Source organism: Streptomyces sp. NBC_01515 (genome assembly GCF_045040345.1).
In the GTDB taxonomy this organism is placed as follows: Bacteria; Actinomycetota; Actinomycetes; order Streptomycetales; family Streptomycetaceae; genus Streptomyces.
The window spans coordinates 1,425,723-1,653,737 of the sequence record NZ_CP109416.1; the positions used below are offsets into that span (position 1 = coordinate 1,425,723).

203 protein-coding genes and 3 pseudogenes (2 of these 206 running past the window's edge) are annotated in these 228,015 nt (G+C 70.4%); 106 read left to right on the plus strand and 100 right to left on the minus strand.

Annotated features, from left to right (window positions below; all coding sequences use genetic code 11):
- The 5 genes in view from OG407_RS06065 to OG407_RS06085 are tightly spaced (at most 40 nt apart) and all read left to right on the plus strand, a layout consistent with a single transcriptional unit that may run on beyond the window.
- On the plus strand, positions 1 to 858 hold the 3' portion of the coding sequence (locus OG407_RS06065; RefSeq protein WP_405855717.1) for a CoA-acylating methylmalonate-semialdehyde dehydrogenase. The gene continues 633 nt to the left of window position 1, outside the view; only the last 858 of its 1,491 coding nucleotides appear in the window; its start codon lies beyond the left edge, outside the window; the stop codon is at positions 856 to 858.
- 40 nt (positions 859 to 898) lie between these two features.
- On the plus strand, positions 899 to 1,849 hold the full coding sequence (locus OG407_RS06070) for a TIM barrel protein (protein ID WP_405855719.1): 951 nt from the start codon (positions 899 to 901) through the stop codon (positions 1,847 to 1,849).
- A 12-nt stretch (positions 1,850 to 1,861) separates the two neighbouring features.
- Complete coding sequence (locus OG407_RS06075) at positions 1,862 to 3,289, plus strand: sugar porter family MFS transporter (RefSeq protein WP_405855721.1); 1,428 nt, start codon at positions 1,862 to 1,864, stop codon at positions 3,287 to 3,289.
- Between the two features lie 23 nt (positions 3,290 to 3,312).
- Positions 3,313 to 4,329 (plus strand): Gfo/Idh/MocA family oxidoreductase, encoded by a 1,017-nt coding sequence (locus OG407_RS06080; protein ID WP_405855723.1) that lies wholly within the window; start codon positions 3,313 to 3,315, stop codon positions 4,327 to 4,329.
- Complete coding sequence (locus tag OG407_RS06085; protein WP_405855725.1) at positions 4,326 to 5,192, plus strand: sugar phosphate isomerase/epimerase family protein; 867 nt, start codon at positions 4,326 to 4,328, stop codon at positions 5,190 to 5,192. The genes OG407_RS06080 and OG407_RS06085 overlap by 4 nt, the downstream gene beginning before the upstream one ends.
- Before the next feature lie 137 nt (positions 5,193 to 5,329).
- Here the strand turns inward: OG407_RS06085 and OG407_RS06090 are convergent, their stop codons facing one another.
- On the minus strand, positions 5,330 to 6,445 hold the full coding sequence (locus tag OG407_RS06090; RefSeq protein WP_405855727.1) for a LacI family DNA-binding transcriptional regulator: 1,116 nt from the start codon (positions 6,443 to 6,445) through the stop codon (positions 5,330 to 5,332).
- A gap of 110 nt (positions 6,446 to 6,555) precedes the next feature.
- The gene (locus OG407_RS06095) at positions 6,556 to 7,569 is read right to left on the minus strand and encodes a hydroxyacid dehydrogenase (RefSeq protein WP_405855729.1); all 1,014 of its coding nucleotides are present in this window, start codon (positions 7,567 to 7,569) and stop codon (positions 6,556 to 6,558) included.
- A 388-nt stretch (positions 7,570 to 7,957) separates the two neighbouring features.
- Between OG407_RS06095 and OG407_RS06100 the strand changes: the two genes are divergently transcribed.
- The 16 genes from OG407_RS06100 to OG407_RS06175 all read left to right on the plus strand — a co-directional run bounded on the left by OG407_RS06100 (position 7,958) and on the right by OG407_RS06175 (position 25,700).
- Positions 7,958 to 9,286 carry an ABC transporter substrate-binding protein gene (locus OG407_RS06100; RefSeq protein ID WP_405855731.1) on the plus strand — a complete coding sequence of 443 codons (1,329 nt, stop codon included), beginning with the start codon at positions 7,958 to 7,960 and terminating at the stop codon, positions 9,284 to 9,286.
- 52 nt (positions 9,287 to 9,338) lie between these two features.
- Entirely contained in the window at positions 9,339 to 10,295 is a 957-nt protein-coding gene (locus tag OG407_RS06105) for a carbohydrate ABC transporter permease (protein ID WP_405855733.1), read from the plus strand.
- Positions 10,292 to 11,191 carry a carbohydrate ABC transporter permease gene (locus OG407_RS06110; protein WP_405855735.1) on the plus strand — a complete coding sequence of 300 codons (900 nt, stop codon included), beginning with the start codon at positions 10,292 to 10,294 and terminating at the stop codon, positions 11,189 to 11,191. The genes OG407_RS06105 and OG407_RS06110 overlap by 4 nt, the downstream gene beginning before the upstream one ends.
- Positions 11,192 to 11,201: 10 nt before the next feature.
- Positions 11,202 to 12,152, plus strand: a complete 951-nt coding sequence (locus OG407_RS06115; protein WP_405855737.1) for an alpha/beta fold hydrolase — start codon at positions 11,202 to 11,204, stop codon at positions 12,150 to 12,152.
- A 553-nt stretch (positions 12,153 to 12,705) separates the two neighbouring features.
- The gene (locus tag OG407_RS06120) at positions 12,706 to 13,536 is read left to right on the plus strand and encodes a phytanoyl-CoA dioxygenase family protein (RefSeq protein WP_405855739.1); all 831 of its coding nucleotides are present in this window, start codon (positions 12,706 to 12,708) and stop codon (positions 13,534 to 13,536) included.
- Between the two features lie 53 nt (positions 13,537 to 13,589).
- Positions 13,590 to 14,210, plus strand: a complete 621-nt coding sequence (locus OG407_RS06125) for an SCP2 sterol-binding domain-containing protein (protein WP_405855741.1) — start codon at positions 13,590 to 13,592, stop codon at positions 14,208 to 14,210.
- Positions 14,203 to 15,558, plus strand: coding sequence for a glutamine synthetase family protein (locus tag OG407_RS06130; RefSeq protein WP_405855743.1), 1,356 nt, complete (start codon positions 14,203 to 14,205; stop codon positions 15,556 to 15,558). Before OG407_RS06125 ends, OG407_RS06130 begins: the two co-directional genes overlap by 8 nt.
- Complete coding sequence (locus OG407_RS06135; RefSeq protein WP_405855745.1) at positions 15,558 to 16,664, plus strand: Zn-dependent alcohol dehydrogenase; 1,107 nt, start codon at positions 15,558 to 15,560, stop codon at positions 16,662 to 16,664. The genes OG407_RS06130 and OG407_RS06135 overlap by 1 nt, the downstream gene beginning before the upstream one ends.
- The gene (locus OG407_RS06140; protein ID WP_405855747.1) at positions 16,664 to 17,437 is read left to right on the plus strand and encodes a gamma-glutamyl-gamma-aminobutyrate hydrolase family protein; all 774 of its coding nucleotides are present in this window, start codon (positions 16,664 to 16,666) and stop codon (positions 17,435 to 17,437) included. Before OG407_RS06135 ends, OG407_RS06140 begins: the two co-directional genes overlap by 1 nt.
- Positions 17,438 to 17,462: 25 nt before the next feature.
- The gene (locus OG407_RS06145; protein WP_405855749.1) at positions 17,463 to 18,971 is read left to right on the plus strand and encodes an aldehyde dehydrogenase family protein; all 1,509 of its coding nucleotides are present in this window, start codon (positions 17,463 to 17,465) and stop codon (positions 18,969 to 18,971) included.
- Positions 18,956 to 19,846: an NAD(P)-dependent oxidoreductase gene (locus OG407_RS06150; RefSeq protein ID WP_405868307.1), complete on the plus strand. Its 891-nt coding sequence runs from the start codon at positions 18,956 to 18,958 to the stop codon at positions 19,844 to 19,846. The genes OG407_RS06145 and OG407_RS06150 overlap by 16 nt, the downstream gene beginning before the upstream one ends.
- A complete protein-coding gene (locus tag OG407_RS06155) occupies positions 19,843 to 20,853 on the plus strand; it encodes an NADP-dependent oxidoreductase (RefSeq protein ID WP_405855751.1) in 1,011 nt (336 codons plus the stop codon). The genes OG407_RS06150 and OG407_RS06155 overlap by 4 nt, the downstream gene beginning before the upstream one ends.
- Positions 20,854 to 20,902: 49 nt before the next feature.
- Positions 20,903 to 21,940, plus strand: a complete 1,038-nt coding sequence (locus tag OG407_RS06160; RefSeq protein WP_405855753.1) for a dihydrodipicolinate reductase — start codon at positions 20,903 to 20,905, stop codon at positions 21,938 to 21,940.
- 65 nt (positions 21,941 to 22,005) lie between these two features.
- Positions 22,006 to 23,154, plus strand: coding sequence for a saccharopine dehydrogenase family protein (locus OG407_RS06165; protein ID WP_405855755.1), 1,149 nt, complete (start codon positions 22,006 to 22,008; stop codon positions 23,152 to 23,154).
- A 19-nt stretch (positions 23,155 to 23,173) separates the two neighbouring features.
- A complete protein-coding gene (locus OG407_RS06170) occupies positions 23,174 to 24,724 on the plus strand; it encodes a class I adenylate-forming enzyme family protein (protein ID WP_405855757.1) in 1,551 nt (516 codons plus the stop codon).
- A gap of 112 nt (positions 24,725 to 24,836) precedes the next feature.
- Positions 24,837 to 25,700, plus strand: coding sequence for an SGNH/GDSL hydrolase family protein (locus tag OG407_RS06175; RefSeq protein WP_405855759.1), 864 nt, complete (start codon positions 24,837 to 24,839; stop codon positions 25,698 to 25,700).
- 67 nt (positions 25,701 to 25,767) lie between these two features.
- On the opposite strand, the gene OG407_RS06180 is transcribed toward OG407_RS06175, so the two are convergent.
- The 3 genes from OG407_RS06180 to OG407_RS06190 all read right to left on the minus strand — a co-directional run bounded on the left by OG407_RS06180 (position 25,768) and on the right by OG407_RS06190 (position 28,530).
- Positions 25,768 to 26,631 (minus strand): 3-hydroxybutyryl-CoA dehydrogenase, encoded by an 864-nt coding sequence (locus OG407_RS06180; protein WP_405855761.1) that lies wholly within the window; start codon positions 26,629 to 26,631, stop codon positions 25,768 to 25,770.
- 18 nt (positions 26,632 to 26,649) lie between these two features.
- Positions 26,650 to 27,801 (minus strand): acyl-CoA dehydrogenase, encoded by a 1,152-nt coding sequence (locus tag OG407_RS06185; protein ID WP_405855763.1) that lies wholly within the window; start codon positions 27,799 to 27,801, stop codon positions 26,650 to 26,652.
- Between the two features lie 120 nt (positions 27,802 to 27,921).
- Positions 27,922 to 28,530, minus strand: coding sequence for a TetR/AcrR family transcriptional regulator (locus OG407_RS06190; RefSeq protein ID WP_405855765.1), 609 nt, complete (start codon positions 28,528 to 28,530; stop codon positions 27,922 to 27,924).
- A 224-nt stretch (positions 28,531 to 28,754) separates the two neighbouring features.
- Between OG407_RS06190 and OG407_RS06195 the strand changes: the two genes are divergently transcribed.
- Entirely contained in the window at positions 28,755 to 30,386 is a 1,632-nt protein-coding gene (locus OG407_RS06195) for a long-chain-fatty-acid--CoA ligase (protein ID WP_405855767.1), read from the plus strand.
- A gap of 65 nt (positions 30,387 to 30,451) precedes the next feature.
- Here OG407_RS06195 and OG407_RS06200 read toward each other — a convergent pair.
- The 5 genes and pseudogenes from OG407_RS06200 to OG407_RS06220 form a co-directional block, all read right to left on the minus strand.
- Positions 30,452 to 31,285: pseudogene (locus OG407_RS06200) on the minus strand (Gfo/Idh/MocA family protein); the annotation flags it as partial.
- 46 nt (positions 31,286 to 31,331) lie between these two features.
- Positions 31,332 to 32,210, minus strand: coding sequence for a phytanoyl-CoA dioxygenase family protein (locus tag OG407_RS06205; RefSeq protein ID WP_405855769.1), 879 nt, complete (start codon positions 32,208 to 32,210; stop codon positions 31,332 to 31,334).
- A 119-nt stretch (positions 32,211 to 32,329) separates the two neighbouring features.
- Positions 32,330 to 32,917 (minus strand): adenylate kinase, encoded by a 588-nt coding sequence (locus OG407_RS06210; protein WP_405855771.1) that lies wholly within the window; start codon positions 32,915 to 32,917, stop codon positions 32,330 to 32,332.
- Between the two features lie 111 nt (positions 32,918 to 33,028).
- Positions 33,029 to 34,525, minus strand: coding sequence for a flavin-containing monooxygenase (locus tag OG407_RS06215; protein WP_405855773.1), 1,497 nt, complete (start codon positions 34,523 to 34,525; stop codon positions 33,029 to 33,031).
- Between the two features lie 567 nt (positions 34,526 to 35,092).
- Complete coding sequence (locus OG407_RS06220) at positions 35,093 to 36,394, minus strand: serine hydrolase domain-containing protein (protein ID WP_405855775.1); 1,302 nt, start codon at positions 36,392 to 36,394, stop codon at positions 35,093 to 35,095.
- 352 nt (positions 36,395 to 36,746) lie between these two features.
- On the opposite strand from OG407_RS06220, the gene OG407_RS06225 reads away from it, so the two are divergent.
- Positions 36,747 to 38,210 carry an APC family permease gene (locus OG407_RS06225; protein ID WP_405855777.1) on the plus strand — a complete coding sequence of 488 codons (1,464 nt, stop codon included), beginning with the start codon at positions 36,747 to 36,749 and terminating at the stop codon, positions 38,208 to 38,210.
- Positions 38,211 to 38,258: 48 nt separating this feature from the next.
- On the opposite strand, the gene OG407_RS06230 is transcribed toward OG407_RS06225, so the two are convergent.
- Positions 38,259 to 38,930 (minus strand): TetR/AcrR family transcriptional regulator, encoded by a 672-nt coding sequence (locus OG407_RS06230; protein ID WP_405855779.1) that lies wholly within the window; start codon positions 38,928 to 38,930, stop codon positions 38,259 to 38,261.
- Positions 38,931 to 39,055: 125 nt separating this feature from the next.
- On the opposite strand from OG407_RS06230, the gene OG407_RS06235 reads away from it, so the two are divergent.
- From OG407_RS06235 to OG407_RS06245, 3 genes are all read left to right on the plus strand, one after another.
- Entirely contained in the window at positions 39,056 to 39,796 is a 741-nt protein-coding gene (locus OG407_RS06235) for an SDR family NAD(P)-dependent oxidoreductase (protein ID WP_405855781.1), read from the plus strand.
- Positions 39,797 to 39,867: 71 nt separating this feature from the next.
- Complete coding sequence (locus OG407_RS06240; RefSeq protein ID WP_405855783.1) at positions 39,868 to 41,067, plus strand: acyl-CoA dehydrogenase family protein; 1,200 nt, start codon at positions 39,868 to 39,870, stop codon at positions 41,065 to 41,067.
- A complete protein-coding gene (locus OG407_RS06245; protein WP_405855785.1) occupies positions 41,064 to 42,113 on the plus strand; it encodes a phosphotransferase family protein in 1,050 nt (349 codons plus the stop codon). The genes OG407_RS06240 and OG407_RS06245 overlap by 4 nt, the downstream gene beginning before the upstream one ends.
- A gap of 495 nt (positions 42,114 to 42,608) precedes the next feature.
- Here the strand turns inward: OG407_RS06245 and OG407_RS06250 are convergent, their stop codons facing one another.
- Positions 42,609 to 43,679, minus strand: coding sequence for an enoyl-CoA hydratase-related protein (locus tag OG407_RS06250; protein ID WP_405855787.1), 1,071 nt, complete (start codon positions 43,677 to 43,679; stop codon positions 42,609 to 42,611).
- 19 nt (positions 43,680 to 43,698) lie between these two features.
- On the opposite strand from OG407_RS06250, the gene OG407_RS06255 reads away from it, so the two are divergent.
- The gene (locus OG407_RS06255) at positions 43,699 to 44,976 is read left to right on the plus strand and encodes a CoA transferase (RefSeq protein ID WP_405855789.1); all 1,278 of its coding nucleotides are present in this window, start codon (positions 43,699 to 43,701) and stop codon (positions 44,974 to 44,976) included.
- Positions 44,973 to 46,400 (plus strand): amidohydrolase family protein, encoded by a 1,428-nt coding sequence (locus OG407_RS06260; protein WP_405855791.1) that lies wholly within the window; start codon positions 44,973 to 44,975, stop codon positions 46,398 to 46,400. Before OG407_RS06255 ends, OG407_RS06260 begins: the two co-directional genes overlap by 4 nt.
- Positions 46,401 to 46,454: 54 nt before the next feature.
- Here the strand turns inward: OG407_RS06260 and OG407_RS06265 are convergent, their stop codons facing one another.
- Together OG407_RS06265 and OG407_RS06270 are read right to left on the minus strand one after the other, a co-directional pair.
- Positions 46,455 to 47,249, minus strand: coding sequence for a hypothetical protein (locus OG407_RS06265; RefSeq protein WP_405855793.1), 795 nt, complete (start codon positions 47,247 to 47,249; stop codon positions 46,455 to 46,457).
- Positions 47,250 to 47,387: 138 nt separating this feature from the next.
- Positions 47,388 to 48,017 (minus strand): TetR/AcrR family transcriptional regulator, encoded by a 630-nt coding sequence (locus OG407_RS06270; RefSeq protein ID WP_405855794.1) that lies wholly within the window; start codon positions 48,015 to 48,017, stop codon positions 47,388 to 47,390.
- A gap of 144 nt (positions 48,018 to 48,161) precedes the next feature.
- Here OG407_RS06270 and OG407_RS06275 point away from each other — a divergent pair, with 144 nt between their 5' ends.
- The gene (locus OG407_RS06275; protein ID WP_405855796.1) at positions 48,162 to 49,136 is read left to right on the plus strand and encodes an aldo/keto reductase; all 975 of its coding nucleotides are present in this window, start codon (positions 48,162 to 48,164) and stop codon (positions 49,134 to 49,136) included.
- A gap of 101 nt (positions 49,137 to 49,237) precedes the next feature.
- On the opposite strand, the gene OG407_RS06280 is transcribed toward OG407_RS06275, so the two are convergent.
- From OG407_RS06280 to OG407_RS06330, 11 genes are all read right to left on the minus strand, one after another.
- Positions 49,238 to 53,878 (minus strand): AbfB domain-containing protein, encoded by a 4,641-nt coding sequence (locus OG407_RS06280; protein ID WP_405855798.1) that lies wholly within the window; start codon positions 53,876 to 53,878, stop codon positions 49,238 to 49,240.
- 1 nt (position 53,879) lies between these two features.
- A complete protein-coding gene (locus OG407_RS06285; RefSeq protein ID WP_405855800.1) occupies positions 53,880 to 55,658 on the minus strand; it encodes a putative Ig domain-containing protein in 1,779 nt (592 codons plus the stop codon).
- A gap of 81 nt (positions 55,659 to 55,739) precedes the next feature.
- Positions 55,740 to 57,431: an AbfB domain-containing protein gene (locus OG407_RS06290; RefSeq protein ID WP_405855802.1), complete on the minus strand. Its 1,692-nt coding sequence runs from the start codon at positions 57,429 to 57,431 to the stop codon at positions 55,740 to 55,742.
- 44 nt (positions 57,432 to 57,475) lie between these two features.
- Entirely contained in the window at positions 57,476 to 58,423 is a 948-nt protein-coding gene (locus OG407_RS06295; RefSeq protein ID WP_405855804.1) for a glycosyl hydrolase, read from the minus strand.
- A gap of 86 nt (positions 58,424 to 58,509) precedes the next feature.
- Positions 58,510 to 59,478 (minus strand): aldo/keto reductase, encoded by a 969-nt coding sequence (locus tag OG407_RS06300; RefSeq protein ID WP_405855805.1) that lies wholly within the window; start codon positions 59,476 to 59,478, stop codon positions 58,510 to 58,512.
- 1 nt (position 59,479) lies between these two features.
- Positions 59,480 to 61,771 (minus strand): alpha-L-arabinofuranosidase C-terminal domain-containing protein, encoded by a 2,292-nt coding sequence (locus tag OG407_RS06305; RefSeq protein ID WP_405855807.1) that lies wholly within the window; start codon positions 61,769 to 61,771, stop codon positions 59,480 to 59,482.
- On the minus strand, positions 61,768 to 63,858 hold the full coding sequence (locus tag OG407_RS06310) for a TIM-barrel domain-containing protein (RefSeq protein WP_405855809.1): 2,091 nt from the start codon (positions 63,856 to 63,858) through the stop codon (positions 61,768 to 61,770). The genes OG407_RS06305 and OG407_RS06310 overlap by 4 nt, the downstream gene beginning before the upstream one ends.
- An 18-nt stretch (positions 63,859 to 63,876) precedes the next feature.
- Positions 63,877 to 65,436 carry an alpha-N-arabinofuranosidase gene (locus OG407_RS06315; protein WP_405855811.1) on the minus strand — a complete coding sequence of 520 codons (1,560 nt, stop codon included), beginning with the start codon at positions 65,434 to 65,436 and terminating at the stop codon, positions 63,877 to 63,879.
- A 76-nt stretch (positions 65,437 to 65,512) separates the two neighbouring features.
- Positions 65,513 to 66,337, minus strand: coding sequence for a carbohydrate ABC transporter permease (locus OG407_RS06320; RefSeq protein ID WP_405855813.1), 825 nt, complete (start codon positions 66,335 to 66,337; stop codon positions 65,513 to 65,515).
- Positions 66,334 to 67,329: a carbohydrate ABC transporter permease gene (locus tag OG407_RS06325; protein WP_405855815.1), complete on the minus strand. Its 996-nt coding sequence runs from the start codon at positions 67,327 to 67,329 to the stop codon at positions 66,334 to 66,336. Before OG407_RS06325 ends, OG407_RS06320 begins: the two co-directional genes overlap by 4 nt.
- Positions 67,326 to 68,648 carry an extracellular solute-binding protein gene (locus OG407_RS06330; RefSeq protein ID WP_405855817.1) on the minus strand — a complete coding sequence of 441 codons (1,323 nt, stop codon included), beginning with the start codon at positions 68,646 to 68,648 and terminating at the stop codon, positions 67,326 to 67,328. Before OG407_RS06330 ends, OG407_RS06325 begins: the two co-directional genes overlap by 4 nt.
- 414 nt (positions 68,649 to 69,062) lie before the next feature.
- On the opposite strand from OG407_RS06330, the gene OG407_RS06335 reads away from it, so the two are divergent.
- The 3 genes from OG407_RS06335 to OG407_RS06345 all read left to right on the plus strand — a co-directional run bounded on the left by OG407_RS06335 (position 69,063) and on the right by OG407_RS06345 (position 75,572).
- On the plus strand, positions 69,063 to 70,070 hold the full coding sequence (locus OG407_RS06335; RefSeq protein WP_405868309.1) for a LacI family DNA-binding transcriptional regulator: 1,008 nt from the start codon (positions 69,063 to 69,065) through the stop codon (positions 70,068 to 70,070).
- 154 nt (positions 70,071 to 70,224) lie between these two features.
- Entirely contained in the window at positions 70,225 to 73,170 is a 2,946-nt protein-coding gene (locus tag OG407_RS06340; protein ID WP_405855819.1) for a glycoside hydrolase family 2 TIM barrel-domain containing protein, read from the plus strand.
- A complete protein-coding gene (locus OG407_RS06345) occupies positions 73,164 to 75,572 on the plus strand; it encodes a glycosyl hydrolase family 95 catalytic domain-containing protein (protein WP_405855821.1) in 2,409 nt (802 codons plus the stop codon). Before OG407_RS06340 ends, OG407_RS06345 begins: the two co-directional genes overlap by 7 nt.
- Here the strand turns inward: OG407_RS06345 and OG407_RS06350 are convergent.
- Positions 75,547 to 77,085 (minus strand): sigma-70 family RNA polymerase sigma factor, encoded by a 1,539-nt coding sequence (locus OG407_RS06350; protein WP_405855823.1) that lies wholly within the window; start codon positions 77,083 to 77,085, stop codon positions 75,547 to 75,549. The genes OG407_RS06345 and OG407_RS06350 overlap by 26 nt on opposite strands.
- A 189-nt stretch (positions 77,086 to 77,274) precedes the next feature.
- Here OG407_RS06350 and OG407_RS06355 point away from each other — a divergent pair, with 189 nt between their 5' ends.
- Together OG407_RS06355 and OG407_RS06360 are read left to right on the plus strand one after the other, a co-directional pair.
- On the plus strand, positions 77,275 to 78,729 hold the full coding sequence (locus OG407_RS06355) for an alginate lyase family protein (RefSeq protein ID WP_405868311.1): 1,455 nt from the start codon (positions 77,275 to 77,277) through the stop codon (positions 78,727 to 78,729).
- A 205-nt stretch (positions 78,730 to 78,934) separates the two neighbouring features.
- Positions 78,935 to 79,219, plus strand: coding sequence for a hypothetical protein (locus OG407_RS06360; RefSeq protein ID WP_405855825.1), 285 nt, complete (start codon positions 78,935 to 78,937; stop codon positions 79,217 to 79,219).
- Between the two features lie 109 nt (positions 79,220 to 79,328).
- Here the strand turns inward: OG407_RS06360 and OG407_RS06365 are convergent, their stop codons facing one another.
- From OG407_RS06365 to OG407_RS06435, 15 genes are all read right to left on the minus strand, one after another.
- Positions 79,329 to 80,534: a lactonase family protein gene (locus OG407_RS06365; RefSeq protein WP_405855827.1), complete on the minus strand. Its 1,206-nt coding sequence runs from the start codon at positions 80,532 to 80,534 to the stop codon at positions 79,329 to 79,331.
- 79 nt (positions 80,535 to 80,613) lie between these two features.
- Positions 80,614 to 81,834 (minus strand): amidohydrolase family protein, encoded by a 1,221-nt coding sequence (locus OG407_RS06370; protein ID WP_405855829.1) that lies wholly within the window; start codon positions 81,832 to 81,834, stop codon positions 80,614 to 80,616.
- Positions 81,831 to 84,386 (minus strand): glycoside hydrolase family 78 protein, encoded by a 2,556-nt coding sequence (locus OG407_RS06375; RefSeq protein ID WP_405855831.1) that lies wholly within the window; start codon positions 84,384 to 84,386, stop codon positions 81,831 to 81,833. The genes OG407_RS06370 and OG407_RS06375 overlap by 4 nt, the downstream gene beginning before the upstream one ends.
- Positions 84,379 to 85,824, minus strand: a complete 1,446-nt coding sequence (locus OG407_RS06380; protein ID WP_405855833.1) for an ATP-binding protein — start codon at positions 85,822 to 85,824, stop codon at positions 84,379 to 84,381. The genes OG407_RS06375 and OG407_RS06380 overlap by 8 nt, the downstream gene beginning before the upstream one ends.
- An 18-nt stretch (positions 85,825 to 85,842) precedes the next feature.
- Positions 85,843 to 86,460 (minus strand): response regulator transcription factor, encoded by a 618-nt coding sequence (locus tag OG407_RS06385; protein WP_405855835.1) that lies wholly within the window; start codon positions 86,458 to 86,460, stop codon positions 85,843 to 85,845.
- 1 nt (position 86,461) lies between these two features.
- Entirely contained in the window at positions 86,462 to 86,734 is a 273-nt protein-coding gene (locus OG407_RS06390; RefSeq protein WP_405855837.1) for a hypothetical protein, read from the minus strand.
- Positions 86,731 to 87,177: a nuclear transport factor 2 family protein gene (locus OG407_RS06395; protein WP_405855839.1), complete on the minus strand. Its 447-nt coding sequence runs from the start codon at positions 87,175 to 87,177 to the stop codon at positions 86,731 to 86,733. Before OG407_RS06395 ends, OG407_RS06390 begins: the two co-directional genes overlap by 4 nt.
- Positions 87,174 to 88,031 (minus strand): ABC transporter ATP-binding protein, encoded by an 858-nt coding sequence (locus OG407_RS06400; RefSeq protein ID WP_405855841.1) that lies wholly within the window; start codon positions 88,029 to 88,031, stop codon positions 87,174 to 87,176. The genes OG407_RS06395 and OG407_RS06400 overlap by 4 nt, the downstream gene beginning before the upstream one ends.
- Positions 88,028 to 89,788: an ATP-binding cassette domain-containing protein gene (locus tag OG407_RS06405; protein WP_405855843.1), complete on the minus strand. Its 1,761-nt coding sequence runs from the start codon at positions 89,786 to 89,788 to the stop codon at positions 88,028 to 88,030. The genes OG407_RS06400 and OG407_RS06405 overlap by 4 nt, the downstream gene beginning before the upstream one ends.
- Complete coding sequence (locus OG407_RS06410) at positions 89,785 to 90,726, minus strand: ABC transporter permease (RefSeq protein ID WP_405855845.1); 942 nt, start codon at positions 90,724 to 90,726, stop codon at positions 89,785 to 89,787. The genes OG407_RS06405 and OG407_RS06410 overlap by 4 nt, the downstream gene beginning before the upstream one ends.
- 39 nt (positions 90,727 to 90,765) lie before the next feature.
- The gene (locus tag OG407_RS06415; RefSeq protein WP_405855847.1) at positions 90,766 to 92,271 is read right to left on the minus strand and encodes an ABC transporter substrate-binding protein; all 1,506 of its coding nucleotides are present in this window, start codon (positions 92,269 to 92,271) and stop codon (positions 90,766 to 90,768) included.
- Positions 92,272 to 92,373: 102 nt separating this feature from the next.
- A complete protein-coding gene (locus OG407_RS06420; protein WP_405855849.1) occupies positions 92,374 to 93,264 on the minus strand; it encodes a sugar phosphate isomerase/epimerase family protein in 891 nt (296 codons plus the stop codon).
- Between the two features lie 39 nt (positions 93,265 to 93,303).
- Positions 93,304 to 94,413 carry a Gfo/Idh/MocA family protein gene (locus OG407_RS06425; RefSeq protein WP_405855851.1) on the minus strand — a complete coding sequence of 370 codons (1,110 nt, stop codon included), beginning with the start codon at positions 94,411 to 94,413 and terminating at the stop codon, positions 93,304 to 93,306.
- 60 nt (positions 94,414 to 94,473) lie between these two features.
- Complete coding sequence (locus tag OG407_RS06430) at positions 94,474 to 95,382, minus strand: sugar phosphate isomerase/epimerase family protein (protein ID WP_405855853.1); 909 nt, start codon at positions 95,380 to 95,382, stop codon at positions 94,474 to 94,476.
- 8 nt (positions 95,383 to 95,390) lie between these two features.
- Complete coding sequence (locus OG407_RS06435; protein ID WP_405855855.1) at positions 95,391 to 96,494, minus strand: Gfo/Idh/MocA family protein; 1,104 nt, start codon at positions 96,492 to 96,494, stop codon at positions 95,391 to 95,393.
- A gap of 226 nt (positions 96,495 to 96,720) precedes the next feature.
- On the opposite strand from OG407_RS06435, the gene OG407_RS06440 reads away from it, so the two are divergent.
- From OG407_RS06440 to catC, 12 genes are all read left to right on the plus strand, one after another.
- Complete coding sequence (locus OG407_RS06440) at positions 96,721 to 97,959, plus strand: ROK family protein (RefSeq protein ID WP_405855857.1); 1,239 nt, start codon at positions 96,721 to 96,723, stop codon at positions 97,957 to 97,959.
- 167 nt (positions 97,960 to 98,126) lie between these two features.
- On the plus strand, positions 98,127 to 99,299 hold the full coding sequence (locus OG407_RS06445; protein WP_405855859.1) for an acyl-CoA dehydrogenase family protein: 1,173 nt from the start codon (positions 98,127 to 98,129) through the stop codon (positions 99,297 to 99,299).
- Positions 99,300 to 99,365: 66 nt separating this feature from the next.
- Entirely contained in the window at positions 99,366 to 99,734 is a 369-nt protein-coding gene (locus OG407_RS06450; RefSeq protein ID WP_405855861.1) for a hypothetical protein, read from the plus strand.
- Positions 99,731 to 101,005, plus strand: a complete 1,275-nt coding sequence (locus tag OG407_RS06455; RefSeq protein ID WP_405855863.1) for a Rieske 2Fe-2S domain-containing protein — start codon at positions 99,731 to 99,733, stop codon at positions 101,003 to 101,005. The genes OG407_RS06450 and OG407_RS06455 overlap by 4 nt, the downstream gene beginning before the upstream one ends.
- Positions 100,995 to 101,549: an aromatic-ring-hydroxylating dioxygenase subunit beta gene (locus OG407_RS06460; RefSeq protein WP_405855865.1), complete on the plus strand. Its 555-nt coding sequence runs from the start codon at positions 100,995 to 100,997 to the stop codon at positions 101,547 to 101,549. Before OG407_RS06455 ends, OG407_RS06460 begins: the two co-directional genes overlap by 11 nt.
- Positions 101,546 to 102,313, plus strand: coding sequence for an SDR family NAD(P)-dependent oxidoreductase (locus tag OG407_RS06465; RefSeq protein WP_405855867.1), 768 nt, complete (start codon positions 101,546 to 101,548; stop codon positions 102,311 to 102,313). Before OG407_RS06460 ends, OG407_RS06465 begins: the two co-directional genes overlap by 4 nt.
- A gap of 91 nt (positions 102,314 to 102,404) precedes the next feature.
- Entirely contained in the window at positions 102,405 to 103,358 is a 954-nt protein-coding gene (locus OG407_RS06470) for a PDR/VanB family oxidoreductase (RefSeq protein WP_405855869.1), read from the plus strand.
- A gap of 53 nt (positions 103,359 to 103,411) precedes the next feature.
- Entirely contained in the window at positions 103,412 to 103,936 is a 525-nt protein-coding gene (hpaC, locus tag OG407_RS06475; RefSeq protein WP_405855871.1) for a 4-hydroxyphenylacetate 3-monooxygenase, reductase component, read from the plus strand.
- A 117-nt stretch (positions 103,937 to 104,053) separates the two neighbouring features.
- Positions 104,054 to 105,289: an amidase gene (locus tag OG407_RS06480; RefSeq protein WP_405855873.1), complete on the plus strand. Its 1,236-nt coding sequence runs from the start codon at positions 104,054 to 104,056 to the stop codon at positions 105,287 to 105,289.
- Positions 105,286 to 106,389, plus strand: coding sequence for a mandelate racemase/muconate lactonizing enzyme family protein (locus OG407_RS06485; protein ID WP_405855875.1), 1,104 nt, complete (start codon positions 105,286 to 105,288; stop codon positions 106,387 to 106,389). The genes OG407_RS06480 and OG407_RS06485 overlap by 4 nt, the downstream gene beginning before the upstream one ends.
- 35 nt (positions 106,390 to 106,424) lie before the next feature.
- Positions 106,425 to 107,282 carry a catechol 1,2-dioxygenase gene (gene catA / locus OG407_RS06490; protein WP_405855877.1) on the plus strand — a complete coding sequence of 286 codons (858 nt, stop codon included), beginning with the start codon at positions 106,425 to 106,427 and terminating at the stop codon, positions 107,280 to 107,282.
- 12 nt (positions 107,283 to 107,294) lie between these two features.
- Positions 107,295 to 107,573 (plus strand): muconolactone Delta-isomerase, encoded by a 279-nt coding sequence (gene catC / locus OG407_RS06495; RefSeq protein ID WP_405855879.1) that lies wholly within the window; start codon positions 107,295 to 107,297, stop codon positions 107,571 to 107,573.
- A gap of 268 nt (positions 107,574 to 107,841) precedes the next feature.
- Here the strand turns inward: catC and OG407_RS06500 are convergent, their stop codons facing one another.
- Complete coding sequence (locus tag OG407_RS06500; RefSeq protein ID WP_405855881.1) at positions 107,842 to 108,096, minus strand: TetR/AcrR family transcriptional regulator; 255 nt, start codon at positions 108,094 to 108,096, stop codon at positions 107,842 to 107,844.
- Positions 108,097 to 108,126: 30 nt separating this feature from the next.
- Here OG407_RS06500 and OG407_RS06505 point away from each other — a divergent pair, with 30 nt between their 5' ends.
- Positions 108,127 to 108,972 carry an SDR family oxidoreductase gene (locus OG407_RS06505; protein WP_405855883.1) on the plus strand — a complete coding sequence of 282 codons (846 nt, stop codon included), beginning with the start codon at positions 108,127 to 108,129 and terminating at the stop codon, positions 108,970 to 108,972.
- Positions 108,973 to 109,007: 35 nt separating this feature from the next.
- Here the strand turns inward: OG407_RS06505 and OG407_RS06510 are convergent, their stop codons facing one another.
- Positions 109,008 to 110,075 carry a D-2-hydroxyacid dehydrogenase gene (locus OG407_RS06510; protein ID WP_405855885.1) on the minus strand — a complete coding sequence of 356 codons (1,068 nt, stop codon included), beginning with the start codon at positions 110,073 to 110,075 and terminating at the stop codon, positions 109,008 to 109,010.
- Positions 110,075 to 110,710, minus strand: coding sequence for an RraA family protein (locus OG407_RS06515; protein WP_405855887.1), 636 nt, complete (start codon positions 110,708 to 110,710; stop codon positions 110,075 to 110,077). The genes OG407_RS06510 and OG407_RS06515 overlap by 1 nt, the downstream gene beginning before the upstream one ends.
- A gap of 393 nt (positions 110,711 to 111,103) precedes the next feature.
- Here OG407_RS06515 and OG407_RS06520 point away from each other — a divergent pair, with 393 nt between their 5' ends.
- The 7 genes from OG407_RS06520 (at position 111,104) to OG407_RS06550 (ending at position 117,763) form a co-directional block, all read left to right on the plus strand.
- Positions 111,104 to 112,477 (plus strand): MFS transporter, encoded by a 1,374-nt coding sequence (locus OG407_RS06520; RefSeq protein ID WP_405855889.1) that lies wholly within the window; start codon positions 111,104 to 111,106, stop codon positions 112,475 to 112,477.
- A 23-nt stretch (positions 112,478 to 112,500) separates the two neighbouring features.
- The gene (locus tag OG407_RS06525) at positions 112,501 to 113,307 is read left to right on the plus strand and encodes a LamB/YcsF family protein (protein ID WP_405855891.1); all 807 of its coding nucleotides are present in this window, start codon (positions 112,501 to 112,503) and stop codon (positions 113,305 to 113,307) included.
- Between the two features lie 23 nt (positions 113,308 to 113,330).
- On the plus strand, positions 113,331 to 114,059 hold the full coding sequence (locus OG407_RS06530) for an allophanate hydrolase subunit 1 (RefSeq protein WP_405855893.1): 729 nt from the start codon (positions 113,331 to 113,333) through the stop codon (positions 114,057 to 114,059).
- Positions 114,056 to 115,060: a biotin-dependent carboxyltransferase family protein gene (locus tag OG407_RS06535; RefSeq protein WP_405855895.1), complete on the plus strand. Its 1,005-nt coding sequence runs from the start codon at positions 114,056 to 114,058 to the stop codon at positions 115,058 to 115,060. The genes OG407_RS06530 and OG407_RS06535 overlap by 4 nt, the downstream gene beginning before the upstream one ends.
- Before the next feature lie 62 nt (positions 115,061 to 115,122).
- Positions 115,123 to 115,920: an SDR family oxidoreductase gene (locus tag OG407_RS06540; protein ID WP_405855897.1), complete on the plus strand. Its 798-nt coding sequence runs from the start codon at positions 115,123 to 115,125 to the stop codon at positions 115,918 to 115,920.
- A 52-nt stretch (positions 115,921 to 115,972) separates the two neighbouring features.
- Positions 115,973 to 117,142: a pyridoxal phosphate-dependent aminotransferase gene (locus OG407_RS06545; protein ID WP_405855899.1), complete on the plus strand. Its 1,170-nt coding sequence runs from the start codon at positions 115,973 to 115,975 to the stop codon at positions 117,140 to 117,142.
- 33 nt (positions 117,143 to 117,175) lie between these two features.
- On the plus strand, positions 117,176 to 117,763 hold the full coding sequence (locus tag OG407_RS06550; protein ID WP_405855901.1) for a TetR/AcrR family transcriptional regulator: 588 nt from the start codon (positions 117,176 to 117,178) through the stop codon (positions 117,761 to 117,763).
- A 14-nt stretch (positions 117,764 to 117,777) separates the two neighbouring features.
- On the opposite strand, the gene OG407_RS06555 is transcribed toward OG407_RS06550, so the two are convergent.
- Together OG407_RS06555 and OG407_RS06560 are read right to left on the minus strand one after the other, a co-directional pair.
- Positions 117,778 to 119,277 carry a family 43 glycosylhydrolase gene (locus OG407_RS06555; RefSeq protein WP_405855903.1) on the minus strand — a complete coding sequence of 500 codons (1,500 nt, stop codon included), beginning with the start codon at positions 119,275 to 119,277 and terminating at the stop codon, positions 117,778 to 117,780.
- Between the two features lie 26 nt (positions 119,278 to 119,303).
- Positions 119,304 to 121,061, minus strand: coding sequence for a hypothetical protein (locus OG407_RS06560; RefSeq protein ID WP_405855905.1), 1,758 nt, complete (start codon positions 121,059 to 121,061; stop codon positions 119,304 to 119,306).
- Positions 121,062 to 121,180: 119 nt separating this feature from the next.
- Here OG407_RS06560 and OG407_RS06565 point away from each other — a divergent pair, with 119 nt between their 5' ends.
- Positions 121,181 to 122,164 carry a LacI family DNA-binding transcriptional regulator gene (locus OG407_RS06565; RefSeq protein WP_366491487.1) on the plus strand — a complete coding sequence of 328 codons (984 nt, stop codon included), beginning with the start codon at positions 121,181 to 121,183 and terminating at the stop codon, positions 122,162 to 122,164.
- A gap of 92 nt (positions 122,165 to 122,256) precedes the next feature.
- Here OG407_RS06565 and OG407_RS06570 read toward each other — a convergent pair whose 3' ends face one another.
- The gene (locus OG407_RS06570; protein WP_405855907.1) at positions 122,257 to 123,549 is read right to left on the minus strand and encodes an enolase C-terminal domain-like protein; all 1,293 of its coding nucleotides are present in this window, start codon (positions 123,547 to 123,549) and stop codon (positions 122,257 to 122,259) included.
- 4 nt (positions 123,550 to 123,553) lie between these two features.
- Positions 123,554 to 124,885 carry an ABC transporter substrate-binding protein gene (locus OG407_RS06575; RefSeq protein WP_405855909.1) on the minus strand — a complete coding sequence of 444 codons (1,332 nt, stop codon included), beginning with the start codon at positions 124,883 to 124,885 and terminating at the stop codon, positions 123,554 to 123,556.
- Between the two features lie 216 nt (positions 124,886 to 125,101).
- On the opposite strand from OG407_RS06575, the gene OG407_RS06580 reads away from it, so the two are divergent.
- The 5 genes from OG407_RS06580 to OG407_RS06600 are packed head-to-tail and all read left to right on the plus strand — an operon-like array spanning position 125,102 to position 130,109.
- Positions 125,102 to 126,064 (plus strand): carbohydrate ABC transporter permease, encoded by a 963-nt coding sequence (locus OG407_RS06580; protein ID WP_405855910.1) that lies wholly within the window; start codon positions 125,102 to 125,104, stop codon positions 126,062 to 126,064.
- Positions 126,064 to 126,933 carry a carbohydrate ABC transporter permease gene (locus tag OG407_RS06585; RefSeq protein WP_266865998.1) on the plus strand — a complete coding sequence of 290 codons (870 nt, stop codon included), beginning with the start codon at positions 126,064 to 126,066 and terminating at the stop codon, positions 126,931 to 126,933. The genes OG407_RS06580 and OG407_RS06585 overlap by 1 nt, the downstream gene beginning before the upstream one ends.
- 7 nt (positions 126,934 to 126,940) lie before the next feature.
- Positions 126,941 to 127,495, plus strand: coding sequence for a hypothetical protein (locus tag OG407_RS06590; protein WP_405855912.1), 555 nt, complete (start codon positions 126,941 to 126,943; stop codon positions 127,493 to 127,495).
- A 44-nt stretch (positions 127,496 to 127,539) separates the two neighbouring features.
- Positions 127,540 to 128,787 carry a Gfo/Idh/MocA family protein gene (locus OG407_RS06595; RefSeq protein WP_405855914.1) on the plus strand — a complete coding sequence of 416 codons (1,248 nt, stop codon included), beginning with the start codon at positions 127,540 to 127,542 and terminating at the stop codon, positions 128,785 to 128,787.
- Positions 128,784 to 130,109 (plus strand): Gfo/Idh/MocA family protein, encoded by a 1,326-nt coding sequence (locus tag OG407_RS06600; RefSeq protein WP_405855916.1) that lies wholly within the window; start codon positions 128,784 to 128,786, stop codon positions 130,107 to 130,109. Before OG407_RS06595 ends, OG407_RS06600 begins: the two co-directional genes overlap by 4 nt.
- Positions 130,110 to 130,236: 127 nt before the next feature.
- Here the strand turns inward: OG407_RS06600 and OG407_RS06605 are convergent, their stop codons facing one another.
- The 7 genes from OG407_RS06605 to OG407_RS06635 form a co-directional block, all read right to left on the minus strand.
- Complete coding sequence (locus OG407_RS06605) at positions 130,237 to 130,875, minus strand: GntR family transcriptional regulator (RefSeq protein WP_405855918.1); 639 nt, start codon at positions 130,873 to 130,875, stop codon at positions 130,237 to 130,239.
- A gap of 61 nt (positions 130,876 to 130,936) precedes the next feature.
- Positions 130,937 to 131,806 carry a sulfurtransferase gene (locus OG407_RS06610; protein ID WP_405855920.1) on the minus strand — a complete coding sequence of 290 codons (870 nt, stop codon included), beginning with the start codon at positions 131,804 to 131,806 and terminating at the stop codon, positions 130,937 to 130,939.
- The gene (locus OG407_RS06615; RefSeq protein ID WP_405855922.1) at positions 131,803 to 133,182 is read right to left on the minus strand and encodes an LLM class flavin-dependent oxidoreductase; all 1,380 of its coding nucleotides are present in this window, start codon (positions 133,180 to 133,182) and stop codon (positions 131,803 to 131,805) included. Before OG407_RS06615 ends, OG407_RS06610 begins: the two co-directional genes overlap by 4 nt.
- 40 nt (positions 133,183 to 133,222) lie before the next feature.
- Positions 133,223 to 134,002, minus strand: a complete 780-nt coding sequence (locus OG407_RS06620; RefSeq protein WP_405855924.1) for a hydroxyethylthiazole kinase — start codon at positions 134,000 to 134,002, stop codon at positions 133,223 to 133,225.
- Positions 134,003 to 134,448: 446 nt separating this feature from the next.
- Positions 134,449 to 135,591 carry an HTTM domain-containing protein gene (locus OG407_RS06625; protein WP_405855926.1) on the minus strand — a complete coding sequence of 381 codons (1,143 nt, stop codon included), beginning with the start codon at positions 135,589 to 135,591 and terminating at the stop codon, positions 134,449 to 134,451.
- Positions 135,581 to 136,120: a DUF5819 family protein gene (locus OG407_RS06630; protein WP_405855928.1), complete on the minus strand. Its 540-nt coding sequence runs from the start codon at positions 136,118 to 136,120 to the stop codon at positions 135,581 to 135,583. The genes OG407_RS06625 and OG407_RS06630 overlap by 11 nt, the downstream gene beginning before the upstream one ends.
- A 320-nt stretch (positions 136,121 to 136,440) precedes the next feature.
- Positions 136,441 to 137,682: an ice-binding family protein gene (locus OG407_RS06635; RefSeq protein WP_405855930.1), complete on the minus strand. Its 1,242-nt coding sequence runs from the start codon at positions 137,680 to 137,682 to the stop codon at positions 136,441 to 136,443.
- A 683-nt stretch (positions 137,683 to 138,365) separates the two neighbouring features.
- Here OG407_RS06635 and OG407_RS06640 point away from each other — a divergent pair.
- The 4 genes and pseudogenes from OG407_RS06640 to OG407_RS06655 all read left to right on the plus strand — a co-directional run.
- Positions 138,366 to 139,306: pseudogene (locus OG407_RS06640) on the plus strand (transposase); the annotation flags it as partial.
- A gap of 281 nt (positions 139,307 to 139,587) precedes the next feature.
- The gene (gene dhaK / locus OG407_RS06645) at positions 139,588 to 140,580 is read left to right on the plus strand and encodes a dihydroxyacetone kinase subunit DhaK (RefSeq protein ID WP_405855932.1); all 993 of its coding nucleotides are present in this window, start codon (positions 139,588 to 139,590) and stop codon (positions 140,578 to 140,580) included.
- 46 nt (positions 140,581 to 140,626) lie between these two features.
- Positions 140,627 to 141,241 (plus strand): dihydroxyacetone kinase subunit DhaL, encoded by a 615-nt coding sequence (gene dhaL / locus OG407_RS06650; RefSeq protein ID WP_405855934.1) that lies wholly within the window; start codon positions 140,627 to 140,629, stop codon positions 141,239 to 141,241.
- Positions 141,234 to 141,644, plus strand: coding sequence for a PTS-dependent dihydroxyacetone kinase phosphotransferase subunit DhaM (locus OG407_RS06655; protein WP_405855936.1), 411 nt, complete (start codon positions 141,234 to 141,236; stop codon positions 141,642 to 141,644). The genes dhaL and OG407_RS06655 overlap by 8 nt, the downstream gene beginning before the upstream one ends.
- Positions 141,645 to 142,310: 666 nt before the next feature.
- Here the strand turns inward: OG407_RS06655 and OG407_RS06660 are convergent.
- A complete protein-coding gene (locus tag OG407_RS06660) occupies positions 142,311 to 142,955 on the minus strand; it encodes a TetR/AcrR family transcriptional regulator (RefSeq protein ID WP_405855937.1) in 645 nt (214 codons plus the stop codon).
- Between the two features lie 145 nt (positions 142,956 to 143,100).
- On the opposite strand from OG407_RS06660, the gene OG407_RS06665 reads away from it, so the two are divergent.
- A complete protein-coding gene (locus tag OG407_RS06665; protein ID WP_405855939.1) occupies positions 143,101 to 143,862 on the plus strand; it encodes an SDR family NAD(P)-dependent oxidoreductase in 762 nt (253 codons plus the stop codon).
- 34 nt (positions 143,863 to 143,896) lie between these two features.
- On the opposite strand, the gene OG407_RS06670 is transcribed toward OG407_RS06665, so the two are convergent.
- Positions 143,897 to 144,622, minus strand: coding sequence for a glycoside hydrolase family 75 protein (locus OG407_RS06670; RefSeq protein WP_405855941.1), 726 nt, complete (start codon positions 144,620 to 144,622; stop codon positions 143,897 to 143,899).
- A gap of 406 nt (positions 144,623 to 145,028) precedes the next feature.
- Here OG407_RS06670 and OG407_RS06675 point away from each other — a divergent pair, with 406 nt between their 5' ends.
- Both OG407_RS06675 and OG407_RS06680 read left to right on the plus strand, forming a co-directional pair.
- Positions 145,029 to 146,066 carry a fibronectin type III domain-containing protein gene (locus tag OG407_RS06675; RefSeq protein WP_405855943.1) on the plus strand — a complete coding sequence of 346 codons (1,038 nt, stop codon included), beginning with the start codon at positions 145,029 to 145,031 and terminating at the stop codon, positions 146,064 to 146,066.
- 612 nt (positions 146,067 to 146,678) lie between these two features.
- Entirely contained in the window at positions 146,679 to 147,224 is a 546-nt protein-coding gene (locus OG407_RS06680; protein WP_403594709.1) for a hypothetical protein, read from the plus strand.
- Between the two features lie 83 nt (positions 147,225 to 147,307).
- Here OG407_RS06680 and OG407_RS06685 read toward each other — a convergent pair whose 3' ends face one another.
- Positions 147,308 to 147,844 carry a PadR family transcriptional regulator gene (locus tag OG407_RS06685; protein WP_405855946.1) on the minus strand — a complete coding sequence of 179 codons (537 nt, stop codon included), beginning with the start codon at positions 147,842 to 147,844 and terminating at the stop codon, positions 147,308 to 147,310.
- Positions 147,845 to 147,885: 41 nt separating this feature from the next.
- Entirely contained in the window at positions 147,886 to 149,901 is a 2,016-nt protein-coding gene (locus OG407_RS06690) for an FAD-dependent oxidoreductase (RefSeq protein ID WP_405855947.1), read from the minus strand.
- Between the two features lie 230 nt (positions 149,902 to 150,131).
- Here OG407_RS06690 and OG407_RS06695 point away from each other — a divergent pair, with 230 nt between their 5' ends.
- Positions 150,132 to 150,854: a hypothetical protein gene (locus tag OG407_RS06695; RefSeq protein WP_405855948.1), complete on the plus strand. Its 723-nt coding sequence runs from the start codon at positions 150,132 to 150,134 to the stop codon at positions 150,852 to 150,854.
- A 47-nt stretch (positions 150,855 to 150,901) separates the two neighbouring features.
- Here the strand turns inward: OG407_RS06695 and OG407_RS06700 are convergent, their stop codons facing one another.
- A complete protein-coding gene (locus OG407_RS06700) occupies positions 150,902 to 151,690 on the minus strand; it encodes a putative protein N(5)-glutamine methyltransferase (RefSeq protein ID WP_405855950.1) in 789 nt (262 codons plus the stop codon).
- Between the two features lie 287 nt (positions 151,691 to 151,977).
- Between OG407_RS06700 and OG407_RS06705 the strand changes: the two genes are divergently transcribed.
- A complete protein-coding gene (locus tag OG407_RS06705) occupies positions 151,978 to 152,379 on the plus strand; it encodes a MarR family winged helix-turn-helix transcriptional regulator (RefSeq protein ID WP_405868313.1) in 402 nt (133 codons plus the stop codon).
- A 22-nt stretch (positions 152,380 to 152,401) separates the two neighbouring features.
- Here OG407_RS06705 and OG407_RS06710 read toward each other — a convergent pair whose 3' ends face one another.
- Both OG407_RS06710 and OG407_RS06715 read right to left on the minus strand, forming a co-directional pair.
- Positions 152,402 to 153,124 (minus strand): GNAT family N-acetyltransferase, encoded by a 723-nt coding sequence (locus OG407_RS06710; RefSeq protein ID WP_405855952.1) that lies wholly within the window; start codon positions 153,122 to 153,124, stop codon positions 152,402 to 152,404.
- A complete protein-coding gene (locus OG407_RS06715; protein ID WP_405855954.1) occupies positions 153,121 to 154,047 on the minus strand; it encodes an NADP-dependent oxidoreductase in 927 nt (308 codons plus the stop codon). Before OG407_RS06715 ends, OG407_RS06710 begins: the two co-directional genes overlap by 4 nt.
- 285 nt (positions 154,048 to 154,332) lie before the next feature.
- Here OG407_RS06715 and OG407_RS06720 point away from each other — a divergent pair, with 285 nt between their 5' ends.
- The 3 genes from OG407_RS06720 to OG407_RS06730 all read left to right on the plus strand — a co-directional run bounded on the left by OG407_RS06720 (position 154,333) and on the right by OG407_RS06730 (position 156,462).
- Entirely contained in the window at positions 154,333 to 154,938 is a 606-nt protein-coding gene (locus OG407_RS06720) for a sulfite oxidase-like oxidoreductase (RefSeq protein WP_405855956.1), read from the plus strand.
- Entirely contained in the window at positions 154,931 to 155,686 is a 756-nt protein-coding gene (locus OG407_RS06725; protein ID WP_405855958.1) for a ferredoxin reductase, read from the plus strand. The genes OG407_RS06720 and OG407_RS06725 overlap by 8 nt, the downstream gene beginning before the upstream one ends.
- A 101-nt stretch (positions 155,687 to 155,787) precedes the next feature.
- The gene (locus OG407_RS06730) at positions 155,788 to 156,462 is read left to right on the plus strand and encodes a hypothetical protein (RefSeq protein ID WP_405855960.1); all 675 of its coding nucleotides are present in this window, start codon (positions 155,788 to 155,790) and stop codon (positions 156,460 to 156,462) included.
- Between the two features lie 216 nt (positions 156,463 to 156,678).
- Here the strand turns inward: OG407_RS06730 and OG407_RS06735 are convergent, their stop codons facing one another.
- On the minus strand, positions 156,679 to 158,037 hold the full coding sequence (locus OG407_RS06735; protein ID WP_405855962.1) for an 8-oxoguanine deaminase: 1,359 nt from the start codon (positions 158,035 to 158,037) through the stop codon (positions 156,679 to 156,681).
- Positions 158,038 to 158,140: 103 nt separating this feature from the next.
- Between OG407_RS06735 and OG407_RS06740 the strand changes: the two genes are divergently transcribed.
- The 4 genes from OG407_RS06740 (at position 158,141) to OG407_RS06755 (ending at position 161,686) form a co-directional block, all read left to right on the plus strand.
- Positions 158,141 to 159,109, plus strand: a complete 969-nt coding sequence (locus OG407_RS06740) for an acetylxylan esterase (RefSeq protein ID WP_405855964.1) — start codon at positions 158,141 to 158,143, stop codon at positions 159,107 to 159,109.
- Between the two features lie 10 nt (positions 159,110 to 159,119).
- Positions 159,120 to 159,524 carry a nuclear transport factor 2 family protein gene (locus OG407_RS06745; RefSeq protein ID WP_405855966.1) on the plus strand — a complete coding sequence of 135 codons (405 nt, stop codon included), beginning with the start codon at positions 159,120 to 159,122 and terminating at the stop codon, positions 159,522 to 159,524.
- Positions 159,525 to 159,621: 97 nt separating this feature from the next.
- Complete coding sequence (locus OG407_RS06750; protein ID WP_405855968.1) at positions 159,622 to 160,788, plus strand: serine hydrolase domain-containing protein; 1,167 nt, start codon at positions 159,622 to 159,624, stop codon at positions 160,786 to 160,788.
- A gap of 154 nt (positions 160,789 to 160,942) precedes the next feature.
- Positions 160,943 to 161,686: a GntR family transcriptional regulator gene (locus tag OG407_RS06755; protein ID WP_327406116.1), complete on the plus strand. Its 744-nt coding sequence runs from the start codon at positions 160,943 to 160,945 to the stop codon at positions 161,684 to 161,686.
- Positions 161,687 to 161,739: 53 nt separating this feature from the next.
- On the opposite strand, the gene helR is transcribed toward OG407_RS06755, so the two are convergent.
- Both helR and OG407_RS06765 read right to left on the minus strand, forming a co-directional pair.
- Entirely contained in the window at positions 161,740 to 163,941 is a 2,202-nt protein-coding gene (helR, locus tag OG407_RS06760; protein WP_405855970.1) for an RNA polymerase recycling motor ATPase HelR, read from the minus strand.
- A gap of 95 nt (positions 163,942 to 164,036) precedes the next feature.
- Complete coding sequence (locus OG407_RS06765; protein WP_405855972.1) at positions 164,037 to 165,272, minus strand: glycosyltransferase; 1,236 nt, start codon at positions 165,270 to 165,272, stop codon at positions 164,037 to 164,039.
- Between the two features lie 260 nt (positions 165,273 to 165,532).
- Between OG407_RS06765 and OG407_RS06770 the strand changes: the two genes are divergently transcribed.
- Positions 165,533 to 165,958, plus strand: a complete 426-nt coding sequence (locus tag OG407_RS06770) for a YciI family protein (protein ID WP_405855974.1) — start codon at positions 165,533 to 165,535, stop codon at positions 165,956 to 165,958.
- The gene (locus OG407_RS06775) at positions 165,955 to 167,100 is read left to right on the plus strand and encodes an RNA polymerase sigma factor (RefSeq protein ID WP_405855976.1); all 1,146 of its coding nucleotides are present in this window, start codon (positions 165,955 to 165,957) and stop codon (positions 167,098 to 167,100) included. Before OG407_RS06770 ends, OG407_RS06775 begins: the two co-directional genes overlap by 4 nt.
- Before the next feature lie 10 nt (positions 167,101 to 167,110).
- Here the strand turns inward: OG407_RS06775 and cynS are convergent, their stop codons facing one another.
- A complete protein-coding gene (gene cynS / locus OG407_RS06780) occupies positions 167,111 to 167,557 on the minus strand; it encodes a cyanase (protein ID WP_403594657.1) in 447 nt (148 codons plus the stop codon).
- Between the two features lie 141 nt (positions 167,558 to 167,698).
- On the opposite strand from cynS, the gene OG407_RS06785 reads away from it, so the two are divergent.
- A complete protein-coding gene (locus OG407_RS06785; protein WP_405855978.1) occupies positions 167,699 to 168,532 on the plus strand; it encodes an alpha/beta hydrolase in 834 nt (277 codons plus the stop codon).
- A 78-nt stretch (positions 168,533 to 168,610) separates the two neighbouring features.
- Positions 168,611 to 169,423, plus strand: coding sequence for an alpha/beta fold hydrolase (locus OG407_RS06790; protein ID WP_405855980.1), 813 nt, complete (start codon positions 168,611 to 168,613; stop codon positions 169,421 to 169,423).
- 12 nt (positions 169,424 to 169,435) lie between these two features.
- Here the strand turns inward: OG407_RS06790 and OG407_RS06795 are convergent, their stop codons facing one another.
- The gene (locus tag OG407_RS06795) at positions 169,436 to 170,161 is read right to left on the minus strand and encodes a class I SAM-dependent methyltransferase (protein ID WP_405855982.1); all 726 of its coding nucleotides are present in this window, start codon (positions 170,159 to 170,161) and stop codon (positions 169,436 to 169,438) included.
- A gap of 5 nt (positions 170,162 to 170,166) precedes the next feature.
- Complete coding sequence (locus tag OG407_RS06800; protein ID WP_405855984.1) at positions 170,167 to 170,730, minus strand: PadR family transcriptional regulator; 564 nt, start codon at positions 170,728 to 170,730, stop codon at positions 170,167 to 170,169.
- A gap of 70 nt (positions 170,731 to 170,800) precedes the next feature.
- On the opposite strand from OG407_RS06800, the gene OG407_RS06805 reads away from it, so the two are divergent.
- Positions 170,801 to 171,199: a nuclear transport factor 2 family protein gene (locus OG407_RS06805; RefSeq protein ID WP_366495006.1), complete on the plus strand. Its 399-nt coding sequence runs from the start codon at positions 170,801 to 170,803 to the stop codon at positions 171,197 to 171,199.
- 35 nt (positions 171,200 to 171,234) lie between these two features.
- On the opposite strand, the gene OG407_RS06810 is transcribed toward OG407_RS06805, so the two are convergent.
- From OG407_RS06810 to OG407_RS06830, 5 genes are all read right to left on the minus strand, one after another.
- On the minus strand, positions 171,235 to 173,154 hold the full coding sequence (locus OG407_RS06810; protein WP_405855986.1) for a hypothetical protein: 1,920 nt from the start codon (positions 173,152 to 173,154) through the stop codon (positions 171,235 to 171,237).
- Positions 173,155 to 173,451: 297 nt separating this feature from the next.
- Positions 173,452 to 174,222, minus strand: coding sequence for an SDR family NAD(P)-dependent oxidoreductase (locus OG407_RS06815; protein ID WP_405855988.1), 771 nt, complete (start codon positions 174,220 to 174,222; stop codon positions 173,452 to 173,454).
- A complete protein-coding gene (hisD, locus tag OG407_RS06820) occupies positions 174,219 to 175,520 on the minus strand; it encodes a histidinol dehydrogenase (protein ID WP_405855990.1) in 1,302 nt (433 codons plus the stop codon). Before hisD ends, OG407_RS06815 begins: the two co-directional genes overlap by 4 nt.
- A 61-nt stretch (positions 175,521 to 175,581) precedes the next feature.
- Entirely contained in the window at positions 175,582 to 176,517 is a 936-nt protein-coding gene (locus tag OG407_RS06825) for a VOC family protein (protein ID WP_405855992.1), read from the minus strand.
- Positions 176,514 to 177,488, minus strand: coding sequence for a fumarylacetoacetate hydrolase family protein (locus tag OG407_RS06830; RefSeq protein ID WP_405855994.1), 975 nt, complete (start codon positions 177,486 to 177,488; stop codon positions 176,514 to 176,516). The genes OG407_RS06825 and OG407_RS06830 overlap by 4 nt, the downstream gene beginning before the upstream one ends.
- A gap of 331 nt (positions 177,489 to 177,819) precedes the next feature.
- Here OG407_RS06830 and OG407_RS06835 point away from each other — a divergent pair, with 331 nt between their 5' ends.
- From OG407_RS06835 to OG407_RS06870, 8 genes are all read left to right on the plus strand, one after another.
- The gene (locus OG407_RS06835; protein WP_405855996.1) at positions 177,820 to 178,125 is read left to right on the plus strand and encodes an antibiotic biosynthesis monooxygenase family protein; all 306 of its coding nucleotides are present in this window, start codon (positions 177,820 to 177,822) and stop codon (positions 178,123 to 178,125) included.
- A gap of 35 nt (positions 178,126 to 178,160) precedes the next feature.
- Positions 178,161 to 179,285 (plus strand): FAD-dependent monooxygenase, encoded by a 1,125-nt coding sequence (locus tag OG407_RS06840; RefSeq protein WP_405855998.1) that lies wholly within the window; start codon positions 178,161 to 178,163, stop codon positions 179,283 to 179,285.
- Entirely contained in the window at positions 179,282 to 180,289 is a 1,008-nt protein-coding gene (locus OG407_RS06845) for an amidohydrolase family protein (protein ID WP_405856000.1), read from the plus strand. The genes OG407_RS06840 and OG407_RS06845 overlap by 4 nt, the downstream gene beginning before the upstream one ends.
- Positions 180,286 to 181,263: a cyclase family protein gene (locus OG407_RS06850; protein WP_405856002.1), complete on the plus strand. Its 978-nt coding sequence runs from the start codon at positions 180,286 to 180,288 to the stop codon at positions 181,261 to 181,263. Before OG407_RS06845 ends, OG407_RS06850 begins: the two co-directional genes overlap by 4 nt.
- A gap of 29 nt (positions 181,264 to 181,292) precedes the next feature.
- Positions 181,293 to 182,678 carry an FAD-binding oxidoreductase gene (locus OG407_RS06855; RefSeq protein ID WP_405856004.1) on the plus strand — a complete coding sequence of 462 codons (1,386 nt, stop codon included), beginning with the start codon at positions 181,293 to 181,295 and terminating at the stop codon, positions 182,676 to 182,678.
- A 3-nt stretch (positions 182,679 to 182,681) separates the two neighbouring features.
- Positions 182,682 to 183,638: a fumarylacetoacetate hydrolase family protein gene (locus tag OG407_RS06860; protein WP_405856006.1), complete on the plus strand. Its 957-nt coding sequence runs from the start codon at positions 182,682 to 182,684 to the stop codon at positions 183,636 to 183,638.
- A 168-nt stretch (positions 183,639 to 183,806) separates the two neighbouring features.
- On the plus strand, positions 183,807 to 184,811 hold the full coding sequence (locus tag OG407_RS06865) for a LysR family transcriptional regulator (RefSeq protein ID WP_405856008.1): 1,005 nt from the start codon (positions 183,807 to 183,809) through the stop codon (positions 184,809 to 184,811).
- A gap of 37 nt (positions 184,812 to 184,848) precedes the next feature.
- Complete coding sequence (locus OG407_RS06870) at positions 184,849 to 185,619, plus strand: SDR family NAD(P)-dependent oxidoreductase (RefSeq protein WP_405856010.1); 771 nt, start codon at positions 184,849 to 184,851, stop codon at positions 185,617 to 185,619.
- Between the two features lie 8 nt (positions 185,620 to 185,627).
- On the opposite strand, the gene OG407_RS06875 is transcribed toward OG407_RS06870, so the two are convergent.
- Together OG407_RS06875 and OG407_RS06880 are read right to left on the minus strand one after the other, a co-directional pair.
- Positions 185,628 to 187,427, minus strand: coding sequence for an FAD-dependent oxidoreductase (locus tag OG407_RS06875; protein WP_405856012.1), 1,800 nt, complete (start codon positions 187,425 to 187,427; stop codon positions 185,628 to 185,630).
- A 55-nt stretch (positions 187,428 to 187,482) separates the two neighbouring features.
- Positions 187,483 to 188,448 (minus strand): zinc-binding dehydrogenase, encoded by a 966-nt coding sequence (locus tag OG407_RS06880; RefSeq protein ID WP_405856013.1) that lies wholly within the window; start codon positions 188,446 to 188,448, stop codon positions 187,483 to 187,485.
- Positions 188,449 to 188,575: 127 nt separating this feature from the next.
- On the opposite strand from OG407_RS06880, the gene OG407_RS06885 reads away from it, so the two are divergent.
- On the plus strand, positions 188,576 to 189,058 hold the full coding sequence (locus OG407_RS06885; protein WP_405856015.1) for a MarR family winged helix-turn-helix transcriptional regulator: 483 nt from the start codon (positions 188,576 to 188,578) through the stop codon (positions 189,056 to 189,058).
- Between the two features lie 10 nt (positions 189,059 to 189,068).
- Here OG407_RS06885 and OG407_RS06890 read toward each other — a convergent pair whose 3' ends face one another.
- Positions 189,069 to 190,028 (minus strand): NADP-dependent oxidoreductase, encoded by a 960-nt coding sequence (locus OG407_RS06890; protein WP_405856017.1) that lies wholly within the window; start codon positions 190,026 to 190,028, stop codon positions 189,069 to 189,071.
- Positions 190,029 to 190,181: 153 nt separating this feature from the next.
- On the opposite strand from OG407_RS06890, the gene OG407_RS06895 reads away from it, so the two are divergent.
- The gene (locus OG407_RS06895) at positions 190,182 to 191,024 is read left to right on the plus strand and encodes a helix-turn-helix transcriptional regulator (RefSeq protein WP_405868315.1); all 843 of its coding nucleotides are present in this window, start codon (positions 190,182 to 190,184) and stop codon (positions 191,022 to 191,024) included.
- Positions 191,025 to 191,072: 48 nt separating this feature from the next.
- Here the strand turns inward: OG407_RS06895 and OG407_RS06900 are convergent, their stop codons facing one another.
- The 6 genes from OG407_RS06900 to OG407_RS06925 all read right to left on the minus strand — a co-directional run bounded on the left by OG407_RS06900 (position 191,073) and on the right by OG407_RS06925 (position 196,303).
- Positions 191,073 to 192,329 carry an RNA polymerase sigma factor gene (locus OG407_RS06900; protein WP_405856019.1) on the minus strand — a complete coding sequence of 419 codons (1,257 nt, stop codon included), beginning with the start codon at positions 192,327 to 192,329 and terminating at the stop codon, positions 191,073 to 191,075.
- A complete protein-coding gene (locus tag OG407_RS06905) occupies positions 192,326 to 192,667 on the minus strand; it encodes a YciI family protein (RefSeq protein WP_328685162.1) in 342 nt (113 codons plus the stop codon). Before OG407_RS06905 ends, OG407_RS06900 begins: the two co-directional genes overlap by 4 nt.
- Positions 192,664 to 193,413, minus strand: coding sequence for a nuclear transport factor 2 family protein (locus tag OG407_RS06910; protein ID WP_405856021.1), 750 nt, complete (start codon positions 193,411 to 193,413; stop codon positions 192,664 to 192,666). Before OG407_RS06910 ends, OG407_RS06905 begins: the two co-directional genes overlap by 4 nt.
- 155 nt (positions 193,414 to 193,568) lie before the next feature.
- Complete coding sequence (locus tag OG407_RS06915; protein WP_405856023.1) at positions 193,569 to 195,101, minus strand: MFS transporter; 1,533 nt, start codon at positions 195,099 to 195,101, stop codon at positions 193,569 to 193,571.
- Between the two features lie 11 nt (positions 195,102 to 195,112).
- Entirely contained in the window at positions 195,113 to 195,526 is a 414-nt protein-coding gene (locus OG407_RS06920) for a VOC family protein (protein WP_405856025.1), read from the minus strand.
- A 6-nt stretch (positions 195,527 to 195,532) separates the two neighbouring features.
- Positions 195,533 to 196,303, minus strand: a complete 771-nt coding sequence (locus tag OG407_RS06925; protein ID WP_405856027.1) for an SDR family NAD(P)-dependent oxidoreductase — start codon at positions 196,301 to 196,303, stop codon at positions 195,533 to 195,535.
- Between the two features lie 167 nt (positions 196,304 to 196,470).
- Between OG407_RS06925 and OG407_RS06930 the strand changes: the two genes are divergently transcribed.
- The 3 genes and pseudogenes from OG407_RS06930 to OG407_RS06940 all read left to right on the plus strand — a co-directional run.
- On the plus strand, positions 196,471 to 197,298 hold the full coding sequence (locus OG407_RS06930; RefSeq protein ID WP_405856029.1) for a class I SAM-dependent methyltransferase: 828 nt from the start codon (positions 196,471 to 196,473) through the stop codon (positions 197,296 to 197,298).
- Positions 197,299 to 197,589: 291 nt separating this feature from the next.
- Positions 197,590 to 198,729, plus strand: coding sequence for a transcription termination factor Rho (rho, locus tag OG407_RS06935; protein WP_405856031.1), 1,140 nt, complete (start codon positions 197,590 to 197,592; stop codon positions 198,727 to 198,729).
- A gap of 148 nt (positions 198,730 to 198,877) precedes the next feature.
- A pseudogene (locus OG407_RS06940) lies at positions 198,878 to 199,693 on the plus strand (D-alanyl-D-alanine carboxypeptidase family protein); the annotation flags it as partial.
- Between the two features lie 59 nt (positions 199,694 to 199,752).
- Here the strand turns inward: OG407_RS06940 and OG407_RS06945 are convergent.
- Both OG407_RS06945 and mptB read right to left on the minus strand, forming a co-directional pair.
- Positions 199,753 to 201,129, minus strand: a complete 1,377-nt coding sequence (locus OG407_RS06945; protein WP_405856033.1) for a glycosyltransferase 87 family protein — start codon at positions 201,127 to 201,129, stop codon at positions 199,753 to 199,755.
- A complete protein-coding gene (gene mptB / locus OG407_RS06950; protein ID WP_405856035.1) occupies positions 201,126 to 202,520 on the minus strand; it encodes a polyprenol phosphomannose-dependent alpha 1,6 mannosyltransferase MptB in 1,395 nt (464 codons plus the stop codon). Before mptB ends, OG407_RS06945 begins: the two co-directional genes overlap by 4 nt.
- Before the next feature lie 137 nt (positions 202,521 to 202,657).
- On the opposite strand from mptB, the gene OG407_RS06955 reads away from it, so the two are divergent.
- On the plus strand, positions 202,658 to 203,452 hold the full coding sequence (locus tag OG407_RS06955; RefSeq protein ID WP_405856037.1) for an alpha/beta fold hydrolase: 795 nt from the start codon (positions 202,658 to 202,660) through the stop codon (positions 203,450 to 203,452).
- A 6-nt stretch (positions 203,453 to 203,458) separates the two neighbouring features.
- Here OG407_RS06955 and OG407_RS06960 read toward each other — a convergent pair whose 3' ends face one another.
- The 10 genes from OG407_RS06960 to OG407_RS07005 all read right to left on the minus strand — a co-directional run bounded on the left by OG407_RS06960 (position 203,459) and on the right by OG407_RS07005 (position 212,580).
- Entirely contained in the window at positions 203,459 to 204,391 is a 933-nt protein-coding gene (locus OG407_RS06960; RefSeq protein WP_329352243.1) for a glutaminase, read from the minus strand.
- Positions 204,392 to 204,427: 36 nt separating this feature from the next.
- On the minus strand, positions 204,428 to 205,837 hold the full coding sequence (aspA, locus tag OG407_RS06965) for an aspartate ammonia-lyase (RefSeq protein WP_405856039.1): 1,410 nt from the start codon (positions 205,835 to 205,837) through the stop codon (positions 204,428 to 204,430).
- Positions 205,838 to 205,955: 118 nt separating this feature from the next.
- Positions 205,956 to 206,975, minus strand: a complete 1,020-nt coding sequence (locus OG407_RS06970; RefSeq protein ID WP_405856041.1) for an asparaginase — start codon at positions 206,973 to 206,975, stop codon at positions 205,956 to 205,958.
- A 32-nt stretch (positions 206,976 to 207,007) separates the two neighbouring features.
- Entirely contained in the window at positions 207,008 to 208,450 is a 1,443-nt protein-coding gene (locus tag OG407_RS06975) for an amino acid permease (protein WP_405856043.1), read from the minus strand.
- A complete protein-coding gene (locus OG407_RS06980) occupies positions 208,447 to 209,124 on the minus strand; it encodes a FadR/GntR family transcriptional regulator (protein WP_033278612.1) in 678 nt (225 codons plus the stop codon). The genes OG407_RS06975 and OG407_RS06980 overlap by 4 nt, the downstream gene beginning before the upstream one ends.
- Before the next feature lie 182 nt (positions 209,125 to 209,306).
- Positions 209,307 to 210,143 carry an undecaprenyl-diphosphate phosphatase gene (locus OG407_RS06985; RefSeq protein WP_405856045.1) on the minus strand — a complete coding sequence of 279 codons (837 nt, stop codon included), beginning with the start codon at positions 210,141 to 210,143 and terminating at the stop codon, positions 209,307 to 209,309.
- Between the two features lie 88 nt (positions 210,144 to 210,231).
- A complete protein-coding gene (gene crcB / locus OG407_RS06990; RefSeq protein ID WP_405856047.1) occupies positions 210,232 to 210,606 on the minus strand; it encodes a fluoride efflux transporter CrcB in 375 nt (124 codons plus the stop codon).
- A complete protein-coding gene (locus OG407_RS06995; protein ID WP_405856049.1) occupies positions 210,603 to 210,983 on the minus strand; it encodes a DUF190 domain-containing protein in 381 nt (126 codons plus the stop codon). Before OG407_RS06995 ends, crcB (OG407_RS06990) begins: the two co-directional genes overlap by 4 nt.
- Positions 210,980 to 211,441, minus strand: coding sequence for a fluoride efflux transporter CrcB (crcB, locus tag OG407_RS07000; RefSeq protein WP_405856051.1), 462 nt, complete (start codon positions 211,439 to 211,441; stop codon positions 210,980 to 210,982). Before crcB (OG407_RS07000) ends, OG407_RS06995 begins: the two co-directional genes overlap by 4 nt.
- Before the next feature lie 164 nt (positions 211,442 to 211,605).
- The gene (locus OG407_RS07005; protein WP_405856053.1) at positions 211,606 to 212,580 is read right to left on the minus strand and encodes an SMP-30/gluconolactonase/LRE family protein; all 975 of its coding nucleotides are present in this window, start codon (positions 212,578 to 212,580) and stop codon (positions 211,606 to 211,608) included.
- Positions 212,581 to 212,771: 191 nt separating this feature from the next.
- Here OG407_RS07005 and OG407_RS07010 point away from each other — a divergent pair, with 191 nt between their 5' ends.
- Complete coding sequence (locus OG407_RS07010; protein WP_327406069.1) at positions 212,772 to 213,632, plus strand: ribonuclease BN; 861 nt, start codon at positions 212,772 to 212,774, stop codon at positions 213,630 to 213,632.
- Positions 213,633 to 213,645: 13 nt separating this feature from the next.
- Here the strand turns inward: OG407_RS07010 and OG407_RS07015 are convergent, their stop codons facing one another.
- Both OG407_RS07015 and OG407_RS07020 read right to left on the minus strand, forming a co-directional pair.
- A complete protein-coding gene (locus OG407_RS07015; protein ID WP_365306615.1) occupies positions 213,646 to 213,927 on the minus strand; it encodes a helix-turn-helix domain-containing protein in 282 nt (93 codons plus the stop codon).
- A 305-nt stretch (positions 213,928 to 214,232) separates the two neighbouring features.
- Positions 214,233 to 216,254, minus strand: a complete 2,022-nt coding sequence (locus OG407_RS07020; protein ID WP_405856056.1) for a beta-galactosidase — start codon at positions 216,252 to 216,254, stop codon at positions 214,233 to 214,235.
- Positions 216,255 to 216,422: 168 nt separating this feature from the next.
- Here OG407_RS07020 and OG407_RS07025 point away from each other — a divergent pair, with 168 nt between their 5' ends.
- Positions 216,423 to 217,454: a LacI family DNA-binding transcriptional regulator gene (locus OG407_RS07025; RefSeq protein ID WP_405856058.1), complete on the plus strand. Its 1,032-nt coding sequence runs from the start codon at positions 216,423 to 216,425 to the stop codon at positions 217,452 to 217,454.
- A gap of 62 nt (positions 217,455 to 217,516) precedes the next feature.
- On the opposite strand, the gene OG407_RS07030 is transcribed toward OG407_RS07025, so the two are convergent.
- The 3 genes from OG407_RS07030 to OG407_RS07040 form a co-directional block, all read right to left on the minus strand.
- Positions 217,517 to 218,857, minus strand: coding sequence for a hypothetical protein (locus OG407_RS07030; RefSeq protein WP_405856060.1), 1,341 nt, complete (start codon positions 218,855 to 218,857; stop codon positions 217,517 to 217,519).
- A 127-nt stretch (positions 218,858 to 218,984) separates the two neighbouring features.
- Positions 218,985 to 219,788, minus strand: coding sequence for a nitrilase-related carbon-nitrogen hydrolase (locus tag OG407_RS07035; protein WP_405856062.1), 804 nt, complete (start codon positions 219,786 to 219,788; stop codon positions 218,985 to 218,987).
- Positions 219,785 to 220,216: a hypothetical protein gene (locus OG407_RS07040; RefSeq protein ID WP_405856064.1), complete on the minus strand. Its 432-nt coding sequence runs from the start codon at positions 220,214 to 220,216 to the stop codon at positions 219,785 to 219,787. The genes OG407_RS07035 and OG407_RS07040 overlap by 4 nt, the downstream gene beginning before the upstream one ends.
- Before the next feature lie 9 nt (positions 220,217 to 220,225).
- Here OG407_RS07040 and OG407_RS07045 point away from each other — a divergent pair, with 9 nt between their 5' ends.
- The 4 genes from OG407_RS07045 to OG407_RS07060 all read left to right on the plus strand — a co-directional run bounded on the left by OG407_RS07045 (position 220,226) and on the right by OG407_RS07060 (position 222,737).
- The gene (locus tag OG407_RS07045) at positions 220,226 to 220,726 is read left to right on the plus strand and encodes a sensor histidine kinase (RefSeq protein WP_405856066.1); all 501 of its coding nucleotides are present in this window, start codon (positions 220,226 to 220,228) and stop codon (positions 220,724 to 220,726) included.
- Positions 220,723 to 221,439 (plus strand): response regulator, encoded by a 717-nt coding sequence (locus OG407_RS07050; RefSeq protein ID WP_405856068.1) that lies wholly within the window; start codon positions 220,723 to 220,725, stop codon positions 221,437 to 221,439. Before OG407_RS07045 ends, OG407_RS07050 begins: the two co-directional genes overlap by 4 nt.
- 438 nt (positions 221,440 to 221,877) lie before the next feature.
- Positions 221,878 to 222,228 (plus strand): VOC family protein, encoded by a 351-nt coding sequence (locus OG407_RS07055; protein ID WP_403594514.1) that lies wholly within the window; start codon positions 221,878 to 221,880, stop codon positions 222,226 to 222,228.
- 107 nt (positions 222,229 to 222,335) lie between these two features.
- A complete protein-coding gene (locus tag OG407_RS07060; RefSeq protein ID WP_405856070.1) occupies positions 222,336 to 222,737 on the plus strand; it encodes a MarR family winged helix-turn-helix transcriptional regulator in 402 nt (133 codons plus the stop codon).
- Between the two features lie 19 nt (positions 222,738 to 222,756).
- Here OG407_RS07060 and OG407_RS07065 read toward each other — a convergent pair whose 3' ends face one another.
- Entirely contained in the window at positions 222,757 to 223,605 is an 849-nt protein-coding gene (locus OG407_RS07065; RefSeq protein ID WP_318014515.1) for a LysR family transcriptional regulator, read from the minus strand.
- Between the two features lie 348 nt (positions 223,606 to 223,953).
- On the opposite strand from OG407_RS07065, the gene OG407_RS07070 reads away from it, so the two are divergent.
- The 5 genes in view from OG407_RS07070 to OG407_RS07090 are tightly spaced (at most 2 nt apart) and all read left to right on the plus strand, a layout consistent with a single transcriptional unit that may run on beyond the window.
- Positions 223,954 to 224,691, plus strand: coding sequence for an alpha/beta hydrolase (locus tag OG407_RS07070; protein ID WP_405856072.1), 738 nt, complete (start codon positions 223,954 to 223,956; stop codon positions 224,689 to 224,691).
- A complete protein-coding gene (locus OG407_RS07075; RefSeq protein WP_405856074.1) occupies positions 224,688 to 225,533 on the plus strand; it encodes a sulfurtransferase in 846 nt (281 codons plus the stop codon). The genes OG407_RS07070 and OG407_RS07075 overlap by 4 nt, the downstream gene beginning before the upstream one ends.
- The gene (locus OG407_RS07080) at positions 225,530 to 226,405 is read left to right on the plus strand and encodes an ABC transporter permease (protein WP_405856076.1); all 876 of its coding nucleotides are present in this window, start codon (positions 225,530 to 225,532) and stop codon (positions 226,403 to 226,405) included. Before OG407_RS07075 ends, OG407_RS07080 begins: the two co-directional genes overlap by 4 nt.
- Before the next feature lie 2 nt (positions 226,406 to 226,407).
- Entirely contained in the window at positions 226,408 to 227,124 is a 717-nt protein-coding gene (locus OG407_RS07085; protein ID WP_033278595.1) for an ABC transporter ATP-binding protein, read from the plus strand.
- Positions 227,121 to 228,015: the 5' portion of an ABC transporter substrate-binding protein gene (locus tag OG407_RS07090; protein WP_405856078.1), read on the plus strand. It continues 74 nt past the right edge of the window; only the first 895 of its 969 coding nucleotides appear in the window; it begins with the start codon at positions 227,121 to 227,123; the stop codon falls past the right edge of the window. Before OG407_RS07085 ends, OG407_RS07090 begins: the two co-directional genes overlap by 4 nt.

Genomic DNA, 228,015 nt, shown 5'->3' on the forward strand with positions numbered 1-228,015 from the left:
ACCCACCCCGGCATCGCCGCCGTCTCCTTCGTCGGGTCGACGCCGGTCGCCAAGTACGTGCACGAGCACGGCACTTCGGCCGGCAAGCGCGTCCAGGCCCTCGGCGGAGCCAAGAACCACGCAGTCGTCCTCCCCGACGCCGACCTGGAGTTCGCCGCCAACCACATCACCGCCGGCGCCTACGGCTCGGCCGGCGAGCGCTGCATGGCCGTCTCCGTCGCCGTGGCCGTGGGTGACGCGGCGGACGGCCTGGTGGAGGTGCTGGAGCGCAAGGCCCGCGAGGTAAAGGTCGGTCCCGGTGACGCCCCGGGCGTGGAGATGGGACCGCTGGTCACCAAGGCCGCCCAGGAACGCGTCGAGAACGCCGTCGGCACCGCCGCCACGCAGGGCGCCACCGTCGTCGTGGACGGGCGCGGGCTGAAGATCGACGGCCACGAGGACGGCTTCTTCACCGGCCCCTCCCTCCTCGACCACGTCACGGTCGACATGGACGCCTACAAGGAGGAGTTGTTCGGCCCGGTCCTCGCGATCGTCCGCGTCGACACCCTCGACGAGGCCATCGCCGTCATCAACGCCAACCCGTACGGCAACGGAACCGCCCTGTTCACCGCCTCCGGTGAGGCCGCGCGCCGCTTCCAGCGCAAGGTCACGGTCGGGATGATCGGCGTCAACGTGCCGGTCCCCGTGCCGATGTCGTACTACTCCTTCGGCGGCTGGAAGGACTCCCTCATCGGCGACTCCCCCATCCACGGCCCCGAGGGCATCCGCTTCTACACCCGCCCCAAGGTCGTCACCACCCGCTGGCCGCAGCCCGCCCAACAGGTCGCCGCCGGCTTCGACTTCCCCACGTCCAGCTGATCCACCGAGTTCCCCCTCCCTCCTTCGCAAAGGACCGACCATGGCAACGGCGCCAACTCCCCTCCGTACCGTCGCGGGCAACCTCTGCCTGGGCTCCGCTCCCGACTCCTGGGGCATCTGGTTCCCCGAGGACGAGCACCAGGTGCCGTACACCCGCTTCCTCGACGAGCTGGCCGCGGCCGGCTACCAGTGGCTGGAGCTCGGACCGTACGGCTATCTCCCCACCGACCCGCAGCGTCTGAAGGAGGAGCTGGACGCCCGTGGGCTCCAGGTCTCCGGCGGCACCGCGTTCGGCGGGCTGCACCGTCCGGAGGCGTGGGACGAGATGCTCGCCCATGTCCGGCAGGTCGCCGCGCTGACGGCCGCCGCCGGCGCGCACCACCTCGTGCTCCTCCCGCCGATGTACCGGGACGAGAAGACCGGCGCGTTCACCGAGTCGCCCGAGCTGACCGCCGACCAGTGGGCGGGCTTCGGCCGGTCCGCCGACCGGCTGGGCAAGCTGCTGCTCGACGAGTACGACGTACGGCTCGTCATCCATCCGCACGCCGACAGCCACATCCAGACCCAGCCGGAGATCGAGCGGCTGCTCAACGAGTCGGACTCCCGCTACACCAACCTCTGCCTGGACACCGGGCACGTGGCCTACGGCGGCGGCGACAACCTCGACCTGATCCGCCGCTTCGGCGAGCGCGTGGGCTACGTCCACATCAAGCAGATGGATCCCGAGGTGCTGGCCCAAGTCGCCGTCGAGGACCTGTCGTTCGGAGAGGCGGTCAAGCGCGGGGTGTGCGTGTCACCTCCCGCGGGTGTACCGAATCCGGCCGACGTGGTGGCCGAACTCGCGCGGCTGGACGCCGAGTTGTTCGTCATCGTCGAGCAGGACCTGTACCCGTGCGCCCCCGAGGTGCCCTTGCCCATCGCGGTCAGCACGCGTGAGCACCTGGCCGGTTGCGGGCTGACGGGTACCAGCCGCCCGCACCTCGACCGATAGGAGGCGGTGGCCATGGACGTCAGGGACGACACGACCACAGCCCCGGCCACCGCGTTCGCGGACGACGCCCCATTGGCGGTGTCACGGCGGCTGCGGCTCATCACTGTCATCGCCACCTTCGGCGGACTGCTCTTCGGTTACGACACCGGCGTCATCAACGGCGCCCTGCCCTACATGACCGACGACCTGGGCCTGACCCCCTTCACCGAGGGCATGGTCACCAGCTCGCTGCTGCTCGGCGCGGCGGTGGGCGCGGTCACCGGCGGACGGTTCTCGGACGCGCGCGGTCGGCGCCGTACGATCCTCGTCCTCGCGGTGGTGTTCTTCGTCGGCGCACTCGGCTGCACGCTCGCACCGAGCACCGCCGTGATGGTGGTGGCCCGGTTCGTGCTGGGCCTCGCGGTCGGCGGCGCTTCGGTGACCGTGCCGGTCTACCTCGCCGAGATCTCGCCCGCCGAGCGGCGCGGGGCGCTGGTCACCCGTAACGAACTCATGATCGTCAGCGGTCAGTTGCTGGCCTTCACCTCCAACGCGGTCATCGCGCGGGTGGGCGGTGAGTCCGGCGGGGTGTGGCGCTACATGCTCGTGCTCGCCACGATCCCGGCCGTCGTGCTCTGGTTCGGCATGCTGGTCATGCCGGAGAGCCCGCGCTGGCTGGCCTCCAAGACCCGCTTCGCCGAAGCCCTCGAAGTGCTCAAGCAGGTCCGGTCCCAACAGCGGGCCGAGGCCGAACTCGCCGAGGTCTCCGCGCTCGCCGTCAAGGAGGACCAGGCGAAGCTCGGCGGCTGGCAGGACATGAAGTCCACACCGTGGCTGCGCCGGCTGATGTTCGTCGGCTTCGGCATCGCGATCGTGCAGCAGATCACCGGCGTCAACACGATCATGTACTACGGCACCCAGATCCTCACCGACGCCGGCTTCACCGCCGACAGCGCCCTGACCGCGAACATCGCCAACGGTGTCATCTCGGTGCTCGCCACCTTCGTCGGCATCTGGCTGCTCGGCCGCTGCAACCGCCGCCCGATGCTGATGACCGGTCAGATCGGCACGACAGCAGCCCTGTTGCTGATCGGAGTCTTCTCGCTACTGCTGCCTTCCGGTGACGGCCGGGCGTTCGCCGTGCTCGCCATGACGGTCACCTTCCTCGCCTTCCAGCAGGGGGCGATCTCGCCGGTGACCTGGCTGATGCTGTCGGAGATCTTCCCGATGCGGATGCGCGGCTTCGGGATGGGTGTCGCGGCCGTGGTGCTGTGGCTGACCAACTTCGCGATCGGGCTGGTCTTCCCGTCCCTGGTCTCCGCCATCGGGGTCTCCAGCACCTTCTTCCTCTTCGTGGTGGCGGGCGTCTTCTCGTTCACCTTCGTCAAGCTCTACGTCCCCGAGACCAAGGGCCGCACCCTCGAAACCCTCGAAGCCGAACTCCGGGCGCGCTTCTCCTGACCTCGTCTGCATAAGGAATGACCATGACCGTACGTGTAGGAGTCATCGGCGCCGGCTGGATCGGCAAGGAACACATCCAGCGCCTCACCCACACCGTCACAGGCGCCCGCGTCACCGCGGTCACCGACATCGACGCCGCCCGTGCCGAGGAGGCGGCGGCGCCGGTCGGTGCCCGGGTGCTGCCCGACGGCGCCGCCGTGATCGCGGCGGACGACGTGGACGCCGTGCTCGTGACGTCCTGGGGTCCGACCCACGCCGAGCACGTGCTGACCGCGATAGCCGCCGGGAAGCCGGTGTTCTGCGAGAAGCCGCTGGCCACGACCGCCGAGGACTGCCTGCGGATCATCGAGGCCGAGACGGCACACGGCCGCCGCCTGGTCCAGGTCGGCTTCATGCGCCGCTACGACGTCGGATACCGACAGTTGAAGCAGGTCATCGACTCCGGCCGCATCGGCGAGCCGCTGATCGTGCACTGCGCCCACCGCAACCCGACCGTCCCGGAGTCGTACACGTCCGACATGGCCGCCCTGGACACGGCGGTGCACGAGGTGGACGTCCTGCGCTGGCTGCTCGACGACGAGATCGTCTCCACCCAGGTGGTCACCCCGCGCGCCACGAGCAAGCGGTTCGCGCATCTCAAGGACCCGCAGATCATGCTCTTCGAGACGGCCAAGGGCGTCCGCATCGACCTTGAGGTCTTCGTCAACTGCCAGTACGGCTACGACATCCAGTGCGAGGCGGTGGGTGAGGAGGGGCTCGTCCGCTTGCCCGACCCGGCCGCCGTCGGCGTACGGAGCGCGGGGCAGCACAGCACGGAGGTGCTCACCGACTGGGTGGGCCGCTTCGCGGACGCCTTCAACACGGAGTTCCGCGAGTGGATCGCGGGGATCGCCGCCGGCAACGAGCCCACCGGCCCCTCGGCCTGGGACGGCTACGCGGCCACCGTCATCACCAGCGCGACCGTCGAGGCCCTGGAGTCGGGCCACGTCGTCGCCACCGACCTCAAGCCCCGACCCGCCTTCTACGGAGGTGCCGCGTGAAGATCGCCCTCGACCCCTACATGTTCCGCGCCCTGCCCATCGACGACATGGTGCGCACGGTCGCCGAACTCGGCTACGACTACATCGAGTTGTCGCCCCGCGACGACTTCATGCCGTTCTTCCTGCACCCGCGTGCGGACGACGACCGCGTGGCGGAGCTGAAGAACTCCCTGCGCACGCATGGCGTCCAACTGTCCTCCGTGCTCCCGCTGTACAAGTGGTCCTCGCCCGACGAGACCGAGCGGCAGACCGCCGTACGGTACTGGAAGCGGATGATCGAGATCACCGCCGAGCTCGAATGTCCGCTGATGAACTCGGAGTTCAACGGCCGACCCGAGCGCGCCGCCGAGAGCGAGGCCGCCTTCTGGCGCTCGCTGGAGGAACTGCTCCCGGTCTTCGAGCGCGAGGGCATCGCCCTCAACCTGGAGGCCCACCCGGACGACTTCTGCGAGGAGAACACCCCCGCCGTCGACCTCGTCCGCGCGATCAACAAGCCCTGGGTGAACTACCTTTACTGCGCCCCGCACTCCTTCCACCTCTCGGGCTCCGACCCGACGGCGGACATCGCGGCGATGATGCGCTACGCCGGCGACAAGCTCCAGCACGTGCACATCGCAGACTCCTTCAACCACAAGGGGTCCAGCGGCCTGCGTTACATCCTCAACCCGCCGGGCACCGCCGCGCGCATCCACCAGCACCTCGACATCGACCAGGGCGAAGTCGACTGGGACGCCTTCTTCGGCACCCTGCGCGAGCTGAACTTCGACGGCGTGGCCACGGCCTGCGTCTTCGCCTGGGAGGAACGCGCCCGCGAGTCCTCGGCCTTCATGCTCGACCGCATCACCAAGGAACTCACCGTGTGAACAACCGCCGCATCAGGCCGACTTGAGACGCGCATCGGCCGGCCGTGGCGCCGCTCCCGTCCAGGGGCCCGCGTCACGACCGCCCGTACGTGGCCCGCGCCGCAGTGAAGACCATGCGCCCTCGGTACGCCGTGCACTCACGGCATCCGGCCCACGGACTGGCGGATGACCAGCTGAGTGCTCAGCACCACGTGGTCGTCCCCGGCGAGACGCTCCTCGCTTCCCAGTGCCAGACGTACGGCGGTACGGCCCAGTTCCTCGTACGGCACCCGGACCGTGGTGAGCGCCGGGGACAGGTCGCCGGCGAAGGGCACGTCGTCGAATCCGACGAGCGACACATCGCCGGGGACGTCCAGACCGGCCTCGCGGAGGGCGGCGAGCACGCCGACGGCCACCATGTCGGTGCCGGCGAAAACCGCCGTGAAGTCCAGTCCGGAGCGCAGGGCGTCCCGGGTCCGCCGATAGCCCGAGACGCGGGTGTACAGACCCGAGCTGTCCAACTCCTCGGCATACGGCACATCATGGGCCCGCAGAGCCTGGCGATAGCCGGCCCGGCGCTCCTCGGAACTGCTCAGCAGCGGCTCGCCGCCGAGGAAGAGGATGCGCCGGTGGCCCGCCGTGAGCAGGTGGTCGGCGGCCTGGAAAGCGCCTCCTTTGTTGTCGTACTCCACCACCGTGACGGGCGGCCCCTCGGGCAGCGGTGGGCGCCCGCACAGCACCAGCCGGGATCCGACGGCGTCCAGGGCGGTGGCGTACCGCGCCATGCGCCGGTGATAGGCCTCGCCCGGAACCGCTCCGCCCACGAGGACCACTGCCGCCGCGTGCTGCTCTCGCATGAGCTGCACCAGGTCGTCCTCGCGGTCCGTGTCACCGTGGGTGACACAGACGAGGCTCAACTTGCCCCGGGCGGCGGCCTCTTGCTCGACCCCGGCGGCGACATGAGCGAGCGAGGGGCCGGTGATGTCCTGGATGACCAGGGCGACGGGCCCCGCGACCCGGCCGGACAGCGCCTTGGCATGGACGTTCACGACGTAGTGCAGTGACTCGACCGCCGTCATGACGCGGGCCCGGGTCTCCTCCGAGACCGGGTAGTTGCCGGCCAAGGCCCGGGAAACGGTTGCTACGGACACACCGGCCCGTGCGGCGACGTCTCGGATCGTGCTGGGCTTTCCCTGTCCGGCGTTCCCCCGCAGATGCTTGCCGTTCCCGGTTCGAGGGCTCGTCGTACGAGCTCCGGTTTCCTGATCCGTCACAGCTCGACGCTACTGCATCGGAAGCCACTTGTAGCGGGAGCGACGAGAGCCTGCGCCATCCCGCCAGTAAACGTTTTCTCATCCTGGGATCGGCCGAGGGAAGACCGGCCTCAGGCACTGTTGACGAGGTCCGAGCGCACAACCCGGTGGGCGGGCTCGTCGCCCGCGGCGAGGCGTTCCAGCTCGTCGACCACCGTGCGGCCCAGGCGCTCCAGTTCGTTGCCGAGCGACCCGGCGATGTGCGGCGTCAGGAACACGTTCGGCAGCCGGTACAGCGGGGAGTCGGCGGGCAGCGGCTCGGGTTCGGTGACGTCGAGCACCGCACCGATCCGGCCGCTGACCAGTTCGTCGGTGAGTGCCAGAGGGTCGACGAGAGCGCCGCGCGAGGTGTTGATGAGCACACCGCCGTCCGGGATCAGCGCGAGCTTCGCCCGGTCGAGCATCCGGTAGGTCTCGGGAATGTCGGGGGCGTGCAGACTGACGATGTCGCTGGTGCGCATCAACTCGTCGAGCGGCAGGCGTACGACACCCAGCCCGGCGGCCTCGGCATCGTCCACGTACGGGTCGTACAGCGTGACCGTCAGGTCGAAGGGGCGCAGCAGTTCCAGGAGTCGTCTGCCGACTCTGGACGCGCCGATGATCCCGATGCGCCGGCCGAGGTTGCCGATCGGCCCGTGGTCTCCCGGCGCCGGGTGGACGTGCTCGGTCCGGAAGCGTTCGCGCAGGCCGAAGGCGCCCTTCCCGGCGAACAGGATCGCCGCGAGGGTGTATTCGGCGACCGGAAGCGCGTTGGCCCGTACCGCGCTGGAGACGGCGATGCCGTGCTCCCAGACCGCGTCACCGAGCAGGCCGCGCACACTGCCCGCGGCGTGCAGGACGGTCCGCAACCGGGGTGCGGCGGCCAGCGCGTCCGCGCCGATGTACGGACAGCCCCAGCCGGTGATCAGGATCTCCGCCTCGGCCAGTGCGCGTACCGACTCCGGATCGGTGAAGTCCCGTACGACCAGGGTGGGATCGATCTGTGCCACTTCCTGGAGCCGGGCCATCAGCCGGGGCGGGAACAGTTCGGGGAGGTGCACCGGGTCCATGGCGAACAGGGCGCGTGGCAACGGTGGCATGGGCATGGAGCTCCCGCTTCGGCCTGAGGTGGTGAGGTGGTGAGGTGGTGAGGTGGAGTGGAATCAAGAAGAAAACGTATTCCACGCTACGGACGAAATCGTCGACAGGTCAACGGGTCTTGCCGCACCGCCGTCGACTGCCCGGAGCTCGCCAACTGCTCGCCGGATTCGACAGGTTCGACAAATAACCAGGTCAAAGCCCATACAGAGGGACCGGTAGGAGAGATCGGCGAAACACACGCGTTCCCGCCTCTTGTGGTCAACCCTCTCTGAGCCCTACGGTCCCACGGTAAACGGTTACCGAATCATGTCGGACCGTAGCCCTTTCCCTTCCTTGAGCCGACCGCGCCGACCCCTCATCGCAGCGCTGTCCCGTCCTTCCCCGGAGGACCTGATGAGTACCTTCCGCACGAGATCCGTCACCGGCGCGGCCGCCGCCCTCTCGCTGTCCCTCGTCCTTGCCGCCTGTTCCGGCGGAAGCGGCGCCGACTCCGCCGCCAAGACCGGTACCCAGGGCAAGGTGAGCCTGGAGTTCTGGAGCTGGACCGAGGGGATCGAGGCCCAGACCAAGGTCTGGAACAAGGAACACCCCGAGACCCGGATCAAGTTCGTCAACGCGGCCGGCGACACGGTCTACCAGAAGCTCCGCGCCGCGGTGACCTCCGGCGACGCCCCCTGCCTGTCCAAGATGGACGGGATGAACCTGGCGAACTTCGCCGCCGACGGGCTGCTCACCGACATCACGAAGATCGCCGCGAAGTACAGGTCGAGCTACACCGCCCCGGCCTGGAACTCCGTCAGTCCCGGCGGTGCCACGTACGGCATCCCCACCGGCTCCTCCCCGCTGTTCACCGCCTACCGCGCCGACCTGTTCCAGAAGTACGGCATCTCGGCCCCCAGGACCTGGGACGACCTGATCGCGGCGGGCAAGGCGGTGCAGAAGAAGGACAAGAACGTCAAGATCTTCAACATGGCGGGCGAGGACCCGAGCACCCTGGTCGACCTGTCCTGGCAGGCCAACGCGCAGTGGTACAAGGTGGACGGCGACCACTGGGCCATCGACTTCACCTCGCCCGAGGCACTGAAGGCGGGCGACATCGTCCAGGAGCTGGTCGACAACAACCTCGCGTCGAACGCCTCGTACGCCGATCCGGGCGTCTTCAAGACCTGGGACCTCGGCAAGACCATCCTGATGACCACGTCCACCTGGCAGTTGCCGATCTACGACACCAACTTCCCCAAGTCCAAGGGCACATGGCAGCTCGCGGACGCCCCGCTCTTCGACACCGCGCACCCGCGGACCTCCAGCAACTTCGACGTGACGGCCGTACTGAAGGGCTGCAAGTACCCGGACCGCGCGGCGCAGTTCGCGGCCTGGCTGTCCAGCAGCAAGGAGTCGCTGACCGCGCTCACCGACCCCGCGTCCAAGTCGGGTCTCTTCCCCGCGGTCGACGACGTCTCCCCGTACGTCGACAAGATCATCCCGACCGACATGTTCAACGGGAAGTCGGACAGCGCGAACGTGATCACCACGGCCGCCTCGCGCGTGGGCGGCCAGTGGCAGTACGGGCCGGACTACGCCGCCATGTACTCCGAGATGCAGAAGCAGTGGGGCAAGGTCCTGAAGAAGCAGCTCACCGTCAAGGCGATGCTGACGCACCTTCAGGACTGGGTCCTCGCCGACCTGAAGAACAAGGGCGTCAAGGCCGTCGCGGGCAGCTGACCGGCCCCGCGCACCGCTTCGACACCCGCACGCACCTCACCTGGAGACATCCGTGTCCACCCTGACGCGACCGCCCCGAGTCGCCGCCGGCTCCCCGGCCCGCCGGCGGACCTCCCGCCGCCGGAGCGGAAGAAAGGGAGCCTACAAGGGCGTACTTTTCGCCCTGCCCTTCCTCGTGGGCTTCCTGTTCACCTATGTCCTGCCGATCGCCTACGCCTTCGGCCAGAGCCTGCACGAGAAGAAGAGCAGCGGCCTCGGCTTCGGCCCGACCAAGGTCGTCTACTCCGGCTTCTCCAACTACTCGGCGATCCTGTCCGACGGCGCCTTCTGGTCGAGTATGCTGCGCACGCTGCTCTTCGGGCTCGTGCAGATCACCGTCATGCTGGGGATCTCCCTGCTGCTGGCGCTGCTCCTCGACGGGGTGGCCGCGCGGGCGGTGCGGTTCTTCCGGGCCGGACTCCTCATCCCGTACGTCGTGCCGAGTGTCGTGTCCACCTTGATGTGGCTGTTCCTCTACAGCCCGACGATCAGCCCGATCGTCGATGTCGCCGGCCGCGCGGGGGTGCATCTCTCGTTGTTCGGCGGCCTCAACACCTATCTGTCGCTGGGCAATCTGCTGACCTGGCAGGGCATCGGCTTCAACATGATCCTGATCTCCGCGTCGCTGCAGGCGCTGCCCCGCGAGCTGTACGAGGCGGCCCGGCTGGACGGGGCCCGCGAGTGGCGGATCGCCTGGTCGGTCAAGGTGCCCAACATCACCGGCATCCTGGTGCTGACCGGCATGTTCTCGCTGATCGGCCGGCTGCAGCTGTTCGCCGAGCCGCTCCTGCTGAGGTATGTGGCACCGGAGTCCATCAGCACCGACTTCACGCCGATGATGGAGATCTTCGACAAGGCGTTCAAGACCGGCGACTACCAGTACGCGGCGGCCGAGTCGCTGGTCCTGGCCGTCGTCACCGGCATCCTCGCCCTCGTCTTCTACCGCGTCACGAACAGGAAGATGTCATGAGCAGCGCCTCCCGGGCGGCCCGCCCGAACAAGGCCGCCGGTGCCTCCGGTGGCGGGGTACGCCCCACCCGCGGTGCGACGGCCCTGACCACCGGACTGCTGATCGTCTTCCTGCTGTACTCGATCGCGCCCACGTGGTTCCTGCTGGTGTCGTCCACCAAGGACCAGACCGACCTGTATTCCACCTTCGGCCTCTGGTTCTCCGGCAACCACTTCGTCGACAACCTCCAGGCGATCTGGAACTACCACGACGGCGTGTTCGGGCGCTGGATCGGCAATTCCGTCCTCTACTCCACCGTCGGCGCGGCCGGCTCCACCTTCATCTCGCTCGCCGCCGGGTACGGCATCTCGAAGTTCGGATTCCGGGGCCGGGGCGCCCTGTTCGCGGTCATCGTCGGCGCGTCGCTGCTGCCGAGCACCCTGCTCGCATTCCCGCTGTACCTCGTCTTCTCCGACATCGGGCTCACGAACACGATCTGGGCCGTGCTGATCCCGTACTTCATCAACCCGTTCGGCGTCTACCTCGGCAAGGTCTACGCCGACAGCTCCGTGCCCGCCGAACTGATGGAAGCGGCCCGGATCGACGGGGCCGGCGAGACGCGGATCTTCTTCTCGATCGCCCTGAACCTCATGCGCACCGGTGGCGTCACGATCTTCATGCTCGACTTCATCAACATCTGGAACAACTTCTTCCTGCCCCTGTTCATGCTCAACGGCGAGCGCACCTTCCCCGTCACCCTGGGCCTCTTCTCCTGGGTGCAGCAGGCACAGACCGCCCGGAACATGAACACACTCGTCCTCTCCGGTTCCCTGCTGTCGATCATTCCGCTGGCGATCTTCATGTTCGCGCTCCAGAAGTACTGGCGCAGCGGGATCCTCATGGGCAGCCTCAAGTAGAGGACCGACCGTGTCGCACACACCCGGACATCGCGAAGTGCTCAAGGACGCCGCCACGGACGGTCCCGCCATGACCGGCCCCGTCCGGGCAGCGGCCCCGCACGCCGTCGCGGCACAGCCCGAGGACTCCCCCGGCCGGCGCGAACACCCGCTCCCGGAGATCCTTGTCCTCGGCCGCATCCGGCTCTTCTGCACCGGTCTCGGCCCTGCCGATGCCCCCGCTCTGCTCCTGGTGCACGGCTGGGGCGGCGACGGGAGGGAGTGGTCGCGGCACGCCGAGGAACTCGCCGGAACGTTCCGCGTCCTGGTGCCCGACCTGCGCGGCCACGGCCGCTCCGAGGTACCGCAGGACGGCAACACCCCGGTGGAGATGGCCGACGACCTCGCCGCTCTCGTCGCCACCCTCGGCACCGGACCCGTGGTCGCCGTCGGGCATTCCATGGGCGGCCAAGTGGTCAACCTGCTCGCCGTCCGCCATCCGCGGGCCGTACGGTCGGTCGTCGCCCTCGACCCGGCGCACGGCGCACACGGAGCCGAGGTCGACGGAATTCCCGGCCGCCTGGCCGAGTATCAGGCCTACGGCGCCCGCGCGGCGGCCTCCTTCGTGGCCGGGGCCTTCGCACCGGACGCCCCGGCCGGGCTGCGCACGGCCCATGTCCGCACCCTGCTCGGGACGCCGGACCACGTCATCGCCCAGGCATACGCGGGCATGTACACCGACCCGGGCGCGGTCGGTGTCCGCCCGCACAGCGAGGAGTACCTGCGGCGACGCCCGCAGCCCGCGCTGACCGTGTGGACGTCCGAAGAAGCCGCGACCTGGGAGCGCACCACCCTGCGCGTGCCGGGCTCCCGTGTGGATCACTGGGCCGGGACCGGCCACTATCTCCACGAGGAGCGGGCGGAGCGGACGATCCGGCTCCTCGGAGACTGGACCACGGAGACCTTCGCGTCGGGCTCGTGAAGCGGACCGCCCACCTGCGCACGGCGCCCGGCGCCCGCTGACGACACCGTCACCGCCCGGCAGCTGCGCGATCTCCTCAGCGACTGATCACAGCGGGGCGGTGGCACAGGAGCGCCCCGGCCGACCGTCCTGCCCACCGAACTCACCGCGCAGCCGCAGAACGAGATCACCGAGCGGCCTCACCGCCATGGCAACCCCTGTGCGGTGTTCGCCAGAGCCCATCGACGTGGCCTTCCGGCAGGCGGTGAGGCATCCGCAACGCGCCCGAAACCTCCACCAGAACCCGCGGACTTCACCTCCCGTACGGACCGCCTTCGGCGAATCGCAGCGAGCCATTGACACGCCCAGGGCCGTGAATCATTCTGGTCATCTGATCCGGTCATTTGATCAGAGCTGCCGTCGGAGGGCTCCGGATCCGTCGTGACAGGGCGGCAACGCCTGGTCGGCCGATGCCCGCACCGCCGCGCAGCACCTGTCGAACACACACCCATCTCGGCTCGAAAAGGGATGATCAGCAATGAGTGCTACCACCACGAACGTCACACTGCGATCAGTGCCGAACAGCACCCCCGTCGAAGAGATCCTCGCGATCGTGGCCGACGACGGCGGCGTGATCATCAAGCAGTTCCTCACCCCCGACCAGGTCAGCCGGTTCAACGCCGAGGTCGAGCCCGCGATGCGGGCGCTGAGCCCCGGTACGAAGAACGACATGGAAGGCATCGCCGACTTCCACGGGACGAACACCAAGCGGCTGACCAACCTCGTCACCCTGAGCAGGACCTTCCGCGAGGAGATCATCGACCACGAGCTGGTCAAGCCGCTCTCCGACGCCATCTTCAACGAGGAGTCGGGCTCGTACTGGATGACGACGGCCCAGGTCATCGAGATCGGGCCCGGGAACAAGGCCCAGCCCCTCCACCGGGACCTGGAGAACAACTACCCGTTCATCGGGATGGGCCCGGCCGGCCCGATGGTCATGATCAACTTCCTGATCGCGCTGACCGACTTCACCGAGGAGAACGGCGCCACCCGCGTCATCCCCGGCAGCAACCACTGGCCCGACTACGAGGACCGAGGCACCCCCGAGATGACCATCCCGGCCGAAATGCGGGCCGGTGACGTCCTGTTCATCAACGGCAAGGTCGCCCACGGCGGCGGCGCCAACCGCACCACGGACTGTTACCGCCGTGGCGTTGCGTTCGCCATCCAGCCCGGGTTCCTCACCCCCGAAGAGGCCTACCCCTTCATCGTCGACCGCGAGCTCGCCCGGTCGCTGCCCGAGCACGTGCAGCGTCTCCTCGGCTTCCGCTCCCAGTACCCGACGGGCTCCCCGGGCCTGTGGCAGGTCGACTACACCGAGCTCGCCGACTACCTCAAGTTCTGACTCCTCTCGCCGGCAACCGGCACCAAGAGAGCGACACGATTGGAGAGTCGGCCATGACCGACCCCGCTGTATCGGTGGTACTTGAGGACGACCCGACTCCCCTCGTGCTGACGGTCGGCCGCACGCTGCGGGCCGACACCCGCGACCCGGAGTCCCGTCGTCTGCTGGCGTCCCTCCGGGAGACGGTCGTCGTCAGGTCGAAGGACGACCCGCAGTCGGTCACGATCCGGTTCGGAGAGAACCGGGTGCGGGTCGGTCATGGCACCGCGTCCGATGCGGACCTCGTCCTGACCGTGGACCTGGCGGACCGTTTCGCCGTCGAGTCGGTCACCGGTGCCGAGCCCGACGCACCGCTCGTGGCCGACGTCCTGCGCGTCCTGCGACCGCCCCTGCCCCACTGGCGGAACGCGGCCACGCGTTTCTGGGAGCTGACCGCCCAGGACCCCGGAATGCCGCGGGAGTTGGTCGTCGTATGCGAGGAGGAGGAGTTGGTCCTCGGCGGCGGTCTGCCGCGTTACGTCCTGTGCGGTGAGGCCGAGAAGCTCGCCCGTGTGCTGTCGGGGACCGACGTGTTCCTCGACGAGGTCTACGCGGGCTCGCTCGCCGTCCGCGGCACCATGACCCAGCTTTCCGTCATGGCGGGCGCTTCGCTGAAGGTGAGGTTCCATGCCTGAGAACATCGACAGCTGGCTCGCGGAACACCGCATCGAGAGCGTCCGGATCGAGGGGACGAACCTCGAAGGCGCGTTCATCGGCAAGAACGTCTCGCCGCGGAAGTTCGCGTCCGGGCTCAAGTCCGGATTCGCCTTCGCCGACGTGGCGTTCGGGCTCGATCTGGGCAACGCGCCGCAGTTCGGGTTCGCCATGCCCTCCTGGCGGGGCGACCTGGCCGACATCTTCCTGCACGCCGACCTGTCGACACTCGTCGAATGGTCACCGGGCAGGGCCTCGGTCATCGGCGGATTCTGGGACCCGGGCGGCGATCCGGTCTCGGCGTGTCCGCGCAACGCCCTGCAGCGGATGACCAAGCTGCTCGCCGATCGGGGCTACGACGCGAAGGTCGCGGTGGAGATCGAGGCCACCGTCTTCGAGGAGTCGATCCAGGAGGCCCGGAGCAAGGGCTACCGCGGCCTCACCCCGCTGGGAGGGAACGCCGGTTCGGCCTACCACCTCGCCAAGTCCAAGGACTGGGAGGACTACATGCTGGCGGTCGCCCGCCGGCTGGAGGAGCTCCACATCCCGTGGGAGGCCTGGGGCGACGAAGCCGCTTCGGGGCAGATCGAGTTCAACGTCGCACCGGCCGACCCGGTGACGGCCGCGGACTACTGGGCACGGACCCGGCAGGTCATGCGGGAGGTCGCCTTCGAGCAGGGCCGCTGTGTCACGTTCATGGCGAAGTGGTGCGACGAGTACGGACAGGCCTCGCACATCAATGTCTCGCTGGAGCGGGACGGCGAGAACGTCTTCTACGACGAGTTCGGCCCGTCGCCGGTGATGACCCACTTCCTGGGCGGGGTGATGGCCACCCTGGCGCCGGCGACCTCGTTCGCGCTGCCCGCGATCACGTCGTACCGCCGCCTACAGGAACTGGAAGGACCGCCGACGACGGTCGCCTGGGGCGTCGCCAACAAGAGCACGGCCGTACGTGCCGTCGTAGGGCATCCGAAGTACTCGCGCCTGGAGTACCGGACGCCCGGCGCCGACGCCAACATCTATCTGGTGCTGGCCGCGGTGCTGGCCGGCGGAGTGGCCGGGCTCGACGGCAAGATCGAGCCGCCCGAGCCGTTCGACGACATGGCCTGGTGCCTTCCGCCGGGGATGCCGAAGATCCCGAACACCATCAGCAAGGCCGCCGAGGCCCTGCGGGCCGACACGCTCCTGACCGGTGTGCTGGGCCAGGAACTCGTGGACTACTGGCTCGGCACCAGGCAGTGGGAATGGCTGCAGTTCCACACCACCGGCGGGGACCCCGACACGGGTCTCACCGAGTGGGAGTCCAACCGCTACTTCGAGCTGCCGTGATGGGGGCGACGATCGAGGCGGCGGTCCTCAACACCGCACCTGGAGCACTGGAGATCGAGCAGCTCCAGCTGGACGACCCCGGACCCGACGAGGTGCTGGTCCGGGTGGTGAACGCGGGTCTGTGCCACTCGGATCTGCACGAGATCAACGGGACCTTCGAGACCGATCCTCCGATCCTCCTGGGCCACGAGGCCTCCGGGGTCGTCGAAGCCGTCGGCGCCAACGTCATCGGGCTGCGCACGGGCGACCACGTCGTGACCTGCCTGTCCGTGTTCTGCGGACGGTGCCGGTACTGCACCAACGGCCAGTTGACGCTGTGCGAGAACCGCAACGGGCTGTCGCACGACCGGCCCCGGCCGCGTCTGCTGAACGCGGCGGGCCACCCGGTCCGTCCGACGGCGGGGATCGGGGCCTTCGCCCAGGCCATGGTCGTCCACCAGAACGCGCTCGTGGCCATCCCCCGGGACATGCCCCTGGCCACCGCGAGCATTCTGGGCTGCGCGGTGACCACCGGACTCGGCGCGGTCTTCCGCAGTGCGCGGGTCCAGCCGGGAACCAGCGTCGTGGTCATCGGCACCGGTGGCATCGGCATGGCCGCCATCCAGGGCGCGAAGATCGCCGGCGCCGCCCAGGTCATCGCCGTGGACATCGTCCCGGAGAAACTGAAGGCGGCGGAGCGGTTCGGCGCGACCCACACCGTGAACGGGCGGGACGTGGATCCGGTCGAGGCGGTGCGCGAACTCACGCGCGGCGGCGCCGACTTCAGCTTCGAAGCCGTAGGAAACAGTGTCACGGCGGGGCAGGCGTTCTCGATGCTCGGACCCGGTGGCCTCGCCACGGTCGTGGGCATGGTGCCGGACACCGTGCCCATCGCCATCAAGGGCTCGGAGCTCTATCTCCAGGAGAAGCGGCTCCAGGGCTCCTTCATGGGATCGAACCAGTTCAAGGTCGACGTGCCCCGGTACGTCGACCTCTATCTGCAGGGACGGCTGCTGCTCGACGAGATGGTCTCCGAGCGCGTCACCCTGCGCGACATCAACAGCGGCTTCGCGACGCTGAGTTCGGGCAACGCGACCCGGGTGGTCGCCGACATCGGGGAGATCTGATGCGACCGCTGGTGGGCATCACCGGGCGCCGGCTGAGCGCGAGCCTGGTCCACGGCATGGACAAGAGGTTCGCCGGGCGTCACTTCGACTCGTTCTTCTCCGACTACGCGCGCGGTGTCGCCGAAGCCGGCGGCATCCCCGTCCACCTGCCGTTCGAGGCGGGCAGTGCGGAAGCGGTGGAGCGTCTCGACGGCCTGATCATCACGGGTGGCCAGGACGTCCACCCCGGTCGCTGGGGCGGGGACGAGAGCGCGGTGCCGGCCGACGCCGACCCTCGCTGCGCCACCATGGCCCACGACGTCGAGCGCGACGCGTACGAGGCGGCGCTGATCGGCGCCGCGATCGACCGCGGCGTTCCGGTGCTCGGGGTCTGCCGGGGGCACCAACTCCTCAATGTGGCACTGGGCGGCCGACTCGTGCCCGACCTCCCGCTGAGCGCCGTCGAGCACTACTCGCCGAACGCCGCCCTGACCGACGGCGAACCCGACCACGTGGTGACGTTCACGCCCGGCTCGCTGGCCGCGTCGGTGTACGGCGGGAGCGCGCGGGTCAACTCCTGGCACCACCAGGCGGTGGACGCCCTCGGGAGCGGGCTGGTCGTCTCGGGGCGCGCGTCCGACGGTGTCGTGGAGTCGATCGAACTGCCGGGCCTGCCCCTCCTGGGCATCCAGTGGCACCCCGAATGGCAGGAGACCACCGACCCCGCCTTCGGCTGGCTGACGGCAGCCGCATCCGGCACCCACCCCAACGCCGGTCCCGCCACGGCCCGTTGAGCTCGTCGAGAGGAAAGCGATACCCATGAGCAGCACACACAAGCCCGCACCCACGACGAAGGACGAATGGCTCACCCTGCTCGGCTCCCTGCGCGTTCCCGAGGGAATGTGGGTGGACGGCGCATGGGCAGGTGCCCGCGATGGGGCGACCACTCCTCTCATCGCGCCGCGTGACGGCCAGGTCGTCGCACACCTTCCGGCCGCCGACGAGGCCGACATCGACGCTGTCGTCCAGAGCGCGCGCAAGGCCTTCCTCCGCGGCGACTGGTCACGCCTCCAACCCCGGGAACGGGGTGAGGTGTTGATCCGCTGGGCGGACCTGCTGGAGGAGCACCGCGACGAACTCGCCCTCCTCATAGCGCTGGAGATGGGCAAGCCGGTCACCGACGCCTGGGCCGTCGAGATGCGCACGGTCATCGGCCTCATCCGCTGGTACGGGGAACTCGCCGACAAGGTCATGGACGAGTCGCCGCGCGGCCGGGAGAACTCGCTGGCGCTGGTGACCCGCGAACCCCTCGGGGTGATCGCGGCCATCACCCCGTGGAACTTCCCCATGACCCTGTCGACGTTCAAAGTGCCCGCCGCCCTGATCGCCGGGAACAGCGTCGTACTGAAGCCGGCCAGTCAGTCGCCCCTGTCGATGCTCCGCGCGGCGGAACTCGCCCACCAGGCCGGCGTTCCGGCCGGAGTGCTCCAGGTCGTCACCGGCAGCGGCCCGGTCACCGGTGCCGCCCTCGGCCGGCACCCGGACATCGCCACGCTGACCTTCACCGGCTCCACCGACGTGGGCAAGCAACTCCTCACCTACGCGGGCGAGTCCAACGCCAAGCCGGTCTGGCTGGAGCTCGGCGGCAAGTCGCCGAACATCATCTTCCCGGACGCCCCCGACATGGCCGAGGCGATCAGGACGGCCGCCTGGGCGATCGCCTTCAACTCCGGTCAGATGTGTACGGCCGGATCCCGGCTCATCGTCCACGAGTCCGTACGGGACGAGGTCGTCGCCGGCGTCGTCGAACACCTCTCCGCCCTGCGCATCGGCGACCCGCTGGACCCGGCCACGCAGTTCGGCCCGCTGGCGAGCAGGCGCCACCGTGACGACGTACTGGCCGAGATCACCAAGGGTGCGGAGACCTCCGCCAAGCTCGTCCTCGGCTCCGACCGGCCGCTCGACCGGCCCGGCTGGTACGTCGAACCGGCGGTGTTCGTCGACGTCCGGCCCGATGACCGGCTCGCCCAGCACGAGATCTTCGGTCCTGTCCTGTCCGTCCTCACCTTCTCCGACGAGGCCGAGGCCGTCTCGATCGCCAACAACTCGGACTACGGCCTGGGTTCGTCGGTGTGGACCGGCGATCTGAGCCGCGCCCACCGGATGTCGCGGGCCATCGAGGCCGGTCTGGTCTGGGTCAACTGCTTCGAGGAGGGCGACTATTCGGTCCCGTTCGGCGGGCGCAAACTGTCCGGCCACGGCGCGGACAAGAGCGTGCACGGGCTGGAGAAGTTCACCGCCCTGAAGACGACCTGGATCGCGCTGTGACCGCGACACGGGTGAGCGTGCTCGGCATGGGCCTCATGGGATCGGCGGTGGCGAAGGCCTTCCTCGACGCCGGACACGACGTGGCCGTGTGGAACCGCACCCCGGCCAAGTGCGTGGCACTCGCGGACCAGGGTGCACGGACGGTATGGACGCCGAGCGAGGCCGTCGCCTGGGGCGAAGTGACGGTCGCCGTGCTGTCCGACTACCGGGCGGTCGGGGAGGTCGTGACGTCGATGGCCCCGGGGTGCGCGACCGCCGGGACGGCGTTCCTCAACCTCACCACCGGGGATGCCGCCGCGGCGGCGGACATGGAGAAGGCCTTCGCCCCCACGGGCATGACCTACCTGGACGGGGCGGTTCTGGCGTACCCCAAGGACGTCGGCACTACGGCGGACATCCTGGTCTCCGGCCCCGAGGCAGCCTGGCACAGGTACCGCGACGTCCTCGCCGCGATGGGTGCGGGAACGGTCCACACCTCGGAGGCCATCCACGAGGCGAATGTCATCGACACCGCCGCCACGGGCAGTTTCTTCTGCACCGCCCTCGGTGCCTTCTACGAGGCGAGCGCCTACGCCTCCCACCACGGTGTCCCGGCGGACCGGCTCGCCGTCCACGCCCTGCGGTTTCTCGATCTGCTCCGCACCGAGATCCCGGAGGGCGCGGAACAGATCATGTCCGGTGCCTACGAGACCGATCAGGCCACCGTCCACACCTACGAGGCGGCGATGGCCCTGATCACCGACACCGCCCGCGCGATCGGGCAGCCCGCCCACATCGGCGCCGGATTCCTGGCGAACCTCCGGGCGGCACAGGCCGCCGGGCTCGGTGACAGGTCGCTGGCCGTCACCCACGAGGTCCTCGGGAGGACCGGATGACATTCGTGACCCGTGAGATCCAGCTGGCCAGCCGGCCGGACGGCTGGCCCACCCACGACGACTTCCGCCTGGTCGAGACCGAACTGCCGGAGCCCGGCCCGGGGCAGCTCCTGGTCCGCAACACCGTCATGTCGGTCGACCCGTACATGCGGGGCCGGATGAACGCGGGCAAGTCCTACGTCCCGCCCTTCGCGGTCGACGCGCCCCTTGAGGGCGGGGCCGTCGGTGAGGTGATCAAGTCCTCCGACGACGCGTTCGCGGTGGGCGACATGGTCGTCCACGACCACGGCTGGCGCGAGCACGCCGTGGTCGACGGCGTACGGGCCACGCCGGTCGACACGGGCCGCGCGCCCGCGTCGGCCTACCTCGGGGTGCTGGGCATGACCGGCCTCACCGCGTACACGGGCCTGGTGCGTGTCGCCGAACTGGAGCCGGGCGACATCGTCTTCGTCTCCGGGGCCGCGGGCGCGGTGGGCAGCGCGGTCGGCCAGATCGCCCAGAACCTGGGCGCCGCGAGGGTCATCGGCTCGGCGGGATCCCCGGCGAAGGTCCGCTACCTCCTGGACGAACTCGGCTTCGACGCCGCCTTCGACTACCACGACGGACCGGTCGCCGAACAACTCGCCCGGCACGCTCCGGACGGCATCGACGTCTACTTCGACAACGTCGGCGGCAAGCACCTGGAGGGCGCGCTCACCCACATGCGGGACTTCGGCCGACTCGCCCTGTGCGGCTCCATCGCGTCGTACAACGACGACAGCGCGATCCACGGGCCGCGCAATCTGGGACTCGCCATCGTGCGACGGCTGAAGCTCCAGGGATTCATCGTGTACGACAACGACGACCTGGCCGGGGAATTCCAGGCACGGGCCGCCGAATGGCTGGCGAACGGCCGACTGACATACCAGGAGACCTACGTGGACGGTCTCGAAAATGCCGTGGACGCACTTCTCGATGTCTTCCGGGGTGCCAACCTCGGAAAGATGCTCGTGCGTCTCGCGCACTGAATCCCCTTGATGTCCCCCTGAAATCCCCGGTATTCCCAAGGAGTTCGGCATGCGGAGAATTCGAGCGGTCGTGTACGGCGCCGGCGCCATGGGCGCACTGGCCACCAGGCTCATGACCGAGAAGGGCGTCGAGATCGTCGGCGCCATCGCCCGGAATCCCGATAAAGTCGGCCGCGATCTCGGGGAGTTCGCCGGAATCGGCCGGCTCAACGTCCCCATCGAGGCGGACGCGGAACAGGTGCTGGCCACCCGCAGGCCGGATGTCGTCCTGCACGCGACGCAGAGCTTCCTGCCGGAGATCAAGGACCAGTTGGCGCTGTGCGTCCGCAGCGGCGCGAACGTGGTGACGATCTCCGAGGAATCCCTCTATCCCTGGTCCTCCTCCCCCGGCATCGCCGCCGAACTGGACGCGCTGGCCAAGCGGAACGGTGTGACGATCACCGGCTCCGGCCACCAGGACTCCTTCTGGCTCCACCAGGTCAGCGCCCTCCTGGGCACCGCGCACCGCATCGACTCGGTGTACGGCAAGGCCACTTGGAACGCCGACGAATACGGCGCCGCCATCATCCAGAGCAAACACGTCGGAGAGACCCTGGAGCAGTTCCAGGAGTCCATCGCGTCCGAACACCGCCCACCGACCTTCGGCGGCAACCTGCTCTCGGCACTGGCCCAGGCCACCGGACTGACCCCCAAGGAGCGGAAGACCGAGATCAGCCCGGTCGTCGCGGACGAGGACCGGTACTCCAACAGCATCGGCGTCACCCTCTCCAAGGGGACGGTGATCGGCTACGCGGACATCGACGTGATGACCACCGTCGAAGGGCCCACCTTCACCTTCGAGATGTCGGGCTACGTCTTCGGTGAGGGCGAGAGCGACATGAACAAGTGGGTCGTCAAGGGCGAGCCCGACCTCTACCTCGACAACGGCCGGGTCCCCAGCTACACGACGACCTGTACGCAGTGGGTGAACCGCATCCCGGACGTCATCAACGCCCCGGCCGGCTTCGTGACCCCGGACCAGCTGCCCCCGCTCCGCTACCGGGCGCTGCCGATGCAGAGCTACGTCACGCCCGGCGCTCTCGCGTAACGAGCAGCCGGCACACAACCGCACCGGCACGGACATCCACCGCATTGACATCGAAGGAGACACACATGACGCGCACCGTCGCGGTCGTCGGGCTGGGGCAGATGGGCCGCAGCGCTCTCGGCATCCTGCTCGACCGGCTCCCCGACGCACAGTTCGTGGCCCTGGACCGGTCCGAGGAGGCGGTCGAGCACGCGAAGTCGCTGGCACCGGAGCGGGTGACCGGGCGGATCGCCGACGTGTCGAAGGGCGAGGTGGACCTGACGGGAGTCGACGCCGTCGTCAACCTCACGGGCCCCTTCTTCGCCGGTTCCGACGCCGTGGCGCGCGCCGCGCTGGCCGCAGGTGCCGCCTACGTCGACATCTGCGACGACGTCGAGGGGACCGAGGCCATCCTCGCCCTGGACGACGAGGCGAAGCAGGCGGGACTGCCCCTCATCACCGGTGCGGGCCTCTCCCCCGGCGTCTCCAACTGGATGGCCAGCCGCCTGCTGGACGCCCACCCCAGCGCGGACGGCGTCCAGGTCGTCTGGCTCGTCCACGAGAGCGACCCGGGCGGTCTCGCCCCGCTGCGGCACATGCTGCACATGGCCGTGAGCACCTGCCCCGTCTACCGGGACGGAAAATGGGAGCAGTCGGCCGGCTTCGTGCCGTCGACCGCCGCGTCGTACGCGTTCCCCCAGCCGCACGGTGTCATCGAGGCCTACGACACCGCCCACCCCGAACCGGTCACGCTGTCCCGGCACTACCCGCAGCTGACGTACGCGAGCTGCAAGGGCACGCTGCGGCCCGCCTGGGCCAACGCCGCCTTCTCCACGCTGGGCCGGATCGGCTTCGGCCACACCGACGTCACGGTCGACATCGAGGGCACGCAGGTGGAGCCCGCCGAGTTCCTGTGGAAGCTGATGTGGGCCCGCTACAACCGCAAGCCCGATGAGCAGCCGAGCGCCTCCTCCGCGGTCCTCGTCCAGGCTCTGGCGGGCCAGGAGGTCCTCGGCTCCCTCGCGATCACCGACGACGCCCCGATGTCGCGTACCACCGGACTCGGCGCCGCCGTGGCGGCGGTCGTGCTCCTGGACCACGGTGCCCTGCCGGGCGCCTGGGGACCCGAGGCACTGCGCTGGGACGTCGCACTGCCGCTGTACGAAGACATCCTTGTGTCCCTCGCCGGCGAGGGCTCCCGCATCACGCGCGTGCAGCCCGCGCCCGCGGCCTAGTTCAAAGGTTGCCGCCATCATGCAGACAGAGAATCGGAGCGAGCCGGTGCTGACGCTGCCGGCGGCCTTGCGCGGCTGGGCGCGCGCGAGCCCGGACCGAGTGGCCCTGCGCCACGGGGCCGAGCAGCGCACCTACGCCGAGCTGGACACCGGCGTCGACGGCGTCGCCGTAACACTGGCGGCGCGCGGCGTGGGCAAGGGCGACCGGGTCGTCCTCATCGGCCGGAACAGCGTGGCCTGGGTCGTGGCGTACCTCGCGTGCCTGCGCCTGGGCGTCGTCGTGGCCCCGGCCAACAACCGCCTGAACCCAGGGCAGTTGAGCGACCAGTGCGAACTGATCGAGGCGAAGGCCGTCCTCCACGACGCCTCCACCGCCGAACTCGTGCGGGACAGCGCGCGGTCGGACCGTGAGGTGATCGAGCTCGGCGAGCTGCTCCGCCGGGCCGGCGAGTCGGCCGAGCCCGCGGCCCCTGCCCTTCCGGACGCGCCGAGCCCCGGTGACCTCGCCCTCATCAGCTTCACGTCCGGGACGACGGGCGTCCCCAAGGGCGCGATGCTGAGTCACGAGGCCCTGTTCAAGGGGGCTCTCGCGGTCGCCGAGTTCCACGGGAGCACCCAGGACGACAGCACGCTGGTCCTCGTACCGATCTTCCACAACACGGGATTCAACGACCAGTTCGGGCACATGCTCGTCGTCGGCGGCCGAACCCATCTGCTGACGAAGTACCGTACGGCCGACGCGATCGCCGAACTGCGGGAACGCCCGGTCACCTTCCTCGCCGCGGTCCCGAGCATCCTGCGCATGCTGATGATGTCCGAGGAGGCCGAGCACATCTACGGTCCCGCCTCGAAGCTCTTCTTCGGCGGCAGCCCGATGCCCGCCGCGTGGATCGACGAACTCCTCGGCCGATGGCCGCACTTGCGACTCACCCACGCCTACGGACTGAGTGAGTTCACCTCGATCGTCAGTCTCCTGCGGCACGAACTCGTCGCCGCCAAGGGCGAGTCGGTCGGCCTGCCGGCGCCGCGCGTACAGCTCAAGGTCGTGGACGAGCAGGGCCGTCGACAGTCCCCGGGGGTGACCGGCGAGGTGTGGGTGTCCGGCCCCACCCGGATGACCGGCTACTGGCGTCAACCCGGGCTCACCGAGCAGAAGTTCAGGGGTGAGTGGCTCCGTACCGGAGACCTCGGCTACCTCGACGACGAGGGCCTGCTGTGGCTCACCGGGCGGGTCGACGACGTGATCAACCGGGGTGGCGAGAAGATCCTGCCGTCCTTCGTCGAGTCGTGCATCGCCCAGCGCCCCGACGTCGGGCAGGTGGTGGTGTTCGGTATCGACGACCCGGTCCTGCAACAGCGGGTGGCCGCGGCCGTCGAGCCCCGCCCGGACACGCTCTTCGACGAGCGCGCGGCCCGCGACCACCTCGCACAACGGCTCCCCGACTACGCCGTCCCCGAGCGCTGGACCGTCTACGACAAGCTCCCGCTGACGGCCTCGGGGAAGGTCGACCGGCGCGAGGTCGCGCGGCGGTTCTCGCACCATGCGGCCTCGGGAGTACCGGATGTATAAAAGCGGTTGCCGTCTTTGTGCGCGGAGCGCTAATTCCGGCGTCGTCGTTGACATGATTACCGGGCGGTAGCAATATCCCGCACAACTTCGTCGAAGGAGATGAATTGTGCGCGTGAAAACGCCCTTACGATTACGGACCGCTGCCGCCACCGGAATTGCCGTAACCCTCGCGGTCACCGCATCCGGCCCCGCGGCAGCCACACCGACTGCCGGTGACTACGTCGCGCTGGGTGATTCCTACGTCGCCGGGCCCGGCATCCCCGAGACGGTCTCCGACTCGGGGATCTGCGCCCGTTCCGACCACGACTACCCTTCGCTGGTGGCCCGGGCGGCCACCCCCACGGCCTTCACGGACGTCAGTTGCAGCGGTGCGGTGACGGACGACATGACGGGCCGCCAGCTCGGGATCGCGCCGCAGTTCGACGCGTTGACGTCCAATACGGGACTGGTCACGCTCACGATCGGCGGGAATGACGCCGGATTCGCGGGAATTGTCGTCACCTGCGTCGTACTCAGCTTCTCCGACCCCACGGGCGCGCCCTGCGAGAAGAACTACAACAGCGGCGGCACCGACCAGATTCTCCAAAAGCTCGACGAGATCGCGCCGAAGGTCGGAGCCGTGATCCAGGGAATCCACCAGCGTTCCCCGCACGCACGGGTGGCCGTCGTCGGCTACCCGGATCTGCTGCCCGACGCCAAGTCGAAGTGCGCGGTGGACGTTCCCGTCGCGACCGGCGACGTACCGTACCTGAACGGCATCGAACAGCGGCTGAACCAACTGCTCTCCGCCCAAGCCGCCGCCAACGGCGCCGAGTTCGTCGACACGTACACCTCCAGTGTCGGCCACGATCTCTGCCAGGCACCCGGCACCCGCTGGGTCGAGGGCCTCCTGGACGTCCAGGACGCGGCGCCCATCCACCCGAACGCTCTCGGCATGGCGAACACGGCCGCGCAGGTGCTGTCCGGCCTTCAGTGACCACCCTGTACGCCATCACCGGCAAGCGCCTCCGGGCCGAACAGCTCCTGCCCGAATCGCCGCCGGATCAGCTCGCGTAGCCGTAGAACCCGCGACCGCTCTTGCGCCCGAGGTGCCCGGCAGCGACCATGCGGCGCAAGAGCGCGGGCGGCGCGTACAGCGGCTCCTTGTACTCGTCGTACAGCGTGTCGGCGATGGACTCGACGGTGTCCAGGCCGACGAGATCCAGCAGCCGCAGCGGCCCCATGGGGTGGGCGCAGCCGAGTTCCATCCCGCGGTCGATGTCCTCGGCGCTCGCCGAACCGGCCGCGACCATCCGCACCGCGGCGAGCAGATACGGCACCAGCAGGGCGTTGACCACGAAGCCCGAGCGGTCGGGGGCCTGGACGGTCACCTTGCCGAGCCGCTCGGTCGCGAAGCGACGCGTACGGTCCAGGGTGTCCTCACTCGTGGTGAGCGCGGGGATCAGCTCGACCAGCCGCTGCACCGGCACCGGATTGAAGAAGTGCATCCCGATGACCTGCCCGGGCCGCTCGGTGGCGACCGCGAGATCGACGATGGGCAGCGAGGAGGTGTTGGTCGCCAGGACGGCGTCCGGATCGGCGACGACCTTGTCCAGGGTCCGGATGACGCTGGTCTTGATGTCCCGGTTTTCGGCGACGGCCTCGATGACGAACTGACGGTCCGCCATGTCCCCGAGGTCGTGGGTGAAGGAAAGCCGGGCCAGGGCGAGGTCACGAGTTTCCTCGGTGAGTTTTCCGCGCCGGACTCCGCGGTCGAGGGAGTCGGTGATACGGCGCCTGCCGGCGTCGGCGGCTTCAGGAGTGGTCTCCGCGACGAGGACGTCGAGACCACCACGTGCGGCGACTTCGGCGATACCGGAGCCCATCAGGCCACAGCCGACGACACCGAGACGGGAGATGGTTTCCATGGTGAAGTCCTCTGGGTCTTAAGGGAGGTTGCGGGCCATGACGATGCGCTGGACCTGGTTGGTGCCCTCGTAGATCTGAGTGATCTTGGCGTCGCGCATCATGCGTTCGACCGGGTAGTCGCGGGTGTAGCCGTAGCCGCCGAGGAGCTGGACGGCGTCGACGGTGACCTCCATGGCGACGTCCGAGGCGAAGCACTTGGCGGCGGCGCCCTGGAAGGTGAGGTTCTTGTCGCCGCGTTCGGATGCGGCGGCGGCCTGGTAGGTGAGGGCGCGGGCGGCCTCGATCTTCATGGCCATGTCGGCGAGCATGAACTGGATGCCCTGGAAGTCGGCGATCGGCTTGCCGAACTGCTTGCGTTCCTTGACGTAGCCCTTGGCGTAGTCGAGGGCGCCCTGGGCGATGCCGAGGGCCTGGGCCGCGATGGTGATGCGGGTGTGGTCCAGGGTCTTCATCGCGGTGGCGAAGCCGGTGCCCTCCGGGCCGATCATGCGGTCGGCGGGGATGCGGACGTTGTCGAGGTAGACCTCGCGGGTCGGGGAGCCCTTGATGCCGAGCTTGCGCTCCGGGGCGCCGAAGGAGACGCCCTCGTCGGACTTCTCGACGACGAACGCGGAGATGCCCTTGCTGCGCTTCCCGGGGTCCGTCACCGCCATCACCGTGTAGTACTCGGAGACGCCCGCGTTGGTGATCCAGCGCTTCACGCCGTTCAGGACGTAGTGGTCGCCGTCGCGGACCGCCTTCGTCCTCATGCCGGCCGCGTCCGAGCCCGCGTCCGGCTCGGAGAGGGCGTACGAGAACATCGCGTCGCCCTTGGCGAGCGGGGTCATGTAGCGCTTCCTCAGGTCCTCGGAACCCGAGAGGATCACCGGGAGCGAGCCCAGCTTGTTCACCGCCGGGATGAGGGAGGAGGACGCGCAGACGCGGGCCACCTCCTCGATCACGATCACCGTGGCCAGCGCGTCCGCGCCGGTGCCGCCGTACTCCTCGGGCACGTGGACGGCGTGCAGGTCGTTCGCGACGAGGGCGTCCAGGGCCTCCTGCGGGAAGCGTGACTCCTCGTCCACCGCTGCGGCGTACGGCGCGATCTTCGCCTCGGCCAGTGAACGGATCGCGTCGCGGAGCATGTCGTGCTCCTCCGACGGGCGGTACAGGTCGACATCGCGGCCCACGGGCACAACCTTCGAGAGAGCTGACAGGAATGGCACTGAGTACCCCACCCTAAGGGCACTGAGTGCCACGATCAAGACGTCTCTCGGCACCAAGTGTCACCCATTGGGGAACTCAGTACCCTATGCTCGACTCCGACCGCGCCGCGACTCCACCAGCAGCTCGATCGCCTCCCCCGCGAGGGCGACATCGGCGTCCAGCCGGGCGCGGTCACGGTATCCGTGCCACTGCAGACAGAGGCCATCAAGATGCGACGTCACAATCCGGGCCAACGGCTCCACGAGCTCTGGATCGTCGTCGTCCGCGAGATGCTTCCGGAGCACGTCGGCGAAGCGGTCGATGAACAGGTCGTAGGCCCGGGTGGCCAGCCCCGGATGCACGTCCTCCTGCCGCAGCGCCCACATGTACAGATCGAACTGCGCACGGGCGTAGTCGTCGTTCTCCATGTACCAGCTCATCGTGGTGTCCAGGAGGGACGCGGCGGTTTTCCCCAGCCCGGAGCCACCCTTGCTCGCGCTGATCCGTTCGAGCAACTGATCGGAAGCATGTTCAAAAACGGCGAAGAACAGCTGCTCCTTGGTATGGAAAACGTAGTGCAGCGTAGCCAGCGGCGCCTGCGCCGCCTCCGCGATACGACGGGTTGTCGCCCCCCTCGTCCCACGCTCGCCGATGACACGCACCGTCGCCTCGATGAAGTCCTGCCGGCGCTGGTCCATGGGAACGCGAGCCATGCGCGAACCTCCCTGATCCTTTGTCTGAGTCATATGAACAAGTCAGTTAGCAGTCTAGACGTCCACCGGCAGCGGCGAGCGGGCCTCTGGTCCGGATCCGGACGGACCCCTCCCCGCCGACCAAAGCCTGATCATTTGATCAAGTCACTTGACCTGGCCATGCGTGCTGAATACCGTGGCCGAGCCACCGCCAACTCTTGTCGCTGCTGCCAGGAGGACCGTTCATGAACGCCGTCTCCCACACCCCGTTGACCCCGCTGTCCTTCCTGGAGAGAACCGCCCGTGTATGGCCCGACAAGCCGGGAGTGATCTACGGGAACAGGAGCCTGAGCTACGGCGAGTTCGCCGCCCGGGCGACCCGTGTGGCCCACGCGCTTCGAGCGAGCGGTGTGCGGGCCGGCGACCGGGTCGCCTATCTCATGCCCAACCTGCCCGAGATGCTCGTCGCGCACTTCGCGGTACCGCTCGCCCAGGCCGTGCTCGTCGCCGTCAACACCAGGCTCTCCGCCGAGGAGATCGCCTACATTCTGGCTCACTCCGGCGCGAAGGTCCTGGTCACCGATGCGGCCTTCCTCCCGACCGTCGCAGCCGCCGTCGAGGACGTCACGACGGTCACCGAAGTCATCGTGTTCGAGGACACCGAGGCGGGCGGGAGCGTGGACCCCGCGGCAGCCGCGGCGATCGGATCGCGGCTGGTGAGCTACGCCGACTTCACGGCGCGTGGTTCGGACGAGCGGCTGAACTGGTCGGTCGAGGACGAGCTCACCCCTATCTCCATCAACTACACCTCGGGGACGACAGGCCGCCCGAAGGGCGTCGTTTACACCCACCGAGGCGCGTACCTGAACTCGTTCGGGGAGATCGTCCACTCCTCCCACCATCAGGACAGCGTCTATCTGTGGACCCTGCCGATGTTCCACTGCAACGGCTGGTGCACGCCGTGGGCGGTGACCGGCATCGGCGGGACGCACATATGTCTGCGCGAGGTGCGCGGCGACGCGATCTGGCAGCAGATCCGCAAGCATCGGGTCACCCACCTGAACGGGGCACCGACCGTGGTCACCACGATCCTGAACGCGGGGCAGGCCGGCCCCCTCGACCACCCGCTGGTGATCACCACCGCCGGTGCTCCGCCGAGCCCCACGACGATCCTGCAGATGGAGCGCATGGGCTTCGGGATCGTGCACGTCTACGGCCTGACCGAGACCTACGGCCCGTACTCCGTCTCCCAGGCCCAACCGCACTGGTCCGCCCTCCCACCCGACGAAAGGGCGGTGGTCCAGGCCCGTCAGGGTGTCGGCATGATCCAGACCGAGGGCCTGCGCGTCGTGGGCGAGGACATGGTCGACGTACCGGCCGACGGCAGTTCCATGGGCGAGATCGTGATGCGGGGCAACAACGTGATGGCGGGCTACTACCGCGACCCGGAGGGCACCGCCAAGGCCTTCGCCGGCGGATGGTTCCACAGCGGCGACCTCGGCGTCATGCACCCCGACGGTTATGTCGAGCTGCGTGACCGGGCCAAGGACGTGGTGATATCCGGCGGCGAGAACATCTCCACCATCGAGGTGGAGCAGGCGCTGATGAGCCATGAGGCGGTCCTCGAAGTCGCCGTGGTCGGGGTGCCGGACGAGAAATGGGGAGAGCGGCCGAAGGCCTTCGTCGTCCTCAAGACGGGGAAGCAGGCCACCGAGGCGGAGCTGATCGAACACGTCCGGGCGAAGATCGCCCGATACAAGGCGCCCCGGAACATCGACCTCGTGGCCGAACTGCCGAAGACCTCGACCGGGAAGATCCAGAAATTCGCCCTGCGCGAGCCGGAGTGGGCCGGCCGCACTCATCGCGTGCACGGCTGACGCGGAGAGCGCGGCTGTGGCGGCACCGGGTTGCGGACGCATGGGCTCCGCGCCGGCGAGGGCGGCTACGTCCCTCGCCGGTCTCCGTCACCACGGCCGCCCGGTCGCCGTACTCCAGGTCCGCGTGATCCAGGTACGAAACGGTCGCTGTCGCTGAAGTCCCCGTCGGCACCGAGGCCGTGGCAACCGGGGCGGTCCCCGGCGATCACGCGGGGCCTCTCAGCGAAGGGCCTCGGTCGGCAGCAACCGCAGGTCCGCGACAAGGTCCGACAAGGTGTAGGACGGCTGGGTCGAGGCGGTCGCGGCGCCGTGCAGTTGCCGCCAGGCGGCGCGGTGCGCGGTCTCGTACCGGGTGGGCTGGAGTTGCTCGCCGGCATCGTCGATCCGGAGCGCCGCCGTGGGCCGGGCGGTGTTCGGGATCGACGAAGCGCAACTGCCACTGCTCGCCCCGGGAGCGGATGCTCAGCCGGGCCCGCGTGGAGCCGAGCGGCCGGGTCGGTGAGGTCGGCCGGGGGCGGCGGCACCGGCTGACTGTGCGGCTGGGTCGCGAGGGACTCGTACCGTGCGTTGAACGGCAGTTGGATGACCGAGCGCACCAGACGGGCGGTGCGCGGCAGTTCGCCCCAGTGCCGTTCGACGGCGAGCCAGGCGGGGTCGTAGGTGTGCATGGCGCCGACGACGACGGGGACGCCGGACTCCTGGGAGGCCTTGGCGATCCGCCGGGCCTCCTCGACGCCGGTGGCGAACGGCTTCTCGACCAGGACCGCCTTCTTGCCGGCCGCGCAGGCAGCCTCCGCCTGCGCCGCGTGGAACTGGTGCGGGCTGCACACCGCGACGACGTCGACGGCCGGGTCGGCGAGCAGTTCCTCGACGGTGGTGCTGTGCGCGGCACCGGCGCGGGCGGCGACGGCCTCGGCGGTACCGGCGTCGACGTCCGACCGGCCGCTAGAACGCTGCCGCGGCCTTGACGGAGGACGGGTCGTCCTCCAGCACGTGGTGCGGGTCGGTCATCACACCGTCGACCTCGATCCAGCCCATGAACGGCGGACTCGCCTCGTAGCCGAGGAGGCGCTGGACGCGGTCCGGCAGCTGCCTGACGACGTCGAGGGGCACGGAGAGGTACTGGTTCTCCTCCTGCCGGAGGTAGGCCAGGTCGAGGGTCAGGGTCAGCCCGGTCCGGGAGATGTCGGTGTTGTTGGTGCCGCCGGCGTGGTAAGTCGCCCCCAGCCAGATCAGCGCGGATCCCGCCGTCATCTCGGTCGGGACCGTCTCCTCCGGGCGGGGTCCGCGCTCGTCGTCCCACAGGTGGCTGCCGGGGATCACCAGTGTCCCGCCGTTGTCGGCGGTGAAGTCGGTGACGGCCAGCATGATCTGTACCCGGGCCTGGCGACCGCCCTCCGGGTGGCGCCACTGCCAGACCGCGTCGTCCCGGTGCAGCGGCTGAGAGCCCTCGCCGGGGTGGATGTCGATGAGCTGTGTCACGCCGATCTGGATGTTCGGAACCAACTCCGCCCGCTCCTCGCCGAACCACACCGGGGTCGGTATCTGGAGGTAGCGCTCCGCCGTACCGTAGAACAACGGGTGGGTGATGAGGTCGGTCATGCGCGGACTGTGCTTGAACAGGGCGGCGAGTCGACGCGTCCTGGCTCCGGCGAAGTCGTCCTGACCCCAGCCGACCCGCTCCAGCTCCGGCAGGAGGTCGGCCTTGATCGCGTCGAGGAGCTCGCTGTCGATGAAGTCCTTCACGATCACGCCGCCGTCGCGCGCGATCACGTCGCAGACGTCATCCACGGACGCGGTCGGTTCGAGTGTGGTGAGACCCATGGTGTTGCCCTCACAAGTTCAACGATGGTGTTCGCCGGAGCCCGGCGGGTGGATCGGGGCGAGAGAGTCAGTCGGCCCGGTGCCGTGACCGGCGGATCACATGGCCGACAGGATGTGTTTCAAGGCCGTGCCGCGCTCTCGTCCTCACTCGCTGCGAGGCCCCGTTGCCGCAATGCCTTCCGCACCCGTTCGCCGATCTGCTCGGCGGAGCCGACGGCCTGGATCGTCAGCAGCCTGGCCGCGTAGTGGGCGAGGAGCGGAGCGGTCTGGCTGCGGTAGATCTGTTGCCGGTGCCGGATGACCTGCTCGGTGTCGTCCGCCCGGCCACGGCTCAACAGCCTTCCCACTACGACGTCCTCGGGCGCGGTGAACTCCAGGACGGCGTCGATCCCGCCGTCCGCGCCGGGGAGCATCGCCCCAAGTGCCTCCGCCTGTCGCACAGTTCGTGGGAAGCCGTCGAGGAGGAAACCCCGCCGCGTGTCCGGTTCCGCCAGCCGTCGGCGGATCATCTCGCCCGTGATGTGGTCGGGAACCAGCTCCCCCGTGTCGAGATACCGCTGGGCATCCTGCCCCAGAGCCGTCCGGCGGCTGACGTGATCGCGGAACAGATCGCCGGTCGAGATGTGCGGGACACCTAGATCGTCGCGGAGGATGGCTGCCTGGGTGCCCTTGCCTGCGCCAGGAGGGCCGATGAGCACAAGTCGCATGTGGGTGGGGATACCTTCCGATCGAGCCGCATCCATGACATGCCGGTACGGCGTCTCCGTCACTCATGACGAGCCGAGCAGGTTCCGTCAACAGGCCCGGCCGGTAAGCGTCTACGCGGTCCCGCTCGTCGTCGCTCCCTGCCCCGACCGATAGTCGCGGGGCTTGAACCGCTTCGTCCGCCACCAGTAGGAGACAGTCGTACCCGGCCACAGCGTGTCGATGCGGCCGTCCGCCGACTGGTACCAACTGCGGCAACCGCCGGACACCCAGACGGTCTTCTTCATCAGCCGCTGAGTTCTGCGGTAGGCGCTCGCCTGTACCTCCGGGCGCAGTTCGAGAGCCCGTGTCCCCTGCACGCGCGCGTGCTTGATGGCGCCGACTATGTAGCGGGTCTGCGCCTCGATCATGAACACCATCGAGTTGTGCCCGAGTGCGGTGTTCGGGCCCAGCATCATGAAGAAGTTCGGGAACGCCGAGGTCGAGATGCCCAGCTTCGTGGCGGCTCCGTCCCTCCAGGCGTCCGAGATCTCGACGCCGTCCCGCCCGAACACCTTCATCGGGGCGAGGAAGTCGGTGGCGGCGAACCCGGTGCCGAAGACGATGGTGTCGACCCGGCGCGGCGAGCCGTCCGCCGCGACGACCGCGTCCGCCGTGATCTCGCGCAGACCCGTCGTGACCAGTTCGACGTTGCTCCGCTGGAGGGCGGGGAACCAGTCGTCGGACACCAGGCGGCGTTTGCACCCGGGGGCGTAGTCGGGGGTCAGCGCGGCCCGCATCGCCTCGTCGGGCACGGACTCCTTGAGGAAGTCCAGCGCTCGCTGCCGGTAGCGCTCGACGACCTTGGGGTGTCCGAGGAATCCCCGGGCCAGCGTCTCGAACTCCCAGTACGTCGCCCAGCGCCGCAGCCGCTGCACGAGGGGCAGCCGACCGTAGAGACGACGCCGGCGTGCGGGGATCTCCGCGTCGCCGCGTGGCGTCACCCAGTGCGGTGACCGCTGGAACACGTAGAGTTTTTCCGCCTGTTCGGCCAGGTGGGGAACGAACTGAACGGCACTCGCACCGGTTCCGATCACCGCGACATGGCGTCCGGTGAAGTCGTGGTCGTGATCCCACCGGGCGGAGTGGAACGCCTTTCCGTCGAAGGTCTCCAGGCCGGAGATCTCGGGCACGACCGGCTTGCTCAGCACTCCGGTCGCGTTCACGACGAACCTGCCCCGGATCGACTCACCCGCCCCGGTGACCACGGTCCAGCTACCGGTCGTGTCGTCGAAGCGCATCTCCTCCACCTCGACGCCGAACCTGAGGTGCGGGCCGAGTTCGTAGACGTCTACGACTTGCCGCAGGTAGGCGTGGAGTTCGTCCCAGGACGGGAAGTGCCGTGTCCAGTCCGGGTTCTGGCGGAAGGAGTAGGAGTACAGCACGCTCGGAACATCGCAGGCGGCGCCCGGGTAGGTGTTGTCCCGCCAGGTGCCGCCGACATCGGAGTCCTTCTCCAGAATGACGAAGTCGTCGATCCCGGCTTCCTTGAGCTTGATGGCGGCACAGAGCCCGGAGAAACCCGAGCCCACGATGACGACCGCGGGATCGCCGCCTTGAAGATGAGTCATGACCGTCCTCTGTCGACTGAGGGCCAGGGATGGTGTCCTCCGAGCCGCGATCCCCAGTGGGGTCGACGGCGAGGACTTCTGATCAAATGACCTGATCGTACGATCAGAATGCGTGCCGTCCTTCCGCGTGTCAATGCCCGGAGAACACCGAAGGCGCCGACGGCCGACCCGGTCCCAGCGATCCGGCGAAGTCCGCCGCGGCTCGGCAGCACCCTGAAGGCCTGCGGGGCGGTATCCGTACGCGGCTCCGCCGCGGGGGCGCGACCAGCCACGATGGCGCCGCGGACGATCGACGGCACAGCGCGTCCCCGCACATCGACACAGCCGGCGGAGCACTCAGGGCCTACCCGGCGGATCAGGCCGGAGACGCCGGTCTTGGCACATCTTCCCCTGTCCGCCCAGGGGGCGCGTGGAACCTCCGGCGGCGCTGTCGCCCGCTGTCGACTCCCCCACCCCCGAACGACCTCACGCGGGGACTCCCATCGCATCACCCGCAGCGGCAGCGGCAGCGGCAGCCACCGGTATCAGCACCTTCTCCGCCTTGCGGCTGCGCACACGAAGACCCGCTCACCTGGTCTCGTCGGGGGCCGCCACCTTCCTCCGACCCGTTCCGCCGGACAGACCCTGGCCGCCCAGTGCGTCGCGCAGCGCCGCGAGCAGTCCCGCGACGCGTGGATCCGGGCCTCCGGTCATCTCCGTCTTCAGCAGGTTCTGCACATATCCGAAGCCGACCCGGGCATCGCGGTCGGCGAAGCCGAGTGCCCCACCGACACCCTCGTGCCCGAAGGAACTCCCGGACAGCATCGGCACCCCCGCGCTGGGCAGCATGAACCCGCTGCCGAACCTCGCCTCCAGTCCGGTCACCCGGTCACACCCCGCACTTCGCTCGGCGGTCGCGGCCGTGATCACGTCCTCGTCCAGCAGCCTCCGTCCGTCCACCGCGCCGGCACAGGAGGCGTAGAGCCGCGCCACGGAGCGGGCGTTGGTGATGCCGTTCGCCGCCGGAAGGGCGGCTCTGCGGACGCTCGGGGTGTTCCACTCGTCGGCATCGGGCGTCCTCAGCGCACCATTGGCGGTCATCGCCCGGATCAGCAGTGACGACGACAGGTCCGCCGGAGCTCTCCGGTCGGCGCCGATCGCCCGCCTCAGCTCCGGATCGGGAATCCGGTCCGCGAGCGAGGAGTCGGGCGAGGCGGCGGGGCGACCGGACAGCGGGTCGTCGACCAGCGCGGCGACCCGGTGCTCCACGCCGTCGGGCAGACCGATGAAGAAGTCGAGGTCCAGCGGCCCGGCGATCTCACTGGAGAACAGGTCCTGGATCGTCCGGCCGGTGGCACGTCGAACCACCTCGTCGAGAAGCCAGCCGTACGTCAGGGCGTGGTAGCCGAAGTCGGCGCCCGGCGTCCAGAGAGGTTTCTGCGAGGCGAGTGCTCGTGCCGCGACGCCGTACGCGAGGATCTCCGCACGGGTGAACCGGCCGTCGAGAACGGGCAGTCCGGCCTGGTGGGCGAGGATCATCCGGACCGTGACACCGCCCTTCCCGTGGCTCGCGAAGGCCGGCCAGTAGCGGGCGACGGGAGCGTCGAGGTCGAGTTCCCCCCGGCCGGCCAGCAGGCAACAGAGGATCGCCGTGGCGCCCTTCGTCACGGAGTACGCCAGCCCGACCGTGTCCGCCCGCCATCGCTCCCCCGTGACGATGTCGGCGAGTCCGCCCCACAGGTCGGCCTTCAGCTCGCCGTCCACGTAGACCGCGCAGGACGCCCCCACCTCGCCGAGCTGCGCGAAGTTCCGGTCGAACGCCTCCCGTAGCGGCTCGAAACCCGGTGCGACGAACCCCTCCGAGTACGTGGTCTGCGGCTGAATCGACATGACGCTCCTCGCGGTGACTCGGGCGCCCGCCGGTCCGGGCCGCGGGCCGGAGCGGGCGCGGTCGGCACCCGCCGCGTCGGCCGAGACGGGATGCACAGACCCCTTGCGGAGCGGCGAACGCCATCGTAATCTAACGACCTGATCAGATGACCAACTAGTGGTCCACTGTGGGACTGCCTCACCAGGCTGTCAACCCACTCCCGGAAGCAGACCCGCACTCTCCATTCCGGTCCCCAGAATTCGTGAATTTTCCCGAAAACCTTGACAGGCCGCTTCAGTAACCCATTACTGGGCCGACAAGATTCGCCAATGCCCCAGCAGGGGGTCGGGGCCATCACCAGAGAGGGTGCACATGAGTTCTGTGTCAGCGGCGAATGAGCCGAAAACTCCCACGGCGTCATCACCGCAGGAATCGCAACTCCGAGGAAACCTCGGCACCGCCCATCTGCTCTTCACGGTGCTCGCCTTCAACGCGCCCCTCGCGATCGTCGTCGGCTTTCTCCCGGTGGTCATCGGCTATGGAAATGGCCTCGGCGCACCCATGGCGTTCGTCGCAGCCGGGGCGATCATCGCCCTCTTCGCCGCCGGATTCACCACCATGGCCCGGCACCTGCCGAACCCGGGAGGCTTCTACGCCTACATCACCGCAGGTCTCGGCAGGGTCGCGGGACTGGGATCCTCGTTCGTCGCACTGCTCGGCTACTACTTCATGGTCATCGGCAGCTACGCGTACGGCGGCCTCGTACTGGAATCGCTCGTCCACGACACCTATCACGGGCCCGATATCAAGTGGTGGGTCTGGGGTCTGTTCCTGCTGGCGATCGTCGGAACGCTGGGCTATCTCAAGCTCGACCTCTCGGCGAAGATTCTTTCCGCGCTTCTGGTCTGCGAGATCATCGTCGTCCTCGTCTATGACGCCTGTGTCGTATTCCAGGGCGGCGCTTCAGGCCTCGGCACTTCTTCCTTCACCCCGCACGCCATATTCTCCGGCTCGATCGGTATCGCCCTTCTTTACGGCATCACCTGCTTCGGCGGATTCGAGGCGACCACCATCTTCCGCGACGAGGTGCGGAATCCCGACCGTACGATTCCGCGGGCGACCTATCTCGTCATCGGCCTTGTCACCGTCCTGTATGCGGGCGGCGCGTGGGTGATGATCCAGGCCGTGGGCGCCGACAAGGTCGTGGCCGCCGCGGCCACCGACCCCACCGGGTCGTTCATCTCCAGCCTGGAGACGTACAGCGGCCGCGTCACCGTGGACATCGTGACCGTGCTGCTGAACACGAGCATCTTCGCCGCGCTGTTGTCGGGCCACAACATCACGTCGCGCTACATGTACAACCTGAGCGCGGACCGCATCCTGCACCGCTCCCTCAGCCGGGTGCACGGCCGGCACGGCTCCCCGCACCGCGCGTCCCTCACCATGACCGCCCTGTCGCTGCTCGGGCTGGCCCCCTTCGTCGCCCTCGGCACCGACCCCTCGAAGCTGTACGCCGTACTGGTCGGGATCTTCGGCTACGCGCTCATCGTCCTGCTCCTGGTCACCGGCGTCGCGGTTCCCGTCTACCTCAGGCGGAACCGGGTGGCCGGGGCGAATCCCTGGAACTCGGTCATCGCTCCCGCTCTCGCGCTCGCCGGCCTCGCCGTCTCCGTGGTCCTGGCGACCCAGAACTTCAACCTGCTGATCAGCGGCTCGCAGACTCTCGCGAACACGATGTTCGCGGTCGTCTACGGAACCTTCGCGGCGGGCGTCGTCATGGCGCTCGTCTACCGGAGGACGAAGCCCGAGGTGTACGCCCGGATCGGCCGGCAGTAGGCGTGGACAAGGACGGTCCGTGTGCCGACGACGGCGGCACACGGACCGTCACGCGTCGGCGGTCGTCGCACCCTCCGACGACCGGCCGGTGAGCATGCGGATCGCGTGGTCGGCGTACGTGTACGCGATCTGCTCGGCGCCGTGCGGTCCGTCCGGACGGAACCATGCCGAGACCCCCATGCCCATGTCGAGGATCGCGTACGAGGCGAGCCGGGGTTCCGCGACGGTGAAGTCGCCCTCGGCGCACCCCCGTTCGATGACGGTGCGCAGCCCCCGCTCATAGGTCCGGCGCAGCCTCAGCACCTGGTCGCGGTAGGGCTGTTCCAGGTTCTCGATCTCACGGTTGCCGACGAACGCCTGCTCGCGATGGGCCGCGTGATAGCGGACGTGCGCCTCGACGATCCGCCGCAGCTGCAGGGACACGTCGCCGCCGGCGTCGAGCGCCGCCCGCTGGTCCGCGATCAACGCCCGCATCGTGTCGACCATGATTCCCCCGAGCAGTACCTGCTTCGAGCTCACGTGCCGGTACAGGCTCGGACCGCGGATGCCGATCGCCGCGCCGATGTCGGACATCGTCGTCGCACGATAGCCCCGTTCGGCGAACAGTCTCAGCGCCGCCGCGGAGATCGTCCGCGCGTCGACGGTCTGTTGTCTCCGCGCTGGACCGGCATCCCGTCCCGCCCAGCGCGACCCGTCTTCGTCATGCAGCGCCTCAGTCATGTGATGAGGATATCGGCTACTGCCCATTAGCTTCAGTGATGTGGCTTAGCACACCGACCTCTTGACAAGTTTCTGATCAAACGATCAGGATCTGAGCTAACGGTCATTAGCTCAGAAGGAGTGCCATGACAGTCCGGCGTACCGCGCTCGTCACCGGCGCATCCCGCGGAATCGGCAGGGCCATCGCGGAGCGGCTCGCGGCAGAGGGGTTCGATCTCACCCTGTCCGCGCGCACCGACGGACCGCTCAAGGACACCGCCGATCAACTGCGCGTCCATGGCGGCCGGGTGGAGACCGCATCCGCGGACATGGCGGACCCGGAGCAGGTCGAGGCCCTGGCCGACACACATCTCCAACTGCACGGCGGCATCGACGTGTTGGTACTCGCCGCCGGTATGGGAACGGGCGGCGAGCTGGCCGCCTATCCCCTGCACAAGCTCGACACCATGCTGGCGGTGAACCTCAGGAGCAACTTCCAGCTCACCCAGCGACTCCTGCCCGCACTCCGTACGGCCGGATCCGCGCCGTCCGGACTCGGGGCGAAGATCATCGCCATCGCGTCGATCACGGGAGTCGTGAGCGAGCCGGGCCTGGCCGCGTACGGCGCCACCAAGGCGGCCCTGATCTCCCTCTGCGAATCGATCACGACCGCCGAGGGCGCCCGGGGCGTGAACGCGACGGCCCTCTCACCCGGCTACGTCGACACCGACATGGCGGCCTGGGTGCACGACCGCGTCGACCCCGCCACGATGATCCAGGTCTCGGACATCGCGGAACTCACCGTGTCGCTGTGCCGGCTGTCGCGGTATGCCGCGGTGCCCAACATCGTGGTCACCCGGCCTGGAGAAACACTGTGGCGCGCATGACCGCCGCCGGGAGAACCGGGGCCGGATCCGGCCCGGGCAACGACATGACGAGCCGGACGGAGTCACCGTAGATGTCCTTCGATTTCTCTCTTGCGCCCCGAGTGGTGGAGTGGCGCGACAGGATCGCCGAGTTCGTGACGGACGTGGTCGTCCCGCGCGAGCAGGAGGCGTTCGCGAACGGCCTGGACGACGGGCTGCGCCGCGAGTTGCAGCGGGCTGCGAAGGCCGCCGGGATCTGGGCACCGCAGGCACCGGCCGACCTCGGCGGAGGCGGCTTCCGCTTCGACGAGGCGGCCGTCCTCCTGGAGGAGGCAGGCACCAGTCTGCTCGGCCCGCTGGCCCTCAACTGCGCGGCCCCGGACGAGGGCAACATCCACCTGCTCAATGTGGTGGCCACGCCCGCTCAGCGCGAGAAGTACCTCGTCCCGCTCGTCAACGGCGACATTCGCTCCTGCTTCGCGATGACCGAGCCGCCGCCCGGAGCGGGCTCCGACCCGTCCGCCGTACGCACCCTGGCGACGAAGGTCCCCGGCGGCTGGAGCATCTCGGGTGAGAAGCACCTGATCACGGGAGCCGAGGGCGCCGCGTTCACGATCGTCATGGCGCGCGACGGCGAGAGCGGCGGAGCCACCATGCTGCTCGTCGACACCGACACCCCCGGTTTCGCGGTGAAGGAACACGCCCGCACCATCGACTCGACCATGGTCGGCGGCCACTGCCGGGTGCTGTTCGAGGACGTGTTCGTGCCGGACGACGCCGTGCTCGGCGAAGCCGGACTGGGCTTCCGGTACGTACAGGTCAGGCTGGCGCCCGCCCGTCTCACCCACTGCATGCGGTGGCTCGGTGCCGCCCGGCGCGCACACGAGATCGCTCTTGCGCGGGCGGTCGACCGGGAGTTGTTCGGTCAGCGGCTCGCCGACCTCGGGATGGCACAGCAGCTGATCGCCGACAACGAGATCGACCTGGTCGCTGCCCGAGCACTGCTGTGGCAGACCTGTTGGGAGGTGGCCGAGGGCGGTAAGGGCACCGAGTCGTCGTCGCGCGCCAAGGTCTTCATCAGCGAGGCCGTCGGAAGGGTCGTCGACCGCTCGGTGCAACTGGCCGGAGGACTGGGCACCAGCGAGGACCTGGTCATCGGCCGCATCTACGCCGACATCCGCGCCTTCCGCATCTACGACGGAGCCTCGGAGACGCACCGGATGTCGATCGCCAAGCGGGCCGCACGCCGTGCCGGCACAACCGCCATACAGGAAAGCGGAGTTCAGTCATGAGCACCGATCTGCCCGGTCTGCCGGCCGTGGACATCGAGAAGTGGCTGCGGGAAACGCTGCCGGATCTGCTGGACGGCGGTCCTTGGCAGGCCGAGCTGATCTCCGGCGGGCTGTCGAACATCACCTACCGACTGCGTCTCCCCCACGGAACCGTCATCCTCCGGCGGCCACCGCTCGGTGAAGTGCTCCCCAGCGCGCACGACATGAAGCGTGAGTACCGCGTCCAGACCGCGCTCGCGGGGACCGCCGTGCCCGTACCCCGGACTCTCGCACTCTGCACGGACCCCGACGTCCTCGGCTGTCCCTTCTACGTCATGGCCGAGGTGCCCGGCGTGGTCATACGTACGGCGGAGGACTCCGCCGGGCTCAGCCCCGAGGGACGCTCGGCGCTGGCCGACGGTCTGGTGAAGACCCTCGCGGACCTGCACGGCGTCGACCCTGAAAGCGTCGGCCTGGCGGACTTCGGACGGCCGTACGGCTACTGCGCGCGGCAGATCTCCCGGTGGGGCGAGCAGTGGCGCCGCTCGCACACGCGCCGGCTTCCGGACATGGACGTACTCCTGAACCGGCTCGCCGACCATGTGCCGGAGCGCTCCGACGCCTCGATCGTGCACGGCGACTACCGCCTCGACAACACCATCGTCAGCCTGGACGGGCCGCCCCGCATCGCCGGTGTTCTTGACTGGGAACTCTCCACGCTGGGCGACCCGTTGGCCGATCTGGCCATGACGCTGACGTACTGGCACGACCGTGACGACAGGGACCGCGAGCTGATTCCCGTCGCGGTGGGCGTCACCACCCAGCAGGGCTTCCCCAGCAGCCGCGAAGTGGCCGAGAAATACGCGGAGTCGACCGGCCGGGACCTGAGCCTCCTGCCGTTCTACCTGGCCTTCAGCGCGATGAAACTCGCCGTGATCCTCGAAGGCGTCCACGCCCGGTACATCGGCGGCCAGACAGTGAGCGGCGGCTACGAAGGCGCCGGTGCGGCGGTCCCGGTCCTGGTCTCGAAGGCTCTCCGCGAACTCCGCGTGCTGGGACGGGCGTAGGCGGCGCTACGGCTACGGCTACGAGGCGGGAGCTTCAGGGTGCGGCTGCCCGCGACACGACACTTCTGAGCGCTGTCCCATCAGGCCTCCTGACCGCACCGCGGCACGCGGCACATCGAGGAGTCCGCCGGCCCGTCTTGTCCCCGAATGCGTGAGCACGAAGTGGCCGAGGCGGCTGTCGGCATGCCCGGCCTCGGCATCCTTGGAATGCCGAACTCCCGGCCGCCGCCCGGGACTTCAGCCCGTCTCCTGCGCCACGGCCCACGTGGCCGGCCTTGCCGGAGTCCCGCCCGTGCCGCGCGTCTCCGGCGATGTCGGCGACGGCCTGCGCCTGTTTCCGCGCCGCCGCCGGGGACTTCGGCGCGCTCTTCTGTGCGTCCATGCTGATCGGCGTCCGCCACTGCGACACGTCCGCCGGGATCACCGCTGCCGAGGTGAGCTGCCTGTCGACTCGGTGGGTCGGCAACGGCGCGGGAAAGGCCGCGGGCCGGGCGCTCAGGCGACCGGAGGACCGACCGGCTCCACCTCGTCGACCAGACCCCAGCGCAGTGCCCGCCCGGCGTCGAGCGGGCACCCGCTGAGTACCAGGTACAGCGTGCGCCACCGGCCGATACGGCGCGGGATGCTCACCGTGCCGCCCGCGCCCGGGATCAGCCCCATGCCCAGCTCCGGCAGCCGGAAGACCGTGCCGGGGTCGGCGACGATCCGGGAGGCGAAGGCGGGCAGCTCGATCCCGGCGCCTACGCAGGCGCCGTGCGTCCGCACGGTGATCCGGTCCCGGAGTTCGTGCACCGACCGGGCCGCGCCACCACGGGTGCGCACCAGGTGCGCCGTCGACAGATCGGCGGCGACCCCGAACTCGCCGAGGTCTCCGCCCGAGCAGAAGGAGGGGCCGTTCCCGTCCAGGACGACCTCGGCCACCGTCGCGTCGAACCGGGCGATGTCCAGGGCCGCGACGAGCGCGTCCCGTAGCTCCCGACCGTAGGCGTTGCGCCGCTCGGGCCGGTTCAGCGTGAGGTACAGGGTGTCGCCGTCACGGCGGACCAGCACGGTCTCGGCGCTCGCGGGCGGGGGCACCGGCCGGTCGCCGCGGGCCGCCAGCCAGCGCGCGAAGCCGCTGCCGGTGAGCAGGGTGGAGTAGGCGAGCGACTCCGCGTCCAGCGCCTGGTGCACGGCGAGTTGCTCGCCGGCCCGCAGGACCTGGCCGAGGACGACGGCCGCCTCGGGGTTGCCGAGCGCGTGGCCGCGCAGCACCCGGGCCTCGGCGTCGGGATCCTCGACGGCGACCAGGCGGCGATCCGCGCCGTCGGCGGGTGCCAGCGTCAGGTCCAGCGCCTCGGTCAGCGCGGCCGGGGGCGCGGCGGCACGGGTGACGCCGACGAGCAGGCGGTCGCACTCCCGGGCCCGCTCCACGGCGCGTCGGAGGACGGCCGTACTGCCGAAGGGGCGGTCCAGGTCGACCAGCAGCAGCGGGTCGACCACGGCGCCGCCCTCGGCGAGCAGGTCCGCGTGGGCCGCGCCTGCGGCCAGGTCCGCCACGGAGATCGCACTGCGCGTCAACATCATCCTGGCCTAGCATCCTGACATGGTCACTTGGTCCCCGGGCTCCTCCGCCGAGACCGCGCGCGACTGGGCGCGGAGCGGGGTCCTGCCGCTGACCGGCCACGGTACCGGCCCGCCGATCGTACCCGCGGGCGCCGCCGCCTCCTGGGCGGATCGGATGGCCGACCACGTCGAGCTGGCCACCAGGGGTTCCCGCCACCCCGTCCGGGTCGACGGACCGCGGCTGCTGTCCGAGCGTGCGGCGCTCACCGGCGGGAGCCGCCGGGGGCGGCTGTCCGTCGGCGGCAGTTGCCGGCTGCTGCCGACGCTGGACGGCTGGGCGGCGGTGTCGTCGGCCCGCCCGGACGACCCGTTGTTGTGGAGCGCGCTGATCGGCCACGACCTCGACGAGCTGTTGCCGCAGCGGCTGGCCACCTGGCTGGCCGCGCACAGCGGTGCCCAACTGGACGAGCGGGCAACGCTGTTGAGCCTGGCCGCGGGATCGGTCGGGGCACCCGGACGGCAGGCGGACGGCGCGGGCCGTCGCGCCGAGCCGCCGCGGCCGGGCGGGCCGCGCTCGGTGGAGCGGCTGCTGGTGGTGGACTTCAGCGCGCTGTGGGCCGGCCCGCTCTGCGCGCACCTGCTCGGTCTCGCGGGCGCGGACGTGGTGAAGGTCGAGGTCCCTTCCCGTCCGGACGGCGCCCGACAGGGCAACCGGCCCTTCTACGACCTGCTGCACGGCGGCCACCGCTCGGTCGCACTCGACCCGGCGGACCCCGCCGGACGCGCCGCCCTGCACGCGCTGGTGCGCAGGGCGGACATCGTCATCGAGGCGTCCCGCCCCCGCGCGCTGGCCGGGTTCGGACTGGACGCACAGGCCGAGGTGGAGCGCGGCTGCACCTGGGTCTCGATCACCGCCCGCGGCCGGGCCTCGGACAGGGTCGGCTTCGGCGACGACGTGGCCGCCGCGAGCGGACTGCTGGCGTACGACGAGCGAGGTCTGCCGGTCTTCTGCGGGGACGCGATCGCCGACCCGCTCACGGGTCTGACCGCCGCCGCGCTGGCCCTGTCCGAGCCCGCGGGCGGCGGCGGGGTGCTGTGGGACGTGGCCATGGCGGACGTCGTGGCAGCGACCCTCGAAGGAGGGGGGACCGGCCCAGGGGCGCGGGTGCGACGGGCCGGGACCGGCTGGGCGGTGGACACCGGGCAGGAACGGGTTCCGGTCCTCGCGCCGGTCGCCAGGACCCCACGGGCCGTCGCGCCCGAACTGGGCGCCGACACCGGCGCGGTACTGCGACGGCTCGGGATCGCCGCACCGTGAACGGCCTGCTGATCCGCGGTGCGGAGGTGAACGGGGAACCGCTCGACGTCCGGATCGGGCACGGTCGGGTGGTGGAGCTGGGGTGGTCGTTGCCGCGTGCGGACCGGGCCGAGGAGCTGGTGGAGGCGCACGGCGGCACGCTGCTCCCCGGGCTGACGGATCATCACATCCATCTGTTCGCCACCGCCGCCGATCTGGCGTCCGCCTCCTGCGACCCCGCCACCACGCCCGACCGGGCGGGACTCGCCCAGGTGTTGCGGCGTGCGAGGCCGGACGGGCACGGCTGGATCAGAGGCGTGCGCTACCACGAGTCCACGGCCGGAGATCTGGACGCGGCCGGTCTCGACGAGCTTCGCGACGATGTTCCGGTCCGGCTGCAACACCGCAGCGGCGCCCTGTGGGTGCTCAACTCCCGTGCCGCCGAGGCCGTCGGACTCGGCGGCGGGGACCACCCCGGTATCGAGCGGGACGCCGGGGGGCACCCGACCGGGCGCCTGTGGCGGGCCGACGACTGGCTGCGCGCGCGGCTGCCGCGCGGCGAACCGCCCTCGTTGGCCGGGCTGAGCCTGTTGCTGGCCGGGTACGGCATCACGGCCGTCACCGATGCGAGCCCGGAACTGGACACCGGCACGGTCGAGGCGATCTCGGCGGCGACGGCGAGCGGCGAACTCCGCCAGCGGGTGCTGCTGCTGGGCGCGCCGCTCAGCGGTTCCCCGGACCCCGGCGGCACCCCGGACTCCGGCCCCGGCCCGAACCGCCCGGAAGCCGGTCCCTGGAAGATCGTGCTCGCGGACTCCGGTCTGCCCGCCCTCGACGCGTTGACCGAAGCCGTCGCCGGCGCGCACCGGGCCGGTCGGCCGGTCGCCGCGCACTGCGTGACCCGGGAGTCGCTGCTGCTGTTCCTGATCGCCCTCAGGGAGGCCGGCAGCCTGCCCGGAGACCGCCTGGAACACGCCTCCCTCGTGCCGGCCGACGTCATTCCCGGCATTCGCCGACTCGGCCTGCGGGTGGTGACCCAGCCGGGCTTCCTCGCGGACCGCGGCGACGACTTCCTGCGCGGCACCCCCGCGTCCGAGCACGACGAGCTGTACCGCTGCGCCTCGCTGCGCGCGGCCGGCGTTCCGCTGGGGCTGTCCAGCGACGCCCCGTACGGGCCGGTCGATCCGTGGGCGGTGATGCGGGCGGCGGTAGGGCGACGCACCCGCTCGGGCGCGGTCGTCGGCCCCGGGGAACGGCTCACCGCCGCGCAGGCACTGGACGGCTACCTCTCCCCCGGGCAACGGCCCGGCGATGCTCCGCGCCGGGTCCACGTGGGAGCCCGGGCGGATCTGGTGCTGCTGCACACCCCGTTGGGCGCGGCGCTCGACCGCCTGGACGCCGGGATCGTCCGGCTGACCCTCGTCGGCGGGCATCGGGTGGCATGAGGCGGCGGCGCGGTGCGCTCGAAGGCCGAAGGAACCGCAGGGCACCCCGCCGGATCAGAGTGTTGCCGGAGGTGCCGCCGTCACCAGGATCAGCGGGACGCCGTCGCAGGGCCGCAGTTGCAGCCCGTCGTGTTCGGCGCCGCTCGCCGGGCCGACCAGCACCGCCGCGAAGTCCGGGCCCTTGGTGAGCGAGCCGACCAGGTGGTGGGGGTCGTTGGAGGCGGCGACGCGACCGCGCGCGTTGACCAGGCGGGCCGGTCCCGGCAGGCATTGGAGCAGCGGCATGACGCCTGCTTCGAAGTGCCGCAGATAGACGTCGGCAGCGGCCACCCCCACGAAACGGCCCGCGACCGTCACCGGTGCCGAGAGGGTGAGGCTGTACTCGTCCGAGCAGAGATAGTCGACGTAAGGTCCCGCGATGGCCCGCTGCCCGGTGTCGCGGGGCAGCGTGAACCAGTCCCAGTGGGTGTAGTCGTAGTACGCCGAGTGCTCGGGGTCCAGGTCCAGCAGAAGCGGCTGAACGGCCCCGTCCGTGGTGATCTGCCACCACTCCAGCCAGGCCGATACGTCACCGAGCAGTCCGGGCGCCGCCACGAAGCCGACCCCCGAGACCAGTTCGTACCCGGTGAGGCGGGCATGCAGGCCGGGGCGGAGGGCGGCGAGGTCGGCCGAGACGGGGCGGCGGCCGTCCATGCCGGCCGAGGTGAGCAGCGCCTCCGTGTCCGCCCCTGTCCGGCACACGGCGTCGAAGACACCCTCCAGCGCGTCACGGACCCGGGCGGCCACGTCGGCGACCGTCAGCTCGTCAAGAACCGCCGCTGCCGAAGAACCCCCTCGACCCCTGTCCACGTGATCCTCTCAAGCGCCCTCGGAGCCAACGTCAGCGCCGGCCCTGGCCACCGCCACGAGTGACGGCCCCGGACGGGCGGTCACGTACCGGCTCGAAGCCAGCGGCGAGGGCGGCGGAACGTGCGTGGGGGGATGTACTCAGCCCCTCGCGGCGGCTGCCGTACTCCTGCCCGTGATGAGGGCTCGGGCCGCGGTGGTGGCGAGACGCGGAAGGTCCTCGGGGCTGCGGCGGTTCTGGCCGAAGGCTCCCTGGAGCTGGAAAGTGGCGTAGCCGTGGGCGAGAGCGAGGTGGGCTTCGAGGAGTTCCATCACCCCGAGGATGGTGTCGGCGGTGGCGGCCGCGGTGGCCAGGGGGAGCATGACGTCGATGAAGTGACGGCCCGCTTCGTGGAGTTCATGGTAGTGGGAGCCCTGGAAGTCGTCGGCGTAGATGAGTTCGAGGCCGACGCGGTGCTGGGCGACGTAGAGCGCGTAGGCGCCCGCGGTGGCGGCCAGTCGTTCCACGGGGTCGTCCCCTGCCGCCTCTGCCGACTCGGCCAGCCGGTCGGCCAGTTCGTGCGCGACGGTGGCGGCACAGGCGGCGAGCAGGGCCTCACGGTCACGGAAGTGGCGATAGGGAGCGCCGGAGGAAACACCCGCGCGGGCCGCGACCTTGGCCACCGAGAAACCGAGCGTGCCCGTCTCGGCCAGAACGGCCAGACCGTCGCGGATCAGTTGGGCGCGCAGGTCGCCGTGGTGGTAGCCGCGCCGGGCGATGGTGTCACTCACGGAGCCCATTCTCCCTTACCGGGATGTAAGAGCAGTCTCACATGTAAGAGTACTCTTACATCCGGGACGGCTGGGTCGCTTCCGGCGACCACGCCCGCCCGCTCCCGGCAGGCAACCCGGATCACGGAAAGAAGACGTGTGAACATGCAGAAGCGACACCTGGGCCGACAGGGCCTGACCGCCTCCGCCCTCGGCTACGGCGCGATGGGCATCTCCCTTGCCTACGGCCCCTCCGACGAGCAGGAAGGCATCGCGACCATCCGTCGGGCCCAGGAACTGGGCGTCACGTTCTTCGACACCGCCGAGTTGTACGGGCAGGGCGCGAACGAGCGCGTCATCGGCAAGGCGCTGGCGCCGGTGCGCGACGAGGTCGTCATCGCCACCAAGTTCGGCTTCGACTTCACCGGCACCCGAGAGGGTGGCGTCGACAGCCGCCCCGAGCACATCCGTGAGGTCACCGACAACAGCCTCCGCCACCTGGGCACCGACCACATCGACGTCCTCTATCAGCACCGCGTCGACCCGAACGTGCCCATCGAGGAGGTCGCGGGCACCGTCAGGGAACTCATCGACGCGGGCAAGGTCCGCTACTTCGGCCTGAGTGAGGCAGGCGAGCAGACCATCCGCGCCGCCCACGCCGTCCAGCCGGTCTCCGTCCTGCAGACCGAGTACTCCCTGTTCGAGCGGGACGTAGAGGAACTCCTTCCCGTCCTGCGGGAGCTCGGCATCGGTTTCGTGCCCTACTCCCCGCTCGGCCGGGGCTTCCTGACCGGGCAGGCCAGGCCCGGCGCCGACTACCCCGACGGCGACATGCGCCAGTGGGACGCCCGCTACCAGCCCGGCAACTACGAGAAGAACCAGGAAGCCACCCGCCTGCTCGGCGAGTTGGCGGCCACCAAGGGAATCAGCGTCGCCCAGCTCGCCCTTGCCTGGCTCCTGGCGCAGGGCGAGGACATCGTCCCCATCCCGGGCACGCGCAACCTCGATCGGCTCCAGGAGAACATCGGCGCCACCGATGTCAGCCTCACCGGTGCGGACCTCGCCCGCATCGAGGAGATCCTGCCCACCGGCGGCTACGGCGCCCGCTACCCCGAAGCCATGATGCCGACCTGGAACTGAACGGTCTGCTGGTGCGGGACCCGGCTCCGAATCGCTCCAGGAAGCAGCGCCTGGAACTCACGCTCCAGAGCCGTGGTCCCACGCCGGTTGCGGCAGGTGAATCAGGTCCAGACGCCCACCGGGATGAACGAACTGTCGTCCTGGACGGCGGTATCGGAGGTGGTGTACTCGTCCACCCACAACTGGTAGGCGCGGTGACGGATACAGCGCGTGGGGAAGTTGTGGGACATCAGCCGGACCGACTCGTCCTGCGACCCGGTGACGGCGTGGAAGGTCGCGTCCTGCTTGAAGGTGTCCGAGCCGTCGCTCGCGTCCAGCCTGACGCGGAAGCTGTAGTGGCGTAGGTAGCGGCCGTCGGCGCTGCGGAAGGAGAAGCCGTCCGGGTCCGCGAGGCCGGCCACCACCGTGAAACCGGCCTGCTTCTTGATGGTGTCGCTGCTGGCTTCGGTGACCTGGCCGAGGATGCCGAGCGCGTCGGAGCCGTAAGCGGCGTAGTAATCAGGGAAGTTGACGGACTGCAGTGACCGGGGCGCGCCGACCACCAGGGCGTGGCTGGGGTCCAGCAGGTCGTACGCGGTGAACACCTCGTCGATCAGGGCGTCCTCGTCGGCGCCGGGCTTCGCCCCCTCCGTCTCGATGCGGTCGAGTTCGGCGGTGAAGGCCGCGTAGCTCTCCTGCGTCCAGGCGGCAGGGTCGGTCTCGCGGGCTTGGGCGAGGACCTGGGTGAGTGTCCGCGCGGTGACGGTGAACTCGCTGAAGTCGGACTCCGCGGCCGTGCTGGAGGCGGACGTCGTGAAGGCTCCCACGTCCTGGGCGGTCACCGCGCTCGCGACGGTCGCGGTACCGACAGGGGTCCAGGTGGTGCCGTCGGCGGAGCGGTAGCCGGTGTAGTCGGTACCGGCGCGGACGAGCTTGAGCCAGGTCGGGTAGGAGGTGCTGCCGTCCGTCTCGACACTGCGGTCGAGGGTGCCGTCGCCGTCGCTGTCCCACTGGAGCGCGACGCCGTGACCGGGCGTCACGGAGAGCGTGAGGTAGCCGGGCGAGGTGCCGGTGCCGGTGATGTCGTCGCGGACCATGATCCCGGCTCTGGCCCAGGCGGCGGTGGAGTCCTGCGAGGTCACCACGACCGTGGCGACGGACGCCTTGGGCAGCGCGCCGGTCAGGTAGATGGCGCTGTACTGGTCGGTGCCGCCCCAGAGGTCGGTGCCGTCGCCGTAGACGGCGAGGTCGGTGCCGGACTGGCCGTAGGCCGCGGTGGCGGCCGTCGCCGAGCTGAAGGTCTGGTAGGGGTCCTGGACGGGCTGGCCGAGGACGGTGGTCGCGCCTGCCGTCACGCTGACGTGGTCGAAGACGGTGGTGTTGAGGGCGGACGGAGTACGGGACGTGACGGCGAGCCCGACATAGAAGGGGGCCGAGCCGAAGGTGGCGATCGTGTCCCGGCCGATGACCGACCAGGTGACGCCGTCGGAGGAGGCCGAGGCGGTGAACTTGTTGCCGCTGCGCTCCATCCGCAGCCAGGTGGGGGTGGGCACACCGCTGCCGCTCGCGTTGGTGGTGGATGTGCCGCCGGCCACCACCAGGCGGCGTACGAACTGCTTGACGCCGGTGTCGCCGCTGCCCGTGCTGGTCAGGATCGCGCCGGCCAGCTGGCCGAACGGCGAGAGGGACTGGGTCATCAGCAGGCCGACCTGGTCGTTGTCGCCCGCGTTGGTCCGGCTCGCGACCCGGGCGATGAACGTGGTGTCACCGGTGACCGGCAGGTAGGCGTACTGGGCGGTCATGCCCTGGCCGTTGACGTTCAGGTCCGTCCCGGCGCCCCGTACCGTGAAGCTCTTGTCCGTGGCGTCGTAGCCGGTGATGCCCGGCGTGCGGACGGACACCACGCCGTAGATCCCCAACTGCCGTTCGTCCAGCACGTAGTCGCCGATGTCCTGGTACGACCAGGGTGCGGGTGGCGGGGTCCCGACGGTGAGTTCGACCGTCGCGGTGTCGGTGCCGGTGGCGTTGGTCGCCGAGATCCGGACGGTGAACTCCCCTGTGCCTGTAGGGGTGCCGGAGATCAGACCGGTCGCGGTGTCGACGCTCAGCCCGGCGGGCAGTCCGGTGGCGTCGAAGGTCGCGGGGTCGTTGGAGGCGCCGATCAGATACTCGAACGGCACACCGATGTTGGCGTACGCGGCTGACGCGCTGCTCAGTTTCGGTACGGGCGGCGTCGGCATCGTCGCGTCGACCTCGGCCGAAGTCGGGCCCGTGCCACCGACGTTGGTCTTGGCGATCACGTAGGAGTAGGTCGTGCCGGGCGTCCCGGTGGGGTCGCGGTAGCCGGTGTGGACGCCGAAGCCGACCGGTCCAACGTCGGTGGCGATCGTCTCGTAGGGGCCGCCGGGTGAGGTGCTACGGCTGACCGTGTAGCGGCCGGACAGGTCCGGGTCGCTCCAGGTCAGCTCGATCGCGCTGGAACCGGCGTTCGCTGCCAGGGTGTTGACGGTCCCCTTGGGCGCGGCGACCTGCCAGTGCGTGGAGGACTTGCGGACCACGGTGACGTTGTCGAAGGCCGCCGTGCCAGTCTCCGCGTACGACTGCGAGACGCCCAGGCACGAGCAGTTGACCAGGCCGACGTAGACGGTCGTGCCGAGGTCGAGTTCGGTGGAGCCGACCTCGGTCCAGTGCACGCCGTCCGGGGAGATCGAGCCGGTGAACCTGTCCTTGGTGCGGTCGAGGCGCACCCAGTACGGCATCCGCATCCGGTATCCGTCGCCCGCCGCCTCCACGTAGGGGGCTTGCAACGGCGTCGCCGAATCCGGCAGGGACCCCAGGTTCGAGATCGGGTACGAGGCGGCCGTCGAGATCGCGGTCTGCTGTGCGGGCGGGACCGGGGTACTGCCGGTCGCCGAGGTCGTCGCCCCGGTGGTGGCGCGGGTGGTCCACACTCCGCTCCAGGCGGTGAGGGTGAGGCCCTGGAGCAGCATCGACGCGTGGGCCGAGCCCGCCGCCGTCGAACTGCGCATCATCACGCCGACCTTGGCGTACTGCGAGCTGAGCGGGTACACCACCCGTGCGGTGACGGTGACGTTCCCGCTCAGCGACATCTGCGCGATCCGGAAGCTGTCGGCGGTGCCCGCGATGTCGGCGCCGCTGGCCTCCAGGGTGAACCGCTCGCCGTCGAAGGTCGTCAGCCCGGACGCCTGGACGGTCCCCACGTTCCGCGACGACCAGTTGCTCGGCAGACCGGCCGTCGCGCAGACCTCCAGGGAGGCGACGCTCGTGCCCACCGCGTTGGTGGCGGTGACCGTGTAGTAGTACGTCGTGCCGACGGTGACTTCGAGATCGGAGTACGTCGTGGACGTCAGCCCGGTGGCGACCGTCTTGTACGTCCCGCCACTGGTCTTGGACCGGGCCACCGAGTACGTCGCGGCCGAGGTGGCGCTGGCCGGGTCCACCGACGCCACCCAGGCGAGGTCGACGGAGTCCGATCCGTTGCTCGCCGTCAGCCCGGCCGGAACACCCGGCGGCGCGACGGGAGTCGACGAGGCCGGTGCCTCGCGCGCACAGGTCAGGGTGCCCCAGGACGGGTGGTCCTGGTCATAGCCCTCGACGAACCGGGCCCCGTCGGTGCCCCGGAAGACCGCCTGTCTCGTGTACGGCGCCGACAGACCGAGGACGCTCACGTAGTGCGCGTAGGCCAGCTCGAAGATGGGGCGGGACAGCCCGCGGACGAGCGTCGTGACCGCCGTCTTGATGTACTTGCCGGTCCGGTCGAGGTCCGCGGCGAAGGGCACGTCGTCGTTGCCGAGGTTGTACTTCGCGTCGTACTCGTACCCGGCGAGGATGCGGTCACCGGCGAAGGCGAACAGGTCGACGCCCTGGTTCCAGGCCACTTGGGAGGCGCTGGCCAGCAGGCCGAGGGCCAGTTGTTCGTGGGTCTGGTCCCGGCCGCTCTCCTGGCCCTGTCCGGTGGCGTTGACGATCCGGTGCCTGATGCTGCCGTTCCCGGCCCCGGCGGCGGCGTACCGCACCGCGTCCTCGAACATCACGCGGTCGTCGCAGAACACGGCGATGCCCAGCACGGTCTGGATGATCCCGGCGTCCCAGCCGCCGTTGGCGAACAGGGCGTAGCCCGACTGGGCCTTGTACCAGACGTCCTTGAGGGACTTCTCGCACCGCGCGATGTCCGCGGCGGCCCAGCCGTCGTAGCCGGTGTGGCGCAGGATCTCCGCCGCGTTGACGAACTTGAACCCCTGGAGGGACGCGCCGAGTTCACCGTCCGCGCCGGTGATTCCCTCCAGGGTCCCCGACCAGATGTTGACGATGTCCCGTGCCTTGTCGGCGTACCGGACGTCCTGCGTGATGTACCACATCAGGGCGTTCTGGTAGGCAGCGGCGGCATCGTTCGGCGCCTGGTCCTGGTAGTTGTACGGGCCGCGTCCCCAGGTGGTGATCTGGCCGGTGTTCGCCGCCGTGTAGTCGTAGGAGGAGCGGCTGTCCGCGGCCATGGCCCGGTACCCCGAGTAGACCGGGTCCTCCTCTGCGGCGACCGCGGTTCTCATCCGGTCGAGGTCCTCCTGGGTGTGCAGGATTCCCGGGTGGGCGAAGGTGAAGCCGGCGGCTCCGTTGTCCACGGGTATCTCGGCGTGGGCCGTGCCCGCCGCGAGGAGCGTGGTGGGGGCGGTCGCGGCGATCGCGGCGGCGGTCATGGTGCCGGTGCCGCCCAGGAACCACCGGCGGCTCAGGTCTCTCGCCATGTCAGCCCACCACCAGGGTGAGGGTCTGCTTGCCGGTGCCGACGGCGTTGGTGGCGCTCAGCTCGACGGACGAGGTGCCGGTGTCCGTCGGCTTGCCCGAGATGGCTCCGGTGGACTTGTTCACGGTCAGGCCGTCCGGCAGGCCGATGGCGTCGAAGGCGTAGGGGTGGTTGGACGCCTCGATGGTGTAGGCGAAGTCCGAACCGGCGCTCGCGGTCGCGGAGTCGGTGCTGCTGATCGCGGGCAGGACGGCGGTGAGCGAGGCCCCGGAGTCGACGAACTTCAGGTTGGAGACATGCTCGTTGGTGTACATCGGGACGAAGTCCGAGGTCTTGTACCAGGGGGCGTGGCCGTCGGTGTCGGAGACGAGCGTGCCGTTGATGACGAGGTTCTCGAAGGTGACGTCCTTGATGGCGTGGTCCGCGTCGTAGCCCACCATGTGCGAGGTGGCGGCGTGGGTGCCGGTGTAGCTGAGGTTCTTGACGTAGACCATCTCGATGCCGCGTCCGGCCGAGGTGTTGTACGAGGTGTTGAACATGACCCGCATGTTGATGAGCTGTCCCCAGCGGAAGTCCTCCACCCGGACGTCCTCGATGCGGACGTTGCGGACCAGGTTGCTGTCCCCCGGGTTCAGGGCGATGCAGCCCTGGTAGTCGAGTTGTGGTTCCCGGTGGTCGAGGATGTCGATGTTCGAGATGGTGAGGTTCTCGATCGTCTCGGGACTGTCCGTGTTGCCGTGGGTGCCGACGTTGATGGGGTGGGCCACGTCCGCCCACAGGGTGGAGTTCTTGACGACGATGTTCCTGCTGTCCCCGACGTAGTCCCAGCGGTGGTTGTAGACGGCGATGCAGTCGTCCGAGTTCCGCATGAACACGCCGTCGATGACGACGTCCTCGCAGCAGAACAGGTCGATCCCGTCGCCCCAGGTCGTCGCGGACAGGCTGCGCAGGTTCCGGATGGTGAGGTTCTGCGCCTCTCCGGCGGTGACGGCGTACCCGTAGGGGAACATCGACGTGACGCCGTCGATCTCGATGTTCTTGGAGTAGTTGACGGTGCAGGCGCCGGCCGCCGAGTTGTAGATCAGACCCCGGCCGAGCAGTTTGGCGTTCTCCACGGTGTCGAAGACGACCCGGGACTTGAGCACCGCGCCGCCCGCCAGATAGACCGTCTTGCCGCTGGGCACGGTGACGAGGCCGTCCGACGTGGTGTGCACGCCGGGGCCGAAGTAGATGACGTCCGGATCGTCCTCGCTGGGCGGGTTGGTGTCGATCGCTCCGGCGAACAGCTGGAGGTTGTCGAAGAGGTCCTCGTTGAACTCGACGGACAGGTTGCGCGGTTCGGTGAGGGTGAAGGTCAGGGTGCCGCTGCTCTTGTCCAGCTTGTGCGCGATATCGTACGAAGTGGGGCGGATCCGGGCCTTCTTGACCGTGTCGGCGGTGTAGGTGACGGAGACCTGGACCTCCCCCGTGAAGTCGAAGTACGCCATGGAGGAGCGCTGCGTGGTACCGCTGCCGGTTCTCGGGTCGATGGTCATGAACTGCGCCTGGTAGATGGAGATCTTCTGCCACGAGCCTCCTGGCGTACGTACCTTCACGGCGAAGCTGTCGTTCGTCGCTATCCCGTCGGGGATGGGGTAGGTCGCCACCTGGTTGGCCGAGGTCTCCTGCGCGGTGGCGGCTCGCGCCGGGGTCGCCAGGCTGGACAGGTAACCGGTGAGGGCGGTGGCGCCCGCGGCGTGCAGCAAGGTGCGGCGGGAGAAGCGCGATTCGGGGCGGTCCATCGGGGGTGTCCCTTCTGAGGGGGGCCGCCGCCCGTGGAGGAGCGCGGGCGGCGGCCGTTTTCAGGGGTGGTCGTGTGTCGGTCAGGCCCAGGCGGTGATGGGGACGAAGGAGCTGTCGGCCGGGAAGGTCCCGGCGACCAGGTCGTACGTGTCCACCCACAGCTGGTAGTTCCGGTGCCGGATGCAGCGGCCCGGGTAGTTGTGGGACACCAGCCGCACCGACCCGCTTGTCGAGCCGGGCAGGGCGTAGAAGGTGGCGTCCGCGTCGAAGGCGTCCGTGCCGTCGCTGGTGTCCAGCTCGATCCGGAACGCGTAGTGCCGCAGATAGCGGCCGTCGGCGGACCTGAAGGAGTAGCCCTTCGAGTCGGCGAGGCCCGCCACGATCGTGAAGCTGGCCTCGGTCTTCTGCGTGGCCGAGCTGGAGGAGGTGACCTGGGTCAGGGCGCCGAGGTTGTCGGTGCCGTAAGTGGCGTAGTACGTCGGGTAGTTGACCGACTGGAGGGAGCGGGTCACCCCGGTGGGCAGGGTGGTGCGGGTCTGTTCGGTGGAGGTGAGCTGGGTCAGGCCCAGGTGGTCGTAGCCGCCGCTCGTCGAGCCGTAGTCACCTCCCCCGCCCTCGGGCTCGACGATCTTGGCGTACGCGGCCGTGTTGGGCACGAACAGGCCCTTGCGGACCGCGTAGTGGTTGTAGATCTGCGCCCAGATGGGACGGACCTGGCCCCTGCTGTCGGTGGCCGGCGCGGTGAAGGTCTGCCAGCCCTCCCAGACGCCGGGGGCGCCGTAGTGCCAGGTCCAGGAGGTGAAGGGGACGTCCTCCCCGAGGTTGTAGCGGGCCACGTACTCGCACGCCTTCATGAAGCGGTTGCTGTCGTAGCCGTACAGGTCGTAGCCCTGGTGCCAGGCCATCTCGCAGATGGTGGCCATCAGGCCGATGCCCAGCATGGTGTGGCCCTGGTCGCGACCGCTCTCCGCCCACTGCGCCAGGCCCTGGTCGTCGTACAGGTAGGGGATGGCGTTCTCGATGGAGCCCATCCCCACACCGGTCTTGAAGTAGGTGATGGCCTGATCGATCTTGGTCTGGTCGTCGCAGAGGATGCCGGTGGCCAGGACGCAGGCGATGTTGCACAGGTCCCAGCTCGCCCAGTAGTTGCTGTCGTAGGCGCCGTTGTGGTTGACCAGGAAGTCGTTGCTGAGCGGGTAGAACACATTGCGCAGGAGGTTCTGGAACGCGGTGAGGTCGAAGCCGCTGTAGCCGCGCATGATCTCGCCCGCGTTGGCGATCTCGTAGCCGTAGATGCCCGAGGACAGGAAGCGGTCGGCGGAGCCGTCGAGCAGCGTGAGCGTGGACGACCAGGCGTTGAGGATGTCGCGGGCCGCGTTGCCGTATGCGCCGACGCCCTGGATCTTCCAGCGCAGGGCGTTCTGGTAAGCGGCGGCGATGTCGTTGTAGAGGATGCCGTAGTTCTCCGGGGTGCCGGAGCCCCGGTAGATCGTGGCCTGTGGGTTGGCGGTGTAGGTGGCCTGCGCGTGGGAGTTGGCGATCAGCAGCTGCCAGTCGTCCTGCCATGGCTGGGCGGCGGCGGCCACCTTGGCGGCCATGCGGGTGAAGTCGGCGGCGGTGTGCAGCATGCCGGGGTGGACGATCGTCGCGGCCGAGGCCGGGCTCGCGCTGAGGAGCGGGCTCGCCAGGGCTGCGGCGCCCACACCCGCGGCGGCTTTGAGTACGGTGCGGCGCGTGGTGCCTTTCGGTGGTGGTGCGGCTCTCTCTGTCACGTCGGGCTCCTTTGCCCTGTGAGTTGGTGCTGTGGGGGGGTCCGTCAGGACGGCTGGTCGCCGCCCCGGAGAGCGGGCGTCCGGTCCGCTCGCAGACGCAGGCCGAACGCGGCGTCGCGATCGCAGCGCAGTCGGCCTTCGTGCACCGCCAGCGGGGCGACCTGAACGCAGGAGCGCTGCCCGTCGGCGGAGTGGGTGAAGTAGAAGAGGTAGGCGTCGTCCTCGCCCTGGGAGAGCGCGAAGGCGTGGTGGCCGTCTCCGTCGTCACCGGGGCGCAGGCCCTTGCCCGCGAGGAGCGGCTCGTTCTGCCGCGTCCAGTGGGTCAGGTCGTCGGAGCGGTAGACCAGCAGCCCGGACCAGAAGTCGGTGACCATCCAGTAACTGCCCTGGTGGCGAAAGACGTTGGGCCCTTCCTGCGCCTGGTCGTCCAGTGCGCGGCCGATGGGCCGCCAGGTGAACAGGTCGGCCGAGTCCGCCGCGTGGATGCGGTTGCCGTCGGCCTCGTCCTTGTGCCACATGCGCCAACTCCCGTCGGGCAGCGGCCATACGCAGGCGTCGATGACCCGGTCGCCGGACAGCTTCAGCACCGACTCGAACCGCCAGTTCAGGAGGTCCCGGGAGGTGTGGTGGAGGATGTGCCGGTCGGCGTCCCAGTCGGTGGGTACTCCGGGGACGTACGAGACGTACATGTGGTAACTGCCGTCGTGCCAGAGGATCTCCGGCGCCCAGTACGTGTTGCGGCCCGGCTCATGGGCCAGGCCCTGGGCGGTGCCGCGGTAGGTCCAGGTACGGCCGTCGTCCGCGCTGATGGCGATGCCGATGTCGGTGCCGTGCACCCAGCCGACGCCCTCGGTGGCGAGGTCCGCCCGGCGGGCGGTGTAGAACATCCACCAGTCGCCGGTCTCCCGGTCGCGGATCAGTGTCGGGTCGGCGGCACCGTCGTGGACCGGGTCCCGGAAGAGCGGGGCGGCGGGGGCGAGGGGCGAGGTCACTGCGGGGGGCTCCTTGTCGGTTTCTCGGTATCTCGATTTCTTGGTATTGCGGTGCCGGGCGCACGGACCGGGGGCGGCTGCGCGTGTCAGGTGTAGAAGTCGCGCTGCCAGCGGTGCTTGGCCAGGACCGCCAACTGCTCTGCGGTCAGGGGCGGTTGGTCTCCGGTCGCCGCGTTCCGCTCGACGTTCCTGATGTCGCGCATGCCGACGACGACGCTGGAGACGGCGGTGCCGGCGAGGGCGAAGCGCAGGGCGGTTTCCGCGATCTCGTCCGGTGCGATGCCCAAGTCGTCGACGATCGCGCCGACATGGCGGGCGACCCGGGCGGGCCTGTCGTCGCGGAAGTACCAGTTGCGCCAGTCGTCCTCGGGGAAGGTGACGCCGGGTCCGATCCGTCCGGTCAGGCCGCCCTCGTCCAGGGCGACCCGGGCGATCACGCCGACGCCGTGCTCCTCGCAGGCCGGCAACAGGGCGTCCGACGGGGCCTGTTCGAAGATGTTGTAGATCACCTGGACGGTGTCGAGGACTCCGGTGCGGACCAGGGCGAGCGCGTTGTCCGGCTGATGGTCGTTGACCGAGATGCCGAACAGGCCGATCTTCCCCTCGCGTTTGAGATCCTCGACGGTCTCCAGCCAGTCGCCCCGGCCGGTCCATTCGTCGTGCCAGACGTGGAGTTGGAGGAGGTCGACGCGCTCCAGGCCCAGCGCGGCGAGACTGGTCTCCACGCTCTCGCGAAGATGCGAACCGGGGTAGGCGTCCATGGGGTCGATGCCACGCGACTCGGGGCCCGCCGGGATCTTCGGTCCCGCCTTGGTCGCCACGAACACCCCGTCGCCGCCTGCCCGTTCGCGCAGGGCCCGGCCGATGACGTGCTCGCTCCGCCCGTAGCCGCGTGCGGTGTCGACGAGGTTGACGCCGAGGTCGATCGCCCGGTGCAGGGCACGCACGGACTCGGCCTCGGTCGCGCCCTTCCAGGCGTTCTGCCCGATGCCCCAGGCGCCGTAGCCGATCTCCGACACGGAGCTCCCGCTGCGGCCCAGCTCTCTGTAGCGCATCTCAGGCTCCCGTCACTTGGGTGGTGCCCTCCACACGGAGGACCGTGAAGGAGCGGGGTGGCACGGCGCAGTCGAAGGCGGCCCCGGCCACGATGGACGAGGTGTGAGGGGTGGCGTCGCGGTCCGTGAACTCGCCGGTCAGGACGGTCTTCGTGGCGCGGGAGGGGGCGCGGTCCGTCCCGTCGAGGCGGATGTCGGCCGTGACGGCGTACGGGGTCAGGTTGGCGATCTTCACGAGCAGATCGCCGGAGGTCGTGTCCCGCACCGTGGAGACGGAGAAGGTCTCCGGCTCGGTCCTGTCGTCCTCGGTCTCGTGGATCAGGACGCCGTCGAGAAGGCAGCGGAGGACCGGTCCGGCGACCTCGACCCGGATGTCGTACCAGCGGCCCGTCTCGATCGGCCCCGGCACGCGGTCGACGTCCTCGACGATGCCGTCGCACACGCGCTGGAGGGTGAGGCCCTGGTTGTGCCAGCCGCCCAGGCTCCAGATGTAGTGGTCGGGCGTGTCCACCGCGCCGAAGCCGACGACGAAGCCCTCCTCCCCGTCGGTCTTGCGCGCTTCGACCTCAAGGACGTAGTCCGATCCACCGCTCGTCACCTGAAGTCCCCTGTACTCGGCCCGGGTGTCCACGGTGCTGAGGCGCACGCCACCACCGCGGAGCGGGTCCGGCGGGGGCGTGTCGGCCGGAGCGCCGGTCACGGTGTGCGGCACGTACTCGTCGCCGTGGTGGGTGGAGTGCATGCGCTGTACGTGGTAACTCGGTGTCAGCCGCACGTCGTTGTTGTCGAAGTGGACGAGGTCCACGGTCCACTGCGTGTGGCCCGACCTGGCGAGCAGGGGGGCGTACGAGGCCAGGGCCACGATGTCGCCGTTGCGCTCCAGGGCGTTCATGTACGTCGCCTCGGCGAGCGCGTTCAGCAGGGTGTCCCCCTTGGACGCCCACTCGCCGAGGTACACCTTCGGTCCGCCCCGGTCGTAGGTGTCGTACCGGGTGGTGTTCTGGAGGAACCAGCGCGGGCTGAGGTAGGCGTGCTCGTCGACCACCGCGAGATCGAGCTTGCGCGCGAACTCCCAGCCCGCCCGGAAGTCGGCACCGGCCGGGCTCGGCCCTGCCGTACCGATGATCGAGATGTCCGGATGCCGGTCCGCGAGTGCCGCGCGGATCATCTCGAAGCGTTCCCGGAAGGCCGGGGTGATCTCGTCCTCGTTCCCCACGCCGAGGTACTCCAGGCCGAACGGCTCGGGGTGGCCGGCGGCGGCTCGCCGGGCGCCCCACGGGGAGTCGGCGGGTCCGTTGGCGTATTCGACGAGATCGAGGACGTCCTGGACGTACGCGGGCATCTCGTCCAGCGGGATGCCCTGTTGGCCGCCCGGGGTGTTCTGGCAGCAGACGCCCGCGGCCACCACCGGCAGTGGCTTCGCGCCGATGTCCTCGCAGAACTGGAAGTACTCGAAGTAGCCGAGCCCCGCGGACTGGTGATAGCCCCACAGGTTCGGCTGCTGGCGTCGCGACGCGAGCGGGCCGACGGTGTCCTTCCATCGGTACACGTTCCCGAGCCCGAGGCCGTGGGCGACACAACCACCGGGAAAGCGGAGGAACTTGGGCTCAAGGTCGGCGATGGTCTGTGCCAGGTCGGCGCGCAGACCGTTGCGTCTGCCTCGGAAGGTGTGCTGCGGGAAGAGGGAGATCAGGTCGAGATGGACGGTGCCGGGGGCGGTGGCGAGCACGAGCAGCCGGGCGTCGGGGTCGGTCGCGGTGGCGGTGAGTACCGCCTCGTGGTGTGTCCAGGTCTCCTGCGGTCCGTCGAGCCGGACTTCGGCGTACGTGCCGCCGAAGCCGGTCAACCGGACGATCAGCGAGGCCTGTTCACCCTCCGGCCGACGGGCGAAAAGACTCAGGTCGTACGAGGCGCCCGCCTCGACCGGGATGCCGTCGAAGCCGCGGTTGAGCAGACCCACGCCCTCGCCCGGGTTGGTCACCTCCACCACCGCGTAGCGGGGGTTGGCCGGATGCAGGGGATCGGCCGTCCCCGTGCGCAACTCGCCGTGTCCGCCGCCGAGTTCGACCGCGTCCCAGGCGGTCAGGGAGTGCCACCCGGGCGCGTCCTCGGCGGTGTACTCGAAGGACCGGTTCTGGACGAGTTCGGCATACAGCCCGCCGTCCGCCGCGTAGTTGATGTCCTCGAAGAAGGCGCCGAACAGGTCCGGGCTGATCGGCCGTCCGGCGCCGGGGCGCGCGTCGACACGGATCGTCGTACGGGCACACCTAGGGGCCGTCGCACGCGTCGTCATCCGGCGCTCCCCGTGAACACGGACGCCACGGCGGCGCCTTCGCGGACGAAGACCGGGACGCGTTCCAGTGGCGCGGACGCCTCCAACGTCGCCCCGCCTTCGTGGAGTTGGCCGGTGGCGGTGTCGGTCCAGCGGGTGCCGGCCGGAAGGTAGACCGCGCGGACCCGGGCACCCGCCTCGGTGACCGGGGCGACGAGGACGTCGGGGCCGAGGAGGAACTGGTCGTCGACACTCCAGGCGTGCTCGTCGTCCGGGAAGTCGAAGAACAGCGGGCGCATGACGGGGGCGCCGGTGCGGTGCGTGGCCTCGGCGAGTTCCAGCAGGTACGGGCGGAGGCGCTCACGAAGGTGCAGATGCGCGGAGAGGATCGGATACGCGTCCTGTCCGTACGACCAGACTTCGTTCGACCCGCCGGTCATGTCTGCTGAGAAAGTGGGCCAGTTGGGCTGTCGGTCGCCGTGCAGCCGCATGACCGGGCTGAAGGTGCCGTACTGGAACCAGCGGACCATGACCTCCTGGTACGCCGGGTCGGTGGGGTCGCCGCCGCCGAAGCCGCCGATGTCCGTGTTCCACCAGGGGATGCCGCTCATCGCGACGTTCAGCCCGGCCCGCACCTGCTGGGCGAGGGACTCGAAGGTGGGGCGGATGTCTCCGGACCACAGGGCGGCGCCGTAGCGCTGGCTGCCGGCCCAGGCGGAGCGGATCAGGCTGAACGGGCGGTCGTCGCCGTCCTGTTGAAGCCCTTCGGCCACGGCACGTGCCTGCGCCTGCCCGTACAGGTTGCCGACCTGGACGCCGGGGCCCGCCGCGTAGACGGCGCGGGCGGCCAGTTCCGGGGTCAGGTCGGGCTCGCACGCGTCCAGCCAGAACGCGGCGACGCCCAACTCGCGGTAGTGCTCGCGGAGTTGCTGCCAGAGGTAGCGGCGGGCGCCGGGTTCGGTGGAGTCGAGGTATGCCATCGGCTGGTGGTCCGCACCGTGGCCGCGGGACGGCCAGGGGAAGGTCAGCAGGCCGCCGTGGCGGTCGCCGACGAGGAGTCCCGCGTCGCGCAGAGCGGTGTAGTTGTCGCTGCCGGGCTCCACCGTGGGCCAGACGGACACGACGAGCTTGACTCCGAGCGTGTCCAACTCCTTGACCATGCCCTCGGGGTCGGGCCAGTCGGTCCGGTCGAAGTCCCAGTCGCCCATGTGGGTCCAGTGGAAGAAGTCGCAGATGATCGTGGCCAGCGGCAGTCCTCGCCGCTTGTACTCCCGTGCCACGGCGAGGAGTTCGTCCTGGGTGCGGTAGCGCAGCTTCGACTGCCAGAAGCCCGTGGCCCATTCGGGCACCAGGGGCGGATGGCCGGTGACGTCCGCGTACGCCCGCATGATCTCGGCGGGGGTGTCGCCCGCGGTGATCCAGTAGTCGAGTTGGCGTGCCTCGTCCGCGACCCACCGGGTCGTGTCGCCGCCCAACTCCACCCGGCCCGTGGCGGGGTTGTTCCACAGCAGGCCGTAGCCGCGGGAGGAGTGCAGGAAGGGGATGGAAACGATGGTGTTGCCCTGGACCAGGTCGATCACCAGCCCCTTCTGGTCGAGGCGGCCGTGCAGATGCTGGCCGAGACCGTGGACGCGCTCGCCGTCGTACGCCTCGAAGCTCTGCTCGATGCGACAGGTGCCGTCGGCGCCGAGCGGTGCGAGCGTGCGTGGCTCCGGGTACCAGGTGTACGGGCGCTTGTCGGCGAGGAGTTCGCGGCCGGTCGCGGTGTGCAGGAAGCGCAGCTTGCCGTCCTGGTCGGCCTCGACGGTGATGCGTCCGTTGACGAGCCGGGCGGTGCCGTCCGGGTACGCGGTCGCGGTGACGCTGGAGTCGGGCGGCGGGATGTCGAGGGCCCCGGGCAGCGTTTCGTCGATTCCTGCTACGGCGCCGCCCTCGTCGGTGCGGGTGACGCTGCTGCCGTCGAGGCTGCGGCCGGCGATCGTGTCGTCCGGGTTCCGGAGGGCTCGGGCGCGGACCCGTACCGCGTGCGGGCCCCAGGGTTCGATGACGAGGAGTTCGTGCGGGGCGCGCCGTTCCAGGGCGCCGTCCTGAGCGGTGAAGACAGTCATGGATCCGGGGCTTCCTTCTCAACTCTGGGCGCTGGCGGGCGCGTTGGCGCTATCGGTGGCCAGGCGGACGACGTTCCAGGACAGCGGCGGCAGCGTGGAGGTCAGTACGTCACCGGAGACGGCACTGGCGTCGGCCGTGCGGGGAGTGACCCGTTCGGGGTCCGTCAGGGTGTTGCGGGCGTCGGGGTCGTCGCCGGTGAGCAGCAGATGCTCGACGACCCGGACGGCGCCGAGTCCGCGGAGGTCCACTTCGAGCGGGAGTTCCCGGGTCTGGCTCCGGTTGACGGCGAAGACGGTGATCGTGCCGGCCCGTTCGTCGTGGACGGCCGTGGCATGCAGCAGGTCGACCTCGCCGTGGCGTTCGGTGGTGTGGGTCGGGCTGTCCACCTCGACGCGCAGCACCCGGCCCCGGCCGTACTTCGACGCCTGGGCGAAGGGGAAGAAGGTGGTCTGCCGCCAGGAGGGGCCGCCCGGCTCGGTCATGATCGGGGCGATGACGTTGACCAGTTGGGCGAGGGAGGCGGCGGTGACCCGGTCCGCGTGGCGCAGCAGGGCGATCATGAGGGAGCCGACGAGTACGGCGTCGGTGAGCGTGTAGTTGTTCTCCAGCAGCCGTGGGGCCCGCGGCCAGTCGTCCTCGGGGCGGGACGCGGCCGGCGACTCGGGTTCGGTGTGCCAGACGTTCCACTCGTCGAAGGAGATCATCATCTTCTTCTGGGACTTGAGTGTGGCGCCCACGTGGTCGCAGGTGGCGATCGCGGCCTCGATGTACCGCTCCATCTCGACGGCGGAGGCGAGGAACGAGTCGCGGTCGGGGCGCTCGCCCTTCATCTCGTAGTAGGCGTGCAGGGAGATGTGATCGACCTTGTCGTAGCACTCGGTCAGGACCGTCGACTCCCAGGTGCCGAAGGTCGGCATCCCGAAGCTGGAGGAACCGGCGACGACGAGTTCGAGGCCGGGGTCGATCATCTTCATGAGGTTGGCGGTCTCGCGGGCGACCTGGCCGTACTCCTCCGCGTTCTTGTGTCCGATCTGCCAGGGGCCGTCCACCTCGTTGCCCAGGCACCACATGCGGATGCCGAACGGCTCCTTGTTCCCGTGCGCGGCCCGGAGGTCGGACAGTTCGGTGCCGCCCGGATGGTTCGCGTAGTCGAGGAGCCGGCCGGCGTCCTCGACGCCACGGGTGCCGAGATTGACGGCCATCATCGGCTCGATGTCCGCCTTGGCGCAGAAGCCCATGAACTCGGCGAGGCCGAACTCGTTGGTCTCGGTGGAGCGCCAGGCCGGTTCCAGGCGCCGGGGCCGCTGCTCGACCGGGCCGACGCTGTCCTCCCAACGGTAGCCCGAGACGAAGTTGCCGCCCGGGTAGCGGACCGTGGTGACGCCGAGTTCGCGGACGAGCGCGAGGACGTCCTCCCGTAGGCCGCTCTCGTCGGCGTCGGGGTGTCCGGGCTCGTAGACACCGCTGTACACGCAGCGGCCCAGGTGCTCGACGAAGGAGCCGTACAGCCGTGGATGGACGGTTCCGATACCGAAGGCCGGGTCGAGGGTGAAACGGGCAGCGGAGGGCGAAGACATGCTGCGTCCTTGGGGTTCGAGGAGGGTGTCGTTGCTTCACGTGCCGTTGCTTGAACTGCCCTTGCTTCAGGCGCCGTTACTTCAGGCCCGAGGTGGAGACCCCGGTGACGAAGCCGCGCTGGAGGACGAAGAAGAGCAGCAGGACGGGCAGGATGTACATGACCGAGCCCGCCGCCATGAGGTTGTTGATCGGCGCCTGGTTGCCCTCGTTGACGTACTGGGTGGCCACGGCGACGGCCAGCGTGGTGTGGTCCGTGCTCAGCAGCAGGGACGGGGCGATGTAGTCGCCCCAGACCCAGGTGAACGACAGCAGCATGCTGGTGGCGAGCACCGGCCAGGACTGCGGCAGGAAGATCCGCCAGAAGATACGGCCGTAGCCGCAGCCGTCGACGATCGCGGCCTCCTCCAGCTCCCGGGGCATGTTGGCGAAGAACTGCCGGAACAGGAAGATCAGGTAGGGCGCTCCGGCCAGCCCCCACAGGACCCAGGGCCAGTAGGTGTCGATCATCCCGAGCCTGGCGAAGATGATGTAGGTGGGGATGAGGGTGATCATCGCCGGCATCATCATCGTGGACAGCAGGACGCCGAAGACCAGCCGCTTGCCCCGGGCCGCCATGCGGGCGAAGCCGAAGCCGGCCCAGGCCGAGCTGAGGGTGATCAGCACCGAGTAGATGCTGGCGATGATCAGTGAATTCCGGGCGTAGCCAAGGTAGTTGAAGAAGTTCAGGGCCTTGGAGAAGTTCCCGAACCGCCATTTCTCGGGCAGCCAGTGCACCGGGTAGGCGGCCATCTCCGAGTTGTCCTTGAGGGCGGTGATGATCAGCCAGCCGAACGGGCTGGCGAACAGCGCGACCAGCGCGATGAGAATGAGGTAGAGGCCGGTTCGACGAGCGAGGATCATTTCTTGGTCTCCGGCTCGAAGTTGTAGAACACCGCACCGGAACTCAGCTTGAAGATCAGGGCGGTGACGACGAGGATCACGGCGAACAGGACCCACAGCAGCGCGGACGCGTAGCCGAAGCGGCCGTTGGCGAGGTACTGCGCGAACACGTTGATCATGTACAGGTAGTTGCCCTGCGGCACCGAGGTGACCGCGGCGGGGCTGGGGTTCGCGGCGAGCAGCATCGGCATGATGCTCTGCAGTGCGCCGATGACGCCGGTGATGACCTGGAAGAAGATCACGGGTGAGAGGAGCGGGAGGGTGATCCGCCGGAACGACTGCCAGGAGTTGGCGCCGTCGATACGGGCGGCCTCCAGCAACTCCTTGGGCATGTCCTGCAGGCCGGCCAGCGAGATGATCATGGCGTTGCCGCAGCCCCAGAGCGTGAGCATGAGCAGCACGTACCGGGCGTAGGGATCGGCGAGCCAGGTGACCGGGCCGCCGCCGAAGAAGCCGAGGATCCCGTTGGCCGCGCCGGTGTCCCGGTCGAAGACCATCTTGAAGGCCATCGCCGCGCCGACCGGAGGGAACACCGCGGGCAGGTAGAGCAGCGTGCGGTAGACGCCCCGGCCCCGGATCGGCCGGTTGAGCAGTGCCGCGAGGGCGAGCCCGGCGATGATGGCGGTCGGCACGACGGCCGCGACGAAGATCCCGGTGCGGATCAGGGTGTCGCGGGTGACCGGGTCCGAGAGCAGTTCCTTGTAGTTGTCCAGGCCGATGAAGTGCGTGTGCGGCGAGATGCCGTCGGAGTCGGTCAGGCTCAGCCACAGCGCGTATCCCAGCGGATACAGCGTCAGGCCGAGGAACCCCAACAGCCATGGTGTGACACAGAGATAGAAGACACGTTCCTGCTGACGGGCACGCGCACCACGCCGACGGGGCGGCCGACTCGGTACGGCCTCTGCGGGCAGGGTGGCCTTCGCGGGTGCCTCGGCGAGTTGTCCCGCACTCACTTGATCAGCTTCTTGCCGTTGGCGAGTTGCTTGTTGATCCCCTCGTTCAGCTGGTCCGCCAGCTTCCCGACGGGCACTGTCCCCTTGATCGCCGCGGGCAGCACCTGGTTGACGACGGCGTCCATGGCGTCGATCCGGACGTACGGCGTGAACGGCAGCAGCGAGAAGTACGGCAACTCCCGCTCCTGCACCGCGTACGCCTGCTTCTGGAATCCCTCGGTCTTCGGCAGGAGGGGGCGCAGGGATTTCAGTGCGGGGAGTCCGGAGCCGGTCCTGGCCCGCTTCTTCGCGGGTTCGCCACCGAGGAAGTACTCCATCGCCTGCCAGGCCGCGTCCTTGTTCTTGCCGGCCTTGGGCATCCACAGGCCGGTGGCACTGAGGCAGGAGCTCGTGCGCTTGCTGCCGAACTGGGGGGCGGGTGCGAAGCGCGAGGTGGCGGCGATCTTCTTGTCGGTGGTGATCATGCCCCCGAACCAGTAGCCCTCGGTGGTGATCGCCATCCGGCCGACCTGGTAGGTGGGCCAGTCCCAGCCGTTGGGGTCCGGGTCGACGATGGTCGGCGAGATGCCGGACTTGGCGAGTTCGATGTACCAGGCGAGGGCTTTGCGCGCCTCCGGGCTGGAGTAGTCGACGGCCGAGTAGTCACTGTTGAAGAGCTGTCCACCGGCGGATGTGGTCATGTTCAGGAAGGTCCCGGTGAAGCCGTCCATCTTCAGCCCGTACACCTTGGACTTCTTGCCGGTCTGCGCGAGGCGCTTGCCGACGTCGAGCAGTTCGTCGTAGGTGAGCGGCACGGTGTCGCTCAGATAGGAGACGTCCGCCTTGTCGAACAGGGCCGTGTCGTACCAGAGCATGGAGTCCTGGGAGTAGTCCTTCGTCATGCCGTAGCGCGGGCCGACGCCCTGCTTCTCGCCGTCCCAGCGCCACACGTCGTTGACCGGGTCCAGGTCGCTCAGCTTGAGGACGCTGCTCTTGGCGAAGTAGTCGTCCAGATCCTGGGCGACACCGTGCGACGCGAGGTACGGGGCGTCCGTCGCGCCCACCGCGCGCACGATGTCGGGGGCCGTCCCGGCGGTGAGCATGGCGGTCAGCCGGGTGAGGTCGTACTTCACCACCTTGAGGGTCATGCCGAGTGTCTTCTCGGCCTGCTTGATCTCGGCGGCCGTGCCCAGCTCGGTACCGCTCGACATGATGGTCAGGGTGGTCTTGCCACCGGAACCGCCCGAGGACACCGAGCCGGCACAGCCCGAGAGCAGGCCGCCCGCGGTGGCCGCGGCGGCGACTCCGGTGGAGGTGGTGAGGAACCGACGCCGTGACATCGGAGCACCAGGTATGGACCGCATGACTGCTTCCTGCCTTTCCGGCTTCTTCGCAGGACTTCCGTTGACGGGGAGCGGGCACGGCGCGGCCGTGGGGAGGGCGCGTGGAATTCCCGCCTGACTGCGGTGGGGACAGTGGAATCGCGGGCCGTCGAGATCGGCTCCGCCGCACTCGGTGAAGGAACAAAGCTCTGTCGCAGCACGGTTTTTGACCGGTCAAATGCCGCTGCCGAGTGACGTTAACTATGTGTGTCGGGAGCGTCAAGAGGTCGCGCACAACCGGTTTCTGCCGCCATCAAGGCGTTCGGAAAGGGGCTTCTGGGCACCTTGACCCACCTCGGAAGACGCTGCAAGAATCCAGAACACAGATGTTTTTACCGGTCAAATGAGAGGTGGACCCGCCCCGTGGTCACCATGGCCGACGTCGCGCAGCGCGCCGGCGTCACCAAGCAGACCGTCTCCAACGTGGTCCGGGGGCGCACGGTCGTCAGCCCCGAGACCAGGGCGAGAGTCGAGGCCGCCATCGCCGAACTGGGGTACACACCCAACCTGGTGGCCCGGAGCCTGTCCACGGGCACCACCATGACCATCGGCTTCATCGTGCCCACCATCGCCAACCCCTTCTACTCGGAGGTGGTGGAGGAGGTGGAGATGCTGCTGGAGGAACGCGGTTACCACCTGCTGCTTGCCACGACCAGGGGCGACGGGGACCGCGCCCGGCGTCAACTGGCCACCCTCTCCAACCGGTCGGTGGACGCGCTCCTGGTGGCCGGCGACTTCGACATCGGCGAACAGCTGTCCCCGCAGAGCGAGTTGGAGCTGCCGGTCGTGCTGTGTGCCTGGGAGATCGATCCGCCGGACACGCTGCCCGTGGTCACCATCGACTACGAGAAGGCCGGGTATCTGGCCGGGCGGCACCTCCGGAAGCTCGGTCACCGGCAGGTGGCGGTGATCGCGGACCTCCCGGCACACCGGGTCCGGGTGGCCGGCGTCCGGCGGGCCTTCGCCGAGGACGGGATCACGGTCCCCGACGACCTGGTGTTCACGGCACCGGGAGCGACACCCGAGTCCGGTTACGAGGCGGCGCTGCGAGCGCTGCCGCAGTTGCGTGCGACGGAGCCCGTGACGGCCGTGTTCACCTCCACCGACGCCATCGCCCTGGGGGTGATGGAGGTCTTCCGGCACCAGGGACTCCGCGTGCCGGAGGACATCTCGGTCGTCGGCATCGACGACATCCCCCAGGCGGCACACGCCCATCCGCCCCTGACCACGGTGGCCCTGCCGAAGCGGCAGATGGCCAGGGAGGCCACCGAGTTGCTGTGGCGAGGCATCGCCAACAGCAGACCGGCCGCCCCGTCCCTGACTCTCCTACGGCCCGAGGTCGTCCCCCGCGCGAGTTCCGCGCCGCCCGCCGTCCACTGACGTCCGGTGCGGCGTCGACAGCGCCGCCCCGCCCGGAACCCCACGCGTCGGCCGCTCCCCGCCCGACGCGTGCACCGCCATGCCCGCGCGCTCCCCCGCCCCTTGTCGCCCGCGGGAGCGAACACCGCCAACTGCCGGAAAGAAGGCACCTGTTGTGACGAGTGAACCCACCGCACACGATTACCTGGAGAGCCTCTCACCGGGCCGCGGCCGCGAGCGGCCCCGGGCCGCCTTCACGTCCGACACCCCCGCACTGGATCTGACCGGGACCTGGCGCTTCCACTTGGCCGCAGGCCTGCCCCAGGTCATCGAGGGTTTCCAGGAAGCCGGATTCGACGACAGCGACTGGGACACGATCCCGGTGCCGTCCTGCTGGCAGATGCAGGGGCTCCCGGGCGAGCCGCGCTTCGGCCCGCCCGCGTACACCAACCAGGTCTATCCGTTCCCGGTGGATCCGCCGCACGTACCCGACGCCAACCCGACCGGCGAGTACCGCCGCGAGTTCCTCCTCCCCCACAACTGGCCCGACGGACGCGCCCTGTTGCGCTTCGAGGGCGTCGACTCCTGCTTCGCCGCCTGGCTCAACGGCACGCTGCTCGGCGACGGCAAGGGCAGTCGCCTGCCCACCGAGTTCGACGTCACCGACACCCTGCGGCCGGGCCGCAATGTCCTCGCGGTCCGGGTGCACCAGTGGTCGTCCGGCAGCTACCTCGAAGACCAGGACATGTGGTGGCTGTCGGGAATCTTCCGCCCCGTCACCCTGCTCTCCCGCCCGGCCGGCGCGCTGACCGACTTCTTCGTGCACGCCGACTACGACCACCTCACCGGCGACGGCACCCTGTCCGTCCGGACCGACGTACCGGCCCTGCTCACCGTCCCCGCCCTGGGCATCGTCGACGCCGACCCGGCGGGACCGCACCCCGCCCCCGACGTCATCCCCTGGTCCGCCGAGCAACCCCACCTCTACGAGGGCGAGTTGGTGACCGACGGCGAGCGGGTCCCGCTGCGGATCGGCTTCCGCCGGATCGAGGTGGTGGACGGCGCGATCCTCGCCAACGGCCGGCCCCTGCTCTTCCGGGGCGTCAACCGCCACGAGTGGCACCCCGACACCGGGCGCACCCTCAGCCACGAGGACATGCTCACGGACGTACTCCTGATGAAGCGTCACAACATCAACTCCGTCCGTACGAGCCACTATCCGCCGGACTCCGCGTTCCTCGACCTCTGCGACACCCACGGCCTGTGGGTCGTCGACGAGTGCGACCTGGAGACGCACGGATTCGGACTCGTCGGCTGGAAGGACAACCCGAGCGACGACCCGCGCTGGCGCGAGGCCTATCTGGACCGGATGCGCCGCATGGTCGAGCGGGACAAGAACCACCCCAGCGTGGTCATGTGGTCGCTCGGCAACGAGGCCGGCACCGGCTCCAACCTCGCGGCCATGGCCGCCTGGGCGAAGGACCGCGACCCGGACCGGCTCATCCACTACGAGGGCGACTACAACTGCCCCTACACCGACGTCTTCAGCCTGATGTACGCCGACCACGGAGAGGTGGGCCTCCTGGGCCGGGGCCAGGAGGCGGTCGCCGAGGACCCGGCGCTGGACGCGCGACGCCGCGAACTGCCGGTCATTCTCTGCGAGTACGCGCACGCCATGGGCAACGGCCCGGGCGGTCTGAGCGAGTACCAGGAACTCTTCGAGACCCACCCCCGGCTGCACGGCGGCTTCGTCTGGGAGTGGATCGACCACGGCGTCCGGCGCCGCACCCCGGAGGGCCGCGAACACTTCGCGTACGGCGGCGACTTCGGCGAGCCGGTGCACGACGACAACTTCTGCTGCGACGGGCTGGTCTTCGCCGACCGCACCCCCTCCCCCGGCCTCACCGAGTACAAGAAGGTTGTGGAGCCGGTGCGGATCACCGTCGACACCACGGCGAGGACGGTCCGCGTCCGGAATCTGCTGCACACTCTGGACACCGCGCATCTGCGGTTCCGCTGGGCGGTCGAGGACAACGGACAGCCGCGCGGGGACGGGGAGTTGGCGCTCCAGCCGGTGCCCGCGGGCGCCAACGGGGAACTGCTCTGGCCCGAGGCGCTCACCAAGCTCTGCGACGCACCCCTGGAGGACGGCGAGGAGCGGTGGGTCACCGTCGTCGCCGAGCTCGCGGCGGACGAGCCATGGGCACCGGCCGGTCACGAAACAGCCTGGAACCAGGCCGCTGTCGTGGGCCCAGCGCCGGAGGTGCCGGCGGTGGTCCGGCCGTTGGTCCCGGTCCTGGGCGACGGGACGTACACCCTCGGACCCGCGGTCTTCGACGCCGTGACGGGATCGCTGACCGCGCTCGGCGGCCTCCAAGTCGACGGCCCCCGCCTCGACTTGTGGCGGGCCCCCATCGACAACGACCTGCGCACCTGGAACGGTCCACTCGCCGAGGCATGGCGTAAGGCGGGCCTCGACCGCCTGGAACACCGGCTGGTCGGCGTCCGCCCGTACGACGACGGCCTGGAGGTCATCACGCGCACCGCTCCCGCGGGCGCCGACTTCGCCATGCGTACGGTCTTCCGCTGGGCCGTCGACGCCGAGGACCCCGGCCTGCTCCAACTCGCCCTGAACACCCGGCCTTTGGGCACCTGGCCCTGCCCGCTCCCCCGCATCGGCATCCGCATGGCGCTTCCGGAGGGCATCGACACGGTCGACTGGTTCGGGCTAGGCCCCGGTGAGGCGTACTCCGACACCACCGCCGCCGTCCGCGTCGGGCGCTTCGGCGCCGCCGTCGACGATCTCCAGACGCCGTACGTCCTGCCGCAGGAGAACGGCAACCGGCGCCAGGTGCGCCACGCCCGCCTCACCTGCCCGGACGGCGCCGGGCTGACCGTCACCGGGTACCCGCACACCGATCTCACCGTGCGCCGCTGGACCAGCGAGGACCTCGACGCCGCACGGCACACCAGCGACCTGCGTCCCCGCGACCGCGTGTACGTCAACCTCGACGCCGCGCAGCACGGCATCGGCAGCGGCGCCTGCGGTCCACGCACCCAGCCGCAGTTCCAACTCGACGCCCGCCCGGTGACGTTGACGCTCGGCTTCCGCCCGTGCTGACGCTCTGGTACCGGCAGCCGGCGGCGGACTTCCTCGCGGCGCTGCCGCTGGGCAACGGGTCCCTGGGCGCGATGGTGCACGGGCGTGTCGCACGGGAGCGGATCGACCTCAATGCCGACACCCTCTGGTCCGGCGGCCCCGGGGACCACAACGACGACGGGGCCGCCGCACACCTCCCCGCCCTGCGCGAGGCGGTGCTCCGTGACCGCGACCATGTGCGTGCCGAGGAGTTGGCCACGCGGATGCAGGGGCCGTTCACGCAGGCGTACCAGCCGCTGGGCGCCCTGCTGCTCGACTTGGACCATGGCGACGAAGTCACCTCGTACCGGCGGGAGTTGGACCTGCCCGAGGGCGTCGCCACGGTCGCGTACACCGTCGACGGAGTACGCCACACCCGCGAGCTGTTCGTGTCGGCGGTCGCGGGCGTCCTCGCCGTCCGACTGAGCTGTGACCGGCCGGCGGCACTGTCCTTCACCGCCCGCCTGCACTCCGCACACCCGGGATCGGCGCCGGGCGCGGTCGTCACGGGCCGTGCCCCCGCGCACGTGCGGTTCGAGGCCACCGGCCCCGACGCCGTGACGTACGCGCCCGACGCGGGCACCGGATTCGCGGCGGGACTGCACGTCCAGGCCGACCCGGAAGCCGCCGTCGAGCGCTCCCCGGGCGGAGGCCTGCGCGTCACCGGAGCGACGACGGCCACCCTGCTCGTCGCCGTGACGACCGGCTACCAGGGCTGGAACCGGACCCCGCTCGGCCCGGAATCCGGCCTGGACACCGATGTCGTACGCCAGTTGGAGGCCGCCGCAGCCCTTCCCTACGAGCGGCTGCGCGACGAGCACACCGCCGACCACCGGGCCCTCCAGGGACGGACGGATCTACGCCTGGACCACGACCCGGCGCTCGACGACCTGCCGACCGACGAACGCCTCGCCGCTGTGCGGGCGGGCGGCGACGATCCGGGCCTGGCCGCACTGCACTTCGCGTACGGCCGCTATCTGCTCATCGCCTCCTCCCGTCCCGGTTCCCAGCCGGCCACCCTCCAGGGCATCTGGAACACCGCGGTCCAGCCGCCCTGGCAGTCCAACTGGACCACCAACATCAACCTCCAGATGAACTACTGGCACGCCGAGACCACCGGCCTGCCGGAGTGCCACGAGCCGCTCTTCGACCTGATCGCCGATCTCGCCGAGGCCGGCCGACGCACCGCGCACGCCTACTACCGCTGCCGGGGCTGGACTGCGCACCACAACGTCGACATCTGGCGCGGCACCAATCCTGTGCAGGGCAGCCCGAGTTGGGCCAACTGGCCGATGGGGGCGGCATGGCTGTGCGCCCACCTCTGGGAGCACTACCGCTTCAGCGCCGACCGCCGTTTCCTCGCCGAGCGCGCGTACCCGGCGATGCGGGAGGCCGCCGTCTTCCTTCTGGACTTCCTCGTCGAGGACACCGACGGACGCCTCGTCACCTGCCCCTCCACCTCACCCGAGCACCGCTTCCGGGCAGCCGACGGATCGCTGGTCGCCACCGGCGCGGCGAGCACGATGGACCTCTGGCTCACCGGAGAACTCTTCGACAACTGCCTCGCGGCGATCGGGGAGTTGGGCCTGCGCGACGAGATCGAGGACGCGCTGCGCACCGCCCGCGCACGGCTGCGCCCGATGTCGTACATGGCCGGGAAGCCACTGCCCGAGTGGTGGGAGGACGTCGAGCCGGAGGACCTCGGGCACCGCCATCTCTCCCACCTCTACGGCCTCTACCCCGGTTCGCTGATCGACGCCGAGGAGACACCGGAGCTGTTCGCCGCCGCCCGCGCGGCCCTCGACCAGCGCCTCGCGCACGGCGGCGGGGGCACCGGCTGGAGCCTCGCCTGGGTCGCCGCGCTCGCCGCCAGGCTCGGCGACGGAGACCTCGCCCGGCGGAGCGTCAACTCCCTTCTGGCGGGCTCCACTTCGGACAACCTCTTCGACCTGCACCCGCCGGAGCTGTTCCAGATCGACGGCAACTTCGGTACCACGGCCGCCCTGGCCGAAATGCTCCTCCAGAGCCACACCGGCGAACTGCGGCTGCTGCCCGCACTCCCGTCCGCCTGGCCGGGTGGCAGCGTCCGGGGGCTGCGGGCCCGGGGCGGCGTCGGCGTGGACCTCGACTGGCAGCACGGCCTGCTCACCAGCGCCCGGCTGGCCCTCACCAGCCCGGGCACTTACGTGCTGACCGCCCCCACCGGTGGCGGCCTACTGCGCGTTTCGGACAGCGAGGGCCGTCCTGTCGCGGTGGACAGCACGCCCCTGCCGGGCGGGTTCGTACGCACCGCCTTCACGGCAACCGGGGCATCGGTCCACCACGTGCGCCCTCGCCTGCGATGGCAGGCGGCAGTCGTCAGGTCCAGGGCGCTACGACGGTGAAGGAACGGCTGGCCCGGAACGCGGCGGTGTTCTGGGCCGCGTCGACCCACAGCTGGAGGTTGTCTCGGTAACGGAGGTAGCGGCCGGGGTAGTTGTACGACTCCAGGGAGACCGACCCGTCGGTGGAACCGGGCCGGGCGCAGAAGGTGGCGTCCTTCTGGAAGACGGCCGATCCGTCGTTGGCGTCCAGCCGGATGCGGAAGGCGTAGTGGCGCAGATATCTGCCCGAGGCGTCCTCGATCGAGTAGCAGCGGGAATCGGCCAGTCCGGTGACGAATCGGAAGGTGGCCTCCCGCTTCGCGGACCCTGGACTGGTTGTGGCGACGGAACCGAGGAATCCCAGATTGCCGACTTCCCGCACATAGTGGCCGGACCGCCCGGCCGATCGCAGGGCGTGGCGGCCCAGGAGCGTTGAGGGGGCTGTCGGCGTCGGGCTCGGCGTGGCGGACGCCGTCGGGGTCGGCGGTGCCGATGACACCGCGGGCGATGCCGGGGCATGGGGCTGGGCCTTTGCCGTAGGTGGCCGTACGGGCGCGTCGGACCGCGTGTACGCGTAGACCGCGCCGCCACCCACGAGGGCCACCGCCCCGGCCGTCAAGGTCACCACCGGCTTGGCCGCCAGCTTGGCCAGCAGGTGTCCTACCCGGCCCGCGCCGCCGGGAGCGTGAGCAGCCCCACCCGCCGCCGAGGCCGAGGGCATCGACTTGGCCAGCAGCAGGCCCGCCAGGCCGATCGGTACCGGCACCAGCGCGAAGCCACCCAACAACCCTTCCGTGGGCACCAGTTCGGAGGTGGTGAACAGGCACTGCGGGCAGTCGCGGACATGACGCGCCAGCCGCTTGCGCCACCGCGCGTTCGGCCGGCCGTCCCAGGAGGTCAACTGGGCGTCCAGCTCCGCACAGCGCGGCGACGCGGCCAGCGCCCGCACCACGGCCCGCCCGGACTCCAGCCGCTCCTTGACCCGCTGCACCCGTACCGCGGCATGCTGCGGCGCGAGGTCGCAGGCCGCCGCGAGTTCGGCGCGGGTCAGCTCCCCGGCGGCTTCCAGCCACCACAGCGAGAGCACCTCACGTTCCTCGTCCTCCAGCCAGCGGGTCGCCTCCACCGCCTCGCGCCGCTGTCCCGACAGCGCCAGACGAAGAATGGCCAGATCGGCGAAGTCCGCCTCCGGGGCGACCTCCTGGACGGCCTCGTCCGGTAGATCCGACTGCGGGCGGGCCTGCCGACTACGCCATCGGTCGCGGACCTGCCGTACGGCGATGGCGACCAGCCAGGACCGGAACCGTTCCGGTTCCTCCAGGCCAGGCAGCCCGTCCAGGGCCCGCAGCATCGTGTCCTGGACCACGTCGTCGACGTCGCTGTGGCCGTCGAGGGCCCGCCCGACGATGTTGTAGACCAACGGCAGACAGCCCCGCACAAGGTGCTCCACCGCCTGTGGGTCACCGGCCCGCGCCGCCACGACCAACTCGACGTCCGGCCGCTCCCGCACGTCCTGCGAGCGAACCCGTCCCACCTTGTCCCGCCCCACCTCGTCGACGAACGCCTGATGCTGACGTTCCGAAGGATGGCAGTGTGCCAGAGGCGTTCGAGATTTCTTTCCACGGTTTCTGTTATCCGCGATCCGCCCGTACGTCTCCTGCTGCGTACGGCCAGATCCGACAGGAGCCAATCAGTGTCAGTGAGCCAGAACGACAGCCGACCGATGATGAGCCGGCGCAGCGTGCTGCGGGTGGCGGGAGCGGCCGGAGCGGCGGGCATCGGGGCAGCCGCCATCGGTGCCGGAGCCACTCCCGCCGCGGCGAGCGCCGCGTTCGCACATCCGGGACTGCTGCACACGCAGGCCGACTTCGACCGTATGGCCGCCAAGGTGAAGGCGGGCACCGGCCTGTGGAAGACGGGCTACGCCAAGCTGGCGGGCAACCCGCGCTCGGCGAGCGTCTGGAAGGCGACCCCGCTCGCGACGGTGATACGCGGCGCCACCGGTGACAACGTCACCACGCTCGCCTTCGACATCGCCGCCGCCTACCAGAACGCCCTGCGCTGGAAGGTCACCGGCGACACGGCCCACGCGAACGCCGCCCGCGACATCCTCAACGCCTGGTCGGCCAAGCTGACCACGCTCGACGGCGATGCCGACCGGTTCATCGCGGCGGGCATCCACGGCTACCAGTTCGCGAACGCCGCGGAGATCATGCGCGGTTACGACGGCTTCGATCTGGCCCGCTTCCAGAAGATGATGCTGTCCGTCTTCTACCCGATGAGCAGCAGCTTCCTCGCCAAGCACAATGGCGCGTACGACTCCAACTACTGGAGCAGCTGGGACCTGTTGAGCGTGGCGTGCGTGCTGTCCGTCGGCATCCTCTGCGACGACCGGGCCAAGGTCGACGAGGCCGTCACGTACTTCAAGTCCGGCAAGGGCATGGGCTCCATCAAGAACGCCATCCCGTTCATCCACCCCGGTGGCCTCGGGCAGATGGTGGAGGTGGGACGCGACCAGGGGCACGCCCTGCTGAGCGTGGGCCTGCTGGGCACCATCTGCGAGACGGCGTGGAACCAGGGCATCGATCTGTACGGCTACGACGACAGCCGCGTCCTCAAGGGCGTCGAGTACGCCGCCAAGTGGAACCTCGGCCACGATGTCCCCTTCACCTCCTGGACCTGGCACAAGGGCGCGCCCGGTTCGTGGGAGGGCTGGGAGACGTTCACGGAGGCGTCCACGTGGGCCCGCGGCCAGGTGCGCCCGATCTGGGAGGGCCTCTACAACCACTACGTGAACCGCCGCGGCCAAGACGCGCCGTACGTGAGCGAGATGGCGGCCAAGGTCAGGCCCGAGGGCGGCGGCGGTGACTACGGAACGGGCGGCGGCCTCGACCACCTCGGCTTCGGCACCCTGACCTTCACCCGGGACAGGGCAATCGTCTCGGCCACCACACCGACACCGTCCGCGAGCACGTCCGCCTCGGGCAGCGGCAGCGGCAGCGGCGCCGCGACCCCGGCCGCTGATACCGCCGCCGGGACCCAGCCGCAGGGCGGCCGGGGCGAGGACCTCGCCGCCACCGGTGCGGGTGGCATCGCCGCCGCTGCCGCCACCGGCGTCCTCGCCATCGCGGGCGGCTTCATCGCCCTGCGCCGCAGGGGCAGCCGTAGCAGCAGCTGAACACCGGCCGACTCGGCCGGAGCCGCAGCCCGGGGCGAGTCCAGGCGCTTTGGTCACCGAGAGGCGGCAACGGGCATGAGGGCAGTGCCTCTTGGCAGCCCGGCGATGCGGTTCCGGCAGGACCGCGCTTGGCCGCGCCGAGCTCGACCGACGTGCCGACGCGGAAAGCCCGGCCACAGCGCGGGCGGGCCTTCCGCAGTGCGGGATGTTCCTGGGAACGCCGGCTCCCGTCCCGGCCGCGGAACCCTGGTGGATCTACGATCTGATGCTGAAGCGGGGCCAGTTGATCGGTTCGACGATCCGGGGGCGGACCCACGCGGAGAAGGCGGCGCCGGCCCAGGACATCGCCACGACGATGCTTCCGCTGCTGGCCCGGGGGCTGGTGCGGGTAGCCGTCGACCCGGCCTTCCCGCTCGGCCGCTACCGCGACGCGTACGACCGGCCCGCCGGGGCGGGCGAGTTGGGCAAGGTCATTCCGACCTGCGCATGACGGCACGCCCTGGACCGGTCCAGGTGATGAGGAGCGTGCCCGCCCGATGCACGACGTCCCGGGCGCGCTCGTCGCGTGCCCGGGACGTTCCGCCGCGGTGGCCGCTTTCTTACACCGCGGCGATGCCCTCCATGCCGGAGGCGGCGAAGGCGGGCAGTCCTGTGATCGTCGTGATCTTGGTGAGGGCACCGGTGCGCCCGACACGGAAACCGTCGACGGTGCCGGAGGTCGCGTTCTGGACGTAGACGAACTTGTCGGCGGCGACGGCGAGGTCGATGACGCCCTGCGACATTCCGGACGGCGCGGCGGCGATGCCGGCCTCGTTGGTCAGGGCGAGTCGGCCGTGCGCGTCCTGGCGGTAGCCGCTGACGGTGGAGTTGCCGGTGTTGCCGCCGTAGAAGAAGTCACCGGCCCGCTCCAGCCAGCACAGGACCATCTGCCCGTTCGGCAAGGACGCCTGTACGGTCTTCAACTCGCCGTCGTGGCGCACCTTGTAGGTGGTGACGGTGGAGTTGGCGGCCTCGGCGACCAGCATGCGCCCGGACTTGTCGAAGGCGATGGCGAACGGCACCATGCCCGCCGACTTGTTCACGACCGGCTTGTCCGCCGGACGGCCGTCCTTCCGCACGGGGAAGACCTCGATGGTGTTCGCCGACTTGGTGGTGACGACCAGGTCCCGGCCGTCCGGCGTGAACGCGACCTGCCCCGGCGAACTGCTGAACAGCGGTACCTTCGCGTTCTTCAGCGCCAGACCGCGGTTCGAACCGCTCAGCGGCTTCAGCCCCTTGGAGGTGATCCGGAAGCCCTGGACGCTTCCCGCGCCGCCCGCGTTCATGACGTAGGCGAGATCCCCCGAGACCGTGACGGCGGACGGGAAGTCGCCTCCCGTGGAGACCGTTTGACGGTCCGTCAGCTTCTGGCCGTGCACGGCGAAGGACGTCAGGGTGCCGCTGCCCGCGTTCACCGCCAGGAGCCGGCCGGACCGGCGGTCGTAGACGAGCGACCCCTGTGAGGCGAGCGAGTCGGTGGGCGCGTCGGTCTGGTCGCCGCCCTTGCCGCCGGTCGCGTACTTCCCCGCGGCGGTCAACTTCCCGTCGTCGCCCCGGCGGAAGACGCGGATGGTGTTCCCGGCCAGTTCGTTGCCCTGGACGAAGACGGCGTGGTCGGCCTTCGAGGCGGCACGCGGGGTCGGCGAAACCTGCGCCGCGGAGGCTCCGTTGACCATGACCACGGCCGCCGCGACGGCCACCGCCCCGCCACCCAGGACGGTCAGCCTGTTCCGCAGCTTCGACCTGCGTTTGTTGTGCCTGCTCATGTGCGGCTCCTCTGACCCGGGGTGTGTGGGACCAGAGTTGCCACTGTGCGGCGATGTATGAAGGCGTTCGGACTCCGCGTCAGAGTCTCGTAAGGTCCTTCCGCACCGCTCCCCCCTGCGCGACCAGCACGACGTTCTCCGGTCGGCCGAGGCTGCCGATGTCACGCAGAGGATCCTGGTCGACCGCCACGAAGTCCGCGGTCTTGCCCGCCTCCAGGGAGCCCAGTCGATCGTCGACCCCGAGGAGCCGGGCCGCGCCGAGCGTGCCTGCGGTGATCGCGGCCAGCGGGTCCATGCCGAGTTCCACCAAGTGCGACAACTCGCTCAGGTTCCGGCCGTGTTCGACGACACCGGCGTCCGTGCCGAGGGCGATCGGGACACCGCGGGCGATGGCGTGCGCGATGTTCTCCTTGGTGATGCCGGACCAGCGGCTCTTCTTGCGGAAGTGGTAGTCGGCCATGGTCGCCTGGTCGAGGGGCGCGAAGACCGTGGCGAGGGTGGGGACGAGGACGGCGCCCACCTCCAGTGCCAGATCGCACAGTTCGTCGGTCATGCCGTAGCCGTGCTCGATGCTGGTGACGCCGGCCCGGAGGGCGTTGCGGATGCCTGCCGTGCCCTGGGCGTGGGCGGCGACCGTCTTGCCGCGGTGCCGTCGGGCCTCGTCGACGACGGCCTTCAACTCGTCGGGGGTCAGCCCCTCGTCGTCGGGGTCGTCGTGCGGGCTGCCCATGCCGCCGGTGGCGCAGACCTTGATGAGGTCCGCGCCGTCGCGCAGCATGCGCCGGGCCGCGATCCGTACGTCGTCGGGGGTGTCGGCGATCTCGGTGAGATGCGGGGCGGCGTTCACCCCGCTGGGCAGTGAGCAGTCGGCGTGTCCGCCGGTGTGGCCGATGACCTTGACGGCGGTCTGGAGCCGGGGGCCTTCGACGAGGCCGCGTTCGACGGCGGTGCGATAGCCGGCGGGCAGACCGCCGAGGTCGCGCAGGCTCGTGACACCGGCGTCGAGGGTCGTGCGGAGTCGCCGCGCGATCTCGAAGGTCTCCACGGTCGGGTCGGCGGTCAGTCCTGCGGTGAGCCCTCGGCCCGGGGTCATGCACAGGTGCGTATGGCAGTCGAAGAAGCCGGGGAGCAGGGTGCGACCGCGCAGGTCCACTGTCACCGCCGTCGGTGTCGCGGGTGCGGTGGCCGCCGGTCCCGCATAGGCGACGATTCCGGTGTCGTCCACGACGAGGACCGCGTCCGGTACGGGGGCGGCTCCGGTGCCGTCGATCAGAGTCGCGTGCTGGTAGCGGGTGTTCATGGCATCTCCGTGAGGAAGCGGTGGTCGCCGGAACCGACTTCGGGGCGTTCCGCCATGCCCGGCAGGTCGATCAGCGCGGTGGTGCCGGGCGGGACCGTGACCGTCACGCGCAGCACTCCGTCGGTGCTGGTCCAGGACACGGCGGCGCGGCCGTACGGGGTTTCGTGTGTGGCGGAGGCGTGGGTGAGCCCGCCGCCGGGGCGGGGGCGGACCAGCAGGCGCCGGTAGCCGGGGGCCGCGGGGGCGAGCCCGGCGACGGTGCGGTGCAGCCAGTCGGCGACGGCGCCGAGGGCGTAGTGGTTGAAGGAGGTCATCTCGCCGGGGTTGACCGTGCCGTCCGGCAGCATGCTGTCCCAGCGTTCCCACACGGTGGTCGCGCCCATGGTGACCGGGTAGAGCCACGAAGGGCAGGTCTTCGTCAGCAGCAGTCGGTACGCCGTGTCGTACTCCCCCGCGTCGCACAGCGCGTCGCAGATCAGCGGCGTGCCGACGAAGCCGGTACCGATGTGGAAGTCGCCCTCACGGACGAGTTCGGCGAGCCGGCGTCCCGCCTGGGCCCGATGGGCGTCGGCGAGCAGGCCGAAGCGCAGGGCGAGGGCGTACGCGGTCTGGGCGTCGTTCGTCAGGAGGCCGTCCGGGGTGACGTACTCGTCGCGGAAGGCGGCCCGTACCGTCTCGGCCAGCTTTGTGTAGTGGGCGAAGTCGTCCTCTCTGTCGAGGAGTTGGGCGGTGCGGCCGAGCAGGGAGGCGGATTGGGCGTAGTAGGCGGTGGCGACCAACTGCTTGTCGGTGCGGGCGTCGCCGGGGTGGTCCGGCGGTGCGGTGGGGTCGAGCCAGTCGCCGAGTTGACGGTCGGTGTTCCACAGGTGCCGGTCATCGGCCACGGCGGTGATGCCGTCGACCCAGGCCTTCATGCTGTCGTACCGGTCGGCGAGGATGCCGAGGTCGCCGTAGCGCTCGTACATCACCCAGGGCACGATGACCGCCGCGTCGCCCCAGGCGGCGGCGCGCAGTTCGGGAAAGCGGTCGGGGAAGAAGGGCACGTACATCGGGACCCGGCCGTCCGGGTACTGCTGGGCGGCGAGGTCGGTCAGCCAGGAGCGCAGCAGGCCGGAGCAGTCGTAGAGGAAGGTCGCGGTGGGGGCGAAGATCTGTACGTCGCCGGTCCAGCCGAGGCGTTCGTCGCGCTGCGGGCAGTCGGTGGGGATGTCGACGAAGTTGCCGCGCATGCCCCACACCACGTTCTCGTGCAGGCGGTTGAGCAGGGGGTCGGAGCAGGTGAACCAGCCGGTGCGGCGCATGTCGGTGTGCAGGACGACGGCCTGGATGTCGCCTTGGCCCAACTCCCCCGGCCAGCCGGTGACTTCGGCGTAACGGAAGCCGTGGAAGGTGAAGCGTGGCTCCCACTCCTCGCCGTCCGCCTCGCCCCGCAGGGTGTACGTGTCCGTGGCGCGGGCCTCGCGCAGCGGGCGCACGGCGAGTTCGCCGTCCTCCAGCACTTCGGCGTGGCGCAGGGTGACGGTGTGGCCGGCCTCGCCGGTGACCCGGATGCGGAGGCGGCCGACGAGGTTCTGGCCGAAGTCGAGGATCGTGCGGCCGGACGGTGAGGTGAGGACGGTGACGGGAGCCAGCGTCTCGGTACGGCGTACGGGCGGGCCGTCCGGGGCGACGAGCGGCGCCAGGTCGGAGGGCAGGACCTCGACGGGACTCCAGTCGGCGGGTACGCGGCGCGCGTCGTACTCCTCGCCCTCGTAGATCCCGGAGGTGAGGATCGGGCCGTGCGCGGCCTGCCATTCCGAGTCGCTGCCGAAGGTCTCGGTGGTGCCGTCGGTGTAGCGGACCTCGATCTGGGCGAGGGCGGCCAGCCGGTCTCCGTAGATGTTGCGGCGTCCGCCGCCGAAGCCGATCCGGCCGCGGAACCAGCCGTCGGCCAGCAGCACGCCGACCGTGTTGGTCCCTGTCTCCAGCGCTTCGGTGATGTCGTACGTCTGGTGGCGCAGCCGCTCGGTGTAGTGGGTCCAGCCGGGGGCCAGGACGTGGTCGCCGACGCGTACGCCGTTGATCTCGGCCTCGTACAGGCCGTGGCTCGTGGCGTAGAGGCGGGCGGACTCCACGGGTGCGCGCAGCCGGAAGGTGCCGCGCAGGACGGGGGGCGGGACCTGTCGGTCGGTGGCCTCGGGCCAGGCCGGGGACACGAACCGGGCCTGCCAGTCGGCCGGTTCGAGCAGCCCGGCCTCGACGGTCAGTGGCGCGGACCACGGGCTCGCGCCCGCGCCTTTCGGACCCCATACCCTTACGGACACGCCGACTTGCTGCCGCGAGCACAGGGGGTCGCCGGGCCAGGGCACCAGGACCGAGTCCGCGGACAGGCGACGGGCGGTGTACAACTCCCGTTCGCCGTCCGTGAGTCGGATCTCGTACGCCGCCTGCGTCCAGCCCGGACGGGTGGTGACGGTCTGCCAGGTCAGCCGGGGGCGGGGCTCGCCGATCCCGAGCGGTGCCGTGTGGTGCTCAGCCCGTAGTCCCGTCACGTGGATGTCCTGGTCAGGCATGATCCTCCTCCGGGACGAGAGGGAGGGTGAAGCGGAAGACCGCTCCCTGCGGCTGGTTCCCGGCCGCGTGGATATGGCCGCCGTGCCGGGTGATGATGCGGTGGCTCAGGGCCAGGCCGATGCCGCTGCCGTTCTCCTTCGCGGTGAAGACGCCGTCGAAGATCCGGTCGCCGGGAAGGTCGGCCGGCAGACCCCGGCCGTGGTCACGGACGGCGAGTTCGGCGTTTCCGTCGGCCGTACGTCGTGTGGCGAGTTCGACCTTGCGCTCCCCCGGTGGCCAACTGGCCATCTCCTCAAGGGCGTTGAAGGCGAGGTTCATGACGACCTGCCCGATGAGGACGTTCTCGCAGCGCACCGGGAGGGGCACGTCGGAGAGGTCGAACTCGACGTCCACGGCGTGCTGTTGAGCCCTGACGTCGATGAAGTACGCGCAGTCCTCGACGATCGAGTTGAGGTCGGTGAGCTGCTCGGACTGCTCCAGGCGGCCCACGTACTGCCGCAGGCTGCCCAGGATGCGCCGGGCCCGCTCGATCTGCCGTACGGCGTTGTCCAGTCCCCAGGCGACGGACTCGTCACCGGCGGCGAGCCGGCCGCGGGCTCCCTCGACGAAGTTGTAGGCGGCGGCGAGCGGCTGGCTCACCTCGTGCGCGATCGCCATCGCCATGTCGCCCATGGCGTTGTAGCGGGCGAGGTGGTTCAAGTGCTGGGTGTCCCGGCGGTGTTCCTCCTCCGCGCGCACCCGGTCGGTGATGTCGTAGAAGAGCACGAGCCGGCCGCGCAGATCGCTCTCGATGTCGATGTGCTGGCAGGTGGCCGCGTACCAGCGGGCTTCGCCGCCGGGGGCGCCGAGGCGGTAGCGGCCCTCGCGTTCGGGGACGGCGCCGTCGCGGCAGTAGTCCGCGAAGTCGGCGCCGTGCAGGGCCGGTTGGTCGACGCCGAGCAGCTTGGCGGCGGACTCGCTCGCGAAGACGACACCGCCGTCGTCGTCGAGGACGACGATGCCCTCGGCCAGATTGCCGAGGAAGGTGCGCAGTCGTCCCTCGGTGCGGAACAGGTCGCGGCGGACGGCCTTCTCCTCGGCGATGTCGCGGAACTGGACCATCACGACGGGGCGCGAGGGCAGGTCCACGCGGATCGCGATGGCCTCGGTCAGGATCTCCTCGCCGCTCTTGGAGCGGTAGCACCACTCGGTGGCGCTGACGCCGTCCGCGACCGCCTGCCCGAGCCAGCGGTGCCCCAGCTCCCGGCTGTACTGGCGGGCGTTCTTGCTCATGTCGGGGGCCTTGAGCGGCTTCAGTTCGTCGACGGTCCACTCCAGCAGGTCACAGGCCGCCTGGTTCGCCCAGAGGATGTCGTACGTCCTCGCGTCGTGGAGCAGCACGCAGTACTTCAAGGCCTGGGTCAGGGCCCGGAAGTCGGCCGGTTCGAGATCGTTCATGCGGCCTTGGCCTCGCTCTCATCGGGCGGCCGGGAGCCGCAGTCCCAGCCGGAGTACGTCACGGACCAGCGTCGCGATGCTCTCCGCGCCGGTCTTCTCCCGGATCCGGGTGCGGTGTACGTCGACGGTCTTCGTGCTGATGCCGAGCCGCCCGGCGATCTGTTTGCTGGGCACGCTGTCCACCACCAGGTGCAGCACCTCGCGTTCACGGGGAGTCAGGCTCTCCAACTGCCTTAGTAGATCGCGCCGTTGGGCCAGTTCGTCGAAGCGTTCCCGCGCCGTCCGCTGGGCCGCCTGCACGACGTCGAGCATGTGCTGGGGGTCGTAGGGCTTCTCCAGGAAGTCGACGGCGCCGTTCTGGAGGGCGCGTACCGACATCCGGATGTCGCCGTGCGCCGAGACGAAGACGACGGGGAGTGCCGCCCCCGCCTCGTTCAGCATCTCCTGGACGCCGAATCCGCTGATCTCCGGCATCCGCACGTCGAGGACCAGACAGGCGGGCCGGTCCCGGTCGTAGGACCGCAGGAAGAGCCGGGCGTCGGAGAAGCACTGCGAGCGGATGCCCACCGACTCCAGGAGCCAGGCCAGCGAGGTGCACAACTCCTCGTCGTCGTCCAGGATGTAGACGAGGCACATCTCAATCGCCCCAGGCGGCCTGGGCGATCCAGTACTCGCTGCCGTCGGCGCTGACGCCGCGCGTCCACTCGCTGGTGCGGCGCAGGGCGGGTTCGACCCGCGCGGTCGCCGCGTCGGCGCCGTCGGGACCGTCCTGATCGACCTGCCAGTGCACCCAGTTGACCTCCTGGCCGGCGCTGTCGTGCACGAACAGGTCGACGTGGTGCCAGCCGTACTGGTGGGTGTCGGCGTAGCAGGTCAGGAACATCGTCCGGCCCTGGATGTCCGCGCTCATCGCTCTCCCGCCAACGGTGCGCTGAACAGGCGTTCCGTACGGAAGGCCGAAATACGGGGGTGATCCGGGCCGATCCGGAAGGTCACGTCGAGCTTGGCGACCATGATCTCGGAGAAACCCGACTCGTAGTGCGAGAGCTGCTGCATCGGCCAACTCCCTTGGGCGGTACCGCCCTTGACGTCGACAGTGCCGGGGAGGAGCAAGTGCACGTTCGTACGGAAGTGAGGGGTGGGCGGCAGGTAGGCCGACAGCATCCCGACGATCGCCTCGCGGCCCTCGGTACGGCCGAACTTCTCGGCGTACTCGCCACCGCCGCCCTCCCAGACCGCGTCCTCGGTGAAGAGGTCCCCCAACTCGCCCTCCGCGCGGACCGGAACGTCGCAGAGGGCGAGGTAGCGGGCCAGGGTGTCGACGACCCGCCGCTCGCTCGATTCCCCGCTCATGACGCGTCCCTCTCCCGCGCCAACCGCAGCCGCTCCGCCCGGCGTTGGGCCTGCCGCCGGGGATCGGGCACGGGCGCGGCGAGCAACAGCCGTTTCGTATAGGCGTGTTCGGGGTGCTCGGTGACCTGGGCGGCGTGGCCCGTCTCCACGATGTCGCCGCGGTAGAGCACGGCCACCCGGTGGCTGATGTGCCGTACGACGGAGAGGTCGTGCGTGACGAACAGATACGCCACCCCCGTGGCCTCCTGGATCTCGATGAACAGGTCGAGCACGCGGGCCTGGGTGGACAGGTCCAGGGCGCTGACCGGTTCGTCGCACACGATCAGCTTGGGGTCCCGGCACAGGGCGCGTGCGATGGCGATGCGCTGTCGCTGGCCGCCGGAGAACTCGCGCGGCAGTCGCTGCGCCGCGTCGTGCGGGAGATACACCTGGTCGAGCAGGGTCTGGACGCGGCGTTCCGCGTCGGTGCGCGAGACGCCGGTCACGAGCATCGGTTCGGTGAGGATGTCCATGACGGTCAAGGCCGGGTTCAGCGAGGTGAACGGGTCCTGGAAGACGACTTGGATGTCCTTGCTCAGCGCCCGCCGCTCCCGTTTGCCGAGTCCTGAGACCGGCTTTCCGGCGTACCGGATCGAGCCGCCGGTGACGGGGGCGAGGCCGAGGACCGCCCGGCCCAGGGTCGTCTTGCCGGAGCCGGACTCGCCGACCAGGCCGAGTGTCTCGCCGGGTGCGATCGACAGGGACACTCCGTGCAGGACGCGGAAGGGCTTCGCGCGGCGGCCCTTGCCGGGGTACTCGACGACGACGTCTTCCAGTTCGAGCAGCGGGGTCGGGGCCGCGGGGCCGGCGGTCATGACGTCACCTCCTTCAAGGGGGCGCCCAGGGCGGCACGCGCCGGGCCGCCTTCGAGGGTGGAATCGAGGAGCATCCGCGTGTACGCGTGCTCGGGTGACGCGAAGATCTTCTCGACGGGTGCCGTCTCGACGATGCGTCCGGTCTGCATGACGGCGACCCGGTCGCAGATGTCGGCGACGACGCCGAAGTCGTGGGTCACGAGGATCATGCCCATCTCGCGTTCCTGTTGCAGGGAGCGCATGAGGTCGAGCACCTCGGCCTGGACGGTGACGTCGAGTGCGGTGGTCGGCTCGTCGGCGATGAGCAGTTGGGGATCGCACGACACGGCGCCCGCGATCAGTACGCGTTGGGCCATGCCGCCCGAGACCTGGTGCGGGTACGACTTGAACACCCGCTCCGGGTCCGGGATGCCGACGCGCTCCAGGAGTTCGAGCGCCTTGGTGCGGGCTTCGCCCCGGGAGAGGCCCAGATGCTGGCGCATGGGTTCGACGAGCTGGGAGCCGATACGGAAGCAGGGGTCGAGGTTGGACATGGGCTCCTGCGGTACGTATCCGATCCCGCGTCCGCGCAGAGCGTTGAGCGCGGCCTGGCTCACTCCGAGCAACTCCTTGCCCGCGAAGGACATCTGATCCGCCGTCACCTCGGCCTCGTTCGGCAGCAGTCCGAGGACGGCGAACGCGGTCTGGCTCTTGCCGGAGCCGGACTCGCCGACCAGGCCCAGGACTTCACCGCGCTCCACGGTCAGGCCGACTCCGTCGACGACGACCTTGTCCCCGTCGGAGCCGCCGGAACCTCCGGGCTTCGGGTAGCCGACCCGGAGGCCCTCCACGGTGAGCAGGCGATCGGACGGTGCCCCGGCGGCGGGCTTCCTCGGGGCCGGTCGGCGCCGGCGGACCACCCGGGTCTCGGTCGTCCCCAGGGCGTCGCGCACCGCGTTGCCGAGCAGGCTGGCCGCCAGGATGGTCACGCCCATCGCGAGGCCTGGCCACACCAGCAGCGTCGGCTTGGTGTACACGTTGGTGAAGCCGTCGTTGAGCATCGCGCCCCAGCTGGCCTGGGACGCCTTTCCCAGACCGAGGAAGGACAGCCCGGCCTGGATGCCGATCGCCACCGCGAACAGCTGCGTCGCCTGGATGACCGAGGGCGCGATGACCACCGGCAGGATGTGCCGCCGCATGATGCGGGGGTCGCCGAGGCCGGAGACCCGCGCGGCGTCGACGTACAGCTCCTCGCGCACCGAGACCACCGAGGCGCGGATCAGCCGGAAGACCATCGGCGCCATGATGACGCCCAGGACGATCATCGCGACGTTGAGGTCCTGGGAGACGGCCGCCATCACCACCAGCATCACGATGATGGCGGGCACGGCCATGATCACGTTGATGATCCAGCCGGCGGCCGCGTCGAACCAGCCCCGGTAGAAGCCGCTGACCAGGCCGAGCGGTCCACCGACCAGGAAGGCGACCAGAGCGGCGAGCGTGCCGCCGAGCAGGCTGGTCCGGCCGCCGTAGAGGAGCCGTGACAGCACGTCCCGGCCGACGCCGTCGCCGCCGAGCGGGTGGGCGCCCGACATCGGTGCGAGGGTGTCCGAGAGGACGCTGTGGTCCGGTGCGTAGTCGGTGAGCAGGGGGGCGGCCAGGCTCGCGAGGATCACCAGGGCCAGGATCACGAGGCAGGCGAGGGCCACCGGGTCGCGCAGGGTCCGGCGCAGGAGGCGGTCCCGTTTGGGGATCGCCGCGGTCTCCGGGACGGTCATGAGACACGCACCTTCGGGTTGAGCCAGCCGTACGCGATGTCCAGCAGCAGGTTGACGGCGACGACGACGGTGACGGTCACCACGACCGTGCCGAGCAGGACGGGCGCGTCTCCGCGGACGGCCGCCGAGTTGGCGAGCGTGCCGATGCCCGGCAGTCCGAACACCTTCTCCACGACGACCGCGCCGCCGATCAGGCCGATGAACTGGAGGGCGAGCACGGTCAGGGCGGGTGGGGCGGCGTTCCGCAGGGCGTGCCGGTACACGACTCTGCGGGTGCTGAGTCCCCGGCTGCGCAGCGTGCGGACGAAGTCGGCGCGCAGGACGTCGATCAGTGCCCCGCGCACCTGCATCGCGGTGGCCGCGGTGGCCGCGACCGCCAGGGCCACGGCGGGCAGGATGACCGACTGGAGCCATCCCGAGACGGACGTGCCGAGGGCGACATATCCGGTGGCCGGCAGCAGTCCGAGCTGGACCGCCATGACGACCGCGAGGACCAGGGCGATCAGGAAGCTGGGGATCGCGGTGCCGAGCACCGCGGCGAACTGCACGACGCGGTCCACCCAGCCGCCGCGCAGCGCTGCCAGGGTCCCCAGCGCGATGCTGAGGACCAGGGCGATCAGCATGCCGACGAGGACGATCGAGAGCGTGATCGGAAGGGTGTTCATCAGGGACTGGTTCACCGAGTCGCCGGTGAACCAGGACTGGCCCAGATCGCCGTGCACGGCCCGGTCGATCCAGTGCCCGTACCTGACCACCAGGGGTTCGTCGAGGCCGAGTTCATGGGCCTTGGCGGACACCTGGGCCGGCGAGGCGGTCTCGCCGAGGATGTTGCGGGCCACGTCGCTGCCGGTGAGGCTGAGCAGCAGGAACGTCGCGGTGGCCACCACGACCACCAGGACGACACCGGCGGCGATGCGCCGGAACAAGAAGACAAGCACGGTCAGTTCCTCCTTCCGCGGGTCGCAGCGGCCTCGCCGCTACTTCGTCGGCGCGAAGTTGTAGATCGGCGGGAAGTTGATGCCGGGCTGCGGTGTCACCTTCACGTCCTTGGCGGTGCCGTAGGCGTTCACCGTGGGGGTCCACGGGGCGTCCCACGCCTGGTTCACGACGTAGGTGTTGAGCTTCTTGAGCAGTGCGGTGCGCTCGGTCCCGGACGCCTTCGAGATCTGGGTGATCAGGGCGTCGGCCTTGGGGTCGTCGTACTTGAGGGGGTTCCAGGTGGAGTTCTTGGTCAGCTCCAGCTGGACCTTGTCCCACGAGGTCGGGGCGCCCAGCTTGAAGTAGGTCAGGGCGTACTTGCCGGAGAGCATGCTGCTGAAGATCTGGTCGCTCGGCAGGTTGTCCAGCTTCACCTTGATCCCGATGTTCTTGAGGGACTGGGTGAGGGCCTCCTGCTCCTGCGGGAACAGGGCGGACAGGTCCGGCAGGGTGACCGAGAAGCCGTTCGGGTAGCCGGCCTCGGCGAGGAGCTTCTTGGCCTTCGCCGGGTCGTAGGAGTACGTGGAGTTCAGCGAGGCGTCGTAGCCCTCCTCCCACGGGGCGAACAGCTGCGTGGTGGGCTCGCCGAGTCCGGTCTTGGCCGTCTTGATGATGGCCTGCTTGTCGAAGGCGTAGTTGAGCGCCTGCCGGACCTTGAGCTTGCCGAGCGCGGGGACGATCTTGCCGGCCCGGTCCCAGATGAACAGGCCCTCGATGTCGCCGGGTTGGTAGGTGATGACGTTCAGCCCGCGGTCCTTGACGGTCTTGACCTTGCTGAGGCTGAGCGAGGCACCGTCGAGCTGGCCCGTGAGGAGGGCGTTGGTGCGTGCCGTCGGGTCGGCCAGGTACTTGATGACGATCTTGTCGAACGGGAAGGCCTTCGCGTTCCAGTAGCCCGAGGTGCGCGTGTAGGTGTACGTCTGGCCGGCCGTCGTCGCGGAGGTGTCCAGCTGGTACGGGCCGGAGCCGACGGGGGTTTTCGGGTTGTCCAGCGATTTGGGGCTGGCGATCATGCCGGAGACCTGGCCCAGAGCGGGGAGCAGGGCGGCGGTGGGGTGGCTCAGCTTGATGACGACGGTCTGGGCATCCGTGGCGTCCACGCTCGCGATGTCCTGGATCTCGCCGGCGGCCGTGCCCGTGCCGCTCTTGGTGTGCAGGAGGTTCTGCCTGACGGCCTGCGCGTCGACGGCCGTGCCGTCGGTGAACTTCACACCGCTGCGCAGCTTCAGCGTCAGGGTGGTCTCGGCCTTGTCGTACGACCACGAGGTGGCCAGGTTCGGGGTGGGCTCGTTCTTCGAGTTCAGCCGGACCAGCGTGTCGTAGACCGGCTGGTAGTACTGGGCCTCGGGGCCCATGCTGGCCTTCGCGAGGTCCCACGGCGTGGCCGTGACCGACTCGGAGATGGTCAGTGTCTTGTCGGCGGCACCGGTCGAGGCGGTGCCGCCACAGGCGGCGGTTGTGACGGTCAGGAATCCGGCGCCGATGAACGCCGCTGTCTTGCGCATGATCTCTCCATCTGTTCCATTACCACTGTCTCCTCGGCTCCCCGCGGTCGTCCCGCTCCCCGGGTGTGAACAACCAGTCATTCGACGTTCCGAGCCGGTGGATCACTGCACGTACTTGGCGGCCCACTCCCCGCACTTCCGGACGCTCTCCTCCGGCGTCGGCTGGGCCCCGCGGTCGACCTCGATGATCAGCCAGCCGTCGAAGCCGTCCGGGAGCGCGTCGACGAAGCCTTCGATGTCGGCGTTTCCGTGGCCGGGTTCCGACCACAGGCCCGCCTTCACCGTCCTGCGGTAGTCCCATCCCGCCTCCCTCGCCTGTGCGGCAAGGTTGAGGTCCAGGTCCTTGATGTGGACGCTCGCCACGCGGTCGGCGTAGTCGCGGACGAGCTGCGCGGCGTCGGCGCCCGCCCAGGCCAGGTGGCCCATGTCGGGACCGAACCCGAGGACCGAGGCGTCGACGGTGTCGAGGACGAAGCGGGTCTCCTCCTCCGTCTCGGCCCAGGTGCCCACGTGCGGGTGGAAGGCGGGGGTGATGCCCTCGGCGCGGATGATCCCGGCCGTCTCCGCCAGCAGGTCCCGTACGCGCTCCAGCCGGTCCCGGTCGGCGTCCTGGCCGACCGCCGGGTGGGCCACGCGTACCGCGTCCTTGGCCATCCCCATGGCGAGGAACATCGTGGGCACGCCGAGCTCCGCGTGCTGTGCGGCGATCCGCGCGGCGTTGTCCCGGTACTGCTGCCGCTCCCCCTCGTCCTCGGTGAGCCGTACGGGAACGTAGCCGGGCGCGGCGCTGAGTCCGTACTCGGTCAGCAGCGCGGCGTACTTCGAGGCCGTCATGTCGCCGGGGACGTCGCTGTGCACGGCGGTGATGCCGGCGTCGCGGATGACTTCGAGCCGGTTCTCCAGCGACGGCGCGAGGGTGGGGTCGATCCAGCCCTCGGCACTGGCCACCCATTGCAGGGGGTTGATGGCGAGGCGGTCCTGCCTGATCTTCATGTTCTCGGGTCCTTTCGGCGTGCGGTGGGTGGCTCGGGATCAGTGGGCGTAGCGGGGCGCGGGGCGCTCGCAGCTGCTTTCCAGCGCGACGACCCGGCTCTCCTGCTGCGAGATCTCGAAGCTCGCGAGGACTTCCAGGGTGTGGAAGGCGAACTGGGCGTTCGCGCGGTGCGGTTCGCCGGCGAGCGCGCCGACGAGGTCCTGAACTCCCAGGCCCCGGCGGTGCTGCTCGGGTGTGCCCACGGCGCCGAACAGCTCGGTCACCGGGGTGAGCACCTCCCAGTCGCTGTCCTGGTGGCGCTTGATCCGTACGTCACCGTCGAAGAAGTTGGGGTTCGGCAGCGCGAGCGTGCCCTCGGTGCCGTAGATCTCGATGCGCGGCAGTTCGGTGTCCCAGACGTCGAAACTCATCAGGACCGTGCCGATGGCTCCGGAGGCGAAGGTGAGCACGGCGGACGCGTGGGTGGGTACCTCGACGGTGATCTCGTCGACCACGCGGTCGGGGCTGGTGACCTTGCGGGTCCTGGCTCCGATGCGGGTGGCGGCGGAGAGCGAGCCGACCGGGCCGAGGCAGTTGATGAGGGCTGCCAGGTAGTAGGGGCCCATGTCGAACACGGGGCCGGCGCCCGGCTGGAAGAAGGAGCGCGGGTCGGGGTGCCAGGTCTCGGCGCGGCTGGAGCGTACGAAGGCGGTGGTGCCGACGACCTCGCCGATCAGCCCGGCGTCGATCGCGTGCCGTGCGGTCTGTACGGCGCTGCCCAGGAAGGTGTCCGGGGCTGATCCCAGCATCCGGCCGGTGCGCGCCGCGGCTTCGAGGATGCTCCGGCCCTCCTCGACGGTGACGGCGAGGGGCTTCTCCGCGTAGACGTGCTTTCCGGCCTCCAGCGCGGCGATGGTGGTCTTCGCGTGGAACTGCGGCGGCGTGATGTTGATGATGATCTCGACGCTGTCGTCGGCGAGGAGTGCGGTGTCGTCGCCCCATTCCGGGATGCCGAACTCGGCGGCGGCCTGCTTGGCGCGGGCCGGGTCGATGTCGGCGACGCGGACCACGTCCAGCTCCGGGAAATTACGCAGGCCTTCGACGTAACGGCCGAATATGTTGCCCGCGCCCAGAATCCCGATGCGGTGCCGCGTGTTCTCCTGAGCCATGAATCTCCTGCGCTTTCTTGTCAGTTGGGGGGTGTCGGTCGAGTGGCGGGGCGCTGCCCGTCAGGCCGCGATCAGTGGGCGCAGCGTGCGGTGGGCGATCTCAAGACCCGTCTTGACCTTCTCCTCGGTGCCGCTCCACACCGGGTCCTCGTGCTCGACCGAGAGAGTTCCGGTGAAGCCGTTCTCGTACAGGGCGTCCACGACGGCGTTCCAGTCGACCTGGCCGCGGCCCGGGACGCGGTAGCGCCACCAGCCGTTGTCCCAGGGGTCGTCGCGCCCGACCGCCTTGCCGAAGACGCCGTAGCGGTCGATCGCGCCGGACAGGATCTCGGCGTCCTTGGCCTGGGCGTGGACGATGCGGTCGGCGTAGGGCGCGATGGTCTTCACCGGGTCGACGCCGATCCACGTCAGGTGCGAGGGATCCCAGTTGAGGTAGAGCCCGAGGGAGAACATCCACTCCCACAGCTCGGGCGAGTAGGCGAGGTTGCCCGGGTAGCCGTCCGGGTGCCAGCCCTCCATCACACAGTTCTCGATGATGACGCGTACGCCGCGTTCGCCCGCGTACTCGACGAGTTCGGGGAAGACCTTCTCGGCCTCGCGGAGGCTGTGCGCCACGGGTTGGGTCCAGTCCCGGCCGACGAAGGTGCCGACGTACGGGACGTCGAGGAGGGCCGCGGTGTCGATGACCTTCTTGAGGTGGGTGTGGATCTCCTCCCGGCGCCCGGCGTCGGGGTGGAGGTTGTTCTCGTAGTAGGCGAGCGCCGAGAGCTGGAGCCGGTGGCGCTCGAACAACTCCCGTGTCTCGTCCGCCTGTTGGGTGCCGAAGTCGGCCACCGGCAGGTGTGCGGCTTCGAAGTCGCGGCCACCCGTGACGGGCCAGGCGGCGACCTCCAGGGCCTCGTATCCGGTCTCGCTCGCCCAGGCGGCGATCTGTGTCAGGGAGAGGTTCGGGAGACAGGCTGTGAGCATGCCGAGTTTCATACGGGGGCCTCCTGGCTCTCGTGGTGGAGGACGGGACCGTCCACGTCGGTCCATCCGAGGGAGCGGGACGACCGCAGCACGGCTTCGACCAGCCGGGCCGAGCGCAGCCCGTCCGCGCCGGTGGGCAGGCCTTCGGGCGTGCCGCCCTCGATGGCCGTATAGGCGTCGGTGACAAAGGAGTTGAAGCAGTCGGCGTAGCCCTGGGCGTGTCCGGCGGGCAGCCGGGACAGGCGCCGCTGCTCGGCGGAGCCGTGCTGTGGATCGCGGACGAGGATGCGTGCGCCGTCCTGGGCGCCCAGCCAGGCGGTCTCGGGATTCTCCTGGTCGAAGACCGCGCTGCCGTCGGCGCCGTCGAGCTCGAACCAGAGCCGGTTCTTGCGACCCGCCGAGACCTGGGAGACCGTCAGCGTGCCCAGGACACCGTCCTCGGTGCGCAGCAGTACGGCGGCCACGTCCTCGGTGGGCCGGTCGGCGAAGGTGGTGCCGATGCGGGCCGTCAGTTCGGTGAAGCGGACTCCGGCGACCCACTCCACCAGGTCGCACCAGTGGGATCCGATGTCGGCGAAGGCCCGCGAGGGCCCGCCCTCGGCCGGGTCCACCCGCCAGGACGTCGCGTCCTCGGCCAGCAGCCAGTCCTGGAGGTAGCTGCCGTGGATGAGCTGCCACGCCCCGAACTCACCGCGCAGGCGGCGGTCGCGGATCTCCCGGACCAGGGGGTGATAGCGGTAGACGAAGGGAACGGCCAGCAACAGCCCGGCGCGCTCGGCGAGTTGGGTCAGCCGCTCGGCGTCGGCGGCTGCCGTGGCCAGCGGCTTCTCGCAGATCACGTGCTTGCCAGCACGCAGGGCCGCCTCGGCCTGCGGGACGTGCAGGGCGTTGGGTGTGCAGAGGTGCACCACCGTGACGCTCTCGTCGGCGAGTACCGCGTCGAAGTCCGGATACCGGGCGGGTACGTCCCACTCCTTGGCGACCTGTGCGCTGCGCTCGGGAGTCGATGCCACCGCTCCGGCGAGGATTCCGCCGGCCGAGCGGATCGCCGCGGCGTGTACCGCGCCGATCATTCCGGTCCCGACCACGACCGCTCGCAGGGAACCACTCACCGGTGCACCTCCGCCGTCTTCCGACCGACCGCGGCCTGAACGCCGCGTTGCGCATCACCATCGTTTAGTTCGCCGGAAAAGCACAAGAGGCCCTATTTAATTTTCTCCAAGGCCTAAGATCGGTCAAATCTCGGGTTCGCATCGAAACGATCTCGTCATGATCCAGACATCCTTGGCCTGAACACCTTGTTGACGAGCGGAAGGTGACGTCATTAGGGTCACCAGAATGCATAAAGGCGACGGATATAGCGAGGGAAGCACCGCGGGGACGGCACCGTCCTCCCCGGTGCCGGTCGCGCTGCGCAGGGTGCTGGATCTCGTGGTCTCCGGTGAGGCGACCAGCCGTGCGGAGATCTCCCGGCGCAGCGGCCTCGCCCGCTCGACCGTGGGCCAGCAGGTCGATCACCTCGTGGCACGCGGCATACTCCAGGAGCTGGAGAGCAGGGAGTCGGTCCGGGGGCGCCCGCCGCGGGTCCTGACGATCAGCCCGCAGGCCGGGACCATCGCCGTCGCGGACATCGACACCCTGTCGAGCCAGGTCGCCATCGCCGACCTCACCCAGCGGGTGATCGCGCACGAGACCGTGGACGTCCGGATCGACGCCGGCCCCAAGGCGGTGCTGGACGCGGTGACGGAGCGGCTGTCGAGTCTGCTGGCGAAGCACGGCCGCGACCCGGGCCGGGTCCGCGAGACGGTGGTCGGCCTGCCCGGCCCCGTCGACTTCCAGCACGGTTGCGCGGTGCGTCCGACCGGCATGCCCGGATGGGACAGCTATCCCGTCGCCGAGCACCTGCGCACCGCGTTCCGCTGCCCGGTCGTGGTGGACAACGACGTCAACCTGATGGCGCTCGGCGAGGCCGGCCAGGCCGAGGCGGACACTCCGCTGCTGTGCATCAAGATCGCCAGCGGTATCGGTGCCGGCATCGTCACCGCGAACGGTGACGTGTACCGCGGAGCGGACGGGGCGGCCGGCGACATCGGCCACATCCGGGCGGTCGGCGGCGGCGATGTGCTGTGCGCCTGCGGCAACATCGGCTGCGTGGGAGCGCTCGCCTCCCACCGGGCGATCCTGCGCAGCCTCGGCATTCCCGAGTCGACGGGCGAGGACCCGCTGCACGGCGCACACGAACTGGCGCTGCGGGTGGCCAACAGCGATCCGCCCGCCCTGCACGCGCTGCGCCAGGCCGCCACGGAGATCGGTGAGGTGGTGGCGATGCTGGTGCACATGTTCAACCCGCGCACCCTGGTGCTGGGCGGCCCGTTGAGCGAACTCCGCGACGATCTGCTCTCCGGCGTCCGCGCGGTGGTCTACCAGCGCGCCCTGCCCCTGGCCACCCGCAAACTCACCATCACCACCACCCAGCTCGGCGCCGCGGCCGGGATCCACGGCGGGATCGCGCTCGCCACCCGGGACATCTTCAGCCCGCCGGGCATCGCACGACTCCTGGCGAGCGAGCCGACGTAGGGGCTCCTGGCACGCCGGGCCGTTCAAGGGCTCTCGGCGCACCGGACCGCGTAAAGGAATCCCCTACACACTCCAGCCAACTCCCAATTGTCGGCCCGTTCCCGCCGCGCCTAGCGTGAAGGCACGGCGGGAACGAGGACCGCCCGGCAATGCGAGGAGTTCGTCCCATGACGCAGTCGCTGGAATCCCCGGCACCGGTCGATTCCGACGCCCGAGCGGCCGACTTCGACCGCGTGCTGTCCCAAGTGGCCGAGCGGCGCGCGGAGTTCGAGGAGAAGCGGCACGTTCCGCGGGACATGATCGCGGAGTTCAAGCGAGCCGGTCTCTACCGGGCGGGTGCCCCGAAGCGCTTCGGCGGCGACGCACTGGCGCCGGCCGAGTTCCTGCGGCTCATCGAGCGGATATCGGAGGTCGACGGATCGGCGGGCTGGGTGGCCAGCTTCGGCTCGGCCCTCGTCTATCTGGCCGCGCTGCCCCTGGAGACCCAGGCCGAGTTGTACGCCGACGGGCCCGATGTGGCCTTCGCCGGGGGCCTGTTCCCGGTCCAGCCGGCCGAACTCGTCGACGGCACCTACCGGGTGTCGGGCCGGTGGAAGTTCGCCAGCGGCTGCAAGGGCGCGGACGTCCTCGGTGTCGGCATCAAGGCGAGCGGGGGCGAGGCCGGTCAGCGGAACGCCGGTCGTCCACTGACCGCCGTGCTGCGCCCCGAGCAGGTGGAGATCGTCGAGAACTGGGACGTCATCGGCCTGCGCGGCACCGGAAGCCACGACCTGGTGGCCGACGGTGCGCTCGTCCCCGAGGAGTGGACGTTCGTACGCGGCGGCGAACCCACCGTCGACGAACCGCTGTACCGCTACCCGACCGTCCCCTATGCCGCCCAGGTCCTTGCCGTGGTCGGCCTCGGAGTCGCCCGCGCCGCACTCGACCAGGCGATCGCCAGCGGCGGACGCGCCGGATTCACCGGCGCCCCGAAGCCCGCCGAACGCGCCACCTACCGCATCGCGGTGGGCCAGGCCGAGGCCCAACTCCGGTCCGCACGCGCCTTCTTCTACGAGACCACCGGCGAGGTGTGGGCCACGGTCGAGGCCGGGGACCCCGCGACCTCCGAGCAGGCCAGCCTGCTCCGGCTCGCCTCCGCCCATCTCGCGAAGAACTCGTTCGAGGTCGTCCGCGCCGCCTACCAGCTCAGCGGCATCCCGGCCATCACCGACGGCCACCCGATGCAGCGCTTCCTGCGCGACGCGTCCGTCGTCCCGCAGCACGCCTTCCTCCAGGAGGGCATGTACGACGGCGCCGGCGCGGTCCTCATAGGCGTCGAGCCCTTCCCCGGCTACCTCTAGCAGCCCTTCCCGGCCACCTCCGAGCAGCCCTTGTCCGGCCCACCCCTGAAAGGCGGGAACTCCCCCATGCCCGATTCCGGCGGCAAACCCCTGCGCGTGCTCTTCTGCATCGGCGTCAACCAGAACTTCTTCGACCTGCCCACCGGTCAGGGCAAGGCGGTCTGGGACGGCTTCACGACCATGCTCTCCCAGCTCTGGGAACTGCCCGGCGTGAACGTCCTCGGCACCATGGACGACGACCAGCACATGGTCGGCCCCTCCGGCTCCTGGCCCTGGACGTCGTACGTCCTCGCCGACGTGACCGACCAGCCGACGGTGGCCGCGGCCTGCAACCTCTTCCGCACCGTCCAGGTCGGCGAGCACGGGCTGTGGCGCTACGTGAAGATCGAGGCGCGCGTCGGCCGTCCGCTGCCGGAGCCGGAGGCCACCCGATGACCGTGTCCCCGGAGATTCCCGACATCGCCGCGCTCGTCGAGGGCGACCGCGTCGCCGGCACCCTCTACACCGGCCCGGAGCTGTTCGAGCTGGAGATGGACCGGATCTTCCACCGCACCTGGGTGTGGGTGGCCCACGAGAGCGAGATCGCCAAGGCGGGCGACTTCAAGACGGCCTGGATCGGCCGCCGTCCCGTCATCGTCAGCCGCGACCGCCGCGGCGGCATCAACGTGCTCCTCAACCGCTGCCGCCATCGCGGCGCCAGCGTCTGCGACGTCCCCAAGGGCAACGGCAACGGCTTCACCTGTCCCTACCACGCGTGGTCGTACGCCCTGGACGGCACACTGCGCGGCATCCCCTATCCCGAGGGCTACGAGAACGTCACGGAGAAGAGGGACCTGCCGCTGCAACGCCTCAAGGTGGGGACGTACGCGGGCATGATCTTCGCGAGCTTCGACGACGAGATCGAACCGCTGGAGGACTTCCTCGGCGGGGCACGGCTGTGGATCGACCGCTTCATGAAGCAGGGCGCCGGCTTCCCGATCAAGGTGCAGGGCGAGCACAAGTTCCGTTTCCAGGGCAACTGGAAGATCCAGCTGGAGAACACGACCGACTGGTACCACTTCCCGATCGTGCACCGCTCCTGGATGTCGTCCGTGGACGCCGAGACCGCGAGCATGCTGTCGATCATGACCGACGAGAGCGCGGTCACCCACGCCCTCGGCAACGGCCACAGCGTGTCCGTCTCCGTCGCCGAGCATGTCGACCTGGACGTCGACGACGGCAGCGAAAAGCTCCAGGACCGCTTCCGCCATGTCATCGAGGAGTTGTCCAAGGACCTGCCTCCGGAGCGGGTGCGGCGGATCGTGCGCTCGCTGCACGGCGCGGGCTTCAACCTCAACCTGTTCCCGAACGTGGCCATGTCGATGTCCTTCTTCCGGGTCCTGCGGCCGGTCTCGGTCACGGAGACGGAGATCCGGCACGTGGCCCTCGGCCTCGACGGCGGCCCCGAGATCGTCAACCGCGAACGGCTGCGCATCCACGAGCACTTCCAGGGCCCGTTCGGCTTCGGCAGCCCCGACGACGCCGAGGCCTGGAACCGCGTCCAGCGCGGCGTGACCGGCGGTGTCGACATGCCGATCCTCGTCAACCGGGGCCTCGGCCGGGAGAAGCCGAACGACCTGGGCCAGCCGACCTCCCACGCGACCGACGAGACCGGCATGCGCGAGGCGTACGCGATGTGGAAGAGGATGATGACCGATGTCAAGTGACGTTCTCAGTACGACAGTTGGTGACGTCCTCAGCACGGCAGTTGTGGATGCCGAACTGCCGCTCGACGATCCGCGAGCCCTCGCAGCGCTCTCCCTCATCTGGCGCGAGGCCCGCCTCCTGGACGCCAAACGGTACGAGGAATGGGACACCCTGTGGGCGGAGGGCGGCGAGTACGTCGTCCCCATCGACCCGGAGACGACGGACTTCGCCGGCTCGCTGAACCTGGTGTACGACGACGACCGGATGCGCCGGATGCGCATCGAGCGGCTGACCGGAGGCTTCTCCATCTCGGCGACGGCAGCGGCCCGTACGGTCCGTACCGTCTCCCGCTTCACGGTCGCCGCCCGTGACGAGTCCGGGGATTCCATCGAGATCTGTTCGGCGCAGGTGGTCGTGGGCTACAAGCGCGGCGAGACCTTCGTCCTGGCGGCCGATCTCACCCACCGCATCGCGTTCACCGGCGACGGTCCCCGGATCGCGCGCAAGGTCGTCCGTCTGATCAACTCCGAGGACGCCGTGACGGCGTCGGGGTTCCTCCTGTGAGCCCGGCGGGGTGGGAGGACGACCAGCCGCGCGTCGTGCTGGTCACCGGAGCGGCCCGCGGCCTGGGCGCCTGCATCGCCTCCCGGTTCTACGACCGCGGCTACCGCGTCGCCGTCACCGACCTGGACGGGGAGGCCGCGGTCAAGACCGCCGCCGCCCTGGACCCGACCGGGAGTTCCGCGGTCGGACTCGGCCTGGACGCCCGCGACAAGACCGCGTTCGTACGGGTCCTGGACGACCTGGTCGCACGCTGGGGCGCCGTCCACGTCCTGGTCAACAACGCGGGCCTCTCCAAGGTCGAGGCGCTGATGGACATCACCCCCGACAGCTTCAGCGCGGTCGTGTCGGCCAACCTCGACGGCACGTTCCTCGGCTGTCAGGTGCTCGGCGCGTACTTCGCCGACCGCGGTTACGGGCGCATCGTCAACATCGCCTCGCTCGCCGGACAGAACGGCGGCACGGCGACCGGCGCGCACTATGCCTCGGCCAAGGGCGGCGTCATCACGCTGACCAAGGTCTTCGCCCGTGAACTCGGGCCGCAGGGCGTGACGGTCAACGCCATCTCCCCCGGCCCCCAGGAACTGCCGTCCGTCCGCGAGAACGTCGACCCCGACAGGCTCGCGCAGATCGAGGCCTCGATTCCCGTACGCCGCCTCGGCCGCCCCGAGTTCATCGCCGACATGGCCGTGCTGCTGGCGGCGGACACCGCGGACACGGTGACCGGGGCGTGCTGGGACGCCAACGGCGGCCTCTACCTGCGCTGAGGCCCTCCATGAGCTGAGGTCCCTCGCCCCTTTGGTCCCTGCTGGTTCCGCTGGTTCCCACTGGTTCCGCCCCGAACGTGAAGGCAGACGGATGTTCACTGTCACCGTCACCGAGGCCGTCGACGTCACCGACGCGGTCAAGGTCCTCCGGCTGGCCCGCACCGACGGCAGCCCGCTCCCGGGCTACCCGGCCGGTGCCCACATCGACGTGACCGGACCGACCGGAATCACCCGCCCCTACTCACTGTGCGGACCACCGCACGACCCCGGCGCATACACCATCGCCGTCAAACGCGAGGAGACGTCCCGGGGCGGCTCCCACGCCCTGCACGACAAGACGGAACCCGGCACGGAGCTGCGCATCGGCGCACCCCGGCAGCTCTTCGGTCTCGACGCCGACGCGAGCGAGCACCACCTGGTCGCGGGCGGCATCGGTATCACGCCGCTGCTCGCGATGGCGTACGAACTCCTCGCCACCGGTGCGGACTTCAGGCTGCACTACGTGGCGCGGAGCCGGGCCGAGGCGGCCTTCGCGGACCGGCTGGAGGAGTCCGCCTTCGCCGGCCGGGTCGTCCTCCACCTCGGGCACGGGCGGGAGACGGCGGTCCAGGCGCTCTCCGCCGCGCTCACCGATCTCCCGGCGAGCGCGCACGTCTACACCTGCGGCCCCCAGGGGTTCATGGAACAGGTCACCGCGCTCGCGGCCCGCAGCGTGCCGGAGGACCAGATCCACTCCGAGCTGTTCCAGGCGGCGGACCAGCCGGACGCCGCCCCCGGCGAGAGTTTCGAGGTCGAACTCGACACCGGCGAGGTCTACACCGTGCCCGCCGACAAGAGCATCGCCGAAGTGCTGGAGGACAACGGAGTCCCGCTCGACACCTCCTGCCGCGAAGGCATCTGCGGCACCTGCGTCCTACGGGTCCTCGACGGCGAGCCCGACCACCGCGACCACTGCCTGACCGCCAAGGAAAAGGCGGCGGGCGACCAGATCGCCGCGTGTGTATCCCGCTCCAGGTCACCCCGCTTGGTGGTCGAGCTGTGGTGAGCGGGCACGCCGAGCGATGCGCCGGAGTCCGGCGCGGAGAGGAACGAACGACCATGAACGCGTACGACCCTCAACACGCCCCGAACCGGGCGGACTTCAGGGAGGCGATGGCGCACCTTCCCGCGGCCGTCAACATCCTGACGACGGACGGACCGAACGGCCGCTGCGGCATCACCGTCAGCGCGGTCTGCTCGGTGACGGACGATCCGCCGACCGTCCTGGTCTGCGTCAACCGCAAGAGCGCCATGCACGACGTCTTCAGCGCCAACGGGCGCGTGTGCGTCAACGTACTCGGCGGGGACCAGCAGGAGTTGGCGCTGCACTTCGCCGGCGCGACCGAGGCGTCCATGGCCGAGCGCTTCACCTGGGACGTCTGGGACCGGACGCACGACGTGCCGGTGCTCAAGGACGCGGTGGTGACCGTGGTCGGCACCATCAAGGACTCGAAGGCCATGGGCACCCACAGCGTGCTGTTCGTCGAGATCGAGCGGATCCGTACCCGGCCGGGCGGCGACAGCCTCGTCTACTTCAACCGAAGCTTCCACCGGCTGGACTCGGCGCCGCCGGTGGCCTGTTGAAAAACAGCCCGTCGAAATCCGCCCGTTGGGCAACAGCCCGTTGAACTCCGCCCGTTGGGCAACAGCCCATTGGATTGCGCCTGTTGAGGAACACCCCTACTTCGAAAGCAGGTTGACGTGCTCTCACTGACCTCCGCCGCACACGACCCGCGCCAAGCGGTCGACGGCGCGCTGCGACGCCTGGCCGAGACCGAGCCGGACATCCGTGCCTGGGTTCGCGTCGACGCGGAGGGTGCGCGCAGGGCGGCCGAGGGCATCACGGACGGGCCGCTGCGGGGTGTGCCGGTCGGCGTCAAGGACATCATCGACGTCGCCGGGCTGCCCACCGAGTGCGGCTCCCCGCTCCGGCGAGGGCGGATCGCCCCGTCCGACGCCTGGCTGGTGGACCGGCTGCGCCGGGCGGGTGCCGTACCGCTGGGCAAGACGGTCACCACCGAGTTCGCGTACTTCCAGCCGGGTCCGACCCGCAACCCGCACAACCTCGCCCACACTCCGGGCGGTTCCTCCAGCGGGTCGGCGGCGGCGGTCGCGGCGGGCGTGGTGCCGTTGGCGCTGGGCTCGCAGACGGCGGGTTCGCTGACCAGGCCGGCGTCCTTCTGCGGTGTCGCCGGGTTTGTCGCCCCGGTCGGCGCCTGGTCGACACGGGGGATCACCGGACTCAGCCCGAGCCTGGACGCACCGGGACTGATCACCCCCGGAGTCACCGAACTGGCCGCCGTGGTCGAGGCGGTCGACGGCACCAGGGCCGAAGTCCCGGACTGGACCGGGGTGTTGGTCTGGCGCGGGACCGAACTGGCCGACATCGACCCGGCGATGCTCGACGCGCTGGACCGCACCGCCAAGGCCCTGACGGCGACCGGGGCCAAGGCGAACGACCTGGGCGGCCAGGTCCGTACACCCGAACTCGCCGAGACCCACGCCACCGTCATGGCGTACGAGGCCGCGCGATCCCTGGCCGCCGAGGCGGAGTACCCGGAGTCGCTGAGTACACCCCTGCGCGAACTGCTGGAGCGTGGCCGCCGGACCTCCGAGGGCGAGTACCGCAGGGCACAGCACATCGCCGGCACCGCCCGCGCCCGGGTCCTCGACCTGCTCACCCGGGTCGACGTGATCCTCGCTCCGGCCGCCCCGGGCCCGGCCCCGCGCGGGCTGGACGCCACCGGCACCCCCGTGCTCAGCCGCCCCTGGCAACTGCTCGGCCTGCCCGTCGTCACCGTCCCCGGCCACCGGGACCCGCACGGCATGCCGCTCGGCCTCCAACTCATCGGCCACCCCGACCGCGTGGCCCGCCTGCTCGGCATCGCCCGGCACACCGAGGCGGTCATCCAGGAGATCGCGGGCGGCACCCGATGAAGATCACCGCGATCGAGACGATCCCGTACTCGATCCCGTATCTGAAACCCCTGCGCTTCGCGAGCGGTGAGGTGCACAGCGCCGAGCACGTGCTCGTCCAGGTCCACACCGACGAAGGGCTGGTGGGCGTCGCCGACGCGCCGCCCCGCCCCTTCACCTACGGCGAGACACAGCAGTCCGTGATCGCCGTCATCGAGAAGATCTTCGCCCCGCAGCTCACCGGCATGGACGTGTTCGCCCGCGAGCAGGTACACGCCCGGCTGCATCGCACCGTCGGCAACCCGGCCGCCAAGTCGGCCGTGGACATGGCCCTTTGGGACATCGCCGGCCAGGCTCTGGGCCAACCGGTCACCCACCTCCTCGGCGGCTACACCGACCGGATGCGCGTCTCGCACATGCTCGGTTTCGACGCCCCGGAGCGGATGGCCGAGGAGGCCGAGCGGATCCGGGACACGTACGGCATCACCACCTTCAAGGTGAAGGTCGGGCGGCGGCCCATCACCCTCGACCTCGATGTGTGCCGGGCACTCCGCGAAGTCCTGGGCGACGAGGCCGAGTTGTACGTCGACGGCAACCGCGGCTGGACCGCCTCGGAGTCCGCCACCGCCCTGCGCGCACTCGAACCCGTCGGCATCACCCTCGCCGAGGAGCTGTGCCCCGCCGACGACGTGCTGGGACGCCGCTGGCTCGTACGGCAGTGTCCCGTGCCGTTCGTCGCGGACGAGTCCGCCACCACACCCGCTGAGGTCACCCGCTCCCTGCTGGACGGCGCGGCCACCGCGATCAGCGTCAAGACCGCCCGCACCGGCTTCACCCGGTCCCAGCGCGTGCTGTTCCAGTGCGAGGGGATGGGCGCCGAGGTGGTGATGGGCAACCAGATCGACGGCCAGTTGGGCACGGTGTGCACGGTCGCCTTCGGCGCCGCGTACGCCGCCGCCTCCCGCCGCGCCGGCGAACTCTCCAACTTCCTGGACATGAGCGACGACCTGCTCACCGAACCGGTCACGATCACCGACGGCACGCTCGCCGTACGGAACCTGCCCGGTCTGGGCGTCGCGATCGACCCGGACAAGCTCACCCGCTACCGCCAGGACCGCTGAACCGCATTTCCCGACCGGCAAAGGAGCCGCACATCATGTCCGACACCACACTGAAAGCCACCGCCGCCGCATCCGGTGCTTCCGCCACCGACCGCTTCCGCACCGACAAGGCCACCGCGACCGCCCGGGCCGTCGCCGACACGGAGCGCGTCAACACCCTTGCCACCGAGCTGATATCCGCCGTGCACGACGTCATCCGCCAAAACCAGGTGACGTACGAGGAGTACAACGCCCTCAAGTCGTGGCTGATCTCTGTCGGAGAGGACGGCGAGTGGCCGCTCTTCCTGGACGTGTGGATCGAGCACGTCGTGGAGGAGGTCGCGGGGGCCGAGCGCAAGGGGAGCAAGGGCACCATCGAGGGGCCGTACTACGTGCCGGGCGCTCCCGGCCTCCCCAGTGTCAGCACCCTGCCGATGCGCGAGGACGAGGCCGGCACCCCGCTCCTCTTCCAGGGCCAGGTCACGGGGGTCTCGGGCGAGCCCCTGTCCGGCGCGCTGCTGGAGATGTGGCAGGCCGACGACGCCGGCCTGTACGCGCAGTTCGCACCCGGCATCCCCCAGTGGAACCTGCGTGGTGCCGTCACCGCCGACGACGAGGGGCGCTTCGCGGTGCGCACCATCCAGCCCGCCCCCTACCAGATCCCCACCGACGGATCCTGCGGCAAGCTCATCGCCGCCGCCGGCTGGCACCCCTGGCGCCCGGCCCATCTGCACCTGAAGGTTTCCGCGCCCGGCCACGAGACGCTCACCGCCCAGCTGTACTTCCACGGCGGCGAACACGTCGAGGACGATGTCGCCTCCGCTGTGAAGCCGGAACTCGTCATCGACCCGCGCCCGACGGGCGACGGTGGCAGGCAGGTCACCTACGACTTCGTCCTCGATCCCGCTTCCTGATCGGAGACCGTCATGCTCTTCGCCGTCCACATGACCGTGAACCTGCCACCCGATCTCGACCCGGCGTTCCGGACATCGACCGTCGCCGCCGAGAAGGAGTACGCCCAGCGGCTCCAACACTCCGGCGAATGGCTGCACTTGTGGCGCTGCGCCGGTCAGTACTCCAACCTCAGCGTCTTCGACGTCACCGACAACGACCGGCTCAACGAACTCCTGTGGGGGCTGCCGCTCTTCCCGTACATGGACGTCAGCGTGACCCCGCTGGCCCGGCATCCATCCTCGGTCCGCTGACCAACGGCACAGGCGGGCAGCTGTGTTGTCTCGTCGGTCGGAGCACGGCCGCGGTCGACGTGTCCGCCCTCAGCCGCCCCAGGCGCACCGCGCCGCCCAGGCGGGCAGTGAGGGCGGCTTCGTCGGCCGCGGTGCGGGCGCGGATCAGGGAGGCGTTCTCGGTCTCGGCGAGGAAATCGGCGAAGCCTCGCAACCAGGCGCGCAACCAGGCGCGCAGGTCGCCGCGCACCTCACCGCTGTCCGCGACCACGGCGGTCCTGGCAGGGACCTACCCCTCCAGGATGCACTCGGCGACCAGCTCGCTCTTGGAGCGATACCGGCGGTGGACGGTCTGCTCACCGGCGCCGGCTGCCGTTGCGATGCGGTCGATCGGCACCTTGTCGTACCCGCCGGCCGCCGGCTCGTCGCGGGTCGCCTCCGGAATGGCCTGCCGTGTGCTCTCGCTTCGAGTACGCCCCCGCTGTGAGTCAGACGTGTTGACGAGATCGGCCGGGGAGGTAGGGTGAAGAAGAAGGCGAGACAATCTGTCTCGTAAATGAGCGGGAGGCAGGCCGTGAGCGCAAAGGTGCTGGTCATCATCGGAGCCGGCGGTATGGGCCTGGCGGTGGCGCGCCGACTGGGCGCGGGCCGCACGGTCCTGCTGGCCGACGTCGGCGAGGACGTCCTCAAGGCCGCCGGGCAGACGCTGCGGGACGAGGGCCTCACCGTGGCCACGCAGGTGGTCGACGTGACCTCGGCCGCCTCCGTCCAGGACCTGGCGCGGACCGCACAGGCGACCGGCGAGGTCGACCAGGTCGTGCACACCGCCGGGCTGTCCCCCGTCCAGGCACCCGCGCAGGCGATCCTCAAGGTGGACCTGCTCGGTGTGGCGCTCGTCCTGGACGCGTTCGCCCCCGTGATCGCCGCCGGAGGGGCCGGCGTGGTGATCGCCAGCATGGCCGGACACATCGCCGCCGCGCTCACCCCCGAGCAGGAGAGCGCCCTCGCCGGCACCCCCGCCGACCGACTCCTGCACCTGCCCTTCCTCAGCCCGGACGCCGTCACCGACCCCGCGGCCGCCTACGGGATCGCCAAGCGCGCCAACCACGTGCGGGTTGCCGCGGCCAGTACCGCCTGGGGCGCGCGCGGCGCCCGGCTCAACAGCATCAGCCCCGGTGTGATCTCCACCCCCATGGGACAGCAGGAGCTGGCCGGCCAGGCCGGTCACCTCATCCGCGCCCTGGTCGACGCCTCCGGAACCGGCCGCCTCGGCACACCGAGCGACATCGCCGCCGCAGCCGCCTTCCTGCTCGGTCCGGACGCCTCGTTCATCACCGGAACCGACCTCCTGGTCGACGGTGGCGTCGTCGCCGCCGTGAAGTCCGGCCACCTCGGCGCCCTGACCGCACCGGCCGAATAACCGCGCCCTGTTCATGTGCTCGCCCGTTTGACCGTTCAGTAGAACTCGACGGTGTCCACGCGGTTGAGCAAGTTCTCGCCGTCGAGCAACCGCGTGGCGTTGGCGGCGAAGAGTTCGGCGATGAGGCGGTCCTCCGCGGTGCTGAGCGCGGCGGTGTGGGGGCTCACCAGCACGTGGTCGTGGTCCCACAGCGGGCTGTCGACCGGCAGCGGTTCCGTCTCGAAGACGTCGAGCGCGGCGAAACCGACCCGGCCGGAGTCCAGTGCCGCCATGAGGGCGACCTCGTCGACGACGCTGCCACGGCCGACGTTCACGAGGGTCGCACCGGGCCGCAGGGCGTCGAAGAACCGCTTGCCGAGGAGGTGCTCGGTCGCCGAGGTGCCGGGGAGGGTGTTCACGACGGCGTCCACCGTCGGCGCCACCTCGACGATACAGTCGAGCGGCACGACCTCGTGGACGCCCTCGACTCCCGTACCGCGCCTGCTCGTTCCGATGACCTTGGAGCCCAGCGCGGCCAGTTTCCGGGCGACGACCCGGCCGATGCCACCGAGGCCGAGCAGCAGGATCGTCTGCTCGCTCACCTGCCCCATCGTCCAGCGGCCGCCCCACTCGTGATCCCGTTGCCCGCGCAGCAGGCGGGGCAGACCCTTCGCTCCCCCGAGCACACCGAGGACGGCGAACTCCGCGAGCGGCCCGCCGTGCACTCCGGCGGAGGTGGTGAAGAGGACGCGTTCGAGTTCGTCGGCGGTGAGGTCCGCGGCCTTGACCTGGCTGCCGCCGCCCGCGGCCATCGTGTGCACCCAGCGCAGCCGCCGGTTGGCGCGGACCGTCCGGGCCAGGGCGACGGGGTCCACGTCGGGGATGCCGTAGAGCGCGTCGGCCGAGTCCAAGGCGGCCTCGTAGACGCGCTGCTGCTCGGACGTGCGCTGCCAGGCCGGGTCACCGGCGAAGTCGGCGGGCCAGCGCATCGGCGGGAGCAGGTCCTGGTCGACGACGAGGTCGATCCGTGGTTCCAGCGCGAGGACGCGCGCGCGGTTGTCCTCCGACAGCGGTGCGGCGACCGCCACCCGGAGCCGGTCCGGGGTTCGTTCCTCGGTTCCCATCAGGCGCGTCGGGTCCGCAGTTCGGCGACCTCGGCATCGAGGTCGGCCTCCCGGGCGACGATCGCCTCCACCGCCGTCAGCGCCTCGTCCGCGCGATGCGGCGGGATGACGATGACACCGTCGTCGTCGGCCACGACGATGTCGCCGGGACTGACCACGACACCGCCGATCGCGACGGGTTCGCCGATCGTGCCCGGTCCGTTCTTGAAGGGCCCGGCGGGTGTGAGCCCGCGCGCGAAGACGGGCACGCCGAGCTTCTCGATGATCGCGCCGTCGCGCACATAGCCGTCGACAACCGCTCCGACAGCGCCGAAGACGTCGAACCGCTGGGCCAGGTTGTCACCGACGATGGCGCGGCCGTCGTAGCCGAGGGCGTTGATGACCAGGATGTCCCCGGGGCGGATGTGGTCGAGGGCGGCTATCACGGCCTTGTTGTCGCCGGCGACGGTGAACACGGGCAGCGCGGTGCCGACGGCCTTCGCACCCTTCCAGATCGCGGAGATCCCGCCGTCCACGATGTTCAGTCGGTCGAGGGCGTCCCCGAGATTGGCCACGGAGTGCTCACGGAACCGCTGCAGCAGCCGCTGGTCGGGGCGGTCCCAGGCAGGGGCCACTCGCACGTTGTCCTGGGTCATCACAGACTCCCGCTCAGAACTAGAAAATGCGAAAGGTTTCGCGTTTCGCGAGCCAGTCTGCATCCATCCGTGCCGCGAGGGCAAGAGCGGGCCAGAGGGGCGACGCGGGGCGCCGGCGAGCGGCGAACCCCCAACGGAGCCCAGGCGTCCGGAAGTCGCATCACGTTCGAAGCGCAGGATTTACCTGGCTGCAATCCAGATCCTTGACCACCCAGGAGTGCGAATCTATTCTCATTCGAGATTCGAGTCGCATCTTGGCTCGGATACGCCCCTGAGCCGCGCTCCGTAATGTGTATCCCCCCTGGCGCGAGCGGGCCCATGCATGTCCCGACGACACCGACGTACGACTTCTTCAGGACACCGTCCCCAGGGTCCACGACCGAAGGTGAACGCATGACAGCGTCAGATCGGCTCGACACCACGTCAGATCGGCCCGAGGCAGCGTCGCATCAGTTCGACACCGCCGCCGGTGTGGTCACCGCGGACGACAAGGTCGTCCGCAAGGCCACCGTCGCCGGCGCGGTGGGCTCCTTCGTCGAGTGGTACGACTACGGCATCTACGGCCTGCTCGTCACCTATCTCGCGATCAACATCATGGGCGGAGCGGAGACCGGAGGGCTCTTCCTCACCAACGTCGGCTTCCTGGTCAGCTTCATCGCGCGGCCGTTCGGCAGCGTCATCTGCGGTTACCTGGGCGACCGGCTCGGGCGGAAGAAGCTGCTGGCCACCCTGCTGGTACTCATCTCCGCGGCCACGGCGGCGATCGGTCTCATCCCCTCCCACGACGCGATCGGCGTCGCCGCACCCGTTCTCCTGGTCGCGCTCCGGGTGCTTCAGGGCTTCTCGGCCGGCGGCGAGGTGGCGGGCGCCATGTCGTTCGTCGGCGAGTACGCCCCGGACTCGCGCCGCAACTACATGATGAGCTTCATCGCCGTCGGCTCGTTCATCGCCCTCATGGTCGGCAGCGCCTTCTCCGCGATCCTCATCTCGACGCTCGGCGACGACGCCATGGCCTCCTGGGCGTGGCGGGTGCCCTTCCTCGCCGCCGTCCCGCTCGGCTACGTCGGCTTCTACATCCGCCGCCAGCTGGAGGAGACCCCGCACTTCAAGGCGCTGCGCGCGCAGAGCACCGTCGTACGCAATCCGCTGAAGGACGCGTTCACCTCGCCGCGCCACCTGAAGGCGATCGTGCTCACGGTCTTCCTGCCGGCGCTCAACGGCCCTGGTTACTACCTGCTGTTCGTCTACATGCCGACCTATCTCAAGACCTCGCTCGGCGACCACGACTTCTCCATGCTGCGGGCGCTCACCGTCACGGCGGTCAGCCTGGTCGCGATCGCCGTCTGCATCCCGCTCATGGCACGGCTGTCGGACCGCATCGGCCGCAAACCCGTCCTGGTGTTCTCGGCCGTCGCGATGGCCGTGGTCTCGTACCCGATGTTCCTGCTCATCACCACCGGCCGGTTCGGGCTGGCGTGTATCGGCACCACGGTGCTCGCGATCGCCTTCTCCGGCCATGCCGCCGTGGTGCACACCGTGCTCGCCGAGATGTTCCCGACCACCGTGCGCTACTCCGCCTACAGCATCGGGTTCAGCATCTCGACGATCATCTTCGGCGGCAGCGCACCGCTGCTGATGACCGAACTCATCGACGCGACCGGGTCCAATCTGATCCCGGCCTTCGCCTCCATCATCACGGCTCTGATCACGCTGGTCAGCATCACGTTCGTACGGGAGACCAAGGGCCGTCCGCTGGCATCCCACTGAGCCGCCAACACCTGGGAGACACCATGGGAATCAACTCGGTAGCCGTCGTCGCCGACCTCGGCGAGAGCTTCGGCAACTACACGATCGGCGACGACAACGCCCTGCTCGGCCTGGTCACCGCGTCGAACATCGCCTGCGGCTTCCACGCCGGTGACCCGCGCGTCATGGACCGGACCGTCGCCGACTGCGTCGAGCGCGGCATCGAACTCGGCGCGCACCCCGGCTACCCGGACCTCGTCGGCTTCGGCCGCCGGCTCATCGAGGCGTCGGAGGAGGAGATCCGTACCGACGTCCTCTACCAGCTCGGGGCACTCGACGCCTTCGCGCGGGTGCACGGCGGCACGATCACGCATGTGGCACCGCACGGCCGCATGGGCTCCATCGCGCAGACCGACGCCAAGCACGCCCGCGCCATCACGGACGCGGTCGCCGCGTACAACAAGGACTACGTCGTCATCTGTCAACGCGGCCTGCTCGCCGAGGAGTCGCTCAAGCGCGGCCTCGGTGTCGGTTACGTCTTCCTCGCCGACCGCGGCTACGGCGACGACGGCATGCCGGTCTCCCGGTCGCACGAAGGGGGCCTCATCCACGACCCCGAGCTCATCGGTGAGCGCTCCGTGCAGGTCGTCCAGGAGGGCACGGTGCGCTCGGTCGACGGCAACGTCGTACCGCTCGGACACGACGCCGATGTCCTGCTCCTGCACGGAGACCACCCGACCGTCCTGGAGAACGGCCTCGCGCTGCGGGCCGCGCTCGACAAGGCGGACGTCCGGGTGGCAGGTCTGCGGGACGTACTGAAGGAGAAGGCCGAGGTCGCGCTCGCCCGTTGAGGGCGGCGCACGGGAGCCAGCCGATGACCACCGCACCGTTCACCACCGTCGCCGTCGAGCCCTTCGGGGACTCGGCGGTGATGGTGACCGTCCCCCACCCCGACCAGGCGGTCCGCAGGTCCGCGATCGTCGCCTTCCGCGACCGGTTCCTGGCGCACCGCCCGCACGGCGTGCTCGACGTCGTCTCCGGACTGGAGTCCCTGCTGATCGAGTTTGACCCGCTGCGGACCGCACCGGAGCAAGTGGAGTACGCGGTAGGGCTGTTGGCCCGCGTGCCGGACGACACGTCGGAACGTCCGCGTACGGTGCGCGAGTTCGCGGTGCCGGTCGTGTTCGACGAGGAGACCGGCCCCGATCTGGTGGCCGTCGCCGAGGAAGTGGGCCTGGAACCCGACGAGTTGGTCGAGGCGATCGCCAAGTCCACTTTCACGATCGCCCTGTTGGGCGCCGCGATGGCTCCGATGATGGACGGGCTCGTGCTGCCCCGGCCGGTGCGCCGGCGGGCCGAACCGCGGACCGACGTCGCTCCCGGAGCGATCATGGTCGCCGGGGACAACGCGATCATCCAGCCGTTCCCCGGCCCGACCGGCTGGCGGGTGGTGGGGCGGACTCCGCACACCGTCGTCGACATCTCCCGCCCGGATCCCGTCTCCTTCGGCACCGGCGACGTCGTGCGCTTCGTTCCCGTCACCCGGGACGAGGCGGCGGCGCTGGACGCCGGTTTCCTGCTGCCGGTGGAGGTGTCCCCATGAGGACCGTGGCGCTCGACTTCACCCGCACCGGATGGACCACGACATTCCAGGACCTCGGCCGCCTCGACACGGAGCGGCGCGGTGTTCCCACCGGCGGCGCGGCCGACCAGCACTCGGCGGTCGTGGCCAGCCTGCTCGTGGGCAACCCGCGCGGCGCCACGCTGATCGAGAACCTCGGCGGCGAACTGGCCTTCGTCCCCGACGCCGACGTCCTGCTCGCCGTGACGGGTGCGCCCGCGCGGGTCACCATCGGCGGTGCCCCCATGGGGAGTTGGTCACCGTTGGTGGCGCCGGCCGGCCAGGAGGTACGGGTACACGCCGAGGTCGGCCGGGGTACTCGCACCTACCTCGCCGTGAACGGCACGCTCGCCGCACCGACCCTGCTGGGCAGCACCGCCCCGGACGCCAGGATGGGATTCGGGCAGCTGGTCACCCGGGGCTCGCGCGTACTGCTGGAGACGGAGTTCCGGGGGTTCCGACGCCGCTTCTTCGAGCCGCCGCTGTTCCGGCTGCCCGTCCCCGTCCCCCGCTTCGCCGAAGGCCCCTGGGTCGTCGATGTCGTCGCGAGCCACGGTGTCCACGCGATCCCCGGCATCCGCGAGGTGATCGAGGAGGCGGAGTACGTCGTCACCCCGCGCTCCGATCACGTCGGGCTGCGCCTGGCCGGCCCGGTACTCCACCCGGACACCGACGCCGAGATCGTGTCGCACGGGGTTCCCGTCGGGGCACTGCAGATCCCGCACGCCGACGAGCTCATCGTGCTCGGCAGATACCGGAGCCTGACGGCCGGCTATCCGATCGTCGGCGTCACCTCGCGGGCGTCCCTCCCCCTTCTCGGCCAGGCAGGGCCGGGGCAGCGGCTGCGGTTTCGCTGGACCGACCGCGACACCGCGATCCGTCGGCTCGCTCGGCGCGAGGCGGAGGTGTGCGCGCTGGAACACGCTGTCGCGGAGGCGTTCGCCGCCGCCGGATTCAGGCCGCCCTTGCCCACCACAAAATGAGAAGCTATTCTCATTTAGAATCGGGATCTCATATCAATCATGTTGATCATGGAGGAGAATCGGTGACGACGTCGGCCGGCAGGATCGCGCTCATCACAGGAGCCGGCAGCGGTATGGGACTGGAGACCGCGCGCCTGCTGGCCCGGGACGGCGCCACCGTCGTCCTCGTCGGCCGCAGACAGGAAGCACTCGACAAGGTCGCGGCCACCGTCCACGCCGAGGGCGGGACCGCGCTCGCACTCGCCGCGGACATCACCGACCCGGACGACGTGACGCGGGTCCTGGACCGGGTGCACGCCGACCTCGGCCCGGTCGATGTCCTCGTCAACAACGCGGGCAGCGCGTCGTCCGTGCTCAACCCGCAGTGGCTCCCGCACGACGAGTGGCGCCAGGTCCTCGACGTGAACCTCACGGCCGTCTTCCAGCTCGTCCAGGCCGTGCTCCCCGACATGCTCGGCCGCGAGACCGGAACCATCGTCACCGTCTCCTCGCTCGCCGCCGTCAACCCCAACCTGCTCGGCGGCGCCGCCTACGGCGCGGCGAAGGCCGGGGTGCGCAACTTCATGACCTTCCTGCACAACACCTTCCGCAACCAGGGTCTACGGGCCATCACCGTGCTGCCCGGCGAGGCGGACACCCCCATCCTCGACAACCGCGCCCGGCCACCGGCCCCGGCGGAACGCGCCCACATGGTGCGGCCGGAGGACGTGGCCGAGGCGATCCGGCTGGCCGTGGCCCTCCCCCAGCGCGTCGTCCTCCAGGAGATCGTCGTCGCCCCGACCCGCCAGCGGGACACCTCCGCCGACCTGGAGATCAGCCGCTGGGCGGGTGCCCCCACCGACGCGCCGGCCCAGCCCTGATCCCCCCGCTTCGAGCACCCGCTCCCAGCACCTCGCCTCCAGAAGGAGCCGCATGCCGTCCACCGTCTCCACCCACCCGCCCCGGTTCGCCACCGCCGAGGCCGTCGCCCGGATCGCCGCCGCCTCCCGCCGGACGCAGCAGCCGCAGTCCCGGGGCGACCTCGTCTCCCTCGCCATGGGCGAACCCGACTTCGACACCCCCCAGCAGGTGACCGAGGCCGCAGCCGCCTCGCTCCGCGCCGGACGCACCCACTACTCGCCGCTGCTCGGTGAGCCCGACCTGCGCGAGGCACTCGCCGAGAGGCTGCACGGCATCGCCGGCACCCCGGCCTCCGCCGCCGACATCCTCATCACCCAGGGCGGCACCGCCGGCCTCGCCGCGTCGATCCTCGGCATCGTCGACCCCGGCGACAAGGTGGTCGTCCCCGACCCCACGTACTCCCTCTACGCCGACCTCGTCAGCATGGCCGGCGGCATCGTCGTCCCCGTCCCGCTCGGCCCCGACCTGCACTGGGACCTCGACCTGCTCGCCGACGCCCTGGTCGGCGCGAAGCTCTTCGTGTTCTGCAACCCGAGCAACCCGACCGGCATCGTGCACAGCCGGGCCGAACTCGACGCGCTCGCCGACCTGTTGGACGGCACCTCCACGATCGTCATCTCCGACGAGGCGTACGCCGACCTCGACTACACCGGCCGCCCCTTCACCTCGGCACTCTCCGTCGACGGACTGCGCGACCGTACGGTCTACTGCCAGACCTTCTCCAAGAGCTACGCGATGACCGGCTGGCGCGTCGGCTACCTGTGGGGCCCAACACCCCTGATCCAGGCCGCCGCACGCATCCACAACACCTTCAACGGCTCCGTGAACACCTTCATCCAGGACGCCGCCCTCGTCGCCGTGCGGACCTGCGACGCCGACATCGCCAGGATGCGCTCGGCCTACGAGGAGCGCGGTGCCCTCATGCGCACGGAACTCGCCAGGATCCCGGGCCTCACACTGAGCGCACCCGAGGGCGCGTTCTACCAATTCCCTTCCTACGACGTCGACTTGCCCGCCGTGGAGGTCGTGGCCGCGCTGCGCACGCACGGCGTCGCGGTCCGGCCGGGGAGCGAGTTCGGTGCCCGGGGCGAGGGCCACCTGCGGCTGTCGTACGCTGCCAGCCCGGAATCCATCACCGAGGGCGTCCGCCGGCTGGCGTACGGGCTCTCGGTCCTTCAGTGAACGCCGCACCGCAGGCAACCGGGGAGCCGACCCATGCGCAGTGACACCGAACGCAACCGCAAGTACCTCATCAAGGCCGCCGCGCTGCTGTTCGAGAACTCGCCCACACCCGTGAGCCTGGCCGAGATCGCCAAGCAGGCCGAGGTGTCGACCGCCACGGCGTACCGGCACTTCTCCTCCGTCGAGGACATCCTGCACGCCTTCCGGGCCCAAGTCGGCTCGGAACTACGGGACTTCAGCGCACAGCAGACCACCCGGGGCATGGCGCGACTCGAAGCGGTGTCGCGCTGCTGGGTCTCGCTGGTCATCGAACACGGCGGCGCGATGGCGCAGATGCGCTCGCACCGCGGATACCTCGAACGGCTCCGTGAGAACACCGGCTATCTCACCCCGCAGGCGGAGGCGCTCGCCGAGCCCTTGCGCCAGACCGGCGAGGAACTCGGTCTCGTGGACCTGGGCGACGAGGCCCTGTTCCTGTGGAACGCCCTGTTCGACCCCCGCGACATCCTCGACCTCATCAAGAGCGGCCACACCGAGGAGGAGGCCGCCACCCGGCTGGTCGGCGCCCTGCGCGGCGCCCTCATCGGCTGGTCCGCGGCGGCGGCCGACGGGAACCGCTGAGGTCCGGTCGGCTTTCAGGTGGCCCCGACCGCGCCGAAGTACGCCTTCCCGGTGCCGGAAGTGCCAACTGGCGCGGTGGCGAAGAGGCCGACTTCGGCGGAGGTCCACAGGGCGGGGAGGGCTTGGAAGCCGTCGAGGACGGTGGTCCATTTCCCGACGGGGGCGGTGCTGAAGCGGAAGGTGCACAGGCCTCCGTCGGTGGAGGAGACGCGCAGCTGGACAGGGGTGGCGGGGTCCGGGACCGGGGCGCTGAAGCGGACGGTCTCACCCTGGCCGGGGACGTACGTACGAGCCTCCACCCGAGTGCCGTCGGCATCACGGATGAGGCCGACGTACGCGTAGTGCTCCCCCAGGACGACCAGGCCCGCGCGGGTGCCGGGGTCGGTCGCGTCCAGGCGCAGGGAGGTCGTCAGGTCGGACGGGTCGCCGTGGAGTTGGCGGCCCAGGATCTGGGGGATGGTGCGCAGGTTGCCGAGGTCGTTCGGTACGGCGCGCAGCCGGGCGATGCCGTCTCCGGCGAGGGTGAGCCAGCCGGGGTCGGGGTTGGCCTGCCAGTACCACTGAGGGCCAAGGCGTGTGTCGCGGAAGCTCTCGCTCCGGGCCGGGTGCGCGGTCCGACCATGCGGGGCCCGGACAGGGGCGGGGTGTTCGCGGACCGGGCGGCCTTCGGCGCCGATCACGGGCCAGCCGTCGTCGTCCCAGTGCAGGGGCTGGAGATGGAGTACGCGTCCGAAGGGCGGGCGCTCCTGGAAGTGCAGAAACCAGTCCTCGCCCTCCGGTGAGGTGACCCAGGCCCCCTGGTGCGGTCCGTTGACCGGGGTGTCGCCCTGCGCGAGGACGATGCGCCCCTCGTAGGGGCCGAGTACGGAACGGGAACGGAACGCCGACTGCCAGCCGTTCGTCACGCCGCCCGCCGGGGCGAAGATCCAGTACCAGCCGTCGCGCTTGTAGAGCTTCGGCCCTTCGAGAATGGAGTAGCCCGGCAGTTCGTCGCCGTCGATCACGGTGACGGGTGGGCCCAGGACCGTACGGGCGTCGGGGCTGATCTCGACCATCGACAGGCGGTTGTTGACGCCACTGCGGCTCTTGGCCCAGGCGAGGACCAGCCAGGCACGGCCGTCGTCGTCCCACAGCGGGCAGGGGTCGATCAGGCCGAGGCCGGGCAGCAGGAGCCAGGGCTCGGACCACGGCCCGGCCGGGTCCTCGGCGGTCAGCACGAAGACGCCGCGGTCGGGGTCCGGATAGAAGATCCAGAACAGCCCGGCGTGGTGCCGGATGGCGGGCGCCCAGACTCCGGCGCCGTGGCGGGGCAGGTCGAAGTGCTCGGCGGGCGGGAGTGCCGGCAGGGCGCGGGCGACCGGCCACCAGTTCAGCAGGTCGGGTGAGCGCAGGACCGGCAGCCCGGGGGTGCGGTGGCCGCTGGAGGCGACCAGGTAGTACGTGTCGCCGACCCGGATGGCGTCGGGGTCGGGCCAGTCGGCGTTGAGGACGGGATTGCGGTAGACGGTGGGCACGTCAGGGGCCTCCGGTCGGCACAGAGTCAGCGCAGGGTCAGGCGGTACGTCGTCCGCGTACGGCCGGTGATCAGGACGCGGATGCCGTCCGGGGTGAGGGAGCCGCCGAGCCAGGCGTAGCGCTCGCCCGGGTCGACGACCGGTGGCTGCCGGCCGCCCTTGCCGTTGCCAGGGCCGAAGACGATGCGGTCCTCGCCCACGATGTACGCGGCTTCGCCGTGGACCAGTTGATACGTGTCGTCGGAGACCTGCTCCACGCCGTCGCCGGTCAGCTCGCCCCCGGGCCGGAAGCACAGCTCCAGCGCGAACGGCACATCGGCCCCGGTCTGGGAGCAGGCCAGGTCCCAGCCGAAGCCCGGCACCTCCCGGAGCAGGATCTCCGTACGGAGCGTCCGGTACTCCCGCTCGCGGTGCGGGAAGTCCATCGCCGACCAGAAGCGGCCGTCGTCGGTGAGCGGGTAGCCGCCGTCCCACTGCCGGTGGCCCGGCGGCAGCGGCTGATGGTAGGCGCCTCGCACCTCGGCGGACAGCCGCCAGCCGTCCGCGTCGCGCTCCAGGCCCTCGGCGCGGAAGTGGCCGAGGGAGAAGAACCGGGGTGCCAGCCGCAGGGAGTCGAGGATCGCCGCGCCCTTGCGCATCCTGAAGAACGTCGGGTTGGTGGACAGTCCCGACGAGATGGCCCGGACCTCGGGGAAGTCCGTGCCGCCGAAGACGGTCGCGGTGTTCCGGCCGTGGCGTACGCGGACCAGCCGGCAACTGTCGTCATGGTGCTCGAAGTCCGTGGGCAGGGCGGCGGGTTCGGGGAGGCGGCGGGCCAGTTCGGGACGGTCCAGCACCTCGGCGAGCCGGTCGCCGGCCGGGGTCTCGCTGAAGGCCTGGTCCGTGCCGCGCTCGCCCAGCAGCGCGGCCACGGCGGCGAACCGGCCGTCGCCGTCACGGATCGCCAACTCCCGGTACTGGAGCCAGAACTCGGGCAGGAGGCACCGCATGGTCTGGTCCTGGCGCCGTGAATGGACGGTCTCCACCTCGCCGTTGGGCTCGACCAGGTACAGGCCCGCGGTCAGATTGGCCCGTACGTTCGCGTAGAGGTCCTCGCGTCCGTGGAGGCGGGCGATCGTCAGCAGGGCCGGGTTGGTGACGGCCGCGGCGTAGTGGGGACTGCGCTCGCTGTACTCGCCGCCCGGCAACTGGTCGATGCCCTCGGCGAGCCAGGCGTCGATCCGGCGGACGTAGGACGGGTCGGGCCACTGGGCGTGGACGCGGGCGAGGGCCGCGCAGACCAGCCAGCGGTGGTTCGCCGTGTGGACACCGCCGGTCGCGAGCCCGGGACCCGCCGCGCGGAGAATCCGCCCGACCGTGCTCCGCAGCCGCTCGGTGGACGGGTGCGCGTCCTGGTCGAGAAGGCCCCGTGCCAGGGCGAGGTCGACGACGGAGAAGGCGGTGTCCGGCGGGGAGTGGGCGCCTCCCTGGTCCCACAGGCCGTCCTCGAACTGCTCCTCTACGAGGGCTTCCGCCAGCTCTTCGAGGGGGGCGAGCAGGGTGCTGTCGTGGTGGTACGCCGAGCCGCCGTACACGTGGACGGAGGCGAGGGTGCGCAGTGAGCGGGCGGCGGCGCGTGCCTTGCCCAGGTCTCGGAGCTGGGTGAGGTCGCCGGCGTGGCTTTTCAGGATGTCCGTCGCGCGGGCGTCGGCGGCGGCACCGAGGAAGGCGAGGAAGTGCTGGTCGTTCCGGTTGTCGGTGGGGTCGACCGATTCGATGCGGTGGCGGGGCTGGTCCGGGGTCATGCTCGACGCTCCTCGGGCGGTGCTGGGGGAAGCCGCTTCGGGCCATGGGATGGGCGATCTTGATTGACGCCCGTGAGCAGGGGTGTCAACCTCGGCACGTGCAGGTGACGATTCGAGATGTGGCGAGGACGGCCGGGGTCTCCCCGTCCACCGTGTCCCGGGCGCTGTCGCCCGACGGCACGGTGAGCGAGAGCACGCGTGAGCGGGTACGGGCCGCCGCCGACCGGCTCGGCTATCAGCCCAACCGTGCGGCGCAGGGCCTGATCACCGGTCGTACGGGCCACCTGGGGGTGATCGTCCCGGATCTGCTCAACCCGTTCTTCGCGGACATCTGCAAGGGCGTGCAGGCCCGCGCCAGGGGCCTCGGCCACGCGGTGTTCATCAGCGACTCCGAGCGGGACGAGGGCCTGGAGCTGGACGCGATCCGCACGCTGGGCCCGGAGGTCGACGGCATCGTGCTGTGCGCCCCCCACCTGAGCAGCGAGGAACTGGCCGCGCTGGACCAGGTCACCATGAAGCCGATCGTGTTGCTGCACCGCAAGGAGCCCGGCTTCGCGAGTGTCACGGCGGACATGGTGGAGGGGATGACCGACGCCCTGACCCATCTGCACGCGCTCGGCCACCGCCGGATCGCCTACGTGGGTGGCCCGCGCTCCACCTGGACGGCACAGGAGCGGGCGGCCGGGATCAAGGCGATGGAGGACTCGGGCAAGGTCGAGATCATCCACGTGGGAAGTGTGGCCCCGCACTTCGACGGCGGGATCACGGGGGCCGCCGATGTGGTCCTGGCCAGCGGGGCGAGCGCGGTGGTGGCCTTCAACGACATCGTCGCGTTCGGGCTGATCAGCCGCTTCACCGCGCGCGGGGTGCGGGTGCCGGACGAGATGAGCGTGGTCGGCTGCGACGACATCGCCCTGTCGGGTATGGCCGCGCCCCCGCTGACGACGGTCTCGGTGCCCAAGGCGCATGCCGCGCGGGCCGCGGTCGACCTGCTGTTCCGCATCCTGGGCACGCCCGCCGGCGAGGGGGCGGAACCGCAGCAGCGGGTGCTGCCGACGCACTTGGTCGTACGGGGTTCGACAGCGGCGATCGAGCGGCGCTGAGCGGCGCTGTCCGGTGCGTGGTGCGGCCCGGTCGCCGGACGCCGGTCCGCCGTGCCCAACTCCCCTGCCCCGCAGGCCAGTTGCCCACACCCTCATGACGTCACGCTGCGGCGGTACGCCTTGTCGTCGCGGTGCTCGCGGCCCAGGGAGAGATACGTGGCGTGCAGCCGGTCCAGTACCGCGCGATCGAGCCGCACCCCCAGCCCGGGGCCGTCGGGAACCCGTACCGAACCGTCCTGGAAGGACAGCGCACCGGGCAGCACGACATCCTCCGCCGCGTTCCACGGGTAGTGGGTGTCGCAGGCGTGGCCCAGCGCCGGGGTGGCCGCCGCCGCGTGGGTCATCGCCGCGAGGCTGATCCCCAGGTGGGAGTTGGAGTGCATGGACAGCCCCCAGCCGACCGCCCGGCACACGTCCCCCAGCGCGACGGACGCCCGCAGGCCGCCCCAGATGTGGTGGTCGCCCAGCACGATCCGCACGGCGTCCCGTGCCAGGGCCGGGCGTACGTCCTCCAGGGAGGTCACGCACATGTTGGTGGCGAGCGGGATCGAGGTGGCGGCGGCGACGGCCGCCATGTCCTCGACCCCGGCGACCGGGTCCTCCAGGTATTCGAGGACGCCCTCCAGTTCGCGGACCGCCGCCAGCGCGGTCTTCACCGTCCAGGCGGCGTTGGGGTCGATGCGGAGCGGAAGTCCGGGGAACGCGGCCCCCAGCGCGCGGACCGCCGCGATCTCCTCGTCCGGCGGGAAGACCCCGCCCTTGAGCTTCAGCGAGCGGAAACCGTACTGGTCCACCATGCGCCCGGCCTGGGCGACGATGCCGTCCGGGTCCAGGGCCGCGCCCCACTCGTCGTCGCCCGAGCCCGGGTGCCCGGCCCACTTGTAGAAGAGGTAGCCCGCGTACGGCACCGCGTCCCGCACTCGGCCGCCGAGCAGGTCGACCACCGGCACCCCGGCCCTTCTGCCCTGCGCGTCCAGGCAGGCGACCTCGATCGCGGAGTACACCCGCATCGCGTCGAAGGCGGACGCGGGGACCGGCGCCGGGCCCCGTGATCCGGGCGTATGGCCGGACCAGCGCCGCCAGTCGGCGTCCGGCCCGTGGTCGACGCCGTCCGCCCGGCCGGCCAGCAGCTCGCTCACCAGCCGGGCCAGCGCCCCGGTGTCATAGGCGCTCATGCCCCGGATCCTGGTGGCGACCAGCTCCAGCCAGTCCAACTGCCAGGCGTGGCCGGTGCATTCGCCGAGGCCGGTCACCTCGCCGCCGGGGCCGTCCGTGACGAGCTCGATGACCGCGCGCAGGACGTGCGGCTCGTGCACCCCGTCGGCGTTGAGCAGCGGAGGGTCGCGGAAGGCGATGGGGGTGACCCTCAACTCGCTGATGCTCACCGGCTCATCCCCCGGGGACGGTGGTGTGGAACTTGTCCCACATGTCGGCGGCGGCCGACTTGAGGCTCTTCTTACCGAAGATGATGTCCTGGTAGATGCTGGTGAAGTCGAGCTTGTCCTCGTCACTGCCGGACGGCGGCGGGGCCGGCGAGGGCGAGAGCTTGCTCTGGATCGACGTGAGGAACTGGTAGACGGCCTTGTCGCCGCCGGTCAGGGTCGGGGCGAGGGCGGCGAGGTTCTGCGTGTTGGAGGGCAGCCCGCGCACCTGGCCGAGGATCTTCGCCGCGTCCGGATCGTTCAGCAGGAAGTCGATCAGCAGCGCGGCCTCCGCCTTGTGCGCGCACTTGCGCTGGACACAGAGCGCCTGCGAGGCACCGCCGGTCATCCCGATCGGGGAGCCGGCCGTCTGAGTGGGGAAGGAGATGGGCTGCACCGCGCCGTACGTCTCGAAGTACGACGAGGCGCTGGAGGTGATGGAGAACTCGCCGGTCGACAGCTTCCGGATCAGTGGCGAGTCGGCGGTCGAGCCGCTGGCGTAGGAGGCGGTGAGGCTCGGGGAGGTGAAGACGCCCTTGTCCCGCAGCCGGCCCATGTACTCCCAGAACTGGAGGAGGTCGGCCTGCGTGAAGCCGAGCGAACCGTCGTTCCTGTAGAGCGGTTTGCCGTGCTGGACGAGCCAGATCTGGAAGATCTCGATGTGGCCGCTGAAGTCGGTCAGCGGTGCCCTGTCCGGTAGCGCCTTCTTCAGCGCGGGGCCGATGTCGTTCAGCAGGTCGTCCCAGGTCCAGCCCGGTTTGGGGACGCCGACCCCGGCCTTGGCCCACAACTTGGCGTCGATCAGCAGTGCTTGGGTGGCGATGCCGGTCGGCAGCCCGTACAACGTGCCGTCGACGAGGCCGGTGCGGGCGTAGATGGTGGGTATGCGCTTCAGGGAGATCGTGGAGAACACGGAGTCGGTGAGCTTCGAGAGCACGTTGCGGTCGGCGTAGGCCCTCAAGTAGCCGAAGTCCATCTGCAGGACGTCGGGGCCGCTGCCGGCCGCGACCTGGGTGGCGAGCCGCTGGAGGTAGGCGGAGTAACCGGCGAACGACGTGGTCACCTTGATGTGCGGATGGCGCTTCTCGAAGAGCGCGACGGCCTTCTCGGTGGCCAGGTTCCGGTCCCCGGAGCCCCACCACTGGAAGTCGATCGTCACTCTGCCACCGGTGGACGCCTCGCTCGTGCCGCACCCGGCGGCGGCACCGGCCAGCGGGAGCGCGCCGAGCGAGGCGATGAGCCGACGGCGAGTCAGTCCCGGTGAGGTGGATGGGGTCTGGGGACGGCGTGCTGCGGACATCGCGGCCCTTCGCTCGACGATGAGGGAAAAGCGGCTGCAAACGTTGCCACTCTGTTTCCAACTGGCGGGGAACGTACGCCCCTTGGAATGCTCCAGTCAATGAGAGCGACCTGATCAGCAGCCAAAACATAGTTTCGCCACACCTCTTGTCGATGGTGAGGCCGCGTGCAATCGTTGCCGCCGACATCCAGCCTCACCGTGGAGGAGTGGACCCCGATGGCCCAGGCGACCGCGCCGCCCCGCCCCATGCCCCGCCCGAGTGGTGGCACTTCCGCTGTAGAGCCGCCGTCCAGGCGCCGCCGTTCCCAAGCTGTAGCGGGACACGTCTTCCTGGCCCCGTGGCTGATCGGTGCAGTCGTGCTGACGCTCGGCCCGATGCTCATCTCGCTGTATCTGTCGTTCACCGACTACGACCTGTTCTCCAGGCCGCACTGGGTGGGCCTGGCCAACTACCGCTACATGTTCGAGGACGACAAGTTCCTCACCTCGGCCAAGGTCACCCTGAAGTTCGTCCTCATCGGTGGCCCGCTCAAGCTGGTGGCGGCGCTCGGCGTCGCGCTGCTGCTGAACCGTGCCCGCCCCGGAGTCGGCCTGTACCGCGCCGCGTTCTACGCGCCCTCGCTGCTCGGCGCGAGCGTCAGCGTCGCCCTGGTGTGGCGGTCGCTGTTCGCCACCGGCGGGCTCACCGACCGCACCACGTCCTTCTTCGGCTGGCACGTCGGCGGCCTGACGGACAACCCGGACTACGCCATGTACCCGCTGGTGCTGCTGACGGTCTGGCAGTTCGGCGCACCCATGGTGATCTTCCTGGCCGGGCTCAAGCAGATCCCCAAGGAGCTGTACGAGTCGGCGTCCCTCGACGGAGCGGGCCGGCTGCGCACGTTCTTCTCCATCACCCTGCCGATGCTGTCACCGGTGCTCTTCTTCAACCTGGTCATGGAGATCATCCACTCCTTCCAGTCGTTCACCTCCGCGTTCGTGATCAGCGGTGGCACCGGAGGACCGTCGAACTCGACGCTGTTCTACTCGCTCTACCTGTACCAACAGGCGTTCACCAACTTCCACATGGGATACGCCGCGGCGATGGCCTGGCTGCTGCTGATCGTCATCGCGGTGGTCACCTACGCCGCCTTCCGCAGCGCCCGGCTGTGGGTCTTCTACGGACAGGACGATGCGTGATGACGACCGTGACGACCCCGGTCCGCAGCCGTCCCCGCATACCCGGGCGCTCGCTGGCCTGGCACGTGATCTGTGTGGCGATCGGACTGGTGCTGCTCTACCCGCTGTTGTGGCTGTTCACCGCGTCGTTCAAGTCGGGTACCGAGATCCTCTCCAATCTCAGCCCGATCCCCAAGGTCTTCACGCCGGGCAACTACTCCAAGGCGGCCGACGGGATCAGCGGGCTGACCCTCTGGCGGCTGTTCGGCAACTCGCTGCTGCTCGCCTGCCTCGCCGTGGCCGGGAACGTGATCTCCTGCTCGCTCGCCGCCTACGCCTTCGCCCGGCTCCGCTTCCGTGCCCGCGGGCTGTACTTCTCCGTGATGATCGCCACGCTGATGCTGCCGATGCACGTCATGCTCATCCCGCAGTACGTCATCTACCAGAAGCTCGGCTTCCTCGGGACCTATCTGCCGCTCGTCATACCGAAGTTCCTGGCCACCGAGGCGTTCTTCGTCTTCCTCATCGTCCAGTTCATCCGCTCGCTGCCACGCGAACTCGACGAGGCGGCCGTACTCGACGGCTGCGGCCCCTACCGGACCTTCTGGTACATCATCCTGCCGCTGCTCAAGCCGGCCCTCGTCACCACGACGATCTTCTCGTTCATCTCCGCCTGGAACGACTTCTTCTCCCAGCTGATCTACCTCACCGACCCGAAGATGTACACGCTCCAACTCGGCCTGCGGCTCTTCGTCGACCAGACCGACAGCTCCGCCTACGGCCCGATGTTCGCGATGTCCGTCATCGCCCTGCTGCCCGTGCTGCTGTTCTTCCTCGCCTTCCAGCGTCTGCTGGTGGAGGGCGTCCAGACGTCCGGGCTGAAGGGCTAGGCGCGCCGTGCTGCGTAGTTCCCGCTTCCACCTCTTCGCGGACTGCCTGCTGCTCGGGGTGTTCCTGCTGCTCTGCTCGCTCCCGGTGGTCACCGCCTACCCGGCGCTGGTGGCCGGCTGCACGGTGCTGCGCGAACAGGCCCACGGCGGCCCCGGGGTGACCCCGGCGAACCTGCTCACCGCGCTGCGCCGGGTGCTGCGCTCGGGACGCGCCGTCGTGCTTGTCCCCACCGGCGTGGTGGCCGTGCTGTGGCTGGACGCCGTCGCCCTGGACGCCCACGGCCCCGGGTTGGGAGCGGCCTTCGCCGTGGCGACCGCGATCCTCGCCGCGCTGGGCCTGCGCTGCGCCGCCGGGTGGCGGGAGGGGATGTCCTGGCGGGCCGTCCTCGTCGCGGCGTTCCGCTCCGTACCGGAGCAGCCGCTCGTGCCCGTCCTGCTGGCCGGTTCCGCGGTCGCCGTCATCGTCCTGCTGACGATGTCGCCGGTCCTGCTGTTCATCGTCCTCGGGCCGCTCGCCCTCGCGGCGACCGCCACCGACCTGTGGCGGCCGCTGCCGCTGTGACCACCCGTACATCCCCAAGTGACCCCATCCGAAAGGTCCGTTCCATGCCGTTCAACCTTGGCATCGTCGGCGCCGGGCAGTTCGCCGGTCAGTTCGCCAAGCTGTTCCACCTCCATCCCGGCGTCGCCGACGTCCACATCACCGACCTGATCCCCGAACGGGCCGAGCGTGTCGCCGCCGACGAGGAGCTGGCGGGCACCTTCCCCTCCTACGAAGCGATGCTGGCGTCGCCGTCCGTGGACGCGGTGGCGATCTTCACCCAGCGCTGGACCCACGGCCCACTCGTCGTCCAGGCTCTGCGCGCCGGGAAACACGTGTACTCGGCGGTGCCGATGGCGGTCACCGAGGACGAGATCGCCGTCATCATCGAGGCGGTACGGGCCACCGGACTGACGTACATGATGGGCGAGACCAGCCACTACAACCCCGCGACCGTCTACGCCCGCACCCGCATCGCCGACGGCGGCTTCGGGCGGCTGTTCTACGCCGAGGGCGACTACGTCCACGACATGGACCTGGGCTTCTACGAGGCGTACCAGTACAGCGGCGGCGATGACTGGAAGTCCACCGCCAGCTATCCGCCGCTGCTCTATCCGACCCACTCCATCGGCGGGGTGCTCGGCGCCTGGAGCACCCACGCGGTGAGCGTCTCGGCGGTCGGTGTCACCGACGACCGCGACGACGGCGTCTTCGACAAGGACGTCAGCCAGTTCGGCAACGACTTCTCGAACGCCACCGCCCTGTTCGAGGTCGCGGGCGGCGGAGCGTTCCGTGTCAACGAGTTCCGCCGGGTCGGATACCCCTCCCGCAAGCGCGAGTCGAGATTCCGCTTCTTCGGCACGGAGGGCAGCTTCGAGCAGCTCGCGACGTACAGCGTGTGGCAGAACAAGGAGGGCGTCGAGGACGTCAGCGAACATCTGCGCCCCGTCCGCTCCCTCCCCACCGACGATCCGTCGCTGGAGCACATAGCCCCCGCCCTGCGGGACGCCTTCGTCTCCGGAACGGCACCGGTGCACGACCGCTCCCGGCTGCCCGAGGAGTTCAACCACGTCCACAACGGCCACGAGGGCAGCCACCACTTCCTCGTCGACGACTTCGTGACGGCCGTCAACACCGGCACCCTGCCGCCGGTCAACGCCTGGGTCGCCGCCCGGTACACGCTGCCGGGCATCGTCGCCCATCGGTCCGCGCAACAGGGCGGAGCCAGGCTGCCGGTCCCCGACCACGGCGACGCGCCCACGTCCGCACCCGCACCCCATGTCCCGCAAATCCGCCGAACGGAGAACGCATGATCCCCGACACCGCACGCCGTCGCCGCTGCGCCGTGGTGGGTCTGGGCGCCCGCGCCCAGCTCTTCACCCAGGCGCTGTCCGGTCCCTACAAGGACCGGGTCGAGCTGGTCGGCTTCTGCGATGTCAACGCCCACCGCATGGCCGTCCACAGCCAGTGGATCGGGGCGGACGTACCCGCGTACGCGGCCGAGGACTTCGAGGAGATGCTGCGCCGCGAACGTGTCGACCTCGTCGTGGTGTGCAGCGTGGACCGCACCCATGACCACTACATCGTGCGGGCGCTGGAGGCGGGCTGCGATGTGGTCACCGAGAAGCCGATGACCACGGACGCACCCCGCGCCCGCCGCATCCTGGACGCCCGGCGCCGCACCGGCCGCGAGGTGCGGGTCGCGTTCAACTACCGCTACAACCCGGTGCACGCCGCCGTGAAGGAGACCCTCGCGTCCGGCGCGATCGGCGAGATCGGCTCGGTCCACTTCGAGTGGCTCCTCGACCTGCGCCACGGCGCCGACTACTTCCGCCGCTGGCACCGCGACAAGGCCAACTCCGGCGGCCTGATGGTGCACAAGGCCAGCCACCACTTCGACCTGGTCAACTGGTGGCTCGGCACGGCACCGGAATCGGTCTACGCGCTGGGCGGACTGTTCTTCTACGGCGAAGAGGCCGGCCGGCGCCGCAACCTCGCCCGCGACTACGTCCGCGCCCACGGCTCCCCCGCCGCCGAGGGCGACCCCTTCGCGGTACGCCTGGCGGACTCGCCCGTGCTCAGCGCGCTCTACCTGGACGCGGAGGCCGAGGACGGCTACCACCGCGACCAGAACGTCTTCGGCCCGGGAGTCACGATCGAGGACGACATGGCGGTGCTGGTGAGCTACACCTCCGGCGCCAGCCTCACCTACCACCTCAACGCCTACGCCCCCTGGGAGGGCTACCGCATCGCCTTCAACGGCAGCGGGGGACGCCTCGAACTCCTCGTCGAGGAATCCACCTGGACCCGGCCCCGGGCACGGACGGACGGCGCGAGCGCGGTCATGCACGGGGCGGCGGTCGGCGACGACGCCGGGCGTACGCAGCTGCTGTTGCGCCGGTTCTGGGAGCAGCCGACCGAGGTGAAGGTCGCGACGGGAGAGGGCGGCCACGGCGGGGGCGATGTCCGCATGCTTGAGGACCTGTTCGGCGGGCCGCCCACCAGTGGTCCGGACCCGCTCGGTCGGGCGGCGGGCGCGACCGACGGGGCCCGGTCCCTCGTCACCGCGCTGGCCGCGAACCAGTCCTTCGAGACGGGTCTCCCGGTGAAGGCCCGGGATCTGCTGGAGATGTGACCGCCGACGCCGCGCCGCCCACCGAGCAGTTCGCGGAGAGTGACGGCCCGGGCCGGGTAGCGCGGCGGCGCCGGAGATCAATGTGCGGATGTCACAGCTGCGCGGCAAAGGACTCGTCCCGCAGACTTCACTTCTGGTCCACGCGTACGCGTTGCCGTATGCGGCGGTCCCGGTCGTGGCCGTGGTGGGCGAGCATGGCGAGTCGGGCCGCTTCGGTGTCCTGGGTGCGGATGGCCTCAGTGATGGCGTGGTGCTCGGCGAGGGCGGCGGTGAAGGTGTCGGCGACTTCAGGGGTGCGCCAGGGCGCGCTTGCCTTCACCTGTGCGTCGAGGGTGCGGAGGAAGGCGACGACGGTTCCGTTGTGGGCGGCCTGGCGTACCGCGTCGTGCCAGTCGTTCAGGCTGCGCCGGATCTGCGCGGGCTCGTCCAGGGACTGGGCGTGGTCGAGGTGGGCGTCGAGGCGGACCAGATCGACCGGGCTCCGGCGCACCGCCGCCGACTCGGCGGCCGTGGCGTCCAACACCGCCTGGATCTCGAAGAGTTCGAGCATCTCCTCGTCCGAGCGCAGGCGCAGTGCGAACCCGCGCCGGGTGGGTACCAGCAGCCCGTCCCGCTCCAGCAGCGCGAGCGCCTCGCGTACCGGCGTCCGCGAGACCGCGAACTCCTCGCTCAGCGCGAGCGGTACGAGCGAGGCGTCCGCCGGGTAGTGCCCGGCGGTCAGCCGCTGCCTGAGGGTGTCGTAGATCGTGTCCCGTGTGCTCTTCATCCGCTTCCTCGTCGTCGGCCCGCGAGCCGGGACCGATCATGCCCGATACGGGGTCGGCCCGTCACGGCCGGCCGTCTTCCTCGGGGCCGACCGCCAACGGTAGTTCGGGGTGGGCCCGCCACTCGCCGAGGGAGCCGTCGTAGAGGACGACGTCGTCGATGCCGATCTCACGGAGGGCGAGTGCCAGCCCGGCGGCGTTGATCGCTCCGCCGCAGTAGAGGACCGTACCGGCTCCCTCGCGCAGGCCGTGCAACTGGGCCAGGTGGGCGGTGCGTTCGAGGTCGAGCGTGTGGTCCGGGGCGAGCAGGTCGGCGTAGGGCAGGTTCGTGGTGCGGGGGATGTGTCCGGAGCGGGCGCGGGCGGGGTCGCCCAGGTACTCGGTACGGCGCAGGGCGCAGACGGCCGGAGTGAGGTCGTCGCCCTCGGCGATCAGTCGCATCCGGGCCAGGTCGGTGAAGTGCTCGCGGGCCGGGGCCGCGACGACGTCACCCGGGGGCAGAGGCTCCTCGCGGCCCTGGGTGACCGGGAGTTGGGCCGCCTCCCACGCGGTGAGCCCGCCGTCGAGGACCCGCACGTTCGTGATGCCCGCCGAGCGCAGCACCCACCACACCCGGGCGGCCCACGCTCCCGAGAGCCGGTCGTAGACGACGACGGTGGAGTCCTCTCGGATGCCGAGTCCGCGGGCGTGGGCGGCGATGCGGTCGCTGGACGGGCGCGTGAAGGGGAAGGGGGCCTCGGGGTCGGAGAAGCCGGCCATGAGGTCGGCGAAGTGGGCGCCTGGGATGCGGCGTTGGGTGTGCGGGGCGAGGCCGGAGACGAAGACGGCGGTGCCGTCCGGGTCGGTGCGGCGGTCCACGGTGGCATCGAGGAGGACGACGTCGGCCAGGTGCCGGTGCAGCCAACTCGCGTCCACGAGTGCGGAGTCGGTCACGGCCGGTCTCCCCCGGCCGGTCGGGCGCGGTGTCGCCATTCGCCCTGTTCGGGGCGGGCGAGGCCGAGGTTGTCGCGCAGGGTGCCGCCTGTGTAGGCGGTGCGCACCAGGCCACGACGGCGCAGCTCCGGTACGACGTGGTCGGCGAACTCCTCGAAGGCGGCGGGCACATGGGTGGCCTGGATCATGAAGCCGTCGGCCGCGCCCGCGTCGAGCCACTGCTCCATGGTGTCGGCGATGTCCGCGGGCGAGCCGATCATGTCGCCCTCGGTGCGGGCCCCGTACCAGCGGCCGATCTCGCGCACGCTGAGCTTCTCGCGCTCGGCGAACTCGACCACCTCGCGGTAGTGGCCCTCGACTCCCACTTCCTCCAGGGAAGGCAGCGGGCCGTCGAGGTCGTAGCGGGTGAGGTCCACGTTGACGTGGTAGGCCAACCGCGACAACCCGGCCTCCGGATGCACGAGTTGGGTGAACGCCTCGTGCTTGGCCAGCGCGTCCTTGAGGTCGGTGCCTACGACCGTCGTCGCGGCCGGAAGCACCTTGAGCTGCCCGGGGTCCCGACCGTGCGCCGCGGCACGGGACTTGACGTCGGCGTAGAAGGCGACGGCCGACTCCAGCGACTCGTGGCTGCAGAAGACGACATCCGCCCAGCGGGCCGCGAAGTCCCGGCCGGCCGGGGAGGCACCCGCCTGGATGATCACCGGGTAGCCCTGGGGCGGCCGGGGCACGCTCAACGGGCCGCGTACGGCGAAGCGTTGACCCCGGTGATCGACCGCGCGCACCCGGTCGGGCCGGCCGTAGATGCCGCTCTGCTTGTCTGCGACGATCGCGTCGTCGGCCCAGCTGTCCCACAGTTGGGCGGTGACCTCCAGGAACTCCTCCGCCCGGTCGTAACGCGCCTGGCGGTCGGGGAGTTTGTCCTGGCCGAAGTTCTGGGCCTCGGCGTCCTGGAAACTGGTGACCACGTTCCAGCCGGCCCGGCCACCGACGAGGTGGTCCAGGGTGGCCATGCTTCGGGCGAGGTGGAACGGCTCCTGGTAGCCGGTGGACACGGTGGCGGCGACCCCGAGGTGCTCCGTCGCCGCCGCCATCAGCGTGATGACCGGGATCGGGTCCAGGCGCGGGGTGCCGGTCCCCCAGGTGACGGCGGGGTCGAAGGACTCCCCGAGGCTGCGCGGCACGGCCAGGGAGTCGGGGACGAACGCCATGTCGAAACCGGCGCCCTCCAGGACGCGGGCGATACGGGTGTAGTGCGCGGCCGTGAGGAAACCGTCCGCTGCTTCGGGGTGCCGCCAGCCGACGGTTCCCTGGGGGCCCGCGTTCAGGAACGCGGCGAGGTGCAGGCGGGGGCCGGTGTTCGCGTCGTCGGTCGTCAAGTGGTGCTCCCTGAAGGGTGGTTCGGTGCGACGGGCCGGCTCAGACGGCGAGCAGCGACAGCTCGTCGAGCAGGGCCACGGCGAAGGAACCGGTACCGGTGGTCCGGGCACCGGCGCGTTCGGCGGCGACGGCGTACGCGGCGTGCGCGACGACGGTGGCGGTCAGCGCGTCGGGTACGACGGCGAGCGCGCCCGCGATCAGCGCCCCGAGGCTGCATCCGGCGCCGGTCACCTGCGTCAGCCGGACGTCACCGCCCGGCACGGCCACCGTGCGGGTGCCGTCCGTGAGGTAGTCGGTGGGGCCACTGACGGCGACGACCGCACCCGTGCGCCGGGCGAGGTCCTCCACGACACCGACGGCGTCCTCGGAGGAGAGGGTGGTCTCCACACCCTTGCCGGTGCTGTCACCGCCGGCGAGGGCGGTCAGTTCGCTGGCGTTGCCGCGGATGACCGTCGGCCGGTACTCCAGGAGCGAGGCGACGAACGCGTCGTACTCGACCGCTCCGGCACCGACCGCGACCGGGTCGAGCACCCAGCGGGTGCCTGCCGCGTGGGCCGTGCGGGCCGCGGCGGTGACCGGTTCGGCGGGGTTGCTGATCAGGGCCGCCGTGTTGATCCAGACGGCGCCGGCACCGGCCGGGAAGACGGTGGGGAAGTCGGCGGCGGAGCCGATGGCGGGGCCCGCGCCGACGGCCAGCAGGACGTTGGCGCTGAGGTTGGCGGCGACGTAGTTGGTGAGGCCGTAGACGAACGGGGAACCGCTGCGGATGGCCGCGATGCCTTCGGCGACCGCGGGGTCTTCGTAGGTGATCTCTTCCATGATGGTGCGTCTCCGGAGGCGTAGGAGGGAGGTCGGGCCGATGCCGCAGCACGAGGTGTATGCAACTGTATGCAGCAAGGTCCGGGACCCTCCAAGGCCTGACGGACTCATTTCACGAAGGTGCAACAACTGACGGCGGCCGATGGATCTCCGCACCCGCATGGCCGGAGGCTCCGAGCGTCACGGTGACGGCCTCCGCTCCCACACCGTCCAAGCGGTCGTCCACATGCACAACCTCGCCCCGCCCTTCATGTGCTCCCGCAACAGCGGCCTCCCGGCCGACGCCGTGCTCACAGCGCGCCCTCAAGACCGCTGGACCACGGTCAACAGCGGTGCGAACCGACCCTCACGATCACCCAAGGGCACGGTATCTGCGCAGGTCAGTGGCCTGGGGCTTCAGTCGTGCTTGAGCGAGGGTTGTTCAGTCCCGCCCGACGGCCGGGGCCTCAGTAGCTTGGCGGTGCGGACTGCGACGGCACGAGTGCTGGTTCTCCGCGCGGCGGAGCCACCGTCTTCCCGGTGTCCGGCCGCTTGCTCGTGCGCCGCCGCAGTCGTCCCAATGACCGGTAGAACCGGTCCGGCAGGAACGCGGCGTCCGCGATGATCATCGCGGCGGAGAAGAGCGGCAGCCCCATGAGGACGGCGATGCCCAGATGCATCCCCAACAGCACGGTCAGGACAGGGTATTTGAGCCGTCCGAACAGGACGAACGGGAAGGCGACCTGCACCAGCACGGTCAGGTAGCAGGCGATGGCAATCAGCACGTCGTGCTCGTCCGCCAGGAGGGAAAGCTCGGGCCAGGGCCGGAACAGGTCGAGGTTCAGGACGTAGTGGAGGGCGGTGCCATTGCCCCATGAGCCGCCCTGCACCTTGTAGAGGCCCGCGGACCCGTAGAGGAAGCAGACCTGGGCAGCGATGACGAACATGCCGCAGTTGTGGAGTACTGCCGTCAAGGTCCGGCGAGACGTGCCCAGTTGATGCCGGAACTCGCCTGCTCCTGAGCCGGCCGAGTTGCCCTTCCCCTTCTCCTCCCCCTTCCCCGCGGAGGCTCGGCGGCGGGTTCTGCGCGCGTCCAGGGACCAGCGTCGGCCGCATGCCGTGAAGACGAGGTACAGGGCCATGAGGAGGATGAGGTTGTCTCCTCCGTCGGTCATGAAGATCGCCCTGGCGTGGAACGACGCCACCACGACCGCGAACAGCACGGAGACCGCCCGGGTCCGCCAGCCCAGCATGAACAGCGCGGACGTGACGAGGGCCAGCGCGTAGCACGTCTCGAAGTACGGCCGGCTGTCGGACAGGGTGAGGATGCTGGCCCACCCGGTCTGGTCGAACAGCTGCCTGGCCAGCTTGGGCGTCCACGGTGACCCGGGCCCCCAGATCTCGTCACGGTGCGGAAACTCGCGCAGCAGGAAAGCGAGATAGAGGAGGCCGTAGCCGATGCGCAGAACGGCCGCGGCGTAGAGGGAGACCGGCTGCTCGGTCAGGACGGTGAGAAACGCACCGCTCGGCGGCGCTCCGCGGCGCGGCGGGCCGGCGTCCGCCCCGCCAGGGATAGATCGGTCCGGAGCGGGTGCCTGCTCAGTTTCCATGGGAGGTCACCTTCCACCAGGGCAGATACCGCGTTTCGACAGACTTCGGCGCGGCAGCGGAGGAGCCGGGGCCGGGCCCCTCGGCCGGCGCGGCGATGGGGATGGTGATCACCCGCAGCTGGACGGACTCGAAGGTGCCGCCTCGGTGGTCGGCGATGCGGGCCGCCGCGATGTCGGTCAGGTACTTCTGCATCATCAGCGCCCGCTCCGAGCGGGGCCGGTCGTCGCCACCATGGGTTTCGAGGTACGAACTCCAGGCCCGCCGCAGCATGTTCTGCGCGGTGTGGCTCGGGAAGACGTCGTGCCTCACCGCGGAGTTGTCGACGCCGCTCAGATCGAACCAGCCGCTCACCCGCACCCTGCCGTCCCGGGCGGTGTGCATGGTCCGTGCCGAGATCTGCCGGTTGACCGACTCCGGATCCGGCGCGAAGAGCCGCCAGTTCTGCTCGAACAGGGGGAAGACCCACGCGTTGACCTGCCGGCTGTACTGCCGGGAGAGGGGGTTGGGGGGTGCCACATGCAGAAACACGAGAAGTACGTGGACCAGAGCCGTCGCCAGACACAGAGCGACAGCGGCGCTGGTCCCCGCCTTCAGGAGAATGAGTGGAGGCTTCGAAGACCCTTGGCGCGGAGGGGTTGCCCCGCCCCGGTCCCCACTCCGGGCCCTGCCCGGATCCCCGCCCCGGTCCGGTTCGTCGACGTCCGCGGTTTCGGTGCCGCCGAGCACGGCCCCACCCGGCCTTTCCATCCTGGCTTCTCTCACTGTTTCTCCTGAGACTGCGCCAGCGGCGCGCGACGGAATCGACCACGATCCGTCGCGCGCCGCTCGTCCTGCTCGCTCAACGGGAGCTAGGCAGCTTTCTTGTGGTGGCCTTCGTGATCGTTGCCGTAGCCCTGGGGCTTGTGGGGCTTGTGGGGCTTGTGGGGCTTGTCGGGCTTGCCTTGATGCCCGCCATTGCCGCCATTGCCGCCGTAGCCGCCGTGCTCATCGGGCTTCCCGCCATGGTCATGGCCACCGGGCTTGTGGCCGTGATCGTGCTGGCCGTTTCCACCGGTCGAGCCGCCTGTCGCACCACCGTTCGTACCGCCCGTGGTGCCGCTCGTGCCGCCCGTCGTACCGCTCGTGGTAGCGCCCGCGATGACACCACCCAGCGCGCCGCCGGTGGTTCCGCCCGACGTCAGGACGCCGCCGAGGAGGCCGCCGCCGGTTCCGCCGCCCGTCGGCACGCCGCCGATGATGCCGACCGTGGTGCTGCCCGTCGTGCCCGCGGTGGCGCCGCCCGACGTGGCACCGGCCACGACGCCACCCGTGATCAGACCGCCGGTGGTTCCGCCGGCGGCACACGTACCGCGGTTGATCGTGTTGTTGTCCAGCGTCACGGCGCCGGTCCGGGCCAGCGCCCGGCCGGCGACGGTCGTTCCCGTGGTGACGGTGATCGACTCCTGGGCCATGATCGTGCCCACGAACGTGGAGTTGGTGCCGAGCGTGGCCGAACTGCCGATCTGCCAGTACACGTTGCAGGGCGAGGCGCCGTTGACGAGCGACACGTTGCTGCCGGACGCCGTCGTCAGGGTCGAACCGATCTGGAAGACCCATACGGCGTTGGGGTCACCGTGTGCGTCGAGCGTGAGCGTGCCGGTGATACCCGCGGAGATGGGTGCCTTGTAGACGCCCGGATCCAGCGTCCTGCCACCGAGTTCCACGGGGTCGGGAGCGGTGGGGTAGGTGACGTCCGGCGCCTGACCGGCGGCGTTGTTGTACCCCGTGACCAGGTCACTCTTGGCCTGGAGCGCCACCGCGTCCGCGGAGTGCTGGGCACCGATCACGGTGCCGGGCGGGAATCCGGTGATGGCCGTTCCCGGCGACACTCCCAGATCGCCGGTGATCGACGAGGGCCCGGTGTTGGTGACCTGGGAACCGGCCAGTACGGCGAAACTGGTCGCCGTACCGAGAGGCACAGGTGTGGCAACGGCACTTGCGCTCGTCGGCGTCATCGCGAGCACGACAGCGGCGATCACCACGGCCGTCAGCGCCGCGAGCCAGACCGACATGGTGCGCGGTAGCGGAGCGTCGGGGATATTCAGCGTCATCGAGGGGCCAACTCCTTTTGAGCGGATGGTCTTGGCGGTTCCCGGTCTCGCAGAATCGCCTGCCTCTGGCGTTGGCATATTACTGAGGAGTGTGCCAACTAATCTTTTCCATAAGAGGTCCCGCGAAATACATAGAAATGCTTAATGGGCCGGGTGGTTGCAAAACCGTAATTCTCACCAGGTGCGACCACCTGGCACGGCCGGCGGAACGGAAGACGCCGCGAGAAGATCACGCACCCCTCCCACAGAAGGCGGCCGTTCCTACGGACATCGGCCGGAACAAGGCCACTTGAAGATCTTTGGGTCTTCGACGAGAACACCGCCGCCGCCTGCGCTTATCCCACGCGCGAGGACCTGGTCACGCCAGACCGGCCGCGTGTGATCCACCCAGCAAGGCCAAGTCGCCGCATCTCGGTATTCCGCACCTGGCAGGCCGAAGAAAAGCGCGCGGCCGACGCATCGCTCGGGATATGCCCGAGCAGCGCTGTCCGAAGTATTATTGGCTGCAGGTTGGTTCACTCTCATGCGCAACCGACCGGAAGGGGGCTCCGGCGTGTTTGCGCCGGAACCATTGCCGTCACCGCCGGCGTTGCATCCCAGGAGACGTCGGCGCTCGACATGCCGGGTCTGCGGTCGTGGCGGTTGGATGTGCGGTGACATCCGGTCCGACGACGGGAGGCGCGGTGGCCGAGCCCATCCGTGTGCGCAGACTGACCGACCAGGAGGGGCAGAAGCTGCAGCAGGTCGTACGCCGGGGCAGTACCCACTCGGTGGGCCGGCGGGCGATGCTGCTGCCGGCCTCGGCCTGCGGCAACCGGGTGCCGGTGATCGCCCAACTCGCGGCGGCCGACGAGGACACAGTCCGGGATGTGATCCACCGCTTCAACGAGATCGGCCTGGCCTGCCTGGACCCTCAATGGGCGGGAGGCCGTCCCCGCCAACTCAAGGCTGATGACGAGGACTTAGTCATCCAGACGGCCACCACCCGCCCCACCAAGCTCGGCCAGCCCTTCACCCGCTGGTCGCCGCGCGAACTCGCCGCCTACCTGCGCAAAGTGCCCGGCCGGGTGATCCGCATCGGCCGTGAGGCGTTACGGCGCCTGCTCGCCCGCCGCGGCGTCACCTTCCAGCGCACCAAGTCCGGGCAGGAGTCCCCGGACCCCGCCCCGCCCGGGAGGCGAGGCTGGACCGTATCCAGTACGTCCTGGACCGCTTCCCGGACCGGGCTTTCGCCTTCGACGAGTTCGGCCCGCCCGGAATCCGGCCCACAGACGGCAGCTGCTGGGCCGAACGGACCCGGCCCGACCGACTGCCGGCCACGTACCACCACACCCACGGCGTCCGGCACTTCCCCGGCTGCTACTCGGTGGGTGACGACCGGCTACGGGGCGTCAACCGCCGCGAGAAGGGAGCCGGGAACACGCCGGCCGTACCGCAGTCGGTCCACGCCGCCCGGCCCGACGGCGCACCGATCTACGTGATCCCGGACATCCCGTCCGTCCACAAGGGCACCGACATCCACCGCTGGGCGAAGAAGCACAAGGCCGAGGCGCACTTCGGGCCCTGCCACTCCCACCTGCGATGGCGCAACGCCAACACCCGCCACCGCGACGTCCTGGCCGCACCGAGCCTCGCGCACCACCCCTCTCATAGCGTGTCAAGCGGCTCAACCAGCAGGACAGTCCCAGGCGACCTGGCACGCCCATGCGCGTCCGAGCCCATGACCTTCACTGCCGCAAGGTCGATACTCGAAGTCAGCATTAAGTCAGCATCAGTACCGCCAGAGCCCGCTCCGGACCGCCGAGGACCACCGAGGACCGCCAAGATCGACAACCGACCAAAACTACTCTGACCAGCAAATACACAGGCCAGAGGCCTACCTGAAAATCTCGCCGGGAGGTACCAATGAAGATGCTCATCAACGTCGCGGAAACCGTGGTCACGGACGCGCTGCGAGGCATGGCGGCCGCACATCCCGAGTTGACCGTGGACGTCGAGAACCGGGTGATCGTACGGCGGGACGCTCCCGTGGCCGGGCAGGTGGGGCTTGTTTCCGGTGGCGGGTCGGGGCACGAGCCGTTGCACGGGGGGTTCGTCGGGCCGGGGATGTTGTCGGCGGCCTGTCCTGGTGAGGTGTTCACATCGCCGGTGCCCGATCAGATGGTGCGGGCCGCGGCCGCCGTGGACAGCGGGGCCGGGGTGCTGTTCATCGTGAAGAACTACACGGGGGACGTCCTCAACTTCGACATGGCGGCCGAGCTGGCCGAGGACGAGGGCATCCAGATCGCCAAGGTGCTGGTCAATGACGATGTCGCCGTCATCGACAGTCTCTATACCGCGGGGCGGCGCGGCACCGGTGCGACGCTGTTCGTGGAGAAGATCGCCGGGGCCGCGGCGGCCGAGGGGCAGCCGTTGGACCGGGTGGCGGCGATCGCCCGGCAGGTCAACGAGAACTCGCGCAGTTTCGGTGTCGCGCTCAGCGCCTGCACCACCCCGGCCAAGGGCAGCCCCACCTTCGATCTCCCGCCGGGCGAGCTGGAGTTGGGCGTCGGTATCCACGGCGAACCGGGCCGGGAGCGGCGGGCGATGATGACCTCCGGCGAGATCGCCGACTTCTCCGTCCACGCGATCCTCGAAGACATGTCGCCGCGCAACCCGGTCCTGGTCCTGGTCAACGGCATGGGCGCGACCCCGCTCCTGGAGCTCTACGGCTTCAACGCCGAGGTCCACCGCGTCCTCGGCGAGCGGGGCGTCGCCGTCGCCCGCTCACTGGTCGGCAACTACGTCACGTCCCTCGACATGGCGGGTGCCTCGGTCACCCTGTGCCAGATCGACGAGGAACTGCTGCGGCTGTGGGACGCGCCGGTGAAGACGCCGGGACTGCGCTGGGGCATGTGACCCGGCGGCACACCCGGCCAACTCACCCACCACGCAAGGAGATCCCGTGCTCGACGCCGACTTCTTCCGCCGTTGGATGACGGCGACCGCCGCTTCCGTCGCCCGCGAGGCGGGACGGCTCACCGACCTCGACTCGCCCATCGGCGACGCCGACCACGGCGCGAACCTGCAACGCGGGTTCACCGCCGTGACGGCCACCCTGGAAAAGGAGGCACCCGACACCCCGGGCGCCGTCCTCGTGCTCGCCGGACGCACGCTCATCTCGACGGTCGGCGGCGCGTCGGGCCCGCTCTACGGCACCCTGCTGCGCCGTACCGGCAAGGCGCTCGGGGACGCTCCCGAGGTGAGCGAGGAGGAGTTCGCCCTCGCGCTGCGCACCGGAGTCGACGCGGTCATGACCCTCGGCGGTGCCGCGCCCGGCGACAAGACCATGATCGACGCGCTCGTCCCGGCGGTCGACGCGCTTCCGGACGGCTTCGCCGCGGCACGCGCCGCCGCGGAGGAGGGCGCCGTGGCCACCACGCCCTTGCAGGCGCACAAGGGCCGGGCGAGCTACCTCGGGGAGCGGAGCATCGGGCACCAGGACCCGGGCGCCACGTCCTCGTCGCTGCTGATCGCCGCACTCCAGGAAGCCGCGACCGCGGAGGCCACCGGTGAGTGACGGGAAGCTCGTGGGCATCGTGCTGGTGTCGCACAGCGCGGAAGTCGCCCTCTCCGTGGCCGAGTTGGCGCGGGGGCTGTCCGGCTCGGGCGTCGCGGTACCGCTCGCCGCCGCCGGCGGTACCGAGGGCGGCGGGCTCGGCACCAGTTCCGAACTCATCGCCGCGGCGGCCGCGTCCGTCGACCGCGGCGCCGGAGTCGCCGTCCTCACCGACCTCGGCAGCGCCGTACTCACCGTGAAGGCCCTCCTCGCCGAAGGCGACGAACTCCCGGCCGGCACCCGCCTCGTCGACGCCCCGTTCGTCGAGGGCGCGGTGGCCGCGGTCGTCACGGCGTCAACGGGAGCGGACCTGGACGCGGTGGAGGCGGCGGCCGCGGAGGCCTACACCTATCGGAAGGTGTGAGGTGGGGGGCGGGTTCGGGCGCGGGGGCGTAGCGCGGAGGGTGTGAGGCGGGGGCCATAGCGGAGGGTGTGAGGCGGGGCGCGCAGCGGAGGCGGACAGCGGGCGCCCTGCGGCGCTCGGCCCTGCGGCGCTCGGCCCTGCGGCGCTCGGCGCTCGGCGCTCGGCGCTCGGCGCTCGGCGCTCGGCGCTCGGCGCTCGGCGCTCGGCGCTCGGCGCTCGGCGCTCGGCGCTCGGCGCTCGGCGCTCGGCGCTCGGCGCTCGGCGCTCGGCGCTCGGCGCTCGGCGCTCGGCGCTCGGCGCTCGGCGCTCGGCGCTCGGCGCTCGGCGCTCGGCGCTCGGCGCTCGGCGCTCGGCGCTCGGCGCTCGGCGCTCGGCGCTCGGCGCTCGGCGCTCGGCAGCGGTCATGGGCCGGTCGGCCCCGGCCAAACCCACCAGCGCGACCCGTCTGACCGATTCATCGGACCGCGCCGCTGATCCGGGCCCTCATATCAAGCCGCCCGGCCAAGCTCTCCCCCGCCGACTCAGCCCGCCCACCCGAGCACACCGATACCCCGGGCCAAGACACATTCGCCCCGGGCGGCGCCCCGCCCCTTGCCCAGCCCAGCCCAGCCCAGCCCAGCCCAGCCCAGCCCAGCCCAGCCCCAAGGCCCACTCCCCCTACGGCATCTACGAAACCCCCTCCGCCGCGATCGCCAGGGCCGAGCGCAACGTCTCCGCCACCTCGGCCACCCCCACCGTCTCCCCCACCCCCGCATCGGCAACGGCCTCGGTCCACGCGAACCGCTCCACCGCCGCCCGCAGCGCCGCGTTCAGCATCGCCGCCTGGATCATGGGCCGTAGATCGTCGGCCGGTAGACCCGCTCGGTCGGCCAGGGCTCGGGCGAATGCCGGTTCGGCCTCGTCGTAGGTCTGGAGCCAGATCGCGCGGAGGCCCGGTTCCGTGCGGGTGAGGCGGACCAGGGCGGTGCCGGTGGCGCCGTCGGGGCCGGTGGCGGCGAGGAGGCCGGTCGTGAGGGCCGGGTCGAAGAGTTCCGGCAGGGGGTGGCCGGGGCGCCACTCGCGCAGGAGGGCGGCGATCACGTCGATGCCGGCCGAGAAGAGCGGTCGTACGCAGCTCTCCTTGCTCGGGAAGTAGCGCCACACGGTGCGCGCGGAGACGCCGACCGCCTGGCCGATCTGTTCGCCGGTGGTCGCCGTGACGCCCTGGGCGACGAACAACTCCACCGCGGCCCGGGCGATCTCCAGGCGGATCTCGGCCTTGCGTGCCTCGGTGAGAGGCGGGCGTCCCGTGCGTCCGCTGGGTGCGGTCATCAGTTCCCCTCCGGCTGCGGTCGTGACCTCCCGGGATTCTCCCTCATGTCTCACGCACGACTTTGTGTCACTCGAAGACATTAAGTCGTATGGTGAAAGCAACCCGGGCGGCGCGGAGCCCTCGCACTACGGACAGGAGCACCTCATGACCACTGGACTCGACGGACGCAGCGTCATCGTCACCGGAGCGGGTTCGGGCATCGGGCGTGCCACCGCCCTGGCCTTCGCCGCGGAAGGTGCCAAGGTCGTGGCCGCCGACCTGAACGCGGACGGCGCCGGGGCGGTCGTCAAGGAGATCGAGCAGGCGGGCGGTACCGCCGTCGCGGTCACGGGCGACCTGAGCGAGCAGGCGGTCGTGGACGAGGTGGTCGCGACCGCCGTGGAGCGGTTCGGCGGGGTCGACGTCCTGGTGAACAATGCCGGGATCATGGACCGAATGTCCGCACTGGCGGATGTCGAGGACGCGGAGTGGGACCGCGTCATCCGGGTCAATCTGACCGCGCCCTTCCTGCTCACCCGGGCCGCGCTGCCGCACATGCTGGCAGCGGGCAAGGGCGCGATCGTGAACACCGCCTCCGAGGCCGGCCTGCGGGGCAGTGCGGCGGGCGCCGCCTACACGGCCTCGAAGCACGGGGTGGTGGGCCTGACCAAGAACCTCGCCGTGATGTACCGCAAGCAGGGCATCCGCGCGAACGCCATCGCCCCGGGCGGCACCGCGACCAACATCTCCGTGGATGCGGACCGGGCCGCCCACGGTCCGGCGGCGCTCGGCCCGCACTTCGTCAACGTCGGCCGGCTGGCCCGGCCCGAGGAGCAGGCCGCCGCGATCGTGTTCCTCGCCTCGGACGCGGCGAGCAACATCAACGGCGTGATCCTGCCGGTCGACGACGGCTGGTCGGCGGTCTGACGACTCCGCCCCAGAGGGCTCGGCAGGCTGCGCCCTACGACCCCGGACTCCCGGCAGCGCCCTGCACGAACAGCCGCGCCAGCCGCTGCCCCGTCTCCACGGCCGCCGCGTGGTCCTCGATCGGCTTCACCTGCGAGTCCTTGAACACGATGTAGGTGACGCCGGCATCCGTCCCGCCGCCGCGCGGATCCGTGCGGATGCCCAGGCCCTTGGCCGTGGCGTACGACGCCTCGCCGATGATGTCGTGCGGGCCGACGTCTCCCACGACGGCGTACTGCACCCGGTCCCGGTAGACGACGGCGGCGACCGAACCGCCGCCGATGCCGTGGTCCCGGTGGTTCCAGAGGGCGCTCGCGGCGGGGACCACGATGTAGGGGAGCTGTTCGGCGTTCAGATAGCGGCCGTCGGACTGCTGGAAGGCCGTCATCGAGGAGAAGAGCGGGTCGGTGCGCGCGTTGCAGCGGGCGCCGGCCTGGCCGTCGCAGTCGATGTCCAGGTCGGCCTTCCAGTAGACGGCCTCCTTGGTGCCGCAGACCGGGATCGTCGCGCGCTCCCCGTCGTCACTGCGGTACCGGCCGCGCGAGACGGGCGTGCAGTCACGCACCTTGGCCAGCAGATCGGCGGCGCGGACGTCCCCCTCGCGCAGCGCCGCCGCCCCCGCCTGAGGTCGGACGAACGCGACAGGGGCGGCGGCGGGCAGCATGGTCGGGGCGAGCAGGGCGGCGCCGGCCGCGGCCAGCGTCAGCGACTGGACACGCACGATAGAGGACCCTCTCCTGGGTGATCTGACGGACACTCAGCCCACCCTGGTACCGGTCCGATCGAGCGGCCACCGGTAGAGGGCCGGACGGTGCACGCCTGAACTCCCGAAGGGGGCCCGGCCCCTGAACCCGCGTCACTCCCGACGGGGGCCGGGGACCCGAGCCCGTGTCGGCTCCGGCCACCCGGCCGCCCGCGCCGGCGCGGGATCAGCGACGACAGCGGTCCGCGCCACCGGCATGAACTGCCCACTCCCGGGGGCGAGTTCAGCCGTGAGGTTTCAGCATACGTAACCCTCGTGACCGGTCGGCAACGGCGCCCCTCTTGATGCGACCGCACCACCCGGGCCATATTGGTCCGGACCTTTTCCGCCGTGTGGTGCCCGCGCAATGCCGGGAGGCAGAAACGTGCGACGCGTCCGTGCCACCCCCGTTCTCCTCCGTGCCACCCCCAACCTCCTCCGTGCCGCCCTCGCTCTCCCCCGTACGGCCGTGGTGTGCGCCGCGCTCCTGCTGCTCGCGTCCTGCGGCATGACCGACGAGGAGGACGGCCACGCCCCCGGCGCCCCGGCGGGAGTAACGGCCGCGGCGGGAAGCGCCACCAGCGTGCACGTCATGTGGGACGCGGTCACGGCGGACCCAGGAATCGGCACCTACGAGATATATCGGGGCACCACGAAAGTGAAGGAAGTAGCGGGTTCCGAGCACATGGTGGATGTCACCAGGCTCCGGCCCGCCACCCTGTACACCTTCACCGTGCGGGCCCGGGACACCGACGGACGCCTCGGACCGCGCAGCCGGACGGTCCAAGCGCGGACACCGGTCGCCGTCGCGGCCGACCATTCGGCACCCACCCGTCCACTCACCCCGCAGGGCCGCGTCATCGGCAGCCGGGCCGTCCAGTTGTCCTGGGGCGGCTCGACGGACGACCGGGGTGTGGTGTCGTACGACATCTATCAGGGCGGGGCGAAGATCCACAGTGTGGGCGGAGCACAGACCGCGACCGTGGTCACGGGGCTACGGCCGAGCACGCGTTACTCCTTCACCGTGCGGGCCCGGGACGCCGCCGACAATCTCTCGCCCGCGAGCACGGCCGTGCCGCTCACCACCGCACCCGGCAACGACGACGGGAGCGGCACCGCCCCCACGGACTTCCGCGCGAGCACGCACCGGGGCGACGACGGGGCGTACTACATCGACCTGTCCTGGGTGCCGCCGCGCACGGACGGGGTGGTCACGGAGTACCAGATCCAACTCGACGGGCAGGCTGCCACCTCGCTGGTCTGGGGCGGGACCCCGCCGCGCGATCACGCGAAGTACAGCTTCTACACGGGCCGGGATACCGGGGTCAGTCATCGGGTGCGGCTCAGGGCGCGGTTGCCGGACGGTACGTGGGGCGGGTTCTCGGCGGAGCGGACGGTGACGACGGGCGATGCGGGGGCGTAGGTGAACCGTGGGATTCGGCTCATGGAACTGGGAATTCCGGTGGCTCGCCGCACACCGCCCCGGCCGTCGCCGCACCGCTGACCGGGGAGGGTGTGCGGCGGGCGGGCGTTGAGCTGGGAGCCTTTGGCGGACGAGGAGTTCGTGCGGGTCGCCTCGCCCGCGTGGGCGGAGCGCGTCGGGGCCGAGGGGCTCACCGCGCCACACAGGGGTGCCCCTCGTGTCGTATGCGGAGGATCCGCCGATCGCGTGCCGCTACTGGCGGCGCGCCTTCGGTGCCCGGCTCGGCGGGCAGACCTCGATCACCGTGCCCGAGCTGCGCGGGGTACCGGCGACGGTCGTGACCGAAGCCAGGATCACCGCCCTCCCCCGCCATCTCCGACTGGCCGAGCCGGCGTCCGGCGCGCTGGTGCCCCTCCCCCTGTCGGCGAGTCCCCGCGCCCCTGACCGCGCGTCACCCCTGGGCCGGACGAAGGAATCCGTCACCTGCCCGGTCCCCGTCCGCATGCGGGACGGGCCGGGAACACGTTGGCTTCCTTGGAGGCAGCACGGCCGTTTCCCGATCCCGGCGGCGCAAGGGATGTTCCGCCAACCGTGCCGCCGGAGGGCAGTCCCATGCGCACTTTTCAGCTACTACTCCGCTCCGGCCTGACCGTGACAGCCGCCGCCGCTCTTCCCCTCGCCCTGACCGCCGGAACCGCCGGCGCGGCGTCGGGGATCTCCGTGAGCACGACCGGGACCACGGTCTCGGTCACGACCAGCGCGTGCTCCCAGAACCGCACCACCGGCGTCTGGGGCACCGGTTCGCTCCTCACCAGCAGCCAGGGGAGCTTCGCCGAGGGCCGCAAGGCGACCCTGGCGGGGACGACCGTCAGCCAGTCCACGGCCTGGACGAACGTCACCCCGGGCACCTACACCGTCATCGTCATGTGCCAGAACGCCAGCACGCCCGCGGGCACCCAGTCCGTGATCGTGTCCAGGTCCACGACCCCCACGGTCTCCGCCACGGCCTCGCCCACGCGCGGCGTCATGGGCGGCCTCGGCGGGGCCACCAAGGACTACGGCCCGCTCACCCTGGCGGCGGGCGGGGGCCTGGTCGGAGTCGGCGTCATCGCGACGGCCTGGTTCCTGCGCAGGCGCGCGAAGCCGTACCGCCTCTGACCGTCCACGACCACGACCACGAGGGGCCGCCCGGCGACCGGCGGCCCCTCCCCCATGCCCTACGGCCACCACCTCCCGACGCTCTACGGCAGTTCGGCGAACTCCTCGATCGCGTGGGTGAGCCACTGCGTCCAGAAGGTCTCCAGGTCGATGCCGGCGCGCAGCACGAGGTGCTGGAGCCGGTCCTGGGGGCTGCCCCGGCCGGGCGGGAAGTCGCGCTTCTCGATCTCCTCGTACTCCGTCAACTGCCGCTGGTGCAACGCGAGATGGTGGCGCAGGTCGGTCTCGATGCCGTCCGTGCCGACGACCGCCGCGGCCCGCAGCCGCAGCAGCATCGTGTCGCGCAGCGGCTTGGGGTCCTGGGAGGTCGCGGTCCAGCGGGCCAGTTCGGCGCGGCCCGCGGGCAGGACCTCGTAGCGCTTCTTCTGTCCGCGGGCCGGCTGCTCGGTCGCCAGCGCCCTGATCTGGCCCTCGGCCTCCAGTTTTCCCAGCTCGCGATAGATCTGCTGGTGCGTCGCCGACCAGAAGTAACCGATCGACCGGTCGAAGCGCCGGGTCAGCTCAAGACCCGAGGACGGCTTCTCCAGAAGGGCGGTGAGGATCGCGTGCGGGAGTGACATGGGGTCATCCTAGGGACGGGCCTCGGTCCTGCGGACGGGCCTCAGAGGCCGGCCGCGACCTCGGTGCCCTGCTTGATGGCACGCTTGGCGTCGAGTTCGGCGGCGACGTCGGCACCGCCGATGAGGTGCACGCTGCGGCCGGCGGCGGTCAGTTCGTCGTAGAGGTCGCGGCGCGGGTCCTGCCCGGTGCACAGGACGACCGTGTCGACCTCCAGGACCGTGGAGCGGCCGTCGACGGTGACGTGCAGTCCGGCGTCGTCGATCAGGTCGTACTGGACGCCCGGGACCATGGTGACGCCCCGGTGCTTGAGTTCGGTGCGGTGGATCCAGCCCGTGGTCTTGCCGAGGCCGGCGCCGACCTTGGTCGCCTTGCGCTGGAGGAGGTGGACGCTGCGCGGCGGCGCGGGCCGCTCGGGCGCGGTGAGGCCGCCGGGGGCCGCGTAGTCCATGTCGACGCCCCAGGCGCGGAAGTACGTCGCCGGGTCCTCACTCGCCTTGTCGCCGCCGTCGGTGAGGAACTCGGCGACGTCGAAGCCGATGCCGCCCGCGCCGAGGATCGCGACGCGGTCGCCGACGGGGACGCGGTCGCGCAGGACATCGAGGTAGCCGACGACGCTGGGGTGGTCGACGCCGGGGATGTCGGGGGTTCGCGGGGTGACGCCGGTGGCGACGACGACCTCGTCGTAGTCCGCCAAGTCACCTGACTTCACACGGGTGTTGAGGCGTACGGCCACTCCGTGCTCGTCGAGTCGCGTGCGGAAGTAGCGCAGTGTCTCGTCGAACTCCTGCTTGCCCGGGACCTGTCGGGCGACGTTGAGCTGTCCGCCGACCTCGCTCGCGGCGTCGTACAACGTCACGTGGTGGCCGCGCTCGGCGGCCGAGACCGCGCACGCCAGACCTGCCGGACCCGCACCGACCACCGCGACGCGTTTGCGCAACCGCGTTGGGGCGAGGACGAGTTCGGTCTCGTGGCAGGCGCGCGGGTTGACCAGGCAGGAGGTGATCTTCCCGCTGAAGGTGTGGTCGAGGCAGGCCTGGTTGCAGCCGATGCAGGTGTTGATGGCGTCGGAACGGTCGGCCGCGGCCTTGGCGACGAAGTCCGGGTCGGCGAGCATCGGGCGGGCCATCGACACCATGTCGGCGTACCCGTCGGCGAGCAACTGCTCGGCCAGTTCAGGGGTGTTGATGCGGTTGGTGGTGACGAGCGGGATCGAGACCGCACCCATCAGCTTCTTGGTGACCCAGGTGTACGCCCCGCGCGGCACCGAGGTCGCGATGGTCGGGATGCGGGCCTCGTGCCAGCCGATGCCGGTGTTGATGATGGTCGCCCCGGCGGCCTCAACTGCCTTGGCCAGACTGACGACTTCGTCGAGCGTGGAGCCGCCCGGCACGAGGTCCAGCATCGACAGCCGGTAGACGATGATGAAGTCCTCGCCGACCGCCTCGCGGACCCGGCGCACGATCTCGACGGGGAAGCGCGTCCGGTTCTCGTACGAGCCGCCCCAGCGGTCGTCGCGGTGGTTGGTCTGGGCGGCGATGAACTCGTTGATGAGGTAACCCTCGGAGCCCATGATCTCGACGCCGTCGTACCCGGCCTGCCGGGCGAGGCGGGCCGCGCGGGCGTAGTCCTCGACGGTCTGCTCGACCTCGGCGTCGGTGAGCGCGCGGGGCGGGAACGGGCTGATCGGCGCCTGGACGGCGCTCGGCGCGACGAGGTCCTGGTGGTAGGCGTACCGCCCGAAGTGCAGGATCTGCATCGCGATCCGCCCGCCCTCGCGGTGCACGGCGGCGGTGATCTCGCTGTGCTGCGCGGCCTCGGCGTCGGTGGTCAGCTTGGCGCCGCCCTCGTAGGGCCGGCCGGCCTCGTTGGGCGCGATGCCACCGGTGACGATCAGGCCGACCCCGCCACGCGCGCGTGCCGCGTAGAACTCCGCCATGCGCTCGAAACCGCGCTCGGCTTCCTCCAGGCCTATGTGCATGGAGCCCATGAGGACCCGGTTGGGCAGTGTGGTGAAGCCCAGGTCGAGCGGGTTCAGCAGGTGCGGGTAACGACTCATCGGGGCCTCCGTGCGCGGTGTCGTGAGTCTTTTGTAGAGGACGGGGAGGCCTTTATGCAACTAGTTGCACAATCGGGGATGGGTCATGGGGTGGGTCATGGCGTGGGCCACGGGGAGTCGCCCCGCTCCCGATTCACAGGGATTTATTACCGCTTCTTTATCGCCCACCCCGGAGAATCACAGGCAGGCGTGCCGGTGGGGTGCCGCGCGCGTGGCCTAGGGAGCGAGCCGTGACGCACGATCCTGAGCACGAAGCCGACGACAGCGCGGCGGTACCTCCGATGCCCGACCACGCACCGGAGTGGGAGGTGCTCACGGGCCCCGGCGGAGCTGAACGCGATGGCGGTCTCGACCGCTTGTGGCGACAGCGGTCGAGGCGTTCCCGGGCGGTGATCGCCGTGGCCACCGTGGGCGTACTGGCGCTCGGCGGAACGGTCGCCTACGCGGCGACGTCGGGGGGTACGGGCAGCGCCGCCGTACCCGCCGCCGCGGGCTCCCCGTCGGGAACACCGTCGCCCGGCGGACCCGGCTTCCGGCACGGGGGCGGCTTCGGCCTCGGCGGCGCGGCCGTGCACGGCGAGGCGACGGTCAAGGACAACGCCACCGGCAAGTGGGTCGTACGGATCTGGCAGCGCGGAACGGTCACGAAGGTCGACGGCGACCAGGTCACCGTCAAGAGCGACGACGGCACGTCCTGGACCTGGACCGTGGGCTCGGCCGCCACCCCCCAGGGCACCGCCGCCCTCAAGAAGGGCGACACAACCTCCCTCACCGGCACCCGCTCCAACACCGGCACCCGCACAGCCGACCGAGCCTTCACAGGCACCTTCGACCACAAGGGCCCCGGCGACGGACGCGGCGGCCCGAACGGCCGAGGCCCCGGCCCCTGGGGACGCGGCGACCACAGCCCCAGCGCCACGCTGAGCCCGTCCGGCAGCGACGCCACGACCTGACCCGCACCGCCAGCCGGACCTTCACGGACACCTTCGACACTCGCGCGCTACACCGCCCCCGCCACCCCGACCCCGATCACAACATTCGCGTACAACTCCTCCGAATACGCCGACCGCGTCTCCAACCCAGCACGCGTGAACGCCTCGACCGCCGCCGGGAGTTGACGCTCACTCGTCTCGACGAGGAGGCAACCGCCGGGAGCCAGCCAGGCGGGGGCACCGGTCGCGACCTCGCGGAGTATGGCGAGGCCGTCCGTGCCGCCGTCGAGGGCGACCAGGGGTTCGTGGTCGCGGGCCTCGGCGGGTAGGAGGCCGACCTCGCCCGTGGGGACGTAGGGCACGTTGGCCGCGAGGATGTCGACGCGACCGCGCAATGCGTCGGGCAGCGCGGCGAAGAGGTCGCCCTCGTGGACCTGGCCGCCGTAGGAAGCGACATTGCGGCGGGCGCAGCGCACGGCGACGGGGTCGATGTCGGCGGCGTGCAGTTCGACCCGGCCGAGGGCTGCGGCGAGGGCCGCGCCTACCGCGCCGGTGCCGCAGCACAGGTCCACGACGACGGACGCGTCCGGGGCGTGCGCGAGGGCCTGTTCGACGAGGAACTCGGTACGGCGGCGGGGCACGAAGACGCCGGGTTCCACGGTGATGCGCAGGCCGCTGAACTCGGCCCAGCCGACGACGTGTTCGAGGGGCAGGCCCGCGACCCGGCGGTCCACCATCGCGGCGAGTTCGTCCGGGGTGCGCGCGGCGGAGAGGATCAGTCGCGCCTCGTCCTCGGCGAAGACACAGCCCGCGGCGCGGAGCGCGGTGACGACGGAGGCGGGGGAAAGAGGGGGCATGAGAGCCGAGAGCCTTTCGGGCGGTAACCGAAGGGCGCTCTCGCGGTCACCTAGCGGCGGTGATCCGCGTTGTCCTGAGGTGAGAGCACCCGACCTGACACAGCGGTAATGGGTCTCACCTCCCAGGAGTTCAGGGCCGCGACCGTCCGCGACCGAGGAGCACACTACCCCAGCCACCGGGCCCGCGCGGGGCCGAGTACCTCTCTGAGTTGTATTCTGCAACAAGCAGCTGAGCGAGGGAGATTCCAGTGCGAGCGGACCGGGCCGTGGAGACCATCCAGCGCGAGATGACGATCTTCGCCCGGCGCGCCCGCGCCTCGGCGGGCCGCCTCCATCCCGAGCTGTCACTGGTGTCGTACACCTTGCTCAGCCACCTGGAGGAGCAGGACGGCTGCCGCGCCACCGACCTCGCCGCGCACTACGCCCTCGACAAGTCCACCGTCAGCCGCCAGGTCGCCGCGCTGGAACGCGCCGACCTCATCGAGCGCCGCCCCGACCCCGAGGACCACCGCGTCCAGGTCCTGCACCTCACGCCCGCCGGCCGCCGGATCCTCGCCCAGGTCACCGAGAACCGCCAGGCCGCCTTCCGGGAGCGGCTCGCGGACTGGCCCGAGGAGGACCTGACCCGGTTCGCCGGCTATCTGGAGCGCTACAACGCGTGGCCGGGCGAAACCGAGGGCGGCGGCTGAGCGGCCACCGGCCCCTTCGGTTCTACGACACCCCCACGGACCGCGACTGCGTCAGGTGCTCCGGCGCCCGTGCCGCGAGGAACGCGGTGTTGAGGCGCAGCCGGAAGCCCAGGGACTCGTACAGCCGTATGGCGGTGGCGTTGCCCGCGCCGGTGTGCAGGAACGGGGTCTCGCCGCGTTCGCGGATGCCGTGCGCGACGGCCAGGATGAGACGGCTCGCGAGTCCCTCGCCACGGGCGGAGGGGTCGGTGCAGACCGCGCTGATCTCGGTCCAGCCGGGCGGGTGGAGCCGTTCGCCGGCCATGGCCACGAGGGCGCCGTTGCGGCGGATGCCCAGGTAGGTGCCGAGTTCGACGGTGCGGGGCAGGAAGGGGCCGGGCTTGGTCCGTTCCACGAGGTCGAGCATCTCGGGGACGTCGGCCGGGCCGAGGACGATCGCCTCCGGCTCCGGTGCGGCGGCCAGCCCGTCGTCGACCATCTGCACGCCGTCGATGTGGAAGGTGATCTCCCAGTCGTCCGGCACCCGGTCCCGGAACCCGAGGAGCGGGATCTCGGCGCCCGGCCCGGACATCGCGGCGACGTCCGCCCAGTCGTCGGCGTCGGGCTCGTCGGGCAGGGCCAGCCACGGGGTCACGTCGACCGGGTAGCGCAGCACCCGTCCGCGCCGCTCGGCGAAGTGGGCGTGCGGGCCGGTGAGGGCGGCGCGGGCCGGGTTGTCGAGGACGCGTTCGTCGGACGTGCTCATACGGCGACCTCGATCACGATCTTGCCGCGGGCGTGACCGGCCTCGACGGTGCTCAGCGCCTCGCCGGCCTGGTCGAGCGGAAAGGTCCGGGTCACGTGCGGGTCCAGTTGGCCCTTGATCACGAGCTGCGCGAGCGCGTCGAGGACGGCGGAGTTGCGGGCGCGTTCGACACGGGCGCCGCCGAGCTTCTCGACCTCGGGAGCGGGCGCCCCGGCGGTGATCAGCTTCGCGGGGTCGGTGAGGAGCGTGGCCGCCTCGGCGAGCACCTCGCCGCCGACGAGGTCGTAGGCGCCGTCGACGCCGTCCGGGGCGACGGCCCGTACACGTGCGGCCAGGTCCGGTCCGGAGGGGACGTGGACCGCGCCCAGCGACTCCACGAAGTCCTTCTTGCCCTCGCTCGCCACACCCACGGCGCGCAGTCCCAGCGCGCGGGCGATCTGCAGGGCCGCGGAGCCTACGCCGCCGCCCGCGCCGGTGATCAGCACGGTCGCGCCGACGGGCAGGTCGAGCTGGCGGATCCCGTCGTACGCGGTCGCCGCGGCGACGGGCAGGGTGGCGGCGTCCGTGAAGGACAGCTCGGCGGGCTTGTGCGCGGTGACCGTGGCGGGCAGCAGGGCGTACTCGGCGTATCCGCCGGCCACGGTGCTGCCGAACACCTCGTCGCCGACGGCGAATCCGGAGACTCCGGCACCGATCTCCCGTACGACTCCGGAGACCTCCTGGCCGAAGACCGCGGGGAACGCGCGCGAGCCGGTCTCGCCGGGCCGCCGGTAGCCGGTGCGCTGCTTCCAGTCGACGGGGTTCACCCCGGCCGCGCGCACCGCGACGAGGACCTCACCCGGACCGGGGCTGGGCCGGTCGACCTCGACGAGTGCCTCGGTCTCGGGTCCCCCGTAACGCGTGAAGACGTACGCCTTCGGCATCTGTTCCCTCACTCTCCTTCGCAGTCACCGGATCAGCTGTGGTCACGACAACAGCCGCACAGCGGCGGCACGACCACCGGTTCTCCGCACTCAAGCCGCATTGAGGACCAAGGTCGACCGCCGGGCGGCTATTCCCCGGAGCACGGAGAGTTCATACGGCCGCAACGATCGCCGGGCACCCTCGGACCTGGGCATACCTCGTGGACGCGTACCGTTGAAACGAGAAACCACTGATCACGCTCGCCCGGCGGACCCGCGCCGCAGCGGCCTGGAGGCTCCACCCGTATGCACGTCACCCGAGGCTTCACCGGACGCCCGCGCGTCCCCGACGCCGGCCTGCCGCCCGGCCAGTACGACGCGGGCGACGACTGGCCCGTCCTGTCCGCCGAGGTCACCCCCGACCTGGCACCGGCCGACTGGACGTTCCGCGTCGACGGACTCGTGGAGCAGCCGCACACGTGGAACTGGACGCAGGCGCACGAGCTGCCCTCGTCGGCCTACGAGGGTGACATCCACTGTGTGACGAGCTGGTCGAAGTTCGGGGTGCGGTTCGGGGGCGTCTTCCTGGACGCGTTCTTCGATGTGGTGCGGCCCCATGTGTCCGCCACACATGTGGTCGCGTATTCGCACACCGGCTACACCACGAACCTCCCGCTCGAAGACGTGACCGGCGGCCGGGCCTGGATCGCGTGGGAGTACGACGGCAAGCCGCTGCCCGCCGAGCACGGCGGCCCCGCCCGGCTGCTGGTGCCGCACCTGTACTTCTGGAAGAGCGCCAAGTGGATCGCGGGCCTGCGTCTCCTCGACCACGACGAGCCGGGCTTCTGGGAGCAGAACGGCTATCACGCCCGGGGCAACCCCTGGGAGGAACAGCGGTACTCCGGTGACTGACACCTTCGCGCCCGACACCAGGTTCGCGGTGCCGGGACGCATCGCCGTGAGCAACCGCGCCGCCGCCGTGTGGCAGACCGCCACGCTCACCGAGATCCGCCGGGAGACGCCACACGCCTCGTCGTTCCGGTTCGCGGTGCCCGGCTGGGCCGGACATCTGCCCGGCCAGCACCTGATGCTGCGGCTGCGCGCCGAGGACGGCTATGTGGCGCAGCGCCACTACTCGATCGCCTCGCACCCGGACGACGCCGGGTATGTGGAGCTGACCCTGGACCATGTCGAGGGCGGTGAGGTGTCGGGCTGGTTCCACACGGTGGCCAGGCCCGGTGACGAGGTCGAGGTGCGCGGCCCGCTGAGCGGCTTCTTCGCCTGGCCCGGCGACCGGCCCGCACTGCTGCTGGGCGCCGGTTCCGGGGTCGTACCGCTGATGTCGATGCTCCGGCAGCACCGGGCGCGGGACCTGTCCGTGCCGCTGCGGCTGGTGGTGTCGGCGCGCAGTCCCGAGGAGTTGATCTACGCGCGGGAGTACGGCGCCGAGACCACGGCCGTGTTCACGCGCAGCGCGCCGGAGGGTGTGCCGGTGGGACGTATGGCCGCCGCGCATGTGGCGCCGCTCCTGGCCGAGCAGCCCGCTGGTGGATGGGAGGCCTATGTGTGCGGCTCCAACGGCTTCGCCGAGCACGCCTCGCGACTCCTGGTCGAGGCGGGCCAGCCGGTGGACCGCATCCGCATCGAACGGTTCGGCTGAGGATCTACTGGTCGACACGCGGTCTCCCGGCCGATCCACTCGGCTCCGGTTGAGAGAAGTACCTCGGAGGGGGTACGACTTCTGTGTGGACGCTCGCATGCGTGCGCGGTGTCGAGGCGGCGGCGGACCGGCCCCACAGAGGGCTTCCGGCCTTACGGTTCCTCGGCACCGGTGACGGCGAGGAGACCGACATGCGGACCCGGGTACGGAGTCGACGCCGACGGCGGAATCCGTTGCGGCGCCGGTCGGATGTCGTGGAGGCGTGGACGGCGCTGGCCGTCACCCTCCTGCTGTTCGTCGGCGCGCCCCTGGCCGGCGCCGCCGCGGGCCTGTGGGCCCATGACCAGGCCCGGACCATCGCCGCGACCCAGCGCGCCGACCGTCATCGCGTCCACGCGAAGGTGATCGGCAACCCGCCCGCCCAGCTCCCCTCCGTGGAGGGGAACCGCCCGCGCAGCTTCCCGGTGGCGGTGCGCTGGACCGAGCCGGGCAAGGGCACGCGTACGGCCACGGTCGCGGTCCCGGCGGACACGGGACGCGGTGACGTGGTGGCCGTATGGCTCGACGCCAAGGGCCACAGTGTCGCCCCGCCACCGGGTGAGGTGGCCGTCTGGCAGCACACGGTGACCGTCGGCATGTGGTCGGCGGCCGGCGTGATCGGCCTGGCCCTTCTCGCGCGGGCGGTGACCCAACGGGTCTCCCTGCGACACCGGTTGGCCGAGTGGGAACGGGACTGGGCGCTCACGGAGCCGCAGTGGACCCGACGCCGGGCGTGACGAACCTGAAGTGACGGAGGCGGACGTGACGAACCGGAGATGACGGAGACGGGCGTGACGAACCGGAGAAGACGGAGGCGGGCGTAACGTCCGACGGGCCGCGACGGGTGCCGCAGGCGTGGCACACCACCCACGACCACCCCGACCGGCCTGACACCTCAACAACCTATGCCCACAAGCCAGTTGAGCCACGCCACCGCACCCCACCCGCAGCCCCTACACCCCTCGCTGCATCCGCCGAGCAACCCGCCCATGGTCCCGCAGCACATCCCTCAACCCGGCCAGCACCGGCTCGCCCCGCTCCACCAGCACCCGTCCGCCCACAACCGTCGTCCACGCCCGCGCGGGCCCGCACCGCAGCCACGCCTCGACGGGATCACTCACCGCCCCGGCCAGCGCGACCTCGTGCAGATCCCAGACGACCAGGTCGGCACACGCGCCCGGTCGCAGGTGCCCCAGCTCGTCAGCCCGCCCCAGACACCGCGCCGAACCCCGCGTCGCGATGTCGAGGGCGTCCCGCGCGGTCATCGCACCGGGCCCGCCCCGATAGCGCCCCAGCAGCAGCGCACCCCGCGTCTCCATCCACAACGAGGCGTGATCGGTCGAGGCGGAACCATCACAGCCGATCCCCACCGGCAGCCCCAGCTCCCGCATCTCCTTCACCCTCGCCGTGCCGCCCCCGATGAGCATGTTGGAGCTGGGGCAGTGCGCCACGCCGACCCCCGCGGCGGCGAGGCGGCGCAGCTCGTCGTCGTTCGGGTAGATGCAGTGAGCTACCCAGGTGCGGTCGCTCATCCAGCCGGTGTCCTCGAAGTACTCGACGGGCCGGCAGCCGTAGGTCTCCAGGCAGTACGTGTCCTCGTCGCGGTCCTCGGCGAGATGCGTGTGCAGGCGTACGTCGTACCGCTCGGCGAGTTCCGCGGTCGCCGTCATCACGTCCTTGGTGACCGAGAACGGCGAGCAGGGTGCGAGCGCGACCCGGATCAGCGCGCCCGGTTCCGGGTCGTGGTGGGTCTTGATCAGCCGCTCGCTGTCGGCCAGTACCTCGTCGGTGCTCTGTGTGACGCTCCTCGGCGGCAGTCCCCCGTCCTCGACGGAGCGGGTCATCGAACCGCGGGTCGCGTGGAAGCGGAAGCCGATGTCACGGGCGGCGCGGATCTCGGCGTCGACCAGGTAGGGGCGCGGATGCACATAGAGGTGGTCGGAGGATGTGGTGCAGCCGCCCATGAGGAGTTCCGCCATGCCGACGTACGCCGACACGTACGCGGCCTCCTCGTCGAGGCTCGCCCACAGCGGGTAGAGCGTGGTCAGCCAGTCGAAGAGGGTGCCGTTGACGGCGGGGGCGTAGGAGCGGGTGAGGTTCTGGTAGATGTGGTGGTGCGTGTTGATCAGGCCCGGGGTGACGAGCCTCCCGGCGGCGGAGACGGTCGCAAGCGCCTCGGGCTCGGTCCCTCCCGCACCGACGGCGGTGACCCGACCACCCGTGACGGCGACCCAGCCGCCCGGGATCTCCCGCTCGCCGTCCACGACGAGCAGTTCGGCGTCCTTGACCAGCAGGTCCACGGCTGACGACATGCCGACATGGTAGGCGCGGGGCGCCGCACGAGCCTGGCGAGTCCTCCGATGTCACACGTACGGTGTGATCATCCGCACTCACACGTCGCAAAGGCGGTCATCGATGGCCCTGTTCGACCTTCCGCTCGACGAACTCCGCGCGTACCGCAGCGATTCCGCCGAGCCCGAGGACTTCGACGCCTTCTGGTCCAAGACCCTCCAGGAGACCCGCGAGCACGATCTGGACGCCCGCTTCGAACCGGTCGACACGGGACTGTCCACGGTGAAGGTGTACGACGTGACGTTCGCCGGGTTCGGCGGTCACCCGGTGAAGGGCTGGCTGCGACTGCCGGCCGACGCGGCCCAACCCCTGCCGCTGGTCGTGGAGTTCGTGGGTTACGGCGGTGGGCGCGGCCTCCCGCACGAGAACCTGCTGTGGGCCTCGACGGGCCGCGCGCACTTCATCATGGACACCCGCGGGCAGGGCAGCGCGTGGGGCGGCGGCGGTGGCACCCCGGACCCGGTGGGCGGCGCGCCCGCGTACCCCGGCTTCATGACCCGGGGCATCGACGCCCCCGAGAACTACTACTACCGCCGGGTGTTCACGGACGGCGTGCGAGCCGTCGAGGCGGCCCGTTCCCACCCCCTGGTCGACCCGGCGCGCACGGTGGCCCTCGGCACGAGTCAGGGCGGCGGCATCACCATCGCCGTCGGCGGACTGGTGGGTGACCTGGCGGGGATCGCGCCGGACGTGCCGTTCCTGTGCGACTACCCGCGCGCCGCGACCCTCACGGACCGCGACCCGTACCGGGAGATCGGCAACTACCTCAAGACCCATCGCGGCCGCACCGAGGACGTCCTGCGCACGCTCTCGTACTTCGACGGCGTCCACTTCGCGGCCCGGGGCCGCGCCCCCGCGCTCTTCTCGACCGGCCTGGAGGACCAGACCTGCCCGCCCTCGACGGTGTTCGCCGCGTTCAACGCGTGGGCGCACGAGGACAAGAAGATCGAGGTGTACGACTTCAACGACCATGAGGGCGGCGGTCCTTACCAGGAGGCCGTGAAGCTGGACTGGCTGCGGTCGTACGTCTGAGGGGCGCGGAATGAACACCGGAGAGGCCGCCGAACGGTTCGTGCGGGTCTGGGCGCGCGCCTGGGCCGAGCACAACGTGGACACGCTGCTGGAGCTGTACGCCGAGGACTGCGTCCACCGCTCGATGCCGTTCCGTGAACCGCACCGGGGGCGGGCCGGGTTGGCCGCCTATCTCCGGTGGTCGTTCGCGGCCGAGCGGGTGGGCGATGTGCGGTTCTCGGCGCCGGTCGTCGGTCAACACAGTGTCGCCGTGGCCGAGTTCAGGGTGCTGGCCGAGGAGGACGGTGAGCCGTCCACGCTGGCCGGCTGTGTCTTCGTGCGCTTCGACGGTGATGGTCTGGCCGTGGAGACCCGCGACTACTGGCACACGGAGCCGGGCCACCGGGAGCCGGCCGGCACCTTGTTCCTGAACTGAGCGTACGGCGCCTTCCGGTCAGTCCGACCAGTCGGTATGTTCAGGGTTCCGGGCCGCAGCGTCGCGGCCCGGACGCCCGGCACACCACGGAGGCCCCATGTCCGAGCACCAGCCAGCCGTCGACGGCCACTGCGACCCCCGCTTCACCGCGGTGCGCACGGCGTTCGAGGAGAACTTCCGGGACCGCGACGAACTGGGCGCCGCGCTGACCGTCACCGTCGGCGGCGAGACCGTGGTCGACCTCTGGGGCGGCTGGGCCGACGAGGCACGGACCCGCCCCTGGGAGCGGGACACCGTGGTCAACGTGTGGTCGACGACGAAGGGCCCGGTGGCCCTGTGCGCCCACATCCTCGCCGACCGCGGCCTGCTCGACCTCGACGCCCCGGTGGCCACGTACTGGCCGGAGTTCGCCGCCGCCGGCAAGGAGAACGTCCTCGTACGCCACCTGCTCTCGCACCGCGCCGGACTGGCCGGCCTGCGCGAGCCGCACTCTCTCGCGCAGCTCTACGACTGGGAGTTGACCACCGAGCGGCTCGCGGCGACGGAGCCCTGGTGGGAGCCGGGGACGCGGTCCGGGTACCACGCGCTCACCTACGGCTTCCTCGTCGGCGAAGTGGTGCGCCGCGTCTCGGGGTTGCTCCCGAGCGCCTTCCTGGAGCGCGAGGTCACCGGCCCGCTCGGGATCGACTTCACCATCGGGCTGCCGGAGAAGGAGGCCGGCCGGGCGGCCGAGCTGGTGCATGCGCCCGCCCCACCGGCGAGTGAACAGGCCGCGGTCTTCAGCCAGTTGACACCGGCGGCCATCGCCGCGCTGACCAACCCGCTCGCGGGCGCGGCCGAGGCCAACACCCCGGAGTGGCGCGCCGCGGAGATCCCCGCCGCGAACGGCCACGGCACGGCGCGCGCCGTGGCGGCGCTGTACGGCGTCTTCGCCGGGCGCGGGTCCTACGCCGGCCACCGCGTCCTGTCCCCCGAGGCGGTCGAGCGGGCGCGCGAGGGGCAGGGCCGCTGCCGTGACCTGGTGATCGGCGCGGGCTTCGCGCACGAGACGGAGATCGGACTCGGCCTGTGGCTCAGCGGCCCGAACGGATCGTACGGTCGCAACCCGAGGGCTTTCGGACACGACGGCTTCGGCGGCTCCTTCGGTCTGGCCGACCCGGAGGCGGGGGTGTCGATGGGCTATGTGATGAACCGGATGGGGCGCCATATCGCGGACGACCCACGGAAGATGGGCCTGATCGACGCCCTGTACGACGCCCTGTGAGGAGTGATCGGCGCGGGTCGGTTTCGGCCTAACTGCCCTGCCGCTCTTCCCTGGTGGTTTAGACCAATGCTAGATCTGGTCGCGCAACGAGCCCGCACGGCTACGAATTGTTACCGGTTCTACCATCAGTCTTGTCACCAACAGGAGGCGCGGCATGGCCCGCACCACCCCCCACGACCACCCGACCGCCGACGACCAGCCCCTCTACGGGAGAGTCGCCACGCAACTGCTCGGCGAACTCCACGACGGCACCATCCCGCCCGGTGAACGCCTGCCCGGCGAACGGCAGTTGGCCGAGCACTTCCAGGTCAGCCGGGAGACCATAAGACAGGCGCTGGAGGTGCTGCGCAGGGACGGCCTGGTCGCCACCGACCGGCGCGGCAGCCACGCCACCCTGACAGGACAGCCCGTCGAGACCCCTTCCTCCCTCACCTTCCCGGTCGGCGCCCGCAGCACGGACCCGACCGGCTTCGACCGGGCCACCGTCGCCTGGGAGACTCCCCCGCCGGACCACGCCGAGGCCCTGGGCATCGCCCCGCACCGGCCGACCCTGGTGCACCGCTACGCGTCCGCAGCGGCCGACGGCAGCGGACTGCGTACGGCCGTCACGTCCTTCTCGGCGGTGGCGCTGGCCGAGGTGGAGGAACTGGCCCGCTACCGCGACCGCGCGGACGGCTCCGCCGCCGCCCAACTCCGGCGCACCTACGACTGGATGCGCCGGGCCGGTCTGACCCTGCACCACCGGGACGCCATCACCCAGGTCGCGAACGCGCCCTCGGTGCGGGTGACCCGCCGCGTGCACGACCAGTACGCGCGCCCGCTGGAGATCACCGACCTGGTGGTGGAGGCCCAACAGGACGCCCTGATCTACGAGTTCACGCTGCCCGCCGCAGGCTGACACCAAGGACGTCGGCGCGCGGCGGGTCCCAACTCGCCGCGCGCCAGGCAGACTTAAGCGCTAGTGAGCACGACGAGTTGCTGTGTCGCCCGGGTCATCGCCACATAGTGGTCGACGGCTCCCTCGATGCCCTCACCGAACTTCTCCGGGTCGAGAAGGACGACCAGGTCGAACTCAAGTCCCTTGGACAGCACGGGAGTCAACGCCCGGACGCGGGGCCTCGCCCGGAAGATGTCCGCGTCCATCCCGGCCGTACCGATGACACAGCCGATGCCGTCCGCGTGCTCGGCGAGCCAGGTGTCCAGGACCAACTCCAGGTCGGAGACGGGTCCGTGGACGACGGGGATGCCGCTGCTGCGGATGGAGGTCGGCACGTTGGCGTCCGGCAGCACGGCACGGATGACCGGCTCGGCCTCCGTCATGATCTCTTCCGGGGTGCGGTAATTGACCGTCAGCGACGCCAGGTTGATCCGGTCGAGGCCGATCCGCTTCAGCCGTTCCTGCCACGACTCGGTGAATCCGTGCCGGGCCTGGGCGCGGTCGCCGACGATGGTGAAGCTGCGGGACGGGCAGCGCAGCAGGAGCATCTGCCATTCCGCGTCGGTCAGTTCCTGCGCCTCGTCCACGACGATGTGCGCGAAAGGCCCGGCGAGCAGGTCGGGTTCGACGGCGGACACCTGTGCGGCCTCGTCGATCAGCGCGTCCCGTAGATCCTTTCCGTGGAGCATGCCCATCGCGCCCTCGCTCTCGTCGATCTCGACGTTCTGCAGCAGGCTGTCGATGACGTCGGTCCTGCGGGCGTGTTCGGCGGCGACGGCGGCTTCCTGCCGGCGCTTGCGGCGCGCCGACTCGGGGTCGCCGAGCCGTTGCCGTGCCGCGTCGAGCAGCGGGAGGTCGGACACCGTCCAGGCCTGGGCGTCCGCGCGCTGCAAGCGCTGGACCTCGTCGCGGCTCAGCGAAGGGGCGCACTTGCGCAGGTAGGCCGGTACCGTCCACAGGTCGCCGACGAGGTCGGCCGCCTCCAGCAGCGGCCACGCGCGGTTGAAGGCGGTGAGCAGTTCCCGGTTCTGCCGCAGCGACCGCCGGAGCTGCTCGGGCGTGACCTGCCCGTCCTCACCGTCCCGCGGCGAGGCGGTGTCGTCGTGCTTGTCGACCAGGATCGTGAGCAGCTCCTGCCAGACCTGCTCGCGTCCCTCGTTGTGCGGGGTGCCGGGTTCGGCCGCCTCGAAGGCGACGGCCCAGTCCTCGGGGCTCAGCCAGATGTCGGACCAGTGGGTGGTGACGTTCATGCCCTTGGTGGGCGGCTCCTCGTAGAACCGGGCGGCGGGCTCGATCGCCCGCACCAGCTGCACGGAGGACTTCAGCCGGGCCACCTCCGGATCGGCCTCCGCGACCGCCGCGGCGCCCTCGGCGACGAGGTCCCGCAGGATGCAGGTCTGCACGCCCTCCTCGCCGAGGCTGGGGAGGACGTCGGCGACGTAGTCCAGATAGGGCCGGTGCGGACCGACGAACAGCACACCGCCCCTGCGGTGCCCGAGGCGCGGGTCGGAGTAGAGGAGGTAGGCGGAGCGGTGCAGGGCGACGACGGTCTTGCCGGTGCCGGGGCCGCCGTCGACGACGAGCGCGCCGCGTGATCCCGCGCGGATGATGGCGTCCTGGTCGGCCTGAATAGTGCCGAGCACATCGCGCATCCGGCCCGAGCGGTTGCCGCCGAGGCTGGCGATGAACGCGGACTGGTCGTCGAGCGCGGCGTGCCCGGCGAAGCCGTCCGCGGTGAAGACCTCGTCCCAGTAGTCGCTGATCCGGCCGCGCGTCCAGCGGTACCTGCGGCGGCTCGCCAGCCCCATCGGGTTGGCGTGGGTCGCGCCGAAGAACGGCTCCGCCGCGGGCGAGCGCCAGTCGAGCAGCAGCCGTCGGCCCGTGCTGTCGGTGAGACCGAGCCGTCCGATGTACACGGGCTCGGAGGTGTCGGCGTCCACCATGTGGCCCAGGCACAGGTCCAGGCCGAAGCGACGCAGGGTCCGCAGCCGTGTGGTGAGCCGGTGGATCTCCGTGTCCCGGTCCATCGCCGCCCGGCCGATGCCGCCGGGTGCCCTGCGCGCGGTGTCGAGGCTCTCGGTCAGTTCCGCGATCGACCGGTCGAGGCTCTCCGCGATCGCCGCGAAGTGCTGCTCGTCGGCGGCGATCAGCGCCGGGTCGGCCTTCGCCGAGAGCCGGTCGGGAAGGTCGAAGGCGCTGGTGGTCAGGGGGTTCACGGCATCAATTCCGATCTGAGGTCGCTCACGGCCCGGCGTGCGGCTGGGCGTGGGGACCGGTGCGTGCGGTTTCTCGTGTGCTCGGTTCGGCCGGTTCACGCGTGCGTGGACCGCCCTTCCCCGCTGACCATGTCGTGGAGCATCTTCGCGGCCACTGTCGTCCCGTCGGTGCGGATCGTGCCGGCCACGGCCCGTGCCCGGTCCCGGATTCCGGGGGCCAGGACGGTGGTGAGCGCGGCCGACAGGGAGTCGTAGGTCGGCGTCGGCCCGTCGTGTGCGACGCCGATGCCCAGCTCGGCCACCCCTGCCGCCCAGTATGGCTGGTCGGCGATCTGCGGCACGACCAGCTGCGGCGCACCGGCCAGCGCGGCGGTCGTCGTGGTGCCCGCGCCGCCGTGGTGCACGACGGCGGCGACCCGCCGGAAGAGCGCCTGCTGGTTGACCTCGCCTACGACGAAGCAGTCGTCCCGGTCGTCGACCGCGGCCAGGCCCGCCCAGCCCCGCGCGAGGAGCACCCGGCGGCCCTGCGCGCGGACCGCCTCGACGGCGACCCGGGCGAAGTCCGGCGAGGTGCGCAGGGCCATGCTGCCGAACCCCACGTACACCGGCTCCTCACCGGCGTTCAGGAACGTCTCCAGATCGGCCGGGAGCGGGCGCTCGTCGGGCAGGATCCACGGGCCGGTCACCACGACGTCGAGATCCGTGTGGTCCTGCCACGGGAACAGCACCGGGTCCGCCGCCAGCCACGGCCGCTCGGTGAAGACGTAGTCCCGCACGTTCCCGACCGGCGGCAGGCCGAGCTCCGCCCGGTGCCGGTTCTCCGCCTCGCCGTACAGGGCGTTCACGCGCTGGGCGTCCTGTTCCCACAGCACCTTGATGTCGGTCTCCCCCGGCGAGGACGCATGGCCCGGCCGGGAGAGCGGCGGGTACTTCGACGACGGCAGTCCGGCCGTGTGGAAGCAGGCGAGCACATAGCGGATGCCGAGTTTCTCGGCCACCGAGCGGGCGCCGGCCGGCATCAGTCCGGTGGCCAGCAGCACGTCACAGCCCTCGGCCGCCTCCGTGAGCGTCTCGTAGCGGGCGGCGACCAGCTCGGGCGCGAGCTGGAACGCCCGCTCCGCCGACGGCGGCTTCGCACCGGTCACCACCGAGCGCACCGACGGACCGAGCGGCACCAGCGGCACACCGGCCCGGGCCAGCAGCTCCACGAACTCCTCGTCCGGCGGCGCGCACACCCGTACCTCCGCGCCGAGTTCCAGCAGACGCGACGCGAGTCCCGCGAGCGGTTCGACATCCCCGCGCGATCCCCACGTCGTCAACAACACACGCATTCCGCACTCCCGTTTCCGCAGGTCATGGCCTCAGGCCGGACATTCTGCGGCACACCGGGGGCCTTGCCGCAAGCCCCCCGGTGCGCTATACGTTAAGAAGGGAAGAGGAGTGAGTACGCCTCCCTTCCCACCCTCCCCCACAGACCTCGCGAAGTGCGCGGCGAAAAAATCCGCCCGCCGATGTCGAGAACCCGCGCCCGGCTCCGTCCCCGAGGTGAACGCGACCACAATGGGTCGCACCGGCACCGAGGAGAACGACCATGGCCAAGTACCTGCTCCTGAAGCACTACCGCGGCGCCCCCGCCCCCGTGAACGACGTCCCCATGGACCAGTGGGCACCCGAGGAGATCACGGCCCACGTCCAGTACATGAACGACTTCGCGGCCCGCCTGGAGAAGACCGGCGAGTTCGTCGACAGCCAGGCGCTCTCCCCCGAGGGAACGTTCGTCCGCTACGACGGGGAGGGCCGCCCGCCGGTCACCGACGGCCCGTTCGCCGAGACCAAGGACGTCATCGCCGGCTGGATGGTGATCGACGTCGACAGCTACGAGCGTGCCGTGGAGCTGGCCGGTGAGCTGTCGGCCGCGCCCGGGGCCGGTGGCAAGTCGATCCACGAGTGGCTGGAGCTGCGCCCGTTCCTGGGCGTGCACTCCACCGTCACGGACACGGAGTGCACATTTAAGTGAACGAGGTCCTGCTGAGGAGCCTCACGCCGGGCGTGCTCGGCATCCTCGTCCGCCGCGGAGCGGACTTCGCGGCGGCCGAGGACGCCGTGCAGGACGCGCTCGTCGAGGCGGTCCGGGTGTGGCCGGACGATCCGCCGCGGGACGCGAAGGGCTGGCTGGTCACGGTGGCCTGGCGGCGGTTCCTCGACGCGACGCGGGCGGAGACCGCCCGCCGTAGGCGCGAGGACCTCGTGGACGAGGAGCCGGCTCCCGGGCCGGCGCCCGTCTCGGACGACACCCTCCAGCTCTACTTCCTGTGCGCCCACCCGAAGTTGACCCCGTCGTCGGCGGTCGCGCTCACCCTGCGCGCCGTCGGCGGGCTCACCACCCGGCAGATCGCACGGGCCTATCTGGTGCCCGAGGCGACGATGGCGCAGCGGATCAGCCGGGCCAAGCGCACCGTCTCCGATGTGCGCTTCGACCAGCCCGGCGATGTCGCGACCGTGCTGCGCGTCCTCTACCTGGTGTTCAACGAGGGCTACTCCGGCGACGTCGACCTCGCCGCCGAGGCGATCCGGCTCACCCGGCAGCTCGCCGCCGCGATCGACCACCCCGAGGTCGCGGGCCTGCTCGCGCTCATGCTGCTGCACCACGCCCGGCGCGCCGCCCGGACCGCGCCGGACGGCAGCCTGGTGCCGCTCGCCGAACAGGACCGTGCCCGCTGGGACACGTCGGCGATCGCCGAGGGCGTCACGATCCTCCAAGTCGCCCTCGCCCAGGACCGGTTGGGCGAGTTCCAGGCGCAGGCGGCGATCGCGGCGCTCCACGCGGACGCGCCCGCCGCCGAGGAGACGGACTGGGTGCAGATCGTCGAGTGGTACGACGAACTCGTCGGTCTGACCGACAGCCCGATCGTCCGCCTCAACCGCGCGGTGGCCGTGGGCGAGGCGGACGGCCCGCGCGCCGGCCTGGCCGCGCTCGCGGTACTGGACGACTCCCTCCCCCGGTACACGGCGGTCGCGGCCTATCTCCACGAACGCGACGGCGACCTGAAAACGGCGGCCCGGCTGTACGCGGAGGCGGCGCGCAAGGCGCCCAACCTCGCCGAGCGCGACCACCTGACCCGTCAGGCCGCCCGGCTCAACGCGAGCCGGAGTCGCTGACGGGGCACGGTCACTCCCACTGGTACTGCAGGTACTTGCCGTCGAGGGTGATGACGACCCGGTCACCGGCGGGGTCGGGCACGCGGCTGACGTCGAGGCGGAAGTTGATGGCGCTCATGATGCCGTCGCCGCACTGCTCGTGGATCAGTTCCTTGATGGTGGGGCCGTAGACCTGGATGACCTCGTAGAGCCGGTAGATCGTCGGGTCCACGGGTACGGCCGCGTCCAACGCGCCCCGGGTCGGCTGGAGTTGGAAGGCGAGGACCTCGTCCTCACCGAGTTCGAGGAGGGCCGCGGCCGTCGCCGCCTCGTCCTTGGACATGGGGTGCTGGCCCAGCAGGGCCGCGGTGGTCCACGCGAGCGGTCGGCCCACGGCCTCCGCCAACTGGGCCCATGTGACACCGGTCTTCACCTTGGCCTGACGGACCGCTTCGCCGGCTTCACCCTTGCTGAGCATGCACAACTCCGTTCCCGGACAGCACTCTTGCCCCCACGCCGTTCAGCGTAGGAGATCGCCCAGGCCGCGACAATGGCGCCGTCCCGCACCAAGTGCGGCCGTGCAACAGACTCCAGGACCCCACCGACGCATACTGCGGGCATGACCCATGTCGACGTACAGCAGATCGAGCGGGCGAACGCCGCCGAACGCACGCCGGTCGTCTTCGTCCACGGTCTGTGGCTGTTGCCGAGCAGTTGGGACCGCTGGGCGGCGCACTTCGAGCAGGCCGGGTACGCGCCGGTCTCGCTGTCCTGGCCCGACGACCCGGAGACGGTCAAGGAGGCGAACGAGCACCCCGAGGTCATGGCGGGCAAGACGGTCGGGCAAGTCGCCGACCATCTCGCGCAGTTGATCGGCACACTGACCCGCAAGCCGGCGATCGTCGGCCACTCCTTCGGCGGACTGCTCACGCAGATCCTCGCCGGGCGCGGACTCTCCGCCGCGTCCGTGGCGATCGACCCGGCACCGTTCCGGGGCGTGCTGCCGCTGCCGATCTCCGCGCTGCGCTCCTCCGCACCCGTCCTCAGCAACCCCGCCAACCGCAATCGCGCGGTCCCCCTGACCTACGACCAGTTCCGCTACGGCTTCGCCAACGCCGTCGGCGAGGAGGAGGCGCGGGAGTTGTACGAGACGTTCGCCGTGCCCGCGCCCGGTGCCCCGCTGTTCCAGGCGGCCACGGCGAACCTCAACCCGTGGACAGAGGCGAAGGTCGACACGGGGAACCCCGAGCGCGGCCCGCTCCTGATCATCTCGGGCGAGAAGGACCACACCGTGCCGTGGTCGATCGCCAACGCCTCCTACAAGAAGCAGCAGCACAACAAGAACGTCACCGAGATCACCGAGATCAAGGACCGGGGCCACGCGCTGACCATCGACCACGGCTGGCAGGAGGTCGCGGACACGGCCCTGTCGTTCGTGCGCCGCTATGCCTGAACTCCCGTGCGGCCCGCGCCCGGTACCGATGAGCACGCGTACGACGCCGATCTCCTCGACCTCAACTGGAGCCGACCGATGACGATTTCCCGTAGACCCTTGCTTCTGGGGGTGGTTGCGGCGGCCGGCACCCTCGCGGCCACCGCGCTCCCGGCCTCGGCCGCGTCCGCCACCGGGGGTTCGCGCTCCAGGCCGAAGCCCACCGTGGTCCTGGTGCACGGGGCGTTCGCCGACGCGTCCAGCTGGTCGGCCGTGGCCTCCCGGCTGCAGAAGGCGGGGTACACGGTCGTGGCGCCCGCCAATCCGCTGCGGGGGCTGACCTCGGACGCCGCCTACATCTCCGCGATCCTCAAGACGATCGACGGTCCGAAGGTCGTCGTAGGACACTCCTACGGCGGCGCGGTGATCACCCAGGCGGCCGCGGGCGACGCGAGCGTGAAGGCGCTCGTGTACGTCGCCGCCTTCGTCCCCGACAAGGGCGAGCAACTCGGCGAACTCGGCGCGCGGTTCCCCGGCTCGCAGCTGAGCGACGCGTTGCAGCCGCTGCCCGACGGCGCGGGCGGTACCGACCTGGCCATCCAGACGGCGAAGTTCCACGCGGTGTTCACCGCCGACCTCCCGGCGTCCACGTCCGCACTCATGGGGGCCTCTCAACGGCCCATCAGCGCAGCCGCGTTCACGGACGTCGCCACGGCGGCGGCCTGGCGCGACATCCCCTCGTGGGCGGTCGTCGCGACCCAGGACCGGGCGATCGCACCCGACCTGGAGCGCTTCGAGGCCAAGCGGGCCGGTTCGCACACGACCGTGGTGGACTCCTCGCACGTCGTGATGATCTCCCACCCCGACCTGGTCACGAAGGTCATCAGGTCGGCGGCGACAGCGACGGGTTGAGAACCCCTCCGGCTACGGCAGCCGTCGCGCCGCGACCATGCGGACGCGGGGGCTGCCGTCGCCGCGATGCCCGAACTCGGGCATCGCGTAGAGGTCGACGTCGAATCCGATCCGCTCCAACTCCGGCCGGACATAACCGAGTTGGAAGTCCCGGTAGTACATGACGAAGGGCGGTCGCCAGACGGCGTTGCGTACCTTCATCACCGCGTCGAAGCCGGACAGCATCCAGTACGCCGGCGATGTGGGACGCGGCGGTGCGACGACGGGGAAGGCGAAGCAGCCGCCGGGCCGCAGTACCGAGTGGACCTGTTCGAACAGTCCCGGCAGTTCGCGGGGCAGGAAGTGGCCGAACGCCCCGAAGCTCACCACCAGGTCGAAGGCCGAGGTGAACGGCAGGGCCCTGGCGTCGCCGCGCACCCATGACACACGGGGGCCTGCGGCTCGGGTGCGCTCCCGTGCGACGTCGAGCATGCCCGTGCTGAAGTCGACGCCGGTGACGCTCTCTTGGCACACCTTCGCCAGCACCTCGACGCCCGCGCCGGTGCCACAGCACAGGTCGAGTCCGTCGTCGAAGGGGCCGACGCGGCGCAGCATCGCGGCGACCGCGTCGAGCAGCGGGGCCGGTGTGCGGAACGGGGTGTGGTCGAACTTGGGCGCGAGGAGGTCGTAGCCGTGCTCGACGGACGACAGTGCCTGGACGGCGAGTTCGCGCAGACTGGGGCCTTCGGGGCTGAACATCCGGGTCAGCCTAGGGCAACGCGCTGCTTCAGGATCGCGAGAACGCGCTCGCACCAGCGCAGGTTCTCCTCCTCGAAGGTGATCCCGGCCATGAGCGTGAGGTACGGCCCGATGCGGTCGGCGTCCCGGAGGTACTCCTCCTCGGTCCGGCCGCCCAGCAGACGGTCCCGTACGCGCCCGTAGCGGTCGAGCTTGCCGCGCGACCACGACCTGCGCTCCTCGATCAGTTCGCGGGTCACGGCGGGGTCGGTGCCGTCCATGGCCTGGATCTTGATGAGGAGTTCGTCGCGGATGGCGGTGGGGCGCCGGGGCGGCTCGGCGGCGAAGGTGCCGAGGTCGCGCCGGCCGGCCTCGGTGAGCGTGAACATCCTTTTGTTGGGCCTGCGTTCCTGCTGTACGACCCGTGCCTCGATCAGCCCGTCCTGGGCGAGGCGCTCCAGTTCGCGGTAGAGCTGCTGCGGTGTCGCGGGCCAGAAGTTGGCCAGCGACACGTCGAACACCTTCGCCAGCTCGTAGCCCGAGGCCTCGCCTTCCAGGAGGGCCGCGAGGACCGCGTACTTGAGGGACATGTGGACACGCTAACAGCCGTTGATTAGTCTCATCCACACCTACTCAACAAATTGACTATGAGGTGAACCGATGCGTGCGTTCCGTGAGGCGGTCGAGGCGCAGGACATGGACGCCGTCGAGGCGCTGCTGGCCGAGGACGTGGTCTTCACCAGCCCGGTCGTGTTCAAGCCGTACCCCGGGAAGGCGATCACCGCGGCGATCCTGCACGGGGTGGCGCGGGTCTTCGAGGACTTCCGGTACGTGCGGGAGATCGGCGACCCGGACGGCAGCGACAGCGCGCTGATGTTCGCCGCGCGGGTCGGCGACCGGGAGCTGACCGGGTGCGACTTCATCCACGTCGACGAGGAGGGCCTGATCGACGAACTGACGGTCATGGTCCGGCCGTTGTCGGGGGCGCAGGCTCTCCAGGCGGCCATGGGGGCGCAGTTCGAGCGGATCGCGAAGGAGGCGGAGGCGCGGCTCGCGTGAAGTACGGGCCCTGAGCGGCGCGCCTCCGCCATGGCTCACGCGACGGTCAGGGTGAGGGCGCCCGTGTAGGTCTGGCCCGCCGTGATGGCCGTGGCCGTCCCGTCGACCGTCAGCGTGACCTTCTTGCCGCGGGGCGCCTTGACGGTCGCGTCGGCGGCGAGGGCGAGCCGGGTCAGGTACGAGGTGCCGGTGACCGTCCACGTCGAGCCGCTGTTCAGCTGCACGATCGCGCCGTTGTTGACGGCGGCCTGGGCGGTGTTGGTGACGATGCCCAGCTCGTAGAAGGTCGACGCGTCGATGCTGGAGACCCGGTGCTTGGCCTTCGTCGCGGAGATCACGCCCTCGACGCTCGCGCCCGCGAAGGTGAGGACCATGTTCTTGCCCGTGCGCATGCCGTTGTAGAAGTCGCCCTTCAACGCTATGGAGTTGAAGGTGGCGGCTCCGTCGGTGGCATGCACGGCGGTCGGGTCGAAGCTCGCGTCCTTCGCCGGGTCGCCGGTGGGCTCGGTGTAGACGCCGATGTTCATCATCTTGCCGTTGACCGGGACCGGGCCCGGGTCGTCCAGTTCGATCATCTGGAGGATGATCCCGTCGCGCGGGTTGAGCCGGGCGCCCTGCGAGCCGTCGACGCTGATCGTGGTCTGCTGGCCCTTGTTGAGGAAGGTGGCCCGGTCGGAGTTGACCACCGTGCCGCCGTCGAGGGTGAGTTGGCCGGCGCCGAAGAACATGTAGCCGAAGTGCCCGGAGTCCACGACGGTGTTGCGCGCCGGGATGGACGCCAACTCGGCCTTGGACAGCCCGAGTTCCAGCTCGGTGTTGAGCGCGGAGACGGCGGACCTGGTGCTGTCGCCGTAGTGCACGACCGCCGCCGGTCCCGCGATGATGGTCGCGTAGCTGCCGACGTCGAGCCGGGAGCCGAGCACCCGCACGGTCGCGTCGCCGATGGCGTAGGTGCCGTAGCCGTACTCCCCCGTGTTGCCGAAGTGGCTGTTGATGGCGGTCAGTTTGAGTCCGCTGCCGCCCTCGACCGACAGGGCGCCCCACGTCTCGGAGAACACGGTCGAGTTGAGGTAGGTGGCCTTGCTGTTCTTGCCGATGAGGTTGGTCGCGCGGACGTTGCCGTCGAGGCCGAGCATCCAGGGCACGGACTCCATGTACGGCGTTTCCACGGTGGCTTGGTAGTCGGCGGGCAGGACGCCGTTGCGGGCGCGGAGGACGGAGTCCTTGACGATGACGTTGGCGCCGTCGTTGGCGATGACGGCGGTGCGGACGACTCCCTTGTTGTCGATGCGGGCGCCGTCCACGACGAGCGTGGTCGCGGAGCCGTCGCCGACGACCGCGGCACCGTAGCCCGCGAAGTCGCAACGGCCGTTGCCCGTAAGGGAGATGGACGGCTGGTCGAGGGTGTAGGTGGCGTCCTGGACGTACACGCCGTCGAAGCACTCGCCGGTCGAGGTGATCGACACGTTCTTCGCGTAGGCGTCGGTGAGCTTGCCGCCGAGGACGGCCGCGAGGACGGACTTGTCCGTGACCACGCCGTCGCCGTCGACGTACACCGCCTGCCGGAACGGGAAGGTGAGCGTCTGGTACGTCACCTCGTTGGCCGCGGCGACGGTCAGGACGACGTCGCCCCGGTAGGTGCCGGCCTGGACCAGGGTGGCCGTTCCGCCGGTGGCGGTGAGGAGTTGGCCGGTCTCCACTCCGTCGACGGTCAGGGAGAGGCTGGAGCCGTCCGGGGCGGCGATCGTGCCGCCGGCGGCGATGGACAGCTCACTCACTCGGGTGGTGGCGGAGACCGTGTACGTCTCACCGGAGGCGACCGAGATCCGCTTGCCCGAAGCCTTGGCCGCCTTGGTGGCCGTCGGCGCGGCGGTGGCGGAGACCGCCGGCACGAGTACGGCTCCGGCCGTGGCGGTACCGGCGATCAGGACCGAGCGTCGGGTGATCAGCGTCATTGCTTGCCTTCCCAGGGATCGATGCGCCGTCGCGCAGTGTGACCGGCGGACCGTCGAACGCGGGGGTGCGGACGGTCCGGCGGAGGCACCGAAGGTGCGCACGAGGGAGTGAAGCAGCCGTGAGAACCAGGGAATAGGCGGGCGGCACACACATATACGAGCCCGATGCCTCGGATCAGGCGGACCATTTCATGGCGGTCACACAGAGTTGTCATAGCGGGCGTGTTCCCGTACGCGCGACGGCGAGGCGGGCGGCTCGTCAGCCGTCCACCTCGCCGTTTTCCGTACCCCGTTCAGCTACGACGGGGCGATCATCCCGGCCGACAGGTCGATGTCGGCCCCGCACAGGCCGGGCATCGCCAGCATCGCCACGAGCGCCTGTGCGACCTCGTGCTCCTCGACGAGCCGGCCGAGGGCGGCCCGGGAGGCGAAGTCGCGCTCGGCCTCTTCGACCGTGCAGCCGGTCAGTTCGGCGGTGAGCCGGAAGTTCCGGTCCATGCGCGGGCCTCGAACAGGGCCAGGAGAAAGGGAGTTGACCGTGATCCCCTGCGGGCCGACCTCCCCGGCGAGGGTCCGGGTCAGGCCGAGCAGCGCCATCTTGGAGGCGGTGTACGGGGTGCGGTTGAGGAGTGGCCGCTTGCCGCTCACCGAGGCGACGTTGACGATGTCACCGTGCCCGGCCGCGAGCATCGGCGGCAGGAACGCGCGGCACATCAGGTACACGCCCCGGACGTTGGCGGCGAACACGTCGTCCCACTCGTCCGGTTCGATGTCGACCAACGGCCGTACGGGACCGGTGACTCCGGCGTTGTTGACGAGCAACGACACGTCCTCGTCCGCGAGTTGGGTGGCCAGGACGCTGACAGCCTGCGGGTCGGAGACGTCGCACACCGCCGTACGGGCCTGTCCGCCGTCCTTGACCACGCGTGATGCGGCCTCCGCGAGTGCCGCCTCGTTGCGCCCGACCAGGATCACCCGGGCCCCGGCGTCCGCGAGGGCCAGCGCGAAGGCGCGCCCCAGCGGTCCGCCCCCACCGGTGACGAGCGCCGTACGACCGTCCAGGGTCACGCGGTGTTCCAGGGCAGCTCGTCGCCCGCGGCCCTCGCCGCCCGTACGTCGCCGGAGCGCGCGTGGCCCTCGAACAGCTCGACGCGGGCCGCCCGTCCGCACAGCCGGCCGAGGAGCGCCTGGGAGTCGGTGTCGGTGACCTCCTGATAGGTCACCGTCTTGAGGTACTTCCCCACCCACAGGCCGCCGGTATAGCGCGCGGCACCACGTGTGGGCAGCACATGGTTCGTGCCGATGACCTTGTCGCCGAACGACACACAGGTGCCCTCGCCGAGGAACAGGGCGCCGTACTGGGTCATCCGCTCCAGCGCGAGGCGTGGTTCGGCGGTCAGCACCTCCACGTGCTCGAAGGCGAACTCGTCGGCGAGGGCGTACAGCTCGTCGAGGGTGTCGACGACGTGGACCTGGCCGTGGTCGCGCCAGGCGGGCTCGGCGAAGTCGCGGGTGGGCATGCCGGGCAGGAGGCGTTCGACCTCGGCGATGGTCCTCTCGGCGACCTCGCGGGAGGTGGTGATGAGGACGGCCGGGGAGTCCGGGCCGTGCTCGGCCTGCGAGAGCAGGTCCACCGCGCACACGAACGGGTCGGCCTGGTCGTCGGCGAGGACCAGGATCTCGGTCGGCCCGGCGAACAGGTCGATGCCGATCTCCCCGAACAACTGCCGCTTGGCCTCGGCGACATAGGCGTTGCCGGGCCCGGCGATCAGGTTGACGGGCCGCATCGTGTCGGTGCCGACGGACATGGCGGCCACGGCCTGCACCCCGCCGAGCAGCCAGATCTCGTCGGCGCCGGCGAGGTGCATCGCGGCGACGGTGGCGGCCGGGATCTCCCCGTGGATGGGCGGCGTGCAGGCCACGACCCGGGGCACGCCCGCGACCTTGGCGGTGACGATGGTCATGTGGGCGGAGGCGGTGAGCGGGTAACGCCCACCGGGGATGTAGGCGCCCGCCGCCTGCACCGGGATGTGCTTCTGCCCGAGCCGCACGCCCGGCAGGGTCTCCACCTCGAACTCCCGCAAGGAGTCGAGCTGGTGGCGGGCGAAGGTGCGCACCTGGTCCTGGACGAAGCGGATGTCGTCGATGACCTGCTGCGGCACCGACGCGATGATCTTCTCGACCTCCTCGTCGGTCAGCCGGAAGGAGTCGGGACTCCACTTGTCGAACTTCTCGGAGTAGGCGCGCACCGCCTCGTCACCGCGCGCGCGGATGTCCGCGATGACGCCGGTCACGGTCTCGCGCACCTGGGCGAGCGAGGCGGTCACCTCCGACTTGGGCACGGCGTGCTTCAGGATCGTTGCCACAACTGCGGCCTTTCTGCGGGTGGTTCGCGACAGAGGGGTGCCGGACGGGGAGACGGCGGTGTCAGACGGGGGGCGCCACGAACAGCACGTCGGGGTCGTTGAACTGCTCCTTGGCGACCGACTCGCTCATCGGGTCGGCGGTGCCCCACTGGTCCTGGGTGATCGGGTCGTCGACGTCGTGCCGGCCCGGGTGCCACAAGTCCTCTTCGAGGACGGCGAGTTCGGTCGTGTACTCGACGGTGTTGCCGTGCGGGTCGTGGAAGTAGGAGAAGGTGTTGTCGCCCGCGAGGTGCCGACCGGGCCCCCAGGTCAGCCGGGTCCCGGCACGCAGTGCCCGCCCGGTGCCGCGCATGTACTCCTCGACCCCGCGCATCTCGAACGAGGCGTGGTGCAGGGAGACATGGGGTCCCCGGGCGATCGCGAAGGAGTGGTGGAGCGGGCTGCACCGCAGGAAGTACATGAGGTCGCCCATGTGCGTGGAGTACAGGGTGTCGGTGAGCCGGAACCCGAGGTGCTGGACGTAGAAGTCCCGCAGTCCTTCCGGGTCCTGGGAGTTGACCACACAGTGCGAGAGCCGGACCGGGATCGCCTCCCGCTCCTCGATCTTCCGGTGAGCGCGCGTCCCGACGTCCGCCGAGATCTCGACGACCCGCCCGTCCGGGTCGAAGAACCGGAAGCCGTAGCCGCCCCCGGGGGTGTCCAACGCGCCGGGCTCGCCGAGGAGTTGAATGCCCGACCGCCCCAGCCGGCCGTGCAACTCGTCCACGGCGTCCGGCGATACGGCCCCGAAGGCGACGAGGTCCATCCGCTTCCGTTCGTCCTCGCGGATGCGGACGATGTACTGCTCCGGGCTGCCCTCGGCGGCGAAGAAGGCGACACCGCTGTCGTTGGCGACCTCGGTCAGGCCCCACGTCGTGCCGTAGAAGGCGCGCTGGCGGGCGAAGTCCGGTACGGCCAGGTCGACATGGCGCAGATGGGTGATGGGCTGGAAGCTCATGCGTGGCTCCTGACGGTGTTGCGCTGGTGGCCCAGGCCGGTGATCTCGGACTCGACGACGTCGCCGGGCTTCAGGAAGACGCCCCAGTGCGCGCCGTTGCCGGCCGGGGAACCGGTGAGCAGGAGGTCGCCGGGGCGCAGGGTGGTCGTCGTGGAGATGTACGCGATGAGCCGAGGGATGTCGAAGATCATGTCCTTGGTGGACTCGTCCTGGCGGACAACTCCGTTGTGGCGCAGGGTGATCCGCAGGTCGCCGAGGTCCCCAACGAAGGCCGCCGGCACCAGGAAGGGCCCCGTCGGCAGGAACGTGTCGGCGTTCTTCGCGGTGAACCAGTCGGTGCCGATGGCCTTGAGGTCGGGCCGGTAGAGGCGGTCGCGGGTGGTGAGGTCGTTCGAGATCGTGTACCCGGCGACGTGGTCCATCGCGTCCTCGGCCGCGATGTTCTTGCCCGACTTGCCGATGACGAGGGCGAGTTCGAGTTCCCAGTCGTGCTGTTCGCCGAGCGCGGGGAGCACGATGTCGTCGTAGGGACCGGTGATCGCGCGCGGGGAGCCGAGGAAGACGTACGGCACTCCGTTGCGGGCGCGCTCGTCCATCATCAACTCGGCGTCGGCGCGGGCCTCTTCGGGGGTGGCGCCGTGCACGCTCTCCTTCTCGGCGGCGACCAGATCGACCACGTGCTTGCGGTAGTTGGCACCGCTCTGCAGGATCTGGCCGGGCTCGATCGGGGTCAGGACGCGCAGCGCGGCCAGGTCGTGCCAGGTCCCCTCGGTGGACCGGGCCAGGTCGTCGAGCCGGGGCAGCCAGCCCGCCCAGTCCTCGACCAGCGCGCGGATCGACGGCACGAGGTCGGAGAGGTCGCGCACGCGGTCGCCGGTGACCAGGCCGGGGAAGCCCGCCTCACCGGAGGCACCGGAGGCGAAGGTGCCGAGCGCGAAGGGTCCGGCATGGGTGGGCAGTGGATCGGGCACGGCGCTCTCCTCGTACGGGTGGGGGCTCGCCCTCGACGCTAGGGAGCCCGGGGACCGGGCGGAAATGGCGATCCGCGATGCCTGCCATCACCGGCCCGCCGGGCACGGAACCGCCGCTCGGTCGGCGACCCGCCGGACACGGACCAACCGCCCCGTTACCGGCCCGCCGGGCACGCACCCGCTCCTCCGTCACCGGCCCGCCGGACGGCTCGACCGCAGCTCCATCGCCGTACGGGATGCATGACGTCCCCCTTGCCGATGCCTCGATCCGTTGACCGTGCATCGACCGCCCACGCAGGCTCGGAGCACCCACTTTCCCGAGGAGAAGAACGTGATAGTCGAGCATGCAGAGCTGACCGTCGAGGCAGGTCGCGAGCGGGAGTTCGCGGAGGTGTTCGGCAAGGCCCGCGAGGTGCTGGCCGAGGCCGACGGGTTCCGCTGGGCCGAGCTGCTGCGCGGTGCGGAGCGGCCGACGACCTTCCTGCTTCTGGTCGGCTGGGAGTCGGTCGAGGCGCACACCGTCGGCTTCCGGGAGTCCGAGGCCTTCGGGCGCTGGCGGGCCCTGGTCGGGCCGTTCTTCGCCGGGCCGCCGGCCGTCGAGCACTTCCACGAACTCGGCGCCCGCTTCTCAGGCTGATTCCCCACTTCTGTCTACGTTCGCAAGGATCGCCCATGCCCGTACAAAAGGTGCTCGTCGTCGGCGGCGGCATCACCGGAAGCGTGCTGTGTCTCGCGCTCGCCCAGCGGGGCGCCGAGGTGGAGCTCGCCGAGATCTCTCCACAGTGGTTCGGGGTGGGCCATGGCATCACCCTTCAGGGCAACGCGCTCAAGGCGCTGCGTTCCGTGGGTGTCCTGGACCGGGTGCTGGCCCGGGCGGTGCCGTTCGACCTCATGCGGCTGCGCCGGGCCGACGGCGGGCTGCGCACCGAGTTGAACACCCCGCACACCGGCGGGCCCGAACTGCCGTCCACAGCCGGGGCGTTGCGCTCGGATCTGCAGGACGCGCTGTGCGACGCGGTGCGCGCGCACGGGGTGCGGGTACGCCTCGGGCTGAGCGTGGACCGGCTCGACCGGACACCCGACCACGTGGACGTGGCCTTCACGGACGGTACGACCGGCCGCTACGACCTCGTCGTGGGCGCCGACGGCATCAACTCGGCGATGCGCGAACTGATCGGCATCGACGCCAAGCCCCGTCCCGTCGGCATGTCGATCTTCCGGGTCGTCGCGAAGCGCCCGGCCGAGATGGACTGCGCCGAGGTGTACTACGGCGGCCCCCGCTTCAAGGCCGGCTACAGCCCGATCTCCCCCGACCAGTGCTACGCCTACCTCCTCGACGAGAACCTCGACACCACCCTGATCGGCCCCCGCGCGCCCCTCGCCCTGCTGCGGGAACGCGGTGCCGGGTACGGCGGCACCTGGGGGAAGATCCTCGCCTCGCTGCCCGACGACACGGCGGTCGACTACCGCTGGATCGAGGCGATCCTCGTCGACGAACCCTGGCACCGGGGCCGCGCCATGGTCATCGGCGACGCCGCGCACGCCTGTCCGCCGCTCATCGCGCAGGGCGCGGCGATGTGCATGGAAGACGCCGTACTGCTCGCGGAGTTGGTGACGGCGGTCGAGCCCACGGAGAAGGCTCTGGACCGCTTCATGAACCGGCGCCTCCCCCGCGTCCGGATGGTCCTGGAGAACTCCCTCCAGCTCGCCGACTGGGAGATCCACCCGGACACCCCCGGCGCCGACCCGGCCCGGATCATGTCGGAGACCCTGGACACCCTGACGGCGGCGGCGTGAGCGGCTCGCCCGTGGTCGACTTCCACGGCCACCTCGCCGTCCCCGCCGCCGACGCCCTGGTCGCGGGCACCCCGGGTCTCGCCGCCGAACTCGCGGCCGAGCAGCACGCCCACTCCCCCGCGTCCCTGGCCGTCAACCGCACCCAACTCCAGCGCCTGGCACCCCAGTTGACGGACGTCACCACACGCCTCGCGGACCTCGACGCGATGGGCGTCGACATCCAGGTGGTCGGCCCGATGCCGATGCACCACTACTGGGCCGACCCGGACCTCGCGATCCACCTCGCCCGCACGGTCAACGCCGCCGTGGCCGCGCACTGCGCCAACGCACCCGACCGCCTGTACGGCCTGGGCACCGTCCCGCTCCAACACCCGGACCTCGCGGTCGCGTTGCTCGACCAGGCGGTCAACGACCATGGCCTCTACGGCATCAGCGTCTCCACGACGGTCGACGGCCGCGAACTGGCCGACCCCGCCCACGACGTGGTGTGGCAGCGGGCCGAGGACCTGGGCGTGGTCGTCTTCGTGCACCCGTGGGGCTGCTCCCTCGGCGAGCGTCTGGCCACCAACTACCTGGGAAACACGGTCGGTCAGCCGGTGGAGACGACGGTCGCGCTCTCGCAGCTCATCTTCACCGGGGTCCTCGACCGCTTCCCGCGCCTGAAGCTGGTGGCGGCGCACGGGGGTGGCTATCTGCCGACGTACATCGGCCGTTCGGACCATGCCTGGCAGGTACGGGAGGACGCGCGCGGCTGCGCCGAACCGCCGAGCACCTATCTGCGCCGGATGTGGTTCGACGCGCTGGTGTACACCCCGCGCGCCCTGCGTCACCTCGTCGAGGAGGTGGGCGCGGACCGGGTCGTCCTCGGTACCGACCACCCCTTCGACATGGGCGTCGACGACCCGGTGGCCCGCCTGGACGCGGCCGGGCTCACCCCGGCCGACCGGGCCGCCGTCGCCGGGGGCAACGCCCTCGACCTGCTGCTGAAAGGACGTACGCGATGACCACCGGTGCCCTCGGTCCGATCGAGGAAGAACTCGCCAAGGCCCGTTCCGCCTACCGCAATTGGGGCCGCTGGGGCGATGACGACGTGCTCGGCACGCTGAACTTCATCGACGACGCGATCCGCGCCCACGCGGTGGGTCTGGTACGGCGCGGGCGGTCCTTCTCGCTCGCCCAGGAGTTCAACGAGTCCGGCCCGCAGCGCGGTTTCCGCGGCCGTATCAACCCGGTCCACTACATGAAGGACACCGGCTCCGACGCGGCCGCCGGCACCCAGGGCTTCCCGCACGGCTTCGGCGGCGCCGACGACCATGTTCTGATGCCCTTGCAGGCCTCCACGCAGTGGGACGGCCTGGGCCACATCTACGACAACAAGCAGGCGTGGAACGGCCGTCCGTGCACCATCGTCAACGGCGACGGCGACTCGGTCACCGGCATCGAGCACATGAAGGAGGCCTTCACGAGTCGCGGGGTCCTCCTGGACGTGGGCCGCGCGGTCGGCGACGAGCACGGTGAACTCCCGGACGGATTCCCCATCCTGGAGGAGCATCTGCGGGCGACGATCGAGGCACAGGGCGCGACCAGTTCCGTACGGCGCGGCGACCTCGTCCTGATCCGCACCGGCCAACTCGGCCGCGTACGGCGGCTCGGCGCGTGGGGCGGATACGCCGCCGGTGACGCGCCCGGCCTCTCCTTCACCACCCTCGGCTGGCTGCACCGCACGGAGATCGCGGCGATCGCCTCCGACACCTGGGGACTTGAGGTGCGGCCGTACGAGTTCCCGCAGCCCGTGATGTCCCCGCTGCACCAGATAGCGATCCCCAACATGGGCCTCCCGCTGGGCGAGATGTGGGACCTGGAGACGCTGGCCGAGGACTGCGCGGCCGACGGTGTCTACGAGTTCCTGCTGGTCGCCGCGCCGCTGCCGGTGACCGGCGCGGTGGGTGCCCCCGTCAACCCGATCGCGATCAAGTGAGCCCGCCCGTGACCGCATTCAATCGGGGGATGACCCCCGAACCCCCACAAGGGAACCGTTTCTCCGGCACCCTCCACCTCCCCGACGACGAGGACTTCGAGACGGCCTGCTTCGGGCGGGTCTTCAACACCCGCCGCCCGACTGACCGTTCACCGGCCGCCGTCCTGCTGGCCGAGTCCGAGCAGGACGTGGTGGAGGGTGTACGGCTCGCCCTCGAACGCGGCTGGCAGGTCGCCGTCCGCTCCGGCGGGCACAGTTGGGCGGCCTGGTCAGTGCGCGAGGACGCGCTGCTGATCGACCTCGGGGGCTTCCGCGAGATAGCGTACGACCCGGGGACCGGAATCGTGACGGCGACCCCCAGCGTCAAGGGCGGTGACGAACTCAACCCGTATCTCGGGGAGTTCAGCCGTTTCTTCAACGGCGGGCACTGCCCCTCCGTCGGCATCGGCGGCTTCCTGCTCCAGGGCGGGCAGGGTTGGAACGCGCGCGGCTGGGGCTGGGCGGCGGAGAACATCGTGGCGATCGATGTCGTGACCGCCGAGGGCGAGTTGGTGCGCGCCGACGAGACCCGTCACAGCGATCTGTTCTGGGCGGCGCGCGGTGCGGGTCCAGGTTTCTTCGGCATCGTCACCCGCTTCCATCTGCGTACCCGCCCGCTGCCGACGTACCTGGGCCATACCGTGCACGCGTATCCGCTCGACCTGTTCGACGAGGTCATGACCTGGCTGCACGGCATGCACCACACGGTCTCGGACCTGGTCGAGATCGTCGCGCTCACCCAGACACCGCCCGACCTGGACGAACCGGTGCTGCTGGTCACGGGCGTGTCGATGACCGACACCGCGGAGGAAGCTGCGGTGGCGATGGCACCCTTGCACGCCAACCCGTACGCCGACCGGGCGCTGTTCCGCGTGGAGGCCCGACAGACCACCCTCGCCGAGCAGTTGGCGGGTCAGCGCATCGCCAACCCCGAGGGTCACCGCTACCTGGTCGACAACGCCTGGCTTCGCGGCCCCGCCGACGAGGTCGTCCCGGCGATCCGCAAGGCGTTCACCGAGCAGCCCACCCGGCAGACCTTCACCATCTGGTTCTCCATGGCCCCGCTGCGCCAACTCCCCGACATGGCCTTCTCGTTGCAGTCGGAGATCTACTGCGCCACCTACGTCATCCACGACGACCCGTCACAGGACGCGGAGTTGCGCACCTGGCTGGACGGGGCGATGGCGGACATGGAGCCGGTGACCGCCGGCCAGTACCTCGGCGACTCGGACTTCACCGTGCGGCAGTTGAGGTTCATGGGCGACGAACAGTGGCGGCGGCTGCGGGAGATCCGGGCCGCGTACGACCCCAAGGGCCTCTTCGCCGGCCACCTCAGCACGGGGACCGTCACCAACACCAACCACTGGGAGCAGTGAGCGATGCGTTTCGCGACATTCGAGTACGAGGGCGTGGAGCGCGCCGGGGTCGTCCGGGACGGGACCATCCATCCGCTGCCCGAGGGAATCACCGTACTGACCCTGCTGGAGCAGGACGTACTGCACGCGGCGGGCACCGAAGCCCTGCGCGCGCCAAGCGACTTGACGGTGGATCAGGTGCGGCTGCTGCCTCCCCTCAAGCCGCCGTCCATCCGGGACTTCGTCGGTTTCGAGGCGCACATCGAGGGGGTCTCCAAGTCCCTGGACGGGCTGGAGCACGTGCCCGAGGAGTGGTATCGAGCGCCCAACTTCTACTTCACCAACCCCCATGCGGCGTACGGAGCCCACGACAACGTGCCGGTCCCGGCGGGCTGTTCGGTGCTCGACTTCGAGTTGGAGGTCGGGGTGGTCATCGGCCGCAGCGGGCGAGATCTCACGCCGGAGCGGGCGCGCGAGCACATCGTCGGCTATCTGGTCTTCAACGACTGGTCGGCGCGCGATCTGCAGAAGCCGGAGAAGAACCTCGGGCTCGGTTTCTCCAAGGGCAAGGACTTCGCGAACACGCTCGGCCCCTGCCTGGTGACCGCCGACGAGGTCGAGGACCGGCGCGACCCGGACGGCTTCCTGGACCTGGAGATGACCGTCACCCTGAACGGGGAGCTGATCGGCCGTGACACCCTCGCCAACGTCTCCTGGACCTTCGAGGAGATGATCGCCTACGCCTCCCGGGACGCCTGGGTGCGCCCCGGGGACATCCTCGGCTCGGGCACCTGCGGCTGGGGCGCGCTGGCCGAGTTCTGGGGGCGGGTCGGCGAGCGCACCCCGCCGCCGCTCCAGCCCGGCGACGAGGTGACGCTCTCGGTGGAGCGCCTCGGCACCCTCTCCAACCGTGTCGTGCCCGGCCGTACGGACGTGTACCTGCCGCGGGCCCGCAAGCGCGGCCGGACCCCCCGGCCGTAGTCCTGGCGGCGGTCCGGCCGGAATACCGTCCGACCTGCACACATCCAGGGATCCGATGGCAGCTATCGGATCCCTGTGACTTCTCCCCCGGCCCCTTCCTCGGGGGGAAACCGCTCGTTACGCTCCGGTTTCACCGAGCTTCAACGACGCGGCCGGAAGGACACACGCATGGGTCTGGGAGCAATCGACCTGAATCTTCTGGTGGCTCTGGAAGCCCTCCTGGAGGAGAAGAACGTCACCCACGCGGGGGTGCGGCTGTCCACCAGCCAGTCCGCGATGAGCGGCTCCCTGGCCCGGCTGCGGCGGCACTTCAACGACGAGCTGCTGGTGCGGGTGGGCCGCGAGTACGAGCTGACCCCGCTCGCGGAGCGGCTGCTTCCGGTCGTCCGGTCCTCCCTGCACAAGGCGGAGGAGGCACTGTCGCTGACCAGGCACTTCGATCCGTCGCGCAGCCGGCAGCGGTTCTCGGTCGTGATGTCCGACTACGTCATGACGGTGTTCATGGAACCGCTGCTGCGGGCCCTCGCGCAGGAGGCCCCGGGCATCCGGATCGACTTCCACCCGATCGTCATCGGGCAGCTGGAGACGGAGACCCATCTGCGCTGCCACGACCTGATGATCGTGCCGCTCGGCTATCAGCTGCCGGGGGTCAGCGAGACCGTGATGCACGACCGGTTCGTGTGTCTCGTCGACCCGGACAACCCGCGTCTGGTGGACGGGCGGCTCTCGCTGCGCGACCTCGCGGAGATGCCCCACGCGGCCTGCGTCATCGGCAAACTCACCCCCGCCGACCGGCAGTTGGAGACCCTCGGCATCACCCCCCAGGTGCAGGTCAGCACGCCCGGCTTCAACGTGCTGCCGTTCCTGGTCGGCGGCACCGACCTGGTCGCCGTGGTGCCCGAGCGGCTCGCCCGGCGCTACGAGGGCTTCGCGCGCTGTGCCGTCGTACCGACGCCCTTCCCGGACGTACCGCTGGTGGAGGCCATGTACTGGCACCACAACCGGCACGCGGACCCGGCGCACCGCTGGCTGCGGGAGACGGTCCGCAAGGTGGCCGCGGCGCTGGACGACCCGGTGGTGCGTTCGCTCGACGAGCCGGTGGTACGCGAGATCGCCGGCGCGGATGCCACCCATGCCGATCGTGCGTTTCCGGAGCTGACCCCGGCTTCCTAGCGTGGTCGGGAGACAGCCCGCACCCCCTGGAGGAACCGTGAGCCGCACGCGTCTGGCCGGTCGTACCGTCGTCGTCACCGGGGCCGCGCAGGGCCAGGGAGCCGCCGAGGTGGCGGCCGCGGCCCGGGAGGGCGCGACGGTGATCGCGACCGACGTCCTGGACGAGGCGGGCGAGAAGCTCGCGGTGTCGCTGGGTGCCGAGGGGCTGGACGTCCGGTACCGGCATCTGGACGTGTCCTCGGAGGACGACTGGGCGGACCTCGCGGCCTCCCTCCCGGAGGTGCACGGCCTGGTCAACAACGCGGGCATCGCCGTGCGCGCCCGCCTCGGTTCGGTCGAACTCGCCGACTGGAACCGGGCGTTCGCGGTCAACACCACGGGCGCGCTGCTCGGCATCCAGGCCCTCACCCCGCTGATGCCGCCCGGTTCGTCCATCGTGAACGTCGGCTCGGTCGCGGGCCTCACCGCGCATCACGCGGTCGCGTACACGGCCAGCAAGTGGGCGCTGCGCGGCCTCTCTAAGGTGGCCGCGCTGGAACTCGCCCCGCGCGGCATCCGTACGAACGTGATCCACCCCGGCTACATCGAGACCCCGTTGATGGCCTCCGCGAACCCGGTCTTCGTCCAGGCCCACCTGTCGCTGACCCCACAGGGCCGGGCCGGCACGGTCGACGAGGTGGCACCGCTGGTCGTCTATCTGCTGTCCGACGAGGCGTCGTACGTCAACGGCGCGGAGATCACGGTCGACGGCGGGTACGCGGCGCACGGCGGGGTGAAGGCGATCACGAACGCGCTCGACGCCTCGTGAGTGAGGCGCTACTGATCGGTGCGGTCGGTGCGGAAGGTGGCGGTCAGCCGGTTGATGCTCTTGACCGCGAGTTCGGCGAAGTTCGAGCGGGCGACGATGGCGGTGGTCTCGCCGTGCCGTCGGACGCTGCGCAGGTCGCGCTGAACCTGGCGGGAGAGTTGGTGGAGTTCGCGTTGGGCGGTGGCGAGCCGCTGCTCGGCGGCGCTTCGGGTCTCTCGGTGCTCACGTCGGGTGCGGGGAGCGCCGGTGCTGTCGGCGGAGGTCTCTGTGGGCATGTCGGTGCTCGATTCCGTGGTGGTGGGTCGTGTCGCCGCGAGGGGGCGGACGCCGACGGTGTCCAAATAGGCTTCTACGGCCGGGAGTTCGGCGGTGTCGACCACGGCCGCGACGTATCCGTCCGGGCGGACGAGCACCCACTGCTCGGCGGACAGTCCGTAGGCGCTCTGGACACGGTCGCCGCTGTCGACGATGTCTCCCCGGGTGCCGATGGTGTGGATGTGCAGGCCGGGGCGTGCTGCCGGGGCGGAGGCCTCGTCGACATCGTGGCCGAGCAGCGTCCAGTGCGGCCCTTGGAAGAGGCTGAACAGACGGGTGGGGAGGCCGCCCGCGCCGGTGACGGGCGAGTCGGGCGCGCGGTCGCCGGCCAGTACGCCCTTGTCGCGCGCCGGAGAGTGCAGCGACAGCGGCGAGTCGAGGTAGCCGAGGTCGAGTTGGCTGACCTCGCGGCCCCGGTGGATGTCGCGGTTCTTGGCCGCTTCCAGCAGCTTCTCGGACAGGCCGAGGACGGCCTCGGCGACGGGCCGGCGTTCCTGCTCGTACGTCTCCAGCAGGGATTCCGGGGCGCCGTCGAGCACGGCGGCGAGCTTCCAACCGAGGTTGTAGGCGTCCTGGACACTGGTGTTGAGGCCCTGTCCGCCGGTCGGCGGGTGGCAGTGCGCCGCGTCTCCGGTCAGAAACACGCGCCCGCGCCGGTAGGTGTCGGCCAGCCGGGCGTTCATCTGGAACGCGGACGCCCAGGACACGGAGCGGATCACGACGTCGTCGCGGCCGGTGCGTTCGCGGAAGAAGGCGGTGAGCCCCTCGGCCGAGAGGTCCAGGTCGACGTCGAAGGGTACGGGGGCCTGGAGTTGGAACATGTCGGTGCCGTAGAGCGGGCACATCGAGACCTGCCCGGCGGTGTCCTCGCCCCACCGGTGCCAGGCGTCCGGCGAGACGCCGTCGACGTACACGTCGGCCACGATCGCCCGTACGCCGAGGGTCTTGCCGGGGAAGCCGATGCCGAGCGTCTTGCGGACGAAGCTCGATCCACCGTCGGCGCCGGTCAAGTACCGTGCCCGTACGGCCTGTTCGCCGTCCGGGGTGGCGATGCGCGCGGTCACACCGTCGCCGTCCTGGTCGAAGCCGACGAGTTCATGGCCGTAGTGCGGGGCGTGACCGAGTTCGGCGAGGCGTTCGCGCAGCCGGCGCTCGGTGAGGAACTGCGGGACGAGCAAGGGTATTTGGTACGGCTCTTCGGGCGTCGGCTCCGACATCTCCACGCCGACCTGGTCGATGGGCCCGTCGGCGGTGTAGATGCGCTGGACGGGATACTCACCGCCGGAGGCGACGATCCGGTCGATCACACCGAGGTCCTCGAAGACCTCCTGGCTGCGGGGCTGGATGCCCTTGCCGCGGGAGCCGACGAACGGGTGCGGCGCCTTGTCGATCAGCAGGAAGGCGATGTTCCTGCGGGCGAGGTCGAGGGCGAGGGTCAGACCGGCCGCGCCGGTGCCGCAGATGATGACGTCGGTGTCTGTGGTGGGGGACATGACTCTGTGCTCCTTGGGTAATTCCGGTACGAACTGCATGACGGTCGGGGCGAGTTCAGGGCACCAGGACGGTGCGTACGCCCGGGACCTCGGGCGCGTTCCACGCGCTCTCGACGTCGGCGAGGGGTACCGCCTGCGCGGTGACCGCGATGCAGCCGCTCTCGATCTCCTCGACCAGGGAAGGGAGTTCCTCCAGGTACGTCCTGGTCGACACCGCGCCCTGGCCGTTGCCCTGAAGCCGGAAGTTCGCCGATCGCAGTGCGACTGACGGGAGTTCGATGGTCGGGCCCGCCATGGCGCCGATCTGGATCCAGTTCAGGGCGCGGCTGCGGTCGGCGCGGGCTCGCAGCAGCGCCATGATCGCGTCACCGGCCGGCTTGCCCCACAAGTAGTCGATGACCAGGTCGACTTCGGCGGCCTCCTTGGCCAGCTCCGTCGCGGTGGCCTCGGCGTCGTCGGTGAGCGCGACGGTCGCGTCCGCGCCGAGCCCGGCCAGCGTCGCCAGCCGGGCCCGGTCACGTCCGGCGCCGACGACCCGCCCGGCGCCGAGCCGCTTCGCGACCTGGACGGCCATCTGTCCGGCGTTGCCGGTGGCGCCGAGGATCAGCACCGACTGCCCGGCCTCGATCGGGACGCGGCGGCGCAGCGCGACCCAGGACGACATGGCGGGGTTCATCGCGGCGGCGATCTTCACGACGTCCGCGCCGTCGGGCAGCGGGATGCTGTGCCGGCTGTCGATGACGGTCCGGGTGGCCATCGGTCCGGCCAGTTCGTCGTCGGCGACGAAGTACACCAGGCGACCGTCCGCACGGCGGCCGACCCCGTCGACTCCGGGCACCATCGGCAGCTTCCCCGTGCTGGTGTAGTGGTTGCCCGACGCGCCGGTGCGGACGCGGGGGTGCAGGCCCACGGCGAGGACGTCGACGATCTCCTGGTCCTCGTCGGTCGGCGCGGGCAGGTCGAAGGGCTCGTAGCGGGGCGGAGTGCCGAACGAGCTGACGACGGCGGCGTGGATGTCCATGGCTGCTCTCCTCGGATCGGATTCAGGGCGCAGGGCGCGAAGAGTTAGTAGGTGCCACGAAGGTTTTAGTACGTGACACCAATTAAATTAGTAGGTGCCACGTACCTTTGCAAGTAGAATCCGGAACATGACCTCACCGAACGACACCCCGCCCCCGCCGACCGCGGACCTCGGCCTGGTCGACGGCCTCGCCCAGCTGTCGTTCCTGGTGCAGAGCGCCCTGGCCGAGATCGCGGGGCAGTACGACCTGTCGGTCGTCCAGACCCGGATGCTCGGGATACTGCGGGACCGGGAGCCGACGATGAACCAGCTCGGCCACCACCTCGGCCTCGACAAGTCCTCGATCACCGGCCTCGTCGACCGCGCCCAGCGCCGGGGCCTGGTCACCCGCACGCCCAGCACCGTCGACCGCCGCTCGTTCCAGGTGTCGATCACCGACGCCGGCCGACAGCTCGTGGAGCAGGTCGCCGCTCAGTTCGCCGAGCGGATCGAGAGGTGTGTCGAGCCGCTTCCCGGAACGGACCGGAAGAGGCTGTCGCGCATGGCGACACGGATCGTGACCGCCGACGCCCACGTCCGGGGCATCGACCTGCGCACCGATCCCCGCTGACCGGGCTCCGTCAGACGGCGCTGCGCGGCACCGTCACCACGTGCTTGCCCACGACGCCGCCGCGCTCGAACGCCTGGTGCGCCGCGGCGATGTCCGCGAGCGGGTACACGCTGTCGATCACCGGGCGCAGCGCGCCCGAGGTGACATGGCCGGCCACATCGCGCAGCACGGGGGTCTCGGGGTTGGCGCTGAAGGTGCGGATGCGGCGGGAGCCGTGCACGCTCGACGCGGCGATCGCGGCGATGGCGGACGGGGACAGTCCGACGGTGACCATCCGGCCGCCCTTGGCCAACCGGCCGCGGTAGCAGTGCAGTTCCGTGCCGACGGTGTCGACGATGACGTCGAACGGCCCGATCTGGTCCGAGGTGGTGGAGCCGTAGTCCAGGACCTCGTCGGCGCCGAGTTCGGTCAGGAGCTTGGCGTGGCGGTCGCGGGCCAGCGCGGTCACATGGCCGCCCATCGCGTGCGCCAACTGCACGGCGGCCGTGCCGACTCCGCCGGCCGCGCCCCGGACCAGGACCTTCTCGCCGTTCACCAGGCGCACACTGTCGCGCAGCGCGATCAGCGCCGTGGAACCCGCGACGACCAGGGAGGCCGCCTCGACCGACGAGAGGTCCGCCGGGGCGTGTGAGATGCGCTCCGCGGAGACCACGACGTACTCGGCCGCCCCGGCGACGGAGTGCTTCTGCCGGGGATGCACCATGCCCCACACCCGGTCCCCGACCCGGTAGCCCTCGACACCGGCGCCGGTCGCGGCGACGACGCCGGCGAAGTCCAGTCCCACGCCGATCGGGAAGCGGCGCCCCGACACCATCTTCAACTCCCCCGACCGGACGATCACATCGTGCCCGTTCACGCTGGACGCCTCGACCGACACGAGGACCTCACCCGCGTCGGGAGTGGGCCGGTCGACCTCGTTGACCTGCAGTACGTCCGCGGTACCGAAACTCGTGATCTGAACGGCCTTCATGGCGCTGTCCTTCCGTGGCCTGCTGTGTGGTTGATCCGATGGTGGACCCCGCACGCGACATCACGGTCGTTCTCCTTTTCCTGGGTCCGGCAGACCCACCCTCGCGGGTCGCGCCGACGGCATACTGGCGCGGTGACCGACTCCTCCCCCGCCATGAGCGACGATCCCCGACGCGAACTCGCCGAGTTCCTGCGCACCCGCCGAACTCGACTGCGGCCGGAGGACGTTGGCCTGGAACCCGGCCCACGACGGCGCGTCGCGGGACTGCGGCGGGAGGAACTGGCCCTGCTGGCGGGAGTGAGCTCGGACTACTACCAGCGCATGGAGCAGGGCCGCGACGTACGCCCCTCCGAACAGGTCCTCGACGCCCTCGCGCGCGCCCTCGACTTCTCCGCCGAGGAGACCCGCCACCTGCACAGCCTCGCCGCTGCCGCACGCAACCCGGTCCAACCGCCGCGTTCGTACGAGCCGGAGGAGGTACCGGACACCACGCTACGACTGCTGCACGGCATGACCGCGCCCGCTCTGGTCGTCGGCCGTTTCCTGGACGTGCTGGCCTGGAACCCGCTCGGCGGCGCCCTGTTGGGCGACTTCACCCGGCAGCCCCAGAAGGAGCGGAACATGCTGGCGCTGTTCCTGCACCCCCAGGCCGACCGGACCTGCCCGAACCGGGCGGCCACCGTCGCCGAGCTGATCGGAATGCTGCGGACGCAGGTCGCCGCCGATCCGGGGAACCCGCGCGCCGTCGAACTGGTCGGTGAACTCGCCGTCCGCAGCGACGAGTTCGCGGCCCTGTGGGCCCTCCACGACGTGGAGGAACCGACCCGCGGCCAGATGCGCCTCAACCACCCCCGGGTCGGCGAGCTGAACCTGGACTGGGACGCCTACCCGATACCGGGCAACCCGGGCCCCGCGCTCATGGTCTGCACCGCGGCCGAGGGCAGCCTCGACGCCGAGCGACTCCAACTCCTCGCGGGCCTGCTCGACGCCCACTGACGGAACCTCCGGCGCGGTGGGCCGAGTTCACCCTCCGGCGCACCGCCCCTACGCGGATCGACACTCCGCGAGCCGCCGCTCCAGGAACCTTCGCTCCGCCGCGTTCTCCACCAGCTCCAGCGCCCGTTCGTACGCGGCTGCCGCCTCCGCCGTACGACCGCTGCGGCGCAGCAGATCGGCGCGGGTGGCCGGCAGCAGGTGGTAGTCGGCAAGTTCGCCCGACTTCTCCAACTCGGCTACCAACACCAGCCCCGCGTCCGGGTGTTGGGCCATGCCCACGGCCACCGCCCGGTTCAGGCGCACCACGGCGGAGGGCACGAAGCGCTCCAACTCGCCGTACAGGCCCGCGATATCGGCCCAGTCGGTGTCCGCGGCCGTGGGCGCGGTGGTGTGGCAGGCGGCGATGGCGGCCTGGATCTGGTACGGCCCGGGGCGGCCCCGGCGCAGCGCGGTCTCCAACAGGGCGGCGCCCTCGTCGACTTCGGCCCGGTCCCACGCCGTACGGTCCTGGTCCTCCAAGGTCACCAGCTCCCCCGCCGCGTCCACGCGCGTGCCACGCCGGGCGTCGTGCAGCAGCAACAGGGCCAGCAGGCCGAGGACTTCGGGCTCGTCCGGCATCAGGCGGGCCAGCACCCGGGCCAGCCTGATCGCCTCCGCGCACAGGTTCGTCCGCACCAACTCGGCCCCGGACGTGGCCGCGTAGCCCTCGTTGAAGAGGAGATAGACGACCCCCAGGACGCCCGTAGTCCGCTCGGGCAGCAGATGCGCGGGCGGCACCCGGTACGGGATGCCGGCGTTGCGGATCTTCTTCTTGGCGCGCACGAGCCGTTGCGCCATGGTCGCCTCGGGGACGAGGAAGGCGCGGGCGATCTCGGGGGTGGTCAGGCCCGCGAGCGTGCGCAGGGTCAGGGCGACCCGGGCCTCGATGGGCAGCGCGGGGTGGCAGCAGGTGAAGACCAGCCGCAGCCGGTCGTCCTCGACACCGCTGTCGTCACCGTCGTACTCCGGGTCGTACGGCCCCTCGTCCCGCCCCAGCACCGCGACCTCCCGCAGTTTCGCCGCCCCGACCGCCTCCCGGCGCAGGACGTCGAGGGCGCGGTTGCGGGCGGTCGTGGTCAGCCAGGCGCCGGGGCGGCGCGGGATGCCGTCGCGCCGCCACCGGTCGAGTGCCTGGGCGAAGGCGTCCTGCGCGCACTCCTCCGCGAGGTCCCAGTCGCCGGTCACCCGGATCAGGGTGGCGACGACCTGGCCCCACTCCTCGCGGAAGGCGGCGGCGACCGCCTCCTCGACGTCCGGCACGTTCACTCCCAGACCGGCCGCACCTCGACCGAGCCGCCGGCCAGCGCGGCGGGGTGCCGGGAGGCGAGCGAGATCGCCTCGTCGAGGTCGGCGACCTCGATGATGTCGATGCCCGCGACGTACTCCTTGGACTCGACGAACGGCCCGTCGCTGAGCAGGACTTCGTCGCCCTGGACGCGGACGGTGGTGGCGTCCGCGGACGGCCGCAGCCGTGCTCCGCCGCGCATGAGGTCGCGGCTGCGGACCTCGTCGATGTACGAGGTGAAGCGGGGGTCGTCGGCGATCTCGGCGGGACTGAGTTCCTCACCGTCGACAGGTGTGCAGATCAGCAGGACGTACTTCATGACCGCTCCTCGGCCGTCGTCTCCGTGGTCTTTGTGGCCGACGAGACGTGTTCGTGGACGATCTGCCAGCGCAGGCCGGCATTGCGGTAGCCGGTGGTCACGCGCAGTACGTCGTCCAGCGGCTCGCCGTCGGCCAGGGTGCCGCGCAGCCGGACGAGGGCGTTGCCGAAGGCGATGGACTCGTCGACGCGGACGCGGAACTCCAGGACCTCGCGGGTCACCGGACCGGTCACGCTCGCGAACACGCCCTCCATGGCCTTGCGGAAGGCGTCGATCCCGTGCGCTTCCAGGCCGGTGGTGAAGTGGAAGGCCTCCACGTCCGGCGCGTAGCAGGCGACGACGCGGTCCACGTCCCGCGCGCGGACCGCTTCGGTCAGTTCGGCGTCCAGCGCGCGGATCTCCGCCTCGCCCTCCTCCTCGCCGTCCATCGGCCAGAAGGGGCGCACCTCCATCGCGCCGATGGTGGCCACAGGGTGCTTGGCCGCGGCCTCGACGGCCTCCTCCAGGGTGTCGCACTCCAGGATGTCGAATCCGGCGACGTACTCCTTGGTCTCCGCGAACGGCCCGTCGGTACGCAGCACCTCCCCGCCCCGCACCCGCACGGTGACGGCCTCGGCGGGCTGCGCGAGCCGGTGCCCGTGCAGCCGTACGTTCCGGTCGCCCAGCTCCTCCACCCAGGGTTCCACGGGTGCCGTCCCGGAGCCGTCGGCAGTGTCGTCGCCGCACACGAGCAGCATGTATTTCATGGGTCCTCCCGGTCCTCGATGAGCTTCCTACACCCCACCGACGAACGCGACCGAGCCGGATCGACACCCCGCCAAGAAAAAACACGGATGCAAAAACATGGAGAGGCCGGGGCACCGGCCCCGACCTCTCCCCTACGACCCGTACGTCTTACCTGCTACGCGGTGGCAGCCTGCACCGACGGCTCCCCCGCCCCCACAACCGCGCGCTCGGTGTTCTTGCGGACCAGCAGCAGGGTGACCACCGCGCCCAGCAGTGAGGCGCAGCCGCAGATCACCACGCCGATGGCCATGCCGTGGCCGAGCGCGGTCTGCGCGGCGGCCTTGGCCTGGGCGCTGCCCGCGTTGACGACGGCGAGCGGTCCGGCCGCCTTCTCCATGCCCGCGTCCGCCCCGCTGAGCTTTCCGACGAGGGCGGAGGACGCGAGGCTCATCGCGATGGTGGAGATCACGGCCGGTCCGAGGCCCTGCCCGAACTCGCGGACCAGGCTGGTCGCGCCGCTGGCCATGCCGGTCATGTTGATCGGTACGGCGTTCACGGCGGCGGAGGTCAGCGAGGACACCACGCAGATGAAGCCGATGCCGAGCAGCAGCACCGGGCCGATGAAGGCGGCCAGGGAGGTGGTGGTGATGGGCAGTGCGGCGATCCAGAACTGTCCGGCGGCCATGGGCAGCAGGCCGCCCATGAGGAGCCAGCGGGCGTCGATCCTGGTGAGCATCCGGCTGAGCACCGGTGCCAGCAGCAGCGGGATCAACTGCAGGATCACGAACGGCATTCCGGCCCGCAGCGCGCTCAGGTGCATCACCGCGCCGAGGCGGATCGAGACGCAGTAGGCGGTGCCGATGAACCCGAACATGCCGGCCAGGGCGACGACGGCCGCCGCCGCGAACGAGGGGATCTTCAGCAGGTCGAGGTTGAACATCGGCGAGGCCGCGCGGGTCTCCGCGACGACGAACCCGGCGAGTGCGACGGCCGCCAGGGCCAGCGAGCCGACGATCGCCGCGCTGCCCCAGCCGCGGTCGCCGCCCTCGATGATGCCCCAGAGCAGGGCGGTGAGGCCGACGGCGATGGTGATCTGCCCGGGCCAGTCCAGCGCGCGGCCCTCGGGCGCCTTCGAGTCGGTGACGAGCTTCCAGGAGGTGACCGCGACGATCAGACCGAGGACGACCGGCGGGACGAACGCCCAGCGGAAGTCGGCGACCGTGGCGAGGATCCCGGAGGACAGCGGGCCGAGCGCGGAGGCCAGGGAGATCGACAGGGCCCAGGTGGAAACGGCCTTCGCCCGGTCCTTGCCGTCGGGTGTGGCCGCCGCGATGACGGCGAGGGAGCTGGGGAACAGGGCGGCGGCGCCGATGCCGGCGAGGGCCTGCCCGGTCCACATCATGGTGATGTTCTGCGAGGTGGAGTTGAGGAGTTCGCCGAGCGCCAGGACGAGTCCGCCGAGCACCAACAGCCGCTTGCGTCCGAAGAGATCGCCCACCACACCGAAATTCAGTTCCAGAATCGCGGTGGGGAGAATGAAGGCCGAGGTGACCCAGGCTACTTGGGAACCCGACGCACCGAATGCGGCCTGAATTTCTCCGTTGATGGGCGAGGGAACGGTAATGCACAACTGTGCCGCCGCGACCGCGAGACAGCACGCTATGAGTGTTCCGGGGTCCAGTCTTTTCAAGGAGGTCGAATCCGTCATCGTGCGTGCCCTCACTCTGCGTTTTTCTCTATGAGTTCGATGAGATTTCCCTCGGGGTCACTGACCCAGGCCATCCGCACTCCGGGTTCGGGGGACGGCCCGGGTGCCATGACCTCGCCCGCGCCGTGGGCCACCAACGCGCCGTGGACGGGATCGAGTTCGGGGGTGGTGACCGCGAAGTGCCCGTATCCGTGGGTGAGTACGGCGGTCATCGGGTCCGGCGCGCGAAGGCCGGGGGCGGAGCCGGGTCTGGCGAGCAACTCGATGCGCCAGCCCCGCGGATGCTCCAGGACGACACCTCGTAGACCGGGCGCTTCGAGGTGGAACTCGAAGACGGTCTTGAGGCCGAACGCGCCCTGGTACCAAGCGACTTGGGCCGCCAGATCCCGTACGTTGACGCCCACGTGGTCGAGTCGGGTGGTCACGGCGGCTCAGCCCGCCATCGCGCTGTCGCCGCCGTCGACCATGAGGTTGGCGCCGTTGACGAAAGCCGCCTCGTCGGAGCAGAGGAAGGCGGCGGCCCGTGCGATGTCCTCGGGCCGCCCCACCCGCCCGACCGGGATACGGGCCTCCAACTGGGCCTTGGGGCCTGTCGGATCGTCGAGGAAGGGTGCGGTGGCGGAGGTGCGGGTCATGCCGGGCGCGATGGTGTTGACCCGGATGTGGTGCGGAGCGCCGGCGGCACACAGGTGGAGGCTCATGGCCAACACCCCGCCTTTGGCGGCCCCGTGGGGCACCATCGGCATGAACGGCGCCCCGCGTACGGCGGCCACGGAGGCGACGTTGAGAACGGCCCCGCCACCGCGTGCGATCAGGTGCGGCCAGGCCGCCTGCGTACAGAAGTAGGGGATGTCCAGCTCGTTCTTGATGGTGAAGTACCAGTCCTCGGCGGGCATCGTCTCGAACGGGCCGTTCCGCAGCGCGGAGGCGTTGTTGTAGAGGATGTCGATCCCGCCGAAGGCCGCGATCCCGGCCTCGATCCACTCCCGGGCACCGCCTTCGGTGGACAGGTCCACGGGTGCGAGGGACCGCATGATTCCGCCGCCCTTTTCGACGAGTTCCACGGTCTCGGCCGCACTGTCCGCGTCGATGTCACAACCGAAGACTTCAGCACCCTCCGCAGCGAATACCAGCGCCGCGGCCCGCCCTATTCCAGCCCCCGTTCCACTGATGAAAGCGATTTTCCCGGCCAGTCGACCCATGATTGCCAAGTCCCTTGTCCCGTGCCGCCGTGGTGCGGTGGTGGCAGCGTAGGTACGGCCATTGACGAGAACAAGAAATGGGTCACCGAAGGGCCATCGGGGGTTCGTATGGCTGGTATGAGGCGGGAAGCCGGAAACTCCTCACAGGTTCACGGCAGGATGTCCCCATGAGCACCGACGACCAGTCCCGGCTGATGCGCGCCAACCAGGCGAACTGGGACGCCCGCACCCCCGTCCACCTCGCCAGCCGCTTCTACGGCCTCGACGGCACCCCGGACCCGGACCGCTGGTTCGCGTCCTTCGAGTGGGACGACCTGGGCGAACTGGCCGATCGTGACGTGCTGCATCTCCAGTGCCATCTCGGCACCGAGACCCTCGCGTTCGCACAGCGCGGGGCGCGCGCCACGGGCCTCGACTTCTCCGAGGCCTCCGTCGCCGCCGCGCACGGCATCGCGGCGAAGGCGGGCCTCGACGTCGACTACGTACAAGCGAACGTGTATGACGCCGTGGAGGCCCTGGGGCAACGGCGGTTCGACGTCGTGTACACCGGCAAGGGCGCCCTGTGCTACCTGCCGGACCTGCCGCGCTGGGCGGACACGGTCGCCCAACTCCTGCGCCCCGGCGGCCTGTTGTACATCGTCGAGTTCCACCCCCTGCTCAACTCGCTGGGCCCGAAGCCGACTCCGGGCGAGGGACCGGAACTCCTGCTCCGCCACGACTACCTGGGCGGCGGGGGCCCGGTGCACCGGGACGCGACGTTCACGTACACCGACGGCCCGGCCGTAGCCGGGGCGACCGACAGCTACGAGTGGATGCACGGAATAGACGAGGTCATCAACGCGTTGACGACAGCGGGACTGAACATCCGGGGCCTTCGCGAGAGCGACGAACTGCCGTGGCCGCGCTGGCCGCAGATGGTCCGGACCGAGACCGGCTGGTGGCGCCTGCCCGAGCCCCGGATCCCGCTCCTGTACGGCCTCTTGGCGAGCCGCTGAGCCCTACGTCACACCCAGAGCCGCACCGGGTGTGCTACGGTGCAGTCAGCACTTGTGCACGCCCCTTTCTGGGCGCCGGTGCGGATCTCATTTCACCTTCGCCGAACAGCCCGTCGATCTCCGACCGGCACACCGGCTTCTCCACACCACTTCGTGACCGACGTTTTGTCGTCGTACCCGAGGTGATGTTCCCCGCCGCCCCGAGGAGCGCCAGTTCGCCCTCCACCTGCGGCTTCTCCCCCCTTCCTTCCGCATGACACATGCATCCCGTCCTTGAAAGGACCCCCCATCATGACCACCACACTCGAACCCCCAGTACAGGAACAGCCCCGCGTCCAGACCGCCACCGGTGTCCTCGACATCGACGGCAACGGGAAGGGGCACCTGCGGGCACTGGACTGCCAGCCCACGCCCACCGACCTCCAGGTCTCCCCCGCGCTGATCCGCCGACACGGCCTGCGCAAGGGCGACCTCGTGGAAGGCGTCCGCGGCGGGCAACGCGCCCTGACCGAGGTCGCGTTCGTCAACGGGCACACACCCGCCGAACTGCGCGGCCGACGCCACTTCCGTGACCTGACCCCGTTGCACCCGCGTGAGCGGCTGCACCTCGAACACCCGGCGGCCGGCCTGACCGGGCGCGTCGCCGACCTGATCGCCCCCGTCGGCAAGGGCCAGCGCGGGCTGATCGTGGCCCCGCCCAAGACCGGCAAGACCGTACTGCTCCAGCAGATCGCGGCGGCCGTCGCCGGCAACCACCCCGAGGCCCGCCTCATGGTCGTCCTGCTCGACGAGCGGCCCGAGGAGGTCACCGACATGCGGCGCTCCGTGCGCGGCGAGGTGTACGCCTCCACCTTCGACAAGGCCCCCAAGCAGCACATCGCGCTGGCCGAACTCGTCATCGAGCGGGCCAAGCGCCTCGTCGAGGCGGGCGAGGACGTCGTGATCCTCCTCGACTCACTGACCCGGCTGTGCCGGGCGCACAACAACGCGGCGGCCTCCGGTGGCCGCACCCTCAGCGGCGGCGTCGACTCGACCGCGCTGATCGGCCCGAAGAAGTTCTTCGGCGCCGCCCGCCTGGCCGAGGAGGGCGGTTCGCTCACCATCCTCGCCACCGCACTGGTGGAGACCGGCTCCCTCGCCGACAGCGTCTACTTCGAGGAACTCAAGAGCACCGGCAACATGGAACTCCGCCTCAGCCGCGACCTGGCCTCCCGCCGGATCTTCCCGGCCATCGAGATCACCCCGTCCGGTACCCGCCGAGAGGAACTCCTCCTCACCCCGGCCGAGTTGACGGCGGTACGAGGCCTCCGCCGCGTCCTCCAGAACAGGGACGCCCAGGGCAGCCTGGAAACTCTGCTGGAGCGGATGCGAGAGACCCCGGACAACGCGACGTTCCTACGGCAGATCCAGCCAACTCTGCCCACAAACTGACCCGAGCGCCTTTCCCCAGGGGCGCGGGGAACTGCGCGCCCAGCCCCCACCGGGCCCGCAGACAAATCACTAGCGCATCCGGGTGTTGACGAACCCCCCTCGGCCCGGCCAACACCCTCCGCAGCGTCTCCGTTCCTACGTTTGCGGTATGACAATCGGATTCCCACCCCGGATCACCGTGTCGGCCTGCGCCCTCTGCCTCGCGGGCGCCCTCGCGTTCACCCCCGCCACGGCGACAGCCCACACCGGGTCGGACCCCGGCACAGCAACACCCCCACCCGCACTCCTGAACCACCCCGACACCCAGGTCCGCCCACACCCCGGCGCCCCCAACATCCCGGACGTCTCCGCCCTCTCCTGGCTCGTCGCAGACACCCACACCGGCGAAGTCCTCGCCGCCCACGACGCCCACCGCAGGCTCCCACCCGCCAGCACCCTGAAGACCCTCTTCGCCCTGACCGTCCTCCCCGCACTCCCCGGCGGCATCCAACACCGCGTCAGCGAACAGGACCTGGCCGGCATCGGCGAGGGCAGCAGCCTCGTCGGCGTCGAGGAAGGCCACACGTATCGCGTCGCCGACCTGTGGCGAGGGGTCTTCCTCAACTCCGGGAACGACGCCGTGCACGTGCTCGCCTCCCTCAACGGCGGCTGGCAGACCACGGCCACGCGGATGCAGGCCAAGGCACGGGCTCTCGGCGCCCTCGACACCCATGTCGTCTCGCCCGACGGCTACGACACCGACGGCCAGGTGTCCTCCGCCTACGACCTCGCGGTGTTCGGCCGCGCCGGACTGCGCAACGCCGACTTCGCCCGCTACTGCTCCACCGCCGAGGCGCAGTTCCCGGGTGAGGGATCGTCGTACGGCATCCAGAACACCAACCGGCTGCTGACCGGCAACGACGGTGTGGAGCGGTATCCGGGGGTCATCGGTGTGAAGAACGGCTACACCACGCACGCGGGCAACACCCTTGTCGCGGCGGCCCGTCGGGGCGGGCGGTCGCTCGTCGTCACGGTGATGAATCCTCAGGCGGGCGGTGGCTTCACCGTGTACGAGGAGGCGCGCGAGCTGCTCGACTGGGGGTTCGCGGCGGCCGGGCGGGTCGATCCGGTGGGGTCGCTGGACGCGTTGCGGGCCAGGCCGAGGTCGGGTCCCTCGGCGGTGCCGGTGGCCGCGGCGGTCGTACCGGACGAGGGTCCGGGCTGGGCCGAGACGGCGGCGATCGTGGCCGCGGCCGTGCTGGGCGCGGGCGCGGTGGTGGCCGCGATCCGGCTCAGGATCAGGCGGCTCCCGCCGGTCTGACCCGTCGGCAGCCACAGCAGCAGGCCGAGGGTGATCCAGGTGTACGTGTTGCTGCCGAGGAAGCCGTCGATGCCCGAGGAGTCGTCGAACCACAGCCACACGACGCTCGTGCACATCACCGCGTAGAGGGCGCCCGCGATCCGTGGGTGCCCGGCGCGGACCAGCACGGCGAACGACGGCAGCAGCCACACGAGGTGGTGCACCCAGGTGATCGGGCTGATCAGGCACGCGGTCAGCCCGGTCAGCGCGACCGCGGCCGTCCAGTCCCCCAGGACGATCGCACGGCGCGCACGCACCGCCCACACGGCCAGGACAAGGACGACGACCGTCGCCCACAGCGGGCGGCCCGTCTCGCCGAGCCGGGCCAGGACGCCTTGCAGGGACTGGTTGGAGACGTAGTCGAGGCGGCCCACCCGGGTCGTGTCCCACAACGCGTCGGTCCAGTAGAACGTCGAGGCGGCCGGGACCACCAGGGCCGCGAGCCCGGTCGCCGCGAGCGCCACAGCCGTCGCCACCGCGGCGGCTTTCCAGCGTCTGGCCAGCAGCAACAGGGCGATGAACAGGGCCGGCGTGAGCTTGATCGCCGCCGCGAGGCCGGTGCCTACGCCCGCCCAGCGGCCCCGGCCGGTGGACAGCAGCCAGCCGTCGCCGAGGACTAGGGCCAGCAGTATGAGGTTCACCTGCCCGAAGCTGAAGGTGTCGCGCAAGGGCTCGAACAGCGCCAGCCCGCAGGCCACCAGCGCCCACCCGAACCAGCCGTAGCGCCGCCAGCCGGGCCCGGCCAGGATGCGCAGGACGACGCCGAGAGCCGCGAGGTTGAGGACGAGTGCGGCGATGATCGCGGTGCCGAGGCCGAGGTACGCCATCGGGGCCATGCCGACGGCGGCGAACGGCGGGTAGGTGAAGCCGTACGTCGTGCCGGGCACCCGGTAGTCGTAGATCCGGCCGCCGTGGTGGAGCCAGGTGTGGACGGTGCCGTAGTAGACGCGCAGGTCGAACCAGTCGCGCAGCAGCGGGACGGTCACGGTGAAGACGGCGACGACCGCGGCGAGGGCCAGCACCAGGAGGAGTCGGCCGCGGTCGGTGGCGGGTGTTCTCATGCCGTACGTCCCAGGGCCGGGGCCTCCGCCGCCTGGCGGGCCTGCCAGAGGACGACGATCGCGAGGACGCCGCCGGAGACGGCCAGCACGAGTTGTCCGGCGTCGGCGGGACCGCCGCTGGGCAGGACGGCGAGGGCGAGGACGCCGGTGACGGCGGCCACCCGGTGTCGTACGGACGTGCTGGGCGCGGCGGCGGCGATCAGGAAGAGACCCCACAGGGCGTACCAGGGGCGGATCGCCGGGCCGAAGGCGGCGACGACGGCGAGGCTCAGGCCGAGCGCGTAGACCGGGCTGGGGCGCAGGCGGAACCAGATGGCGAGGATGGCCGCGCCGGTGACCGCGAGGCCGAGGGCGTGCCAGGCCGGGACGGCGAGGGGGGCGAGATCGCTGCCGAGGTGTTTCAGCAGGGCGCCGGTGGCGCGGCCGAGGAGGCTGGTGAGGGCCCAGTTGTGCGCCGAGACGGGTGTGTCGAGGGCGCCTATCCAGCCGTAGCCCGTGCCCGCGAAGGCCGTGGCCGCGACCGTGGTGGCGGCGGACGCGACGACGGTCGTCGTGACGGCCTTGGCCGGGCGGTGGCCCGCGCGGATCTGGAGGAGCACGACCGCGGCGAGGCCGAGCGCGGCCGGTGCCTTGACCAGGGCGGCGAGCGTGACGAGTACGGCGCCCAGGACCGGCCAGCGGCCGAGGGCGGCGACCAGGCCGACGCCGAGCAGGCCGAGCATGATCGCGTCGTTGTGGGCGCCCGCGACGAGGTGCAGCAGGACCAGCGGGTTGAGGGCGCCGAGCCAGAGCGCGGCGGCCGGGTCGGCGCCGCTGTGCCGGGCGAGCCGGGGCAGCGCGGCGGCCATCAGGCCCACTCCGAGGAGCGCGACGAGCCGCATCCCGAAGAGCCCGGCGGGGAGTTCACCGCGGGTCAGTCCGGACAGCCACGACGCCACGGCGAGGAACACCGGACCGTACGGCGCCCCGGTGTGCTGCCACAGCGGGGCGACCTCGTCGGCGAGGGGGCCGCCGAGCGCGGCCGGACCGTGCGCGTAGACGTCCATGTGGGCGTCGACCATCGCGCCCTGGGCGAGATAGCTGTACACGTCCCGGCTGAACAGCGGCGGCGCGAGCAGCAGCGGGGCCGCCCACACGGCGAGGACCAGGAACAGGGAGCGCGGGGTGGGCGGTTCGGCGCTGCGGATCAGCTTGCCCAGCAGCAGCCAGGCCGCTATCAGCAGGACGACACCGAAGTAGACCCCGACCAGCCCGAGCGCCGCCTGCGCGGAGGCCGGGGAGAAGAGGTCCGCGGCCGGCAGCGCCCCGGCCGTCTCACCGCCCAGCGCGAGGACGGCGGTACCGGCGAGACCGAGTACCTGGCAGCGGCGGAGATCGACGGGAAAAGCCATGGCCAACACTCGCCAAGCGTGTCAACGCCGGATGGCGGGAAGGCGACCTGCCGCTCTCGGGGCGGCGGACTGCGCGTGACCTCCGTGTGCTCGGCCCTCGGCACCGATGAGTTCTCGGTCCGCGACCGGTCTCCCTGATGACCGACTTTCCCAGAACGGACGTGATGACCGTGCCGACCAGCTCCGCCCGCACCAAGGTGAACGGCCAGGAGATGTACTACGAGATCCATGGCACCGAGCACGAGGGCCGACGCCCGCTGGTGCTGCTGCACGGCGGTGTGCAGACCGTCGGTCTGACCTTCGGGACGATGCTGCCCGCGCTGTCCGCCGAGCGGTACGTGATCGCCCCCGAACTCCAGGGCCACGGCCACACCGCCGACACCGACCGGCCGCTGACGATCCCCGACCTGGCCTCCGACGTGGTCGCGCTGCTCGACGAACTCGGCGTCCGCCAGGCCGACTTCATCGGCTTCAGCCTCGGCGGACTGGTCACGCTGGAGATCGCGGTCCGGCACCCGGAGCGGGTCGGACGGATCGTGCCGGCGGCCGCTCAGTACAGCCAGGACGGCATCCACGAGGAGATCCGCACCCCCGACTTCAGCTCGCCCCGGATGCCCGGCCAGGCGGACTTCGAGGAGATGTCCGACGCCTACGCGGCCGTCGCACCGCACCCCGAGCACTTCCACGACTTCCTCGCCAAGGCCTCGGCGGCGGCGAACGAACCGCTGCCCTGGACCGCCGACGACCTGCGCGCGGTGACCGCGCCCACCCTCCTCGTCATCGGTGACACCGACTTCATGCGCATCGAGCACGCGGCCGAGATGCACCGGCTGATCCCCGACGCACAACTCGCCGTGCTGCCCGGCACCACGCACATGGGGGTCATGCGGCACAAGGTCCTGCTGCCGCTGCTCACCGAGTTCCTGGGCTGAGGCCGATCAGAACACGGACACCCCGGTGAGCGTCGTGAAGCGGTCCAGGGCCGCGACGCCGGCCACCGAGTTCCCCCGCTCGTCAAGTCCCGGGCTCCACACGGCGAGCGTGCACCGGCCCGGGACGATCGCGATGATCCCGCCGCCCACCCCGCTCTTGCCGGGCAGCCCCACCCGGTAGGCGAACTCGCCCGCCGCGTCGTACGTCCCGCACGTCAGCATCACCGCGTTGACCTGCTTGGCCTGGGTGAGGGTGAGCAGCCGGGAGCCGTCGGCGCGGCTGCCGTGCCGGGCCAGGAAACCGGCGGCGAGGGCGAGGTCCGCGCAGGACGCCATGACGGAGCACTGCCGGAAGTACTGGTCCAGGAGGACGGGCACCTCGTTGTCGATGTTGCCGTAGGACTTCATGAAGTGGGCGAGGGCCGCGTTGCGGTCACCGTTCGCGGACTCGGAGGCGGCGACCTCCTTGTCGAAACCGAGGGACGGGTTCCCGCTCTCCGTACGCAGAAAGGCCAACAGCTCTCCGGCAGCGTCTCCGGTACGGGTCTGGAGGCGGTCGGTGACGACGAGCGCGCCCGCGTTGATGAACGGGTTGCGCGGGATGCCGCTCTCGTACTCCAGCTGGACAAGGGAGTTGAAGGGGTTGCCGGAGGGCTCGCGGCCCACGTGCTCCCAGAGTTCGTCGCCCTCGCGGGCCAGGTCGAGCGCGAGGGTGAAGACCTTGGTGATGGACTGCGTGGAGAACGGCTGTTGCCAGTCCCCCACGCCGTACACCGTGCCGTCCAGTTCCGCGACGGCCATGCCGAAGCGGCGCGGGTCGCAGGCCGCGAGCGCCGGGATGTAGTCGGCGGCCTGGCCGCGGCCTGGCATCCGCTCGATCTCACCGGCGATGCGCTCCAGGACCGGCTGGAAGGCCATGGATGGGGACATGATCACCATTGTGCCTCCGGGCGGGTCCTGGTGCGCGTCCGCGGATCAGACAGCCACGGGGCCGGTGCCGGCCAGGACCTCGGGCCGCAGCAGGGCGGCGAGCGTCTCGGCGGGCAACAGGCCTTTCTCCAGGACGAGTTCGGCCACGCCCCGGCCGGTGGCGAGGGCCTCCTTGGCGATGTCGGTGGCGGCCGTGTACCCGATGTGCGGGTTCACCGCGGTCACCAGGCCGATGGAGTTCTCCACGCTCGCGCGCAGCGCCTCGGTGTTGGCGGTGATGCCGTCCACGCACCGCTCGGCGAGGGTGAGGCAGGCGGCCCGCAGATGCGTGATGGACTCCGACAGCGAGTGCAGGATGATCGGCTCGAACGCGTTGAGCTGGAGCTGTCCGGCCTCGGCGGCCATCGTGATGGTGACGTCGTTGCCGATCACCTCGAAGGCGACCTGGTTGACGACCTCGGGGATCACCGGGTTGACCTTGCCCGGCATGATGCTCGAACCGGCCTGCACCGGCGGCAGGTTGATCTCCCCGAGCCCCGCACGCGGCCCCGAGGACAGCAGCCGCAGATCGTTGCAGCTCTTGGAGAGCTTGACCGCAACGCGCTTGAGCACCCCCGACATCTGCACGAACGCCCCGCAGTCCTGCGTGGCCTCGACCAGGTTGGCCGCCGTCACCAGCGGCAGCCCGGTGATCTCCGAGAGATGCCGCCGGGCCGACTCCGCATACCCGGCAGGAGCATTGAGCCCGGTCCCGATGGCCGTGGCCCCCAGGTTGATCTCATGGATCAACTGCACAGCCTCGTCAAGACGTTGACGATCCTCGTCAATCATGACCGCGTACGCCGAGAACTCTTGACCGAGCGTCATCGGCACCGCGTCCTGCAACTGTGTACGGCCCATCTTGAGCACGTCACGGAACTCAACAGCCTTACGGCCGAAGGCGTCCTGCAGTACAGCCATCGCCTTGAGCAGTCCATGCACGGCGAAGACGGTCGCTATCTTGACGGCGGTCGGATACACGTCATTGGTCGACTGCCCAAGGTTGACGTCCTCGTTGGGGTGCAGGTACTGGTACTCCCCCTTGCCATGCCCGAGCAACTCCAACGCCCGGTTCGCGACAACCTCGTTGGCGTTCATGTTGGTCGAGGTACCGGCCCCGCCCTGCACCACGTCCACCACGAACTGGTCGTGCAGCTTGCCGGCCCGGATCTCCCGGCAGGCGGCGACGATGGCGCCCGTCTTCTCCGGCGAGAGCAGCCCCAACTCCTCATTGGCGAGAGCAGCGGCCTCCTTGACGGCGGCGAGAGCATTGATCAAGTGCGGATAGATGGAGATCGGCGTCCCGGTGATGGGGAAGTTCTCCGTGGCCCGCAGGGTGTGAACACCCCAGTAGGCATCGCCGGGTACATCCCGATCTCCGAGCAGATCATGTTCGCGACGGCTGACGACAGTCATGGGTTCCTCTTCCAACAGCGTTCAGGTGCTTTTTAGGGGCACGGGGCTGTATCGATATGCGGCTCCGCCGCGTGGGCGCGACCAGCCACAACGGACCCGCAGCAACCCCACAACAGATCTAGGCACACGCAGACAACGGCGGCACAGGGTCCAACGCACGCACCGGCCGAACACAACCAACCGGCTCGCCCCCACCGAGCAACGGCTCCCCCGCGAACTCGGTGAGCAGCCCTTCCTCAACCCCGGCCCGCACCAGCGCAGCCGCAGCGACAGGCACCCGCGCCCGATTGGCCCCGTCCGAGACCTTCACAGCAACAGCCCGCCCATCAGGCAACGCGGCAACCTGAACCCCCTCGAACCCGTCCTTGGCAAGCAGCCCAGGAACGGCCCGCATCAACGCGGCCACATCCCGCCCCGCCCCGGACGCCATCTCCGCAAACTCCCGCATTGCGTCAGCAACCCGAGCCTCAGGCGTCCCAGGCGCAGCGGTGGTGATCCGAGCAACGGCCCGAGCGAGCCCATGCAGGGAGATGGAGAACAAAGGAGCCCCACACCCGTCGACCGTCACCCGAGCGATCCGCTGCCCGGTGAGATCCTCGACGATCTCCGCGATCGCCTGCTGCAACGGATGGGCCGGATCGAGATAGTCGTCCAGGGACCACCCGTTGAGCTTCGCCACGTACAACATGGCCGCGTGCTTCCCGGAACAGTTCTGGGCGAGCCGGGACGGCGCCCGCCCCTCGCGCACCCAGGCATCCCGCACGACCGGGTCGAACGGGAGGTCGGGAACGTTGCGCAGGGAGTCCTCCGTGAGCCCGGCGAGTTCGAGGATCCGCCGGGCCCCGGCGAGGTGACGTTCCTCGCCGGAGTGGCTGGCGGCGGCGAGCGAGAGCAGCTCACCGTCGAGCGGCAACCCGGCCCGCACCATGGCGACGGCCTGCACGGGCTTGATCGCCGAGCGCGGATAGAACGCCGCCTCGATGTCGCCGATCTGGAGCTGGACCTGGCCGTCGGCATCGAGGACGACGACGGAGCCGTAGTGGATGCCCTCGATCATTCCGCCGCGTATGAGGTGGGCGACGGGTGCGTGGAGGGGTTCACGGATGAGGGGTGGGTCCGCGAGGGAACTGCTGTACATCTCTGCCTGTCGGGGTCAGGACGACGTGGGTCTCACGCGTCGGGTGCGGTGGAGGACGTGCTGGCCACGCGGCGGCGGACGGCGAACCATCCGGCGACGAGCGCGGCGGCGATCAGCGGCAGACAGAGCACGGTGGTGCGTCCGGCGCCGCCGTCGGCGTACATGAGGACCAGGACGGAGGCGAGGAAGGCCAGCGTCACGAGTTCGGTCCAGGGGGAACCCGGCAACCGGTAGCTGGGGCGGGTCAGTTCGCCCTTCTCGGTCTTCCGCCAGAAGAGGAAGTGACAGAGCATGATCATGCCCCAGGTGGAGAGGATGCCGATCGCCGCGAAGTTGAGGACGATCTCGAACGCGTCCGCCGGGACCACGAAGTTGAGGCCGACGCCGAGGACGCAGATGCCGCTGGTGAGCAGGATGCCGCCGTAGGGGACCTGGCTGCGGCTCATGACCGAGGTGAACTTGGGGGCGGAGCCGGACATCGCCATGGAGCGGAGGATGCGGCCGGTGGAGTACAGGCCGGAGTTGAGCGAGGACATGGCCGCGGTGAGGACGACGAGGTTCATGACACCCCCGGCCGCCGGGATACCGATGTTCGACAGCACGGTCACGAAGGGACTCTGGCCCGCGCTGTACTTGTTCCAGGGCAGCAGGATCGAGAGCAGGACGACCGAGCCGACGTAGAAGAGGGCGACGCGCCACATGATCGAGTTGATCGCCTTCGGCATGATCTTCTCAGGGTTCTCGGTCTCGCCGGCGGCTACGCCGACCAGTTCGACGGAGGCGTAGGCGAAGACGACGCCCTGGATGATCAGGAGCATGGGCAGCAGGCCGTTGGGGAAGATGCCGCCGTTGTCGGTGATCAGGGACGGGCCGGGGGTGGTGCCGTCGACCTGGTGCTGGGTGACCAGCAGGAAGATGCCGATCAGCATGAAGACGACGAGTGCGCTGACCTTGATGATCGCGAACCAGAACTCCAGCTCGCCGAACATCCGCACCGAGATCAGGTTCACCGTGAGGACCACGGCGAGCGCGATGAGGGCGATCACCCACTGGGGGATGTCGGAGAACATGCTCCAGTAGTGGGTGTAGACGGCCACGGCGGTGATGTCGGCGATGCCGGTGGTGGCCCAGTTGAGGAAGTACATCCAGCCCGCTATGTACGCGCCCTTCTCACCCAGGAATTCGCGGGCGTACGACACGAAGGCGCCGGACGAGGGCCGGTAGAGGACGAGTTCGCCGAGGGCGCGGACGACGAGGAAGGCGAAGAGGCCGCAGACCGCGTACGCGATGAAGAGGGAGGGGCCGGCGTCGGCCAGGCGACCGCCCGCGCCGAGGAACAGGCCGGTGCCGATCGCGCCGCCGATGGCGATCATGTTGACGTGCCGGGACTTCAGGGACTTGCTGTAGCCGGCGTCTCCGGCGTCGACATGGCCGGATCGTTTCTGCACGCCGTCGTGCAGGGACTGCTCGCTCACGCCTCGGGTCCGCCTTCCGTGGGGGTGTTCGTGCGCGCGGGGCGCACGATGTCGGTGAGGGTCGTCTCGACCCGGTCGAGGTGGTGGGACATGGCCTCGACGGCGTCCGGCTCACTGCCGTCGATCAGCGCCTCGACGATCGCCCGGTGCTCGCGGTTGGACTGCTCGCGCCGGCCGCCGAGTTCGTTGAGGAACGCGGACTGGCGGGCCAGCGCGTCGCGGATCTCCTCGATGACCCGGCGGAACACCGGGTTCTGGGCGGCCTCGGCCACCGCGAGGTGGAAGAGCGTGTCCATCGCGACCCACGCGGTGGTGTCGGTCTCCTGTTCCATGCGGTCCAGGAGGTGGGCCAGGTGGTCCAGGTTCTCCGGGGTGCGGCGCAGTGCCGCGTACCCGGCGACCGGGATCTCGACGTGGCGGCGCACTTCCAGCAGGTCGCTGGCCGCGTAGTCGCCGAAGGTGGGGTCCTCCACGGCGTTGGCCACCACGAAGGTGCCCTTGCCGGTCTTGGAGACGGTCAGCCCCATGGTCTGCAGGGCTCGCAGAGCCTCGCGGAGCACGGGCCTGCTGATCTCCAGGGTGCGGCACAGCTCCGCCTCGGAGGGGAGCTTGTCGCCGATGGCGTAGTCGCCGCGCTCGATGGCGCCGCGGAGGTGGACAAGCACCGCTTCCATGGCGCTGACGCGCCGCGGCCCGACTCCACCTGTCTGGCTGTCTGACAGGTTCACGGACGTGATCCTGCGGGTGACGGGACAGTGCTGTCAAGCGATCCGAAAAGAAAAATTCAGCGGGCATGAAGCCTGAAAATCCGGCTTCACGCCCGCTGCGATGATCGTCCGCCCGGTGTCAGCGGCTGTCAGCTGTTGAGGACACCCGTGCCGAGCAGCCCGAACAGCAGCAGACCGATGATGATCCGGTAGATCACGAACGCGTTGAAGGAGTGCTTCGCGACGAACTTCAGCAGCCAGGCGATGGAGGCGTAGGCGACCACGAAGGACACGATCGTGCCGACGGCCAGCGGGGCGGCGCCCACACCCGCGCCCAGAGCGTCCTTCAGCTCGTAGATGCCCGCGCCGGTCAGCGCGGGGATGCCGAGGAAGAAGGAGAGCCGGGTGGCGGCGACGCGGTCCAGGTCGAGGATGAGACCGGTGGACATGGTGGCGCCGGAGCGCGAGAAACCGGGGAAGAGCAGCGCCAGGATCTGCGAACTGCCCACCAGCATCGCGTCCTTGAAGGTGGTGTCGTCCTCACCGCGCTTGTGCCGGCCCATCTGGTCGGCGCACCACATGACACCACTGCCGACGATCAGCGAGGCGGCGACCACCCACAGCGAGCCGAGCGGACCGTCGATGAGCGGCTTGGCGGCCAGGCCCACGATCACGATCGGGATCGTCGCGTAGATCACCCACCAGGCGAACTTGTAGTCGTGGTGGTAGCGCTCCTCGCGGTTGCGCAGGCCACGGCCCCACGCGGTCACGATCCGCACGATGTCCTTGAAGAAGTACACGAGCACGGCGGCGATGGCGCCGACCTGGATGACGGCCGAGAACCCGACGACGGAATCGTCGTCGACGGGGATTTTCATCAGCCCCTCGACGATCTTCAGATGGCCGGTCGAGGAGACCGGAAGGAACTCGGTCACCCCCTCGACGACTCCGAGGACGGCGGCCTGACCGACGCTGATGACACTCATGAGATCCAGTTCTTGGGAGTTGGTCGACAGTGCTGTAGACAATAGCGCCGGGAACGGTCCTGCTCGGGCACGGGAGACGCCCGAGCCCTTACGTCCACAGGGCCTCCGCGATCGACACCCCGACAAATGCCGCACCGAGGCCCGCCGTCACGCTGCCGACGACGTTGGCGGCAGCGTAGAGCCCCGCCCCTGTCTCGGTCAGCCGCAGTGTCTCGTACGAGAAGGTCGAGTACGTCGTCAGGGCCCCGCAAAGCCCTGTCCCGACGAGGAGTTGGAGATGCGGACCCGCCGCACCGGCGGACACCGCACCGGTCAGCACACCGAGAATCAGACAGCCGGACACGTTCACCGCGAAGGTGCCCCAGGGGAACACGGTGTCGTGCCGGGTCTGCACCGCGCGGTCGGTGAGATACCGGAGCGGGGCACCGACCATGGCTCCCGCGACCACCAACACCCAGTTCACAACGACCTCTTACCCTTCCGGTCCGATGCGCCGGAGTCCGCGACGCGGCCCACGTACCGGATGACCTCGCACTCGTCGAGGATCACGAGCCCTTCGCCGACGAGTTCGTCGAGCCGCGGCAGGAACTCCCGTACGCGCTCCTCGGTGTCCACGATCACGATCGCCACCGGCAGGTCCTCGCTCAGCGACAGCAGTCGTGTGGTGTGGATCAGGGAGGAGGCGCCGAAGCCCTCGATGCCCCGGAAGACGCTGGCACCGGCCAGCCCGGCCGCGTGGGCGCGGTGCACGATCTCCGTGTAGAGGGGCTTGCGGTGCCAGGTGTCGTTCTCGCCGATGAAGATCGTCACCCGCAGGGCGCCGCCGGTCAGCCTGGTCATCGCTGCCTCCGCTTCAGGACCCGCCGGGCCACCGCCACCCCGAGCCACACCGCCGTGAGGGCCGCGAGCAGGGTCGCGGCGAGATACGCGAGCGCGGTGCGGGGATGGCCCTCGTCGACCAGTTTCTGGATGTCGACGGCGTATGTCGAGAAGGTGGTGAAGCCGCCGAGTACGCCGGTGCCGAAGAACGGCCGCACCAGCCGGTGCGCGGCCCACACCTCGGTGACGACCACCATGAACACGCCTATCACGGCGCACCCGACGACGTTGATCCCGAAGGTCGTCCACGGGAAACCGCCGCTCTGCACAGGCCACCACAGCGAGGCCGCGTACCGGGCCACGGCCCCGATCGCGCCGCCGAGCGCGACCACCGCGACGACCGGCCCCTGACCCCGCCAGACGGACGGGCGCGGGGCCTCGGTCCGGGCCCGCAGGCTCTCGGCTTCGGGAGCTGTCATGGCCGTACGTCTCCTACTCGTCGGGGGCCCTGGGGGCACACGCCTCTACAAGTAGGGATTGTTGGCGGCACCTCTGCCGCGGTTCGGGTACGGCGGGCCCCACCGCCGCGCCGCGAGAGGTGATCGCGGCCGGGCATCAGGGTAACGCCGGGGACGTGCCGGGGTCACTTCGGGGCGGGCGGCTCGCACAGCGCGACACCGCGTTCGCGCAGGCTGCCCAGCACGAGGTGGCCGGCCGCCTCGCAGACGCCGGTGACCATACGGAAGGGAGAGCCGCGTGCGATCAGGTGGTGGACGACGTGTCCCTCGTCGTCGACCGCGAGGGCCCCGATCGTGCCCGTGGGGCGGTGGGGCGCGTGTACGGCGATCCGCGCGGCGGTGTGCCGTACGGCGTCCGGGGCGCGGTGGAGGAGGTCGAGCGGGGGCACGCGGGGTCCGGCCAGGGCGACCCAGAGCGGTCCGTCGGGGCCCGCGCGCCAGATGTTGTCGGGCATGCCGGGGAGGTCTTCGACGAAGGGTTCGCCATGGCCCGCCCGCTGTCCGGTGAGCCAGTAGCGGGTGAGGCGGTAGGCACCGGTCTCCGCGATCACCAGGAAGGACTCGTCGGCGCTCGCGGCAAGGCCGTTGGCGAACTGAAGCCCCTCCAGGACGACTTCGGGGGTGTCGCTGTCAGGCGCGAGGCGCAACAGCCTTCCTGTGCCGGTGTGTTCGACGATGTCGCCCAGCCACTGGTGGAGCGGATAGCGGCGGCTGGAGACGGTGAAGTACACGCTGCCGTCGGACAGGGCGACCACGTTGCTGCAGAACCGCAACCGCTCCCCCGCCACCGAGTCGGCGAGGACCCGCACGGAGCCGTCCCCGAGGTCGATCCGCAGCAGTCCGCGTTCCGCGTCGCACACCAACAGGCCGTCGTCCGGGAGGAGTTCGAGGCCGAGCGGTCGGCCGCCGGTGTCGGCGAGGGTCTCCACCCGGACCGACTCGGGGTCGGTCAGTCCGTCGAGGCGGAGGATGCGGCCGTCCTCGACGCCGGTCAGCACCCGGCCGCGGGCGTCGGCGACCACGTCCTCCGGACCGCGCCCGCCGATCGCGACGTAGCGGCGGGCGAGCAGCGCGTCGGGTCGGACTTCGGGTCGCTCCATGAAAGCCTCCACGGTTCGGTCCGGGGCGCGTAACCTTGCTGCTCTTCCCGGTCATCTGCCGCGCTTCCCGGTCGTCGCGACACCGGGCCACGTTTGCCGAGCGTATTGCTGGTGACCCGATTCCCGCTGCCGGTCGGCGAGAAGGGGGCCCTCATGTCACGGTCGGCCACCCACCGTGCGGGACGTCCGCGGTGAGACGGGTGCGCGCGGTGTGGCAGGGGCTGGGGTTCGCCGAACTCAACCGGCGCGGGCGGGAGTTGGAGCTGCTGCACCGGGCGATGGGGTTCGCGACGCTCGCCCTGGTCACCCTCGCGCCCTTGCTGATCGTGGTGGCCGCGGCCGACCCGCTCGGGCACGGCGGGTTCGCGCTGTGGCTGGTGGACGGCATGGACCTGTCCGGCCGGTCCGCCCGTGCGCTCACCGACGTCTTCACCCCGCCCCGCAAGGTCATCGGCGCCACCAGCGCGTGGAGCGTGGCGCTGCTCGCGCTGTTCGGCCTGTCCTTCGCGTCGAGTGTGCAGAGCGGCTACGAGCACGTGTGGCTCCCGACCGGCGCCCCGTGGAACCGCATCTGGCGCCAACTCATCTGGCTGGTCATGCTGATGGGCTACCTGTACGCGCAGGTGCAGACCCGCAACGTCCTGGAGGGCACGCCCCGCATCCTGCTCAGCATGGCGGCCGGCCTGCTGTTCTTCTGGTGGGGTCCGCACTTCCTGCTCAACCACCGGGTCCCCTGGCGCTATCTGCTCCCGGGCGCGCTCGCCACGATGGCGGGCCTGGTCGGCCTGCGCTGGTTCTCGTACCTGGTGTTCACCCCGCTCCTGGTCACCAACGCGGTCAGTTACGGCCCGGTCGGTACGGTCCTGGTCGTCGAGTCCTGGCTGGTCGGCGTCGGCTTCGTGCTCTACGGCGGCGCGCTGGTGGGCAGGCTGCTGTGCGAGCGGTTCGGGGATCCCGACGCGGCCTTCCGCACGGAACCGGAGGCACCGGACGCCCCGGTGTCCGCCGAGCCGGAGGAACCGCCGACGCGCTCCGAACAGGACAAGGTGTGAGACCCGGGCCGGGCTACCAGCCCTTCTCGAACATCCGGGCCACCTCGGCGATACGGACCTCGTCGCGCCGGTAGTACGTGCGCAGCCGGATCCGCCGCACACGCAACAGGCCCATGCCCGCCAGGAGTTCGAGATGGGTGTCGGCGACCTGGCGGGGCACCCCGAGCTTGGCCGCCACGGCCTCCGAGGTGACACCTGCCTCGGGGACATACCGATGGTCCGGGAAATGGGTGGCCGGATCTCTCAGCCACTCCAGGATGTCCAACCGTCGCTGGCCTGTCGGAGTCCTCAGCATGGCGTGACCCTCCGTTCTGCGCGCCGCTTGCCGCGTCCTCCCACTCTCCCGCAGCACGGTCCGCCACGTCCCGGACTCGGTGACCCTTGTCCGGGACCGAACGGTCCTGTTCGAGAGGGCCGATCGGCCCTGGGGCGTGGGGCAACGGGCGGGGCGCGATCGCACGGGAGCGACCGGACACCGGCTCCCGGGACCGGTGTTGGCCGAACCACACCGCCGTAGCCGAACAGAACCGCACGCCGGACAGCGGACAGGACCCCCTCCACCCGCGGCTCGTGGCACGCGCGGGCGGAGGGGAGTTCGACTCAGCCGTCGAGACGTACGACCCGGACGGCTCCGGCGGGGACCGCGAGACCGCCGGCGGCGCGTTCGCCGGTCAGCAGCTCGGTGCCGTCGGTGCCGAGCGGCACCTTGACGTCCGAGGCGCTGTGGTTGATCGCGAAGAGGAAGCTGCCGAACTCGCCCTCCCTGCGCACGAGTTCGACGTCGTACGGCAGGTCGGCGCGCGGCGAGATCCGGGCGTCCTCGGTCGCCCAGCCGAGCAGGGCGTCCAGGCCGTGGGCGTCGAGGCGGGTCGACACGTACCAGGCGGTGCCGTCGCCGAGGCGGTGCCGGGTGACGGCTGGGTGGTCGGCGGTGAGGCCCTCGGCGTACGTCCACACGGTCTCGGCGCCGTCCGGGACGACGAACTCGGTCCAGACGTCGCCGGTGAGTTCGGAGCCGTCGGGTCCGGTGATGCGTACCCGCTGGTCGGCCAGGAGGGGCGAGAACTCCTCGACGGTCAGGCCGAGTACGTCGCGCAGCGCGCCGGGGTAGGCGCCCTCGTGGACGGCGTCGTGCTCGTCGACGATGCCGGAGAAGTAGGAGACGACGAGGGTGCCGCCGTTCTCGACGTACCGCTGGAGGTTGCGCCCTGCCGCCGCCGTCATCAGGTACAGCGCCGGTACGACGACAAGGGGATAGGCCGACAAGTCGGCTTCCGGGTGGGCGAAGTCGACGGTGAGGTGGCGGTCGTAGAGGGCCTCGTAGAAGGCGTCGGCACGCTCGCGGGCGTCGTGGTCCTCGCTGGGGCGCCACGCGAGTTTCTGCGCCCACCACGAGTGCCAGTCCCATACGACGGCCACGTCGGCCCGCGTGCGCGTGCCGCGTATCCGGCCCAACTCCTCGACGGATGCGCCGAGTTCGACGACCTCGCGCCAGACACGGGTCTCCGTGCCGCCGTGCGGGAGCATCGCGGAGTGGAACTTCTCGGCGCCGCGCCGGGACTGGCGCCACTGGAAGAACATCGCGCCGTCCGAGCCGCGCGCCACGTGGGAGAGGGCGTTGCGGGCCATCTGGCCGGGGGCCTTGGCGGGGTTGCGGGGCTGCCAGTTGACGCCCGAGGTGGAGTGTTCGAGGAGCAGCCAGGGGGCGCCGCCCGCGACGGAGCGGGTGAGGTCGGCGGCCATCGCGAGGTTGACGTGGGTGCGGCGGCCGTCGGTGATCAGGTAGTGGTCGTTGGTGACGAGGTCGACCTCGCGGCCCCAGGCCCAGTAGTCGACGGACTCGCACTGGCTGAGGGCGGCCATGAAGTTGGTGGTGACCGGGATGCCGGGCGCGAGGCGGTGCAGGATGTCCCGTTCGGTGACGAAGTTCTCGCGCATCGTGGCGTCGGCGAACCGCGTGTAGTCCAGCGCCTGGGCCGGGTTGACGGCGGTCGGCGTGAGGCGCGGCGGGTTGACCTGGCCGAGGTCCCCGTAGCGCTGGCCCCAAAAGGCCGTTCCCCAGGCCTCGTTGACGCCGTCGACGGTCTTGTAGGTCGCGGTCAGCCAGCGGCGGAAGTGGGCGGCGCAGGAGTCGCAGTAGCAGGCGGAGACGGGGACGCCGTACTCGTTGAAGACGTGCCACAGCGCGAGGGCGGGGTGGTCGCCGTAGCGCTCGGCGAGCCGGGTGGTGATGTTCGCGGCGGCGGCGCGGTAGTCGGCGTTGCTGTGGCAGATCGCGCCGCGGGAGCCGAACTCGTAGCGGGTGCCGTCGGCGGTGACGGGCAGGGCCTCGGGGTGGGCGCGGTAGAACCAGGCGGGCGGGGAGACGGTGGGCGTGCCGAGGTCGACGCGGATGCCGTTCTCGTGCAGCAGGCCGATGATCCGGTCCAGCCAGCCGAAGTCGTACACACCCTGCTCGGGTTCGAGCAGTGCCCAGGAGAAGATCCCGACGCTCACCATGGTGACGCCGGCCTCGCGCATCAGCCGGACGTCCTCCTGCCAGACGCTCTCCGGCCACTGCTCGGGGTTGTAGTCCCCACCGAAGGCGAGCCTGGTGAGGCCCTTAGGGGTGGTCTCCGGCATGGATCTCTCCCGTAGTCGATCATTTGGGAACGTGCACACAGCACGCCCTGGGGCGCCGCCCCAACATAACCGCACGCCCGTGACCGCTGACAAGTGTCCCTGATGTTTCTCTGCTGTGAACGCTCCCAGCACGGCGCTTCTGGCTCCGGGTCCGGGAGCCGTAGAGTCTTGACCATGACCAATACGGGGGGTCGGCGCAGACCACCGACGATCCATGACGTGGCGCGCGAGGCCGGTGTCTCGCGGGGCACGGTGTCGCGTGTCCTCAACGGCGGGCACTATGTGAGCCCGGCCGCACAGGAGGCCGTCAACGCGGCCATCCGCAAGACGGGTTACGTCGTCAACCGGCACGCCCGTTCACTGATCACCGGGCGCTCGGACTCCGTCGGCTTCCTCCTGACGGAACCGCAGGAGAAGTTCTTCGAGGACCCCAACTTCAACATCCTGCTGCGCGGCTGCACCCAGGCGCTGGCCGCGCACGACATCCCGCTGCTGCTGATGCTGGCCGGCACCGAGGACGAACGGCGGCGCATCACGCGCTACATCACCTCCGGGCACGTCGACGGGGTGCTGCTGGTCTCCAGCCACTCCGGGAACCCGGTGGCGGAGGAGCTGAGCGAGGCGGGCGTACCGCTGGTCGCGTGCGGCAAGCCGATCGGGCTCGGCTCCAAGATCAGCTATGTCGCCGCCGACGACCGGGACGGCGCCCGTGACATGACCCGGCACCTGCTCTCCCTCGGCCGCCGCCGCATCGGCACGGTCACCGGCCCGCTGGACACGCCGGGCGGTGTCGAGCGTCTCGCCGGTTACAAGGAGGTGCTCGCGGAGGCGGGTATCGAGGTGGACGACCGTCTCGTCGTCTCCGGCGACTACAGCCGGCTCAGCGGTGAGAAGGGTGCCGAGCGGCTGCTCGCCCAAGTCCCGGACCTGGACGCCGTGTTCGTCGCCTCGGACCTGATGGCGCGGGGCGTACTGACCACGCTGGAACGGGCCGGGCGGCGGGTGCCGGAGGACGTGGCGGTAGGTGGCTTCGACGACTCCCCCGCCGCGCTGGCGTCCAGTCCCGAACTCACCACGATGCGGCAGCCGTTCGACCGGATCAGCGCGGAGATGGTGCGGGTGCTGCTGGCGCAGATCGGGGGCGAGGACACGGCGGCGGTGATACTGCCGACGGAGTTGGTGAAACGGGAGTCGACGTGAACGGGCGGGCTCTCGGGGGAAGTTGAGGGGACGAACTACGGGCTCGCCCCCCAACGTCACCATCAGGCGGACGGGTTGACGATCACCTCGGCCGTGTTGTTCTCGGTGTTGGAGTCGAAGGCGAGGGGCGTGCCGTTGTAGGACAGGGTCGTGACGTGGCCCGTCGCGTCGGGGACGACCCGGTCGATGCGCACTTGGAACGGGAAGCTGACGTCCAGGTCGGGCTTGGCCCAGGTCGGCAGGGTGCACGCGTAGTGGCCGACGGTCGGGTCGTCGCCGGAGGTCCAGGCGTTGTGGCAGGTCCTGGGCACGGACGTGACGGTGGTGCCCTCCGGAAGGTGGAAGTCGAGCGTGGTGATCGGATCGCCGGCGCTGACGTCGCCGGCCCAGGCGGGTCCGTGGTTGACGAAGCGGAAGCCGGAGGTGACGGTGTCACCGGCCGCGCCGCTCACCGAGGTGCCGTAGACCGCGAAGTCGGCGGTGTTGTCCGCGTTGATGTGCCAGGAGCGGCTGTTGTCGGAGCTGTCGAGGTCGGTGGCGTCGCCGAGGGGCTCGACGTCGTAGTCGAAGCGGTCGTACAACGCGCGGTCGGTGACGGCGAGTTGCAGCGGCTCCGGGAGTTCGACGGTGGCACCGGGGGCGACATCGGTGTCGAAGGAGCAGGTCACGACCGTATCGCCACTGCCGTTGACGTCCGGCCCCGTGTAGGCGCACTGCGGGTAGCGGGTGGTGATGTCGAGGCCGTACGTCGCCCACATGCTCAGGCTGAAGCCGTGGGCGGTCTCGTCGCCGGTGTTGGTGATCGCGTACGGCACGGTGAGGCTGGTGCCGGGCGCGACGCCGTTGGCGTCCGGCGGGGTGCTGATCCCGAGGTCGACGCCGGAGCCCACGGTGACGGTGGTGTCGTTGCTGCGCTGGGCGACGAGTGTGCCGTCGGGGCCGCCGGTGGCCTCGGCGGAGTACGTGATCGTGCCCTGCGCTCCGACGGCGGCGCCGGCGACGGCCCGGACCTTCAGCCGCACCTGCGCGCTGTAGGGGATCGGCACGTCCCCGGTGTCGCACACGGCGACGGTGCCGCCGTCGTCCGGTGTGCAGTTGTCGGGCCAGGCCACCTCGGCGACCCCGGTGAGTCCGGAGGCGTCGACGGTGAGCCGTCCGTCGGTCAGGGTGAAGGCGTCATTGCTGTGCGTCAGCCCCAGCGCCAGCGGCCGGTACTGTGCGACACCACCGTCGGGAGCGACGGTCGCCGCCACGTCGTACGGCGACTGGATCTCCAGCGCATCGGTCTGCGGCACGTCGTCGGCGACCGCCGCCCCGCTCCCGAGACCGGCGACGGCCAACGCCCCCACGGCTCCGGCACAGGCCCCGCGACGCAGCACACGTCCGACGGAGACAGGACTCATGTAATCCCCCAGCTGGGCAGAAGAAAGCCCGGCAAGTGACCAGCACCGGGCGGGAGTTGGACGGTGTGCCGGGGTGGAAGGTTGTAGGTGGGGGGCGTGGGACGGGTTGTTCTTACCGTTTTCTTGATCAGCTCGGTCGGCCCCGGCCGGCGACGGCCGTGGCGGTGAGCGCGAGGAGGCAGGCCAGGCAGAGCCAGGCGAAGGTGTCGCCGATCCGGTCGTAGACCGTGGTGACGCCGTGGGTGGGCACGTAGGCCACCATGATCTGGCGGCCGGTCGTGAAGTAGTCGGTGGAGGCGAGGACATGGCCCTCGTCGTCGTAGGCGGTCGAGACGCCCTCCGCGTCCTGGCGGATCAGTGAGTAGCCGCCCTCGACGGCCCGCAGGCCCGCCTTCTCGGTGTGCGCGCTCCCGTACTCCTTCCAGTCGTGGGAGGGCACGAGCATGATGTCGGCGCGGGTGCGCGTCATGGCGGGGAAATCGGCGTCGTAGCAGATGACGTTGGCGATGCGGCCGTACGGGGTGTCGGCGACCGGGACGCGGCCGTCGCCGGGCGTGAACTGCTCGGAGCCGGGGATGGGGTGGGCCTTCCGGTAGGTCCACAGCACCTTTCCGTGCGGGTCGATGAGGAGCGCCTCGTCCTTGTCGTGGGTGGGTCCGGCGGGGCTGTAGACGCGGATGCCGATCTCCAGGTAGATGCCCGACCGGCGGGCCTCGTCCCGTGCGGCCGCGACGGCGACCGGTGCGTGGGACTCCTGGGTCCTGACGGCTTCCTCGGGCCAGATCACGATCTTCGCTCCGGCGGCGGCCTCGCTCCGGGTGGCGGCGAGCAGGTCGTTCTCCACGGCGGTCATGGCGGGTTCGACCCGCGCGGCGGGTGCCGTGGCGATGTCCGGGACGCGGTCGAACGCCGCCCGTTGGGCGTCGGTCACCGTGCGGCCGGGGCTGATGCCGGCGATCCGGACGGTCGGGCCGTGGCGGGGGCGAGGGCGAGTCGGGCGCCTCCGGCGAGTACGACGGTCAGCAGGACGGCCAGGTACACCAGGCCGCTGCGCCAAGTGGGCCGTTCCCAGAGGCGGTTGACGGTGCTGGCGAAGTAGGCGATCAGGAAGCCGATCCCCCACGGGCCGGTGACCGAGACGACCTGGAGGAGCGGGAGGTCGCCGTACTGCGTGACCGCGAGCGAGCCGTATGCCGTACCGAACGGGGACACCACGGTGATCAGGAACTCCGCGGCGGCGACCCCGGCGGGGAAGGCGAGTGCCGCGACTCCGGGTCGCAGGCGGCCGACGAGCAGTCTGTCGGCGAGGAACGGCAGCGTCTGCAGTGCGGCCAGCGCGACGGCGCCCGCCCCGACCACGGGGTGGAGGTGATCGCCCGGACCGCCGACACCGCGCTCGTAGAGATGCGGCGGCTCCTCGGGCTGCTGTCGTTCCGGGAACGGGAACTCGCTCCCGAACCGTCCCTGGACCAACTCGACGCGCTCCTCGACACCGCCAGGTCGGCGGGCTGCCGGGTGACGTACGTGCCGGAGATCAGTGCCGGAGCGGCACCGTCCGCCGGGATGCGGGTCTCGGCCCACCGGATCGTCCAGGAGGCGCTGACGAACGTGGTCAAGCACGCCGGGCCCGTCGACGTGCTGGTCAGCGTGCGCGGTGACGACGCCGGCCTCGTCATCGAGGTGCGGAACGACCCGGCCGCTCCCGGCCACCGGCCCGTCACCGGATCGGGCCGGGGACTCATCGGCATGCGGGAACGCGTGGCCGCCTTCGACGGCTCCCTGGCTGCGGGGCCGCGCGAGGACGGCGGCTGGCTGCTGCGCACCGTCCTTACCGAGAAGGCACCACACCCTACGGAGGCGGGCGGATGAACGTCCGCGTGCTCGTCGTCGACGACCAGGAGATCGTCCGGACCGCGCTCCGTCTCGTCATCGACCGCCGCGAGGGCCTGTCGGTCGTCGGCGAGGCGGCCGACGGGGAACAGGCCGTCGCCCGGGCGGTCGAACTCCGGCCCGACGTCGTGCTGATGGACGTCCGCATGCCCGGCACGACCGGCGTCGAGGCCACCCGGCGCATCGTGCGCGACTGGCCCGGTCCGGGGCCGGCTCCGCGTGTCGTCGTCCTCACGACGTTCGACCTGGACGAGTACGTGCACGCGGCCCTCCGTGCGGGCGCGGACGGCTTCCTGCTGAAGAACAGCCATCCCGACCAGCTCGCCCGTGCCATCCGTGCGGCGGCCGGCGGAGAGGCCGTGCTCGCGCCGAGCGTCACCCGCCGGCTCATGGACACGCTGTCCGCGCTGCCCACCGCGCTCCTCCCCGACACTCCGGCCCCGGCACCGGGACCGGACGAGCACGCGCTGAGGGAACTGCTCACCGAGCGTGAGCTCCAGGTTCTCGTCCTGGTGGCTCGCGGCCTGTCCAACTCGCAGATCGCCTCGGCCCTCGGTCTCAGCGAGGCGAACGTGAAGAGCCGCGTCAACCGCATCCTCACCCGCCTCGGCCTCGACAACCGCGTACAGGCCGCGCTTGTCGCCCACCGGGCGGGTCTCACCGGGACCCCGGGCATGCCGCCCGGAACCTGAGGTCGCGTGACCGGGCGTCCCGGCCGGGAGAGAAGCGCGGGCGACACGTACGGCCGGGTGGGATGGGTGCGTGGGTAGGTGGGACATGCAGGAGCGGAGGCCGCCGCCGGACGAACGTTCCGGGTGCTCCCGCGCGGCACGCCGCGCAAAGAAGCCGGCCGACCGGCACACCGCCGACGGATCCTCCGGCCCCCGCCCTCGTGACGGTCCAGCCCCTCGCTGTACGCCGGACGCACCACCCCGCACCCGGCATGCCAGAGACCCTCGGAGCGCACGGCGGATCCGCCCAGGCCCGGACCGCGCACGGTGGCCCACATCACCGATACCGCCCCGCACGGCGCAGCCGGTCAGGATTGAAGAAGCCCCCGACCCCTCCCCCGCCCTAGCCTGAATTCACCGGCGAAATCCGTCGGACCACGCTTCACGGAGGAGCCCGCCATGACCGACGGACTGAACACGATCATCTACCCCGTCAAGGACCTGGACGGCGCGAAGGCCCTGTTCGGCGCCCTGCTGGGAGTCGAGCCGTACGCGGACGAGCCCTACTACGTCGGCTACAAGGCCGCCGGGCAGGACGTCGGTCTCGACCCGAACGGGCACGCGCGGGGCATGACCGGACCGGTGCCGTACTGGACCGTGGACGACATCCGGACCCGGCTCGCGGCGATGGTGGAGGCGGGGGCGGAGCTGGTGCAGGACGTCCAGGACGTCGGCGGCGGCAAGCTGATCGCGTTCGTGAAGGACGCGGACGGCAACTTCGTCGGGCTCACCCAGAATCCGGCCGCCTGACCCACACCGGGGGCCGGCCGCCCAGCACCTGTACCGCGACGGCCAGCTACTTGCGCGTGCACTAGTTGCGCACTCAATAACTGGCCGAATCGGTGTACCGTGCGGGTATGGCAGTGAAGTCGGCCGGTGCCCGGCAGCTAGAGGAACAGTGGCGGGACATCCTGTCCGTGCACGCGCGCACGATGTGCGAGATCGACCGCGTACTGCATCCGCACGGCCTGGGCGCGAGCGACTTCGAGGTGCTCGACATGCTCGCGTCCGAGGCGCCCGAGGAGGGCGACCAGTGCCGGGTGCAGAACCTGGTCGGCCGGGTCCACCTCAGCCAGAGCGCCCTCTCCCGTCTCATCGGACGGCTGGAGAAGGACGGCCTCGTGGAACGCTCCGTGTGCATCGAGGACCGCCGCGGGGTGTGGGTCGCACTCACACAGAAGGGGCGCGACCTGCACGCGGAGGTGCTGCCTCTCCAACGGGGCGTCCTGGTAAGGATGTTGGACGACACCCAGGATTAGTCGCCGCCTCCCTGGCAGCTCACCGCAGCAGATCCCGTACGGCCGCGAACGCCGCCTCCACCGTCGCCGGATCCGCCCCCGGCCGGGCCAGCGCGCTCATGGGAATCGGCGTGACGGAGGGCAGCCCGTCGTACGGAGTCAGCCCGTCCGGAGCCGAACCGACCGCCGCGAGCAGCGCGACGCCCTGTCCGGTGCGGGCGATGTCGAGGACCCCGGCGAGATACCCCGCGTCGCCGACCACTGCAGCCGGCACCCCGTGCGCGGCGAGGGTCGAGATCGCGCGGCGGCGGATCGCGCACGGGTCCTCGATCGCGACCAGCGGGACGGGCGCGGGCGCGGCCGGTGGCTGCCAGCCGGGGGTGGCGTGCCAGGTGAGCGGGAGGCCGCCGACCGGCGTGCCCTCGGTGGCGGCGGCCTCGGTGACGTACACCGCGACGTCGACGCTGCCGCGTTCCACGGCCTCGACGAGGCGGGCCGAGCGGTCGATGCGGAAGCGGACCCGGCAGCCGGGCCGCACCTCCTGGACGGCCGCGGTCAGCCGTGGCAGGAACTGGTCGGCCGCGTGTTCGGTGGAGCCGATCGTGACGGTGTCGCCGTCCACGTCGAGCAGCGTGCGTACGGCCTCGTCGTGCACGGCGAGGATGCGGCGGGCCTGTTCCAGGAGCAGCCGTCCCTCGGGCGTGAACCGGGTGCCCCGCCCCTCCCGCTCGACGATCGGCCTCCCCAGTGTCTTCTCCAGCCTGCGCACATGCTGGCTGACCGCGGACTGGCTCAGGGCGAGGGCCCGGGCCGCGCGATGGAAGCCGCCGCAGTCGGCGATCGCGGTCAGACTGCGCAGGGCCACGATGTCGAGGACAGGTTGGGGCATGCCGGTGACGGTAGCCGTTCCGTGTATCGATCCGCATCGATCGCGATAACTGATCGATTTCGATGCGGAATCATCGTTGGACGCGATCGGTGGCGGCCGGTCATGATGGGCGCATGCTGCACACGACCGCTTTCGCTGCCCTTCTGACGCAGCGCCGAGTCATCGACTTCGGCGTGGCGTGCAGCGCGCGCTGTCGTTGACCCACCGCCTCTCCGCGGCACCCTTCCCGAGTTCTCGCTGATCACGTCCGCCTCGCGCACTGACACGTGACGGCGGCTCCGGCCTGCTCGCTTCCTCCCCCTCTCCTCGATTCCCCTCCCCTTTCCCCTCGTTGGGAGCTGTCACCCCATGCCCTCTTCCGCCCTTTCCTCCTGGGACGAACCCGAAGGCCTCGCCGCGCGCGGCACGTTGATCGTGCTGGCCGGGCGGGGCGAACACGGCGGTGTCTACGAGCGGTTCGGCCGCCGGCTCGGCTACGACGCCTACCGCGTCCGCGCCCTCGGCGACCCGGCCGCCGACCCCGCCGTCCTGGAGCAGGCCGCCAAGCTGCTCGCCGACGAGTCACTGCCCGCCCCGAAGGTGCTGATCGGTTCGGACACGGGCGCGCTCTACGCCCTTCAGCTCGCCGCCGAGCGGACCGCGGGCGTCGACGCGCTGATCCTGGCCGGGCTGCCCACCGGCGCCTGGACAGCGGGCAGTTGGGAGGAGGAGGCCGCTGCCCGCACCGCCTGCCCGACCCATCAGGGGCGCCTCACCAACGACCCCACCTTCCGCCGGGGCGCCATCGACGACACCCCCGACCTGCCCGAACCGCACCTGGACCTGGTGCGCGTCCCGGTGCTGGCCCTGCACGGCAAGGCCGACACGATCAGCCCGCTCGACCGGGCCCTGAGCGTCTACGACGGTCACCCGGGCGTCCACACCGTGGTCTTCCACGGCGGCCGGCACGATGTCCTCAACGACGCGCTGCACCGCACCGCCGCCGCCACGGTCGTCCTCTTCCTCGAACGGCTCCGGCTGGCCCCCGAGGTCCCCGAGACCGGCGAGACCCGTGAACTGCCCCTGATCGCCGAGGAGTTGACATGAGCAGCCGTGTGACGACCACGGTCGCCGAGCTGGCCGAACTCCTCGGCTCCGAGCAGCCGCCCGTCCTGCTCGACGTCCGCTGGGCCCTCGGTGACCCGCACGGCCGCGACCACTACGCCGACGGTCACATCCCCGGCGCGGTCTACGTCGACCTGGACACGGAGTTGGCCGCACCGGCGAGCCCCGAGGGCGGCCGGCATCCGCTCCCGGGCCTCACCGAACTCCAGGAATCCGCCCGCCGTTGGGGCATCGGCACCGGCCGGCCCGTCGTCGTCTACGACGACCTGGGCAACACGGCCGCCGCCCGCGCCTGGTGGCTGCTGCGCTACGCGGGCGTCACCGAAGTGACCCTGCTGGACGGGGCGTTGGGCGCCTGGCGGGCGGCGGGGCTGCCGCTGGAGTCCGGGATTCCCGCCGATCCGACGCCGGGTGATGTCGTGCTCCGCCCGGGTGCGCTGCCGACCACCGATGCCGACGGGGCCGCCGAACTCGCCGTGTCCGGGCTGCTGTTGGACGCCCGCGCCGGTGAACGCTACCGGGGTGAGGTCGAGCCCGTGGACCCGCGTGCGGGGCACATCCCGGGGGCCGTGTCCGCGCCGACCGGGGAGAACCTCGCGGCGGACGGGACCTTCCTGGCACCGGAGTTGCTGCGCAAGCGGTTCGAGGAGCGGGGTGCCGGGGACGCGGCGCGCATCGGCGTGTACTGCGGTTCCGGGGTCACCGCCGCCCACCAGATCGCGGCGCTGGAGATCGCCGGGTTCGAGGCGACGCTCTTCCCCGGTTCCTGGTCCGCCTGGTCCGCCGATCCCGCGCGCCCGGCGGCGACGGGAGACCGGCCATGACGACGAAACCCCTGAACGCGGCCGTGCTGGCACAGCGGAAGGAAGTCGTGCCCGCGCCGTCCACCCGGGTCACCATCCGCGGCGCCGCGAAGGTGAACCGCCGTTTCAACGTGCCCCGTTCGGTGCGACGGGCCGCCGGACCGGTCGGCCTCGTCCTGCTCTGGTTCCTGACCTCCGCCACCGGAGTGCTCCCCGAGTCCGTACTGGCCTCCCCCGTCGACGTCATCCGCCAGGCGGTGGACCTGACGAAGAACGGTGAACTCCCGCACGCCATCGCCGCATCGGGCCGTCGCGCAGCCATCGGGTTCCTGATCGGTGCGACCGTCGCGCTGGTCCTGTCGCTGCTGGCGGGGCTGTTCCGGCTCGGTGAGGACGTCATCGACTCCTCGATGGGCATGTTCCGGGCGATCCCCTGGGTGGGTCTGATCCCGCTGTTCATCGTCTGGTTCGGCATCGAGGAGACCCCGAAGATCGCGCTCGTCGCGCTCGGGGTGACGTATCCGCTGTACTTCAACATCTACGGCGGCATCCGCTCCACCGACGCCCAACTCGTCGAGGCCGCACGGATGATGGGGCTCGGCCGGTTCGGGCTGATCAAGTACGTGATCCTGCCGAGCGCGCTGCCCGGGGCACTGGTGGGCCTGCGGTACGCGCTGTCCACCGCGTGGCTGGCGCTGGTCTTCGCCGAGCAGGTCAACGCGGACGCGGGGCTCGGCTATCTGATGAGCAACGCCCAGCAGTACTTCCGTACGGACGTCATCGTGCTGTGCCTCGTCGTGTACGCGCTGCTCGGTCTCGCCTGCGACTTCGCCGTACGGATCCTGTCGCGCCGGCTGCTGACCTGGCGGGCCAACTTCGAGGGTGAGGCGTAGACATGGCCAACTCCGTTGAGATTCGGGGGCTTTCGCGGGCCTTCGACGGCAACACCGTGCTGCACGACCTCGATCTGGACATCCGTGAGGGCGAGTTCGTGGCCCTGCTCGGGCACAGCGGCTGCGGCAAGTCGACGCTGCTGCGGATTCTCGCCGGGCTGGACGACGAGATCGGCGGCGAGGTGACCGTGCCCGCGCGGCGCAGCGCGGCCTTCCAATCGCCGCGGCTGCTCCCGTGGTTGAAGGTGTGGCGCAATGTCGTGCTCGGGCTGCCGGGGCGACCGGACCGGGCGCTCGCCCTCAAGGCGCTCGACGAGGTCGGTATCGCGGAGCGCGCGACCGTCTGGCCGAAGACGCTCTCCGGCGGTCAGGCCCAGCGTGTCTCGCTCGCCCGTGCCCTGGTCCGTGAGCCCGAACTCCTGTTGCTGGACGAGCCGTTCGGCGCGCTGGACGCGCTGACCCGGGGCAAGGTGCAGGCGCTGGTCGCCGAGCTGTGGCGGCTGCACGGGTGCGCGATCCTCCTGGTCACCCATGACGTGGAGGAGGCGCTGCTGCTCGCCGACCGGGTCCTGGTGATGGACGAGGGCCGTATCGCCCACGAGGTGACCGTCGACCTGCCCCGCCCCCGTGATCTGACCGCCCCCGAGTTCGTGACCCTGCGCGCCCGCCTCCTGAACTGGCTCGGCGTGACCCGCACTTTGGAAGGAACCCCCTCGTGATCCGCAGAATCGCCGCCGCCGCCCTGAGCCTGACCTCCCTGCTGGCGCTGAGCGCCTGCGGCGCCGACTCCTCGGCGGACACCTCCGCCGGCGGGCAGGTCACCCTCACCATCGGCGACCAGGCCAAGACGCTCCAGACGATCATCGCCGCCTCCGACGCGCTCAAGGGCGCCAAGTACAAGGTGAAATGGGCCGAGTTCCAGGGCGCGGCCCCGCTCTACCAGGCCGTGCAGGCGGACGCCGCCGACACCGGGTACTCGGCCGACCTGCCCGCGCTCCAGGCGCTCAGCGGCGGTGTCAAGATCAAGAACATCGCCGCCCTCAAGAACGACGGCACGCACGTCGGGATCGTCGTCCGCAAGGACTCCGGCATCGACAGCGTGAAGGACCTCAAGGGCCAGAAGGTCGTGGTGTCCTCGGCGAAGGGCAGCATCTCGGAGTATCTGCTCGCCAACGTCCTCAAGCAGAACGGGCTCACCTACAAGGACGTCAAGGTGCAGTACCTGCTGCCGACCGACGCGCAGGCCGCCTTCGCCTCCGGGAAGGTCAAGATCTGGGCAACGTTCGGCGTCTACCAGGCGGTCGGCCTGGAGCAGGGCGGCAAGCTCCTCGTCGACGGCGCGGACGGCCGGGTCAGCGGCTACGGCTTCATCAACGCCTCGGAGAAGGCACTCGCCAACTCCGCGAAGAAGACCGCCCTTTCGGACTTCCTCCAGCGGCTGAGCACGGCGCTGAAGTGGACCAGCACCCACCAGGACGCGTACGCGAAGGCCATCGAGCAGCGCAACGGCGCCGACGCCACGGTCGCCAAGACCCTCGCCTCGGCCGCCTACAGCCAGGTACTGCCGATCACCTCGGACGTCGACACGACCGTCCAGCAGGTGGCCGACC

What these genes read in the sequence shown, in the direction of transcription:
- OG407_RS06070 (WP_405855719.1), top strand. Translation starts at nt 899, where the DNA reads ATGGCAACGGCGCCAACTCCCCTCCGTACCGTCGCGGGCAACCTCTGC.
- OG407_RS06075 (WP_405855721.1), top strand. Translation starts at nt 1,862, where the DNA reads ATGGACGTCAGGGACGACACGACCACAGCCCCGGCCACCGCGTTCGCG.
- OG407_RS06080 (WP_405855723.1), top strand. Translation starts at nt 3,313, where the DNA reads ATGACCGTACGTGTAGGAGTCATCGGCGCCGGCTGGATCGGCAAGGAA.
- OG407_RS06095 (WP_405855729.1), bottom strand. Translation starts at nt 7,569, where the DNA reads ATGCCCATGCCACCGTTGCCACGCGCCCTGTTCGCCATGGACCCGGTG.
- OG407_RS06100 (WP_405855731.1), top strand. Translation starts at nt 7,958, where the DNA reads ATGAGTACCTTCCGCACGAGATCCGTCACCGGCGCGGCCGCCGCCCTC.
- OG407_RS06110 (WP_405855735.1), top strand. Translation starts at nt 10,292, where the DNA reads ATGAGCAGCGCCTCCCGGGCGGCCCGCCCGAACAAGGCCGCCGGTGCC.
- OG407_RS06125 (WP_405855741.1), top strand. Translation starts at nt 13,590, where the DNA reads ATGACCGACCCCGCTGTATCGGTGGTACTTGAGGACGACCCGACTCCC.
- OG407_RS06130 (WP_405855743.1), top strand. Translation starts at nt 14,203, where the DNA reads ATGCCTGAGAACATCGACAGCTGGCTCGCGGAACACCGCATCGAGAGC.
- OG407_RS06135 (WP_405855745.1), top strand. Translation starts at nt 15,558, where the DNA reads ATGGGGGCGACGATCGAGGCGGCGGTCCTCAACACCGCACCTGGAGCA.
- OG407_RS06140 (WP_405855747.1), top strand. Translation starts at nt 16,664, where the DNA reads ATGCGACCGCTGGTGGGCATCACCGGGCGCCGGCTGAGCGCGAGCCTG.
- OG407_RS06145 (WP_405855749.1), top strand. Translation starts at nt 17,463, where the DNA reads ATGAGCAGCACACACAAGCCCGCACCCACGACGAAGGACGAATGGCTC.
- OG407_RS06155 (WP_405855751.1), top strand. Translation starts at nt 19,843, where the DNA reads ATGACATTCGTGACCCGTGAGATCCAGCTGGCCAGCCGGCCGGACGGC.
- OG407_RS06160 (WP_405855753.1), top strand. Translation starts at nt 20,903, where the DNA reads ATGCGGAGAATTCGAGCGGTCGTGTACGGCGCCGGCGCCATGGGCGCA.
- OG407_RS06165 (WP_405855755.1), top strand. Translation starts at nt 22,006, where the DNA reads ATGACGCGCACCGTCGCGGTCGTCGGGCTGGGGCAGATGGGCCGCAGC.
- OG407_RS06170 (WP_405855757.1), top strand. Translation starts at nt 23,174, where the DNA reads ATGCAGACAGAGAATCGGAGCGAGCCGGTGCTGACGCTGCCGGCGGCC.
- OG407_RS06180 (WP_405855761.1), bottom strand. Translation starts at nt 26,631, where the DNA reads ATGGAAACCATCTCCCGTCTCGGTGTCGTCGGCTGTGGCCTGATGGGC.
- OG407_RS06190 (WP_405855765.1), bottom strand. Translation starts at nt 28,530, where the DNA reads ATGGCTCGCGTTCCCATGGACCAGCGCCGGCAGGACTTCATCGAGGCG.
- OG407_RS06195 (WP_405855767.1), top strand. Translation starts at nt 28,755, where the DNA reads ATGAACGCCGTCTCCCACACCCCGTTGACCCCGCTGTCCTTCCTGGAG.
- OG407_RS06205 (WP_405855769.1), bottom strand. Translation starts at nt 32,210, where the DNA reads ATGGGTCTCACCACACTCGAACCGACCGCGTCCGTGGATGACGTCTGC.
- OG407_RS06210 (WP_405855771.1), bottom strand. Translation starts at nt 32,917, where the DNA reads ATGCGACTTGTGCTCATCGGCCCTCCTGGCGCAGGCAAGGGCACCCAG.
- OG407_RS06215 (WP_405855773.1), bottom strand. Translation starts at nt 34,525, where the DNA reads ATGACTCATCTTCAAGGCGGCGATCCCGCGGTCGTCATCGTGGGCTCG.
- OG407_RS06220 (WP_405855775.1), bottom strand. Translation starts at nt 36,394, where the DNA reads ATGTCGATTCAGCCGCAGACCACGTACTCGGAGGGGTTCGTCGCACCG.
- OG407_RS06225 (WP_405855777.1), top strand. Translation starts at nt 36,747, where the DNA reads ATGAGTTCTGTGTCAGCGGCGAATGAGCCGAAAACTCCCACGGCGTCA.
- OG407_RS06230 (WP_405855779.1), bottom strand. Translation starts at nt 38,930, where the DNA reads ATGACTGAGGCGCTGCATGACGAAGACGGGTCGCGCTGGGCGGGACGG.
- OG407_RS06235 (WP_405855781.1), top strand. Translation starts at nt 39,056, where the DNA reads ATGACAGTCCGGCGTACCGCGCTCGTCACCGGCGCATCCCGCGGAATC.
- OG407_RS06240 (WP_405855783.1), top strand. Translation starts at nt 39,868, where the DNA reads ATGTCCTTCGATTTCTCTCTTGCGCCCCGAGTGGTGGAGTGGCGCGAC.
- OG407_RS06245 (WP_405855785.1), top strand. Translation starts at nt 41,064, where the DNA reads ATGAGCACCGATCTGCCCGGTCTGCCGGCCGTGGACATCGAGAAGTGG.
- OG407_RS06250 (WP_405855787.1), bottom strand. Translation starts at nt 43,679, where the DNA reads ATGATGTTGACGCGCAGTGCGATCTCCGTGGCGGACCTGGCCGCAGGC.
- OG407_RS06255 (WP_405855789.1), top strand. Translation starts at nt 43,699, where the DNA reads ATGGTCACTTGGTCCCCGGGCTCCTCCGCCGAGACCGCGCGCGACTGG.
- OG407_RS06275 (WP_405855796.1), top strand. Translation starts at nt 48,162, where the DNA reads ATGCAGAAGCGACACCTGGGCCGACAGGGCCTGACCGCCTCCGCCCTC.
- OG407_RS06280 (WP_405855798.1), bottom strand. Translation starts at nt 53,878, where the DNA reads ATGGCGAGAGACCTGAGCCGCCGGTGGTTCCTGGGCGGCACCGGCACC.
- OG407_RS06285 (WP_405855800.1), bottom strand. Translation starts at nt 55,658, where the DNA reads ATGGACCGCCCCGAATCGCGCTTCTCCCGCCGCACCTTGCTGCACGCC.
- OG407_RS06300 (WP_405855805.1), bottom strand. Translation starts at nt 59,478, where the DNA reads ATGCGCTACAGAGAGCTGGGCCGCAGCGGGAGCTCCGTGTCGGAGATC.
- OG407_RS06305 (WP_405855807.1), bottom strand. Translation starts at nt 61,771, where the DNA reads ATGACGACGCGTGCGACGGCCCCTAGGTGTGCCCGTACGACGATCCGT.
- OG407_RS06310 (WP_405855809.1), bottom strand. Translation starts at nt 63,858, where the DNA reads ATGACTGTCTTCACCGCTCAGGACGGCGCCCTGGAACGGCGCGCCCCG.
- OG407_RS06315 (WP_405855811.1), bottom strand. Translation starts at nt 65,436, where the DNA reads ATGTCTTCGCCCTCCGCTGCCCGTTTCACCCTCGACCCGGCCTTCGGT.
- OG407_RS06320 (WP_405855813.1), bottom strand. Translation starts at nt 66,337, where the DNA reads ATGATCCTCGCTCGTCGAACCGGCCTCTACCTCATTCTCATCGCGCTG.
- OG407_RS06330 (WP_405855817.1), bottom strand. Translation starts at nt 68,648, where the DNA reads ATGTCACGGCGTCGGTTCCTCACCACCTCCACCGGAGTCGCCGCCGCG.
- OG407_RS06335 (WP_405868309.1), top strand. Translation starts at nt 69,063, where the DNA reads ATGGCCGACGTCGCGCAGCGCGCCGGCGTCACCAAGCAGACCGTCTCC.
- OG407_RS06355 (WP_405868311.1), top strand. Translation starts at nt 77,275, where the DNA reads ATGATGAGCCGGCGCAGCGTGCTGCGGGTGGCGGGAGCGGCCGGAGCG.
- OG407_RS06360 (WP_405855825.1), top strand. Translation starts at nt 78,935, where the DNA reads ATGTTCCTGGGAACGCCGGCTCCCGTCCCGGCCGCGGAACCCTGGTGG.
- OG407_RS06365 (WP_405855827.1), bottom strand. Translation starts at nt 80,534, where the DNA reads ATGAGCAGGCACAACAAACGCAGGTCGAAGCTGCGGAACAGGCTGACC.
- OG407_RS06370 (WP_405855829.1), bottom strand. Translation starts at nt 81,834, where the DNA reads ATGAACACCCGCTACCAGCACGCGACTCTGATCGACGGCACCGGAGCC.
- OG407_RS06375 (WP_405855831.1), bottom strand. Translation starts at nt 84,386, where the DNA reads ATGCCTGACCAGGACATCCACGTGACGGGACTACGGGCTGAGCACCAC.
- OG407_RS06380 (WP_405855833.1), bottom strand. Translation starts at nt 85,824, where the DNA reads ATGAACGATCTCGAACCGGCCGACTTCCGGGCCCTGACCCAGGCCTTG.
- OG407_RS06385 (WP_405855835.1), bottom strand. Translation starts at nt 86,460, where the DNA reads ATGTGCCTCGTCTACATCCTGGACGACGACGAGGAGTTGTGCACCTCG.
- OG407_RS06390 (WP_405855837.1), bottom strand. Translation starts at nt 86,734, where the DNA reads ATGAGCGCGGACATCCAGGGCCGGACGATGTTCCTGACCTGCTACGCC.
- OG407_RS06395 (WP_405855839.1), bottom strand. Translation starts at nt 87,177, where the DNA reads ATGAGCGGGGAATCGAGCGAGCGGCGGGTCGTCGACACCCTGGCCCGC.
- OG407_RS06400 (WP_405855841.1), bottom strand. Translation starts at nt 88,031, where the DNA reads ATGACCGCCGGCCCCGCGGCCCCGACCCCGCTGCTCGAACTGGAAGAC.
- OG407_RS06405 (WP_405855843.1), bottom strand. Translation starts at nt 89,788, where the DNA reads ATGACCGTCCCGGAGACCGCGGCGATCCCCAAACGGGACCGCCTCCTG.
- OG407_RS06415 (WP_405855847.1), bottom strand. Translation starts at nt 92,271, where the DNA reads ATGCGCAAGACAGCGGCGTTCATCGGCGCCGGATTCCTGACCGTCACA.
- OG407_RS06420 (WP_405855849.1), bottom strand. Translation starts at nt 93,264, where the DNA reads ATGAAGATCAGGCAGGACCGCCTCGCCATCAACCCCCTGCAATGGGTG.
- OG407_RS06425 (WP_405855851.1), bottom strand. Translation starts at nt 94,413, where the DNA reads ATGGCTCAGGAGAACACGCGGCACCGCATCGGGATTCTGGGCGCGGGC.
- OG407_RS06430 (WP_405855853.1), bottom strand. Translation starts at nt 95,382, where the DNA reads ATGCTCACAGCCTGTCTCCCGAACCTCTCCCTGACACAGATCGCCGCC.
- OG407_RS06440 (WP_405855857.1), top strand. Translation starts at nt 96,721, where the DNA reads ATGCATAAAGGCGACGGATATAGCGAGGGAAGCACCGCGGGGACGGCA.
- OG407_RS06445 (WP_405855859.1), top strand. Translation starts at nt 98,127, where the DNA reads ATGACGCAGTCGCTGGAATCCCCGGCACCGGTCGATTCCGACGCCCGA.
- OG407_RS06450 (WP_405855861.1), top strand. Translation starts at nt 99,366, where the DNA reads ATGCCCGATTCCGGCGGCAAACCCCTGCGCGTGCTCTTCTGCATCGGC.
- OG407_RS06455 (WP_405855863.1), top strand. Translation starts at nt 99,731, where the DNA reads ATGACCGTGTCCCCGGAGATTCCCGACATCGCCGCGCTCGTCGAGGGC.
- OG407_RS06460 (WP_405855865.1), top strand. Translation starts at nt 100,995, where the DNA reads ATGTCAAGTGACGTTCTCAGTACGACAGTTGGTGACGTCCTCAGCACG.
- OG407_RS06470 (WP_405855869.1), top strand. Translation starts at nt 102,405, where the DNA reads ATGTTCACTGTCACCGTCACCGAGGCCGTCGACGTCACCGACGCGGTC.
- hpaC (WP_405855871.1), top strand. Translation starts at nt 103,412, where the DNA reads ATGAACGCGTACGACCCTCAACACGCCCCGAACCGGGCGGACTTCAGG.
- OG407_RS06485 (WP_405855875.1), top strand. Translation starts at nt 105,286, where the DNA reads ATGAAGATCACCGCGATCGAGACGATCCCGTACTCGATCCCGTATCTG.
- catA (WP_405855877.1), top strand. Translation starts at nt 106,425, where the DNA reads ATGTCCGACACCACACTGAAAGCCACCGCCGCCGCATCCGGTGCTTCC.
- catC (WP_405855879.1), top strand. Translation starts at nt 107,295, where the DNA reads ATGCTCTTCGCCGTCCACATGACCGTGAACCTGCCACCCGATCTCGAC.
- OG407_RS06510 (WP_405855885.1), bottom strand. Translation starts at nt 110,075, where the DNA reads ATGGGAACCGAGGAACGAACCCCGGACCGGCTCCGGGTGGCGGTCGCC.
- OG407_RS06515 (WP_405855887.1), bottom strand. Translation starts at nt 110,710, where the DNA reads ATGACCCAGGACAACGTGCGAGTGGCCCCTGCCTGGGACCGCCCCGAC.
- OG407_RS06520 (WP_405855889.1), top strand. Translation starts at nt 111,104, where the DNA reads ATGACAGCGTCAGATCGGCTCGACACCACGTCAGATCGGCCCGAGGCA.
- OG407_RS06525 (WP_405855891.1), top strand. Translation starts at nt 112,501, where the DNA reads ATGGGAATCAACTCGGTAGCCGTCGTCGCCGACCTCGGCGAGAGCTTC.
- OG407_RS06530 (WP_405855893.1), top strand. Translation starts at nt 113,331, where the DNA reads ATGACCACCGCACCGTTCACCACCGTCGCCGTCGAGCCCTTCGGGGAC.
- OG407_RS06535 (WP_405855895.1), top strand. Translation starts at nt 114,056, where the DNA reads ATGAGGACCGTGGCGCTCGACTTCACCCGCACCGGATGGACCACGACA.
- OG407_RS06545 (WP_405855899.1), top strand. Translation starts at nt 115,973, where the DNA reads ATGCCGTCCACCGTCTCCACCCACCCGCCCCGGTTCGCCACCGCCGAG.
- OG407_RS06550 (WP_405855901.1), top strand. Translation starts at nt 117,176, where the DNA reads ATGCGCAGTGACACCGAACGCAACCGCAAGTACCTCATCAAGGCCGCC.
- OG407_RS06560 (WP_405855905.1), bottom strand. Translation starts at nt 121,061, where the DNA reads ATGACCCCGGACCAGCCCCGCCACCGCATCGAATCGGTCGACCCCACC.
- OG407_RS06575 (WP_405855909.1), bottom strand. Translation starts at nt 124,885, where the DNA reads ATGTCCGCAGCACGCCGTCCCCAGACCCCATCCACCTCACCGGGACTG.
- OG407_RS06580 (WP_405855910.1), top strand. Translation starts at nt 125,102, where the DNA reads ATGGCCCAGGCGACCGCGCCGCCCCGCCCCATGCCCCGCCCGAGTGGT.
- OG407_RS06585 (WP_266865998.1), top strand. Translation starts at nt 126,064, where the DNA reads ATGACGACCGTGACGACCCCGGTCCGCAGCCGTCCCCGCATACCCGGG.
- OG407_RS06595 (WP_405855914.1), top strand. Translation starts at nt 127,540, where the DNA reads ATGCCGTTCAACCTTGGCATCGTCGGCGCCGGGCAGTTCGCCGGTCAG.
- OG407_RS06600 (WP_405855916.1), top strand. Translation starts at nt 128,784, where the DNA reads ATGATCCCCGACACCGCACGCCGTCGCCGCTGCGCCGTGGTGGGTCTG.
- OG407_RS06605 (WP_405855918.1), bottom strand. Translation starts at nt 130,875, where the DNA reads ATGAAGAGCACACGGGACACGATCTACGACACCCTCAGGCAGCGGCTG.
- OG407_RS06620 (WP_405855924.1), bottom strand. Translation starts at nt 134,002, where the DNA reads ATGGAAGAGATCACCTACGAAGACCCCGCGGTCGCCGAAGGCATCGCG.
- OG407_RS06625 (WP_405855926.1), bottom strand. Translation starts at nt 135,591, where the DNA reads ATGGAAACTGAGCAGGCACCCGCTCCGGACCGATCTATCCCTGGCGGG.
- OG407_RS06635 (WP_405855930.1), bottom strand. Translation starts at nt 137,682, where the DNA reads ATGACGCTGAATATCCCCGACGCTCCGCTACCGCGCACCATGTCGGTC.
- dhaK (WP_405855932.1), top strand. Translation starts at nt 139,588, where the DNA reads ATGAAGATGCTCATCAACGTCGCGGAAACCGTGGTCACGGACGCGCTG.
- OG407_RS06660 (WP_405855937.1), bottom strand. Translation starts at nt 142,955, where the DNA reads ATGACCGCACCCAGCGGACGCACGGGACGCCCGCCTCTCACCGAGGCA.
- OG407_RS06665 (WP_405855939.1), top strand. Translation starts at nt 143,101, where the DNA reads ATGACCACTGGACTCGACGGACGCAGCGTCATCGTCACCGGAGCGGGT.
- OG407_RS06680 (WP_403594709.1), top strand. Translation starts at nt 146,679, where the DNA reads ATGCGCACTTTTCAGCTACTACTCCGCTCCGGCCTGACCGTGACAGCC.
- OG407_RS06685 (WP_405855946.1), bottom strand. Translation starts at nt 147,844, where the DNA reads ATGTCACTCCCGCACGCGATCCTCACCGCCCTTCTGGAGAAGCCGTCC.
- OG407_RS06690 (WP_405855947.1), bottom strand. Translation starts at nt 149,901, where the DNA reads ATGAGTCGTTACCCGCACCTGCTGAACCCGCTCGACCTGGGCTTCACC.
- OG407_RS06700 (WP_405855950.1), bottom strand. Translation starts at nt 151,690, where the DNA reads ATGCCCCCTCTTTCCCCCGCCTCCGTCGTCACCGCGCTCCGCGCCGCG.
- OG407_RS06705 (WP_405868313.1), top strand. Translation starts at nt 151,978, where the DNA reads ATGACGATCTTCGCCCGGCGCGCCCGCGCCTCGGCGGGCCGCCTCCAT.
- OG407_RS06710 (WP_405855952.1), bottom strand. Translation starts at nt 153,124, where the DNA reads ATGAGCACGTCCGACGAACGCGTCCTCGACAACCCGGCCCGCGCCGCC.
- OG407_RS06715 (WP_405855954.1), bottom strand. Translation starts at nt 154,047, where the DNA reads ATGCCGAAGGCGTACGTCTTCACGCGTTACGGGGGACCCGAGACCGAG.
- OG407_RS06720 (WP_405855956.1), top strand. Translation starts at nt 154,333, where the DNA reads ATGCACGTCACCCGAGGCTTCACCGGACGCCCGCGCGTCCCCGACGCC.
- OG407_RS06735 (WP_405855962.1), bottom strand. Translation starts at nt 158,037, where the DNA reads ATGTCGTCAGCCGTGGACCTGCTGGTCAAGGACGCCGAACTGCTCGTC.
- OG407_RS06740 (WP_405855964.1), top strand. Translation starts at nt 158,141, where the DNA reads ATGGCCCTGTTCGACCTTCCGCTCGACGAACTCCGCGCGTACCGCAGC.
- OG407_RS06745 (WP_405855966.1), top strand. Translation starts at nt 159,120, where the DNA reads ATGAACACCGGAGAGGCCGCCGAACGGTTCGTGCGGGTCTGGGCGCGC.
- OG407_RS06750 (WP_405855968.1), top strand. Translation starts at nt 159,622, where the DNA reads ATGTCCGAGCACCAGCCAGCCGTCGACGGCCACTGCGACCCCCGCTTC.
- OG407_RS06755 (WP_327406116.1), top strand. Translation starts at nt 160,943, where the DNA reads ATGGCCCGCACCACCCCCCACGACCACCCGACCGCCGACGACCAGCCC.
- OG407_RS06765 (WP_405855972.1), bottom strand. Translation starts at nt 165,272, where the DNA reads ATGCGTGTGTTGTTGACGACGTGGGGATCGCGCGGGGATGTCGAACCG.
- OG407_RS06770 (WP_405855974.1), top strand. Translation starts at nt 165,533, where the DNA reads ATGGCCAAGTACCTGCTCCTGAAGCACTACCGCGGCGCCCCCGCCCCC.
- cynS (WP_403594657.1), bottom strand. Translation starts at nt 167,557, where the DNA reads ATGCTCAGCAAGGGTGAAGCCGGCGAAGCGGTCCGTCAGGCCAAGGTG.
- OG407_RS06785 (WP_405855978.1), top strand. Translation starts at nt 167,699, where the DNA reads ATGACCCATGTCGACGTACAGCAGATCGAGCGGGCGAACGCCGCCGAA.
- OG407_RS06790 (WP_405855980.1), top strand. Translation starts at nt 168,611, where the DNA reads ATGACGATTTCCCGTAGACCCTTGCTTCTGGGGGTGGTTGCGGCGGCC.
- OG407_RS06795 (WP_405855982.1), bottom strand. Translation starts at nt 170,161, where the DNA reads ATGTTCAGCCCCGAAGGCCCCAGTCTGCGCGAACTCGCCGTCCAGGCA.
- OG407_RS06800 (WP_405855984.1), bottom strand. Translation starts at nt 170,730, where the DNA reads ATGTCCCTCAAGTACGCGGTCCTCGCGGCCCTCCTGGAAGGCGAGGCC.
- OG407_RS06805 (WP_366495006.1), top strand. Translation starts at nt 170,801, where the DNA reads ATGCGTGCGTTCCGTGAGGCGGTCGAGGCGCAGGACATGGACGCCGTC.
- OG407_RS06810 (WP_405855986.1), bottom strand. Translation starts at nt 173,154, where the DNA reads ATGACGCTGATCACCCGACGCTCGGTCCTGATCGCCGGTACCGCCACG.
- OG407_RS06825 (WP_405855992.1), bottom strand. Translation starts at nt 176,517, where the DNA reads ATGAGCTTCCAGCCCATCACCCATCTGCGCCATGTCGACCTGGCCGTA.
- OG407_RS06840 (WP_405855998.1), top strand. Translation starts at nt 178,161, where the DNA reads ATGCCCGTACAAAAGGTGCTCGTCGTCGGCGGCGGCATCACCGGAAGC.
- OG407_RS06850 (WP_405856002.1), top strand. Translation starts at nt 180,286, where the DNA reads ATGACCACCGGTGCCCTCGGTCCGATCGAGGAAGAACTCGCCAAGGCC.
- OG407_RS06855 (WP_405856004.1), top strand. Translation starts at nt 181,293, where the DNA reads ATGACCCCCGAACCCCCACAAGGGAACCGTTTCTCCGGCACCCTCCAC.
- OG407_RS06860 (WP_405856006.1), top strand. Translation starts at nt 182,682, where the DNA reads ATGCGTTTCGCGACATTCGAGTACGAGGGCGTGGAGCGCGCCGGGGTC.
- OG407_RS06865 (WP_405856008.1), top strand. Translation starts at nt 183,807, where the DNA reads ATGGGTCTGGGAGCAATCGACCTGAATCTTCTGGTGGCTCTGGAAGCC.
- OG407_RS06875 (WP_405856012.1), bottom strand. Translation starts at nt 187,427, where the DNA reads ATGTCCCCCACCACAGACACCGACGTCATCATCTGCGGCACCGGCGCG.
- OG407_RS06880 (WP_405856013.1), bottom strand. Translation starts at nt 188,448, where the DNA reads ATGGACATCCACGCCGCCGTCGTCAGCTCGTTCGGCACTCCGCCCCGC.
- OG407_RS06885 (WP_405856015.1), top strand. Translation starts at nt 188,576, where the DNA reads ATGACCTCACCGAACGACACCCCGCCCCCGCCGACCGCGGACCTCGGC.
- OG407_RS06890 (WP_405856017.1), bottom strand. Translation starts at nt 190,028, where the DNA reads ATGAAGGCCGTTCAGATCACGAGTTTCGGTACCGCGGACGTACTGCAG.
- OG407_RS06895 (WP_405868315.1), top strand. Translation starts at nt 190,182, where the DNA reads ATGAGCGACGATCCCCGACGCGAACTCGCCGAGTTCCTGCGCACCCGC.
- OG407_RS06905 (WP_328685162.1), bottom strand. Translation starts at nt 192,667, where the DNA reads ATGAAGTACGTCCTGCTGATCTGCACACCTGTCGACGGTGAGGAACTC.
- OG407_RS06910 (WP_405856021.1), bottom strand. Translation starts at nt 193,413, where the DNA reads ATGAAATACATGCTGCTCGTGTGCGGCGACGACACTGCCGACGGCTCC.
- OG407_RS06915 (WP_405856023.1), bottom strand. Translation starts at nt 195,101, where the DNA reads ATGACGGATTCGACCTCCTTGAAAAGACTGGACCCCGGAACACTCATA.
- OG407_RS06925 (WP_405856027.1), bottom strand. Translation starts at nt 196,303, where the DNA reads ATGGGTCGACTGGCCGGGAAAATCGCTTTCATCAGTGGAACGGGGGCT.
- OG407_RS06930 (WP_405856029.1), top strand. Translation starts at nt 196,471, where the DNA reads ATGAGCACCGACGACCAGTCCCGGCTGATGCGCGCCAACCAGGCGAAC.
- rho (WP_405856031.1), top strand. Translation starts at nt 197,590, where the DNA reads ATGACCACCACACTCGAACCCCCAGTACAGGAACAGCCCCGCGTCCAG.
- OG407_RS06945 (WP_405856033.1), bottom strand. Translation starts at nt 201,129, where the DNA reads ATGAGAACACCCGCCACCGACCGCGGCCGACTCCTCCTGGTGCTGGCC.
- mptB (WP_405856035.1), bottom strand. Translation starts at nt 202,520, where the DNA reads ATGGCTTTTCCCGTCGATCTCCGCCGCTGCCAGGTACTCGGTCTCGCC.
- OG407_RS06955 (WP_405856037.1), top strand. Translation starts at nt 202,658, where the DNA reads ATGACCGACTTTCCCAGAACGGACGTGATGACCGTGCCGACCAGCTCC.
- OG407_RS06960 (WP_329352243.1), bottom strand. Translation starts at nt 204,391, where the DNA reads ATGGTGATCATGTCCCCATCCATGGCCTTCCAGCCGGTCCTGGAGCGC.
- aspA (WP_405856039.1), bottom strand. Translation starts at nt 205,837, where the DNA reads ATGACTGTCGTCAGCCGTCGCGAACATGATCTGCTCGGAGATCGGGAT.
- OG407_RS06970 (WP_405856041.1), bottom strand. Translation starts at nt 206,975, where the DNA reads ATGTACAGCAGTTCCCTCGCGGACCCACCCCTCATCCGTGAACCCCTC.
- OG407_RS06980 (WP_033278612.1), bottom strand. Translation starts at nt 209,124, where the DNA reads ATGGAAGCGGTGCTTGTCCACCTCCGCGGCGCCATCGAGCGCGGCGAC.
- OG407_RS06985 (WP_405856045.1), bottom strand. Translation starts at nt 210,143, where the DNA reads ATGAGTGTCATCAGCGTCGGTCAGGCCGCCGTCCTCGGAGTCGTCGAG.
- OG407_RS06995 (WP_405856049.1), bottom strand. Translation starts at nt 210,983, where the DNA reads ATGACCAGGCTGACCGGCGGCGCCCTGCGGGTGACGATCTTCATCGGC.
- crcB (WP_405856051.1), bottom strand. Translation starts at nt 211,441, where the DNA reads ATGACAGCTCCCGAAGCCGAGAGCCTGCGGGCCCGGACCGAGGCCCCG.
- OG407_RS07005 (WP_405856053.1), bottom strand. Translation starts at nt 212,580, where the DNA reads ATGGAGCGACCCGAAGTCCGACCCGACGCGCTGCTCGCCCGCCGCTAC.
- OG407_RS07015 (WP_365306615.1), bottom strand. Translation starts at nt 213,927, where the DNA reads ATGCTGAGGACTCCGACAGGCCAGCGACGGTTGGACATCCTGGAGTGG.
- OG407_RS07020 (WP_405856056.1), bottom strand. Translation starts at nt 216,254, where the DNA reads ATGCCGGAGACCACCCCTAAGGGCCTCACCAGGCTCGCCTTCGGTGGG.
- OG407_RS07030 (WP_405856060.1), bottom strand. Translation starts at nt 218,857, where the DNA reads ATGAGTCCTGTCTCCGTCGGACGTGTGCTGCGTCGCGGGGCCTGTGCC.
- OG407_RS07050 (WP_405856068.1), top strand. Translation starts at nt 220,723, where the DNA reads ATGAACGTCCGCGTGCTCGTCGTCGACGACCAGGAGATCGTCCGGACC.
- OG407_RS07055 (WP_403594514.1), top strand. Translation starts at nt 221,878, where the DNA reads ATGACCGACGGACTGAACACGATCATCTACCCCGTCAAGGACCTGGAC.
- OG407_RS07060 (WP_405856070.1), top strand. Translation starts at nt 222,336, where the DNA reads ATGGCAGTGAAGTCGGCCGGTGCCCGGCAGCTAGAGGAACAGTGGCGG.
- OG407_RS07065 (WP_318014515.1), bottom strand. Translation starts at nt 223,605, where the DNA reads ATGCCCCAACCTGTCCTCGACATCGTGGCCCTGCGCAGTCTGACCGCG.
- OG407_RS07070 (WP_405856072.1), top strand. Translation starts at nt 223,954, where the DNA reads ATGCCCTCTTCCGCCCTTTCCTCCTGGGACGAACCCGAAGGCCTCGCC.
- OG407_RS07075 (WP_405856074.1), top strand. Translation starts at nt 224,688, where the DNA reads ATGAGCAGCCGTGTGACGACCACGGTCGCCGAGCTGGCCGAACTCCTC.
- OG407_RS07080 (WP_405856076.1), top strand. Translation starts at nt 225,530, where the DNA reads ATGACGACGAAACCCCTGAACGCGGCCGTGCTGGCACAGCGGAAGGAA.
- OG407_RS07085 (WP_033278595.1), top strand. Translation starts at nt 226,408, where the DNA reads ATGGCCAACTCCGTTGAGATTCGGGGGCTTTCGCGGGCCTTCGACGGC.